Source organism: Saccharicrinis sp. GN24d3, from assembly GCF_052400645.1.
Taxonomy (GTDB): domain Bacteria; phylum Bacteroidota; class Bacteroidia; order Bacteroidales; family Marinilabiliaceae; genus Saccharicrinis.
Window position 1 is genome coordinate 115343 of record NZ_JBQTGI010000005.1, and the last position, 196348, is coordinate 311690.

Genomic DNA, 196348 nt, shown 5'->3' on the forward strand with positions numbered 1-196348 from the left:
GTGGGGCGAGGAACTGGATAGGTATGAACCCGAACAGAATGACATAGTGCAAAGAGAACGAATAAGGCAAGAAAAAATAATTAAAGGAGATACGGCCTTATTTACCTTTAAAACAGATAAAGCTTTGTTTGTTTCAATTGGGAACGAAGATAACTTTGATAAAAATATGTTAGCCTCATATGGGCCTGTTGATCCGCATGGCATATTGGGGTTGATAGAGCGAAAACTTTCAGAGGATATTATCCTAATTAATCCCTTTTGGATTTGGAATGAGCGATAGTAAATAACGGAAATGCATTTTTAATTGTTGACGCAACCTTGTCAACAAAAGTAAGTCATATTGAAAAAGGGAGATGATGCGGAAACTATTTTTTATATTCATTTGTATTCTATCTTTTATGGCTTGTAGCAAAGATGCTGAAGAGGAGGCTCGCTTGGATTTTTTGAATGCCACTTTAGATGAACAAATTGTTGGCACATGGGTACAGGGGGGCATGTCGAAAGACCTTGACAATGCCATAACCGTTTGGACAGATTCCATACGTTTTAATAGCGATAATACTGGTTCTCAGTCAGTCTATCAATTTAAAGATTTATATAGCCATCTATCGTTTAACTATTACACCGAAAGGGATAGTCTTTTTATTTTTGTTAAAGGCAAACGTCATGCGAGTTGGCACTATGAAATCAGAAATGATAGTTTAATGCTTTCGTTTCAGCAATCTCCGGCGTCCAGTTACTATGGATTAAAAATTTATAAAAGAAAGTAAAACCTCATAAATATCATTGTCTATCGACTGAAACGGTGGTTACTTGAAACCATCAATTAATCGATGACTTATGAGTGAACTTCTAACCTTCGGACTGCTTTCTTTTACTTCGTTTTTTACGTTGATAAACCCCTTGGGCTCCATGCCGGTGTTTATGACCATGACGGCAGACCTGGAACAAGAGCATCGGGTAAGAACAGCAAAGAAAGCTACTTTTATAGCGTTTGCCGTTATATTAACTTTTGCCTTTTCGGGTCAATTGCTGTTCAATTTCTTTGGTATCTCGGTCAATAGTTTCCGTATTGTTGGTGGAGTAATTTTCTTTATTATGGGCATGGACATGCTGCAAGCTCGTTTGGGAAAAGTAAAAATCAAAGATTCAGAAATAAAAACCTATGTAAACGATATCTCCATCACGCCTTTGGCAATCCCCATGATCTGCGGTCCGGGAGCCATTACTAATGCCATCGTTTTAATGGAGGATGCCACTTCTTTTGGCTTAAAAGCGGTGCTGATCCTTACCTTGGTTTTGGTGATGTTATTGACTTACCTGATTTATTATAGTTCCTCCCGTATTATCAAGTTTTTGGGAGAAACAGGAAACAATGTAATGATGCGCCTAATGGGGCTTATTGTGATGGTGATTGCCGTGGAATTCTTCTTTAGTGGTTTAAAACCGATTATCTTGGACATGATGAAGTAGGTTGAAAGTGAATCTGTTTTGATTTTTAGGTAAGAATGTGGAAAATAAAACTATTTTTCATTATTTGTAAATTGATAGAGCCTGAAAGGCCATGGGTAAAAACATAGGGTTTTATCCCTGCGAGCGTATGATTCGCCATGGTGCGCTGAAAGTACGACCGGTATAATCTTTATACATTAATAAAAACAAAAGCCAGTAATCATATTCGATTACCGGCTTTACTATTCCTTAGTCTGCAGGTTGGTAACGAGGAGCCAACCGTTAACTCAATTTTTCCGAAACAAAAGCTTTGGCCCTTTCGATGGCAGAACCTAATCCGTTAGGGTTTTTACCCCCGGCGGTTGCAAAAAACGGCTGGCCTCCACCACCTCCTTGAATTTCTTTGGCACAATCCCGAATAACCTCTACAGCGTTAATTCTACCTGATTGGGCCAGTTCGTCCGAAATGACAACGCTCAACTGTGGTTTACCGTTCACATCGGTACCTAATATGGCGACAAATTCACCCATCTCCTTCTTTATCTGGAAAGCAAGGTCTTTCATCTTGTCGCCTAACCTTGAGTCAATAACGGCGGCAATTAGTTTTACGCCATTTAGCTCTTTGGCACCATCTATCAAATTGCGTTTCTCAATATTGATAAAGTTTTGCTTCATGCTGTCCAAGTCCTTGCTTAACTTATTGTTATCGGTCATAAGCGACTCGATGTTTTTTTGCAGGTTGCCCGATGATTTAAACATATCCTGAATGGCCAACAACAGGTTGTGTTGGGTCATAATCATTTCTTCGGCTTTTACGCCAGTAACCGCCTCGATTCTTCTTATGCCTGAAGCAATGGATGCTTCGCTGATGATTTTAAAGAAGCCGATTTCACCGGTGTGTTTTACATGGGTTCCACCACATAGCTCAATTGAATCACCAAACTTAATGGCACGAACCAGGTCGCCATATTTTTCTCCAAAAAGCATCATGGCACCCAAATCGTGGGCTTTGGCAACAGGTATTTCGCGCATCTCTTCTAACGCAAAATTGGCACGTACGCGTTTGTTGACCAGTTTTTCAACTTTTTCAATTTCTTCGCGGGTTAACTTCTGAAAATGAGAGAAGTCAAAACGTAAGTAGTCGGAATGAACCAATGACCCCTTTTGCTCCACATGTGTACCCAACACCTCTCTTAAGGCCTGGTGTAAAAGGTGGGTTGCAGTATGGTTATTGGCAATATCCTGTCGTTTAGTGCTGTTCACAATAGCCTTAAATTCACCTTTTATTTCTTTTGGGAGTTTTTTGGTGATATGAACAATCAAATTGTTTTCCTTTTTAGTATCGATAATCTCTACTTTTTCAGAGCCGTTATCAATATAACCGGTATCTCCTACCTGACCACCGCTCTCGGCATAAAACGGTGTAATGTTAAACACCAATTGATATAGCGATTTGTTTTTGAGTGTAACCTTGCGGTACTTAACTATGGTTATGTCTGTTTCCAGATAATCGTAACCGATAAACTCTTCCACATCATCCTGTAGCAAGGTGACCCAATCTTCGGTTTCGATAGCGGTAGCAATTCGGGCGCGGTTTTTTTGGGCTTCCATTTCTTTTTCAAACTCCTTGCGGTTAATTACCAAGTCGTTTTCTTTCAGAATCAGCTCTGTTAAATCCAACGGAAATCCGTAAGTATCGTATAACTCAAATGCGACTTTACCATCAACTACTTTATAATTACCGCCTTTTGTTTGTTGTATGATTTTGTCCAACATAGTGATTCCGGTGGCTAACGTCCTTAGGAATGACTCTTCTTCTTCCTTAATTACCTTGGTAATCAATTCCTGTTGGTCTTTTAATTCAGGGTACGCATCCCCCATTGAATTAATCAAAGCAGGGAGCAGCTTATGCATAAAGGATTGGCGTTGTTCCAGAAAAGTATATCCGTAACGAATGGCTCTGCGCAATATACGACGGATCACATAACCCGCTTTGTTGTTCGAAGGTAACTGTCCATCCGTAATAGAAAACGCAATCGTTCTAATATGATCGGCAATGACGCGCATGGCAATGTCCGTTTCTTCGTTCTTGCCGTATGGTGTTTGGGTTATTTCAGCAATCTCATTAATGATCGGTACAAACACATCCGTGTCGTAATTCGACTGTTTTTGTTGTAAAACCCGGCACAGTCGTTCAAAACCCATTCCTGTGTCCACATGTTTGGAGGGCAGTGGTTCCAGGCTGCCATCAGCTTTTCTGTTGAATTGAATAAATACCAGGTTCCAAACCTCAATCACCTCGGGATGGTCTGCATTGACCAGTTGGGCTCCGGGAATCTTTTTGCGTTCTTCCTCTGATCTTAAATCCACATGAATCTCGGAACATGGTCCGCAGGGTCCCATTTCTCCCATCTCCCAAAAGTTGTCTTTGCGGTTTCCGTTGATGATCTTTTCTTCCGGAAGAAATTGTTTCCAATAATTGAAGGCTTCCATATCTTTATCCAGGCCCATATCTTTATCGCCCTCAAATACGGAAGCATATAAAATGCGCTTGTCAATATTAAGAACTTCGGTAAGATATTCCCAAGCCCAGTTAATGGCGTTTTCTTTAAAATAATCGCCAAACGACCAGTTTCCCAACATCTCAAACATGGTGTGATGATAGGTGTCGTGGCCTACCTCTTCCAGATCGTTGTGTTTGCCGGAAACCCGCAAACATTTTTGCGAGTTGGCTACCCTGAGGGCAATTGGTTTGCTGTTTCCAAGAAAAATATCTTTGAACTGGTTCATGCCCGCATTGGTGAACATGAGGGTAGGATCATTTTTAACCACCATGGGTGCCGAAGATACAATCCGGTGTTGTTTCGACTCAAAAAAAGCCCAAAAGCTTTTTCTTATCTCAGAAGCATTCATATTAATTGCAATTATTGTTTTAATTTTGCGAATAAGCACTAAATTTGGAAGTTGCAAAGGTAGATTATTTAGCTAATTTTGCAGCAATTATCATTAAAAATCGACGTTAAGAAATTTAAACTTCAATTCTTCATGCCAAAAGTTAAATTTAGATACAATCCCGAGACCCTGAGTTACGATAAAATAGAAAAAGGGTTTAAGTATTATCTATCCCGTATTTTCTTCGGATTTTTCTTTGGAGCAGTACTTGGCTTAGTGTTCTTTTTTGCCTATTCGTATTTGATTGATAGCCCTAAAGAGCAAAGACTGATTAGGGAGAATGCCCGATTAACAACACAGTTTGAAATAATGAGCAAACGACTGGATGAAACAGTTAAGGTGTTGGACGATATTCAGCGCAGGGACGAAAATATTTATCGTGTGATTTTTCAGGCCGATTCCATTCCTCATTCTATTCGAAAAGCTGGTTTCGGAGGTGTAAACAGGTATGAGCCGTTGGAGGATTTGGATAATGCGGAGTTGGTTATTTCGACGGCTAAAAAGTTGGATGTTATCATGAAGCAAACTTATGTTCAATCTAAGTCGTTCGATGAAATTATTGAAATGGCCAAGAGGAACGAAGAGTTGATTATGTCTACGCCGGCCATTATGCCTATCTCCAATAAGGATTTAAAACGTACCGCTTCCGGATGGGGATATCGAATTCATCCTATTTATAAAACCCGGCGATTTCATTCGGGAATGGACTTTACCGCACCAACCGGAACAGAAATCTATTCAACAGGAGATGGTAAGGTATCAAAGATTACCCGGGAGAAAACAGGATATGGCAATAGAATTGAGATTGATCACGGTTTTGGATTTAAAACCCTGTATGCACATCTGGATAAATTTAACGTTAAAAAAGGTCAGAAAGTTAAACGAGGGGATGTTATTGGTTTTGTTGGTAATACAGGAACGTCAACCGCGCCACATTTGCATTACGAAGTGCATGTGAAAAACAAAAAAGTTAATCCGTCACATTATTATTTTAATGACTTATCGGCCGAGGAATATGAAGAAATGATTGAAATTTCATCTAATTCCAATCAAACGTTTGATTGATGTAATGGTGTGGAGTTAATGGCAATAAAAATAGCTTTGAGATTAAATTCATAGTAAGGGAGGTAAAAAAACACCTTGAATTCTTGATGTAAATTGCCTTTCTTATTTTACTTGCCTTTTAATAAGCTTTTTTAATTAACTTTGATATCCATCAAACGCATTCTTAAAAAATGGTAAACCTAGTAGAAAACAGTGTTCTGTTGGATAGCCATAAATTGGTATATTACCAAACCGGGAAAGGCACACCTATTTTATTTATTCATGGAATTTCCACATATTCATTTATTTGGCGAAAGATTGTACCTTATTTTAAAGATGAATTTAGGGTCATAGTAGTTGATTTGCTGGGATGCGGTAAATCGGATTTAAATACGGATATTTCTTTTGGGATTGCTAATCAAGCCAGGTTTATGTTTATGCTGATGGATAAACTGGGACTGGGTAAGTTTCATTTGGTGGCCCATGATGTGGGCGGTGGTATTGCGCAAGTCATGAGTGCCAATAATCCTTCGGCTTTGTTATCAGTTTCATTGCTGAATACTGTAGCATATGATTTTTGGCCGGTTCAGCCCATCATTTCAATGCGTACCCCCGTGATTCGACAATTGGCCGTGGCAACGTTGGATATGGGCACGTTAAAACTGATGGTTAAGAAGGGCTTGTTTCATAAGGAGGTGCTGGATAGTGAGTTGTTCAATTTGTTCAGATTGCAGTATAAAACGAAACAGGGGAGAAAAGCCTTCATGCATTTTGCCGGTTGTCTGGATAATACTGACCTGTTAATGATTTCAGACACACTTCACCGTTTGAACACCCACTTTATGATTCTAAGGGGTGAGAAAGATGCGTACCTCGGTGCTTCGATTACGGAAAAGCTGGCCAAGAATTTAAAACATTCTGAATGCGTTGTTATTCCAACAGCAGGGCATTATATGCAAGAGGACGAACCAGGTTTAATAGCAAATGCACTACTTGATTTTATTCATCGGCATGAAGAATAGCGGAAAACAGAAAATTTCGTATAACGAATTGCTGGAGCGTGTAAAAGAGCTTGAGCAAGAGAATGAATCCATGGCGGAGAGGGCAGGGGAAGTGTTGCTCTTGAGTATTTTGGGAGATACGATTTCAACCTTGGAAGAAAAACAAGAATTAATGGAGGAGCTGCTGGAAAAGATATCGATTCTGAAATATATTCCTTGGTGCTCCTGTTACGAACTGGTTAATGGCAAGTATAAACTTGTTGAATGTTATGTGGAAGCCCCATATAAAAATCAATGTCCTAAAGAAATTGTTCTTAGCAAGGGTGCATTCGGTGAAATTCAGGAGAAAGGAATTTATTGCGGTTATGTAAATGGCATTATAGAAAATAAATATGAGCTGCCCGTTACCGAAAAAACTGAGCTGCTTATTATTAAGTTTCAGAACAACTGGATTAAAAACGGAATCTTTTTGTTTATGGACGAGAAGAAACGGTATTCACTGAAGACAAAAATCTTAGTTGTTCGCCAAGCTATAAACATGGTGCTTGAACGGATAGAAAAGTTATCCTATATCAAACAAATTGAACAACTTAACAAAGGTCTTGAAATTAGGGTGGTGGAAAGGACCAAAGCCTTATCTCAAATAAATAGCAAACTGCTAAACGAGATCGAAGAACGTAAAGCGATAGAGGAGGAATTGCGTTTGGCTAAAAACAAAGCGGAAGATTCAGACAAGCTTAAATCTGTTTTCCTGGCCAATATGAGTCACGAAATTCGTACCCCAATGAATGCTATTGTGGGCTTCAGCGAATTGATGGAAAGTGGAACCTGCGAAGAAAGTGAACTAAAAGAATTCTCCCGTTTGATATATGGTAACAGTTTGTCTTTGCTTAACTTGATCAATGATTTGTTGGATTTCTCAAAAATAGAAGCGAATCAGTTGACATTGCATTGCGCTTGTTTTAATATCAACCAAATTCTTGATGATGTTAATTCCTTGGGGATGATGTTACTCAAACAATACAAAAAGAACAACATAAAAATTGAAGTTCGTAAATCTTCTCCCGATAATTCTGCCATAATTTTTACTGACGGGTTCAGGCTTAAACAAATACTAATCAATTTATTAAGTAATGCGATTAAATTCTCGTTTCAAGGTGTTGTTGTAATTGAATATAAAATGAATCGCCGATCAGTTGATTTTTCCGTAGAAGATAACGGAATTGGAATTGCTGCCGAAAAACAAAGCCTGATTTTTAATCGTTTTAGCAGGGTGTCCGATGATATCACCAAACCCATTGCGGGTAATGGACTGGGGCTTGCCATTTCAAAAACACTGGTTGAAATGTTGGGAGGTAAGATTTCAGTGGAGTCGTCCATAGGGCAAGGTTCAATTTTTAGATTCGATATATTAAGTAAAGCTGTTTGTGGCGAGAACTGTATCGTGTACAAATAGTCTATTGCCCGGTTGTTAAGCCACAGGTTCCCTTATCGTTTTAATGTGTTTGTTACTGATGCCATATGTGTTAAGCCCTGGTCACCACATCACGGCTCAGGCTAAATAGAACGATTTTAAATTAGTGTCGGATGGCTAAAAAAATAATTATTGTAACATCTGTTACAGCAATTGGCAACTTGAATGATTAAATTTAGATAGCTTAATGACTCAATGATACCGATGCTATGCTAAAACGCTTCATTCCGCCTCCTCAATGGCGATTCCCGGTTATGATGGTGATGGCCATTTTTATTGGCTTGGTGCTTTTTACGTTAAAAGTTTCCAATGCGCCATCCTATTTGTCAGATAATCCTGAAACCTGTGTGAATTGTCACATAATGGCGCCGCAGTATGCCACATGGAACCATAGTTCGCATAGAGAGTGGACGAACTGTAATGATTGTCATGTTCCGCATAACAATGTGTTTAACAAGTATTTTTTCAAAGCAAAAGACGGCTTAAGGCATGCTACCGTATTTACCATGCGGGCTGAGCCTGAAGTCATATTTATTAAGGAAGAAGGGGCGGAGGTTGTTCATAAAAATTGTATTCGCTGTCACCATCAACAAATTACCGACCCTAAGTTGGTCGCGATGGTTGAAGGTTATTCGGCTCACACCCAGGACCGAAAATGTTGGGATTGTCATCGCGAAGTGCCCCACGGAAGGGTTAACAGCATTTCGAGTACCCCTAATGCACAAGTGCCGTTACCTGACAGTCCGGTTCCCGATTGGTTAAAAAAATATACTAAAAAAAATAAACCATAAAAATAGTATCCTATGAAACGAACCTTTAGCAATGATTCTTTTAAAAGAAGATCAATGCCGGTGTGTTCCATCGATTACCTTAATAAACTTAAATTTTAATAAGATGAAATTGTTTGATAAACGTCCATGGTTAGCATGGTTAATATTTTTTGCCACGGTAATAGTGGTTTTCTTGTTAGGACTTTTAGCTTCTTCTATTGTCGAGCGCAGGGCTGAAGCTTCGTTTGTTAATGTCCCCAAAGCTAAGCTTTCGGAATTTGAGCCAAGGAACGAAGTTTGGGGGGAGAACTATCCAAGAGAATTTCAGTCGTATTATCAAACTTCGGATACTACTTTTGCCAGCAAATATAACGGTAGTGCCATGATCGATATGCTCGAGGTGGATCCGCGGTTGGTGGTGTTGTGGGCTGGTTACGGTTTTTCAAAAGATTATAATCAGGGTAGGGGACATTACTATGCGGTAACCGATGTGGTGAATACACTAAGAACCGGGGGGCCGGAGGATGAAAAAACGGGACCAATGCCTTCCACCTGTTGGACATGCAAAAGTCCTGATGTTCCCCGATTGATGAACGAGCACGGTGTGGCCGAATTTTATAAGGGGAAATGGGCCCGCTTAGGTGCTGAGGTGGTCAATCCTATCGGATGTGCCGATTGTCATGATCCGGAAACCATGAATTTGCGGATTACCCGTCCGGCATTAATTGAGGCGTTTGAGCGTCAGGGTAAGGATATTACCAAAGCCTCGCACCAGGAGATGCGTTCGCTGGTTTGTGCACAATGTCATGTGGAATATTATTTTAACAAAAAAACAGTGGAAGGTGCAAACTACTTAACCTTTCCCTGGGATAAGGGGATGAACGTTGAGGCCATGGAGGAGTATTATGACGAAATGGCGTTTGCAGATTGGACGCATAAATTAAGTAAGGCACCCATGCTTAAAGCCCAACATCCCGGATATGAGGTGTTTTTGACAGGTATTCATGCTGATAGAGGTGTTTCGTGTGCCGATTGTCATATGCCATATAAAAGCGAAGGCGGTCAGAAGTTTACCGATCACAAAATTCAATCACCGCTCAATAATGTGGCTAACTCCTGTCAGGTTTGTCACCGCCAGGAAACTGCTAACTTAATAGCCAATGTGTACGCTAACCAGGATCGGATTATAGAAAACCGAGATAAGTTGGAAGAGTTGGTGGTTCGAGCACATGTTGAAGCGAAAAAAGCATGGGACCTGGGTGCGACAGAAACACAAATGAAAGATATCTTGATGGGAATTCGTCACGCCCAATGGCGCTGGGATTATGCGGCAGCCAGTCATGGTGGATCATTCCATGCGCCAGTTGAAATTGGCAGGGTCATTGGGACCGGAATAGATGTAGCCCAGGAAACACGGGTTAAATTGGCCAGATTATTGGCAGAACTCGGGCATAACAAAGAAGTGCCTTATCCGGATATTTCAACCAAGGCCAAAGCGCAAAAGTTTGTAGGTTTGGATATGGTCCAATTATACCAGGAAAAGAAGAGGTTTAAAGAAAATGTTGTTCCTCAGTGGATTAAGGAAGCACAGGCTCGCGAAAAATCTTGGTAGTATCAATACGTAATATATTTAAGCAATGGTTGTCCTTCTATAATAACTGTTGCTTTTTTAAAACTTCATTAACTGTTTGTGGCACATTACGTACCTTGCAAATCAAACTCTACCGGAATATGATTTGTAAGGTACTGTTTGAAATTAACCCGAAAAATCAACGATCATGAAAAAGTCTAACCCAATTCACATGTTAAAGTTTATCCCTTTAAGCGTGTTACTTTGTTTTATGTTGCCATGTATGATGGATGCTCAGTTCACACTGAGCGGAGAATTTAGACCTCGTACAGAACTTAACCATGGCTACAAGACATTGGCTGTGGAAGATCAGGATGCTTCTTTAATTACCACCCAGCGCACCCGTTTAAACGGTATGTTTAAGAATGAATATGTACTAACCAAGCTGGTGCTGCAGGATGTTCGTCAATGGGGGAGTCAAGCGCAACTGGTTAAAAATGAAGATATGGCTGTGTCAATACACGAAGCGTGGGCTGAGGTATTATTTAATGAGGAGTTTAGTCTTAAAGCAGGACGTCAGGAGGTGATTTATGACGATCATAGAATATTTGGTAGTGTGGGTTGGGCGCAGCAAGCCCGCTCTCACGATATGTTTCTTTTTAAATATAAAGGAGAATGGGATATTCATGCTGGTTTTGCCTTCCATCAAAACGATGAGCTGTATAATAACCATTTTAACGGTGATGATGCCTATAAATCAATGCAGTTTGTCTGGGCTCACGAAGAGTGGGATGCCACAATGCTTAGCTTGTTGTTTTTAAATAACGGTATTGGTGATCCTAAAGACCCTGCGGATAACCAAACGCAGAGTACGAGATATAGTCAAACCTTTGGGGGGAGATTTGTTACAGGGCTTGATGCCGTGACCGTTGCCGCCAATGCTTATTTGCAAACGGGTAAAGATGGTTCTGACAGAGATTTAAGTGCGTACAACGTAATGCTGGAGGTTTCTGGTAAAATATCTGAACAGACAGGAATTACTGGTGGTTTTGAAATTTTATCAGGTACAGGATACGATGAAGACAACGATAAAAATAAGTCCTTCTCGCCGTTTTATGGTACTAACCATAAATTTAATGGTTTTATGGATTATTTTTATGTAGGAAACCATTTAGATAGGGATGAAGGTTTAGTTGATATTTATGCTAAAGTAACGCATAAGGTAGATAAACTTACCTTTGGAGGACATATCCATTATTTTGCAACTGCCGCCAAACAGTCTGCTAATGCAGATAAAGGATTAGGAACGGAAATAGATTTGTCGTTAGAATGGGCATTTAAACCCATGGTGGATTTTAGTTTTGGGTGGTCAACCATGTTTGCATCGGAAAATATGCAGTATTTAAAAGGCGGCGACCATGAAGTTTTCCAGCAATGGGCTTATGTCATGTTAACCGTTAAGCCTACTTTTATTAAGTAATTAATGCACCAACACATATGCCCCTTCTTGTAATTCCTTTTTTTTTGCAAGATTGTCACTTTTTTCATTCTACAATTGACTTGATGCTAGTGGTGTGTTTTATCATTTTTAAAGAGGATCGAACCTGCTATCTTGGTGTGTAAATTGAAAAGAAGCACACCATGGATATTAATCAATTTAAGTCTTTGATATTGGCTGGGATTCCCGATACGCTGCCAGCGAAAAAGAACTATGATGACACGATAAATCATGCTCCGGTTCGCAAGGATATTCTTACGGATGAGGAAAAGAAATTAGCGATTAAAAATGCCCTGAGATATTTTCCCGAAAATCACCATAAGACATTAGCTCCTGAATTTTTAAAAGAGTTAAGGGACTATGGTCGGATTTATATGTATCGTTTCCGTCCCGACTATGAGATGAAAGCACGGCATATAGATGAATATCCGCATCAAAGCAAGCAGGCAGCTGCCATTATGTTGATGATATGTAATAATTTGGATTGTGCGGTAGCGCAACATCCGCACGAATTGATCACTTACGGAGGGAACGGGGCAGTCTTCCAAAACTGGGCGCAATATCTGTTGACCATGCAATATCTGGCTACCATGACCGATGAACAGACATTGGTGATGTACTCGGGGCATCCCATGGGACTTTATCCGTCACACCCTAACGCACCAAGAGTTGTGGTGACCAACGGGATGGTAATCCCTAATTATTCAAAACCCGATGATTGGGAAAGATTCAATGCGTTAGGGGTGTCCCAGTATGGACAGATGACAGCCGGCTCGTTTATGTATATCGGCCCACAGGGTATTGTTCATGGTACAACAATTACAGTGTTAAACGCTATTCGGAAACTTGCGGCAGGACTGGATTCTGGCACGCCAAGGTTGTTTGTCACTGCAGGGTTGGGAGGTATGAGTGGAGCGCAACCGAAAGCCGCTAATATTGCCAAATGTATAAGCGTTACAGCAGAAGTTAATCCCAAGGCATTGCATACCCGCCATTCGCAAGGTTGGGTCGATGAGGTGGCAGAAAGCCTAACGGAACTGGAAGAAAGGGTGAGGCTGGCCAGGGAAAAGAAAGAAATAGTATCTATTGCATACAAAGGCAATGTGGTAGATGTATGGGAACACTTTGCCAGAAATGGTGTTCGCGTAGATTTAGGTTCGGACCAGACTTCGCTGCATAATCCTTGGGCCGGAGGGTATTATCCGGTTGGGTTGTCCTATGAAGAATCGAATGAGATGATGGCCCATGATCCTGATCTGTTTAAAGAAAAGGTGCGGGAATCATTAAAGAGACACGTTGCCGCCATCAATCGGCTAACTGCCCAGGGAATGTATTTTTTTGATTATGGGAATGCTTTTTTGTTGGAATCAGGTAGGGCAGGAGCCGATATTTTTAAGGCTGATGGCAGATTCAGATATCCATCTTATGTGCAGGATATTATGGGACCTATGTGTTTCGATTATGGTTTTGGCCCTTTCCGGTGGGTTTGTACCAGCAATAATCATAAAGATCTTGAAAAATCGGATAAAATAGCATGTGAAGTACTGGAACAGCTGCGTCAGGAATCGCCGGCCGAAATCCAACAGCAGATGACCGATAATATTCATTGGATAAAAGAAGCAGGTGAGAATAAGTTGGTGGTAGGCTCGCAAGCACGTATTTTATATGCAGATGCTGAAGGAAGGATGCGAATAGCAGAAGCTTTTAATAATGCGATCAAAAATGGAGAGATTTCTGCTCCCATCGTCTTGGGTCGCGATCATCATGATGTTTCGGGAACGGATAGTCCATTTCGTGAGACTTCCAATATATATGATGGTTCAGGTTTTACGGCTGATATGGCGGTTCAGAATGTGATTGGGGACAGCTTTAGGGGAGCCACTTGGGTTTCTATCCATAATGGTGGGGGAGTTGGTTGGGGTGAAGTAATCAACGGTGGTTTTGGAATGGTGATTGATGGCAGCACAGAGGCGGACAAAAGATTGAAATCTATGTTGTTTTGGGATGTGAATAACGGTATATCGCGGAGAAGCTGGGCGAGGAACGAAGGTGCCGTATTTACCATCAAACGAGCCATGGCACTACACCCCCAGCTTAAAGTCACCATACCCAATATGGCTGATGATAATCTGATGGATGAAATTTTTGCCGGGTAAATTTAACCTGCCATATGCCTTAGACATCCTGTTACGTAATTCAACGGTTCAAAACAAGGCGTTTCACTGAGTTGCTTCAACTCGCCAGAGCGTTGCTTGACTGGTTTCAGCAACGCCTTGTTTTATGGTATTTAAATGATCATTACGTAGCTTTAATATATAATCCGGGTTCAAATATTAATTTTCCATTAGCATATGATAAGGCCGGGCTATGGATTGGGCTAGTTGATCCAACCCAATGTTGCGACTATACCTGACATACTCTTTTTCCTGAACATAAAGAATCAACGTAGGGGCAGTAAATACACCTGCATGCGCAGCCAACCTTGGTGCATGTTCAATGTTGCAGTACGCTAATTTTACCTTCGGAAAATCGCTTGCAATAAGTTGTTCAACCTTTGGGAGCAATGCCTTGCACACAGTACATTTATCGTGTGAAAAATAACCCAACACAAAATCGTTGGTTGATAATACTTCCTTCAGTCCTTGTGCTGATCTTATATCTATCATTTCTAAGTAATGGCTAGTACTGTTGAGTGCTTAACATTACAAGCGTACACCCATGCACTACTTCAATGTTATTGTCCTCAGCCAGTTTTTCCAAGGCAGGATTTTCTGTGCCTGGATTGAGGATGATTCGTTCCGGCTTAAGTTCTGCAATAATATCAAAGTATGACGGTTGGTTTTTTGGGCCTACATACATCGTTATTGTATGAATATCCTTTTCGGTACCCACCTCAGTAGTGATTTGTACATCATCTATATTGCCTTCTCTTAGCCCCAGGGCGATTACGGGATGGTTATTTTCGTTTAGCTTCTTGATGGCTTTGTTAGAATATCTATCCGGATTTTCGCTGGCTCCAATAACTAAAGTCTTTTTTTGCATGGTTTATTCTGGTTTAATAAAATGAATGAGCAAATGTAATATAATATATAAATATATCCAAATGTATAGATATGTGCGCTAATGTGGGGACTTGCAGTTGTTGTTAGGAAAACTATCAATTTATTATATTGCAAATACCCGTTTCTATTAGTTGTATAACTAATTGTCATGCTGAACGAAGCGAACCTGTGTGTCGGCAGATAGAGCATCTTCGCCCAAATATGACTGAAGCAATCGTTGTGTAGGATATTTGTATTCTAGTTTCTGATCACCCAATATCCGCAAGGGCTTTAAAAGGTAACTAGTTGGGACTTTTGTGGATTAGATGTAGTGCATCATCTTCATGGGTTTCATTCCTTACCGCAAATAGTGATTTACTAACTTAGGGTTAACCCTTACATATTAAACATTGCAGAATGTGCATATATAAGGCTAGTGGATTTACGGTCCTAGCATGAGTCCGACTTATTTTTATCCTGAATATGTTTATTGGTTAGAACATAGATAATTAATCCAGCGAGTTCAAAAGCTCCGGCAATAATAAAGTGTGCATTGGATATGCGGTTTTGTGTGGTATAGGACAAAAGCAAGGCTACACCTGATATAATAAACAACAAACCTATATTTTTCAAGAAGCAATTCATCGTTAAATAATAATGTAAGATACTACCAATCCGACGACCAGTTTTCGGGATCTAACTCCACTTCGTTAAACACAAATTTAAAATCTTTTTCCAGTTTGTGAAGTATGGGTTCGTAAATCTCTTTATAAAAGGGTCGAATGATACCTTTACGCGCTATTTTATTTTGTGCGAGCAATTCTGTGGCAAGCGCAGCAGGATATGATACGGAACTGGCAATGGCTGTGTTCTCATGGTCTACCCCAAGCATTTTAAATGTTCCGTTTACTAATTTTCTGGAACCGTTTGGTAATTTGTACAATATTTGATGGTTAAGCACTACCAAATCCCTGTCCGAAGGTAACATTTTCATTTTGCTGACCATTTTATTGGTGAGTACGGTAATTGGATTGCGTGCAGACGGACTGAAATGCGATGAAGAGAAAAGCCCTACCCATTCCATGGACATGATGGCGTTTGAATGCGTTTCGATCTTTAATTTCCTCGCGAAATCATCCCTCAAGGTCTCCATGTTTTCTATTTCGTTTAAATAAGATGTTAATTCGGCATAGGTGGTTATATTTTCGGGGAAAGCCTCTTCCGACAGATAGCCGCTATCGATCAGTGCACCTATAACTTCGCACCAGCCTTTATACCTTAAGGTTCCTCTAAAAAATGTTTCAACTTCAGGGATGCGGTACAAGCTAATGTATTTGAGTGCGTTTCTGTTGGCATAGGCTTCCAGTTCTCCTACGTTATCAACCACAAGATGAAAGGTGTTTTTCATCAACTCAGAAGGTGCATGTTCAATCACCATACTGTCTTTAAGATATGTGGCATGGGACGAACTCGCTTTCATTACCCCCAGTGGACTCCATGAAAACTTGTATCTGAAAGGATTATCCAAAGATTCGGGAGATGGGAGAGCCCCACACACCGAAATAAATTTCTCAACTTTACCACCTTGATCTTTAATAGAGTCTATCATTTTTGAAGCCCACATATGGTCTATGCCTGGGTCGAGACCCATTTCGTTTAAGATGGTGATGTTGCTCTTGCACGCATCGGAGTGCAATTCGTCCATGCCGGGTTGTTGGTAGGAGGTGGTCACCAAACTCTTTTTGTTGCGGACACAGGCCTCACATACAAAAATGTGTAATTGGTAAGGCAATAAACTTACCACAACCTTATGTTTCATTACTAAAGAGTTTAACATATCGAGATTGTCGGAATGCCATTCGACTGCTGTTCCCAAAGGATTATTTTCAATAATCAATTCAGCCTGGTAAAGGAATTCTGAGGCCACAGTCACCATGAATTTCTTGCGCAACAGGTATTTAACAAGAGGTGCGGCCACTTTTCCGGCGCCCAATATTAGTATTTGATTTGTGTTGTTCATATCTACCATAATATACAATGCATTCTTTATAAAATCAATATTTATTCGCCCATGCTTAAACTTTATCTTTACCGATTTTTAGTTTTATATTTGCGCAATAAAATTCAAGTCCGGTGAATACATGAACATATTAGTGTAGGCAGCACCAAGTGTTCTTGAGCAATGATGAACGGAGCAATGATTTGGGTTATAAACAGATAAATAATATTCGGTGGCTAAGAAAGAAGTAAAAAAGGCGGTACAAACTCCGTTGATGAAGCAATATTACTCCATAAAAGATAAACATCCAGATGCAATTTTACTTTTTAGGGTTGGTGATTTTTATGAGACATTTTCGGATGATGCGATAAGGACCGCAGAAATATTAGGGATCACTCTAACCCGAAGGGCAAATGGAGCTGCTTCGTATGTTGAGCTGGCCGGGTTCCCGCATCACGCCCTGGATACATATCTTCCTAAGTTAGTACGCGCCGGACAAAGAGTGGCGGTATGCGATCAGTTGGAAGATCCCAAAATGACCAAGACCATTGTAAAACGTGGTGTAACAGAGTTGGTAACGCCGGGTGTTGCTATTAGTGATAACGTATTGGAACACAGAGAGAATAATTTTTTGGCTTCGGTACATTTGGAAAAAAATGTGGCTGGGGTGGCATTCCTGGATATCTCAACCGGAGAATTCCTGACTGCGGAAGGTCGTTTTGAATATATCGACAAACTGTTAAATGGATTTAAGCCAAAGGAGGTTCTTTTTGAAAAAAGTAAAAGAGGACAGTTTATTGAAAATTTTGGCGACAAATTTTACACTTATGGCCTGGAGGATTGGGTATTTACCGAGGATTCTTCACACGATAGATTATTAAAACACTTTGAAACCAAATCGTTAAAGGGATACGGTGTTCACAACTTAAAATATGGCATCGTTGCCGCAGGTGCCGTGATGCACTATCTGGATTTAACGCAACATCATAAGGTACAGCACATAACAGGCTTGTCGAGGATTGAAGAGGATAAATATGTTTGGCTGGACAAATTTACCATCCGTAACCTCGAGCTTTTTGGAACAGTAAACGAAGGAGGAAACGCTTTGGTTTCGGTGATCGACAGAACAGTTTCGCCTATGGGTAGCCGCATGTTGAAACGATGGGTGGCGCTGCCCCTTAAAGAAGTAAAGCTGATTGAAGATCGCCTGTCGGCAGTGGAATATTTTTTTAAAGCACCGGATTTTAAGGAACAACTGGAAGATTACCTTCGCCCTGTTGGGGATTTGGAACGGTTGGTTTCAAAGGTGGCAGTGGGAAGAATTTCCCCGAGGGAAGTAGTACAGGTAAAAACGGCCTTAAGGGCTATTGAGCCCATAAAAAAAGGATGTGAGGATAGCGATAACGAAACGTTGAAAGGTATTGGTGAACAGTTAAATCCATGTATTACCATTCGGGATAGGATAGAAAACGAAATTGCTGCGGACCCACCTGCACAAATCAATAAGGGTAACGTGATAAGGGAGGGTGTTTCAGAGGAGCTGGACGAACTGCGCAAAATAGCTTTTTCCGGGAAAGATTACTTAAACAACCTGGTGCAACGTGAAGTTGAGCGAACAGGTATACCATCCCTTAAAATTAACTTCAACAACGTTTTTGGATATTATATCGAGGTTAGAAACACTCACAAAGATAAAGTTCCGGGGGAATGGATCAGAAAACAGACCTTGGTGAATGCCGAACGATATATCACGGAAGAGTTAAAAGAATATGAAGCCAAGATTCTTGGAGCCGAAGAAAAGATTCTTACACTGGAAACCCAGTTGTTCAGTGATCTGGTAATAAGCCTGGGTGAATATCTGGCAGCTGTTCAGCTGGATGCGAGCTTGTTGGCCAAAATAGACTGCTTGCTGTCGTTTTCAACCATAGCGGCTCAAAATAAATATGTACGCCCTATCATTGAGGACAGTGAAGTGATAGATATCAAATCGGGCCGTCACCCGGTCATTGAAAAACAACTGCCGGCGGGGGAGCAATATATTCCCAACGATGTTTATTTGGATAACGAGAAGCAACAGGTAATCATTATAACAGGACCCAACATGGCCGGGAAATCGGCCTTGCTTCGCCAAACCGCATTGATTGTGTTGATGGGGCAAATAGGTTGTTTTGTACCGGCAGAATCGGCTAAAATCGGTGTGGTGGACAAGATCTTTACCCGTGTTGGTGCTTCGGATAATATCTCGGCCGGGGAATCAACCTTTATGGTGGAGATGAACGAAGCGGCAAGTATTCTGAATAATATTTCACCGCGAAGTCTGATACTCTTTGATGAGCTCGGCAGAGGAACCAGTACCTACGATGGTATTTCCATTGCTTGGAGCATCGTTGAATATATCCATGAAAATAAACGCGCCAAAGCCAAAACGCTGTTTGCTACCCACTATCACGAATTAAACGAGATGGAAGGTTCGTTCGATCGTTGCAAAAATTATAATGTTTCCGTAAAAGAGGTGGACAACAAGGTGATTTTCCTGCGTAAGTTGGTGCGTGGAGGAAGTGAACACAGTTTTGGTATTCATGTGGCACGTATGGCAGGTATGCCCAAAAGTGTGGTAAGCCGTGCCAATGAAATTTTGGAAGAACTGGAAGGGACAAAACGAAAAGGAAACCTTTCCAAACCTGTCACGGATTTGGGTCAGCATCGGGAGGGGTATCAGATGAGCTTTTTCCAGCTTGACGATCCCGTACTCAAACAAATCCGTGACGAGATTGCGAATACGGATATTAACAATCTTACACCGATGGAAGCTTTGAATAAGTTGAATGAAATAAAAAAGTTTACAGGTATCAAATAATCCATAACTCTGATGGATAGATCTAGCTATAACCAGATATCCTATGATATTTTTGTCTGATTATCAATGGGCTAAAAAGAGGGTCGAAAAAAAGTTTGTTCAAAATAAAAAAAAAGTTTGTGGGTAATCGAAAATGCTCTATATTTGCATCCGCAATCAGGAAATATAAAATGCGAGTAACGACAGGCATTAGGGGTTGCAGAGTGTTTGAAAAGGCGAAAATAGCTCAGTTGGTAGAGCACGACCTTGCCAAGGTCGGGGTCGCGGGTTCGAGTCCCGTTTTTCGCTCTCCGGATGAATAATCCAGGATGCTCGAGTGGTGGAATTGGTAGACACGCAAGACTTAAAATCTTGTGTCCATTAGGACGTGCGGGTTCAAGTCCCGCCTCGAGTACCAAATCAAATATCATTTTGATTCAAAAGCGCTTAAAACTAAGGTTTTAAGCGCTTTTTGTTTTTGTGCATATGGCATAAAATACGGATCCCGCACAAAGTTTGGGTCTGTTAAAAAATATGGTTTATTTATCTGTTAATCCAATGGCTTAATCGATAAATTTATTGTTAAAACTGAAGTGGCACTACCTCTTATGGTGCCTGTTACCGGCATGGTATTTTCAAACTGTACGCTCGATGCTATCGGAATATGTGTATGACCAGCGACAATACCGTTGCTTGGATCAAAACCAACCCAACCGGCACCCGGCAGATACACTTCAATCCAGGCATGCAATTCAAATTCAGGATTTTCAATAGGTATATAATAGTACCCACTGACAAACCTCGATGCAATGCCCATATTTCTTAATAATTGGATCTGCATCCAGGCCACATCTCTGCAGGAACCCGTTTTTAGTTGAAATGTTTTGTCCGCTGCGTAGGCATATCCAGTTTCGCGGGATTCAATAGTAAAATCTGTGTGAATTTGTCTGGTAAGTTGTGTTAAAAAAGGTATTGTTTGGTGTTTGGATTGTTTTTCAATTCTACGTCCGTATTCAATAAGGGCTTCAGAAATCTCAGAATAAACCAAAGCATTTCGCAAAACACTTTGTACTGAATCTGGATAGGCGAAAGGTAAATTAAAACAGCTCGAAGGATATAAGATAAAACCAAAGGGATTATTTTCGTATGTGTGAACAACGGATTCAGCCTTAATTCTAAGCTTATCCACTAACCCATCAAACCAGCATAAATGTAGCAGATTATTTTCCGCATCCAGATGTTCCGATATTCCAGATGGTTCGGGAGAAATTTGCAAATCAAAAGAATCAGGTATATTATGGGGTGTAAACTTTGGTTTAAATCTTAAATAATGAGGCTCCAGAAATACCTTGGAGCTGAAATGATATTCCGATAAGTGAATGATTTTAAATTTCATTTTGGATCCATCTAAATTTAGTTCTTCCTTATTTTCTGCTTCGGGTTCTTCTTTGGCATATTTCGCATAATCCCCTTATATTTGCTCAACGAATTGGGTGTTTTTTAGGCACTAAAAAATACCCAGCATAGACCCTAATGCAGTTGCAAGTCCCAGGAAGCTCATAAAACCTACAATGTCGGTAACGGTGGTTAAAACTATGGAAGAAGATTGTGCCGGATCCTGTCCAATGGATTTTAGAAAGATGGGAATAACGGCTCCGGAGAATCCGGCTATAATCATCGAAAAAATCATGGAAATAGCAATTATCAGGGCCAACCCAAAAGAAGATGCCCAGAAATAAACAATAACCGAGGTGGTTAAGGCCACCGCTATGCCGTTTACAAAACCAACGGTTGCCTCTTTTCTGGCTACTTTCAACCATTGAGACGGACGAATTTCGCGAAGGGAGAGGCCGCGCATAGTCACTGCCAGCGCTTGGGAGCCTGTATTTCCCGACTGGCCTGCCACAACAGGTAAAAACACTGCCAACACGGTTATTTGTGCAATGGTATCTTCGTAAATGCCAACTACCGCAGCAGCAAGAAACGCCGTTGCTAAGTTTATTTCAAGCCAAGGCAACCTCTTTTTAACTGCAAAACCCACTTTCGAAAGCGCTCTTTCTTCTCTGCCTGCACCAAACATTGCCTGAAGGTCTTCTGTTGCATCTTGTTGAGTCGCCTCCACCAAGGCGTCGTGTCGGATAACTCCGAGTAGATTGTTGTCTAAATCGACAACCGGAAGATTAAAAAGATTGCTGTCTTTAAAGATTTCAACAATTTCTTCCCTGGGATCCATTATATGCACCGATTTGGATTCTTCCGCTAAATCACTCAGTAGCTCTTGCGGCGAGGAAATAGCAATCACCTGAATAGGTATTTTACCTGCTAATTGTCCCTCTTTGTTGATAACATATACGGATGTAATTTTGCGGTCTTTGAGTAATCGAAGTTTTTTTAGAACATCTTTTACCGAGTTTTCGATATTAAATGTTAAAATCTTTGTATCCATTAGATAGCCTGCGGAATCAGAAGGATAGGTCATTAACTCATTTATTTCCTTGGATAGATTGTCGGGCAATAGTCGAAGTTTTAGTTCCGTTTTCTCGGTACCTATTCTTGAGAGGATAAGTGCCGCATGATAAGCGTCCATACCTTGGAATAGTTCTACAAAAAAAGAATCCTCCATATCAATTATAGAGGCTGAAGATACTGCCTTGTCGAGCTTAACAAATATTCTCCTTGCTATATCTATTGGCTGGTCCTTTAAATAGTTAAGTATTTCAGAAACGGAAGCTTTGTTTAAAACATCTGCGGCTTCCGAAGGAAAACGCTGCAAGAACCTATTGATTAGCGTATGTTTAATTTCTTTTGTCTCCATGTTTCGTTCTTTACGGTTTTTACTTTGTACTTCCCGGATTATTCCTTAGAAAACTTGCAAGCCCTATTTTGTACAGTTCTCCAAGTGCTGCACCTGTTTGGTATAACTCATTATCAAAACTACTGGTTTTTGGAGTATGTTTTTTCAAAGCTTCTTTTGATACTATTCCTAAAAAAACTCCTTTATTGTCAACTACCGGTATTTCAAACAATGATTCAGTCCAAGTTGCTTTGTCTGTAACGGCTGAAATATTTGCTGTTGCTGAAATCTTAGATGGATTAGGATTCATAAAGGTTTGGATGGATGTATTCTCATCACTGGTAATAAGTTGCTTTAACTCTATATGACCAACTAATAATTGATCCCTGTTAAGAATGAAGATATGCTGTGGTAGATGAGGTTTTTCTTTTTTTATTTTAGCCAGCGCTTTTTTTACAGTTTGCTCTTCGTGCAAAGTAAAGACTGTCGGATTTAGGAATGCACCAACCGTGTTTTTGGGATACTTCAATATTTGACGAATATTTTGGGATGTTTTTTCGGGCAATTGATTCAATATATCGTTCCGTAAATCTACGTTAATAAGTCTCAATAATATTTCGGAATTAGGTATAGGCAATTGTTCAATTAGTACGGTAGCCAATTCAGGTGTAATCTTTTCCAGACATGCGGCAGCTCTATTTCGATCCATCTGGCACAGTAATGAACACGCCAAATTCGACGGAATTGATCCAAGAAAAACGACTATGTGGTCTATTGGCATATTCTCTAAGGCAAGCAATGCATCACTGGTGTGATTTTCAATATAACGCTCAAGTATATATGGTTCAATTTTCATGGGTCATATCTTTTATGACGGTTTTTGTTTCGTTAAAATATTTAGCGGGTATAACAACTTTGCCTGATTTGGTGTCCAGTGTTACGGAGGTAGCAGTAATCTCAATGATTACTCCTTCTACTTCGCCAATTTGAACGGTGTTTCCCGTTTTGTAGGTTTTTTGAATGTAATAGGAGCTCAGAATATTACTAACCGAAGTTTTTGCACCAAGACCAAAGGCCAATGCTGCTCCAAACAACAACGCGCCTAATATTATTGATATAATATTTGTCAAAAAAGCGATATCAATTCCAAGTTGGTTAATAGCCACAATTACGCTAATCGCAACAATGCAATATTTAGTAAGGCCTCCAAGATGTTTTCCATTGGTTACAACTGTGTGTGCAGTAAGCGAAATAATAAGGTCTTTAGTCAATTTACCGGCAATGAAACCTAAAAAAACTATGATCAGGGCTGCAATAACATTTGGAAGATAATTAATGAGGCTATCGAACCATTTAGTCAGAAAAGTTAATTCTAAAATTTGAGTGATGATCGCTACTGAAAATAATAGAATAATCCAATAAAAGGTTGTGGCTATAAAATTGGCTGAACCTTGTAAGTCAACATTTACTCTCTTGTTGTTTAATTTGTCGTTGATAAAGTGATGGAGGTATAGGATAAACCTTTTTATTAATTTTCGGACAACTCTGGCAAGCACAAGACTGGCGAACAAAACAAGAATAGCCGACAGTAAATCCGGTATGTGCAGAATTATTTCAGAAATTAAATTGTTCAGTAATTCTTTAACTTCATTGATTATGGTATTCATCTTCATGTAGTGATTAATGATAACAATTTTTAATATAATAAAATTACAAATATCTACACAGTAATTTTAGATTAATACGGATTCCAGAGTCGTTGGTCACTTTTACTGGCAATGGAACGTATAGCCAATGTGGCTATCGGTAAAATTGGTTTAGTGATCTTTTGATGGCCATGTTGTCCCTAATCTTAAAATTTAATCATAATATTGTCGTTAGACTTCATCAAAATGCCCATTCGATGAGTAAAAATCCAAACATTACTTAAACATAGCAATGTGAGATTGCCTACACCGGGTTTCCCTCTTTAAGGCTGAGACCTGGTGATATTTAAGAATTTTTCAGATTCCTAATGACAGATCTCGGTTAATTTATCACAATACACCTAATTCACATTTGATGATAAAAATTAATCATTTTGGGGCCATTTCAGAACCTATACAATTCCGATATGCATTACTGCATCCCCCTGATGGAGAATGGGGTTGTTGTTTAATCCAATAACAAAACCTGAAGCAGGCGATTTAACCGAGATTTTGAAATCCCCAAATGGATCTGTAATAGATCCAACGACCTGATTCTTGGTGACCTTTTCGCCACTTGAAATCATACTCTGAAAAATTCCTGAAGTATGAGCCCTAATCCACGAGGAACTTTTAACTATTTGGTTCTCATAGTCGGGGCTAATCGTTTCCGATGAGGTCATTCCCAAGTGTTTCATTACCCTGATGGCTCCATTGAACCCCTGTTGAATAGCATATTCGTCAAAACGTGATGATTCTCCGCCTTCGTATATAAGTATGTTTTTATCCAGTTTGTTAGCGGCATAACGCAAGGATTTTGGACGGTAAGCTGAATGTACCGTAAAGGGTGCGTTAAATATACTTGCCAATTCTTGATTAATGCTTTTTTTCATATTGCATCTTATTTGGGGATGATTAGTGCGTTCGGCACCGCCAGTATGAAAATCCAGACCATAATCAATCTTAGGAACGATATCTTTCATTAAATAATTAGCCACTCTGCTGGCCAGGGAACCATTTTTATTTCCCGGAAAAGATCGGTTAACATCTTTTCCGTCGGGTACATATCTTGAAAAATGAATAAAGCCGTATACGTTGATTATGGGTATACAGATTATTGTACCTCTTTCAGGTACATTTTTGCCTTCTTCTATTATTCGCCTGACTATCTCAATACCATTAATTTCATCGCCATGGAGCCCTCCAATTAATAAGAGGACTGGACCAGGTTTAAGCGCCCTTGCCACGTTAATTACGATGTCTATTGGGGAATGAGAAGGAAGTCTGGCTATGTTAACTTCCAGTTTTTCATTATCTCCCGGACGTATCTCGGTATTATTGATTATCATATAAAATTGGGTTACGCCTTAACTTTATCTTTTGGAATTTTCTTACCGTTGGCTGAACTCTCGATATATTCCACTATTTTTCCGGCTATATCCACACCGGTAGCCTTTTCAATTCCCTCCAGGCCAGGTGAAGAATTCACTTCCAATACCATAGGGCCTCTTTTCGATTGCAGCATATCAACTCCGGCTACGGCCAGCCCCATACTCTTGACAGCCTTCAGCGCAGTTGATTTCTCCTCCCTGCTCAATTTGATGATGGTTGCATTACCGCCTTGATGCAGGTTAGAGCGGAAGTCGCCCTCTTTACCCTGTCTTTTCATTGCTCCAACTACTTTTCCGTTTACAATAAATGCGCGAATATCAGCACCTCCGGCTTCTTCAATAAATTCTTGCAGGATAACTCTTGTTTTTACGCTGTCAAACGCCTGTACAACCGATTTGGCTGCTTTATTGGTTTCAGCTAATACAACGCCCACGCCTTGTGTTCCCTCCAGTAATTTTATGACCACAGGTGCCTCTCCGATATGGGTTAATATTTTATCGTCTTCTTTGCTGAAATTTGTAAATGCCGTTTTTGGCATTCTAACTCCTTCCCTGGACAAAATTTGTAAACTCCGCAGTTTATCCCGGGATCTGGTGAGCGCAAGAGAATCAAGTGTGCTAAATACTTTCATCATCTCGAATTGCCTAACAACGGCCGCTCCATAAAAGGTAACCGATGCCCCAATTCTCGGAATTATGGCGTCAATCCCCGTCAATTTTTCACCTGAATAAAAAATAGATGGCCCCTCGTCGTCCATGACAATATCGCACTTAAGATGATCTATTACCATTCCTTCATGTCCCTTTTGTTTAATTGCTTCCATTAATCGCTGCGTAGAGTACAGCTTAGGGTTTCGTGACAATACTATTATTTTCATTTTTCTGTTTTTTTTAGTTTAAATGATAAATCTTTTAATGCGACATCTACCACGAATCGACCAGTAAGAAACTCTCTTCCTAATAGTATCGGGTATTTCATTTTATTTCGGTTCGTTAGGGAGAAATCAAAGGCTTTGTTCTCTCCAAAAACAATCATTTCGGTTTTTATGGTATAGCGGTGTTCAGTTTCGCCTCCGGAATTTTTGACCAATTTGTCACTGAATTCTTCAAAATAAAAAACCTTGTCTTCGTATAGGGAATGTGAAGGGTCTAGTACCTTAAATGCCAGAATTTCTTTGCCATTTCTCATCACTAATCCAATGGAATGACAATGTAGCGTGCATCCATAAGCTCCGGTATCTATTTTTGCCTCGATGTTATTTAACTCGAGGCCTGGCAAATCAACTTTATCTTTTCTTCCGATTGTTATCATAGAATATATCATTTGGACTAAAATAATTTCAACGGTCACTTTTCATATATCAAAGCTATCTTTAATTGGTTGGCTTATGTTGATTTGTGCAAGTTATTTTTTTATTATAAGGAAAGCCAAATAACCTAAAAATATTAGCAACAGCACCCCGGCCTCCCATCGGTCCAGCTTTTTACGTACTCCTGTAAACATGGCTATAAATAAAAACACCTTGGAAAATATTAATATTCCAATATCAAAATTGAATGCAGCGCTGTAATCAATTGGAGAAATAATTGAACTTATTCCAAGAATTAAAAAAATATTAAAAATATTAGAGCCAATCACGTTTCCAATGGCCAAATCACTTTTCTTCTTTATGGCTGCAACTACAGAGGTAGCCAATTCGGGTAACGATGTCCCTATTGAAACAATGGTTAATCCAATAAGTTTTTCACTAACTGATAGCATTCGGGCAATTTGTATGGCATTATTGACAACAAACCTACCACCCAAAACTAATCCCGTCAGACCGAGTATGATATAAATGACTGTTTTCGTCAGGCTTAGCTGTTTGGTTTGTGTTATATCTGCATTTGTTTCCTTTTTAGCACTAAAAAAGATGTAGACCATAAACAGGCAAAAAAAGACCAGTAATATAATTCCATCTGTTTGATTAATAGTATTAGCTGTTGACTTAAGCAAAAGGGCGTCGTTCGCCAAAGCGATAAGAATAATTGCTGCTGCCAACGAATATGGTATTTCTTTCCATATTGTACTCACCTGAACCGTAATTGGGTAAATAATGCCTGATACTCCCAATATAAACAGAAGGTTAAAAATATTGCTTCCGATGATGTTGCCCATGACAACATCGTCGTAACCGTTTACCGACGCAATGGTGTTGACCACGAGTTCGGGCGCTGATGTTCCAAAGGCTACGATGGTTAGTCCAATAACCAACTCGGATACATTAAATCTTTTAGCAAGGGAAGAAGAACCGTTTACCAAAAAATCAGCGCCTTTTATAAGTAGACCGAAGCCGACAACTAAAAGTAGAATTGATATTATCATTACGATTAGTTTTTAATTCGTTGGCGTCCAGTTTCCCCTCCAAATATCGTTTCCGGACACCTTATGTTTTACTACATCTTTCAGTTCCATCCGGCAACCCCTGCCGAAACAATAAATTTCATTACTTCAGCCGGTGAAATATCAATGGGCCTTACCTGAGCCTTGGGAACAATAAACATCTCTCCCGAAAAGTTATAGGAGTGAGGAAAATATACAGCCACTTTATCTTTTTCATCAATTAACGATAAATCTTCTTCTGTAAGAAACCCAAGCTTTTCAAGATCTGAAAGCATATTCACTTTGACCAATACAGGTTTATTGAATTTTTTTTCTTTCCCTACAAAGGCTGAAAATAAATCGTTGAAAGCTGAATATATTACTTTGACCAATGGCGCCTTTTTTATTAGCTTTCCAAACAAGTACTTAAAGGGCCGGCCGATAAAGGTCTGTCCCACAAAACCAATGAATACAAGCAGTGCAACAATAATTACCACTCCCAGGCCCGGGATGTTTATGTCAAGAGACTCCTTCAGCCATTGCTGTAAGATGTCATCAACAAGTTTGAATATTACATAAACTATATAAACGGTAATTCCTATCGGGGCTATGAAAAGGAGGCCTTGAAGAAAATAATTTATTAGTGCTTTCATGGCTGTCAAGTTTAGAAATTTCGTAAAAGTCTGTTCTCATGTCTTTTTAGGCATTTGATCTACCAAATGTATGTAATTCATTTAACATTCCTAGGTCCAAACAGCAATCAGGGATATTTCAATATTGGCTTAGGGATAGTCTTAATTCCACTTTAAGGTAAAGCAAAGTCAGATGGCATATAGAGTTTACATGATAAAATAAAGTGACCTCCCATGTTTCCCGCAAGAATAATTATATTGGATTAAACTGCAAACTCAATAAAATTTATTCGTAGTGGTTCCGAAAATAAGGCCAATTCTCGCTAAACTTATGCTTCATCCGAGCAACTGAACTCAGTTGTTAAAGGTGCAACGAAAAATTGGAAGGAAAGAATCACATCAGTGTGATAATCGTTTCCGGAACTAATAAAATAGTTCATAAACGAGTATCCTAATTTTTACAAAAAACTATTTAGGGTTACGCTTTAGTGCCGGGCACCTACAAACGTCTTTCATTATATAGCTAAATACAGGCTGCTAAGCCCTATCTGCGCGAATTACAAAGTATATAACGAACCTATTAAAGCGGTGTATAATAATTTAGGCTATTTTTTTTATCGTGTAACTTCTGCCGTTGTATTCAAAAGTATCTCCTGTTGTAAGACCTTTCATGGCTTTATAGATAGGTGCTTCCACAGAAAGGCATGTGATTTTATAACCCTTGTGGTTAAAACTTTCAACGCTGGTCGAAATATAAAAAACATGATCTTGTACAAATACCAGTGAACCAGGATCCACAATTGCGGTTGGTTTAGCGTTTTTGTACCCGTTAATAAGTTTGATCTGTGCCTTTATTAAATTCGCTTTTTGTTGCATGGCCAATGTCATGTCCTGATCTTCAGTGTTGTGCGACAGTGTTTCGGGCTCTATTTCACCTTGTTTGACACCGTCCTCGTCATCACGTATATTAGCAATAAACTGATTAACTTGTGCAAGGTTTTCCTCCAGATGTTTAATAGCAACCTTATGGGCTTCCGCCTTAAGAATATGCGCTTCAATTTCTGATTTACTCATAATCGTTGATTTTTTTGGGGTCATCTATTACCATAAATAACGAAAGGTTCCTCAGGAGAGGAAATCAATTTCAATTAGCTAATTTCTAAAGTTAAACAATAGTTTGTTTCTCTCTTTATAATTTAGACCTGTGTATAAAAAAAAAGTCACATAAATAAAATGTTTTTCTACGGACATTTTTTTTTGGTTCATGGTCGTAGCTATCCTTGAGATCTATATGTAACCTGTATGCTCTTTGTTTCCAAATATGGGTATTTATATATTGCGATATGCTTCAATAGCTTTCTTTACCGATCCGTGCAATAAAAGGAGTCTTTTGGCATCTTCGTACGCTAGTTTTGTTTCTTCCATAATCATCCTTGATCCCCTGTCGACTAGTTTCTCGCTGGTCAGCTGCATGTTGACCATCTGGTTGCCTTTAACTCTTCCCAGTTTAATCATAATGGTCGTGGTCATCATATTCAAAATCATTTTTTGTGCAGTGCCTGCTTTAAGGCGTGTGCTCCCGGTAACAAACTCGGGCCCCACAATGGCCTCAATGGGGTATTCTGTTACTTGGGCCACTTTGCTGTTCGGGTTGCACGTGATGCAGCCAGTTAATAACCCATTATAGCGGGCTTGTCTGATACCCCCAACAACATATGGGGTGGAACCTGATGCTGCAATTCCTATTACTGTGTCCATTTCGTTAATATCAAAAGCTAAAAGTTCTTTCCAGGCTTTGTCGGGATCATCCTCGGCAGCTTCAACGGCTTTGCGCAAAGCGGCATCACCTCCTGCAATCAAACCAATTACCATGTTGTCTGGCACGCCAAATGTAGGCGGAAGTTCGGAGGCATCCAGTACCCCTAATCTTCCGCTAGTGCCGGCACCTAAATAAAAAACCCTACCGCCTTTTTGCATGCGGTCAACAATTCTTTCCACAAGTTCTTTGACCTGGGGTAATGCCTTTGCAACGGCAACATGTACATAGGCGTCCTCATGATTAATGGATGTAATTAACTTTTCCACCGACATAATCTCAAGATTGTCGAATTTGGAAGAGGATTCAGTAACGCTCGGTTTAGTTTTGTTTGCTTTTGCCACGAGGCAATTTTTAGTTTTTGAGTGATATTGTTCCAGACCATCCATGGGCGACTGGGTAACTGCACCCAAGGTTAAATGATTTTTGTTTAATGCTTTTATCAGTTGTTCTTGAAAATGATAGGCAATGCTACCGGTAAAATTTATTTCAAGGTGTAAAACGTTGTTATACTGAAGTAAATTGCGTTTGATGAATTCATCGAATGCGTTGGTCACTAAATTGTAGATTTCCTCAATTTCGATGTGTTTGGATAAAAACTTGGTGAACTGGGCCAAGTACCGGTTTGCCAATGGCTTCTTGTATATGTTGTCCAGTATTTGTGCCCTGTTGGTATTGTGTTCCCGGAAAAATAGCCTTATGACCTGTTCCGGAAGTTGGTTCTTCAATATGTCACCTATGAGTTTTTTACCCATAACGGCTCCGCTTCCCTCGTCGCCAATGATGTAGCCTAATGGAGAAACGTTGTCTTTTATGTTTCTGCCATCATACAGACAAGAGTTGGATCCGGTTCCGAGTATGCATGCTATTCCTGGCTTACTGCCACAAAGAGATCGGGCTGCTCCCGTCAGATCGCTTTCTACAGTTATGTTGTTTATGTTAAAAAAGTCTCTAAGTGCTTTTCTAACGATGTTAATCTTATCTTCGTTCGCACATCCAGCACCATAAAAATAGATTTCTTTAATTGTAGTCTGATCTATGGTGAAATCGTCCTTTAAGCTCCTAAATATCTCTTCAGAGGTTTGGTGGAATGGGTTGATTCCCTTAGTGATGCAGGTTTGTGAACTGCCGTTGTAAATTCCCCTCCATTCTGTTTTCGTCGATCCGCTGTCTGCAATTAGTATCATGACTTCTAAAGTGTGATTTGAATTATAAGTGCTTTGTCGTTGTTCTTATCATTTTGGACGAGCAAAACCCCAAAGATGATCTTGTAAAATAATTGGAAAGGTACTAAAATATGACGCAGTTTTTGGGTTGTTTTATACACAATAGTTAGTTAAAAAATTAAGAGGCAATAGTGCCGTAAAATATGAGCTCGTTAGCCCTTTTCATTTTTTTTGGTGAGTACGGATTTAACCCGAACTTGTCAAAAAATAGATTCAGCTGTAATATATTGTGGTTTATGGTTTTAATATCATTCATAGAAAACGCTTTTCGTTGTTCTTTTGGCACGTTTAACCACCCTGTAACTTTTGCGAGATTAACTGAAGTCAGTGAGGCATTAAAGTGAAAATCGAGTTTATTTTCATTTCTGGCCTGGCAGTCATTTAAACCAGTGTGCTGTTTTGCATCCAGATATAGAAATTCGATTTGAAAACGGCTCCTGTAATATTTCACGATCTCCAATGGTTCTTGTTTTGTATCGGTTGAAAAATAGAGTTTGTAAATTTGTTTTCCATTTTTACCGGTATATACAACATGTACCAACCGAATGTTCCTTTTAAGCCATTTGGAATATACCACGCCGCTATATATTGATGAATCTTTATCTTTATGGCACAAAGCAAAATAATCCATGTCGATATTATGATGGTAAACTTTACCTACATATTTTTTGGGCCTTCCCCGTTTTCCTGTTGGCTCTCCCTGGTATAGGTACCAAAGGTCGGCATCGTCCCTGAGTCGGCCTACCATATGCATGCCGCATTCCAAAACCTGATCAACAAATATTTTCTTGGAAAACCAGGCATCTGCAACTAGGTACGGTGAGATTGTTTTTAGTACATCTTTACGTTCATTAATGACGCCAGCGTACCAATCTGCCAATGACTGATCCTTGCTTGGTATTGTCTGAATGGCTTCCAAGTGAAAAGCGGTATGATTATCCACATCTATTGCTGCCAATCCTCCAATTTCCAAACCCCATTTAGATTGATTGGCACATCCTGACCAAAAGTAACCAAGTCCAGGTGTTTTCTTCCCTGACTTGCTGATATAAGAAGGATCAAATGCTATTACATACCGACCACTTCCATGCGACAAAACAAGTTCTTTGTTGAATGTTAAGAAATCGAATGGTTTTTCAAATTGTTGTCGGTATCTTTCTTGACTTTCGCATTGGGTCACCCTAACAATATTTTAATACAATATTGTATAGTTTTACTTGATCCGGGGTCATTTTCAATAGGCAAGATTTATTAAGTTTGGAGTCAGGTAGCGTGTATGTTATCTGGTACATATTGTGAGTTAAGTCTGCAGCTTTCCTTATTGACAAGTCAGTATCTTCAAGTCTTAAAACTCTTTCAAGCTCCTGGTAAATAGCGTATGCTGTAAATGAAATACAAATTTGAGCCTCTATTCGACTTCTTAACCTATGGTATATCGGGCGTATGCGAAGGTCTGTCTTTGACATTCTGAAAGCCCTTTCTATGTGCCTCAGGTTGGCATAGTTGTTTATAACCTCTTCTTCTTTAAGTTTAGTATTTGTTAGGTATCCTTTTAGCCCATCCCATTTGGCATCGTTTTCAAACTTTTCATAATTAATTGCAATGGTAACATCGCCAGACATGGTAAGGTATTTATTGTACCCTCTGTTGTTAATACTTGATTTTGTCAGTTTCCCGGATTTTACTTTCTTCTCCAGTCTTGTCAACCCCCGCTTTCGGTTATATGCATCTTTAGATGCTCTTTTTTTAGAGTAGGAAACAATAAGCCTTTGCCCACTTGGTTTGTCAATACAAAACACTTCTCCATCCTCAAGAGAAAGCCTTAATATCTGCTGTTTCAACTCTTTAACCTGGCACCTAAGATGTACTCGTAATTTTCTTTTTCTAGAGCAATAATGTTATCTTTTGAGAGTAAACCTGAGTCAGCTACAATTATGGGTTTTGACAAATTAAACTTAGCGCTTATCTTTTCTAAAAAAGGGATGAGTGTATGACCTTCATAAATATTTCCTTCAAAAATGTCGTAACTTATTGCATAACCACCCAACCCAACGAGCAATTCTAAAAAGATTTGAGGTTTCTGATGTTTCCCGTCCTTGCTAAAACCTGTTTTTCTTAAATCGTCTTCATCGCTTGCTTCGAAGTACAGTGTGGTCATATCATAAAAAACAACTGACACATTGCCGTTCAATATTTTTAAGGTGTGCGAGAAGGCTATCTGTTCAATCAGTCCCTTCTGCTTGTTGTTTAGCTTGTCCAAAAAACGGTAAACCTTATCATTGCTTAAACGAACGCCTTGGTAACGGTAAACATACTCAACTGTTTTCAACTTACTTAAGGGAAAAGCCAACCTTGAAATTACAAGGTGCCTGAATAATTCTTCTTCAATTTATTGGAAACCGATATGATTATAAATCTTTCCAAATATTTATTCTGGACCAATAGTCCTAATGTCTGAGTTACCGATATTGAGTAGGGTTTCTTCAGCGAGGCTATCCTTATCAGATAAGAAAAGGTTGCTTTGACCAGTTATTCTTTCAATTTCTTGATATCCAACCTCAACCAACTTTTTAATTTTCTGTTGCGTTGTGGCGCATCCTATTGTTTTTATAAGACTGTTCCGACCCTTAACCTTCTGTATCACCTGTACAGAAACGCTTCCAGAGCTATTGCGTTTTTTACGAATGAACATTGAAATATATTTGGGTCACCCAAGTTAAAAAAGAAACTCAGTAACAAGGGATACAGAGGGTGCCCCGAAAAAGTGCGGAAGTCAAGTTCCGCCTCGAGTACCAAGTAAAGGTTTCTTCTAAAGCAGAGGAAACCTTTTTTTATTAATCACCATGCTTCTTTCAGTTTAATGTTCATAACAAACTACTGTGGGAATATGTCTGTAAGTCTCATAAAACCTGATTAATACGGTACTCTCCCGGCGATTTGCCAATATGTTTTTTGAAAACCTTACAGAAGTATGCATTGCTTTTATATCCACACGCTTCAGCTATTTCAATACACGATTGTGAAGTGGTATTTAATAGTAGCTGGGCTTTTTCTATACGTTGTTTGTTAATGTAATCTAATGGTGTTAGTTGCATTAATTGTTTGAATTTTCGGGTGTAATGACCAGTAGATAAACAGGACAATTCAGTCAACCTAGTAACTGTAAGTTCGGTTTCTAAATTGGAATGAATATATTTTAAAGACAACAAAATATCACTGGCATCTCCTTTTTCAAGGTCGATTTTAGGGTAACCTACAAATTTTGATAACAACAGGTATAGTAATCCCGATGATGTTAAACTTCGATCTGCATCATATATCGGATGATTCCAGGATTTGCTGCTGAGGCGTTGGTATATCCTGGGGTCTTTTGCAGGCAGTTCCATGTTGGGATTTGTCTCATAAAGTCTTTTGAAATAATCAGAATGCTCCACTGAGGCTTCAATCTCATAATTAAAGTTAAACAATTGGTAAATGCTTAAATTATTCCGAAGCTGAATGGTAAATGTAGCATAGTAATGAGACAATTCATTTTCGCACACATAACTGCAGTGTGTAAAACTCGGTATTAAGTAAAGGTGTCCTTTCTTCAAGTGAATTCTTTCTTCACCTATGTAGATGCTTGCTTCTCCATCTGTTACTAAATATAATCTGCTAAATGAACTAATGATATTTCTGTAATTCCATTCAGTCCCTACCTTGCAACTACCTACAGATGAAAGGTTAAAAGATATGTTTTTCAAAAGCTCAGAGGGGTTCATGTTGTATGTTTTGTTTATAGAAGACAAAAATAACATAAAATGCAGATATTAGCGAGGTTTCAAAATTGCGATGTTCCAAATGGACAATAACTTGTTTGGTTTGTAAAACACTTTTATTACTTCACTTTCTAAATTTAACATTAAATTTAATGCAGAATATAATGTTCAATTATACAGGAAAATCGGATAACACAAAACGTAGCGATAATGCTTTAAAAAAAGTAAAGCGATTGCAACAGGCAGCTAACCATCAAGAACCAGATAGGATTCCTATTGGGGAGTTTTTTTGGAACAGTTTTATAGATAGGTGGAAAAGGGAACTTGGATTGCCCGAAGATGCTAATCCTTATTACCATTACAATTTAGACTGGATAGTGGTGAACCCCAATATGGATCCTCATATTAAAAAGTTCGATGTTATTTATGAAGATGAACAGGAGGTGCATGTTGAAACAGGATATGAGGTAGTGATGCGAAAGCGTCATGATTTTCCTATGCCCGAAATGATGAAATGGAATGTGGATACCATCGATAAATTACTTGAATTTGAGTTTGATGATCCATACGATAAACGTCGGTATTTTGAAGCCGGGGATGATCATATAAATGGAGTTGGAGATACATTCCACAGGAATACACCTGCATACTTTGAGCGGGTAAAATCCTTTTATTCCGATTTTGCCGTGTTTGGGGGAGTAGGGGAGATTAACGAATGCCTTACCCGTTTAATAGGCCAGGAAAATGCCATGTTATGGACTATGATGCATTACGATCGTTTTCCTGAAGCCGTTGAAAAAGTAGGACAGTTTTATTTGGATATTTGCAAAGCCCAGGTTGAGGCAGCCAATGGGCTACTTGATGGAATGGTTATTTGGGGAGATGTGGCCTATAAAAACGGAATGTTCTTCGACCCGGAATATTGGCGTGAACATTTTAAACCATGGGTAAAAAAAATGGTAGATTATTGTCACGAAAAAGGATTAATGGTAATTTACCATGGTTGCGGAAATGTGAACTCCATTTTTAAAGACTATATCGAAATAGGCATTGACTTTTATAATCCTCTGGAAGTGAAAGCAAATATGGATGTGAATCAATTAAGGGAGCGATACGGTCATGACATTGGTTTTTGCGGCAATAACAACGTGATGAATTGGGAATCGGGAGATGAAACACGCATAAAAGAAGAGATTCTAAGAAAACTTGAAGCAGCTAAAGGAGGAGGATTTATTTTCCAGTCCGACCATTCCGTATCCAGCGAAGTGTCAGGTCTCACCTATGATTATATCATGAAATTAGTAAGAGAGAACGGTAATTATCCAATTAAATCATAATTGAAAATCAACAAATACATCCAGCTTAATAATGCAAATCAGTTAAATACAAACAAATGAGCAAGCTATTAAAAACAACCTGCATAATAATCGTCTGCATAAGCACAACTTTGACCAATGCACAAAAAATGTATAAACCAACCTGGGAATCCCTGCAACAATACGAATGCCCTGAATGGTTCCGGGATGCCAAATTTGGTATCTATACGCACTGGGGTGTCTATTCCGTTCCCGAATGCCCTTCAGATTGGTACGGGCACAATATGTATTATAAAAATCATCCCAACTATAAATTTCATACCGAGACGTACGGAGCAGTGAACAAGTTCGGTTATAAGGATTTGGTTCCCCTGTTTACAGCACCAAAATTTAATGCCGATGAATGGGCTGACTTATTTGTAGAGTCGGGGGCACGTTTTGCAGGACCTTGTGGAGAACATGCCGACGGTTTTGCGATGTGGGATTCTAAAGTTAATCCGTGGAATTCAGTTGATATGGGACCTAAGCGTGATATTGTTGCTGAGTTGGGAAAGGCTATTCGTAAGCGTGGTTTAAAATATGTGGTAAGCCTACACCACTCGTGGTTATGGGGGTGGTACCCAACCTGGGACGAAAATACCGATTGTGCCGATCCTGCCAATGCATCACTATATGGCGAAAAAGTACCTGAAACCGCATGGAGGACTAAAGACACAAAGGGTTACTACAAAGTAAATCCAATGCCAAGTGCAGAGTTTGAGCGGGTTTGGTTGGAGAAATGTAAGGAGGTAGTTGATGGCTATTCACCCGACTTATTGTGGTTCGACAATCGTGTTCAGATTCTTTCGGAAAAAACACGTCAGGAAATGATGGCGTATGCCTATAATCATGCCGAAAAAAATGATCAGGAGTTTGTACTAACTTTCAAGCGTCCTGATTTTCCATTAGGAACAGGAACGGTTGATCTGGAGCGCAACAGGATGCCTAAAATATATCCTGAGCCCTGGTTAACCGACAATTCGATTTCTCAAAAATTATGGATATGGACAACAGAACTGGAATGTTATCCTACAAACAATCTGATTGACGACCTGGTAGATATTGTGAGTAAAAACGGTAACTTACTATTAAACTTGGCACCACACCCCAATGGCACCATTCCTGAGGATCAAAAGCAACGGCTTAGGGAAATAGGAAAATGGTTAAAACTTAACGGTGAAGCTATCTACGAAAGTCGTCCTTGGTTAATCTATGGAGAAGGCCCTACCGAAACAAAAACAGGGCATTTAGCAGATATGAAATTTGATGGTTTTGGTGATGAGGACATCCGCTTTACAACCCGTGAAGGACGGTTATACGCCATTGCCTTGGGATGGCCGGAGTCAGGAGTACTTCCAATAAAGTCATTAGGTTCCAGCAATTATAATGGCAAGGTTAAAAGTATAAAACTAATAGGTAGTGAATCTAAAATAGTTTTTAAACAAATGGAAAATGCTTTAGAGATTCAATTACCCGAAAATAAGCCTTGTGAGCATGCTTTTGTGTTTAGGGTGAATTAAGAGGAACAAATAGCCTTAGTTAAAAGGGAGTTATTAAATAACCTGTACTCAAAGCATATAACTCCCTGTACACATCTAAAAAAACCGCCTTTGTCTAATATTTTTAATTCTGAAATTTACTTCCTGTTGAAAAGTAAAATGTTATGAAAAAGATTCTGCAAGCTCTTATGTTTTATGTGGTATCCATCTCGCTACATGCAGGTCCCCCAGACCCACCTGCCGGTAAAGTATGGATTTTGAATCCGCTTATGAGCGATGAATTCGGTCCGCAGGGAGCAAACCCCGATGTGTTTAATGTGTACACCAAAGACAGGTCGTGGGGCAGAACTGCCGCATTTGACCCCAAAGCTATTAGAGCCGAGCAAGACCCTGATAACGATAGCAATTACTTCTTGACAATGAACCCAATCTGGTATTATGAAGATGAAGTATGGCACAGCGATAAATTGGATCGTACGTTTACTTTTGCAGGAGGAGCATTGGATACCAAAAACCTTCAAACCTATGGTTATTTCGAAGTATGTATCCGTCCTTCCGATTTCCCAATGGGATCCGGAGTGTTTATGAATTCGCGACAGATTACAGCTACCGAATGTCTCGATAAATACTCAACGGAACTGGATTTAATCGAAAACATGGGTTATACTGGTCCGGGAGCAGGAGAAAAAGATGACAGGGGTGGTTTTTTTAATTATGTACAACATGTAAATAGTCATACAAAAGATCTAAAATATATCGACAACGATGGTAATTGCGTTCCTTATGAAGGATGGGATGCGTGGGATTCCAGAGGTGCCGACCATTACACACTAGAAGACCCTCATGCCTTCTTTACCGTGGGTATGTGGTGGGAAAACGCTACAACTGCACATTTTTATAATAATGACAGACTTTTTAGCACTGTTACCCCTGCGAGGGATTTTAAAATACCCATGGCATTGATTTTATCCATGGAAACCTATATCACTGCTGGTAAAGAAGAAAATAATGCCGGAAACCCAAAACCCGAAGAGTGGATGTGGGAGGATGATTTCCGCACACGTGACCAAAGAGCGGTAAAATACGATTGGGTTAGAACATGGAAGTTAGTTGATGTTAATCCCGATGACTTTAATGAAGATAAAGATAACATTGAAGTCTATGAAGCCAATCAGAACGCTTATCTGGGTGAGAATATTAACGCTACCTTGATTTATTCTGCTTGTAAAAACCAATTTGTTACAGCTCAGTTGTTATCGCCGACCAATGAAGTAATAGATGATACTACTATAAGTGTTAATCAAGGTGTTCGTTCCCTGTCTCTTGAATTTAGTACCGCATCCATCACTGATGGAAGCGATAATTATACGCTTAAATATAGTATCGAAGATGAAGGAACGGTGGTTTTTACCAATTCTGTACAAATCTCGTTTACAGAGAAGCCTTTGACTAAAATTCTTTATAAAGAAAGCTTTCCTACCTCTCTTGAACCGGCATCTTCTATTAACCTTGATGTAGCCTACGAAGCAGATACGGTATGTAAGTTAGTGGTTGAAGTACATAAACCTAACGGCGATGGACTTTCATGGGATAGTCAAATAGTGCAAGCTGGTAAAGGCACTATGAAGTTTAACATAAACTTGTCTTCGCCTCTGGAATATGGGACGGACTATTATTTTAGGGTATATATGTTTAGAAATGGGATGAATTGGCAAGATCCCCAGGCTGTTAACCTCGGCAACTTATTTTTTAATGTTGAAGACCCTTGGGAAGCTACAATAGAGATTCTTGAAGTGGATAGCGTATTCACAGACGATGAAACTATCGGTATTGAGTTTTCTTATGCCACTAAGACTGATGGGGACTTATCTATTCTTTTATTAGATAAGGATGATAATATTGTCGCATCGGAATACCGAAAAGAACGGTATGGTAATAGAATCATTAGTCGTAAAATGGATGTGGAATCGACACTAAGTACCGATGACCAATATAAAGCAATTATAACCTACATTTCAGAAATTGAAGAGTTTGAAATGGTGAGCGATACAATTTCAAACATTATGATTCATAAGGCTAGTGTTGATATTTCAATAGGAGAAAACGATTTTATAAAGGAAGATTTTAGTATCTGCCCCAATCCTTCGTCTGGAATAGTTTACATAAAATTTAACCAATCTCGAGAGTTAATTAAAAGTGTTGAAGTAGTTGATATTACTGGAAGTCTGTTTTTGCGGAACACCATTGGCATTAATTCGAGTACGTTTGAAATCGACATGTCAACTTATGTAAATGGAACTTATATCATTCGGCTTTCAACGGAAGACAATGTTTACACAAAAAAGATTGTGAAAAAATAGCAAAATATCCTTACAATTTAATCCATCATTATTACAATTATTCCTATTTCATATTAATTGCATTAGAGTTTATTTTGTATTTCCAGAAATTTTAACAAACAATAAAAACCTACATAATGAATCGGTTTCATATTTGCGTAGCTCAAAGAGCCTGTGTATTACTTGCAATGTTATTGGTATGCACTAGTTTGTTTTCAAAAAAGAAACAACCCAATATCATCTATATCATGTCCGATGACCATGCTGCACATGCCATTGGCTCGTATGGTGGACGATTATCGAATTTAAACTTAACCCCCAATTTAGATAAACTGGCAGCAGAAGGAATACGTTTTGAGAATGCTTTCTGTAACAACTCAATTTGCACCCCTAGCCGTGCTTCGATCATCACAGGACAGTACCCGCAAACCAATGGAGTATTGGATTTAGATATTCACCTTGATCCTAAAAAGCAGTATTTACCACAAGAGTTGAAAAAACTAGGGTATAGTACTGCCGTTATAGGAAAATGGCACTTGCACGAAGAACCTTCGGCATTTGATTATTACAAAGTATTACCCGGGCAGGGTAAGTATTTTAACCCCGCATTTAATGAAAAGGGAAAAGGAACCTGGCCCAAAAACAAGGTTAAGTCCAAAGGTCATTCCAGTGATGTTATCACCGACTTATCCATTGATTACCTAAAGAATGTTGATAAGTCAAAGCCTTTCTTTTTGATGCATCATTACAAGGCACCTCACGACTTTTTTGAGAATGCGCCACGTTATGATGTTTTTTTGGAAAACACAGAAATTCCTGAGCCGGCAAGTTTGTACTACCAGCCCAATTGGGGTTCTGAAGGGACAAGAGGAAAAAATGACTCTTTAATCAACTATATCGGCACTTCCATTTCCGATAGGCACATGTACCGCGATTATAATTTATTTTTTTTCGAAGATTCTTTGGAAGGAATTAATAATTCCGCTCATTTAGCCTATCAACTTTACTTGAAAAGATATTTACGTTGCGTAAAAGGGATCGATGATAACTTAGGTCGACTTTTTGATTTTCTGAAAAAAGAAGGACTTTGGGAAAATACAGTTATTGTATATACCAGTGACCAGGGTATGATGTTGGGCGAACACGACCTGCAGGATAAACGTTGGATGTACGAAGAGTCGATGCGTATGCCATTTATTATGCACTATCCAAAAATGATTGAAGAAGGTCAGGTAACGGATTTGTTGATTAACAATACGGACTTTGCACCAACTATGATTGAACTGGCAGGGGGAGAAGCTCCTGAGTATATGCAAGGAAAAAGCTTTATCAATACCCTTAAAGGAAAAGAAGAACAAGATTGGCGTACTGCAACCTATTACCGCTATTGGATGCACATCATTCATCATTATGTTCCTGCTCATTTTGGGGTTCGCTCCAAAGATTATAAGCTGGTATTTTATTATGGTAAGCACTATTTGCCTGAATCGGAATTTAGCAAGCACTATTGGGGTAAACAGTATTTTGGTATAGAGCGTGAAACACCTCACAGCTGGGAATTTTACGACCTGAAAAACGATCCGCAGGAAATGAATAATCGTTACGATGACCCTGCTTACAAAGAAATAATCACAGAGCTAAAAGCCGAACTAAAAAGGCAACGTGAAGAGTATAACGAAACGGACGAGAACTATCCGGAGATACAAGCGATTGTTGAAAAATATTGGGATTAATAGAGTCTTGACTCGAATTTAAGTCAATGGTTGAGTTTTCAAACGAAGTGTTTTTTCATTTTTGTATACTGGCTTCCATTTAAATCAGGGGAGACGCATTTATCTTATGCAAAGTTTCAAGTCAAGCTACCGACATCAGCAATGTAGCTTATAACCCACTTTTCTTTAATTTTGGAAAGACAGAAAGCTGTTTGACCGCAGGGAGTTCTTTCTGTCTCAAAATAAAGAAAATAGTGGGTAAGCGAAGGGTGCAGTCTGCGGACCTTTTTGACTGTATAAAACAAGTAAAAGCCTTGCGACTAGAACAAAATAAAGATGGTTCTCTTGGAAATAAAGTCTTTTAAGAAAAAGTTTAAATTGATATGCGTATATCAGCTAATAAAATAAAGCTATTCCTGTTGTATTTCATTATTTTATGGATGACTGCTCAGGTAATAAGCGCAATTAAGCGTCCGAATGTGATTCTTATCGTCACTGACGACCAGGGATATGGTGACTTTAGTTGCCATGGCAATCCCGTAATAAAAACACCCAATATTGATAAGCTGTATGATGAATCTGTACGATTTACCGATTTTCATGTAGATCCAACTTGTGCCCCTACCCGGGGTGCTTTGATGACGGGTAAATATTCACACCGGGCCGGAGTGTGGCATACCATAGCCGGAGGTAATCCCCTGCGAGCTTCGGAAATAACGATGGCCGATGTGTTTAAAGCTTCGGGTTATCGTACAGGAGCATTTGGGAAATGGCATTTAGGCTCCAACTACCCGTATCGTCCGATGGATCGTGGTTTCGACGAGTGGTTAGGGCATGGTGATGGCGGCACTGGGACCACAGACGATTGGTTTGACAACGACCGGGTAGATGATATGTATTGGCATAACGGAGAAAGAGAAAAGAGAGCGGGTTATGCTCCCGATGTATTTTTTGATGCGGCAACAGACTTCATAAAAGAGGGCGAAAATGATGAACCTTTCTTTGTATATCTGGCCACGTATCTTCCCCACGATCCTCATACGGTACCTGATAAAAAAATGGTTAATAAGTATAAAGGTAGTATTTCGGATTACGTGGCCTACTTTTTTGCTGGTATTGACCGCATCGACCAGAATATTGGCAAGTTGAGAAAGGTGCTCGAAGAAACGGGAAAAGCTGAAAACACCATCCTTATTTTTATGAGCGATAACGGAGGAACGGCTGGAGTCAAACTATACAATGCCGGAATGAGAGGTAAAAAAACTCAGCCTTACGAAGGAGGTCACCGGGTTCCATTTTTTATTCATTGGCCAGATGGAAACTTAAAACATGGAAAAGATGTAACTGACATTACGGCTCACTTCGATGTACTCCCTACATTAATAGACCATTGTGGATTATCGGCTCCGAAAAAAGTGGAATTCGATGGACGAAGTTTTAAAAAGCAATTACTTAAACCGGAATTGAAATTATCCGATAGAGTTCTTTTTGTTGAAAACCAACGGACTTTTACTTCTCAACAATGGCATCAAACAGCAGGTATGATGAATAACTGGAGACTTGTAAATAACAAGGAGCTTTATGATTTATCGAAAGATTTCGGACAAAAAAACAATGTGATTAGTCAATACCCTGAAGTGGCTCATAAAATCAGAAAAGCTTACAAAGCTTATTGGAAACGTGTATCGCCTGGAGACCGTGACAAACCACGGTTTATTGTTGGTCAGAAAGAAGACCCTGAAATCTTCTTAAGCCCTTCCGACTGGTATCTGCCCAAAGTACCCTGGAACCATGCTCAGGTTGCAGCCGGAAGCCCCGAAGTCGGAGCATGGGATATCACTGTTTCGGAGAATGGTTTATACCGTTTTGAAGTAAGGCGTTGGCCTCGTGAAGCCAATGCGCCCATCCAGGGTGTTCCAACCTTTATAAAAAAAGTGGATTCGTGGACTATACATGGAGGAGTTGATAAATTTATTTATGGAAATGAAACGAAAATTTTACACATTCAGACAATTAAACTTGAAGTAGGAAGCCATTCCGAAACGAAAAAAGTTAATGGCAACGATAAAGAGATAGTTTTTGAACTGAACTTACAAAAAGGTGACACAACTGTAAAGGGAACCATGTTTAATCAGGAAGGAGAATTAATAGCTGGTACTTATTACATTTATCTAGCAAAAGTTAAATAAGCCATTTTCACCATGTATATAATCAGAATATATTCCTGACAATAACATTAAAGGTTTATAATTTTGACAGAAGATATAACACAATTTAAATTGATTCATCAATGAAAGCAATAAGCACTTTATTATTATTCGTAGCCATACTTTTATCGTCCTGTGTAAAAGAGCAGCCTCGTACCATCGACGATTTTAATTTTAACTGGAAGTTTACACTGGGGGATAAAACTAATGCAGAACAGGTTTCATTCGACGATTCTGCCTGGGAAGACATACGTTTACCTCACGATTGGAGCAACATTACAGGTTACCAAAAAGAAAATACGGCTGCCAGTACTGGTTTTGTTGAAGGGGGAATTGGTTGGTACAGAAAAAACTTTACAGTTCCGGCATCAGATATGGGTAAATCTATATGGGTTGAGTTTGATGGCGTATTTTGTAATTCAACAGTTTATTTAAATGGCGAGAAATTAGGATACAGGGCTAACGGTTACTCCAGCTTCTCATATAAACTAAACGAACATCTTAATTATGGAGCCAACAATATTATTGCCGTTAAAGTAGACCACAGTGCTTATGCCGATACACGTTGGTACACGGGTTCGGGTATTTACCGAAACGTGCGGTTGGTAAAAACATCCAAGGTGCATATTCCGCAATGGGGAGTTCGAATCACTACGCCTAAGGTAAATTCAAGTGAAGCCACTGTTCAAATCGAAACTAAGGTTGAAGGTACTAACGATGATATTGAAGTAGAAATTTCAATTGTTGATGCAGATAAACATGCAATATCATATAGCAAAAATACGGATGGTAAAAAAATAGCGAAACAAAGTATCACAATGGTAAACCCTCAACTTTGGGGTGTAGAAAATCCCAATTTGTATACCGCACTTATCTCCATAAAACAAAATGGTGCAGTTGTAGATCAGGTTGAACAACGATTTGGTATCAGGGAATTCCGTTTCGATTCGGACAATGGTTTTTACTTAAACGGAAAAAACCTAAAACTGAAAGGAGTTAACCTGCACCACGATATGGGAGCTGTCGGCTCGGCAGACTCTAAAGGCATTTGGGAATATCGGATCAGTCAGTTAAAATCGATAGGCGTAAATGCGGTACGCATGGCTCATAACCCGCACTCCCCATTGTTAATGGATGTGTGTGACGAACAAGGGATGTTGGTGATGAATGAGTTCTTTGACGAATGGCATAATCCTAAAGGGAAAAGCATAAACTATTTGGGCGACGAAGCTGCCAGTCACGATATTTCCAAAGGTTACAGTGATGTCTTTTTCGAATGGGCAGAGAATGATCTCAAAGATCTGATCCGTCGCGACTTCAACCATCCTTCCGTGATAATGTGGAGCATTGGCAATGAAATAGAATGGACTTTTCCTGAGTATGCAGAAACTTTCGGAACCGTGAATAAAGATATTGATGGATATTATACCACACCTTCGTATGATACAGTTTTGATTGGAAACACATTCCAAAAAATTACCGGAGGTATCGATTCTTTAACAATTGTGGCAACTCAACTTGCCGCTTGGGTAAAAGAAGAGGACACATCGCGGCCAACTATTTGCGGAAGCGTTATTCCATCAGTTTCAATGACGAATGGTTATGGTAAGGCAGTGGATATTTTAGGATTGAATTACAGGGCGGCTGATTATGACGCTTTTCACAAAACATTCCCCGAAAAATGCATTCTTGGTTCAGAAAACTGGGTGGCCTATTCCGAATGGAAAAACAGTATAAATCGCGACTTTGTTCCTGGCATATTTGTCTGGACTGGTTTTGCCTATCGTGGCGAAGCGGGGCCATGGCCTCGTAAAGGACTGAATATATCATTGTTCGATTTCGCAGGATTTAAAAATCCTAGGGGCCACTTTTTTGAGTGTTTGTGGAAAACAGACCCAAAAGTATATATGGTAACAACTCCTGCCAGCCAATCTGAATTTTCATATACCAAAGAAGAAGGATGGAAATTCGATATGCATATGACACCTCCGCCGGTATGGAATAAACTTCGTTTATGGGAATGGTATAAGGTAAATGAGCACTGGAACTATTCAAAGGGCGAAAATATCATTGTACAAACTTATACCAATTGCCAGGAGGCAGAACTCTTTTTAAACGGAATTAGTCTGGGCAAACAGGCTTTAGCTAATTATTCTGAAACTGATAATATTATAAAGTGGCAAGTTCCTTACCATAAAGGAGAGTTAAAGGTTGTAGGTTATAACGGTGGGAAAGCGGTGGACGAATATATGTTGGGATCTACAGGAAAAGTAGCCCGAATTGAGATTGAGAGCGATAAAGCTACTTTAAAAGCCGATAATTACGATGTTGCCCATGTAACTGTAAAACTATATGATGAAAAAGGCATTGAAATAAAAGATCTTGAGACAGAGATTGTTTTTGATGTAACTGGAAATGCAGAATTGCTTGCTGTTGACAATGGATGGGAAATGAATGTGGCTCCGCACAATACCAATAAAGTAACTACACATAATGGAAAAGCCCGGGCTATTATCAGGTCAACTGGTAAAAAAGGTTTAGCATCGGTATCAGTAACTACTGGAGATATAAAAGGTCAAGAAATAAAGATTGGGATGAAGTAACTCGCCTTATTCATGGAAACTTATAAAATTCCGAAAACCATAGCTTTGGTCAGCCAGGGTCCTGTTTTCTGAACATAAACCAATTCGTGTAATTCGAGGCTGACTATAAGATGTAGCTGTTACAATTATTGTTGTTTTGGAAAAATTGTCGATAAACTTAATCCTCATTATTGACGTCTGTTCCATATGGTATTATATTAGGTACCATAAAAGTTACGTTTCATAGATGTTATGGTTATGGAAAATACACTATTGTCATCCTTAACAGATTATAGTTGTAAGGGGGGAGGCGAATTTGAATCGCGTAATTTAAACCACCTCTTCAACAAGACTCAAAACAGTTCACCGTTTATTTACGACTATTGTAAAGATAAGTGTATATACATTTCTCCATACATCTGGCGAATTACCGGTTACTTACCAAACGAATTTATGAACAAAGGAATCTTGTTTTTTAAGACCTTGATTCACCCGGATGATTATTCCAAACTAATTTGTGACATAGTTACATTTATACGTACCGATTCTCATGAAGTAAATCATTGCGTGTTAGTTAACACAGTGTATTGTAAGTTGAAACATAAAACAAATGCCTGGGTGAATATTAAGGTACATGTTATAAATCAACGCAGTACCAAAAGGATAGCGCCTAATAAATTGATTGGATATATTCAAGAAATTGAACCGAAAATAGGTTTAAAACCTCCTGTCAACAATATTACTTCCCGGGAAAAACAGGTGTTACGATTAATTGCATCAGGTGATTCGGCCAAAGTAATTGGCCGTAAACTTAACATCTGTGAAAACACAGTGGTTTCTCACCGGAAACATCTTAAAGAAAAACTGAACGCAAAAAATACTGCCGAACTTATTAAGATAGCGGCTTTCGCCAATTTTGTTTGAATCCACCCCTTCGTTCGCTGTGTTTATCATAAAAAAAAGCGAAAATCCTCATAAATCAGGATAGATTTTTACAAAAAGTTAGATGAAATTGCAATTAGAATAATTGTATGATAGGATTAGATGTAACTGACGTGGCGAAGCTGCATAGTTTTATCTATCCTACGGTAAATTGATGCATACCATAAAATATCTTTTCTCACGTGGCTGAACGCCATCTTTTTTTTTTCAACGGATGATTTACGAAACCCTTCAAATTCTTAAGGAACAACTTGAAAAATATTTCGAGGATATTAATCTGGAAGAAGATATTATGTTGGGCAATATTGCCCTGTGGGAGTCGGGCAGTAACGATGCCAGGGATTTGAACGGAAATGTGATATTAACCCTATTAAATATAGAAGAAGAATCGACACTTAAAAACGCGCCTTCATTTAAGGTGGTTAATAACAGAACCGAATACAAAAAACCCCCCGTTAATTTAAACTTGTTCTTGCTGATTAGTGCCAATTGCGACACTTACGAGCGATCTTTAAGGAGCATTTCGAAAACCATAGAGTTTTTTCAGGCAAAAACCATATTCACCTCATCCAACACGGTGTACAACCGCAATAATGTGTCCTTCGATGTGCTTGATTACTTTAAGTTTGTCGTGCAGATTTACACGGCAAGTTTCGAGCAGCTCAATAATATTTGGGGTACATTGGGTGGGCGACAACTACCTTCGGTAATCTACAAAGTGCAATTGATTCAGGTAGAACGAGATAAAAAACTGGCTACCTCAGAAGTGATCACCCATATAGGCGGGGATTTAAACCACATCAAATAATGTCTTTTTCCATCTTATACAAACCTCTTTTCGACGTCAGTATTCTTCACCTTTTTTTTCTGAATAAAGGTTCGGATGAATATTTGTCAATGAATCAGGAAGATAAGGATAAGCAGTTTGCTGAATATGACATCTCCAATACATTGACGTTTGTGACTACATCAGAGAGTCAGCAAAAAATATCGGGGCATAATTTGGTTTTCAGGGCTACAGATTTCGGATTTACAGTTTGGAGCCAGGTAACGCCAACCGATATCACGGAACCTTTTATCGAATTGGATGATGAACTCGAATTGACTTTCTTGATTAAGTTAAAAGATTCACTTTTTTTTAGTTATACAGAGCTTGCCCTCGAAAATGCCGGAAATCTTTTCTTCTTCTCAAACCAAGTGCCCGATAGCGAACCAGTATCTTATCCATTGATAGGTAGAACAGGAGACAATGTGGCAGTAGATGATGGTTTCGTTTTATCAGATACCGGAGCAACCAATGAGCTGGAAAGACTTACGGTTGCAGAAAAAGAAAACCTCTTTGGTATAATTCGTATTGTAATGAAAGGTGATGAAACAGCCTGGAATGTTACCGATGCAACCGGTCATATACCCGATCCGTATCAAAGCTTCGAGATACTCTTCGAAAACCGAAAGACTACCTGGCGATATATTTTCGACACTGACCAGACAGTCACTGGTTTGGATGATTTGGAAACAGAAAATGGTAATAGCCAGATACTGGTAACCAAAACCGACCAACCCCTTACCGAAAAAGGATTTGTATCCATTGAACTTGGTGGAGTTGAGCTTCCCAACCCCGATTACAGGCTGATAAAGCCCGACAGCACCAACGACAAAATATATTCAGAAATATATATGTGAAATTTAAATTGAACAGTTATGGCAACATCGTACAAAACACCGGGCGTTTATGTGGAGGAGATATCCATTTTTCCACCATCCGTCGCACAGGTTGAAACCGCGATCCCCGCTTTTATCGGCTATACTGAATCAGCGGTTGTTGATGGGGTTGATTACCACGCAGGCAGTATCATCAAGCCTATAAAAATAGGTTCGTTAAAAGAGTATGAGTTCTTCTTCGGAGGTGCTCCCGATCCAACAACGCTAGAAATTGATTTGAATGCCGACAATTCAGTGAACTCCACCAACGTGAATGGTATTAATTTAATTTACGATACACTACGTATGTTCTTTGCCAATGGCGGAGGTGATTGTTATATCGTATCTGTTGGGGCATATAATACGGCGGCAGGCAATGTTAGCAAGCAAGCATTACTGGATGGACTTGCCTCTTTGGAGAAAGAGGATTTACCTACATTACTGGTTATTCCGGAAACAGTTCATCTTTCCGAATCGGAATCAGGTGAGGTACATGCAGCTATGCTTAGTCAATGTAACAAATTGCAAGACAGGTTTGCGGTTATGGATATTGTGGACGGGGATGATGAGGCAACCCCAACCGACGATCCTGTAGCCAATTTCAGGAATAATGTAGGTATGAATTATCTAAAATATGGGGCAGCTTATTACCCTTGGTTAAAAACAACACTGCCGTTTAGTGTTAATTATGACGCCGTGGTTGGCGGAACATTTACCAAGGAAAGCGTTGCTGTTCCTGATATTACAGCCTTGTTTAACAGTGGCCTGGTTTCAGGTATCGCCAATGTTGATTTGGATATGGCCGCTAAATCAAGCTTAATAGTACCTGTGATGGGTGATATTGCCAACCGCACCCAGTTGGTAACAGCGGCACAGGACCTCTATGATTATTTCGAGGCTTTCTTCGACCTAACATTTACCGATAATGATGCAACAGATACCAACTCAGCCGTTAGCGTGCATGGTAGGTTTACCGCCGAGAATTCAAATTTCCATGGTCTGTTGGTCACATTGTACGATTACAACCATTTCAGTCAATCCGCCAACAGTGATGCGCCTTCGCCTACTTGGGATGCGGCTTTGTTAGGTGAAGATTTTAATGCGGACTTTGGATTTACCTTTGCCGCACCGGCCACCGATGGAAACGACATATATACGGCCACCCAAACCGCCCAAACCGCTTCAGGATATTTTAAAGCCCTGCTCGAAAAATTGAAAACATTGATTGATGATTTCTATACCGAGCTTTCGGCTGTACGCGAAAGCCGTACAGAAATACTCGCTCAAACTGATCCGGTTTATAAAGGAATATTGGACGCCATAAACACGCAGGGGGTCGTTCTGCCACCAAGTGGTGCAGTTGTGGGTATTTATGCTGCTGTGGATGAAAATCGGGGAGTGTGGAAGGCACCTGCCAATGTAAGCATCACCGCAGTAAAAGCTCCGGCTGTTCGCATTACCCACGAAGATCAGGAAAGCCTTAATATAGATACCGAAGCCGGTAAATCTGTAAATGCTATTCGCGCATTTACCGGCAAAGGCACTTTAATATGGGGTGCCCGAACATTGGCCGGAAACGACAATGAATGGCGTTACGTTTCTGTTCGCAGGTTTTTTAACATGGTGGAAGAGTCCGTTAAAAAAGCTACCGCTCAATTTGTATTTGAGCCCAACGATGCCAATACCTGGGTGAAGGTGAGAAGTATGATCGAAAACTTTTTGATATTGCAATGGCGTGCAGGTGCATTGGCCGGAGCCAAGCCGGATGATGCCTTCTTTGTGAAAGTCGGTCTTGGACAAACCATGACAGCACAGGACATCCTGAACGGGTATATGAATGTTGAAATAGGCATGGCAGTGGTTCGTCCGGCAGAATTCATTATCCTTAAGTTTTCTCACAAAATGCAGGAATCATAACCTATTTAATAAGTAATAAAATATACAATTATGGCAACAGCATATCCAATCGTAAAGTTTCACTTTCAGGTTGATTGGGGTGGAACAAAAATAGGCTTTACCGAAGTTTCCGGATTAGATGTGGAAACCGAGGTGGTAGAATACAGGCATGGTGCCAGTCCCGAGTACTCCAAAATAAAAATGCCCGGGATGCAAAAATTTAGCAACATAACGCTTAAACGCGGCACTTTTGCCTCCGACAACGAGTATTACAACTGGTGGAATACTGTAAAGTTGAACACCATTGAACGCCGTGATATTACCATAAGTTTGTTAAACGAAGAACACGAACCTGTTGTGGTTTGGAAGGTTAAGAACGCATGGCCAATCAAAGTACAATCCACCGACCTTAAGGCGGATGGTAACGAGGTGGCTATAGAATCCATGGAATTGGTCCATGAAGGTCTGATCATTCAAAATGAATAACAATGGCCGAATACTATCCCCCACTTGGATTTCATTTTAAAGTTGAGTTCGATGATATAGATGGCGAATCGGAATTTCAATCAGTGGCCGGATTATCGGTTGAACTGCAAACGGAAGACATAGCCGAGGGGGGAGAAAACAGGTTTAAACACAAACTGCCCACTCGTACTTCCTATCCCAACCTGGTTTTGAAACGTGGAGCGGTAGTGGGCTCCGGACTGATAAAATGGTGCAGGGATGCGGTGGAAAACTTTGATATCTCCCCAACCAATGTTAAAGTCACCTTGTTGAATGAGGAACACGAACCCCTTACCACGTGGAATATTGTACATGCCTGGCCGCTTAAATGGTCGGTAACTGATTTCAGTGCGGAAGAAAGCAAACTGGTTGTAGAGACTATAGAATTATCGTACAACTACTTTAATATCCTCTAATTATGCCAATTGAAATCAAAGAGCTCCATATTAAAATAAATGTTAGTGACGATTCGAGGCGCGTAAGGCCTTCGGGCAATTCCAGTAGCGATAAAGACAAGATTATAGAAGCCTGCGTGGAACAGGTAATGGAAATTCTATCGAAGAAGGAGGAGCGGTAAATCGAAGTGTCTTTTTTATTCCTAAAAGTGATGGGTACCTTGCTCCCGGGTACGAAGTCTGCCCGGATTGTGGAGAGGAGGTTCTTTCCCTTTTTAGGAGGAAGTACTATGGCGAAGGAATAGGGATTATTGCCCTAGAAACAAGATATGAATTAAACCGAACCATCAAAAGACGGTGAGGCGTATCACGATTCAATTGAAATACGCAAGTTATGTTTGGGCCTGGATATCACGCATCATCCAACAACCCTTTATTTCCCTTTAGCATTAATTATTATTCCAAATGTCTGGAGAACTGGTAAAACTACAAATAAAAGCATATAGCGACGAGCAGTTCAATAACGAGGTGGCCGATGGCGAATTTACCACCTTGTTAAATCCTGAGAAATATAACCTTAAATACCAGATTGAGCATAACGAGGACCAGGCTTCGGGAACCAGTTCTTCGGCTCCAAGATTTAGCAAGATGCCTCCCGAGGATCTGGAACTGGAATTTATCTTCGATCGTTCGGGTGTTGTGGTTAATACTACCAATAACAGTTTGTCGACGGACGAGGGTGTTGGGGTAGTTGACGATGTGGACCGGTTCAAACGAATAGTTTTTGATTATAATGGAGACGAGCATCGCCCAAACTATCTGGTTATTTCTTGGGGTTCCTTATTATTTAAAGGCACCCTTAGCGAGATGGACATTACCTTTAAGTTATTCAGCCCCAATGGTGCACCTTTACGGGCAACAGCCAGGGCAAAGTTTAAAGGTTTTGTGGAAGATAATTTGCGGGTGGCACTGGAAAACAATTCATCACCCGACCTAACCCATATCCGTATTGTAAAGGCAGGTGATACCTTGCCATTAATGGCTCACCGTATATATGGCGACGCAAAGTATTACCTTGAGGTGGCCAAGGTAAATAACCTGACCAATTTCAGAAAGCTTAAAGTGGGGCAGGAGATTTTCTTTCCTCCACTTGAAAAAACAACTTAATTAATATGCCCAAAGAAAGAGTTATACAAACTTCTCGTTCAGCCGATTTAACAACCTATAAAGTTTTAATTGAAGGGGAAGAATTATCTGCTACGTATCAGGTATTGAACATTGCGGTAGAAAAAGAAATAAACCGAATACCATGGGCAAAAATGGTTCTACGGGATGGCGATCCGTCAGCAGAGGATTTTCCGCTCAGTAACGAGGATCTGTTTGTGCCGGGTAAGGAGATAGAGATTCAAGCGGGCTATCATTCCGAAGATCAAACTATCTTTAAAGGCATCGTGATCCGTCACAACCTAAAAATAAGACCAGGCAAATCGATGTTGATTGTTGAATGTAAAGATGTGGCTGTAAAACTCACGGTTGGGAGAAAAAGTAAATACTATTACGATAGCAACGATAGCGACATTATTCAGGATATCATTGGGCAATATGGCATAGATAAAGACATTGACAACACTAATGTAGAACATGCCGAGATGGTTCAATATGATGTAAGCGATTGGGATTTTATGATAGCTAGGGCACAAGCCAATGGAAAAGTATGTGTTGTTGACGATGGTAAAATTTCAGTTAAAGCTCCCGATTACGAACAGGAAGAAGCAATATCGCTGGTCTATGGGGCCACCATCCTCGATTTTGATGCGGAGATAGATGCCCGAAATCAGTTTGGAACAACTACCTCATATGGTTGGAATGCAGCTGACCAGGAGATGTTTGAAATAGAAGCCAATGACACAAATATTTTCCTCAACGGAAACTTAACTTCGGACGATTTGTCACAGGTAATAGGACTTGATAATCTGCAATTAAAGGACGGTGGCGAGATGAATGAAAGCGAGTTGCAGGAATGGGCCGATGCTAAAAGTCTGTTCAATAAACTTTCAAAGGTAAGGGGGAGTGTGAAATTCCAGGGAATGCCTGAAGTAAAACCCGATACCACACTTGAATTAGTGGGTGTGGGTGAGCGTTTTAACGGCAAGGTTTATGTTTCGGCGGTTCGCCACCAAATATCGGAAGGTAACTGGACTTGCACTGCGCAATTTGGCATCAATCCCAAATGGTTTACAGAGTCTAATAAAATAAATGACCTGCCGGCATCTGGTCTGTTGGCGGCTGTAAACGGATTGCAAGTGGCCAAGGTAACTCAACTCGAAGGCGACCCGGATGGTGAAGATCGTGTATTGATTCGTATGCCGGTGGTCGACGATCAGGAACAAGGTGTTTGGGCCAGGGTATGTACTTTGGATGCCGGGGAGAACAGGGGTTCCTTCTTTCGTCCTGAGATTGACGATGAGGTTATTATCGGTTTTATCAACGGAAACCCGCGCGATCCAATTGTTCTGGGCATGATGAACAGTAGCGCAAAACCGGCTCCACTGCAAGCCAGTGACGACAATCACGAAAAAGGTTTTGTGACCAGAAGCGAGATGAAACTATTATTTGATGACGACAAAAAATCAGTGGTGCTGGAAACACCGGCCGGAAAAAAGATTAGTGTAGATGAGGATGCCGGGGTAATACAACTGGAAGATGAAAACTCCAATACTTTCACAATGGATAGCGCCGGGATAACCCTGGAAAGTCAGGGTGATATTTCCATTAAAGCTACGGGAGATGTGAAAATAGAAGGCACCAATGTGGAGATAAAAGCCAACGCTCAGTTCAAGGCCGAAGGTTCGGCCGGTGCTGACTTAATATCAAGTGCCATTGCAAAAATTCAAGGTTCATTGGTACAGATAAATTAATGTAAGATGGGTGCTCCTGCTGCAAGAATAACAGATATGCATACTTGTCCGATGGTAACAGGTACAGTTCCACATGTAGGAGGCCCGGTTTTACCGCCGGGATCGCCAACGGTTTTAATTGGTGGAATGCCCGCTGCCCGTGTTGGAGATATGGCAACCTGTGTTGGGCCGCCCGACATGATTGCCATGGGTTCAGGAACGGTGATGATAGGAGGTATGCCCGCTGCAAGAATGGGCGATTCAACAGCCCACGGAGGCGTAATCGTAGCTGGATGTCCGACTGTGCTTATTGGCTAGATTGTTCCACGGGCAAATGATATTTTTCAGGTAGCCTTGACTTTTTTGCTTCGTTTTTGGGTTAGGCCAACAATAAGGAGACCCCTAAGCTAGAGGTGAATCGATTTAATCAATAGATAGTTAAGATGTCCTGGTATTAACACTTTTTGTAAATATCATGGGCTTTCACCTGCGGTTGTTTTTTGTTAGGAAAATATAGTCACTGGTTAATAGTTGTCAGTTGTATATGGAGCTGTGAACTGAATATTGAACGAATTGAAATTCCGTACCCTTTTAACTTATCTTCTTCGGGACCGACCACATACCAAAAACCAAAAAACTAATATTACTAAATATTATGCCAATCAATCAATCGTTTTTAGGCTCCGGATGGAGTTTTCCTCCGGAATTCGAAAAAGGAAACCGATCTGTCAAGTTGCTTCAAGGAGAAACTGATATCGAAAGTAGCCTTGAGATATTGCTTTCTACCCGCTTGGGTGAACGTATTATGGTGCCAGATTATGGTTGTAATTTGGACGAGCTGATTTTTAAGCCCTTAAGCTTAACCGTGAGAACCTATGTGACCGACCTGATTAAATCGGCCATCCTATACCACGAACCCAGAATCGACGTGATTAAGATTGACATTGACCCAACCAACGAATTGCAGGGAGAACTACTAATAAACATCGAATATATTGTACGCACTACCAACTCAAGGAAGAATATGGTATTCCCATTCTACAAAGAAGAAGGAAGCGAAACAAATGTATAGTCATGCGATGAATATTGCCAAAATGTAAATGAATGGCCAACTGCGGAAAAGAAATACTATTCGGACGCGAAGGAACGGAACAAATGCAACGATATATTGCTGCATTAAATCCGGCTTCGTTAAAGCTTAACGATTTTGAGTTGAAAGAGTGGATGCAATTTGCCTACACTTTTGCATCGCATGTAAACTACTACGGAATTGCTAACGAGAAAATACCTGTTGGATTCTGGGAAGATTTCTTTAAATCCGAGTCGGAATTAAACGCTTTTTTGCAGGAGGTTAATCAAGGAAACGACATTACTCCGCACTTGGCGTTGTATGTAAGTTTCATTAAACTATTACAATTAACCCAACAGCGTTTCAATAAACTAACCAAGCGACATCTTGATTTTTACTACAAACAGGTATTAAAAATTGGTAAATTGCCTTCTTCACCCGATTCGGTTCATATCTTGTTCGAATTGGCTAAAAATGCTACATCCGAAAAAATATCGGCCGAAACGGAACTGGATGCGGGTAAAGATCCGGATGGCAACAAATTAATTTATCAGATTTCGGAAGAACTAATTGCCAACAAAACAAAAGTCTCTCAATTAAAAAGTGTTTGTAACGATCATGACGCAAGCAAGTTAAAAGCTGCGGAAATTGCCAATTCATACGATGGTAAGGGCGAGGATTTTCCGAACGATGAAGTGAAATGGTGGCCCTTTGGATACTATAAAAAAGAAGTAGAAGGTATTGATAACGAATATCCCGAATTGGCTGATGCAACGGTCGGTTTCTCGTTATCGGGTGAAATACTCGAGTTGAGCGAAGGAATACGTACAGTAATGATAACCGGAGAGTTTGCATCGGCTCCGGGTGCATCATATACCCAAGCTCAGTTGAACGCCCATCTGGAAATTTATTGTACCGGCGAAAAAGGCTGGCTGGGACCGTTTCCTGTAATTAGTGTAACCGGTTTTACCTCATCTGTTAATATGTCCGGTAAAAAACTTAGCATAGCCTTTGAAATTCCGAAAGAAGAAGAACCGGTTACAAAATATGAAGCTAAAGTTCACCTAGGTAGTTATAACACTTCGTATCCAATATGCCGTGTGCTTGTTAAAACTGAAAACACCGAGGCTCACAATCTATATCGCGATATCGTGGAAAAAGAACTTTCAAATCTGTCAGTGAGTGTTGATGTGACAGGAATTAAAGGGATTTCCCTTTCGAACGATATTGGAACCATTAATGCCGAAACGCCATTCTATCCTTTTGGGACGCAGCCATTTAAAAAATCCAAATTCTATATCGACTATCCGGAATTGTTTAAAAAAAACTGGGATGATTTTGATGTTGCTATCGAATGGAAAAATACGCCCGATGATTTTCAGGAATGGTATCTGGCCTACCGAAGCACATTTATCACCCAAATAAGCCCATATGGTTATTTAAACGGGATTTTTGATTTGACTAGTGTTCCTGCAGCTGCGATTAAGAAAACATCATCTGAAATCGAGGATCTTGTGCTCCAAGAGAATTTAAACATTATAATGAGTCCTACTTACACGGATTTAATTGTAAACGACGATTCCCACTTTAAGGTAGCAGTCGAGATAAATAATAAAGAAGACTGGGAAACAGTAACCGGCATGGATGCCTTAGAAATGTTCAATAAAGATGACGATGTTTTTGGGATGAATTTTACGGTTAACAGAATAGATGCTTATGAAGAAGATAAAAACGGGCCGGTTCGTTTGTCGTTGAATCAAACTTTTTTGCATGAATTGTTTCCCAGGATTTATGCCTTGGCCATGAGCAGCGAGAACGATAGTACCCTTATTCCCAACGAACCCTATACTCCTTTTGTGGAGGAAATTACCTTAAATTATACAGCATCGGCTAATATTTCGGTGGTCGGTTCAAAATATGAAAAGGAAGAATTGTATCTCTTCCATGAGCATCCGTTCGGGCAATCAAAAGAAAACCTGGATTTAAAACTTCAAAACGGTTTGCTCGATGAAGGGGTTAATCCATCATTAAATTTAGTTCCCACTTATTGTAAGGGAGGAGAGCTGTTTATTGGCCTGGAAGATGCAGAACCCCGACAAACGGTCGCGCTGCTTATTCAGGTGCTGGAAGGAAGCGAAAACCCCGAAGCCGAATCTTTTGTTGGCAAACAAAAAATTGAATGGCATATAATGGTCAATAACGAGTGGAAAGAGTTGGATACCAGTTATATGGTGGTTAATGAAATTGATAATTTTCTGAAATCAGGCATTGTAAAATTCTCCATACCCAGAGAAGCCAATAACGATAATACCTTACTGCCATCGGGTTACCTATGGGTAAAAGCAAAAAACCATAAATCTTATGATGCGGTTTGTAAAGTCATAGGGATTCATGCTCAGGTTGTTAAAGCTGTGCTGCAAGACAATGACAATAACCTGCAACATCTCGAAACAGGATTAACGTCTGAAACCATCTCAAAACTGATTAACCGTATTCCTAAGGTAAAATCGGTTACGCAGCCATACAATTCGTTTGATGGAAGGCCAGGGGAATCTGATGTAGACTTTTACAGAAGGGTAAGCGAACGACTTCGGCATAAAAACAGGGCTATTACCATTTGGGATTACGAACATTTGGTGCTGCAGAATTTCTCTGATATTCATAAAACGAAGTGCTTGAGCCATACCAGTACTGCGATTGTAAACAATAAACGAGTGACCAATTATCTGGCGCCGGGAAACGCGGTGGTGGTAGTTATTCCAGATATCGCAGATAAAAATGTTTTTGATATTTATCAGCCCAGGGTAAGCAAGGCAAGGCTTAACGAAATATCAGATTTCTTGAAAAAACTGGTTGGTTCGTTGGTCAATGTAGATGTTATCAACCCCGAATACGAAGAAGTAACAGTAGAGCTTAAAGTCAAGTTTCATAAAGGTTATGATGAGGTATATTATAAAACGGTATTAGAAGAAGATATCACCAAGCTCCTTTCTCCTTGGGCTTTCGATTCCGCCTCAAGTTTGCAATTCGGTCAGTCCTTGCATAAAAGTGTAATTATAAATTATATCGAAAAACTGCCATATGTCGATTTTATAGCGGAAGTTAAACTCCATCAGCAAAATGCTGCCACCAAAGTAGTTTCCGAGGTGAATGAAGCCGTACCCTCCAGTCCTGAGGTAATTCTGGTTTCTGCCAAAACCCATGTGATAGATACCGATTTGAATGATTGCACTAATTCAACCCCAGAACCAGCAGAAATATGTCAACCGTAACCAAACATATCACCATTCCCAAAGGCGTTGAAACCAGCAACGACCTGGATTATCAATTCCTGAAAGAAAAGGGGCTCGAGTATATCGAAAAGCTGGCGGGCAATATCTGGACCGATTATAATTCGCATGATCCGGGTATTACCATGCTGGAAATGCTCTGTTATGCGATTACCGATTTGTCGTCGCGGATAGAAATGCCCATCGAAAATATCCTGACCCCCGAAAAAGAAGGTTTCATAGAAGACCAATTTTTCAAAGCACTCCAAATTTTACCCGGAAAACCGGTAACAGAAGATGATTACCGTAAATTGTTTATCGACATGGAGGGTGTAAAAAACTGCTGGTTGCAGAAGTTTAGGAAAACGGTATATGTCGATTGCAGAAACGATCTCCTATCTTACGATAAAGGTGATTTTGAATTATCAGATGATCAGGATAGGAAAGAATTTGATTTAAACGGCCTTTATACGCTGCTGGTAGATTTTGACGAATTAAGCGATGATGACTTTCCAACCGATGCCGATAAAGAAGCCGAAATTGATCGAATCAAAAATGAGATTATAACAACCTATCATAAAAACAGGAATCTTTGTGAAGACTTAATCGAGGTCAAACAGGTTGAAACGCAAGCGGTAAAAGTTTGTGCATATGTGGAGCTTTATCAGGAGGCGGACGAAGAGATGGTGCATGCGCAAATAGTACGTATTCTCGATAATTATTTTTCGCCCGATATCTGGTTTTATTCTCTTCAGCAGATGTTTGATAAGGGGTATACTTCGGATCAAATATTTGAAGGGCCGGTACTTAACAATGGTTTTATTGATCCGGAGGAATTAAGCAATGCCCAACTTCGTTCTGAGGTTCGCCTTTCAGATATTGTTCAACTGATCATGAAAGTGGAAGGTGTAAAGGTGATAAAAGATATATCCATTAACGATTGCTCTAACCCTGTCGAAGAGGACAAGGATGTGTGGCTGTTATGTATCGAAGAGGACAAGAAACCTATCCTTTGCGAAAAAAGTGCGTTCAGTTATTACAAAGGAGTGTTACCGGTAAATGTGAATGAGGACGCAGTAAAAACCTACAATGAACAATTAGAAGCGGAAGAGGAGGCCAAAAAGGAATTGGCTAAAATAGGTCAGGAAATAGAAATCCCGAAAGGTAAATATTGGGGAACCGGAGCTACAACCACCGTCCAAAACGACTTTCCCGAAACGTACGGGATTGGTCAGGTAGGGTTGCCCCCTCGTTCAACCGTTGAAAGAAAAGCACAAGTCAAGCAATTAAAAGGATACTTGCTGTTTTTCGACCAGATTTTTGCCACTTATTTTGCACATCTCGAAAAAGTAAAGCACTTGCTTTCGGTAGATAACAAGTTGTCAAAAACTTATTTTACGCAAGCCGTAAAGGATATCAAGGATTTTGACGAGTTAGTGCGCGATTACCCCATCGCGAACGATGATGATTTAACGGATAAATTGCTTTCGGATCTAGATGATAATATCATAAGAAAGAACGAATTGCTCGACCATTTGATAGCACGCTTCGCCGAAAAATTTAGCGAGTTTTCTTTCTTGATGAAAGAGTTGTATGGCAGTTTTGCAGAACAATCTATTGTTAATGCCAAAGAGGTTTTTCTTTCGGAATATGGTGAAATGATTAATGATTCAGGTTCGACTGTAAATAAGGGCATTAGCAATTGGAGAGGGACAGCATTTAATTATTTCGATCAACCTGCAAGCGAACTATGGGAGACCGATAATATTGCAGGTGCCCAAAAACGAATAGCCCGTCTTTGCGGGATGAAGAATTTTAACCGTAGAAACCTGTCAGAATCTTTTGTAGAGGTATATGATTTAATCGATTCGGATGGCGATAAGGTTTACCGTTGGCGAATTACTACGGATGAGGGTGTTAAAATACTTTCCGCCACAGAAAATTACGATCATAAAACACCAAGGGCTGCCATAGATGAACTGTACTTATCAGTAGTAAGGGTAGTTGAAACGTCGGTAAAAACCATTACAGAAGCTTTTAAGTCAGAAGTGGAGGATGAGGCGGAGATCGGTAATTTTAAGATTCAGATATCTCCCGGAAATAAGTATTCTTTTGATGTGATCAACCGTGAAGCTGATCCTTCGAGTTCAGACTGGATTATTGCCAGGCAATTTTTGTATTACGATACGCAGGAAGAGCTAGAAGTGGCAATTCTGGAAATTATCAGGTTTTTTGTCAAAGACTTTACCGAAGAAGGGATGTTTATTGTAGAACATATGCTGCTTCGCCCTGATGTTACCCAGGCAACAGTGCCGCAAAGTCAGTTTATGCCTGTGTGCACCGAAAACTGTGAAAGTTGCCAGCCTGTTGACCCATATTCCTATCGTGTTACGGTCGTACTTCCGGGTTGGACCTATCGTTTCGGCAACCCTGATTTTAGAAACTTTATGGAAGATTTGATTCGAAAGGAATTGCCGGCGCATGTGTTGGCCCGCATTTGCTGGATAGGCCACCGAACAGGAAGTGTGCCCGACGAAGAGAACGAAATGCTTCTGTTTGAAGAAGCATATAAAGAATTCTTGCAGGCCAAAACAAGTCTGGGACAGGAACAAGACGGAGAGAAATTGATAGCATTGATAAAAATACTTACTGAACTAAACTCAATTTATCCTTCGGGCAGATTGATAGATTGCGATGATGAAGAGGATGTGTCGGAAGGCAAAATTATTTTAGGCCGTACAAATATTGGAAACCTTTAATTGAAGAAGTTATGGCATCGAAATTAACAGAAATTACAACCAAATATCATACGTTTGTTGATAACCAGGTGTTAACCAAAGATCAGTTAAACGAGTTTGTTACCTATTTTGATGACCAGAACAGACTTACCAGGGTATTCCTGTACGGGGTAGGTATAGTATGCGGCTTTAAGTTATCTTTAAATGCTTCTTCCATAACCATAACACCGGGAGTAGGTGTCACAACCGATGGTGATTTGTTACAAATGAAAGTTTCAATACCGGGTTCCGATTTAAAAACACTAGCCAGTGAACCCGTTAAGTATTCGTACTATAAAAGCTTTGCAGATGATGTGGCCAACTACAATCAGTTCAGAAAGCAGGTTGGAGGCGAATCGCAGGTAATGGATCTATGGGAGTTATTTCCTGAACAACTTGAAGATACTCAACCACTGCATACCATACCCGATTTGAACAACAAAGTAGTTTTACTTTACCTGGAGTCCTTTGCCAGGGAAGATGAACTTTGTACTACTATCGATTGCGACAATCAGGGCGTTGAACAAATCAATCGATTAAAAGTGCTTCTGGTTTCAAAAACGGATGCGGATTTGATAGCCAAAAGGGATACCGTTTTCAGTGCCTTCAATGTTTTCAACCATTACTTTAATCTGCCGGAAATAGCCATTCGAAGGGTAGTGTTAAATCAAATTAACACGGTTAAGTACGAAGAACTTAAAAGAACCTATTACAATGTAATTAATAGTGATAACCTTGTTAAACATCTTTCAAACGGAATCACGCGCATCATTCAAAATTTTGAATCTATCCTACAGCTTAATATCTCAACAACCATCTTAAATACCTCAATAACTAAGCTCAAATCTATTTTCAATTTTAGTGCCTATGCGGTACCTTTTGACATTCAGTACAGGTACGATTTTCTAAAGAATATAATAGATACTTACAGCGAAATAAAGACATTATTGCTTGATTTGAAAGGTATTTGCTTGCCCGATATCAATGCATTCCCAAAGCATTTGATGTTGGGATTAATCAGCGAAGTTAATATCCAACCCAAACAATTAAGGCATTCTTTCTACAAATCCCCGGCCATTAGTTGCGGATTGGATAAGTTGTTGTTGTGTAAAAGTTTAATTAATAGATTATTTGTGTTGATCGATACATATGGTGTAAAATCCGGGGACATTAAAATTATACCATCAAATCGATTAAAAGATTTGGGTCAGCAGGCCATACCGTACTATTACAAACATAACGATGTTTTGGTTAGGTCCTGGAGCTTTCACAAAACATCAAAAGGAGACGAGAAATATAACCTGGGCTACCATACAGATAATCTGGCAGCTGCCCCTCATATTCAAAACCCGTTGGCTTACAATATCGACAAATACGACTTTCTTAGGATTGAAGGCCATCAGGGCAAGGACTACCGGGATGCATTGGAAACACTCAACGATTTAAAGGTGAAATACGGACTGGCCTTTGATGTGAAGGCACTGGCAGTTAATTTGACGGATGAAACACTGGACATTGACGATTATGAATGCGAGTTTGAGGATTTAAAAGTCATGCTGAACGCGTGGAAAGCCGAACAAGATTGCATTCTCGCTCAGGTGGCAAGCTTCTTTTCGAGTTTTAGCACGGCCGAACCCGGGAAGAACATGAAGGAATCGGAACTGGTTTTAACAAATAAGGCCAGTGCAAGGCTGGCATCGGTTTATTCCGGGGACTTAAAGTCTGCAACAGCAGGAAAAGATATTTCCTATTTGAATGTGAATACGCTGTACCAACGCGTTTATACCGTAAACAGTGTTGTAACCGATAATATGAATACTGCAAAGGATACGTTGGGTATTGAGATGAAAGCTGCTATAGAAGAAAATAAGGCAGGCTCCGTAAACGATATTATTGCCAGTGCTAGCCAGAAACTGGCAGAAAAAGTAAACACCGATGAATGGAATGCTGATCCTGGATTAAAGTTTTTTGTGGTGGAGAAAGGGGTTGAGCTGATGGCTTATACGCATGTTATTACTCAGCGTATGCCTGCAGAAGTGGCTGTGGTGGATACCATTAAGGTGAACGACTATAAAATAACACTAGAACAACTGTGCGATCTGGTTCAAAAAATGAAAGCTGCTTATCAGTCTCTTCAACTATCGGTAGCGCTACGAGCATTTATGGGACTTTTAATTAATCAGCTGTCTACGGTATGCTGTTCAGGTAAAAAATTGGAGATATTATTGGAAGAAATCAATAAACGGAAAGAAAAAATATTGTTGGAATTGCAGCTTTCCAAATTTATTGAAAATCATCCGGGTGCCGAACATGTGGCAGGGGTTGTGCCTGGTGGTACCTTTATTATCGTATATAAAAATAAAGAGGTTTTACAGCGACCGGAATTAAGTGTAAATGATTTGTCTAGCTCCAATGCATTCAATAATGCCACAGCAGAGTTGGCCAACGACCTACTAAAAATAAATAAATACAGTGCATCTGAACGAAATATTGTATTAAACAGGGTAAGTGATTTACTAAAGTTGGAAGATAGTCTTGCTAACCGGTTGGAATCTTTGAGTGCTTTCGTAAAGGTTTCGGATATTCCTGACAATACGGTGGTTGCGGATTTTGCGCTGCCTTATTTGTGTTGTTCCGAGTGCAAGCCTATCAATTACATTGTGGCCAAACCACCGGCAACTTTGCGTCTGGAAAAAGATAAATATTGTTTGGGCACAGATACAGATCCTGTCTTATTTGAAATATCACCGGCAGATGGTGTTGTTAAATCAGATCCTGAAACCGAGGCTATTACTATTCAGGATAATAGTTTGGTTATAATTCCGGCTCTCTTCCCCGAAGAATTAATCGGACAAGAGATACGCTTTACTGTTAACGATCAGGTTACGGATGCCGTGCTTACCGTTTACAAAGGTATTCAGGTCGATTTTAACGTTCCGGAATCGCCAACCAGCCAAACAACTTTCACTTTTGTTGCGACTGGTAATGTTCAGGGAGTCAAATTCTTTTGGGCGTTTGGGGATGGAACCACATCGGAAGATCGCAGTCCTACGCATACTTACAATCTTCCTGTGGGCGAGGACAACAAGGTGGTGGTAAGCCTGACGGCTACTGCTGAAAACGGTATCTGTACATCTTCCGTTGAACACGGAATTGAGTTTGTCGCTATACCGGCAAGCATCGATCTGGAAGAAAAGGAATATTGCGAAAATGACAAATCAACTTATCCGTTTAATGTAACACCTGCAGGAGCTGATGTTGAAATAGCAGGTCCTGGTGTTAGTAAAAATGCAGCGGGTAACTTTGTGTTCAATCCGACCAGTGCAGGTGCTGGTACTCATTCATTTATGTTGGATGGTGAAGCCAGTGATTTAACCATAGTAGTTCAAGCTGCTCCTTTTGCCAGTTTTACGGCACAGCAGGTAGGCAACCAATTAATACTTACCAATACTTCGTTAAACGCAAATCAGTTTATATGGACCATCAACGGTCAGGAGTTTGAGCGAGGTGACGCCAATCCGTATATTATCAATCTTACGCCAGACAGCCCAACTTCGTGGGTAATTAGTCTTCAGGCTCGCGGAGCAGCCGTGTGTCCACCGCATCGCAGCAGGACAACTACGGTTAATACAAAGTATAACAATGAGCCTGAGGAAAACTGTATAGACGAAACCAAGGCCGATATTTTAATAGATCATACCGCTTTGCATGCCATTAAACATGATGACAATGGTGTGGTGGATGAATTTTGGAAACAAACGGCGGTTGTGTATGGTGGCACCAGCGATTTTAACGAAGGTGTGACGGATGCCATTGATCAATTCCTGGAGGGTGAAGCGAACGACCGATTGGATGGAATGTTCACATTGCTTCTTCGTCGTACGACTGAGATGATATTGGAAATGAGTGGGCAGGAAGATGTGGTGCCTCGTTTGGTTCAGTTATTTGAGTTGCAATTGCGCTTATTCTACAATGTTTTAGGTTGCCAGGATAACGATGCAATATTGAAGCATGCTGATGTTCTGAAAAATATGTTGGAACAAATTCTGGAACTGCTCAGGCTACTTCAAAATCAGCAAGTCGTTGTGTTCAGCGATACCATGAAATCATTTATTGCAGATTATCTTAAAAAGATTTCTGATGTTGAGATGTTGAAGGACCATGTAGAGAGAATAATAGCAGGTAATTTGATATAGTTTGTCGAATCATATCATTCATAAGGTAACGGTTGATGTAAATACTGCCAGCGAGAAAGAGGCGTATTTCATTAAAGATAATATCAGCCGGTTTTTGCAGGATCAGATATTTCCTCGAATAGAAAAATTGTTTGAAGAGTATGATTCGGGTAAGATACTTAGGGTTGATATTCTGGATTTGGAATTAGCCATAAAGGATTGGAACAATACAAATGAAGTTGTTTCCAAATTGGAAAAGGAACTTTTAAAATGTTTAAATAATCCGGATTCGCACCTATCAAAAAGCACAGGAAGCGATCAAGCCTCAATTCAAATCCATGTACGAAACAACGCAGCGTCTATCTTTCTGTATTTTCTGGAGCATGGCTATCTGCCCTGGTATGGAAAAAAAGAGGATGTAATACAGTTTACGCACCCGGACAAATGGGAAAAGAACCTCGAAGAACAATCATTCGCTAAAAAGATAGGTTTACTGTTGCAGAAAGACGGACATGCGGTAAAACGTTTTGTCTACCAGCTTTCAACAAATAATATTTTGTCTTTCATCGATTCACTGGGTGTTTTAAATGTATCAGGAAAGAAGATCTTAATAACTTTTGTGGATAAATTATCTAATAATTTCAGGTCTGTTTTTTTAAGTTATTTCATATCGAAAACGGTTAATACGGAAAGTGAAAATTCATTCTTTGATTTTTCAGAATTCTACAGTTCTCTGGGCATATCAGGGAATGAAAAAGAACATCTTTCCATAATTCATGAATTTAATACGGTCATAGAAAAGGCATTCTTAAAAAATATTGGAGGTAGAATACGCTTTAATCCCAAGGATAAAACACTAAAAAATAGTTTGTTGCAAAAGACATCGGATATAGTTCTTCGGGCTAATTTTGAGGAAATTGACAGAAAAGGGGAAGTTGCACACCCGTTTTTAAAACAGGATAATGATGAAATATTCGTAAACAATGCGGGCCTCATCCTGATACATCCCTTTTTGAAGTCCTATTTCGAAAACCTGGCCTTTTTAGATAAAGAGGGTGCAATTAAAGAAGAAAGCCGTTTTGTAGCCTTGCATGCATTTCATTTTCTGGTGACTGGGAAGGACGAATATTTTGAATCTGATATGATTTTGGAAAAGTTTTTATGCGGAATTCCTTTGGAAATGCCGATTCCTACCTACAGCCTGATCAACGAGTATATAAAAACGGAGGCAGAAATTTTGTTAAAAGAAGTAATAAAACATTGGCCAGCACTCAAAAGCACATCGCCCGATGGATTACGCCAAATGTTTTTTTATAGAGATGGGAAACTGCAAAAAACAGATAAAGGATATAAACTAACCGTTGAGTGCAAAGCGCAAGACGTGTTACTTGATCAATTGCAATGGGGCATTTCCATTGTAAAATTACCGTGGCAGAAAGAGTTGTTGTATGTAGAATGGTAACTGATGAAAACTAAGCAGAGGAGAATAAGAAGAAAAGAAAAGGGCAGTAGTCCTTTTTTTTCAAATAAAGAGGATGGTGGTTTTTTCATGGCACAACCCAAACTAACAGTTGGGCAACCAGGTGACAGGTACGAACAAGAAGCCGACCATATTGCGGATAAGGTGGTAGCAGGTAGCAAAAGAATTCAATCAAAGGCTGATTCTGGAAATTTCATTCAGGAACAGCTGCAAGGAGAGCCATTGGCAGAACAAATTAGCCCCTTACTTCAAAGACAGGAAGAACTGGAGGAGGACGTAATTCAATCTCAACCCCTGGAGGAGGAAGAAGAGATGTTACAGGCACAAGTCGAAGAAGAAGAGGAAGAAATGTTGCAGGCCCAGCCTGTTGAGGAAGAAGAGGAAGTGCTTCAGGCTCAATCTATGGAAGAGGAAGAAGAAATGGTTCAAACAAAAGGATCTGGAAGTTCCAGGGCTATACCTAATATTGAGTCTACCCTAAGAGCTAACGAAGGTGGCGGCAGTAAATTGGATAGCGTTACCAAGAGCGAAATGGAACAAAGTTTTGGGGCTGATTTCAGTAAGGTGAATGTGCATACCGATTCTACCGCCGTTCAAATAAGCAAGCAATTAGGGGCACAGGCTTTTACGCATGGAAACGATATTTATTTTAATAAGGGAAAATATAATCCTGAATCAACGGACGGCAAGCATTTGCTGGCCCATGAGCTGACCCATACCATTCAGCAAACGGGTCAGGTATCACTGAATCTGCAAATGACCATAGGCGACAATCACGATTTGTCATCTGCCCGATTTTCCGGAAACCTGGTGTTAGAAGCTTGTTTCGATGGAGAACAAACACTGCAAAACGGAAGCAGCGGTGCTCCGGTAAGCATTATGCAACAAGCCCTGGTAGATGCGGGATTCCAATTGCCGGTTTTTGGTGTTGACGGTATTTTCGGTAATGAAACGCGAACCGCCATTCAGAATTTCCAACGGGCTTCATCTATCCCCGATACAGGTGTGTTGGATGTAGCTACCATGTCGTCGTTAGATGCGCTTTACTCAGGTGGAACTCCTGTATTGCCACCTGCGGTACCTGTTAATCCGCCGCCAGGAACAGTACCCGTAGTTACATCCGAAACCATAGCATCAGCTCCGGATGGCACTGCTGATACGCGAACAACGGTAGGTGTTGGGGAAAGGGTGCGGTTTACAGGGGATACCGCCGGAACATGGACTGCCACAACAGGTAGGATTATTGGTAACAATAATGGGGTTAATATGGTATGGGAAGCCCCACCTATAGCAGCATCACCAACCATTTCCTTAACAACAACAGGTGGTGCAACATCCATCCATATGACTGTTACTGCGCCCGATTCTCTTACCATGACTGTAGGTGGGAGACACGCAATCCCCGCGGGAACTGCCGGTGCATGTATGCAGAACAATGTATTTATCCATCCGATGAATGTGAACTTTGGCAGAACGCAATGGCTCGAAGTGGCCGGCCCAGCTTCCAATGTTTCCGGCTATTTCACAAGGTTTACTGCCGATCAAATATTTCATCACCCCAACCCTAATTTCCTACCTTTTAATGATAACAATACTGGTTTGACGGACCATGCAGCATGGCATGGTGTTCCGGCACCTTTTTCAGGTGGTAGATTTGACTGGGTGATCCCTAATTTGTATAAAATAGATGGAGAACCGGATTCGCAAGGAAAGATTTTTACCAACACAACGCAAGCCTTTTTTATGACATCCACCGGTACCATGATGATTACCAAAGCCGGAGCTCTCGTTATTAGGTTTATAAATAATACGGTGATATAAAAATTAATGATTAGATGCTTCGGGTAAATCTTTTAACAAGCAGCGAAAAAGTACCCTTTGATAGATTGGGCGATTTTGAAATTGGTGTATCTGTTTATAATCCAACATCACAAACTTTACATTTCGATATTTCTGAAACTTCACTTTTTATAAATGGAAACAAAAGTGTCGCCTGGGATTTAGCAGTTCAAAATGGGACTATCATTAATTTTAGTGTGCCTTCGCATCAAACCAAAACGGTACAATGGCCACTAGGTAAGGCTTTATTTTCAGAAAAGGGAGCATCTGAGTTGAAACTTCTGTGGAAGGGTGAAACTCAACTAAAAGTTGTAAAAGTACAGGATTAAACTATTTCATGTTCACATCAAAAAATAACATAGCGGAATCCTCCAAATCATCGGGTAACAATTTTTCTACTTCTTTTATCCAACCCAAACTAAAAGTGGGACAGCCGGGAGATAAATTCGAAGTTGAAGCAGATAGTGTGGCCGATAATATGGTGGAAGGAAACACCAAAACAGATAATTTTCTGAACTCATCATTTTTCCCATCACCCGAAAGTAATTCATCTCAGTTACAATCACTGCCCGAAAACAATCCGGAGGAGCTGGAAGAAATTCAAGAAAAAGAACTAGGAGAATCGGAAGCAATACAATTAAATGTTGATGATGATATTTTGCAAGGTAAATGTGAAGAGTGCGAAAAGGAAGAAAAGCTGTTGCAAACAAAATCTTCGGGAGATTCTGAGGTAAAGCAAGATATTGAAGCACAATTAACAAATTCTAAAGGTGGCTTACCTTTGGATTCGTCTATCCAGCAAGAAATGGGAACGGACTTTGGTGCAGATTTCAGTGAAGTTAAAATTCATACAGATTCAGAAGCTGTTCAAATGAGTCAGGAACTGAATGCACAGGCTTTTACAGTTGGAAACGATATTTACTTTAATGAAGGAAGGTATAATCCTGAAAGTAAGGGTGGTAAGCACTTATTGGCTCATGAATTAACACACACAATCCAACAGAATCATTCAGCGGTACAAAGAAAATGTGATTGCATTAACGAAGAATTGACAGGTTCATCCGATTTGTTAGTGCAAAAGGTGGATGATGAAGCTACAGAAGCTCCTCAAAATACAGAACCTCCCCTTGATGTGAATGACACACTTCCTAGTGAATGTGGTGACATTGATGCTTTAGGGCAAAGTCAAATAGAAGACTTCTTATCGACATTTCACCAAGAAATAAGTACTTGGGAAGATTGGCGAAATCAAGTCAATTGGGATAATGCTACGGTAAGTGGACAAATACCATCTATATCACCCTTGCTAGGCGCTTTCGACTCTTTATATAATACGGATTTCTATTGCACCGAGTCAATGATATTGGTGATCCCTTCGGATCATACCGAAATACGCAGAATGCTCGACGAAGGGACTGGGCTTCAGTCGGGAATAAGCTTGCAGGAATTCGATTTGATTAACGAATGGATGCAGTACGACCAAAATACCAGCAATACGTTTCAGAATTACTTTCAACTCAATCCGGGAGATGAGGTGGAACACCACTACACTATAAACGTAATTGTGGCAGTTGGAAAAACGGATGATATTGCTGCAGCGGGAGCTGGCTTTGGTGGTGCTATGGAAACTCCAGTTGGTAAAGTAAAAATAGGGTGTTTTCTTAAAGTTGGAGTAGGGGGAGGTTATGTGGTATTCCGTTATGCCAATAATCTGGGTATGACATGGGAACAAGGCTATCTGCAAGTTAATGTAGGATTATCCGGAGAGTGCTCTGTTGGGGCTTCTATTGGTCCATCCGTTGATACTAGTTTTGGTAGTGAAGACTTATGTTCTGGTTCGGCAGACCCGGATCCAACCCCTGATTGGTATGGACCTAAAGATTTTGCCGGAGGAACTGTTGAACAATCATTCGGTGTTAGTGGAGGTTTAGGTTTAACGGCTGATGTTAGTGCGGCATACTTGTATCTGGTAATTCCCGGAAAGCCGGATATTTTCTTTAATACCTCAGGGGCCTGCTTTGGACTGGAAATAGGAGGTCATATGAATTTGCCAGCAATCAATATCATTCAAGGAGGAGGACAATTTGCCGTTGGTGGTTTTGAAGGCACACCTGGTGATCTGGAACCCAGTGTAGGTATTTGTGATAACTCGGACCTGGAACAGGTAAGGGAGGCACTCATTACACGAATGTTGTACTTTGAAACAGGGGAAAGTGATGTTCATACCGGCGAACATGCTTCCAATAACGGGGTTGCTCTTAACGAAATCCTGTCTGCTGTAAGTGGTAACCTGGATAATACATTCTTGAGTTCCATAACTATTTCGGTAGTAGGACATGCTTCACCACTTTGGACTGGAGCTTCCGAAGAACGGGCTGCGTTAGAAAATTTGAACCTCGCCTTGACAAGAGCTCAGAATACCAGTTTGTTGTTATATGATGGACTGAATGCTTTCGATGGTGAATTACCACCTATTTCAATTATCTCAGATGGAGTTTGCGAAGAGGGCACACCAGCATCCGAAGTTGATTTTGAAGAAGAAAGTCGGGGCTCAGAAGAAGGATTGGAACAAACTGAAGACCCAGAAAATGATTGGCAACGATATAGAAAAGTGGAGATAACCGTTTATGTAACAAGATTTGTAGATAATAGTTTGACCATGTTAGCAGATCAGGTAAATCCAGAAAATAATTTTTGCCAATAAAACTTTATAGTTTCAATTAATAAGGAAATATGCTTGCTTCCAAAACCCTATCCGATGCCCAATATTCATCAAACAATAATGGTGTTAATACTTCATTTATCGAGCCTAAGCTAAAAGAGCGACAATCAGGCGATAAGTTTGAAGTGGAGGCGGATAATACGGCCGATACTATTATTGAAAGTTCAACTCAACCCGATTCTTTTTTAAATACATCTTTCTTTCCTTCATCAGATTCTAATATTCTTCAAATTCAGCCAGAAGTTAATCCTGATGAACAAGATGAACTTCAAGAACAATCTATAGTAGCTGTTAATGGAATTTCGCAGGAATTCAGCTCTTCGGATGAATTATCAGATGGCCTATGCGCTGATTGTGAAAGGGAAGAAGAGGAATCCGAACTTGGCTTGTCGGCAGAAATTGAAAACATTCCTTTTGGTGATATGATCAATAAATATCCCTTAGATATATTATCCGTAACAGACCCAATTACAGATCTCGGTTGTGATGATGGACGTGATATTAATAATAACGGGGATCATGATTTAGATAAGGACATTCATCATCCTGATGATAGAAGCCCTGATATTTGGATTTACGATACTATATTGGGAGAATCCGGTGCTTTCTCTGATTTTCAGATAGGATTTTTTGCAGGAACATTCGGTGTAGACACAACAGACGATAACAGGCTGTTCGATAATTTTACATCCGGAAGCGGATCGCAAATCCATTTTGGTACGGGAAGTGATATGGCAAGGGAAATTGGAAGTACCGATGCGTTTACTTCTTTTGCCCGTGAATTTGAAACATCCATCCGGGTTTATTTTGATGAGCACCAAACCTTAGCAGGCTTCGACTGTCAGGCAGAGCTTATTAGAACCCGCCCCAATTATGTTGGAGGATTGGATAGTTTGTTTTCATGGGCGGTTATGGGCGGTTATCAACGTTTGGCAGTTGAGATTGATGCTTCAAGTGGAAATCTCGATGTTACCTATCGTGTTTTCGACCACTATGGAGCTGGGGTTAGTGATGCCTGGAGTTATTTGCCGGGACTGTCCGCTATGTATTATCTGCAACACTACGTGACCAATTCAGAAAACACCTATGTTCCTTTTATTTGGTCGGTGCAAATCAGTCGTTTTTCAAGCTTATAATTTTGGATGGATTCTCCGTTAATAAAATATATCTCCCTATTAATTCAGTATCGACTCGAATTGGAATTAAAGGGAAATGCTGTAGTTTTCCCAGAGCTGGATATCAAAGTGTTAAATCATTCTCCACTGTCTCTATTTATCAAAGAAAATGAGCTTGCCGAACAGGAGATTGCCATCCTGTTACTTGCCATTCTGCCTCATATTCTACCATCCTTTATAAATTCAATTATCCAAAAATATTTGCCTGGTGGCGGAGATTTCCCGGATTTCGGTGGAGTCAAAGGTAAAAACCATCGTGGCATTCTACCTACCGGCGAAACAGTATTGTACATTTTAGGTGGAAAAGACATTGCCAAACGTGTAGAAATAGCAAAGTTGTTTGGTGAATCACACCTGTTTACTCAAAAAAATGTACTTTATATTGAGAACGTTAATTCGGGAGAACCCAAAATGAGCGGTCGATTAATCATGGACGAAGAATATGTGGAATTATTTGTTTCAGGCAATGTTTCAAAACCAAAACTGAGCAGTAGTTTCCCGGCGCAACTAATCACTACGCAACTGGAATGGGACGACCTGGTGTTGCACCAAAAAACCTTGAGTGAAATAAAAGAAATTGAGACCTGGCTCAAGTTTAACTCCAAATTACTGAACGATTGGGGAATGAGTGGAAGAATAAAACCAGGTTATCGTGTTCTTTTTCATGGACCGGCCGGAACAGGAAAAACCATGACCGCAAGTTTACTAGGTAAGTATACAGGACGTGATGTATTCAGGATTGACCTATCCTTAGTGGTATCTAAATATATTGGCGAAACAGAAAAAAATCTGTCCAAACTCTTCGACAAAGCCGACCATAAAGACTGGATACTTTTTTTCGACGAGGCAGATTCCATTTTCGGAAAACGCACCGATGTGCGTGATGCTCACGATAAATATGCCAATCAGGAAGTTTCCTATCTGCTGCAGCGTATTGAGAACTTTGGCGGGTTGGTGATCCTGGCTTCCAATATGAAATCGAATATCGATCTCGCTTTTATCCGGCGTTTTAACAGTATGATAGAATTCGAAAACCCAAAGACTGAGGAACGCCTTCAGCTTTGGCAAAATTACTTACCTAAATCGGCCTCCCTCGAATCCAAAATCTGCCTTAAAGACGTGGCCCGAAATTATGATCTCACCGGGGCCAATATCGTAAATGTTATCCAGTACGTAAGCTTACGAACCCTCGAAAAACAATCCTCCACCATTACTTACGACGATTTGATTAAAGGAATACAAAAGGAATACAAAAAAGAGGGGAAGATGATGCGGTAATATAAGAGAGTACGATGTGAATTATCATAACGAGAACTTAAAGCATAAATTATGAAAAGATTAGTAGGTAACAGACGTAAAAAGAAATCAGGTACAGAAAATAGTTCATTGTTTGCAAAAAGCACGAGCCTACTTAGTGTAAATGGAAAATTACGTTCGCCATATTACGAACCTGGTGAGCAGGAAGTACGAAACCAGGCCTATATACCTGTGGAAATTGGCAAGCCACTTGTAGTTAGGTACTTGTATTTCTTTTTAAAACTCGATAATGCAAATAGTAAGCATCAGGAAATAATGGTTTCTACATTTGTAAAAACTGAAGAGGAAAAAAAAGCAGCAGCTGAATCGATTAATTTTTATGATCCAAAAATGAAGTTCAATAATGGGTCTGCCGACGTGGTGAATTTTGGTGCAGATGTTTATGGACATGAATTGATTTATTATACAAAGAGTTATATCGGTGAGCCGATAAAGTTGACGTCAAAAATCATGGAGCTGGACAATCCTGAAAAAACTATCAGTCAGATAACGTCAGGAATTGAAAGAATTGGCGACCTCCCATTTTTTGCTGAGTACCTGCCATATGTGGCTATTGCAAAATCTGGGTTAGACTTGTTGGGAAGGTTATTTAAAATCTTAGACCGTGACGACCCAATAGTGCCGGGTCTTAGACTGGATTTATTTTTTAACCGGCCACACGTTGCACGTTTACAAAGCGGACGCGTTGTCTGTGTACAAGGAAAAACTGACGATGAAATCATTAACGCAGGGTATAGTTTAAATAAAAAAAACCGGCTTGTAGATGAAAACGGCAAAGAATATCGGGAGACCGCTTATTTTGTAATGCAGGTGAACTCGGAAAATCAACCCGCTTACGAAGATTTTGAGTACTATCAAAATGCAGCTGAACTTCTTTCTTTAACAAATAGGCCTGATGGTTTAGGTGATTTTATCGATACAGCAGTGGAAGGATTTAAAACCTATGCAGATATCACAACCATATCGGATATGGAAGACCTACAGGATAATCTGGATGAGCCCGACGTGAAAAAGAGATTTAAAGCAATGTTTAAAGGCTTGTCGGGGGATGTAAAAAGTTTGTATCGCAAAAAGTACAAAGAGATTTTATCTGCTTATGAAGACGTGTAAGCGACTGGAATATTCATACGTAGTGAAGATATGTTGCAACAATAATTTATAAACTATATTATCGGTTAATATTAATATTGGCACGGGAATATAACTCGTGCCATTTCTTTTAAAAATCAGTATAGTAGTGTTTTAGGTGTGAAATATTATATTTGCTTACTATAATAACAGTTAAATATCCTTATAAATGAGGATGGATTTTGATAAATTTATTTAGGAACTTATTCTACAGGGTTATACCAGTTTCATTTTTTTTGGGAATGACCATGGCGGAGTTGTATCTATCCTGCATCTTTCTCTTTTTTTTAACGTTGACTTATACTCCTCATGTTGTCATTCAACTAGGTTAAACCCGCAATATGCATTAGAAAATCTATTACACATTGAAATTGTTTCAGAACAAGACACTCCACTGCTTCACTTCAGCTCACCATAACGATGCTCCCGAAAGTAATCGGGACAAGTTATGCCTCGTTTCAGTAAAGCCTTGTTTTATTGCACTTTCAATGTTCACGACGAAGTTCTAATGCATAATCCGGGTTAAAATTAAACTGCCATATAAATACTTGCACATCGGAACTGGTTCCGTTTTAAAGGAATTAAAGCAATATGGTTCATGCATGATGATATTTAGTTATTTAAACGCCTAATGATTGATCGATTATGTTTAGTTTAGCACTTTATTGAGGACTCTTGACACGCATGTGCATCCCTTATATTACAAAGTATTCCGATATTATATGTATTAAAATAACATGGACGACCAATATCGAATAGATAGGCATAAAAGACTGTTGGAGGAAAAAACAAAGCTTGTTAAGCGAACCGTGTTTGCGAGTGTTTTGTTCGGTTTATTTATTCTTGTCAACGTATTAAGGCCATATTCACAGGGCTTAAAGGAGAAGAAAAAAATCGAAGTTGAGATACAGGAATATGAAGATCAGATAAAGGAAGTTGAGGCCTCAAATTTAACGTTGGAAAAATTAAATATTGTACTTGATAATATTCAAAAACTGGTAAAAGAAAGACCCTGGAATTCAGAAACCCGGAAGCTAATATTGAAATATCGCGAGATGAACCGAATAGGAAGTGTAAGCCGGTCGCAATATCAGGATAAAGCGGACTCCACCATTATTGCTATATCCACCTTGGTAAGCGAAACAGTAACCAAACCCATACAAGATTTTGTTACTGATTCTTTTGTAGGAAATAAATTTTTAAGCGATAAATTACATAGGGAGCTTGAAACGTTGCCTTCAGTTGTGAATACCTGGAAAACGGAGAATATTGGCAAATATTGGTACGGTACAATTCATTCGAAAGAAGCACATGTTGAAACATTATCCCAAACGCTTGGCGACAAGTTGAATAACATATCTTCCATTATTGATGAAGATAAGCCAATACTGGAATCAAAACAGAAAGAGCTGGTTCGGCGTTTAGAAGAAATTACAAGCAAAGCTGACTATTCTGAACTGAAACAAAGCCTGGAAGACCTTCGGGCTAAAATGGATGAGATACTTCCCCAATGGTTTAAAGGTATGATATCGGTAGAACAAATGGTTTATTTATATCCGTTTATCATTATACTATTGGCAAGCTATGTACTTTATACGGCAATTGGCCTTTCTTCGCATTTTAACATTCTAGCTAAGGAACTCAACTTTTATAAGAATAGTACCAAAGATCCCAGCTACACTTCCTTGTGGACTTTAACATATCGGGGAAAACTCTCGACTTTAATGACTGTATGTGTTTATCTCTTGTTTTTATTGGTTTCATGGTATTTTTTTGAATCGGGTATTGTCATACTATTCAAATTTATATCCATCGAAGAAAATAGCCTTATCAATGCCGAAACGATAAAAGTCCTTTCTTTAATAAGTAGGGCACTGCTATTGTGTTTTATCCTGTATTGTCTGGTCAAACCATATAAAAAAAGAAAGAATCCCAATTAGGCTTTGCAGGTTCATTTTTGAGGCATAAAAGGATTCGTGTTTTGTAATTTATTATAGAATATGGTCTACATCTGCAGGGGAACCTACTCAGCAAGAACTACAAAATTATAAAAACCAGATAATGGACAGCATTCTTTTTCTTTTACTCTTCTAATTGTATTGCTATGGTTACTTACGTTTATAAAGTCTTATGTGTATTGTTGCTTTTATGTGCTTTTAGCAATTGCAAAGTAACAAAAATCCCTCATGCCAAGCAGTTTGATGCTTCCGACTATATCTTTAAAGGTGAAGTCGTGCAGACAAAAAAATCGAACTTGCCTGTTGTGCCGGATGACCAGAACACTCACATTGTAAAAGTGAACGATATTATTCTTGCCTCAAGCGGGCACGAAAGTTTTAAAGGGGAAAATATTACCGTTGTTGCCGCTGACGATAAAATACCGACTTTAAAAGAAGGGGCAGGTTATGTTTTCTATACACATACCTGGCTTTTTGGTAGCACCTTGGCCGTAAGGGCAAACCATGTAGAACCCATGACGGATAAACCGGATGGAATAAAGGACGAATTACCGCTTTACCGCGACAGTGTTAAAAAAGTAAACTTGCAGAAACGGCTTAAAAGTTCAGGGTTGGTAATGTTTGGTCGGGTATCAAAGATTAACGAAGCCGACGTACAACGACCATCTAAGGAATCTGAGCATTCTCCAATATGGAACATTGCTATTGTTGAGGTTGAAAATATTTTAAAAGGCAATACAGAAGGCAATCAAGTTCAAGTATATTTTTCGGCCAGCGATGATGTGAGATGGGTCAATGCGCCCAAGTTAAAAGAAGAACAAAAAGCCATTTATCTACTTAAAAGAACTGACAGCTTTACGGGTGTTAAGAATGCCTATGTTCTTATTGATCCTCAAGATGTTCTGCCTGAATCAGAACTGAATCTGGTAAAAAAACTACTGAAAAAATAATGGCCTAAATCTAATAATCATGAAACGACCAAGTTTGGATATATTTAAAATACAGAACCAATCCCACAACGGTTTGGGTAGGATGGTTAAGAACATGTTGTTTCCATTGGTTACAGCTAAAATTAAAAAGATGAAACCAAAGATATTTGTTTTGTTTCTTTTGTTCATTTCTTTAATGGCGGGCGCTCAAACCATTCGGGTAGTAAATATGGTTCCTAATGCGCTAAGCAACGAAAGCAGTCAGGATAGCGAACCTAATATTGGGATTAATCCCAACAACCCCCTACAAATTATTGGCACGGCTTTCACCAGTAATCCCACCGGGGTAAATAATACCGCACCGATTTATATTTCACAAGATGGAGGAAACACATGGGTGTTGAACAATATTGTTCCCAGTTTAAACGGCAACACAGGTGACATAACTGTTGGCTTGAGTAGAAATAACATCCTTTATGCCGGTATTCTGACCGGCGGGTATTTTAATCCGGCCAGTCCCAATGAAACGCAAATGCAGATGTTCAGATCCAACAATTATCTGGCTCCTGCCGTGATGAATCAATTAATGGTCCGTATCCGTGAAGACCAACCTTACGTAGAGGTAATTACACCTCTCGGTGGGGCCCAGCGCAACAACGATCATGTTTATGTTGGGCACAACGATTTTAACGCGGCCAGTAACCGTACGGCCTCGCTCGAACAGTCGCTGAACGCCGCCACGGCCCCTGCGCCTGCAAATCTAAACACCATACGGCTGGAAGTGCGAAATCCTTTTGGTCAGGACGGGCCACCTATACGCACGGCAGCGCATCCCAATGGAACCGTATATGCCATTTTTTACATGCGCACAAATTCAGTTGGATCCACTCGTACGGGCAATGTGGTGGTGGTCAGGGACAATAACTGGGGGCAGGGAACCCCATCGTACAATGATTTAACAGACCCAGGGGATGGCTTGGCGGGGATACGGGTTGCAACAGGAATCAACTGGACATGGAGCGGGCCGCGAATGGGACAGGAAAGAATAGGTGACAGGGCCAGCATAGCCGTAGATCCCAGAAACAGCCAAACAGTATATATTGCCTATGTGGATCTCGCTCCCGGCGCCGTGGCGGGTTCAACCCGTCTGCACGTCAGGAGATCTACCAATGGAGGAGCAAATTGGTCCGCTGATTTGTTGACAATTAACAATGTGATATGTCCCCAGTTGGCCGTGAACATCAGGGGCGACGTGGGCATTCTGTACCAGCAACTAACCGGAGTCGCCCCTAACCAGCAATGGACAACACTTTTTAGACAATCGAATAATGGAGGAGCCAATTGGAACAACAATACCCTTTCCCAGGCACCTTCAAACACCCCCGTACGCGCATTTAGTCCTTATCTGGGCGACTATGCCGGATTAAAATCGGTAGGCAAGGATTTTTATGGTGTTTTTTCGGCCAACAACACGCCCAACAATGCCAACTTCCCCAATGGGGTAACGTACCAGCGAAATGCAAATTTTACTACCAATAACCTCCGGAACCTCGCCAATACGGCCAATGTGAACGTGTCTATCGACCCGTTCTTTTTCGAGGTGCAACAGATTCCGGACAACCGGGATTTCTACGTGCGCGACTGGACTACCAATGCAACAACGTTGGACATCGGTTTGGAGCCATCCACCAATCCGGTTTTTTACGCAACTAGCGACGTGTGGAACAGACGATTGAATGCAGCAGGCGGGTTTAATACCAACGACCAGCCGCAGAGCCTCGATCCTCAGATTTCTACTCTGGGAAATAATTTTGCCTTTGCCCGGGTTCACAGGAAAGGAACCGGGACTGCCGAAACGGTTACATTGCATTTCTTAAAATCGGAGCTGGGTACCGGCAGCAATTATGTGAATGCCAATACTACTGCCAACCCAACTTTAAGCTTCGCTTCCGGCGAACTGGTAAAAACAATGACTTCGGGTTACGAGTGGACTTTGACCAATTCGGGTTCAACACACACTTGCCTGGCAGTTGAAACCAATACTACAAACGACCCTGTGGTTACACCTACCTTGCTCGGTCGGGCTCCAGGATGGCCCAATACCGATTTATCTGTTTTATACGACAACAATAAGGGGCAACGCAACATGGGAGTCTATTCAACAGGCACATCTCCCGAGGGTGGTTTCATTACCTATTATGCCATCCTGCATAATGCAGCTACGTATGTAAGGGATTTTATCTTGCAGTATGAAATAAACAATCCATTTGCCAGACATTTCAAACGACCAAAGTTTGAATTTCCGGGAATTGAACAGGGAGTTGAAGTAGGTAATGACAGGGTTGTCATCTCAAAAATGAAACCCGGCGAAAACCGTTGGATAGGGATTACCGTTCCGGCCTCGGTAAACTTAGGCGATCAGATGGCTGCCATAAACTTTACAGAGGTGGTGGACAATATAGCCGTTAATGGCTTTGCTATTGCCGTTGTATCGGGTCCGGACAAGGAAGCGATTTTCGACAATTACCGACTTCATGCGGAAGTGTTTTTCAGGATGGGTCATTTATTTGAGTTAAATGATGCACTCGAAGAAAGCGAAAAAACCATTGAAGATTTGATCAAACCCGGTGCCAACCCAAACAAATACCTGGCTTATATCAAAGACCATAAAGAGCTTATCCAAAAGCTGACCGGAGTGGTTTTGGACAAAAATGGCGGTATAGATCCATTGGGTGTTAAACTTGCTTTTACGGAGCTTGTGAATAGTGTTTCTAGCGGTGATCCGGCTAAATTAATGATTGCACATGCAGGTTATAATCATAAGATGGATGCATTTTTAACCTACCTCGACAAAAAAAATGGTGACGTGGCCGACATTTTGCAGAACATGTATTGGCAGCTAGAATTATATAAGTCCATAAAAGTGCTCAAGGAAATGGATGGTTCAAAAGAGCTGATCAAACAATCTGATAAGTTTTATCAGGCATTTAATACAAATCAGGCTAATTATAGAGATTACAGTGAACTGATCAATAATTTGATGGATGTTTACAGAAAAACAGCTGAGGTTGTTGAACCATTCCGTATTAACCTGACCAAAGAGTTGAGGGCAATGAATAGCTCGCTGAGAAACCCTCAACATCTTCAAAAAGCCCATTACGATTTATTGATAAAGCTAAATAGCTTGCGGAAGTAATACCATTTTGACTATGGATTGAGCATCAAGGAAGTCAAATTAGTGCTGGTTATAAGGCAGGATATGAAAGCGAAAATTCCTTTGATAGTGTTAGCAAATAGTTTCAATGCGCCATAAAACAAATGGTTATGTAAAAAGAAGAAATAAAAAAGCGCTTAGGTTAACAAAAGGTACTTGTGGATCTAAGGGATTGTATTGTCCGCTCTTCCAGACGGTTGTATTTGCCCGACAAGGTCGATTATACCGATGCGGTGATCCCTGTTGAGAATCAGGGATCGGAGGGCAGTTGAGTGGGAATTGCCTGCGGGGCAATGAAACAATGGCAGGAAACAAAAGATTGAGATTGTTCCATCAACTTATCTTCATGGTTTATTTATGAAAAGCCAAAAAGATAGGTAGTTTCCCTGATATTGAAGATGGCACGGATATCAGGAGTGCCATGAAAAATCTTCTGAACGATGGTGTTTGTGCGGAGGCGCGTTGTTCTTATGAATCGCAGGTACCAGCCACTCCGTGCGAGCATATCGAGAGCGATGCCGTCAATTATAAAATAAACTCATATTCGGCTATACCGGAAATGCGTACGAAGAGGTAGTTGTTGAAAGCGCGGAAACAGGAGATTATGATGTAATAGACCGGCCGTTTAAGGTAGTGGGGAATGCCAGCTTAAAGCACACTTGGAATAGACACAACCGTCGGATTTTATTCATTACTGGCGAAGAAGCGGGATAAAATACAATTGTAAAATTAAAATAGAAAGGAGTTGAACATGTTCAAAATAAACGAAACCGGTCCGGAATTCAGAAACAAAGAGGTTCGCTTCAGAATTTACCTTCCTAACATAGATAAAAGCAATGGTTTCTCGGTTAAGGTTTATCTTATTGATAAACAAGGCCAGTTCGACGCTGATAAACCGGCTCAGCAACATAATCTGACACCTTCGCCAGGTGGCTATGTTGCGGATGAAGAATGGGGAGACTATAATAAAACACTTTGGATGAGCAATTGGATTCAATTGGTTCCGGGAACATGGCTTTATAGGTTCGAAATTTCAGGCCCGTCAAAAGAAAAAGGGAATGAGGTGCGAAGCTTGTTTTTTGGGGATCCGTGTGCCAGGGAAACAGATGCAGGTGTGTTTTCAGTATTTCGTATCGATGATCAATACATCTTTTTTTGGGAAGATGAAGACTATAAAGTGCCTCCAACCAATGATTTGATAATATACGAATTGAACGTTGCCGAATTTGCGGGGGATTTTAAAGGAGTTGCTCAAAAGATTCCATATTTAAAAAGCTTGGGGGTAAATGCCATTGAGCTGTTGCCGGTTAGCAGTATTGCCGAACCGTATCGGTGGGGGTATATCCCAGTCTTTTACTTTGCCCCCGAAGAACGTTACGGAGGGCCGACAGGTTTAAAACACCTTGTCAATGAGTGTCATAAACATGGCATTGCAGTCATATTGGATGTGGTTTATGCCCATGCCGATCGAATGTTTCCTTATCAAATTGGGTACGAACGTTTTTTTCACCTTTGGAAAGACGACCATTATAGCGATGCTGATGGCATTCACCGTTCGTCCAATCCAATGGTGAGCAAATATGCCAATTTTGCCAGGAAAAATGATTGGCGTATGAAGTCGACAAAAGAGTTTTTCAACACCGTGAATCAGTTCTGGCTCGATGAATATCATGTGGACGGTTTCAGGTACGATCATGTAAATGGATTCCTGGACAGAAAACCGCTTGAAAGAGACAATCGTATTGACTGGTACAGTCAGGAAAACCGGCCAACATTTGAATCCCTTCGTTCTCTTACCATCTCAACGTACAACCAGAGCAAAAACTATCAGCGGTTTCTGTCGGAAGCAGATGGATCATCAAATATTATTCAAATATCCGAAGATCTTACTCAGAGTGCCTATCAGCTCTCTCCCGTTTCGGATAGCGCCATCAACGGGAATTGGGAAAAAGGATTGTTCGGTGTTGTAAGCAACATGGCAACTTATAATTATCTGTCCGAAGATCTATGTTCCGAACTGTTGCTTTCTGACCAACGATTTGACAAGGCAGGATATAAATCCCAAAAAGCTGTGGGCAACGATACCATCCAGTCGCATGTCATTCAGTATATCGAATCGCACGATGACAGCCGACTGTTATATTTAATCGAACATGGACATGAGGTAAAAGACAGTGGTTTTGATTTTCAACACGGTTTGGACGAACTGCGTTGGTGGAAACTACAGCCCTATGCTATTGCCCTGATGACGGGGGTAGGAATTCCAATGCTTTGGGCCGGTCAGGAATTCGCGGAAAACTATGGTATGGCGCATATGGATATGACCAGGATAAGAGGCTACCGGCCGCTTCACTGGGATTATTTTTATAACGTATCGGCTTTACCATCTACTGATACAGTGCTTCCCCTAACTACCCTTTACCGGCATCTTGGTAAGTTGAGAAATGATTACCCATCGCTCAAGGGAACCCGCGAATATGCCAAACAAGAATATTGCAGTACCTCAGATCAGGTCATTGTTTACAGACGTTGGAACAACCAGGAAGTGATTCTTGTGGTACTGAATTTTTCGGATCATGAACAATATGCACCGGTACCTTTTGGACACACTGGAAGATGGACAGATATCTTGGACAGCAGCTATAAGGGCAGTCAGGCATTTGCACAAGATATAACAGACCCTACTTCCCTGGAATGGATTAGTATCCCCGGTAATTTCGGAAGGGTGATGTGTTTGAGATTTTAATAATTAAGGATTTTAGGAGGACAATTCATGGCTGACAAAAAAGACAGGTTTGTCGTTTTCGACAGACTGTTCGCTTGGGAAGGTGAAAAGGGCGTCGCCGCTTTTACAGTTGAGGCCTTGGGCATAGACCTGTTGTTTGCATAACCTTCGAAAGGGATCCTGCAGTATGTCCTTGATCGTTATATGAGAATTGGGTGCGCCGATATTTAAAAATTGTGGCATGGGATTATTTCTCATGCCACTGTTAGTATTGTCAAACCAAATACCGAGCTCTTATTCGCTTGACAATCTGCATCTATTGTCTTAAATTAAGACAAACAACTCTTCTATTGCTCGTTATATAAATAATAAACATCACATAAATAATGATAAAAGGAATAAGCCATGAAAAAATTGGGGTTGATTTTGATTGTACTTTGCTCATTTCAGGGACTGTATTCCCAACAGCTTTCTGTTGATTCACTGCAAAAACGTATTGAAACATTGGAGAGTGCATTGCAAAAGGAACATTATACATATATTCCCATTCAGGATTTCGACCAAAAACTAAGAAATTCGGTTAAAGATGAAATACAGACCTGGGTGGACAGCCGGCGAATGGCGATACTGACTCTTTGGGGCATACTGAGTTTTTTGTTAGGCTTCCTATTAAAATATTTTTTTACCGAAAACTATCGGAAAAAGATGGAAGCCAGAATCAACGAGGAAACCAGGGAGGTCAAAGAAAGAAGTCGTTTGTTTATAAAAGAAATAACAGATAAGCTAAGTGATCATGTAAATGAAATTAACCAAAAATATACAATATTAACCGAGAGTTTTTCCCATAAAGAAAATAATATCGACAATAGAATTGGAGAGGTTCGGGCTTTGGTTATCAATATGAAGGAATTACAGGATGCCTATGTGACTGACACCAATAAATATATCGAAAACAAAATTAATTCCACTTTGAGTTTTATATGGGACGATATCGTTGATGATAATATCAGGAAAGCCAAAGAGCGGAATTATGTTGGTGATGATTTAATCGACTCCTTAAATAAATTGTTGGAGAACGATGAAATACAGGTAAGCGACAATAAGAAAATAGAATTGATAGATTGTATTATACGTTGCTATTACTACAAGAAAGAGATAAAAGGAAGCTTTGGAGATAAGATGATCAGTATTGTTGAAAAGTACGAAAAATCTTTGAACCTGAAACCGGAAACTTTTGCAAATATAGCTATTAATGCCTGTAATTATTACGAATTTTATGGAACTTCAAAGTTCAGGGAAGCTACAGAACTATATTGTAACAAATCAATAAATATGTTGCCGGATTATGGTATCGCCTACACCGTATTACTAGAGTTGTTTATGATTGATTTTAAGAAATCCAAAAACAAGAAAGAATCAGAACAATCAATAGAAAATATTCGTAACACATTTATTAGCATAGGCAACAATAAGTCCGACATTCTTCCTCTTGAAATTTTGGAAAGGGCAAAGGCTGACCATCTCACCTATTTAAAACAATATATCGACGACTTGTTTGTAAGTTATGCTGCAGACTTCAATATAATTAGGGAGCGGGCGCTTCAGTATTTAGTGAAAAATTATGAGTCAACGCTCAAGAAAGAGAAGGATAAGCTATTGTTAAAATATATATTGGATTATGGAATTAATACCAATAACGTTATTATAGATGGAAAATGGGAATTGAAGGAGTATTCAAAAGCAGGAATACGTGAGGAGGTAACGATTGAAACAATTGAAATCAAGGACTTTGAATTTAAAGTTCAGAAAGAAACCAGCATTGATAACGGGTTAATTTACTTTTTAACAGCAACTGATCCTTTGGAAGTAAACTTGTACTTTCTAAATCAATTTAGAACAGTTAAAGGAATCTATAAATTACAAGATGACAGGTTGTTTTTATGTCTTGATTTAAATGGTGGACGACCTAATACTTTTACATCAACCAGTGAAAATGGTTTTGTCTGTAAAACGTATAAAAGAGCAGTTGATATTTTATAAAACGTCTAAATCAAGGATTGGTCAATACTCCCATAGTGAGCATGAATAGATTGAAAGTGAGCGTTTGTCAAGTAATGAGGAGAAATATAGCTTCAGCTATGGTATTTCTGACATAAAATACGGAACTTATATCACATGAAACGATCGTGAATTTTAGCTTTCTAAAACATACCTTAGTGAATAGCCTGTCACGAACTTGATAAGGGAATTAAAATTCATCGAGCATGCCATATGGAAAATGAAGTCAAACTTAGAGTATATGAAATACGATTGATTGTAAAAACATTTTGAAACTTTAGTCAATATTAAAATCGTTGTTATGGGATTATTAAAGAAGATTGGAGATTTTTTTGCTGGTGCAGGAGGTAACATTATTGATACTATTGGGGATACTGTTGATCGGTTTATTACCAATCCTGATGAGCGCAATGCTTTAAAACTGGAAATAAAAAGGCTGGACGAGGAACACAGGCAAAACCAACGTAGGTTTTTGTTAGAGATGGAAGAGCTGACCCAAAAAAGGGAAAGCGAGATAGAAGAAACCATTAGGACAGAACTGGATGCCCAAAAAGAAATAATTGTTGCCGAGCTCAAACAAGATGATAAATATACCAAACGAGCCAGGCCTACCGTGGTGTATGTCGGTTTGTTTTTTATTTTATTAGAGGTTTTCGGATTAAGACATTTGATTTTAAACAGCTTGGATTTAGGTAACAATGCACTTGAGATTATTGAAAGCTCCGATTCCATTTTTAAGGTATTCTTAGCAGCTTGGGCCGGCGTTGTAGGGGTATATGCTGTTGGACGTTCGGTTGAAAAACGAGGAACCCGTGTTGCTTGGACATCCGGTGATACAGGGCCCAATTCGGGAAATATCGCTAAGGCCAAGGAGCAAGAATTAATAAATAAGGTTAAAACCAAGTTGAAAGATATAAAATGGTAAGGATTGTATTACACTGTTCGGATTCCGCATTTGGCAATGCAGCCCTAATTGCCAAATGGCATAGTCTTCCTGCTAAAGAAGTTGTCCAAAACGGAAAGAAATACAAGGGAAGGGGATGGAGTGGAATCGGATATCATTATGTGATACTGAATGGGTGGCTGGCTTCCAATATCTTTCATCCTAAATTTGATGGATATGTGGAAACCGGCCGTCCGTTAGATGATGATTTGGTTGTGTTGGGAAAGGAAGTAGGCGCACATGTTAAAGGTTATAACTCTAATTCGGTGGGTATATGTTTGATAGGTAAGTCCGGTCAGTTTACAGAAGCACAGATGAATACCTCGCTTCGGTTAATATATGATTTGGAATTACAGTTTCATGATATCGATATCCTCCAGCATAGCAATCTGGATCAGAATAAACCGCACTGTGCAGGATTAGATTTAACCTTATGGCGAAATAACTACGAAAAGTATAAATCAATAGTAGGTTAGGTTATATTTTTTGACTTTCGTGAGGATCCGTGATCCGTGAATACGGAACATTTGTAGATGGTTTATGATAAAACAAAAAAGACCTGCAAAATCAATTTGCAGGTCTTTGTGGGCGATGAGGGAGTCGAACCCCCGACCCCTTGGGTGTAAACCAAGTGCTCTGAACCAACTGAGCTAATCGCCCGAAATTTCTTCGTGCTTTTTTATTTTTGGGTGGGCGATGAGGGAGTCGAACCCCCGACCCCTTGGGTGTAAACCAAGTGCTCTGAACCAACTGAGCTAATCGCCCCAATGTTTTAATTTATCTAGATCAAACTCTAACTGTCCCGTCTAAAACAGGAATCTCTGAATGACCTATTCGCCCGATAAAAGATTTGCCTTTTATCTTGAAAAACCAACAGATTATCTTTATAATGTGTTGTCCTTGTTTTTAAAAGCGATGCAAATATAGATGTCTTTTTTGTATCTGCAAAATTTTTTTTGAAATCATACCACTTCGGCAACAACAAAGGTGCTTCCTCCAATGAAAACCAAATCATTAGGGGTTGAAATTTTTATTGCATTATTTAAAGCTTCTGAAACGGAATTGTAATTTTCGCCAAGTAAACCTATTTTTTCAGCCTCCTTCTTTAGAATTTTGGAATCTAATCCTCGCGGAATATTAGGCTTGGCAAAATAATACCGTGCGTCTTTGGGTAAAAGAGGAAGTATCTTACTAAAGTCTTTATCATTTACCATTCCCCAGACAATATGCAACGATTTATATGGTGTTTGAGAAATCTGTTTAACTAATTCGTTTACACCTTCCGCGTTGTGGCCGGTATCGCAGATAATTGTAGGGTTAGCCCCGAGCACTTGCCATCTTCCCATAAGACCTGTGTTTTGCACAGTCTTATTTAAGCCACTGTATATGTGATCCGACTGTATGCGAAAACCTCCTTCAATTAAAATATCAATAGTTTTTAATACAGTTTTAATATTCTTTTGTTGATACATGCCCAATAAATCCAATTTTAGATCGGTATATTGTAATGTGTTGTTTTTATAAACCTGTAAAATTTGAGTGGCATCAATACCATTCATGGCTACCGGGATATCGTACTCTGAATCGGCAAAATAAATAGGAGCATCGGTTTTTTGGGCAACCTTTTTGAAAATTGTTTGGGTCCTACTATCGGTTTCTCCAATAATCACAGGAATCTTTGTTTTGATAACACCTGCCTTTTCAATGGCAATTTTTTCAATACTATCTCCTAACAAAGCAACATGATCAAGCCCAATATTTGTAATGACGGAACATACCGGTGTTACAATATTGGTTGAGTCCAACCTGCCTCCCAGCCCAACTTCAATAATTGCAACATCAACATTCTTCTGTTGGAAATAGAGAAATGCCATGGCTACCGTCATTTCAAAGAATGATGGTTTAAGCTCCTGAATAAATGATCGATGTCTTTCAACAAAATCGATAACATCTTGTTCCGATATGCAAGTCCCATTAATCTTAATTCTTTCCCTAAAGTCTTTTAAATGAGGAGATGTATACAGGCCAACCTTATAGCCTGCTTCTTGCAGAACGGAAGCCAAGCAGTGTGATACAGACCCCTTTCCGTTGGTTCCGGCAATGTGTATTGTTTTATAGCTGTTATGTGGATGTTTAAAATAGTCGTCTAATTTATACGTATTATTCAGATTGGCTTTATAAGCAACCTTTCCCGTACGCTGATACATTGGTAATTGCGAAAACAGGAAATCCAATACCTCGGCATATAACATCTTAGCTCAATTTTAATTTTATAATATTAATCAAATAACACCATGTTTTTTATTTAAAAATAAATATATTTAAAAAACGTTCAACTTTTTAAAACCGCTGAATATGCCCAAAAAACGAAAAGTTTTTATTCTGGATACAAATGTGGTGCTTCACGACCACAAATGTATATACAACTTTGAGAATAATGACGTAATCCTACCAATTGTTGTGCTGGAGGAGCTCGACAAGTTTAAAAAGGGTAACGATCAAATTAATTATCAGGCCCGGGAGTTTGTGCGCGACCTGAATAAAATTTCCGGCGAGAAACTTTTTAAGGAAGGTATTGTGCTAGGGCCCAAGCAAGGAAAGCTTTTTATTGCTACCGGAAAACCCTTCACCCAAGCCATGCAGGATTCTTTCTTCGAAAAATCCCCGGATCACAGGATCCTGGCAATCGCATTGTATGTGGAGGAAAAATTCAAAACAAGGGAGGTTATCTTAGTTACCAAGGACATTAATCTTAGGATGAAAGCCAAATCTTTAGGTTTAAACAGCGAAGATTATACCACAGATAAGGTTAAAGATATTGATGTTCTTGACAAGGGAGTTCAAATCAATGATGACTTCGATCCCAAGGTAATAGAATTACTGTATACTTCGGATGGAGTATCTCAAGAAGAATTCCCAATTCAGAAATTACCGGCGAACCAGTACTTTGTATTAAGAAATGCCAGCAAAAGTGTGCTGGCAACCTTCGATCCTTTTACAAACTTAATTAAGCGAGTTGAAAAACAGGGTGCGTTTGGAATTGAGCCAAGAAATGCTGAGCAAACCTTTTCGTTAAATGCCTTGATGAACCAGGATATACAATTGGTTTCGTTAACCGGGAAAGCAGGTACCGGTAAAACATTGCTGGCTTTGGCGGCAGCCCTGCAGCAAAACAAAAGTTTTAAGCAGATATTACTGGCACGCCCCATTGTTCCTTTGTCCAACCGAGACCTGGGATTCCTGCCTGGAGATGTGAACGACAAGATAGGCCCGTACATGCAACCATTGTTCGATAACTTGAGCGTAATAAAGCATTGTCATAGCCCTAAGAGCCGCGAAAATTTGTTGATTGAGGAGATGCAGCGCGACGAGCAATTGCTGATTACCCCATTGGCGTATATTAGAGGGCGAAGTTTATCCGACGTTTACTTTATTGTAGATGAAGCTCAAAATCTAACGCCGCACGAGGTAAAAACCATCATTACCCGCGCAGGCGCAGGCACAAAGATTATTTTTACTGGAGATATTGAGCAGATTGACACACCTTATTTAGATAAAACATCCAATGGATTGGCATTTCTAACGGAAAAAATGAAAGGTCAGGATGTTTTTGCCCACGTAAATTTGGTAAAAGGTGAACGAAGTTATTTAGCGGAATTGGCCAGTGATTTGTTATAAAAGACAAGTAAATTCTATGAAAAGGGTCGGAATTATATTCCGACCCTTTTTTATCCTCAAAACTGAGCAATTAATTATTAAGTTCTTTTCGTTATCTTTGTGCACTTTTTTGAGATTTCGAAAAAGGATCAGCCCGGATGTGTTATTAAATATAGGAGAAAGAGTTAAGATGATTGATAAGTCGTTGTTTTTAGAGAAGAAGGTTGCTTTTCACACGTTAGGGTGCAAGTTGAATTTTAGTGAGACGTCGACCATAGCAAGGGCATTGACCGACGAAGGATTTGTTAAGGTTAAATACGACGATTTTGCGGACGTGTATGTGATTAATACCTGTTCGGTAACGGAGATTGCAGATAAAAAGTGTCGTCAGGCCATAAAAAAAGCCATAAGGCAAAATCCAAATGCTTTTGTGGTTGTTACGGGATGTTTTGCTCAACTTAAACCATTAACGATTGCAGAGATGGATGGCGTTGATCTGGTATTGGGTTCCAACGAGAAATTTAAAATGACCGATTACCTGGGAGACTTGCAGAAGAAAGCTTCCGGCGAAGTGCATGCGGGTAAGATAATGACCAACAAAGAGTTTTTTCCATCCTATTCAATGGGGGACAGAACCAGAACTTTCCTAAAAGTTCAGGATGGCTGCGATTATTTTTGTTCGTACTGCACGATTCCTTTGGCCCGGGGAAAAAGCAGGAATGCAGACGTCAGGACAACTGTGGAGTTGGCCAAAAAAGCCGTTTCGGAAGGCGCAAAGGAAATAATTTTGACCGGAGTTAATATCGGAGATTTTGGGAAAAGCACCAATGAAAATTTCTTTCAGCTGATTCAGGAGTTGGATAAGATAGAAGAAATCCAGCGATTTAGAATTTCGAGTATTGAGCCTAATCTGTTAACGGATGAAATCATTGAATTTGTAGCGAGGTCAAATAAATTTATGCCTCATTTTCATATTCCTTTGCAATCCGGGTCTAACAAGGTGTTGGCACTCATGAAGCGCAAATATAATCGCGAGCTCTTCGCCCATAGGGTAGATAAAATCAAATCTTTGCTTCCGCATGCATTTATTGGGGTTGATGTGATTGTTGGTGTTCGAGGCGAAACAGATGTGCATTTTAACGAGGCCTTGGAATTTATTCATGGATTGGATATTTCGCAATTACATGTTTTTACCTATTCGGAGAGACCCAATACTAAAGCTTTGACGATTGATCATGTAGTACCCGTATCCGAAAGAAAAATAAGAAGTCAGGTGTTGCATCAGATATCAGATAAAAAAACACGTCATTTTTACAGTCAATTTGTAGGTCAACGGGCTAACGTATTGCTTGAAGGAAGCGAAAACGAAGGTATAATGAACGGGTTCACCGAAAATTATTTGAAAGTTAAACTTCCTTATGATGCCGCGTTAAAAAACACGGTCAGAAAAGTGAGGCTAAAATCATTTGTACCTGAAGAAATGGTGTTTGATGCAGAATTAATCGATTGATTTCTTAGATTTGCGTGTAAATATAACAAACCATGGATTTAGCAAGTATATGCCAGTTAGTTATTGCGCTCGTGAAAAATACGGGGCAATACATAAGAGAGGAATCGGCAAAAAGTAAACAAATAGAAGTAAAAGGGAAAAACGACTTTGTTACACATATCGATAAGGCATCGGAACAGAGGTTAGTGGCAGGATTGTCGAAACTTTTACCCGAAGCGGGTTTTGTGGCCGAGGAAGGTACCTCTAACAAAAAAGGGGAACGATTTAATTGGATCGTAGACCCCATCGACGGAACTACGAACTTCATTCATGGTTTATCACCGCATGCCATTAGCGTAGCCCTTGAAGACGGGGAGGAGATAGTGCTCGGCGTAATTTACGAATTGGGCTTGGACGAGTGTTTCTATACCTGGAAGGGCGCCCCGGCATACCTGAATGGAAAAAAAATCTCAGTGTCGCAGGCGTCTAAAGTTGAAGATAGTTTGCTGGCTACAGGCTTTCCGTATTCCGATTATAGCAAGATGAATGGTTTTATGGAATCGTTGGACTATTTTATGAAAAACTCGCACGGATTAAGAAGGCTGGGTTCTGCAGCAACCGATATGGCTTACGTAGCTTGCGGCAGGTTCGAAGGATTTTACGAGTATGGTTTAAAACCATACGATGTGGCAGCAGGTGTTATTTTAGTGAAAAACGCCGGTGGTAGCAATTGTGATTTTTCAGGTGGAGATGATTATGTTTACGGACAAGAAATCGTTTCGAGCAATGCTTTAATTTTTAATGAGTTTAAAGGAATCATTAAGGAATTAATGACTTCTAACAATAAAAAATAACAATGGGCGTAAAAATTGGCCTTCTTTTTATAAAACTAATTGGACACCTGCCTTTCCGGGTTCTCTTTATTATTTCTGATTGCTTTTATTTATTGGTTAGGTTATCGGGGTACAGGAAAAACGTGGTTATGACCAACTTGCGGAATTCTTTTCCTGAAAAATCGGAAGAGGAGTTAAAGCTTATCGCTAAAAAGTTTTTTCATCACCTTTGCGATTTGTTCTTTGAGACGTTTAAGCTGGTGAGTATCACCGAAGCGCAGATAAGAGAAAGGGTGCAGGTTGAGAATATGGAGTTGTTGGATAAGTATTACGATGAAGGTAAGGATGTGGTAGCTGTGTTGGGACACTATGGAAATTGGGAGTGGATCCCGTCCATTAACCTCTTTATAAAAGCACAAGGATGTGAGATCTATCATATTTTAAAAAGCAAGGCATATGATAAATTTATGCTAGACTTACGATCGAAATGGGGTACTTTAAATTTCACGATGAAAACTTCGTACCGATCAATTTACAAGTTAAAGATGATGAACAAGCGATTTGTTATTGGGGTGATTTCAGATCAAACGCCGGCGAAAAGCAAGATTCAATATTATTCTGAGTTTCTAAACCAAGATACACCGATTCATCTTGGCGCGGAAAAAATGGCCGTTAAATTAAATAGTCCAGTCGTTTTTCTGCGGTTCGATAAATTAAAACGTGGGTATTACAAGCTTACCGTGGAGCCCTTAGTGGAAAATCCTCAGGAAACCGAAGAATATGAGATAACAAATTTGCATACAAAGTACCTGGAAAATATTATTAAGGAAAAACCTGAATTTTGGCTTTGGTCGCACAAAAGATGGAAGCATAAAAGAGAAGACGTATTTAAATTAGCATGACCAAAGTAGCAGTTGTAATATTAAATTGGAATGGAGAAAAACTTTTAAATGAATTTCTTCCGGCAGTAATTAAAAACTCGAAAGTTGATGGTGTAGAGGTTATTGTGGCGGATAATGCCTCAACTGATGCATCCATTCAAATATTAAATAACAAATTCCCTTCCGTTAAAATCATTCAATTAGACAAAAATTACGGATTTACAGGCGGATATAACAGAGCATTAAAACAGGTTGAATCAGATTACATTGTTTTGCTGAATTCAGACATTGCTCCCGGGAAAGACTGGCTTCCGCCATTGATTAAAGAGATGGAAGGAAATCCGCGGACGGCCATTTGTGTGCCCAAAATAAAAAGCTATCACCAACCTACTCATTTTGAATATGCAGGAGCTGCTGGTGGTTATATCGATAAATATGGTTTTCCCTTTTGTAAAGGCCGTATTTTTAATCAGATCGAGGAGGATAAGGGACAATATGATCAATCTTCATCGGTATTTTGGGCAAGTGGTGCAGCTATGATGATACGCTCAAAGTTATATTTTGAAACGGGAGGTTTAGATGAGGATTTTTTTGCGCATATGGAAGAAATTGATCTTTGCTGGCGTTTGAAAAACAGGGGATGGGATGTTAAATACATTGCCAATAGTGAAGTGTTTCACCTTGGGGGTGCCACGCTCGATTATAAAAATCCGAGAAAGGTTTATCTAAATTTCCGTAATAACCTGTTTGTACTCACTAAAAATATTGCCAGGCATAAATTGCTGTATAAGTTGTCCCAAAGGATGGTGTTAGATGGTGTTGCGGCAATCAAATTCCTGGCTTCCAAAGAGTTTGTTAATTTTTGGTCTGTGATAAGAGCACACCTGAGTTTTTACGCATTCTTCGGGAAAATGTACAAGAAAAGGATTTATAATCTAAAACATGTCACCCTTAGTCATCATCCTGAAATATATTCTCATTCAATAGTTTTTCAGTTCTTTATTAAAAATAAAACAAAATATAATGAGTTGGATGATATAAAGTTCTAAATCATCGGAATGGATACATCAATGTTATTTCTTTCTTTTTCGTTCTCGTCCATAACATATTTGCTACATTTTGGTTTGATATCCGATGGTTAATCCTACAAAAATGTAGTGCTTAACATGGGCTGACTCATCATATTCTTTTCTTTACTATCTCCATAAGTATCATATTAAGTGGTTAATAGATAATCACAGGATTCTTCTGCCTGTTATATCTGGCACGTTATCTGAAATGGGTATATCGACGTTATTCCAATTTAGAATAACGGAAGGTTGAATTGGGTTAAGAACCTAATACCATTGGTATAAAATTATGCCGAACGATATTTAAAGCTGCCGAACGGGAGTAGCCGGGTTATGCGGCATGTTAACAACAAATCGGTAAATCAAGGCTGAACCAGATGAAGAATTTTTTTAATGGTAACATCGTTTATTTAATCAACAGGAGATTGTGCATATGTCAATTTACTGGCATAAAGGTGTTTGTCTTTTTGTTTATGTTTTCAGGTTGGTTGTTTTCGCAAAATACGAATCCCCAAAAAGAAAAATTAAACCCTTTATTGTGGCAGGAATTTGAAGGAGACAGATACTTCAAGCCCTTTGTTATTCTCGAAGCTTGGGTTACATATAGTATGAACGAAAGGACAGTTGAAAATCAATATGCCGATCGTGTTGACATCTCATTACGGAGGATACGGTTTGGAGGAATCGGGTCGCCTTATCCATGGCTTCGTTATTGTTTACAACTTAGTATGGACCGACTGGGCGAAGATTCTTTCGCTTCAACCAAAGGCTCATATCAGGGATTGGATGTTTGGAATGCTTTTGTCACCGCTAAACTGTCAAAGAAAAGTGACTTGTTGAATCTACATTTGGGTTATTTCTGGCCGCAAATAAGCAGGGAGTATAGCACGGTTGCATGGTCGCAAGGTTCATTTGACAGAACTAGAGCCAACTGGTATTTGCGCAGGTTTATGACAGGCAAGGGAAATGGCATCGAAACTGGTATTGCGTTGGGGGGATTGAAAAATTATAACGGGTTTGGATTTTCGTACAGGATTGGGACTTTTGAACCGAAGGCTTATTCCGGTTTTGAATATAGCAGCAGACTCTACACAGGACATGTGCTTTTTACTTTTGGCCAGCCTGAACAAAACGCCTATAAATACAGGCTTTCAGGAAATAGTTGGCGCAGCAGAAAAGGTGTCTCTTTGGGGGTAGGCGCGTCTTCTCAAACGAATGGTGCACTTAATGATTCTGTATATTTTGATTCATCAAATTCATTTGGAACAGATATTTTAGTTAGTTACACGGGTTTCAGATTGGACGCAGAGTATTTTAGGTTTTATCGCAGCGCAAGCGGTTTTGATGACTTTAATGGAACTGAATGGCATGTCAGGTTAGGATATAGTTTTGTGGCCGGAAATAAATATTTTGAACCCGTAATTACCTACGATAAGTTTGAAGGTTGGGGCGCTAAGTCGGTTTACAAATATATAGGTGACGATTACACAGTGGATGTTGGCGTTAATTGGTATCTGAATAAAGAGAAGCTTAAATTATCGGCACACTATCTGGTTCAAAGCGGCAGTGTTTCGCCAAATACCGGTGATTATTTTGGGTTAGGATGCCAATTGAAACTATAACATCATTAGTGTTTTTTTATGCCCATATAACACGTTTGGCAGAAAACATATATGTAAGAACGATAATATTTACATCAATATCTTTTCCAATTAATTTTAGCGTATATGAAAAACAAATATTCAAAATGTCAATCAATCATATCGGGAACTTTTATTCTTTTATTGTTTCTTGCGTCATGTGATTTTTCTAATCCTAAAGTTTCGGGTACTGAAGCGGGAAAAGATGTTTTAATGATTTTTGCAGGCGCAAGCTTAACGGATGTGCTTACGGAAATTATTGATTCGTTCGAAATCAATAATGATGTAAGGGTTCAAACCAACTTTGCATCCAGTGGCACGCTGGCCCGCCAAATACAACAGGTTGGAGCACCGGATGTATACATCTCAGCCAGTAAAAAATGGGCAGATTATGTGGATAGCTTAGGGATGGTTCAACCGGATTATAAATCAGTAGTTGCCTCCAATCAACTTGTATTTATTGCGCCCCTTAAAAGCAATTTGAAAATTGCCGCCATAGAAAGTTCGTTTGATATAGTTCAAGCGCTAGGCTCAGGACGATTGTCGATTGGAGACCCTTCTCATGTTCCGGCGGGGAAATACGCCGAACAGGCGCTTACGCATTACGGATGGTATCACCAGGTGAAAAAACAATCAATTCCGGCTAAAGATGTTCGATCTGCGCTCATGTTTGTGGAGCTCGGGGAAGCACCTCTTGGCATTGTGTACAAAACGGATGCGCTTAAGTCCAAAAAGGTAAAAATATTGGGTACTTTTCCTGAAACATCACATGAGCCAATCTTGTTTATCGCTTCCGTTTGTAAAAATAATCCTAGGGCAAAAGATTTCTATGCATTTCTGAATTCGGCCGTGTCCAAGCAAGTATGGAACAAACACGGTTTCAAAAATTAGTATTATGAATGAACTATTCGGTTTAAATGGTGCAGAACTTGAAGCTGTTGTTTTATCAATTAAAGTGGCGGTTTATTGTTCCTTAATATCTTTACCCATAGCGCTGATGCTGGGCTACATTATGGCACGCCGTAAATTCTGGGGTAAATCAATAATAGAGAGTGTCATTCATCTCCCGTTGGTTATGCCTCCGGTAACAACCGGATATTTGCTGTTGCTAATTTTGGGTTCAAATGGAATAATTGGTGAATGGATATACAAATCATTTAATATTAAATTGGCCTTTACACTGCGGGCTACAGTTATAGCTTCCATATTTGTGTCTTTCCCGCTAATTGTTCGCTCTGTTCGAACTGCCATTGAAATGGTTGATCCAGGCCTGGAAGAGGCTTCGAGGATTTTAGGTGCCGGAAAGATTAAAACATTTTTTCGTATCACGGTTCCATTGGCCTTGCCCGGAATTATTTCCGGAACCATACTTTGTTTTGCCCGCTCATTGGGTGAATTTGGAGCTACCATTACGTTTGCCGGAAATATACAAGGCGAAACACAAACCCTTCCCTTGGCTATTTATTCCTACATGCAGGTGCCGGGCGGCGAGGGCGCTACTTTCCGTCTTGTTTTGGTGTCTGTATGTATTGCTTTGGTGGCCATGATAATGTCGGAATGGATGATTAAACGAATGAAGAAAGCGAATGGATAATTCAAATTACGCCTAAGATGATTCATATAGATATAAAGCTAAAAAGAAAAGATTTTAATATTGATGTAAACCAGGTTTTTGATGATGGTATTACCGGGATTTTCGGCGCCAGTGGTTCCGGGAAAACTTCCATTCTTAATTCCATTTCGGGCCTTGTTGGACCTGATGAGGGTCGGATCACCATCGGCAAAAAAACAATTTATGATTCATCTAAAAAAATCAATCAACCTGTGGACCGAAGAAATATTGGCTACGTATTTCAGGAAGGGCGTCTTTTTCCGCATATGACGGTTGAAAAAAATATCCGTTACGGGGAAAAAAGGTTCGGAAGTAAGCGTTTGAGTTTTGATGAGGTGGTTGACCTGCTTAAAATAAGACATTTACTGAATAGTAAACCTGCAAAAATATCGGGAGGGGAAAGGCAGCGGACGGCATTGGCACGTACATTACTTTCCTGTCCGAGTATATTACTGTTGGATGAACCGTTTTCCGCTTTAGATACACATATCCGAAGTGAAATTATTCCTTTTTTACTTAAAATTCATCAAACCGTAAATATTCCCATCCTTGTTGTCAGTCATGATATCACAGATTTACTTAAGCTCAGTCATCGCCTTTTTCTGGTGAAGGAGGGGAAGTGTATTGGGCACGATGATTATCATCAACTGATTAAGAAACCTGAATTAAACCATGTATTTGGACCCAATAGTTTGTTGAATTCGGTAAATATGTGTGTGGCAGATGTGGACCACGACCTAGGGCTGACTACGCTTGCCAGTATCAATTTAAAGGAAGAAGTGAAGGTGTACTGTGTTAAAAGCAAGGAAAAATATCAGTTGGGTGAGGTAATTAAGGTCTTTATTAACGCCGACGATATCGCTTTGTCAAAAGTATACAATAAAGATATTTCAGTCCATAATCAACTTAAAGGTACCGTTACGGATATTATTGAACGCAACAATTTTAAGTTGTGTATTGTAAATGTTGGGTTTCCTTTGATTGTGGAAGTGACCGCGGACTCTATGAAAAAGTTAGCCATTTCAAAAGGGAGTTCTATTTGGTGCCTGTTTAAATCAGTAGCGATAGATGTAATTGGATAGGCAATTCGTTACAAAATAAATCACTCGTGTTAAGTCAGGTATGGAATTTCGGGTAAGTTGCCATTATTATTGAAATTTTAAATAGGAGAAAAAGTAAGTATCCAGCTAGCTAGCGGGACGTGAGCCTTTTTATCGTGAAGAAAAAATCAATAATAACAAGACGTGGCCCGTAAGGCTATGCATGACTGGACACTGGTTAGTATTCGGTTAAAAAATCAACCTAAACCGGAAAGCAATGAAAAATAAATACTTAAACCAATGGAGCTAATAATAAAAGGTGCATTTGCCATTGAAACGGGCGACGGTTTTACCATTCACCCCAGAGTGATTGAGTTATTGAAAGAGGTGGAGCGTTCAAAATCGCTGAACTCTGCGGTGAAAACTTTGGGTATGTCATATTCCCATGCCTGGAGTTTAATTTATAAAACCAATTGCAAGTTAGAGTCTCCGTTGTTGATTACCAAACGGGGAGGCAATGGAGGAGGAATTGCAGAATTAACCCACAGTGGGCAAACGTTGTTGGACCATTATAAAAAACTGGAAGCAGATTTCAACAATTTTATTGGGGATCACATGATTGAGCTGTGATTAAAGTATTGTCAGTTTTAACCATAGACTTGCATAAATACTATAAAATCCCTTTGAGCAGCTCCAGCTTATTGCTTCGAGATCCTTTTACCAGAATAAAGGAATTACGGATAGGTGTGGTGGCGATTTCTTCAATAAGTACATTTACATTATCCGCCCATTTAAATCCATCTTCATCTTGTAACATTGATTTATAGTTTTCTCCGACCAAATATACATCCGTCAGATTCTTATTTCGTAAAAAGTGGAGCACTTTCATATGTTCCTGCCTGCTGTCGTCACCAAGTTCTTTCATTTCACCCAGGATAGCAACCTTGTTTTTTTCATTTAAAGCAACAAAATTCTCTAATGCCGCTTTCATGCTGGTTGGATTGGCGTTATAAGCGTCAAATAGAATTTTGTTCTTATCGGAAATCACCATTTGCGACCGATTGTTTTCTGGAGTATATTCGTTAATTGCCTCGGCAATTTTATGGGGTTCCACACCAAAGTATGTGCCGACAGAAATGGCGGCCAGTGCATTTTCCAGATTGTATCCTCCCATCAGTTGGGCATTTATGTGGATTTCTTCTTCGTTTATTTTGCATCCAAAGGATAGATTTGGCGTGTTGCGCAATTCTGTAACGCGCACCTTGCAATCGGTATTATGGCCATAATAAAACAGTTCGGCACCGGAATTTAGCATGCCTAACAAATGCGTGTTGGATTTGTTGACAAACAAAAGTCCTTGTTTGCTTTCGATAAAGCGGTATAATTCTCCCTTGGTTTTTTTTACTCCTTCAAACGAGCCGAATCCTTCCAGGTGGGCTTTGCCTACATTGGTTATTAAGCCTACGTTAGGTTCTGCTATTTTGCATAAAAAATCTATTTCTCCGGGATGATTGGCTCCCATTTCTACTACGGCAATTTCTATTTTTTCATCTATCGATAAAAGGGTGAGTGGTACGCCTATATGGTTGTTGAAATTACCAACCGTGGCAAAAGATCTATATTTCTTATCCAAAACGGTTTTTACCAATTCTTTGGTGGTGGTTTTTCCGTTGGTTCCTGTAATTCCAACAATTGGGATATTTAATTCTCTGCGGTGAAAGGTAGCAAGTTCCTGCAAGGTTGCTAGAACATTCTCTACCAAAATATAATTTTCGTTTTTGGCAACATCGGCATCATCAACAACGACCTTTACTGCACCATGTTCCAACGCCTGCGATGCAAATAGGTTCCCGTTGAAGTTAGCTCCTCTAAGGGCGAAAAACAGACCGTCTTTTTTGATTTGCCTGGTATCGGTACAAACTCCCGTAGAAGTTTTAAAGACTTGGTAGATATCTTTTATGCTCATCATATTGCAAAAATTATACTTCTTGTATGATGCCAAAAATAAGCAACATTTATAAACTAAGTGCTCTAAATGCTAAATTGATTACATAATCAGTACCGAACAATGCTGATTCAAGGAAACGCCAACAGGCATGAAACCATTTATTCCTGACTTTTAATTTAATAAAAGGTTAAGTTTTGCAAAAAGAAAAGGCTGGTTCAAATGAACCAGCCTTTCGGGTATTTATGTTTTACTTTTTCAATATTATTTTCTGTTTCCAGCATCTATAGGACTACCAACCCTGGTCATTGCGCAACGGAAGCCCAGATCGTCGCGAGCTTCACGCTCGTCCAGGTATCTTCTGGTACCCGGGCTTAACCAGTAAGCTCTATCCCTCCAGGAACCTCCTTTGTATACACGCGTCCTATCCGAGATTAACGAACCCATTGTTCCGGTGTGTTGTCCGTACATGTTCTTGGTGTCCCGCTCATTGTCTAACCACTGATCACCAGTTGAAATGTTCGATTGTGCATCACCATCACTAAAGTTACGGTTGTCGCCGGTTCGGTAATTCTTTCTGTCTAAGATATCCTTGTCAGTTTCAATTCTATAACGGATTCTACCCAAACTATCTTTTTCAATCAGGTACCCTTCTTCGTCCAGTACTTTGGTCTTAAACTCATTGCCCCTAAACGGACTGAACTCATCAACTTCGTCGAAAGAAAGCGGACGGTATACGTCAGCCACCCACTCGTTAACGTTTCCTGCCATACAATACAATCCGTAATCGTTAGGATAATATGAGTGAACATCAACGGTTATGTCACCACCGTCGTTAAGGTCCCCTGCCATACCCATGTAATCACCTCGGCTTCTAACAAAGTTGGCCATCATTCTACCTCTTTCTTTTTTATCGGCATTTCTGGTGATATGTCCGTCCCAAGGATAAATCCTGCGGTTAGTCATACGCTCTTCCTGAGAGTTGCCAATCAAACCAAGTGCAGCATATTCCCACTCTGCTTCGGTTGGGAGACGGTAACGCGGTAAAAGATATCCATCTTCCCAACGAACACGTCTGCTATCTTTATTAGGATCTAAATCTTCTATAGGTTTTTTGCCGGCAATCCCATCGTATTGTCCGTACAAATATGATTCTGTGTTAAAGTTATTTTCGCCCTGCTGGTTTACGTCCATTTCAAGAACGCCCATATCAACAAGAATTTTCTCATTTACCCTGTCTGTTCTCCACTGGCAGAAATCGTTAGCCTGTAACCAGTTGACACCAACAACCGGATATTTGCTATAAGCAGTATGTCGGAAATAGTTTTCAGTCATAGGCTCATTATAAGCCAATGCTCTTCGCCATACTAAAGTATCCGGAAGTGCTTTTCTGTATACTTCGGGATATTCAACAAAAACCCTGTTGATCCAATATAAATATTCACGGTAATCAACGTTTTTAACTTCTGTTTCATCCATATAGAACGAAGGAACAGTCACACGTCGAGGTACGTTGTTCCAATCGTAAAGTACGTCCTGTTCAACCCTACCCATTATAAAGGTACCACCTTCAATAAATCTAAGTCCGGGGCCAAGTTCTTGTTCGTATCCTTCATAATATTCAAATCCCCCGTTTTCTGGAGTGTTATACTCCCATCCTGTTGCGGAAGAAACATTACCGGAACCACCTTTACTACAAGAAGTCAGTGCTACAACTCCTAGTGCAAGCATGACGTGGAAAAGTCTAATTTTAAGCCTCATAGCGAAATATAATCTTTAAGTTATCTCTTTTGTTCAATTGTACGTATTCAATCTCTATTGGAAATTACATCTGTAGCCTTATACTGCAAAAATAGAAAAAGGTTATAATCCTGAAATTTTTCTTGTCATTTTTTTATTTAAGTTTAGCAAATCAGCCTATTAAAATAGGGATTATTAACTCTTTGCCTCTTCCTTAAAAGTAACCTCATTCCACTTATTTTCGTTGAACTGTAATAATTGCATGTAATATTTCATTGTAAGTAAACGTTATATTTTCTGAAATCGTGTATAAGAAGAGTTTTTTTATACTTTTTTTTACTTTTGTGACTCACTGTAAAACAACAAGCGAGGTTGTGGCGTTTACAAGATATAGATATTTGTTAGCTAGAAAACATTGATATATGAGATTTAAAAAGATTGGGTTGTGGGGATTGTTGGGTGTTTTAAGCATGGCTCTTAATGGGCAAATTAATGAAAAACACGAAAACACGGTAGAGTGGTCGGAGCCGGTAACTATTGATCAGCACGGGGAACAGATTACGTTACTGCAGTTTTCCGATATGGGAGATATCAATCCGGAAACAGAAATTCCTGCCTTATCAAAATCAATTAAACTTGCTACAGCTGGTAAACCTGAAGATATTATTGTTCAGATTAGTAATATGGAATTTGTGTGGCCAACACCCAAAGAGCATGTTTTATTTGTTGATAAAGTAAGACAAGAACAGGTTGATTTTCAGTATTCAATATCACAAAGTGGAAATAATTACTTTGTTGATTTTACCTTAGATCCGTTGATAAAACCGGCTGATGCGCAAACATTTAAGAAGCTGGTGTCCTATACGATAAATATTGCTTACAATAAACAAGAAAAGAAATCCTTGAAAAGTGCGCTTGAATCGGATAATTATGCCCAAAATTCGGTGCTTAATTCCGGTGATTGGGTAAAAGTTAGTGTCGAGAAAACAGGAATTCACAAAATTAGCTATTCCAAACTAGCCGACTGGGGCATTTCAAACCCTCAAAATGTTGGGGTATACGGTAATGGAGGTAGGATGATTCCGGCTGACAATAGTGCGTTTCGTAATGACGATTTGGTGGAAAATGCGATATGGCATTATAATAATGCCATATATTTTTTTGCGGAAGGCCCGGTTGTGTGGGACTACAACACTTCTGCCGGTATGTTCATTCACGAAAAAAACCGATACAGTAATTTTTCGTACTATTTTATTACTGAAAAAAATACGTCTTCGCTAATAGTACAGGAATCTGATTTGCAGTCAGACAGTTACAATCAGGAAGTAGATTATTTTCAAGACTATGAGTATCATGAGGAGGATAACTTAAACTTGTTGAAATCGGGAAATGTGTGGTACGGGGAAAAATTTGATTATTACGCTCAGCAAAGTCACAGTTTTGATTTCAACTTTGACAATGTGAGGACTGCTTCCAAAGCCAAGGCATATGCAAAGTTGGCAGCCAGGTCTGGTGTGTCAACGTCTTACGCAATGTCAGCCAATGGCGAGACAATTGACAGAGTGGATATCTATAATATCAATACGTCAAGCCATACCAGCTATTATGCGCGCGAAGGATTCTTAAAAGGGGAGTTTACCAATACTTTAAACAGTATTAACTTATTAATAGATTTCGAATTGGACGAGACAAGTGCTTCTGCCATTGGTTATTTGGATTATTTATGTTTGAATGTGGAGCGCGAATTGAGCTTTGTGGAAGACGAACTTTTGTTCAGAAACATAGATGTAGTCTATGATGGCAATACGGTTAAATATAATATCGGGAACAGTCAGGGAGTGGAACTTTGGGATGTCACAAACCCTTTGGTTCCTTTAAAAATAAGTCTATTGTCGTCGGGTACTTCCTCAAGTTTTAACTATGAAGCCGACGATTTAAAACAGTTTGTGGCCTTTGATCCTACGGGCAATTTTCCTTCGCCTGAATTTGAAGCTAATGTGGCCAACCAGGACTTGCATGCCAGTGCCTTTGTAGATTATGTAATAGTCAGTCATGTTGATTTTGTAAGTGAAGCAAACCGACTTGGCCAAATACACAATGATTATAACGGTACAACGTACCTGGTGGTAACCAGTGAACAAATTTACAACGAGTTTTCATCGGGTAAACCGGATGTGACCGCGATACGTAGTTTTGTTAAAATGTTGTACGATAGGGCTGGAGAAGACAATAGTGATAAACCTAAAAACTTGTTGTTGTTTGGTGACGGTTCCTATGATAATAGACAAGGGATTGCGAATAACACGGATAAAATTCTAACCTATCAATCGGATAACTCTATCCATAATACCAACTCGTATGTAACGGATGATTATATGGGTCTTTTGGATGATGGCGAAGGAGATAATATTACATCGGATAAATTGGACATAGGTATTGGTCGTTTTCCTGTTAATACAATTGAAGAAGCCAAGAATGCTGTTGATAAAACCTACAAATATTATTACGAACAAGCCAACGATCAATGGAAAAGTGATTTAACTTTTGTTGGGGATGATGGTGATAACAATATCCATATGGACGATGCCAATGGTTTGACCATCAAATTGGCAAAGAGTCATCCTGAATACAATATCTCAAAGTTTTATTTCGATAATTACGAAAAAGTCACTACCATTTCAGGACACTCAATACCCGAAATAGAAGAGGATATAGCAAATGCCATTGATGAAGGTACGCTAGTATTCAATTATACCGGCCACGGAGGGACCTCCGTATTGGCGCATGAAAGAATTATTACCAAAGAGCATATTAGCACTTGGAACAATATTGACAAACTGGCCTTGTTTGTAACTGCTACCTGTGAGTTTAGCCGTTACGACGATAAAGATTATACTTCGGCAGGAGAGGAGGTTTTCTTAAACCCGCTGGGCGGAGGGATTGCGTTGTATACCACGACCCGAATTGTATATTCAAGTTTAAATAAAGCACTTAATACCAGTTTTTACAATTTTGCCTTTGAGCGTGACGATGATGGCAAACCGTATACATTGGGCGAGATTATGATGCATACCAAAAACGGTCTTTCTGCCAGTGTCAATAAATTAAATTTCTCGCTGCTGGGGGATCCTGCAATTCGATTAATATATCCAGAACTGGGCACCAGGACTTTGAAAATTAACGATAAAATGGTTGAAGGTGCTGAATCTGGGCCAATAGATACCATCAAGGCGTTGAGTGCAATTAGCTTAATGGGTGAAGTAGTGGACCTGTCAGATACGTCGAGGGTTGATTTTGACGGTGAAATTTTTGTTTCAGTGTTTGATAAGCAGACTCAAATTACCACCAGGGGTAACGATGGTGCAGAACCATTTCAGTATGAAACTTTTGACAACGTTATTTTTAAGGGGCCGGCCAGCGTTAATAATGGTGAGTTTAAATTGGAATTTGTTGTACCTAAGGATATAAGGTATAATTTTGATAATGGTAAAATTAGTTATTATGCTTTTTCCGACGAAAGCACCCAACAAGCATTCGGTGCATTTTCGGATGTGATTGTAGGGGGGATTGATAATAGTGCAGAAGAAGACAATGAGGGGCCTCAAATAAACCTTTGGTTGAACAATAAAAGCTTCAGTAGTGGAGACAAGGTAGGAAACAATCCCGTATTATTAGCTGAAATTTTAGATGCTTCGGGAATTAACACAACAGGAAGTGGTATTGGCCATGATATTACATGTGTTATTGATGGGGTCCAATCCAATCCAATCATATTAAACGATAATTTTGAAGCTGCAATTGATAACTATAAACACGGGTACCTTAACTATCAATTATCGTCGTTGGTAGAGGGGAGTCACAGTTTAACGCTTAAGGTTTGGGATACGCATAATAATTCGTCAACCAGTAGTATAAACTTTATGGTATCGAGCGATGGTGCTTTGGCAGTTTCTGATCCAGTTGTATTTCCAAACCCAGTTAAACAAGGTATCGAGAGTTATTTGTCATTTAACCATGATGATCCAAATTCGAGGCTCGAAGTCCAAATTATGTTTTTTAATTTGGCAGGCCAGCTTGTATCGCAACAAAATAGCTCGGTGATATCTTTGATAGATAGCGTTCCGCCCATTGAGATGAAGGCAGAGACAAGCGACGGCGCCGCTCTTGATCCTGGCGTTTATCTATATAAAGTTGTTGTTTATTCCCAAACGGGAAGAAAAGGGGTAGTTTCAGGAAAATTTATGGTAGCGCAATAATATTTTTAGAATTTTTGAGTTTACATTTGTAGTCCTAAATAATTAATGAACATTTTTATGCATAACACATATGTTAGAACGTTGGTCATCCTTTCGTTCATTGTAATTTCAGCTGTTGGAGCGAATGGTCAGAATACGGTTAACAAAACAGAAGCCTTTCCGCGTACAACAACGCCGTTCTTAACCATTACGCCTGAATCAAGGGGAGGAGCCATGGGAGACGTGGGTGTAGCAACCTCACCCGACATTTATTCACAGCACTGGAACTCGTCGAAGTATGCATTCCTGGATCAGGAGATGGGAGTGTCCCTTTCATATACCCCGTGGTTAAGGGATTTAGTAGATGATATCAATTTGTACTATCTTACTTTTTTTCGCCGTATTGATAAAATGCAAACGGTGAGTGCTTCGTTAAGGTATTTCTCATTGGGTTCAATCATATTTACGGATAACGAAGGTCTTGAGACGGCTAGAGGTAATCCCAATGAATTTGCCATTGATGCAGCCTATTCGTTAAAACTGTCCGATAATATATCGGGTTCGGTGGCTTTCAGATATATCCGTTCAGATATAAACAATGGATCAAGTACAGGTGATGCTGTTGCCGGGAACGCCTTTGCGGCTGATTTAAACTTTTTTTATCTGGATCAAGTAAAATGGGGCGGCAGAAAAGGAGATGTTTCTGCAGGTATCAATATTTCTAATATCGGATCAAAAATATCGTATGATGATGGGGCAAGCCAGGAATTCTTGCCTGCCAATTTAAGAATAGGAGGTGCGTACAATGTGGAAATTGACAGATACAACAAGGTAGGCTTCTCACTGGATGTAAATAGAATAATGGTGGCAAAAAATGAAGAGGGTAACGATAAAAGCGACCTTTCTGTACCTGCTTCATTCTTCCAGTCGTTTGGTGACTTTGCCGTTGAGGATTTAAGAATCTCGGTTGGTGGTGAGTATTGGTATAACGAGCAGTTTGCCATTAGAGCTGGTTACTATCACGAGGATGAGGTGATTGGTAACAGAAAATTTGCCACGGCAGGCGCAGGTCTTAAATTTAATATGTTCACCATTGATGCCTCATACATTATTGCTGTGGCCCAGAATAATCCATTGGCCAATACCATTCGTTTCTCTCTTGGTTTTAACCTGGATGAAATTGGAAGATAATTATTTATAACATTATATTATTCAATCCCGAACTATTTTGTTCGGGATTTTTTATATGCTTACATGGTGCATATATTCGATTATCGGTTGGATAACTGAAAATTAATTAAAAAACAAGGGCATAGCCTGCTCCGGATTAAATTCGGAGATGGGAATTAGAAAGCGACTGTAATCTCTTATCTAATATCTCACAATCTCTTGTCTAAATTTATATACATGAAAATAAGAGTAGGTTTTGGATACGACGTTCATAAATTAGGTGAAGGGGAAGAGTTGTGGATCGGTGGAATTCACGTTCCGCACATCAAGGGATCCATAGGCCATTCCGATGGTGACGTATTGATACATGCTATTTGCGATGCCTTACTGGGGGCTGCAAATATGCGCGATATAGGTTTTCACTTTCCGGATACATCCGAGGACTTAAAAGGTATTGACAGTAAAATACTTTTAGGCAGGACAATTGACTTGATAAAAGGAAAAGGATTCGAAATAAATAACATTGACAGTACTATATGCCTGGAAAAACCAAAGTTGAAAGATCTGATACCTGAGATGCAGTCGGTTTTGGCCAGGGTGATGGCAATGGATGTTGAAGATATAGCAATTAAAGCCACTACCACCGAAAAACTTGGTTTTGTGGGGACTCAAGAAGGTATAGCCGCTTATGCCACGGTTTTGATTCAGAATGGGTAGGGGTAATTGTCGAACGGATAACACCTAACAGGTTACGTAATCCTGTTAGGTTTACTGCCAATTCTTTGATGTTACCACCGCACCAAAGTTCCGTCTTTGGTATAAACGGGAACCACATCTGTTTCATTCGACTTAAAACAATATGCCAGGTCTTTTTCAGCACCCAATCCTTTTAACCTGTTATAATGTCTTCCTTTTGATGCCAAAGCATGGATATCGTGTTTATTTTGCTCGTATAAGCTGGCCATAGCAATGGCTACATCGCTAAGCTGAGCGCCGACCCGTTGTTCCAGGTCATGCGCTATTTTGCCCGCACAAAGCGAGTCTTCCATGGTAAATAAATTGTGCGATCCGGAAGCTACTATTACCACTTCCTGTTCGTTTCTGACCGTTTCAACAATGGCCCTATCATTAAGGAACGAACCCACAAAAAGATTTTTAGCCCCTTTAGCATTTACTATGGCCCGGGTTCCGTTGGTGGTTGTAATAACCAAAGTTTTGTCTTTGATGATTTCCGGTGTGTACGAAAAGGGCGAATTTCCAAAGTCAAATCCTTCAATGGGCACCGCATTTCGTTCGCCACCCAACACCACCTTTTCTTTTCCCATCTTTTTTTGTAACTCGAAGGCTTCTTCGGGAGTTAATACCGGAATAACTTGTTTGGCTCCATTGTCTAATGCGGTTGTCATAACGGAAGTAGCTCTAAGCACATCGATAACAATCACAGTTTTCCCTTCAACTTTTTCGGGATATATTTCTCGGGCAGTTAATATTATGTCTACAGTCATATTTTTTTAATTAGTCGATTCTGATTTGTTATTTCATCGAGGTTAGTTTTCTATAAATGTTTGCAAACCTGATTTGCAAAAACACGCTTCCTGCAAATAATCCTGTAAGGTATCCAATCCAAATGCCTACTGCACCCATCTTTAAAGAGAAGGTGCAAATATAAGAAATGGGAAGAGCCAATACTATCCAGGTGATAAATGCGATTACCGAAGGCATTTTAACATCTTCCAGGCCTCGTAATACGCCCAGCCAAACCACTTGTAAGCCATCGAACAACTGAAAAATACCGGCCACAACCATTAATCTGGCAGCAATGGATATTACGTGGGCATCATCCACAAACAAGGTGGGTAGAAAGTGGCGTAACGAAATAAATAAAATACCCGTGAAAGCCATAAATATCATCACCTTATGAATAATGGCGTAAGCAGAATATTTTAGATTGTCCCATTCTCCGGCACCGTGGTAGTTGCTTGCCTTGATAGTAGCTGCCGAGGCCAGGCCTGTAGACATCATATACGTAACACTGGCCATGGAAATTACTATTTGGTGCGCTGCCATTGATTCCTGGTTGATCCATCCCATCATGATGGCACCCATGCTAAAAGCAAATACTTCAATAACCATCTGTCCCCCAATGGGAACGCCTACCTTTATGACAGTTAGTATTTCCTTAAGGTGAATTTTTGTTTTTATAAAGGCTTCCTTGTATCGTTTGAAAAAGGATAGATGCATAAAGGCTCCTGCAAAAGCCATGGGCATAATAATTCTGGAGATAAATGTTGCCCATCCGGCACCGTCAATCCCTAGTTGAGGAAATCCGCCTTTGCCAAAAATTAAGAGGTAATTAAGGATGATGTTGATGGTGTTGGCAGCAAGTGTAATAATCATCGCAATTCTGGTGTTCGCAATTCCCTCTGCAAATTGTTTAAATACCATAAAAATGCTAAAAGGAATAATCGAAGATACCAGAATTAAATAATAGGAGTTCGCCGTTTGAACCACCGCTTCCTCTTGACCCATTAATGGCATAGCGAAGGAGACAGCATACATAATGACTACCTGCAACAAGGCAAAGATTAGGTTCGCTGATAAACCTTGCTTTAGCCAGTAACCGCATTTTTCGGGATGGGCAGCTCCATGGGCTTTGCCAACTAATGGCGTAACGGCAATGGACAGCCCAATATTTACCACTAAACCAATGATAAAAATACTGTTGGCAAAGGATACCGCGGCCAGTTCTGTTGCTCCCAACTGACCTACCATAATGGTGTCGGCTAAACCGACTACCATTTGTCCGGCTTGCGACAATACCACGGGTAAGGCCAGTTTAATGTTAGGCATGTAATGGGGAGTGAAGTCCTGGTAAAACGATTTTTTACAATATTTAAACATGAACGTTTTGATATTAAAATGCCAGGTAAAAATCCTCAGTGAGTTGTTTGTAGCGTTCTGAATATTGATGCCTACCAAACTCCTCAACAATTAATTCCTCTTCAGTTAACTTTGTTTCTGTCAATGAAAAACTCATTAATACCCTTTTAGCAGGCTTGGTTGGCGTTGGCTTAATGTTTAACACATTATTTAGGTATAAGTTATTCTGGGATGCCAACATTTTAAAATTGTTTTTTTCGTTTGCGGGTAAAACAACACAAAATAGACCGTCCGCATTTAATAGTTTGCCAGCACCTTTTATTAAGTCATAAAAACTTAAACTATCGGTATGCCGGGCCTTGCTTTTCGTTTCACAATCGTTTTTCAATGCATGGTTAAAATATGGTGGATTGCTGACAATTAGGTCATATTTTATATCCACTTTATACGATTGGAAATCAGTGTGGACTATGTGTAATCTTTCAGCCCAAGCTGATTCCGTAAAATTAATGATGGCTTGTTCACAGGCCTGTTCATCTATTTCGATGGCATCTATTCTAGCAGTTGAGTTACGTTGAGCCAGCATGAGGGCGATGAGGCCGGTCCCGGTTCCAATATCTAATATTGATTTTGCTCCTTCAACCGAAGCCCAAGCACCCAGTAAAACGCCATCGGTACCTACTTTCATGGCAGCCAATCCCTGATGTACTGTGAATTGCTTAAATTTAAAATAGTTGTTGGGCATGATTCCTTATGTTAAAATTAATACCTCGGCTAACATCGATATATTCATGAATGGTGCTCAGCAGCATAGCGAATCTGGCACTAGGTTCTGTAAATAATCGGTATAACTAAAACTTTTCAAAAACTCCTAACCCAAACAGTGCATAATCGTATTTAATTGGGTCATTAGGGTCGCACTTTCTTAGATTGGCGGTAATTTCTTCCACAGCTTTCCAGTCGCTTTGTTTTCGGGTTAAGATGCCCAGTTTTCTTCCCACATTGCCGGTATGTACATCCAAAGGTAACATCAGGTTTGCGGAGTCGATATTTTTCCAGAGTCCAAAATCCACCTTCATCTTATCTTGTCTGACCATCCACCTGAGATACATGCAAATCCGTTTTGCCGAGGATCCTTTAAGTACATTGGCCAAGTGCTTGGCCGTACGCACAGGTTCTTGAAACGAAGTAAATGTCTCACGAAAGTGTGCAATAGAATCTTTCATACTTTTATTGGGCAGGTAACCCTGGGTGAAAACGGTCTCGAGTCCGCCGTGGGTTTGGTACATATTGCGTAAAGCTTTCAGGAAATATCTTAAATCCTCCCCTTTGAAGGTTCGGTATACCGAACCGTCGGGAATTGCATCGATATCTCCGTTTATCACAAAATCGTATGGTTCATGTGCCATACAATCCAGTATTTTATGCCCTGCTTTAATAATAGCTTTGCGTTGTCCCCACGAAATGGTTGCGGCCATAAAACCTGCTATTTCAATATCTTCTTTTCTCGTAAAAAGTTTAGGTAAGGATATGGGATCGGTTTCTATGAACGAAGGTGCATTGTATTGCAGTACTTTTTCATCTAAAAAAGATTTGAGCTCATTAAAATCCATATCCGATTACTGTATAAAACCGTCTTTCATTTTTATTTCCCGGTCGCTTAAGTGTGCCAGATGTAAATCGTGCGTCACAATTACAAAAGTTTGTTTAAACTCGTCTCTCAGCTGAAAAAACAACTTATGCAGTTCCTCCTGGTTCTGCGAATCCAGACTACCGGTTGGCTCATCGGCAAAAACTACTGCAGGGTCATTTATTAAGGCACGGGCAATGGCAACACGTTGTTTCTCGCCGCCACTAAGTTCGGCAGGTTTATGTGTTTCCCGGTCTTTTAAGTTTAAAAAGGAAAGCAGATGGCGCGCTTTCTCTTCGCTTTGGGCTTTGTTTTTTCCGGCAATAAGGGCAGGGAGAATAATATTTTCGACCGCATTAAATTCAGGCAACAGCTGATGAAACTGGAAAACGAAACCTATATTCTCGTTGCGGAATTTGGCTAATTCCCGCTCAGACAAATTTTGAATAGGGGTATTGTTGATAATGACATTTCCTGCATTGGGTTTGTCCAGCGTGCCCAATATTTGCAAAAGGGTAGTTTTGCCGGCGCCACTGGGTCCCACAATTGAAACCACCTCGCCACCTTTGATGTCAAGGTCTATTCCCTTTAAAACTTGCAAATCGCCAAACTGTTTTTTGATGCCTTTTGCTGAAATCATTAAATTGTATTTATTCAAAAGTAGAACCCACCCATGAATTTGTGGAATTTTACATATTCATGCATGAGAACCTTCTTGTATTATGAACTAAAAAGTAAAAACATATACAATAGATATGTGCACATCATTATCAGGCCTTCCCACCTTGTTATCACGCTTCGTTTCATAGGTAACAAAGTAACCAGTAACAAAACGGCCACGCCAATCATCCACCACACATCCACCGAAATTAATACTTGTGAAACATGAACAGGCTTAAGTATAGATGTTATTCCTAAAATGGCCCATATGTTAAATATGTTGGATCCGATGATGTTACCGATGGAAATGGCTGTTTCTTTTTTGATGGCTGCCATAATGGATGTAGCCAGCTCGGGAACACTGGTGCCCAAAGCCACTACCGAGATTCCAATAACCCGCTCGCTGATATTGTATCCCTTGGCAATGATAACCACTCCATCAATTAGTAACTCAGAACCAAAATAAAGACCAACGGCTGAAATTGTCAATAATCCGATAGCATAGATAATCTTCATGCTTGGTGTTTGGATTGTCTCACCTGTTTTGCCCATCGTCTTGCGCGACTTATACACCGAGTATATTAAGTATAGCGTAATGGAAACCACGAATATTACTCCTTCGTACAGTTCCAGTTTTTGGTTTTGTACAAATAATAAAAATAGAAGAGAGGCCACCATCATGATTAGCCAATCGAAAAATACAGAGCTGTCTTTTTTTACACTTATGGGCATAATAACAGCAACTATCCCGAGTACCAACCCTATGTTTGCAATGTTGGAACCTATGACATTTCCCACTGAGATATCCGGTACGCCATCAAAAACGGCGTTTAGGCTCACAATCAATTCGGGGGCCGAGGTGCCAAAAGCCACTACGGTAATACCAGCCACCAAGGTGGATATTTTAAAGTATCTGGCCATTTGGACGCTGGCCTTCACCAACCAATCACCACTAAAAAAAAGCAGGACGAATCCTGCCAGTACCATTAAAAACGCCATTTAATTCTCCTTCTCTATTCAGTTTCTGTTTTGTCTGATTTATTAGGGCGGGGCTGAGTGAAGCTTTCAGGATCCGTTTTGTCATCACTTGATGTGTTTTCTTCAATGGAGGTAACATCCTTACTCGTTTTGTCTTCGTTTTCATCTTCATCCAAATCCTCGTACGGGTCGTAGTCATCCTGTTCCGTAAATGTTTCCCCTATTTCGTGAATATGGTTGTCGATGTCCTTTTTGCTGTCCTCCAGGTCTTTTTTAAACTCGTCGGCTCCTTCTCTGAACTCGCGCTTAATGTCGTCGGTAGCTCTTCGGAACTCATTCATTCCTTTGCCCAGCATTCTGGCTAATTCAGGAATTTTGTTCGCCCCAAATAACACCAAAACAGCGATCAATACGATGAAAATTTCTCCACCACCAAAAGAAAACAAACCGAAATACATATTTTTTAGTTTAGACTATTAGATTATAAACCGGATTACTTGATAACGATTCATCAGAAGACTAAAGTCAGTATATTACTGAGTTATCCGATGAATGGTATTTTTTAATTCCCCAAAGATAATAAAAACAAAACACCCTTTAAACACAAAGGTTTAAAGGGTGAGCAAATTATAAGTTAACAGTGCTTATTTTTTAGCTTTTATTTTCTTCTTTTCTCTTGCTTCAATTACCGAGAAGGCAACTGGAGTTGCTATAAACAATGAAGAATAGGTACCTATCACAACACCTAACATCAACGCAAACACAAACCCTTGAATTACTTCGCCACCAAATAAGAAGATGACTAATAATACCACAAAGGTTGTTAATGACGTATTAATGGTACGGCTGATGGTTGAGTTCAAGGCAGAATCTACCACTCCTACTCTGTCGCGTTTCGGATGCAAACCTAAATATTCCCTGATACGGTCAAATACAACCACAGTATCATTTATCGAATAACCAATTACCGTAAGTATGGCAGCAATAAATGCCTGGTCAATTTCAAGACTAAAAGGTACTATGCTGTATAACATGGAGAAAATTCCTAATACCACAATAACATCGTGCACCAACGCAACCAATGCGCCTAAACCGTATTCCCAGTTGCGGAAACGGATAAGGATGTACAAGAAGATAACAATTAGTGAGAATAAGATGGCTCTATACGCTTTAGCTTTAATGTCGGAAGCAATGGTTGGTCCCACTTTTTGTGAACTCATTCGGTAATCGTTGATGAATTTCTCAAATGAAACATCAGCGCCTAAAGTTCCCTTTAAACCGTTAAAAAGTTTCTCTTCAATAACGTTATCCACTTCGGTGCCATTTTCGTCAATCATGTAGTTTGTAGCTACTCTTACCTGGTTTTCACCACCAAAAGTTTTTACTTCAACATGCGCATCTTCAAATTCTGTGGCCAAAGCCTTTTGAATATCTGAAGCTGAAACCTTTTCTTCGAAACGAACCACATACGTGCGTCCTCCCGAGAAGTCGATCCCCGATTTTAAACCATGTGTAGCTAAAGAAATAACACTGGCCAAGAGTATAATTCCTGAAATGATAAAGAAAGATTTCTTTTTCTCCAAGAATTTAATCTTGGTGTTCTTCATGAACCCTTCCGTCAATTTAGTGCTGAATTTAACTTCAATCTTTTTGTTTAATAACCACTCATAAGTTAAGCGAGTGATAAAAATTGCCGAGAAGAATGAAGTGGCAATACCAATCATCAGGGTAGTCGCAAAACCTTTAATAGGCCCTGTACCGAATACGAACAGGATGAGACCGGTTAGGAAGGTAGTTACGTTGGAGTCAATAATGGCTGAGAATGCATTCTTATAACCATCGGCAATAGCTAAACGAACACCTTTGCCCGCAGCCATTTCTTCGCGGATACGCTCATAAATAAGTACGTTGGCATCCACCGACATACCAATGGTAAGTACAATACCGGCAATACCCGGCAAAGTTAATACCGCACCAAAAGAAGCAAGAACTCCCAGGATAAAGAACATGTTAGCCAATAACGCAAGGTCGGATACCGTACCAGCTTTAAACCCGTAGAAGAAAATCATGTAAGCAAGTACCACGATAAATGCCCAGATGAAAGATGAAAAACCTGAGTTTACAGCTTCTTCTCCCAGAGAAGGTCCCACTACCGTATCCTCAACGATACGTGCAGGGGCGGGCAGTTTACCTGACTTAAGAATGTTGGCAAGGTCTTTCGCCTCTTCAGGCGTAAAGTTTCCTGTAATAGAACTTCTGCCGCCTTTAATTTCAACATTTACGGTTGGATAACTGTATACATAACCATCTAAAACGATAGCTACACTTTTACCTATATTTGCTTTTGTTAGACGAGCCCATACATTAGAACCCTCGGCGTTCATGCCCATACTGATTTCATAATCGCCACTTTGTCCTGTTTCGGCGCGTGCGCTGGTAACTACGTCACCTTCCAGCGGAGGACGACCGTCATGGCTGGAAACTTTGATAGCTATCAACTCATAAATCTCGTCTTTGCTTCTTGTTCCATCAGCCAGCTCTCTTTGAGGTAGTGGTTTAACACCCCACATAAATCTTACGTTCTTTGGAAACAAAGCGCTAACATGCTCATTTTGCAAGTATGCATTTACCTTTGATGTATCTTTGGCTAAGGCATAACCAACAAGAGGTCCTTGCTGACGCTGATTTGGTGAAAGAACACTGAAAAGTGACCTGCTCATTTCCTGCGTAGCCAAAGAATCTACCTGTGTGCTATCCGAATCTAACTGGCTTAATAAATCACTGGCAGCATCTTCGGCTGTTTGAACCGCCTCAACCTCTTCGGTTACTTCAGAAGGTACGTCGCTTTTTGCCAATTCAGCTTTAGCAGTTTCTATTTCAATCACTTTCTGGTTGGCTTGAATCAAGTTCTGAACCAACTCTCCAATTTCATATGTTTCCCAAAACTCAAGACTCGCAGTCCCTTGTAATAGTTTACGAACCCTTTGGGGATCTTTAACACCGGGAAGCTCAACCAATACACGACCGGCTTTTTCAAGTTGCTGTATGTTTGGTTGGGTAACACCAAAGCGGTCGATACGGGTACGAAGAATGTTAAAAGCGTTATCGATGGCACTTGAGGATTCTTCTCTAACCACTTTAATGACTTCATCGTTGGACGTGTTGTAGTCGATTCTACCTTTTAGTTCAACCGTGTTGAAGATGGCCGCCAAACGAGCTTCGCTATCTAATTCTTTAAAAGAATTATAAAATAGTGTGATAAAGTCCTCGGAAGATGTTTTTTCTTTCTGTTCAGCTATTTGTAAAGCCTCATTAAATGTAGGGTCCGTGTTGTAATTGGAAAGGGCTTTAAGGATATCGGCCACTTTTACCTCAAGGATAAGGTTCATACCCCCTTTTAGGTCGAGGCCAAAGTTAATTTCCTTTTCCTTACACTCTTTGTAAGTGTATTTCCTTATTCCTAAGAAATTATATACTGGTTCGTTAGCAATTGAATCCAAATAATTAATTTCTGCTTGTGGATCCCCCAATGCAATTTCTTTTGCCTCTTTTTCTACCTGTCTGGTGTGATAAGTAAATATCAATTGGTATAAACTCACCAAAGCCAGAAGGATAGCAAAAACCCTGATTGCTCCTTTGTTTTGCATCTGTACTTAAGATTTATTTTTATTGTCGTATTAAATTTGATTCTGTTCTCTAGAATTGCGCAAATATATTGTTTTTTTTTAGAAATACCAGTTCTTAAATTACAAGGGCATTTATTTAGATTTAATATGCTCCAAATCAACCCAAAGAATATATCAATACGGATTTCGTGAGGATGAGAAAGTATTCGGCAGTGTAATCGTATTAAATATCAACGGGGCTTGATTTAACGCTTTTGCCGGAATGAATTAGCACCAATAGAAAGCAAATGCCCCAGACAATTACTGAAATAACAAACATATACAGTAACGGCAAGCGGCTATAATATGCGAAACCATTAAGCCATAATGAAATCACAAAAAACGAGATTGGAATAGAGAGTAGAATTCCGGGCAGCACATAATGACTGATAGACATAAATAACTCGGACAATATTTGATTTGATGATGCCCCAATAATTTTTTTCGATCTGAATTCTTTCTCTTTCATTTCGCCAATATAAGCGGCAAAAGCCCGTAACCCTAACCAGGCCACCAACATGGACAAGAGCATAATGATCAGTGATATTTTTAAAACCAGGGATTCTTCATTTAAATTATCGGATAAGGTTTCGTTGAGCATTTTGTATTCGAACGGATCGTTATCTGTAAACTTATTCCACTGGGCATTAACTTGCTTTATAATGTGGTTAAGGTCGCCTTTGGGGCCAACTTTGATTAGCAGGTTGTCGTAAAAACTGTCCTGATGTATATTCTGCAGAATCAAAGGTCTGATGGGAAATTGAACCGGTTCGAAATGAAAGTTTTTCACCACTCCTTTAATGGAAGATTCCTTGCTGTGTTTACCCATGATGGTCATTCGTTGCCCCAGGGGTTTATTCATTTTCAGAAAATCCTGTGCTTGTTTGTTGATAACCAAATCTGGGATGTGTTCATTTTTTTTATCATCCCAAATGGCTCCGGCTTCCAATTTTAGATCTAAGGTTTTAAAAAAATCCTTTTCAACAAAATTGAGGGGGAGAAGTACGAGTTTGTCGCCGGACTTGCTAGGATAATTAATTGAATTTAGTGAGGCTTTTTCTCCGGGTAAAATGGCACAGGCCGAAACTTCTTGTATGTTGGGTATGGATTTGAGTACCCTTTTAAATTGATCAAGTTCTTTGCCAATAGAATAGCCGCGTTCTACAACAATAATATTATCGCTGTTAAAACCTAAATCCTTGTTCCTCAGGTATTGGATCTGCCATAGCATTGACAAACAAAGTATGATAAGGAATGTGGTTACCGTCATTTGCATAGCTGCCAATACCCCTCTCACTATCACACCTTTTTTTTGGGGCTGAAAACCCTCTTTGAAAATAGAGATTTCGTTTAGCCGGGAGAAAGAAATAGCAGGGTAAATACCCGAAAAAATACCAACCAAAAAGGTTAGCAAAATAATATATAAGAGATCGAAACGTCCCTCAATCCGATTTAATCCCAGGTTTAAATCGAACAAGGAGTTAAAAACAGGGAGTAAAAGCTCAACCAGCACCAAACCAATGAAAAGTGCCACAAAGCTATACGTGATAGCCTCCACCACAAATTGCATCATCAACGACTTGCGATTTACGCCAACCAATTTACGCACACCGATCTCTTTTATTCGTATCGAAGCCCTGGCCGTTGTCAAATTCATAAAGTTGATGCAGGTAATCAACAATACAAATATGGCCAACGTTAGGAATAGGGCCACATAAATATATTTGGAGTTCGGTTCAAGTTCGTCATCCAAATTAGAATGTAAATGAATGCTTTCCACTGGCTGGAGGTGAAACGAGAGGGATTTGATCTCATTAATCGCACTATCTTTATTCTCTATGTGACCGGCAATTTGATTTTGTACCTTGTTGTGAAGTTCTTTTTGAATTCTTTCCTCCAGCAAAGTTGCATCTTTTTTGTTGCGCAAAACAAAGTAAGTGTACCAATCGATTCTTAGCCAGTCAGGTTTCTCCGGTTCCGCGTATTCTTTTTTGCCTTTGAACAATTTTCTGACAGATTGTTGCGAAGCAATAAAGTCGAAATGAAAATGGGAATTCTCCGGTTGCGGTTTACAAACACCTGAAACATAAAAATGTAAACCATTGTCGAGCTTAAGGAGTTTGCCTATTGGATTTTCGTTTCCAAAATATTTTTCAGCTATTGGAGCAGTAATAACGAGGTCCTCATCGTTTTTTAATAGATGGTGCGAATCTCCTTTAATGATGGGGATGTCGAAAACTGAAAAAAAACTGGAATCTGCGTAAAAAAAGTTATCCTCGTTAAATTTCTTTTCGTTATAAGTGACCAGTTTATTGGCGCCTCTAACAATTTTTACCACACTTTCAATTTCAGGGAAGTTATTGCGAAGGAAAGCGGATAAAGGCTGCGGTGTCATGGCGTTCTCAAATTCGTTTCCGCCGATATTTCCTTTTGTAATAACTCTGTATGTTCGGTTGTTTTGGGTATATGCTTTATCATAGGCAAGCTCGTAACGCACGTACATAAAAACCAAGATGCTGATAGTGATCCCAATTGACAAACCTATCACGTTCAAAACAGCATCTGACCGTTTTTTAAACAAGGATCTTATCGCAACTTTTATGTAATTAAATATTAATTCCATGCTTACTTCAATACCTTATCCAACAAAAGATGGCCGTCGAATAATTGAACCGATTTTCGGGCTCGTTCCGCAATTCGTCTGGCATGAGTGAATAATACAATGGCGGTTCCATTATCGTTGATCTTTCCCAGTACATCTAAAATTTCACTGCCTTCGGCAGAGTTGAGGTTTCCGCTCGGTTCGTCCGCTAATATCAAAGAAGGATGTATCACCATTGCTCTTGCAATAGCTACTTTTTGTTGCTCAATTGCTGATAGTTCGTTGGGGTAGAGTTTTTTTCTATGCAACAAGTTCATTTCGCCCAGCAGCAAACGCACTCTTTCTATCCGGTTTCTTTTATTAACTTTTTGATATAAAAGGGGAAGCTCCACATTTTCAGAAACGGTTAGTTCGTCAATCAGGTTGGCTTCACTAAAAACATAACCAATCTCTTGTCGCCTAACAGCCAGCCTTTCCTTGTCGTTTAATTTACAAATGTTTTGATGTTTAAATACAAGCTTTCCACTGGTGGGTTTGTCCAAAAAACCCAGGATATTCAATAAGGTTGTTTTTCCCGAACCTGACGGGCCCACCACTGCAAGATACTCTCCGGCATTTACCTCAATGTTGATATTGCTTAACACAGAGGACATGATTTGCCCCTTTCTGTATTCCTTTGATATTTCTACCGCCTGTAACATATATTATTAATCTAAGTGTACGTATTCGATACAGTAACTGTTCGAATACGTACAGTTCAATAGGCTTAAATTGACCGCTAATTAATACATTATGAATTAAATAATCAAGTAATCTATACCCTTAAATATCTAAACAGCTGCCCATTGAATGCTTTCCCCAACTATTGAATCATACAACAATCTAACTATTTAGGTAATTATTATCTTCATTTTCTATGCCAGCTGCATTAATGGCTTACAATCAAGCATATTACATGTTCGGCATTCTTTTTGATCTTTCCGGTGTTGATAAAAAGCGTACGATTTTGAACAATTAACGCAAAATATATATCTTTAAAAAGAACTGAAAACGGAATACTCATGCAAAAGAAAAACGGAAGAATTTTAGCAGTTGACGACAATGAAGATATTTTGTTTGCGTTAAAACTGCTGTTAAAGTCACATGTGGAAGTTGTAAAAACAGAAAGTAATCCTGCTAATATTGAAAATATCTTGAAGAAAGAGACTTTTGATGTGATTCTTTTGGACATGAACTTCACCAAAGATGCCATTAGTGGTCAGGAAGGCTTCCAGTATCTCGAAAAAATATTGGATATAGATCCGGCAGCGGTAGTGTTGTTTATTACTGCATATGGCGATGTTGAAAAATCGGTTAAAGCAATAAAAGCGGGTGCTACGGATTTTATTTTAAAACCCTGGCAAAACGAAAAAATATTAGCCACCATATCGTCTGCGGTAAAACTTAGGCAGTCGCGTAACGAGGTTCACGATTTAAAGGAGAAGCAGCATGAGATGCAGAGCATAATGGATCAGCCCTTTGCCGATTTCATTGGCGTTTCTCCCGGAATGCAAAAGGTATTCAATACCATAAAAAAAGTGGCACAAACCGATGCCAACGTGCTTATATTGGGTGAGAACGGTACGGGAAAAGAGTTGGTGGCCAGGGCTCTTCACAGAAATTCAACCAGAAATAACGAATCTTTTATTAGCGTGGATTTGGGGGCCTTGAGCGAAACATTGTTCGAAAGCGAACTGTTTGGGCATGTTAAAGGTGCCTTTACCGATGCCAAAGCGGACAGGCCCGGACGTTTTGAATTGGCACAGAATGGAACCATTTTTCTTGATGAGATCGGAAACCTTTCTTTACCGTTTCAGGGCAAACTGTTAACGGTTTTGGAACGAAGGGAAGTGACAAGGGTGGGCGCCAATAAACCGAAACCTATTGATATCAGGTTGATTAGCGCAACCAACATGCCTTTGAAAGATATGGCAGGGCAAGACGAATTCAGGATAGACTTACTTTACCGTTTGAACACCGTAGAAATTGAGCTGCCGCCCTTGCGCGATCGACCCGAAGATATTCCGGTACTGGCAGAACACTTTTTAAACAATTTCTCTAAAAAATATAAAAAAGCGGCTAAAGTAAACAAAAGTGCGCTGAATAAGTTGCTGCATTATCAGTGGCCTGGTAATGTGAGAGAGTTTCAACACGTGTTGGAAAGAGCGGTGATTTTGAGCGATGGACCCGTTTTGAGTGAGGATGACCTTCAATTAACCCCTCCCAAATCTTCTTCGGATGGGCTTGAACTTACTTCGTACAACCTGGACGAGGTGGAAAGGTCGATTATCGAAAAGGTATTGAGAATGAACAGCGGGAATATCTCAAAGGCCGCATCGGAACTAGGCCTGACGCGAACTTCGCTTTACAGAAGAATGGAGAAGTATGGTTTATAAAAACTTCAGGATAAATTTTATTTTAAGAACGGCAGTGTTGACGGCATCTATTTTTTTGCTGTTTTATCTGATTTATAATACCGATCTTACCATGACCCTGTTTTTAATTGGCGGGTTTATCGGTATTCAGATTTTTGCCTTTATCCATTATATTGACCGAACCAATCGGATTTTAAACAATTTTCTGGAATCAATCCGGTATTCCGATTTTACCAGGACTTTTCAGGTGGAAGGGGAAGGTTCGTCCTTTGAAAAACTAAAGAATTCTTTTAATGAGGTTATCAAGGATTTTCAGGAAGTAAGGGCAGAGAAGGAAGAGAACTTTTATTACCTGCAGACCGTTATTCAGCATATAGGCATAGCATTAATCGCCTTTCAGAAAGATGGCAAGGTGGAACTCATCAATAACGCCACCAAAAAATTGTTTCAGATCAGGAATTTAAGCAATGTTCAGGCCTTAAGTGGTTTTAGCCAGGAGTTGGTCGAAAAACTTTTCAGCATTAAACACGGCGAGAACACCTTGATTAAGGTACAGGAAAAAGATAACCTGCTTCAGTTGGTTATATATGCAACCGAATTTAAAATTCATAACCGTACGATAACCTTAGTATCCATAAAAAATATTCAGCAAGAGCTGGAGGAAAAGGAAATGGAATCGTGGCAGAAGCTTATTCGAGTGCTGACCCACGAAATTATGAATTCAATTACCCCCATATCGTCCTTAGCTTCAACGGTAACTCTGATTTTAAAAGAATTGACCGAGGAATTGAAAGAGCAGGGTATTAATGCGGATGAATTAGAGACACTGGAGGAAGTGGGAAGTGCTTTACAAACGATTCATAAAAGAACAGACGGTCTTTTACATTTTGTCAATACTTATAGAAATTTGACCAAAATTCCGAAGCCAAATTTTTCCATCTTCAGGGTGAGGCAGTTGCTGGGTAATATACACAACCTTTTCGAAGAGGAATTGAAAAGCAAGAACATAGCTTGCCGGGTTAATATTGAACCGGAATCACTGGAATTGTCTGCGGATGAGCATTTGATTGAGCAGGTAATCATTAATCTAATTAAAAACGCGATACATGCGGTTTCAGGCAGGGAAGGTTCCAGTATTGGGCTCAATGCCTACCTAAATAGTCGCGGCAGGATTGTAATTCAGGTAGTGGATAATGGGCCAGGTATTTTACCCAATGTGTTGGAACGTGTCTTTATTCCGTTCTTTACCACAAAACCTCAAGGCTCGGGTATTGGTTTAAGTTTGTCGCGTCAAATATTAAGATTGCATGGAGGTACCATAAACGCATACTCAGAACCGGAAAAGGAGACAAAATTTACACTGACTTTCTAATCGGAATCAGAAATCTCTATTTGGGATCAATGCTTTGCATGCGGTTAAACATAACCGCCAAATGTGCATACAACGAAGTGTCCTGGATCACAACGTTTTCTTCGAGGCGAATTCGGATGGGCGTAAAGTTCCAAATGCCTTTGATACCGCCTTCCGCCATGGTTTGCGCAACACTCTGAGCGAATTCGGCAGGTACGGTGAGTATACCTACTTCCACGTTTTTATCCTGCATATTCTGAAATTCATCCACATGGTAAATGGGTACACCCTCGATTTTACGGCCAATTATTTTAGGGTCGATATCAAAGGCAGCGACTATTTTAAGGCCGTACTGATTTAAACCATGGTCGTGCAGTAATGCATTTCCCAAACTTCCGGCACCAAACAAATAGGCTTTGTCCAAAGAACGAAAACCCAGAAAATCTTCCAAGACGTCAATAAGCGCAATTACCTCGTATCCAACTCTTGTTTTTCCAACTATGCTGGTGTATGATAGGTCCTTAGTTACCTGGGTAGGATCTACACCCATGTCACGGGCTATATGAGTCGAAGATACAAATTCCTGATTTCTTCGCTTGGCAAGTTTTAGGTAAGCCAAATAAACTGGCAACCTACGCAACGAAGGTTCCGGTACTAATCCTTCCTTTTTTTTGTTAACTGATGTCATTGGTTATTAATTGCTTGTTGTTTGGTTTCAACTGACTTGTTGTCAGGTAAAATAAGCCGTGCGATCGGCTTGAAAATCTAAGTTCAAAAGTAGATAAGTTTTCTATTAAAGAAAATATTCCGTAATAAATATTTTTCCTATTTTGACTTAAAACCGATATTTAAAAGCGTTCTACATAATGGATTGAGTAGGACAAATACAATTTGGCATGTGTTTTGCGTATTTCAGAATCGGAATCAAAACAATGAATGTTATGAGCGATTTTACAAAGGCAGAGAAAATAGCTGTCAGATATTTGATAGAATGGGGGCAATATGGGGACGTGGAATTTCCGGACTCTATTGTCACGTCATATTTCGATTTGTTTTCGGGAACGGAAGGAGAACAGCAAAAAGCTGTTAAACAATTGTGTGGGCATGTAAAAGGATTATTGGGAGAGGAAAAATCAAGGGAAGTGGAGAAGCAACTTCTTTCGTGTATTATTTAGGAAAAAAATAAAAATATAGTTTTAAAAAAGAGGATGATGCAGCGTAACATCCTCTTTTTTTGGATATACTTTCCGACGCCAGTTCCGGGTTCTAATCGTGCAAAATATGAAAGTTATATTTATGTCAAGATTATATTATAATTGCGACAATCGACCGGATTTTTAAGATACTGTATTGACTGGATAAGTAATGTCACAGAATAGCTGGCTTGCATGCTTAACAGACAATGAAATGAGTTAGGTGATTATGACAAATCCCTCGAATCGTTAAAATATTTTTCTTTACTTTATATTTTAAAATAGTATTACATGGCCCAAGAAGTAGAACGTAAGTTTCTCGTTTCAGATACTCCCTCTTTTTTGAATAAGATACCTTATCAGCCAATCCGGCAAGGGTATATCGCATCAGAAGATGGAGGGAATGAAGTTAGGGTGCGGGAAAAGGGAGAAAATCATTGGTTGACGGTTAAATCTTCTGGCGAACTGACCCGCATCGAAGTCGAAATCCCCATTTCCAAGGCGCATTTTGACCAGCTTTGGACTTTGACCGAACATCGTCGCATAGAAAAACACAGACACCTAATAAATGATGAGGGAAGGATTATTGAGATAGACGTATTTCAGGGCAGTTTAGAAGGTTTGGTGTTGGCTGAAATTGAATTTGATTCCATTGAAAAGGCCGATTCTTATGCACCGCCATCTTGGATGGGGAAGGAGGTTACATACGACGCGAATTTCAAGAACCGTAATTTGGCTTTAAAGGGGTAACAGTTTTAAAACAAACTTCCGGTTAAATTGTCTATTTGATATATTATTAGATTAACAGGAGGTAATGGCAAAAATAGATACATCAAACGTCCCCAAAGGGAAACTTGACAGGAACGGCATTGCCAGTGCCTTGAGATTGTATAAATATATAAAACCTTATCGGATACAGTATATCCTGGGTATGATCTTTTTGTTGGGTTCCAGCCTGGCTAGCCTGGCTTTTCCGAAATTATTGGGTGATTTGGTAAATGCGGGAAATAACACTACGCTAGGGCTGGATTTAAATCAAACAGCCTTGCTGATTGCGGGCATATTGATACTTCAAGCCATCTTTTCCTATTTTCGTATCATATTATTTGTGAATGTTACAGAGCGGTCGTTGGCGGCCTTGCGCCTGGCCAGCTATCGTCATCTGATTAAACTCCCTTTGCGCTTTTTCGAGAAAAGAAGGGTAGGGGAGTTGAACAGCCGTATTTCTGCCGATGTTGCCCTTTTGCAGGAAACCATGACCACCACATTGGCCGAATTCATCCGACAAATTGTGGTTATCATTGGAGGAATTGCGCTGTTGGCTATCACCTCTATTCAGCTTACGGGTTTTATGTTGATAGTCTTACCACCCGCCATGGTTTTTGCCCGCTTCTTCGGGAAGTTTATCCGTAAATTCTCAAAAGAGGTTCAGACAAAGGTGGCAGACTCAAATACCATAGTGGAAGAAACCTTGCAAGGAATCCAGAGCGTAAAGGCCTTCACCAACGAATTTGTGGAAATAGCCCGATATAAAAAAAAGACCAAAGAGATTGCCGATTTAGGCATGACCAGCGGTAAATACCGCGGGGCTTTTTCATCTTTTATAATTTTAGGACTGTTTGGTGCCATATCTGCTGTGGTTTGGAAAGGGTCCGTGTTATTGCAAAAGGGCGAAATGGTGGCAGGGGATTTGTTTTCCTTTGTGATCTATTCCGTATTTGTGGGAGGTACTATCGGAGGATTGGCAACCGTTTATGCCAATATTCAAAAGTTTATCGGCGCTACCGAAGACCTCTTCAAGATTTATGATGAAGAACCCGAGGATATTCAGGAATTAAGTGAAGTTGATCCTAAATTTAAAATGCATGGAAAAATAAAGCTGAGCAACTTAAATTTTGCCTATCCTTCCCGCAAAGAACAAGCGGTTCTGAAAAACATCAATCTACAAATTGAAAGTAACAAAATGATTGCCTTGGTAGGGCCCAGTGGAGCCGGTAAAAGTACCTTAGCCTCTTTGTTATTAATGCTGCATCGGCCGCCTCAAAACACCATGTTTTTCGATCAGGTGGATAGTTACGACTTTCCACTGTCAGCATTGAGGAGGCAGATTTCTTTAGTTCCACAAGATATCTTTCTGTTTGGAGGAAGTATTGGCGAAAACATAGCCTATGGAAAGCCTGACGCCAGTGTTCAAGAGATTTATGAAGCAGCAAAAAACGCCAACGCCCTGGAATTTATAGAGCGTTTTCCCGAAAAGTTTGACACCATTGTGGGCGAACGGGGCACTCAACTTTCCGGAGGTCAGCGGCAGAGAATAGCCATAGCACGTGCCATTTTAAACGATCCGAAGATTCTGATTTTAGATGAGGCGACCTCTTCCCTTGATTCCGAATCGGAAAAACTGGTGCAAGAAGCGCTGGAAAAGTTGATGATTGGACGCACATCCATAGTCATTGCCCACCGTTTGTCCACCATCCGAAAAGCCGATGAAATTGTGGTATTGGAACAAGGCCGGATAGTAGAACAAGGCACACATGAATCGCTGATGAAGGTGCTCAATGGCAAGTACAAAAAGCTGATAGAGCTGCAGTACTCGGCATAGGCAAGAAGGTGAGATGATGAGATGATGAGTAAAGCGTAGGCTTCGGAAGTAATGAAGGCACGGAGGAATGTTGTAATGGAGGAATGTCTGTAATCGAATATTATGAATCATAAAGTTGACAAATATCTTGCTGATGGTTGTTTGCGCTGCCCACTTGGAGGTACTTCCGGTTGTAAAGTTCATCAATGGCCGGAAGAATTGAGTTTGTTAAGGGCGGTTGTGCTTGAATGTGGGTTAACTGAGGAATTAAAATGGGGTGTCCCATGCTATACTTTTCAGAACAAAAACGTTTTAATGGTAAGTGCATTGAGGGATTTTTGTGCGATTAGTTTTTTCAAGGGAACTTTACTGAAAGATGCCCATCATATTCTTGTCGCACCCGGCGAAAATTCCCGGGCTGTCCGATATGTTAAGTTTAATGACACTCAGGGAATTATAGAGCGCGAAGCTATTCTTAAGGCCTACATCTATGAAGCCATTGAAATTGAAAAGGCCGGATTGAAAGTCGACTTTAAAAAGAATACAGAACCCTTCCCCAAGGAATTGGAAAATAAATTCGAAGAAGACCCGGTGTTTAAATCTGCTTTTGAAGCTTTGACAAAAGGGCGACAAAGAGGGTATATTCTTTATTTTACTCAGCCAAAGCAATCAAAAACCAGAACTGCTAGAATTGAAAAATGTATGCCGAAAATTCTCAATGGGGAAGGTTTACATGACAAGGTCAGGTCTTTGAAGAAGTAATTTGCAGTAACTTAAGGATTCCCATAATTTCAAAATGTATGTAAGAAGCTTTAACCAGGATGATGAAATAGAATACATAAAACCAGGATTTGAAATGATTTCGGAAAAATGTTTTTAGGCTTACTACGCCAAAAGTAAATCAAACAGCAATGGCAGAAGACAAACCAAGACTCACAAGATTGACCTCTATCTTGACACAGTTACAGTCAATGCATATTATAACGGCAAAGGATATTGCCGAAAAACATAAGGTTAGTATACGAACGGTTTATCGGGACATCAGGACACTTGAGCAATCTGGAATTCCTATCATAACCGAAGAAGGCAAAGGCTATTCCATAATGGAAGGATACAAACTTCCACCGATCATGTTCACCGAAGAAGAAGCCAGTGCCCTCATCACGGCAGAATATCTGATTTTAAAGAACAAAGATCAATCTTTGGTCGACCAATATCAAAATGCCATAACAAAAATAAAATCTGTACTTCGCCTTACCCAAAAATCTAAACTGGATTTCCTTTCCCAAAGAATTCAAGTCCGAAACAACAAATACAACCATAAAACCAGTAATTATTTGATGCAGTTGCAGTCTTGTATTGCTAATTTTCAAGTCGTACAAATTGAATATGTATCAATGGACAATAAACAAACACAAAGGCAAATAGAACCTTTCGCCCTTTACACCGCCAATGACAATTGGATCCTAATCGCATTTTGCAGAATGAGAAAAGATTATAGAGCTTTTCGGCTGGATAGAATCCGGAACCTAATGCGATTAGATACGCAGTTTGAACCTCACAACATAACATTACAAGAATGCCTTGAAAAATGCGGTAGTAAAAAACATAATACCCCTGACATACCTTTGACACCAGGTGATTCTACATTTGTATCGAATCAAAACAAAACAAAAAATGAAAACAGTAATAATCGAACCTTTTAAGGTTATTGGAATCTCGGTAAAAACTACTAACGAGAATGGACAAGCGGCCCAAGAAATTGCGAAAATGTGGCAACGCTTTATGTCGGAAAATATTTTTGAGAAAATCCCCAACAAGGCCGACGGTGTCGTTTATTCACTCTACACAGACTATGAAGGAGACCATACTCAACCTTACACTGCGATACTGGGTTGTAAGGTGAAAAATTTAAATTCAATTCCTGATGGAATGGTGGGGAGGTCATTTGTCGGCGGGAATTATATCAAGACCAGCGAAAAAGGAGACTTGACGAAAGGTTTGGTGGTGAAACATTGGTCAAGAATATTTGAGATGAAATGGGATAGAAACTATGTTGCTGACTTTGAGGTTTTCGGGGAGAAAGCACAAGACCCCTTTGACGCAGAGGTGGATTTTTATGTGGGTGTAATGGACAAAAATGAGTAAGATGACCTTGAACCTTGATGAGTATTACCTTAAAAAACCAGAACCGCAAAAAAGTTGTTTGCTCGCATTAAGACATATCATCCTTGGCCAGGACGAGCACGTTACTGAAACAGTAAAATATGGGATGCCTTGTTTTTGCTATAAAAACAAAATGTTCTGCTACCTCTGGACCGAAAAAAAAACAGGCGAACCCTATATTCTGATGGTGGAAGGTAAGCACTTGAATCACCCCGGTTTGGAGCAGGGCACTCGCTCCCGCATGAAGATTTTTAGGGTAGATCCGTATAAAGATTTGCCGATTAATGACATCAGGGTGTTGTTAAACGAGGCGATTGAATTGTATCGCAGCGGTATCGTTCAAATAAAGTAAGCTGAGATTCAATCGAAAAGGTATATATGTGAAGCAATGAACTCCGGCGGTCAATCAAGGAGGTAGTCGGTTTGTTCAGGGATGTCCAAGACCCCTTCATTAAGGTTGAGGAGTTGTTCAGAGATATTCACGATAAAGAAATAAGGCTTACGAGAAAAGAACCGAGGTTCGAGGATTAAGAAAAGATATAATGATGTTGAACAACATTACTGATTAAATTGGTTTTAAATAAGAGGTTGTTTTTGTAACTTTTACGGTATTCAATCTTGTTATAATCACAAACAAAAACTTACCATTATGAACGTAATAAAAACATTATTTGCTACTCTGGTTTTAGTTTTATTAGGATTGTGTGCTTGCGATAAAAGCGAGAATAATGATAGCCCGGAGTTGATAGGCACCATATGGGTTTGTGATACAATCTATAGCGGGCTAAAATATTATTACCAAATCACCTTCAAATCAAAAAATGAATTTGATTACTATGAGGATGGATTTATCGAGTTAAATGAAAAAGGTACCTATCGCTACAATCCGCCAAAGATAGACATGACCATTTGGGGTATAACCATCGAAGGTTCCATTGAAGAAAACAAGCTATATTATCCGACGCTCGCCACTGACGATGTTGATGCAGTAATGAGGGTTTTCACAGAACAATAATATAATTTAGGGCTCCATAGCGTTTTGAAAGGTATGGTTCGTTTACACGTTCCCTGACATTTCGTCCAGTAAACGTTGTGCGTTAATTCCGAGGAAATAACCAGAAATGAAATGGAATAATGATATTATTATTGGATTTGCCTGCCTGCTAAAAATAGGCTTGCACCTATTAGCTGATATTCATTCCGGATTTCAGGGAGATGAATTATTACATATTGATGCGGGAAATCACCTTGCTTTCGGTTTTATGGAATTTCCCCCATTGATTGGGGTTTTTGCATACCTTCAAAATCTTACCGGTTCTACTTCAGTTATTGTTCATCACTTGTTTTCGCATCTGGCTTCTATGGCAATATTTATACTTGCCGGAAAAATTACACTTGAGCTGGGCGGTAAAACAAAAGCATTGTTACTGGTAATGACATTTTTACTGGCAGCTCCTGCCTTCACTCGAACTCACCAGTTGTTTCAACCGGTAGTTTTTAGCCAGTTCTTTTGGTTACTGGGGTTCATTCTCTTTGTCAGATTTGTTAAAACCCTTAATAAAAAGTATTTATTGCTCCTTGCTCTGACATTGGCAGCGGGTTTCTTGAACAAATACGACATCCTCTTTTTTGTGGCTGGTTTGATTAGTCTATTGTTTTTTAAAAGAACAAGAAACGGGATCCTTGGCAGAGAGACTATTATTTATCCCGTTCTTTTTATCCTACTGATAAGCCCTAATATTATATGGCAAATTATAAATGACTTTCCGGTTTTGCATCATATGAAAGAGTTGTACAAGGCGCAACTGAATGATCAATCCGCAACCAAGGGGTTACTAAACCTATTTATCCAATTGAATCCTTTTGCTATAGGCATCTATACAGCAGGTTTTGTGTATGCTGTTTTTTTAAAAAAAGATGAACATAACCATATTGTGTCCCTCTCCATACTGATTTCGATTCTATTATTAGCTGTTTCAAAAGGAAAACATTATTATTTCTTCCCTGCGTTAATTTGCCTGGTCATATTGGGAAGTGTTTGGTTTGAAATAAAAGTATTCAATAAAAGAAATTGGTTATACTGTGCTCAAATAATTCTACTTGTTATAGGTGGTGCAGTTATGCTCCCTTACGGAATGACAATACTAAAACTGGATAGGTTTATTAAATATGCCCATATTAAAAATGAGGAGAATCATTACCCATTGCCGTTTGAAGAATTTTACTCTCAATATCAATGGAGAAAGGTGCTCTCGTCAGTGAAAAGAATATATGATGATCTGCATTTGGAAGATAAAAAGAACTGTGTGATCTGGGGGAAACATTATAAACAAGCAGGTGCGGTCAATTTATTCTCCGAAGAATATAACGTTCCGAAAGCTATATCCTATCATGGAAGCTATTATCAATGGGCGCCTAATGATGGCAATCTGCCGGGTACCTTAATTGCAATCAGCAACAAAGGTGTGCCAAAGGAGTATTGGGAATACTTTTTTTCTACCGTCGAAGTAACGGACACAATATTAAATCCCTATGCAGATGAAAGTGAGGATGAGTTAACCACTATTTATATTTGTCGTGAGCCGAAAACAAATTATGCCGGATTAAAAGACATTTTCAGAAACAGAATATTCGAATAAAAATAAGCATACAACAAAGCATAAAACCGTAATTGGCGCCCGTGAAACGATGACACTAAATCGATTAATTTACTAAATAAAAAAGTAGCCAACCCACAAAACAAGAAAGTTCGAGCCCATTCCACCACTAAAGCTAAGGCGGCATGCGGTCGCTGCCATAAATTTGCCTTCTCTCCCCGGCAGGGAGATATGGGCAAATAAGGCTAATAATTTTCCATGTATTTATATTATATTTACAAACTGGTAACAACAAACACAATAAAAGTAACACGATGTCAATAGTCCGATTTGGTGTATCCCCAGAAAACTACCCATAAAAACACCCGAAGATAAAGATATTTCCCTTGTTTGAGGGAATGCAACGGGCAGGACCCCAGTAATTATAACAAAAACAATGACGGCATCAATAGTTGTTAAGCCAACTGGCGTTAGATTCAAGGTTGAATGATCAAAGATAGTAACTATCAATGTAAGATAAAATATCACATACTGTCGTCAAAACTCTTCATATCATAGATTATATGCCTTAATTAATACTTGGCAGGGTAATTTCGTGTGAAAATATTAATTATCAATATGCTGATATGAAAGGAACGAAGTACACACTAAGGAGCAAACAATTTGAGTCTTTTTTAGCTACCCTATCGGGCAAAAACGCCATTATTTTAAACACATTAGTGCTGTTTCTGGCTATTTCTGTTTTTACATCTTGCCAAAAAGATGATGATATTACTGAGGAAGAAGTGGAAGAGACAGAACCAGCGGTAACTTTTATTTTAACGGATACTGGGCAAGATGTTTTTTATGATGCTGATGGCAATGAAATTTCAGCGCCGGGTGAAGGTGATGACTATTACGGACAGGATGCACAATATTCGGGTACGGCTTCGTCTTTTGAAGATAACGGAGATGGTACGGTAACCGATTTAAATACGGGTTTAATGTGGCAGCAAACCCCAGACTTTGAACGCCACAACTATTATGATGCGTTTGATTATGTCGAAAGTCTGGAAATAGGGGGATATACCGATTGGAGACTACCCACTATTAAAGAGTTATATTCACTATTAAATTCTAATGGTGAGTTGGACGCAACAAACACAAGCGATTCACAACCTTACCTTTACGATGAATACTTTGATTTTGAGTATGATGAAAATATACCCTATGCAGGGCAATATTGGTCGAGTACAAAATATGTAAAAGGCGGTTTGCAAACAGATAACATTGAAGGAGCATTTGGATTTAACTTTGCCGACGGACACATTAAATCGTACGAAACAGGATTGTATTTTGATGGGAGTTCGGGAGTTCAGGATCCTGGTTGCTTCGTAAGAGCAGTGCGTGGGGAAGAAAATGTATATGGCGTGAATGATTTTGTAGATAATGGAGATGGCACAGTTACAGATCAAGCTACAGGCCTTATTTGGCAACAGACCGACGACGGAAATACGTATGATTGGGTAGAGGCTTTAGCGCTTGCATCAGAAAGTGAAGTAGCCGGATATACCGATTGGCGTTTGCCAAATACCAAAGAATTACAAAGTATTGTGGACTATGAAAAGACCACATTTCCGGCTATTGACGAAACCTATTTTAGCTGTACGGATAGTGACAGTTGGTTTTGGACGAGTACTACACAAGGTGATTTTAAATACACAGCTTGTTACATTGCTTTTGGAAAGGCTTACAGCAGAGATAATAGCTCTGCAACAGAATATTACGACTGGCATGGAGCAGGGGCACAGCGTTCTGACCCTAAAGCCGGCGTAGTGGATGATTACCTAATGGAATCGGACAATGCCGATGATTTACTTAGAATACGTAACTACGTGCGTTTAGTAAGAAATTAAAAGAATAATCCATCAATAGCTGTTGGGCTGAATTAGATAGGTGCACCATCTAGTTCAGCTTTAGGTATTTATTTATAGAAAAAAGCCAACCACCACGTATATAAAAAATTTAACATTAAGTATATATATACTTCAACGCAGTAAGGAATTAAGCAAGTGTTGAGTGATAGAATGAAAATATTGTAGATTCTATAAACAGGAAAAAATCATGATGAAAACATTGAAAAACAACACCCCGTTAAGAGGAATTTTTCTTATTCTACTTGTTTTTACAATCCAATCGTGTCGTTTTAAGGGCACAGAGTCAAGTGCGGTTAAAGATAACGTATACAATTTTGTGCAAGTGGCAACGGGTCAGGTTTCACTATACGATGAAGACGGAGACGTGATTAAGGCAGTAGTACCAGGCGATTCGCTTTTCGGTCAGGATGCTAATTATTTAACAGGCAAGAAGATGTCTTTTGAAAAAAATGGAGACGGAACTGTTGCAGATTTGAATACAGGACTGGTTTGGCAAGAAATACCTACTTCAGAAGGATTTGATTGGCAAGGTGCATATGAATATTGTGAAAATTTGGAGCTTGGTGGTTATCATGACTGGCGAATGCCGACAGTCAAGGAGTTATTCTCCATCAGTGATTTTAGTTCGGGATGGCCTTACTTAGACACCAATCATTTCTCTCTTGTTAACAATGAGAATCCTGACAAAAGCGAGCAATACTGGTCAAGTAATAAATATGTTGGTCATACAGAAGAGGGCGGTTTTCATGCTGCGTTTGGTGTAAACCATGTGACTGGTCATATTAAAGCATACCGTGCAGAAGCTGGAATTGGTGAAAAAGCGCACAAAGGACCACCTGAAGGACATCAACCACCGCCAGGGCAAGGTCCGCCTCCTGGAAATGGAGGAAAACCAATGGGTAACCCATTATTTAAACATGTTAGAGCTGTTCGCGGAAGTATTTATGGTACGAATGATTTTCAGGATAATAAAAACGGTACTATTACCGATAAAGCAACTGGATTAATGTGGTCTAAAAATGATAGTGGAAAAGGACTGAATTGGGAAAGTGCTTTATCTTACGCAGAAAATTCAGAATTGGCAGGGTATTCAGATTGGCGCTTGCCGAACGTAAAGGAATTGCAAAGTATTGTTGATTACTCTTTTGCGCCCAATGCTAAAAATCCTAAACAGGTTGGGCCTTCAATTGACCCTATGTTTAGTTGTTCCGAGATAAGTAATGAAAATGGAGATAAAGATTATCCTTACTATTGGACAGGTACTTCGGCAAGATTCCAAAAAGGAAAACCGTATTATTATGCCTGGTATGTGGCATTTGGTCGAGCCGTAAATAAAGAAGGGTTGGATTTCCATGGTGCGGGAGCTGTAAGGTTTGACGCCAAACATGAAGATGGACCAGCAAGTGAAGGTGGCGAAAGGTACTATAACTATGTACGTTTGTTAAGGAACGTTGATTAATACAATAAAGAAGAAATCTGTATTTCTGAAAATTATTTTATCGTTACTTCACTTATTGCCGCATAAATAAGGATATGCGGTATTTTTCGATAAAATATAAATTAGAATAGGGTCAGTGTTCAACAAAACCTAAAAGCAAGCAGTTGGGGTTACTTGCAAAGTGGAGGTGTTGGAGTATCAATGCCAAGCTTTATAAGCTCAACTCATTGCTCATCCAATGGCCAAACTATTTCTCCATCCGCAAAGTGACCCACATTTTGGGAAACCATCGGGATTATCATCAAACACTTGGATGATAAACAGTTCAAATGTCAAAAAAACAAACAACTCGGTCCGCATCGACATTACGGTAATTTTGTACAAAACAAAAGGCTGCTGGGCTTGGATAAGTATGTAAGCTTGAAAGCCCTTGCGAATGGAAAATCATGAACATTGTAAAAAATAAGCTAGCTTTGAGTAAAGCTCAAAGAACTCTATCGGTAAGCCTGGCAGCTAACGGTGAAAACTTTATTGCCCCGAATATCGGGATACAATACGACGGAATAGCGTTGATAATTTACTCAGAAATGTTACTTTTAGTCACCATAAATTATATAACCTATCAGGTTCTGCTCCATCGCTGCAATTAAAAAGACAATGTTTTATGAAAAGATCATGGTTACTTATTCTAACGGCTGTTTTATATAGTTGTACAGAAGTTAAAAACGAAGAACAATCCGTTAATAATTTTGAACAGTTAAGCCTTTATAATCTCAATACCGATATAGCACCTCGCGCAATATCGTTCGAAAATCCTACAGGTGAACCCGGTAAAGCAGGTATGGCCGCCAGCAATTTAGGCGTCGGCAGAAAAGGGGCGCCGAATCGAATATTAAAACCTCAGGAAGAAGTAGTGTTGTGTGATATAAAAGAAGCAGGAACGATACGACATATATGGATGGCTGGTGAATTTCTTCATATGAATTGGATAAAGGAGGAGCCACAGGAACGCAATAAAAAATTGCGAAGCACTGTAATCAGAGCATATTGGGATGGGCAGGAGCACCCAAGCATTGAATGTCCAATAGGCGATTTTATGGGATTAGCTCACTCAAAACTCACGTCATATCAATCGGCAGTACACTCTATTGGCGAAAAGGGAGCGATGAATTTTTGGCTACCTATGCCCTTTGCAAAAGGGGCAAAAATTACTTTGACAAATGAATCTGACACAAGGCTAAACCTGTATTATCAAATAGATTACACGGTCAACGATAACCACAAAGGTGACGTAGGCAGGCTACATGTACTCTTTAAAAGAGAGAATCCTACCACGTTAAAGAAAGATTTTGAGATTTTACCTAAGAGAACCGGAAAAGGTCGTTTCATAGGCGCTGTTCTCGGTATTAGAACACTTCACCCTGGGTGGTGGGGAGAAGGTGAAATCAAATGCTACATGGATGGTGATACTGAATTCCCAACGATTTGCGGAACAGGTGCCGAAGATTGGGTTGGTTTATCATATGGAGTACAAAATACTACCTATATGTACCATGGCGCTAATTTCGTTACCCAGGCGGACACCCTGGTTGATGCTATTTCCCTCAATAGAAATGAAAAAAACAATAAAAAGGTTAAAATGGAACCGAGTTATATTTCTATGTATCGCTGGCATATACCTGACCCTATCTATTGGAAAGAAGAAATGAGAGTTACGATTCAGCAAATTGGGTGTTGTTACTATGAAAGAGATGACGATTGGTCCACCGCCACTTTTTGGTATGAACCTGTTCCAAGCGCGCCGCTTCCTCCATTTCCTGGTTTAGCTGAACGAACAGCAGATTTAGACATGATTCTTGGTGAAAGTTATCTTGCAGATTAAATGCGTTAATCAATAAATAGCACAACACCATGAAATGATTAGTCACATGCCGCCGAAAAAAGTGGGTGCAGATCTTTACAGTGATTGAATTATGTACGTTATGGACCTATAACAACAATGGTTTTGCTTATAGAATAAATATAACAACGTACTTTGATAAAAATTATGATGAAATTATTCAAAAAGGGAAGCAGGCCTAATGGATAGCAGATGCTTCTTCGAAAAGACAGGAAGCCCTTTCTGTAAACTAAATCGAACTGATGTTATGACGAATTTTATGGCAGTTATAGTCCTAACCGGACTTTAGGTTGGCCAACTGTCGAATATGGCATTATCTGGCCAGCATCTTTTCCAAATAACGGTCAATTTTTTGAGGTTTGGTGGTTGGGGCAAAACGTTTAACAGGACGGCCATTCTCATCGATCAGAAACTTGGTGAAATTCCATTTGATTTTTTGACCCAATAGGCCTGGCAATTGCTTTTTTAAATATTTATAAATTGGATGAGCTCCATCTCCGTTCACCTCGATTTTGGAGAACATCGGAAATGAAACCCCATAGTTAAGCATACAACCTTCAGCTATGGATTTATCATCGCCAGGCTCCTGATTGGCAAACTGATTGCATGGAAAGCCAAGCACCACCAACCCCTGGTTTTTATATTTTTGGTAAAGCTTCTCCAATCCTTCAAACTGTGGGGTTAAGCCGCAGTTGCTGGCCGTATTCACCACCAATACGTTTTTGCCTTTGTAATCTTCCATCAAGATAATCTTGCCTTGAATATTTTTCGCCTCTAGCTGATAAAATGGACTTTGCATCTTCATACTATTTTAGTGTGACTAACGGTGGCAACCAATAGCAATGGGTAGTAGAAAAAGCCTGTTAAGAAATTCCCTAACAGGCCTGTATCTTAGTTGTCCGGTAAGATGGCCTACATCATCTTCAACAAATTCCTGACCGCATCTACTGATTCAACCTTGTAGGCCGCTTTGGTATGTTTCATGCCTACTTTAATGGTTACCGCTTCCTCGGGCAATTCTCGGAACATAAATTCGTCTGTCCAATCGTCGCCAACAGCCATAATAAAATCGTAGGGTTGATTGCTTATAAACTGAAGTGCTGCGATACCTTTGTTTATGCCCCCGCTCTTTACCTCAATTACCTTGTTACCTTCCATAATTTCAAGGTTGTGGTTGCTCAGGTGCGTGTTCAACTCATCTTTTAGTTCATTAGCCCGTAACTCACCTTGTTCCGGCTCTGACTTACGGAAGTGCCAAACCAAAGAGTAGTTTTTTTCCTCTATAAAGCTGCCTGGAGTCCTGTCGACAAAACTTTCCATTACAGGACGCACATTAGGCATCCAGCTGTTGTTTACTGCGGATAACATTTCCCAATCTCCATCTACTTTTTTTAACCATACACCATGTTCGCAAATTAAGTTTACATGATGACCTGTAAACCATTTTTCTAACGTGTACCTATCTCTGCCACTAATAATGGTAACGGTATTGGCTTTATTTGAGGTTAGTTTTTTAATTATATCATGTAATTCTCTATCCGGTTTAGCATCCTGAGGATTCTTGACAAAATGAGCCAAGGTTCCATCATAATCTAAAAAGAGCGCTCGTTTTTTAGCTTTGGCGTATTGATCTATCAATTTTCCGGCTAATTGTTTGGTGATTCGCTTGGCTAAGAAATCACTTTGAACACTTTCCGCTTTTTTTAATGTACGAATAAATTCGTTGGCCCACTTAAATACATCGTAACGCCGAATACGTTCTTTCATAAACTTGATACGTGATTTTTGTTCCTCCAAGGGCATGGTGAGTGCCTGGTTAATACTGTCCGCCATTTCCTCTTCATCAACAGGATTGATGATCAATGCCTCCCCCATTTCTTTGGCAACACCAGCCATCTCACTTAAAATAAGAACGCCTGTGTTATTTAAACGGGAAGCCACATACTCTTTGGCTACCAGGTTCATACCGTCCCGCACGGGAGTAATTAATGCGACATCGCACGAGCTATATAACTCTATCAGATTACTAAAAGGTAGAGAACGGTAAAAATACCAGATAGGCGAATAATTGATGGATCCATAGGTTCCGTTAATTTGTCCAACCAGTTCATCCACTTCCTTTTTTAGTTGCTGATAATGATCCACCTGATCGCGAGAAGGTACTGCCAACATAATCAGGGTCACCTTTTGACGGAACTCCGGATATTTTTCCAAGAAACGACCAAAAGCCTTTAGGCGATTCGGGATGCCCTTGGTGTAATCCAGTCTGTCAATCGAAAGGATCAGCTTACGGTCGGGCGATGCAAGGAAGTACTTATCAAGCTCCTTATGCAAATCCGATTTCTCCGTGATGGCTTTCATACCAACATTTTTGGCGCATTTCATAAACTTGTCGTAGTCGATGCCCATGGGGAACGAATCCGCAATAATGATGCGTTCTTCAATATGAATCTGGTTAAAAGAGATCTCGTAGCCAAACAAACGACGTACACAGCTAAAGAAGTGTCTTTCGTAATCGTAGGTATGGAAACCAATCAGATCGGCCCCTAACATACCCTGAACAATTTCTCTGCGCCAAGGTAAAATCCTGAACACCTCATAGGACGGAAAAGGGATGTGCAAAAAGAAACCTATTGTTACATTCGGTTTTTTGGATTTGATCATTTCGGGCACCAAGAGCAACTGGTAGTCGTGGACCCAAACAGCATCGCCATCTTCCAGTGCGTCGATCGCCGCATCGGCAAATTTTTGGTTCACTGCCTTATAGGTTTCCCAATCCTCGTTGTTGAAATTGGCATATTGCGTAAAATAGTGAAATAGAGGCCATATGGTTCGATTACTAAATCCTTCATAAAACAATTGTATTTCTTCAGAATTTAGATGAACGGAGGCACATTTCTCTTGTTTAAAAAGTTGGTCTACTTTTTTTTGTTTGCCTGACTCTATGGTATCACTGTCTAACCCGTTCCATCCTATCCATGTTCCTCCATAATCTTTGTAGATGGATTTCATGCCTGTTGCCAAGCCTCCTACACTGGCTTCAAGGGTTACTTTTTCCCCTTCATCTTTAATGCTAAATGGAAGTCTGTTCGAAACGATATGAATTTTTTGCATAGAATGACTTTTTTTATTTGAAAATTAGAAATAATATACCATTTTTAGACCGATTATTTTGGTTAATTGTCATTTTTATTTGAAATCCCCTAAGAAAATGGGCCTCAGGCTCATTTCAAGTAATTATCGGTGGTGCTCCTATTACTTTTCAAGATTATCTTGTTTGGTTTTGGCTTTTCCAAACCAGGAGTATTACAAAACTAACCAATAAATTTTAATATATGGAGAATCTGAATCTGAATTACGGGATTATCGGGAATTGTAGATCTGCGGCGTTGGTTTCCGAAAATGGAAGTGTCGATTGGTTATGTTTGCCAAAATTTGATGCACCGTCGGTTTTTGCCAAACTACTGGACAAGGAAAAAGGCGGTTCTGTATCGATAGAACCGGAGAAATTACTTTCGATCAACCAGGAGTACATCGAAAGGACTAATTTGTTGTGCACTAAGTTTGTGTGCGAAGATGGTGTTTTTGAGGTGATTGACTTTATGCCGAGATATAAAAATGACGACGGCTATTATTCGCCATCCGATCTAGTGCGCGTTTTCAATTGTATTAGCGGAGCACCAACGTTTAAAATAACCTACGACCCAAAGCTCGAATATGGTGTGCACGAAACCTTTATTTCGGAAAACAAGAAATACATTAAGGCTTTTACCAAAAGAGGTTCTTATGATTCTCTTTATTTGTATACCGACTTTGATTTTAAGGATGTTTTAAACAAAGAGGTGATTACCTTAACCGATAGCAAATATATGTTGGTTAGCTATAACCAAAAATTGCTCAATCAGGATATTCAAAGGGTTAAGCTAAAGATGGAGCGTACCAAGGTGTACTGGTTAAACTGGTCGGAAAAGACTACTACCTTTAGTAACTACAACAACGAAATAAACCGCAGTGCCTTAACGTTAAAACTTTTAAGCTACGATAAGTCAGGCGCTGTATTGGCAGCACTGACCACTTCACTCCCCGAAACTGTTGGAGAGGTTCGTAACTGGGATTATCGGTTCTGTTGGATCAGAGATGGTTCAATGGTAGTGAAAATATTGACTCAACTTGGGCACAGTACGGTTGCACAAAATTATTTGCGTTTCATTGTGAATATACTTCCCGAAAAGGACGAGAAGATGCAGATAATGTATGGCATCAGCGGCGAGAAAAGACTTTCGGAGTATGAGCTTCCGCACCTGGCTGGTTACGGAAACTCCAAGCCTGTTAGGGTGGGGAATGCAGCTTACAAACAAAAACAAAACGATATTTACGGTATTTTAATGGATGCCATCTATCAGCATTTTAGTTTGTTTTCTGCCTCACTAAGCTACAGCGAGGATTTATGGACCGTTGTTCGTAACGTGGTAAAGATGGTAGAGAAGAACTGGCAGAAACCGGATAAGGGAATATGGGAAATACGCAACGAAAGCAAGCATTTTACCTTTAGCAAGGTGCTGTGCTGGGTTGCTATTGATCGTGCTCGAAAAATTGCTGTTTTACTTAAGCAGGATGATTACATTAAGAAATGGAAAAAGCTGGAGGATAAGATCCGTGCCGAGATTGAGCTAAAAGCCTGGTCGGAAACCAAACAATCATATTCACAAGCGTACGGAAGTGATGATTTAGATGCGTCGGTATTGTTATTGGAGAGTTACGGTTTTGTAAAAGCAAAGGATGAACGCTATAAATCAACGGTATACGCTATCCAAAAGGAATTGGAACATAATGGTTTGATGTATCGCTACATCAATCAGGATGATTTTGGTCTGCCTAAGTCATCCTTTACTATCTGTACTTTCTGGCTTATCAACGCGTTGTATAAGATCGGGGAAAAAGAAGCGGCCATTGAACGATTTGAGCAGTTGCTAACCTATAATAATCATCTGGGTTTATTTAGCGAAGACCTGGATTTTGAAACCAAGCAACAACTGGGAAACTTCCCCCAGGCTTATTCTCATTTAGCATTGATAGAGACAGCCATTAATATCTCTGAAGGTGAAATAACCAAGGAAGAAAAAATTATGGATGCACTGAGGTACGAGACTTTTCATTAATCGGTGAATAGTGCAATAGCCTAGGGTCATTAGTTAGTTTATTCAAACCAATTAATGACCCTTGACGAATATGCTATTTAAGAAGTTCCTGAAATGTTTTGGAGAAATAATAGCCGTCGTTTACCTTATAGGTTTCTGGTTCCTTCTTCCACTCTACCTTCATTTCGGAGATAGGGGAATTCAGGATCAATTTGAATTGTTCATCTGTCAGCTTACACGCTCCTTTCAAAATGGAAAACTTATATTTTTTCACAAATTCCATATCAATATCTTCATTAAGGATTAAATCTATTGATGTATTATTCTTTGTTATCAGCGTTACTTTTTTACCTGCTTTCATATGTCCAAAGTATCGGTAACTATCTAATAAACCCAGTTCCCACTGAAAATAAATCTTCGGTTGTCCTTCAACAAACAAACATTTCGCCCTACCTTTAATTTTTCCTTTTACGGGTCCAAAATATTTTACCAGTCTTTTGCTTTCGGAATAATACAGTTCGCTCAAAGGAGATTCTTTTGTAAGCCCTTCCTCTATTTCAACAGCCATAAATTCAATAGTTTGGGGGGTTTCTTGTCCAGCATATTCCCAGGTGCCGTTTTCAAACAATAAAACTGCTTTACCTGCTTTCGTGGTGGCTTCAATTTGAGCTGTTGCCAGCATCGGTAGTGCTACTAAAACAAAGATCAGTATATTTCTCATGATGTTTTTTTTTGAAATATAGTAAAAACAAAATGGTGTTCGTATTTTCTTTCTACGAAAACACATATTTTTACGAATAAACCGGTCAATATTTGAGATGACTTCGGAAAAAATAACATGCGCGTATTGTAAAAAAAGTTTCATAAAAGCTGACCTGAAAAGAAACTGCAGCAATTGTTTTGCCTGCACAGGGTGCGAAATATATATATGCAATAGCTGTGGAGAGAGGATTGTGGTGAAACCTCCAAGGGAATATAAATCAAAAAAGAATAATTAGTCGGAAAGGAAATTCTTTTGTTTTCTAACCGGATTAATGGACTTCGTCGAATGTTGTTTCATGAATTTTAGGGATGGAAATGTATAATGACCAAGAAAATGTGAAGCGGAAAGTTTTAGCGCCATTAATAATAAATATGTATGGCTCCGTTTTATTCAAATTCAATCTAACGTTTTTTTTGATCAAACAGTTAGCCGTCTTTGCCTGAATTTAAGCATAGAAGCACCTGTTGTTAAATCATTTCAGTCGATTAACAATTATTAACATTAAAAATTTATTCTTGCATTAAGATTTGCCATAAATTTAGATGAAACAAAATTACTCGCCTAATAATTACACATTAACTAGATTCTCTGGTAATCGCACCAGGAGTTAATGATCCTGCTTATATACTTATTAAGCCTGCTATATTTCATAATTAAAGTTTTTACAAATCTTATTGTGTTTGTACGATGAGTTTATTAACAACTTTTACTGTTCTTTTTTTATGGCTTCAAACATCAACACCAATCATTGTGGAAAAGTCTTTTTGTGAAGCATTATACGAAAACGACAAGGCCAGTTTGAAAATAATCCTTGACAAAAAACTGGATACGCTCGATATTAAGGGAAGTTCCAAACGACATTTCGAGTTGATCAAGGCAGAAATTGCAAAGTATGATTGTGTGTCCGCGGTTGAAATTGTTCCTGGAATGTTACGTTCCGATCCACCCATAAAAATATTTGAAGTAAAAATAAACCTCCCCGGCAAAGCAAGCAAAACACTGGAAATAGGCATCCAAGTATTTCCTGATAAGCTAAGGTTTAACTACTATTAATACCTGTAAAAATGGATTTACATAATCTATCGGAAAACCAAGACAAGCTTTTAAGCAAACTTGAAAAGGTTAAAAAAGAGCTGTCCAAAAATCCCAATGTTTTAGCTGTCGGGGTTGGTATGAAAGAAAAAAACAAACAGTTTACCGATGAAATTTCTTTTAGGGTATTCGTGGCGGAAAAAAAGAGCCTGAAATCACTGAAAGCAAATGAGGTTATACCTACCGAAATTGAAGCAATAAAAACAGATGTTTTAACGCCTTACCAGGTTTGTGACCGACCTGATGTTTGCGGGGACGAAAGAAGAGAAAACGTCAAACACAGGCCGTTGAAAGCAGGAATAGCGGTTTCTACCAAATCCAATACTTACGGTACATTAGGTTGGTTTGGCACACTGGATTCCGATGGTACGACAATCCTTTTAACCAACAAGCATGTATTATACGATTCAACCTCTAGCACGGATACCACGGTACTCCCAACGGCTCAACCTAAGTTAGGCAAGGTATCAAAATGTTGTTGCTGTGAGTGTGGCAGTGACGATGTAATCGGGGAAACCATTATCGGTATCCGTGACCTCAACCCGCCCACCAGCACTTCCGTAGATTGTGCCATCGCTAAAATCAATACTGAATTTTCCGGCGACATCTCCTTCAATATCACTAACGACTCTACCGATGAGGTGTTGACGGTATCCGGCACCGCTGCGGCAGTGGTTGGTGAAACGGTCCGTAAAATTGGGGCCCGCTCTGCTTTTACCACAGGAAGGGTTGTTCATATAGGTGACACCGCTGTTGCCGGAACCGATCCGGATGGCGGTACCATCACCATTCGTACAGGACAGGTTTTGATTATCCCCGACCCCTCGGAAACTTATCAGGTACTTGATGCAGATAGCGATACCTGCAAATTTGCTTTCTCAAACAATGGCGATTCAGGTTCTGTCATCTTAAATGCCTCTGACGAAATTGTGGCTTTACTATATGGTGGGGATGAAACAACCAACTCAGTGGATATAACATTTGCCAATAACATCGCCAATGTGCTTGCTAAATTAAGTTCAAACAGCAATGCCATAACACTGTCCACCAGTCCAAGTGGTTCTGGCCTAAGAAGCGATACGGTTACAAACACGGTTAGAAAAACAAGCACCGGGAAACCAAATGTTAAAAATATTCTTGAAAAGCTCAGGGAAGCAAATGACCATAGTCTTATTCGTAAGTTATATGATAAGCACTTTGAAGAAGTTCTGGAACTGGTTAACCATTGCCGACCAGTTACCGTGGTTTGGCAGCGACTCCAAGGGCCTGCCTATGTGGCAGCCATAGCCCGTGCGGCTCGGGTAGAAAACTACAAAATCCCTAAAGAAATTAATGGTTCAGGCCGTGAAGAGCTTCTTGTGGCCATGTATAATGCCTTGATCGAAAACGGTAGCGGTAAATTGAAACAAGAGCTTCTGGAACATGGTGAGAAATTGATACTTTCCATGATGAGTCCCGAGACTATCGAGGATTTTGCCAACGCCCTGCTAAAAGCCGGTTACCTCGACAAATTACCCATCATGTTTAACCCTGTAAAATAGATACGATGCCCTCACCCAACGAAAATACAGGAACACTCGAGGCTATCTTAATGGGATTGGCCCAAATAATGGAACCTTTAAAAGATGATTTAAAGGACAACAAGGCAATCGTCTTGCTCGCTCAGCTTGGCCTGGAATTGCCCGACGCCGTAAATGGTGTTTCGGGTTTTGCCAATGCGGCCAATAAAACATTCACCGCTGCCAGCAAGCTGCCCGATTTGGTTCAGGAAGTAGTGGATGGGATAGATGCCGGTGATTACAGCAAAATTGGCGATCTGTTGCAAGCCATTATTACAACCGTTAAGGCAATCAAGGATTTGGCAGATGCCATCAAGTCTTTATCAGGTGTGTCCGGAATCCCACAAAATGAGCTCAACGAGTTTGCAGAAAAACTGCCCCGGAGATTGTTCGACTACCTGGTGGTTCGAAACCTGGAAGGTGTACCTGTGCTACCCGAAGTGTTGGAATTTGTAGGCATCATTCAACGGGAGTTGCAAAAGATTGGCTCAGAAGGCCATGGTAATGCCGAAATCAACAAGTATATTTTCGATATCAACCAGATTGGAAAATTTATCAAATCCCCACAGGATGTTCTGAAAATTTTATATCGCTGGGGCGAGAATACCTATGGCGACAGTACCCTGCTGAACGATTTGCAATCATTGCTGGGTAAAGCAGGTGTACCTGCCGTTATCGATACCGCGCCTAATCCCGACGTGTTGGATGTACTGGCTTTTGAAATTTCGCCAAAAACAGATGTTCAACCCTGGGCACTCAAAATCAGGATGGCCGAAGATGTATCTATTGATACCTCCGGTCCGATTTCGGACGGTGGTGATTGGAAACTGGAAGCATTGGCCAAAAGCGACCTGAAAGCCAGTGCGGAAATTATCATTCATCCCGACGGAAATATCGATTTTGATTCTTCCGCCGGAATAACAGGTGAGTACGGCCTTCGTTTTACCGCCGGGAAAGCCGACAATACACCTTTCATTATTTTTGGTGAAGCCGAAGGTTCCAGACTCGAGGTGGCCAAGTTTATCGTAACGGGTTCTGCCGGGTTGAATTTTGATTTGGGCAGTTCAGCCAGTGCAGCTTTTAAAGTTCTGGGAGAAATTAAGGGCGGTAAGCTTAAAGTGGATATGTCGCAAGGCGATGGATTCCTGACCCAAATACTTTCGGGCATTAAAATAGATTCCGATTTTGAAATGGGTTTCGGCTACGACTCCAAAGAAGGATTGTTCTTTACAGGCAGTTCAACCCTCGAAATTCAACTTCCTTCACATATTGATCTGGGTCCCATTGAAATTGACGCCATCACCATAAGTATTGGCGTGGGAACAGATGGTGGTGAACTGAAAATACCTGTTGGACTAAGCGCCAACATCAAAGCCGAAATAGGCCCTATTGCTGCATCCGTTGAAGGTATCGGTTTGATCGGGAACATCAACTTCCCCGAAGATAAAACCGATAACAATCTTGGACCCGTCGATTTCGATTTGGAATTTAAACCACCTAATGGCGTGGGTTTATCACTTGATGCCGGTGTAGTTAAAGGTGGTGGTTATCTTTACTTCGACTTTGAAAGAGAGGAATATGCCGGTGCACTGGAACTGGTATTTGCCGAGTGGATTGCACTTCGTGCCATTGGCCTCATCACCACCAAAATGCCCGATGGCTCCAAAGGATTCTCCATGATATTGATTATCACCGTGGAATTTGGTAGCGGTATCCAACTGGGTTTTGGATTTACCTTGTTGGGCGTTGGAGGAATCATCGGTGTTAACCGCATCGTAAATGTTGATCCTTTAACCGAAGGCATTAAAAACGGCTCCATAGAAAGCGTGATGTTCCCGCAGGACATTATTGCCAATGCACCGCGCATTATCAGCGATTTAAGGAAATTCTTCCCAACCATGGAAGATACCTTCCTGATAGGCCCAATGGTGAAAATTGGCTGGGGAACACCAAATTTGTTGAGTGTGTCCATGGGAATCATCATCGAATTCCCCGAAGCGAACTTTACGATACTTGGTATTATTAAGGTGGTTCTGCCCGATGAAGAAGCCGATATTCTTCGCTTGCAGGTAAACTTTATGGGCAGGTTGGAACCTAACAATAAACTGTTGTGGTTCTTTGCTTACCTATACGACAGCCGTGTTTTGTTTATCACACTCGAAGGCGGAATGGGACTGTTGGTTCAATGGGGCAGTCCTGCTAATTTTGTGGTGAGCGTAGGTGGGTTCCACCCCAGATACAGTCCGCCACCACTGCCATTTGGAACTATTCCGCGCATTGCGGTTAACATATTGAACCATTCCAATGCGAAGGTTCGAATAGAAGGATACTTTGCCGTCACCTCCAATTCGGTACAATTTGGAGCAAAGGTAGAGGTATACTTTGGAGTCAGTGCCTTTAATATCGATGGTCATCTGGGATTTGACGCCCTGTTCCAATTCGATCCGTTCTTCTTCAGCTTCGGATTGTCCATGAGCCTGAGCGTGAAAGTATTTGGCGTAGGTTTATTCAGCGTAGGGTTCAGCGGGTTGTTGGAAGGTCCTACTCCCTGGCATATCGAAGGAAAAGGAAAGATATCCTTGCTATTCTTCAAAATTAAAGTACCATTCAGTAAAACATGGGGCGACGAGGAAAATACCAAACTCGATCCAATAGAGGTATTCCCGTTATTGGAGAAAGAATTGGCGGCACTAACCAACTGGGAAGCCAAACTGCCTTCAACAAGCCATGTTTCGGTTACCTTGCGTCAACTGGGCGAAAGCGATAGCGATCAGCTCGTATTGCACCCTGTTGGTAAATTGTTGATCAGCCAACGAAAAGTACCGTTGAATTTTAAAATCGACAAAGTAGGAAATCAGAAACCTACAGATACCAACAAAATGTTTGTTGATGCCCAAATTCAAGGTGGAGGACCGTTGGGAACAAGTGTGGTGAAAGAGGAATTTGCTATTGGGCAATATAAACAATTGGATGATTCCAAACGCCTGTCCAGTCCAGGTTACGAGCCTCTGGAAAGTGGATTGGAGGTAGCTGTTGAAGGAGATCAGCTTAAAACCAGCATGGCCACCAAACGTGTTATCCGGTACGAAACCAACATCATCGATAATAACTTTAAAAAATTCATCCGAAGACCATTCTACTTGTATTTCCGTATTCAGTTCACTTTGCTGTTTAAATTATTGTTTGGTCATTTTATTAAGGGCAGTGCGGTTGCACAGGCAACAGTCTCCATGCAAACAAAAAAACGCATGCAGCCTTACGATGAAAAAATAGAAATGAAAGCAAACGAATATTCAGTGGCCTTTAACGAGGACAACACTGCCGTAGATCCTGCAGTATCGTTCACCAGTCAAGCCGAGGCGGACCAATTTATGAACGATCAGATCCAAAACAACCCTGCTTTAGCCAGTCAATTACACGTGATTCCGAACACCGAATTAAACATTGTAGCATGAGTAATATAGCCACATATACTTTTATACCCTGGGTAAGGGAAGGTATCGCCAATCAAATTGGTGGACAATCGGGTGTGCGAGCAACCATTCCCGTAGAATTAAAGATCAGCGGAGATGGAGTTGACGGCAGTACGGTAAATCGTCCTTCCATTGTTAAGGACATTCAAATTTATGGACCTGGAGATATCACGGGTCTCGATCCCAGGACGATTATTAAGGTGGATCCGGAACCCAATTTGTCTAATTTTGAACCCAACTACCTGCCCTACATCGATTTTTACGATGAGGACTTGCCTTGGCGTTATTCTCCCGTCAGTCCGTCAAACCATCGCTTGACGCCCTGGATTATGCTAGTGGTTTTAAAGGATGATGAATTTAGCAATGGCAAAAACGTTAAAGACAGGCCTCTGCCTTATATACTGCCCAAAGCTGGAGCCAAACTTCCACCTCCGTCGCAACTGTGGGCATGGGCACATGTGCATATCAACAAGGATTTGCTGGGTGAGGATAGTGAAGATAACGAGATAGTACGCTCCACGGATGCGGCAGGTATTCAATCGGATTTGGTGAGTACCCTCAATTCCAATCCCGATAACGGTTTTGCCCGTATAATGTGTCCTCGCAAGCTCGAAGCCAACGTGAATTATCATGCTTTTTTGGTGCCTTCTTTCGAAAGTGGACGATTGGCTGGTGTAGGACAAGACCCAAGCACTGCCGCTTCACACGATACACCAGCATGGACCGATAGTGTTCTCCCCACCGAGTTACCATATTATCACCGTTGGGGTTTTAAAACAGGAACCAAAGGTGATTTCGAATACCTGGTCCGCCTCCTTAAACCGCAACCCATCGACAAGAGGGTAGGAACACGGGATATGGATGTTCAGAAACCAGGTGCCAACATCAAGGGAATTACTGACGCTCCCGATGCCACAGAAGAACAGAAACTGGGCGGCATACTAAAATTGGGTGGCGCCTTAAAAATCCCTGATATATTTTACGATCACGATTCCGATGAATATAAAGACATCGTAAAATACAGAAACTGGGCAACACTGAACGGAACACAGGCTTATCCTCATCCGTTCCAAAGCGACCTGGCATCGTTTATCAACCTGACCGATTCCTATGAAGAAGAAAGTGCTCTGGACGCAAATACCCATGCGAACATAACCGAGGAACAAACAGCTACAGATAAGGAAAACGAGTTTGGTTACGACCAAAACCCCGATCCGTTAATTACAGCACCATTATATGCACGCTGGCATTCGCTGAGTAAGCGATTATTAAAGACCCAGGATGGTTCTGACATCTCACCCAACGATAATTGGGTGCATGAACTTAACCTCGATCCCCGATGGCGCTCGGCTGCCGGTTTTGGAACAAAGGTGGTACAAGAAAACCAGGAAGACTATATGCAATCCGCCTGGGAACAAGTTGGTGACATCCTAAAATCCAATAAGCTCATCCAATATGCACAACTTTCAAAAGAAGTCAGCAGTGTTTGGTACGATACCCATTTGGGCTCAATTCAAAGTTCTACTCCCGACAGATGGCTCAGCGTATCCGCGCCAATGCACAAAAGGATTTTAAAAGATGTAAGCTATCATAACGGCGATCAGACTACTCTAAAAAAAGCAACCGCATTTTACGAGGTTAAGCAAAGTAATGTTCCACAGGTTACTATTTCAACATCCTTCAGGAAGTTTACCAGGCCCAGGGGGATATTGATGAAACGTTTCAACTTTGATGATACGATCAATGTAAATAATATCATCTCCCGAATAAATAAAAACGAGGTGAGTGCAGCACCTCCAAGGATTGCTCCTCCTATATTGAGTGAACATGAAAAACTGCATGAGGAAGTGCGGCCAACCAATATACCAGATATTATTCTGCAGTTGATTAAAAAATATGAATGGCTAAAATGGGTTCCTTTTGCCATCGCATTGCTGCTGATTATAATATTCTATTTTATACTGGGAACAAATGTGCCTTATTATGCCACGATAGTGGCCATTATTGGAGCTATGTTCTACTTGTTTAGATTATTGAACAAATGGGATTTAAGCGTGGATGCTTCCGAAGTGGTTCAACCGGAAAACAAGACACCCGATAGTGTGGATGACTGGCCCAGACGACCTGAATTTAAAATATCGCTGGACGGCACTTACACTTCGTCGCGAGTAGGTCTTCAGGACAGCAAGGAAGCAGAAGCATTTAAAACCGGTACGAAAGATGCCTATACCCTCGTGCAAGAATCTATTGCGGCCAGCGTTCCCACCGTGAAACCCGAACTTGATATTGCAGGTATTAATACATCGGTATACGATAGTTTACAACCTGAAACTACCATTCCAAAGTGGGTGTGGGGTAAGGTGTTGATTCCGTGGAGGATAAAAGAGCAGTTAAAAGAAACCTTTGTGCCCGCTATGGCCTATCCCGAGATAGATTTGCCTATGTACAAACCGTTGACCGAATACTCGGCAGAACTATTCTTGCCCAATATCAATTTCGTGGCGCAAAACAGTATTTCCTTGCTGGAAACTAATCAGCCATTTATTGAATCGTATATGGTAGGGTTGAACCATGAGTTTGCACGTGAGTTGTTATGGCGCGAGTACCCAACAGACCAACGGGGAAGTTATTTCAGACAGTTTTGGGAAGCCATAGGTTATTTAGATAGGGAGGGCTTAAGTGAAGAAGAATTAAAGGAGAAATTAAGAGATATTCCACCTGTTCATCTTTGGTCGAAGTATAGTGATTTAGGTGACCATGACCATCGGGAAGAACCTGGTGATAACGAAGAAGAAGTGGTATTGGTGATCAGAGGCGAGCTGCTTAAGAAATACCCTAATGCAGTTATCTATGCCCATAAGGCTGTATGGAGAGATGAAGACGGGAATCCTGTGACTGATGAAGCGGATAAGGACAAGATTGATCCAAAACAGGAAAGAGATCTGTGGCCGTTGACGGACACCGAACAAAACAACCCTCCATCAGACATTGTGAAAACGCCATTGTACGAGGCCAAGGTAAGCCCCGATATCCATTTCTTCGGATTCGACTTAACCACATGCGAAGCCAAGGGGGGTACCGGAGATGAAAGTATAGAAGTGGATCCCCGCTGCGCAAGTAATGGAATAACCTGGGACGATCCGGGTTGGTTCTTCGTCATCAAAGAACGTCCGGGAGAACCTAGATTTGGGCTTGATATTGGAGGCGATACCAGTAATGTAGAGGGCAATAAAATAGAACTTTGGAATGATCTAAGCTGGACTGATATTACACCTGCTGTCGCCGATGGAGGATTTATTCAAATTACAAATCAAACCCCGACTATTACAGCCGATCAGGATTTGGAATTACCCGAAGACGCTGAAAAAGAAGAACAGCAAAGCGAAGACATGGGAATCATTTGGAACAAGGACATGAGCTCAGCCGATTTGGCATATATCCTTTACCAGGTACCTGTTTTGGTAGCTGTGCATGCAACAGAAATGTTGCCGAATACGGATTAAAAGAGCGGAGAACGATGAGTGGAGATCATAGCGATGAGATAAGTGAGGAGAGTCGCAAGTGAGCAAAGTTCAAGAACCTCAACATGCTTATCGTATGCTGGTGTTTGTAATAGTTATTATCATTTAAAATTCGTGTAATTCGAAACATTCGTGTTAATATAAAGCAGTTTTGCTGTTTTTTAATCTGTTTAATCTGAATAACCTGCCCGTCGACTGACGGGTCTGTGGATAAAAAATAAGAAACTATGGCAGAATTTAATGAAGCCCGGGAAGCTTTGAGAGCAATACAAAACACTATTGCCACAGAGCAAAAAGTTATATTTCACGATAAGGAACGGCTCAAAAAACTCGACGAGCAAAAGAAAAATGTGGTTCGTGTCTATACCGAGCAAAGTACGCATTATAAAAAGATTGTTGCCGCCGAACGCAGCCTGAAAGCTTCTATTGCCGGTCAGCAAGCCGAACTGAATGCCATGGCCTCGGAAAAGCTGGAAGCCATCAAAGCGTTTCAGGCCTTTACCGATCCCCGAAAAAACATGGGTTTCCTAAACGACCAAACACCCATTCTTATGTTCCCTGTTCGACTGGAAACCCGTTTTAAAAAAGTGGAAGGTGACGGCGGTGAAATCCCTCAACTTTGGGTCAGGGTATTTCCCGACGAATGCTCTATCGACACCTTTGACGTAACCCTCAGCGAAAGCGAAGTGGAAAAAGCCAAAGAATACTGGATCAACATTTGGCAGGCCGGTATACCTGCCACCGAAGATCTCAACGAGTTTGTAAAAAACAAACACCGGGGTGCCTGGCAAAAACTGATGGGGCATTTTAACGCGGGCCGATCCTATTATCTGACTACCGCTTATAAACCTGTGGGCGAAGATTTAATTCCGCCAAGAGAAAGCGAATCGGACGTGATATTGGTTATTTCAACCTATAACCTTCCTTCCGAAGCGCATCAAGATGCCTTAAAAAAATATTGGGCGGCTTTTTATCTTGCCTTCGGCGATGGTGAATCCATTAAAAAAGCTTTTGATGATTTCTCTACTGAGATAGGTTCAACTGACGAAGCCGCACAACAACTCCTTACGCAATATACGCCGGCCAATATAAAGGAAAAACCAACTGTAGAAGAACCTGGCGTGGTGGTTTCGTTTATAGAATTTGAAGCCCCTCAAGATACCGACTCCAAAATAAATGCCTGGACCCAGGCGGCCGAAGTACGTACTTTTCCCGAAAGGTTTGTGTTGCTGGGCTACCAGAACGACTCCCAAACCCCGACGGTCAATCAAATCGGGAATTTGATACCCGATCCGTTAATTGTTGGGCCTGATACGCGCGACGATATTGAAGAGGTGCTCCGGGATTTTTATGGCGAAGGATTTGATGCGCTCAGCGACGACGAAAAGGCTGTTAAATATATAGAATACCTCTCGCAACAGGCAGAAACCAAATGGCTGTTTAATTTTGACGAGGCCGTGAACATGGGATTGGGATTTAAGGTGAACCTGACTCCCGATCAATATAGCAGAGGATTTAGCAGGCTTTTTGTAATTGGTATTAAAATGGGTGCCAACAGCAACGATGGGCAGCAATTGATCGAAGAATTATTTAAAAACCATCAGTTTGGCGATAATACTTTCTCTATTCTACCACAAGGAACACCTACCAACAATACCGAAGATGAAGGCTCGGGCTATTCCATTGAAGAAGATCCCGATGAGGCTTATGATCGTTACTTTGGACAGGATAAACCCGATGATCCCTACGAACGCTTAACCAGAAAAGACGGCAGGTGGCTCGCCAATATGTTGGGTATTGATGTATATAATTCCGGACTTAACCTGGCCGAAAATTATTACCATACCGATCAGTGCGAGGCCAGCGCTATGCATACCGCACTTTGGAATGCCACCATAGGTTATTATATGGAGAGCATGTTGACACCTGTGGCTTCAGACTGGGAATTGGACCGATTGCGATGGTTTCTGATACATTATGTAAGCGGAAGGGGTAAAGTGCCTTCTATCCGAATAGATGACCAACCTTACGGAATATTGCCCGTTACCACTTTCAGGGATTATAAATTTATGGAACAGCGAGACATGATTGGTCGGGCATATTCCGATGACTACCCCACCTTGCTCAATATATATAACGTACTTAAAATTGTAAAAGAGGATTGGAGAACCCATCTAAGCAAGGTGGCCCATGTGGGCAAGGATGGCGATGCGCACCAAATTCTGCTCGAAGCATTGGGTTTGCATGCCTCATCGGTGGAATACGACCGACGGGTAGCGGATAGCCTGTATGCCAACTACAATGCCATGCTCATGCACGGTCAGGAATTCGACATTGAAAAAATAGAAGGAATTTACAGGGCTTTTGGATTGCTTCACCTGAGTCATTTGGGCTACAATCACGATTATAAAAACAACCCTAAAATACCCATTCTCGAAAAATCGTTTTTGGGTGATGCCCACGATTTGGACAAGCATGTGGTGGACGATACCCCATTATCCGAGAAGAACCCGATCCGATCATATACCGAAGATGATAAAAACTACATCTACTGGCTGATTGAGAAAGCACAAAATAACCATCGGGATATCAAGGATCAAAAAGGATTTAAGGACAATGATCGTCCCATTGCCTTATTGTATGATATGTTACGACATGCCATGAACCTGGAGTTCGGAAATACCGCCCTACGGCTTTATGTGAATGCCGAACTGGTTACCCGGCAAGAAGCTTCTATAATGCGCATTGATGCCGACTTTATGGGCGTTCGGGAAAACACCAGCGTATTGGAAAGCAAATGGGACATTATTTATCGGGAGGAGCCCAATATTAACGACAATGGGGTAATGATAGCCGATCATATTTCTGAATTAGTCAGAACCGCCACTGCCGATCCTTCGGTAAGATATTTACAGGAGGTATTAAAATCATTGGACCATTTGAAAGATGTGCCCACTGCCCGATTGGAACGTCTGTTTGCAGAACATATAGATTGTTGCTCTTACCGATTGGATGCCTGGTTGATGGCCTTTGTTCACCTTCAGTTGGAATATATGCGTTTTGGTGGCGAAAGCAACGAATCCGATCCATCGGATGGAATATATATTGGCGCTTACGGATTGGTGGAGGACCTAAAGCCTGAAAACAAACAACTTAGTCCGGCCGACATTGATGAAGATCTGGTAAATATATTTGGAAGCGATTCTATGATCGACTCCGAAAATGCGGGTTATGTGCATGCCCCTTCTGTCAACCATGGATTAACAGCTGCTGTTCTGCGCAATGCCTATATATCTGCAGCAACACCCGAAAATGCCGAGACCTACAAAGTAAACCTATCATCCGAAAGGGTTCGTATGGCCTTGGGCATCATTGAAGGAATGCAGCAAGGACAATCGCTTGGTGCTTTATTGGGTTATCATCTCGAAAGAGGGTTACACGATAATAATACCGAGGAGATGGACGTGTTCATTTACGAACTTCGTAAAGTGTTTCCAATCAGTTCAAACAGACTTAACAAAACAAAGATAGAGGTTGGTAAAACATCAACAAATCCTAAAATACTTCAACGCTACAAGGAGGAAGAAGCTGAGTTTGAAGAAGACAAGGCGGTTACCAAAATAGAAGCCAACAATGTGGTGGACGGCTTGGATTTGCTCGATCATATTCGCAAAGAAGGTGTTGCTACTTACCCCTTCGGATTTCAGACCGGTGTTGGGGCCGACAAACTCAAAGCGGCTACCCCCGACGAGGCAAAAGCCATCAACGACGAGGTAAATCGCATCATGAATATTAGAGATGCAGTAGCCGATCTGGCCATCTCGGAAAGCGTTCACCAGGTGGTACAAGGAAATTACGATCGCGCTGCCGGAGCTTTGGATGCCTACAGCAAAGGAACTTACCCTCAACTACCGCATGTTATTCAGTCAAATGGTAGCGGAGTCAGTCTGACCAATCGTTTTGGCATCCATCTTCCACCTGTTACCGGCCCTGTTGGAACCCTTACCCCAAGAGGTATGTCTGCACCAAGGATTAATGCCTGGCTCAATGATATTTTCCCCGACAGGAATAATATCACCTGCGAAGTGGTTTACACCATTCCAAATTATGGCGAAGTGCCTTCAAATGCGCCCATATCGCAGTTTATTTCTTTGCAGAATATTGGTTTGATGCCTATCGACTTACTTTACACCGAAGGTATTGATAGTGACAAGAGCCTTTCCGTATTGGATGATTACATTTTACAGGCTTTATATTCCGGTGGATCTGCCCCCGCACGATTGGATGCGGAAATAGAAATTAATTATACCAAGGCCGATACGGGCACTTTCTCATTCTTTGAGACAGCAGCGATGATTTCCGATTTGCGACAACTGATTGTTTCGGCTCGTCCGCTAAATGCCGCTGACGTCGCACTTCAAAACGAGGCTACGAAAGATCAGGAAGGTTCTACATCTGTGATTGATCCAACCAGAATTTCAAATGCGGTTACGCCGTTGAGCAACGCCAGCAGTGCGTTAAAAACTGGTGTGATTGATGAACTTTCGGCGTTGGTTGATGATGAAGATTTTGAAATAAGCCTGGGAAACAGCGCACAGATCCTAGCCAAGATTGATACTGTTTCCGCATCCTTTGTTTCCATACTTAGCGATATCAGCCTGTTCGGAAAACCGCAATCAGGTTCGGGTTATGTATTCGACCGCAAAGCAGCCATCTACTCAGGTTTATACAAAAAAATACTGGATTACAAATTAAGGTGGGATGATAAATTAGACCAATACACCACTTTAACAAGTACTCCACCGCCTGTATCCGCATCCGAAGAAACCAAGATTAATTTCTGGCAAAAAGCGGAAAGTATCATAAGTACCGAAATCGACATTACCTTTACGGACAGTACCGATCTGGAATCGAAAGTGGTTGCGAAGAAAGCTCTTTTCGATGCAAAACATGGGGATATAGTGAGCTATTTGGCAACAAATCATATAGCGATCAATTCGTTTTTTACTGCTACAGATACTTTACTGGTGGGTTTGGATGCTTTTGATATTGAGGTTCCAACCACTGCCGATGATATTAAACAAGTAGTGGTGTTAGCCGAGGATATCCATCAACAAGCCGATAAACTGCGAAGTCAGTTGGAAAAAGTTATTTCCGATGTCAATCAAAAGGTGAGTGATGCGGGAACCACGGCAGATGCCAAAGGAAAGGTGAAGCTGCTGACACAAGCTGCCAAAGCGCTGTTCTCGGAAGACTTCCAGGTGTTGCCTGAGTTTACTTTCTCCACGGAACAAGCCAGCGAATTGCAAAATTGCGTAAATGCGCAAACGCAACTGTTGAGTTACCAGGTAAATGACGAAGGAGAAGATTTCCCTGTAGACAATTGGTTATACGGTATTGCCCGTGTTCGGGAAAAAATGGGTTCATGGGAAAACACGGTTCAGCTGTTTGAAGCTTTTAACCCAACCTCCCCTACCTTGGACTTGATGCCTTTGCAATTGCCATATACGGAAAACGATAGCTGGCTGGCGGTTTCATATCCCGAAGATTATGAAATAGAAAGTGACAAATTGTTATATACCGCATATAATCCGGGGTTTAATCCTACACAAGCACAGTGTGGATTATTGGTTGATGAGTGGACGGAAACCGTTCCTGCGAAAAAAGAAACAACAGGTATGACTTTCCATTACGACAGGCCAAATTGTGAACCACCGCAATCCTTGCTTTTAATGACACCTGCAGAGTTCACAGGTAACTGGAAATGGGAAGATGTGGTCAACTCGTTGCACGACATGCTGGAAATGGCCCAATTCAGGGCAATAGAACCCGACCATATCGATGAAACAGGATATGCCAAGTTCTTACCGGCCACCGTAGCCAGTGTTACCAGCCGTCCTGTTACTATGGCTCTAAACTATATGGCAACCGCAATTTTTAATAATGACTAAATCAAGACATCATGGCTATATTAAATCGCGTTCAGGAATATTATCCAACAGTCACCCTCTGGAACCGCCTCGAAGGTCGGCCCCGTGCTGAAAACTTTGACCGTGCCACAAAGGCGCAGGTTAGGGATGCGCTGTGGATGATATCAAAGCAGTGGCAAATGGGCGAGTTTATTGGCGATGATGCCGGTTCTCCCATATTGGCGAAAGTGCACATGGAAACCACACGGTTGACCAAGTACAAAGGTGGCAATGCCGATGCCGAAGAAATGGAAAACGAAATTCCGTTGGAGGTTAAAGTAGAACACCAGCCGATTGCATTTCAACAAGGCAACGCTGAAATATCTCTTGATATTCGTCTATTGATGGGACGGCAATGGATGAAATGGGTTTCAGCCATCGATACAAATTATCGTCAGGAATATATCACTCAATATGGAGTGCACAACAACGTTCAGCCCGATCCCGAAACGGAAGCAGATGCCACTATTTGTGCCAACCGGAAATCCTGGCAGCAATTTGCGGCAGTTACAGGTCGTAAAATGGATGGGTATAAGCTGTATGCTTATTTAAAAGAAGATTCCACAAGAGGTGCTTCGGATAATATTGGCCTGGCGGATACGCCTGCCAAAAAAGATGCGCTGGATCTGCTGGGACTTAAGTTTATAGCCTGGTACGAAAAGCTTTATTATCAACCCAACGAAAACCGTAAAAACGAATCGTGGAAACCCGAATACCTCGAGCACCAATTTGCAGTATCGGCTCCGCAAAAAGGTGAAGAAAAAGTATTGGTAGCCGATGAATACTATCACGGACATCTGGATTGGTATAATCTCGACATTGATCAAAGCCAGGACGGTCTGGAAACGGGTACATCTCCTGTTCAGGTAGAGGATACGGTCACACATGAGTTTGTGCCCACTTCGGTTACCTTTGGAGGTATGCCACACCCACGCTGGTGGACTTTCGAAAACTGGAAGACCAACCTGGGTTTTGTAAATCCCGATACTACCGACCTGAACAAACTTTTATTGCTTGATTTCTTCCTTACCTACTCCAACGACTGGTTTATTGTACCGTTTACTTTACCGGTAGGTAGTTTGGCCAATATCCGCGGTTTAACCGTAACCAATGTTTTTGGCGAAAAAATATGGGTTGAACCCGCAGGACAGGGCGACGATGAGGATTGGCAGCGATGGAATATGTACAACCAAACTATTAAAGGAACCGATCATGTGCCTGCCGATCTGGGAGCTGTGGTTCTGCCTGTCTCCAGAAAAGTACAGGAGGGCAAACCGCTGGAAGAAATATTCTTGCTCAAAGACGAGATTGCCAACATGGTTTGGGGTGTTGAAACAGTGGTTCCCTTGCCAACAGGAAAAGGAAACCGGGGAAAAGAAACTGGCTACGAATTCAAAGCCAAGTTACAACAGCTGATTGGCGATGAGGTTCCTCCTGATACATTGGTGGACAACAATGCCAAAATACGTTTTAGGGTGGTTAACTCTGTTCCTGAAAACTGGATTCCTTTTGTCCCTGTGCATGTGGACGGACAGATGCGCAAAATAAAATTACAACGTGCAGCCATGCCTCGCATCCTTGAAAACGACGATAAGGTCCCTAAAAAAGTGGAACCCCGTACCTCTTTATTGCGCGAAGGATTGGAAAAAAGCCCTAAGGAAACTTATTCCATTAACATGGAGGAAGTGCGGCGTTCGGGCATGCGTATACATAAAAATTTCCAACGTACCCGTTGGTATGGAGGCAAAGTATTTAACTGGGTAGGCATCAAAAAGGAAACCGGACGAGGTGAAGGCAGCAGCGGACTGGCATTTGACCAGCTGATACCAAATAAGAATAGGATTGAAGAGTAGGTTAGTTATTGGTAATCAGTGTTCGATTTTGAAAAACATTCCAAATTAAAATTTGGTGTTTTTCGGGATAAGCAGTCATTAGTTGGAGCGAAGCGACATCCCACTGCAAATAAAAAAATTCTCTTAACCCCAGCACAAATGCTGGGGTAATGCAGTATGCAAGTAGGGCTTTGGCCATGATTTTTTTGAACAATGGACGCATGAAGAATATATATATTACCAACGAAAACTCTACAATGGATAATCACGCTATTGGAATACTAAAATAGGGAGTTGAAGCTTGGAACGAATGGCGTTCCTCATATCCTGGATTAAGACCTGATCTCTCAAACGCCAACTTAATAAATACACGATTAACCCGCTCAAGACTTGTGGATGTGAACATTGAGGATGCTGTTATTCATAATTGTCAAGTATACGGAATCTCTGTGTGTAATATTACCAAAAACAAAAACACGCAAGAAAATAGGTTGAGCGTTAATGATCCTGCTTTGACATAAGAATCTCCAATTCTTGTGAATAATCTAGAAGTTGCCCAATACAATAGTCTGTTCTTAGACCCAGAAAAAGATAGGGATGTGATCAATGCCTTAACAGCTAAATTGGTGCTTATTCTGGGCCGATTTACTGAAAATAGAAAAGCGATTTTGGATAAGTTGCGAGAAGAATTAAAAAAATACGACCTTGTACCCATCATATTTGATATTGAGTTTCCCGATGGTCGTTCAATGATAGAAACCGTTAGCTTATTGGCCCGAATGTTGCGTTTTGTTATTGCTGACCTATCGGATGCTAAAATAGTAATCAACGAAATTCAGGAAATCGTACCTGCTAATCCATCCCTTCCAGTTCAACCTATCATGGACTCTACACAATCAGAACCATCTATTCTCAGAAAACATCATGATAATCCAGGTTATTTAGAACCAATTTCTTATGAAGATATCAACGACCTTACAGCTAAACAGGAAACTATTGTAAGGCTTTTGAAGAAAAGGCGGAGGAACTTAGTAAATATATGTTTAGACTAGGAATTGCTCCTCTTGACTATCAAGGGAATAATTCTTAGCTTATATATCTTAAAAATAAGGCGACGAAAATGAGGAAACAATACTTAAAGCGGCCAAAGTACTATGTAACTGCTGTACAGTTGGATTTAGATTTTAAAGGATTTGAATACGAAAAGTGGGGAGGGAAACAAAAATGCAAGGCAGGTGACTGGCTTATCAATAATAACGGTGATACCTATACCGTGGACAAAGCTTACTTCAATGATTTTTATCAATTTGTAAGCCCTGGAGTTTATAATAAAATAGGGGAAGTTTGGGTAGAAGTTGCCACAGAGAATAGTGACATTAAAACTATTGAAGGCTCAACTGAATACGCAATTGGAGATTATCTTGTATTCGACCGTCAAGAAGGAGGCGATGGATATGCTATCAAAAAGCAAGTTTTTGAGCGGATGTATGAAGAGGTAGACCTGGAGTTTAATCTAACGCTCGAACAAAAATCTTATATCGACAAGCGCATACAACCCCGAATAGATGAATTCAAAGATCTGGCAAATCAGAACCGCAATTGGTACTATATATTTCAGGTTGTAACTATTCTAGCCGCTACTATGGTTCCTGTTTTTAGCGGTTTTATTAATGAAGATAATGATCCTTTTAAATGGTTAGTCGCGATATTGGGTGGCTTATCAGCTGTAGTGGCTAGTTTGCTTTCTTTGTTTAAGTTTCAGGAGAATTGGATTCGTTTTAGAAGTACTTATCACGACCTGGATACACAACTTTCATTGTTTAAAAATGGTTCCAGAGAATATGAAAACAGAAAGCAGGCCTTTAACGTATTGGTTGATAATTGCGAGCGCATCCTGCAAGCCGAAATAGGCCAATGGGCAGAATCAAGACGGAAAAAGGAGGAAGAAAGTGATGAATAGATGATAATTGTTAAGCATGAATCCCACCGAAAATAATATCATACAGAATATAATCGACGACCTGGCCCAATTGGGCCATGCAAAACCATGGAAGTCGGTAAGTACCCTGGCAAAAAAATTCAGGGTTCAGGAAAGTTACTTAAGGCAAATTTTACTTGAATACTGTGCCAGTGCAGGCAAGCAAGATTTGAAAATTCGTTATTCGCATTATCCCAGTAAACGAAACCTGGATATGATATGGGCGCATGTAAAAAATGTTCGAGAGTTAAATGAGCTTTATGATTACTCGCGTATTGATGAATCCGATAAAAGGTTCCCGACATATCTCGGAAATTATCCGCGGTTATTCTTATCCCATAGCCATAAAAACAAAGACAGAGCACTTTATATGAGGGATTATCTCTACTGTCAGCGTATTAACATTTGGATGTCGGAATTAGATATAATCAGGGGTAATGATATTTTTGTTGCCGTCAACCAGGGCAGAAATAACTGTTCCGGTGTTCTTGCAGATGTTACAGAAGAGTCGATACAGTCTGTGTGGGTGCAGAAAGAATTCATCGCCTCTATACAAGATATACGGGTTTATATTGTTGTGGACGGCAATAACGGCCGCTTGATTGAAGCCTTAAACTCCGATACGCCGGATAATATCATGCCTTCATTGAACATAACAAGCATGTTTCCCGAATACTTTGACTATCTAAAGCATCATGTAAGCAAGACAGGACTGGTTTTTTCCTTTCCATATGTACAAGGAGAGCTTTTTAAAACCGAAATGAAGCCCCTGATGGACCTGAAAGATTATTTGACAGAACATTAAATTGAGATGAATTTTCACTCCTAATAAAAAAAACGCGTCATGTACGATGTCTTTATTTCCCATTCACGAGTCGACCGCCGGTTTGTAGATAGGCTTATAAGCTTTCTGGATAAAAAGCAACTTACCTGCTGGCTTGATAAAAAAGATCTCCCTCCTGCAGAAATCTGGCGTAGCGAACTTCAGGAAGCCATTATTGATGCTGATAATTTTGTGTTCATTATTAGTCCCAATTCTGTTGATTCAGAGTTTTGTACACAGGAAATTAACTGGGCTGTAAAGTATAATAAACGTATTATTCCCATTTTTTTAAAAGTGCTGCGACAAGATCAAAAATTAGATTCTGCGTTGTCGGAACGCCAGTGGTTAGAGATAGATACAAACAATGAGGAAAAGAGTTTTTACGATATAGTCACCGCTGTTCGAAATGAGCAAAAATGGTATAAACAAGGTACCGAATATCTTCGGGGTGCTCAAAAATGGAAAAACGGCAAGGAGGTATTCCTGGCCCGCCCCGAACTGGAGACTGCCCGTGCATGGATGGAGAAAGGGGCAAACATGAATCCCGGTCCCACTAAGCTTCAAATCAAATATATTCACGAAAGTGAATCCTATCACCTCAAAGAAGCTAAAAAGTGGGAGAAACTTTATTCCAAATCAATAGCCCGACAAATGGCGAGATCTCACACATAAACGAACACTTTATACTGGGCAAACGAGGATTACACTTATCTGCGCAGGACATACTGCCAGGTAGGGAATTAGCCTATATCTCGCATACCAAACGGTTTTGGAAAGAATGGTTTAAGGGCATCATAATGTAACGATTCATCTTCTTAATGCAGGTTAGATAGCCCAACAGGGAAATCACCACTATACCAGTTGTATATCAAAAAAAATGGATAAACATTTTGCAAATAAGAACAGTTAATGCCGATACAGAACCACAGATTGATTTTTATCAATCGTTTTAATTCGTAATCGGTATAAAAGATAAATGTAACCATAGCGGGAATTGCTTCGCAATTAAATTATTGTCCACAGATTTTTTCGGATGAACACAGATTATCTGAGGTTTGTTAGGAATTTGAAAAATTACTTAATGCCGGCAGGTATATGCGGTCACAATTGCTACCGGGTTAGAAAATCTAACATAACGTTTTTAAGTAATGTTTCGATTTTGATCATCGAATTGGCATTAAGATAAAATCTAATGACAATTTTGGGATTGTTATTTACCAACAGTTGCTTTCAGTTTATGTTTTTTAATGTAGTGTATTGTTGCCACAATAACGCCGGTACCAGCAATTACACTTAAACACAGTAACAAAATAGATACGATATACTCACTGGTAGCTTCTCTTGTAGTTTTTTCAGAGAACAAATCTTTTATCCGGATCATGATCTCGCCTTTGGCAAGTTCTTCATCTACCTTCAGAACCACCACTTCATCAAATTGATGCCAATGATATAGGTAAATAACGCCATTTTTTAAGTCGAAGATATTTGAATACAACGTTTGACTAAATATACCCTCTTGGTGCACCGAATTAAGAATGGATTTAAAGTAATCAACGGTTAATTTATTTTCGCTGTTTATTGCTCCCAGCATCTCTTCGGCTTTAGTGTATCTCCGGCATGGATATTCCAAAGCATTCTTGGGGTTTGCTTTGTTGTAGTTGGTTGAAATTAAATAATTTTCGCCTTTTTTCTTTCTCGTATATGCCAGTTCTCCGTTCTCGTCAACACTAATAACTACAGCATCTCCATTGGCATCTGCAAAGTTTAATTGATAACTTATATCTCCGGAATTAGGATACCAATTTTTTCTTTGGTACCTGTCTGCAATCTTTATGGCTTCCTGAACTGTTGCGGCCTTTCTTAAGATTAATACGGGAGCCCATATCGCATAATGCTCATGGGGGGCCTTATAATGCGGTGGAGGTATAAGTTCAGAATGTGGGTTTATTCCTGATTTGGGTAAGGCATTAGCATCAAAACAAAGTCCTTTTTCATTGATTCCACCTTGATGTGAATAATCTTTAAATCCCAAATACACACAACCATAATTTTCTTCAGTAGCGGGCTCGGTCCACAAATAGGTCTTAGGTTTGTAATAATCCTCATTGTTGCCAAATAAGACCTTATCACCAACTGATGCGGAAAAAATTGTACAAGAACCAGGAACAGGATCATGTGATATTTTTCTGTTTACCATATGATGATCTACGATCCAAAACGAAGAAAAAACTAGAATTCCGATTAATAAGAGTTTGTTTTTCATCATTTTAATTAGGTGCCAGATATACGGCTATTGTCGTTTTCGCTTTTGTTACAGGCTTATATTCATACACAGCAATAAAACCGAGGGTGTAGAAATAAAAAACATGATATATTGTAGGGGCCCATATGATTCATTGATATGAAATTGAGGAAATATAATTATTTATAATCTCTAAAAGAAGACTCTTTCCAAATGGAATCTGAACGAAATGGATTAGAACCGTCTTGCTTTATTGAAGTCTTATGGCGATCCCTAAAATCGCTTTCTTCTTTTGCGGTTATTTGTAGGGATTTCCTCCGTTTTTCAATAGCAGTTCTCATCATTCTACTGCCTTTCCAATTTAGGTTGTTAGCATTTGCATCATAAGATATAGTATGCCAATTCTTCATGTCATTTAAATAGTTTTCAAAGAGATACCACCCCTGATCTTGAACCGTGTAATTATTGCCAAATTGATTCTGGACACGTGGGGTGGGGGCTCCAGCTGGCAACTCCTGGTTAATTTTTCCTTCACGGATCACATGTTCTAAGACCTTAGACCATTCAATCCACTCCACAGAAAGTGCATAGTTTGCTTTTTTATAGAGGAGTTCTCTTTTTTCATCAGGCTTTGCATTTGCAGGTAGTTCTTCGGGATATCGCATATTTGCACGTTTGAGCGATCCCTTATTATGTGCATTATGCATCTCCCATAGAATATCTCCTCGAATCTGATCATTTGAATGAAAACTGCCTCCTTCATCTCGCACGGGAACATAAATCGTATGGCTTTCTTCATCATATGAGATATTTTGCCCGACAGTGCCATCAACTAGATTTATGGGAATATCACCGTTCATGGTAATTCGATTGGCTAAATCCTGAAATGTTGCAGAATTCATTAAGAAATTATAATGAGTGAGTAACATTGGATCGGAACCTGGGGCCGCAATGCGCTGTATTGGCAAGGCTCTGGCAGGAAATTTATCGGATTTATTCGCCCTTACAGATAAATTTGCCATTTCCTGTAAAGCGCTTAGTTGTGAAACTTGCCCACTTTTATTTGCTACCTCTTGCAGTGATCTAAGACTTATTGCCTCAGGTCGATGATCCACAAACGTAAACGATGACGCATCCCTGTACTGTTTTTGAGAAACCTTATTGGCAGCAGATTGACTTTTGTTTTCTGGTGTTCTGTCTAAATGAGTAATCATAATTTTTTCTTTTCAGTTTTTAGTCAATTGCCAACGGATTTGCAGGAGGGCAGTAGGGGATCATACACATTAAATTTTCTTACTACAATATACCGTTTTATATACTAAAACGGTTCAAGTTTGCACCTGAACCTCTATTGCTTTTATACAGTGTATGTTTTTTTCATCACTTAAACTTAATCCAATCTATTTGCAGGTAACTGCCTTTGGCACCTTTAAACACTAAATAGATATCCGTTTTTCCTTTAAATGATTTTATGCTTTTTTCAATTTGTTGTAATGATTCCGATGGTGATAATTCAAATCTACCCATGGCGGCACCAGTCGGGCTACCTGATCTTATTTCAAGCGAACCTTTCTTGCCAATCATCATAGCCTTTAGGACACATTTTTTGAACTCCTTCCCGAAAGTAACATTGGCAAACCTAATCCAATCTCCATTCTGAATATTTGTAATTACAAAGCCCTCTTCTCTATTTCCCCGTTTTTTTATTTCGCTTGATATTTCATAATACCATTCAGCTTCAATTTTATCCCATGAAGCATTGTATTGTCCTACACCATTTGAAAAATGATAGTCTAAAAACCGGGTATCCGTAACAATTTTTCCTTCATCATCAAAATGGCAATAGGTTATAATGGACTCCCGATATTTAAAACCTTGTTTTATGTAATAACACCAAATATGGTAAAACTGTCCCTTCCATTTAAAAAAACTACCATGAGCAAATTCATCCAGGTTATGGCCATGTCCAACAGCTCCCACACAAGTATATGGTCCATAAATACTATCTGAAATAGCATATTCTCTTCCCCAACTCAAATAAAATTTTTTATTTCTCTTAAAAATGTAATTTTTATCCATCCAGTGTGGTGCATTTTCCCACTCCTTCCCATTAATTATAATGGGTTTAGGTTTCTCTGCTAACGAAATCATGCTCTCGCTTAAACGTGCAATATGGAATCCTCCACCTGATTTATCGCCGTAAACGATATATGGAGTTTTCTTTTTATCATCATCTATTATTATGGTTGGATCGTGCATTGGAGACACCAAGGGTTTTCCCAAGGCATCGGTATATTTTCCCTTTGGTGAATTTGAGCTCATCACCCCAATTCCCCTTTTTCTGTCTGAAAAATAAAAGTAATATTTTCCGTTTCTGGTTGCAGCATCACTTGCCCAACAATCCGTGCTATTGTCATTCATATAATTGTCCTTGGGGCTGATTGTACTGCTATGGGTCCAATTCACCAGGTCTGTTGATGAAAATACACGCCAGTCTTTCATTATCCATGTTTTGTCATCAGGACTGAAATCATGTCCGCTGTATAGATAAATTGTATCGTTAAATATCCTAACATGGGGATCTGACATTCCTATGTCTTTAACAACAGGGTTTTGAGCAGAAATAAGATCGCCTGAAAGTAGGTAAGCTATAAAAAGTAAGAAGCTTTTGTATTTCACGTTTGTTTCTATTATTAAGTTTATAATCGTTGAGCAGTTTGCCATCTCCAAAATGTCCTGTAAAGATGGCTACATGAATAGTGGTGCATTCGAAGGGCTATGTCACTTTAACTTAACCCAAAGCTAATGCGAAGAACAAACCTACAAAAACTTTGCGATCACACCATTATTTATGGTGGTGTGTTATGACCAGGCCTTTATTCATTTATAAGATTTTCAACTTCTTTTATCAATTCCACTTTTTGTGGAAGCACGTAAGTGTACTTTGAACCAAAAACTTTATTATCAAAGCCTCCAAAATTATATTCTGCAGCAACCCCATCCTTTTCTAATATTGGGTTTTTCTCAAGAAATCCTGGAAATTTAGATACATATGGATTTTTCACGATGTCAGAAGCAGAATCAATTACCTGTCCTTTTTGTGAAAGATCTAAAACTTTTTATTTATTGTAAGCTCCTTGATGGATCGTTAGGGTTCATTCATCGGCATCCATGTCTTTTCGTTTGAATATCAGCCTGTTTAATCCCAAATAAGTGGACTTTCATCACCAATAACCTAAACTTAATATATCTCTTCTTTACAATTAAGTTAGTTCTCGTTAATTTGGATATTATGAACGGTTCAATGAAAAAAAAATGGTTAGTGGCAGAGTTTGTGCTTTTATATGTGGGAATACCACTTTTTATCTATCTGGATTATAATTTCACACATCCAACCATGGTGATTGTACCATTGGTTCTAATCATGTTACTTATTTTAAAACGATATCATTTTTTTCAGTTGAAAGACTTGGTTCAGCTAAATTTAAAACGAGTAAAACCCTGGAGTCATTTTATAACTGTTGTAATAAATGCTTGTATTTTGGTATTAAGTGTATATCTCTTTGATCATGAAAACTTGTTTAACCTAATGCGATCAAATCCGCAAATGTTGGTTCTATTGTGTATTTTATATCCCATTTATTCGGCATTTGGGCAAGAAATAATTTACCGGCTTTTTTTATTTCAGCGATACAGAACCATTTTTAAATCCAAGGTTTTACTTGTGTTGGTCAGCAGTTTGTCGTTCAGTTATATGCATATTATTTACTATAGCCATGTTTCTGTAATTCTAACTTTTATCCTTGGTGTTTATCTTTCCATTACCTATTTAAAAACACGTAGTGTATTGTTTGTATCTATTCTGCATGGTATATACGGAAACCTTATTTTTATAGTTGGCTTGGGCAATTATTTTTGGTTAGATATGCATAAGTTTATGTAAAAAAGAACAATAAGAGATTGACCGTCAATATAAACTTAAATTCCGTAAAGGATTTCCCGGGTATTTATACCGATTAACAATGACATTGAAAATGGGATTAACAATCCTTCCATCTTAAATCCGGAGATTTTTTATACAAACAAAACACCAAATATTCTTAATGTGGTTTTTCGTAATTGGTCATATATATATGCAATTGGAGTTGTGTATTCAAAATACTATCTTGTTTCCCTAAATTATTCGTGTTTAAAATTAACCTGGGGCATAGTGTATAGGATTAAGCGTATATATTTCCTTTTTCTAGTTTTGCTTTTAAATTCAGTTTATTTTATTGGATCCGGTGCTAAAATAGATAGCCTTAAGAATCTTTTATTAACTGAAAAAAACGATAAGCTACGCATTGATTTGTACAATGTATTGGGTGATGAGCTATTGTTGAAATCACATACCGAAGCCCTCGAATACTACACGAAACAGGTTGAGCTTGCCAAAAAAATAAATGATAGGGCAAAAATTGTAATAGGGTTGGTTGGTATATGCGATGTTCATTCTTTATTAGGGGAATACAAGCTTGCCATTCAATCGGTAAGCGAGGCGGTAGGCTATGCGGGGGCGGACAATGGATTGTTGGCAGATTGTTATGGAAGGTTGGCCATTGTGTATGCACATATGGGAGAGATGAAGGAAGCCCTAGAAAACGATAATCTTTGTATTAAGTATAATTCACTTACCGGCGACTCGGTACGTATTGCCAACGCCTATCATAATATGGGCAGTCACTTTCAAATGATGGGAAACCTTGATTCTGCAAGGCATCACTATCATCGATCGAACAAATTCATTAATGATTCCAATAGTATTTTAAAAGCCTATAATACCAGTAAGCTGGCCACCGTTTATGCCAAAAACAAATCTTACGTCAAATCAATGGAGGCACACACGGCAGCTTTGCGGGAATATAAAAAGAGAGGTGCAAAATACGATATTGCATTTGAGCAATTGTGCATGGCAATGGTATTTAATCAACAAAAGGAATATCATCTTGCAAAAGCATACATCGATAGTTCCTTGCAATTAAGTTTTCAGTTAAATAATTGGCAATTGCTTCATAGAAATTATCACGAGCTTAGTGATGTATACCTTAAACAAGATGATTTTAAAAATGCACTCAAATATCAATTGCTTGAAAACACGTACATAGACTCCTTAAAATCCAGAAATAATGAAAACGCGGTTAAAGCAGCCATAAATAAATATGAGTTAGATGAGCAAAAAAAAGCGCTTAATGTATCCGAGACAGATCACAAAAAACTAAATTGGCAGCGGAATATGTTAATGTTGGTCGTTGGGGTAACCATTATACTGTTGATGTTGGGGCTGTTTGTATTGTTTCAAAACCATAAAACGCATCGGAGGAATAGGGATTTGGTAAGCCAACTAAACTCAAAAAACCAATCCATAAACCGGTTGCTTACCATAATCGGACACGATTTACGGGAGTCATTAGGTCATTTAAAAGAGTTTACACAACATATGCACATGAAATTACTGGATAACAATTCGATTAACGATGCTGTAGTTGAATTTATTCCCATGGTTGATTCTGCGCATGATTTGCTGGAGTCGGTGCTGGTTTGGAGTAGAAATAACGGTGAGGAAAACAGAGCTAAAATGGAAGAGTTGAGCGCCCGGGAATTGATTGAAAGTACGATTAAGCAGCTGTCGCATTTAGCGAAAATAAAGAAGATTACTTTTGTGTGCGATGTTGAGGATGTTAGGTTTGCATGCGATAAAAATATGGTGCTAATGATATTACGGAACATCATTAGCAATGCCATTAAATTCTCTTATCCCAATGGCCATGTTACAATTCAGGCTCGTTTGAGGGAAAATATTGTATGGTTTTCAATTAGTGATCAGGGTGTAGGAATAGCCAAAAAAGATATTGCAAAGATCCTTGATGAAAAAACGAACTATACTACCCAAGGTACAAGCGGGGAACAAGGTCCAGGATTAGGATTGTCGATGTGTAACGCGGTTATTAAAAAATATAAAGGAAAATTGCATATAGAAAGTACGGAAGGGAAAGGGAGTGAAATAGCATTTGAACTTCCAAAGCGCGTTGGCACCGAATGAAATAATACGTAATTTTTATAATTACGTGTATTATACAACACTTCGTTCATCTTTTTAAAACATCAGGGTGTGAGTCAATTTTACAATTTAGTTTTGTTTTGGCAATGGGAATAGTTTTAAGCGGTCTGTAAATAAGTCTCTTATCTGTTGTGTCTGGTCTAAGTTGCTATTAATTATTAACACAATCCTAATAGTATGTCGTATTCTTGTTAAAGAAAGTATTAAATTGCAGCACACTTAAACTAATAATATTTGACTTTCATTTTTTATAAAATATTCGCATTTCAACAGGTACGATCAGGCCTTTTTTGTTTGCTATTGTTTGTTTATATGTTCCCCAAAAATGTAAGGGCAAACCAAAAAACAGATAGTTTGCGAAACGTATTATCCAAAGATGTAAGCGATATTGAAAAGGGGAGAGTTTATTATGATTTAGGCCAGGAACTTCTGCAGGAATCATTATCCGAATCTTTGGAATGTTTTTATCAGTCGAAACAATTCGCAGAAACCAACCAAGACACTTCTTTGATTGTGGACAATCTGTTAGGTATTTGCGATGTTCACATTATTTTGGGAGAAGTGAGGCAAGCACTGGACTTTATTGCTGAAGCAATGGTTATTTCCAATGGCAATTATGCATTGATGGCCGACTGCCATACCGCCATGTCAAACTGTTATGCCCAGTTGGGAGAATATGATCTTTCCATCCAGAACGACAAGCAGTCGTTAAAGTATCATACCTTGTTAAAAGATACTTTAAATATTGCATACGATTATCATAATATCGGCTCGTATTATTTAATGGTTTATGAATTAGATACTGCGATATCATACTATCATCTTTCTAATAAATGTTTGAGCGATGATCAGGATATTCTCTGGGCATATAATCATACACGACTGGGATTTGCCTACACGCATAAAAAAGATTATCTAGCGGCTATTGATAACCATTTTGAGGCTTTAAAGTGGTATTCGAAGGATAGCATGTTGTACGAAATGGCATTGGAAGAAAACTTTATTGCCACGGTGTTATTTAATAATCGGGAATTGACCAAAGCGGGCACGCATGCCGCAAAAGCTTTAGATTACAGCCTTCGATTAAATCACTTCGAATTAATTAAAACGACTTATAATCTTTTATATGACATTTATAATGAAAAAGAGGATTATAAGAACGCATTGAGATATTCGGTTCTTGAGCACGCTTATGCTGATTCGTTGGAGGAGGAAAACAAAGAAAGTATTATTAATTCCATTAAGATAAAACATAGTTTCAACGAACAAAAGCGGATGCTGGAAAGTACCAGGGAAAGTAATACAGAATTAGCCAAACAAGGTAAGATGTTAGCCATATTTAGTGTCATATCATTGCTTCTGCTGGTGAGTTGTATTATTATTTTGTTACAACGGCAAAAAAAGCATAAAAAAAATAAGGGATTGGTGCTACAGCTAGACCGTATTAATCAATCCTCCAGAAAACTGCTTTCAATAATAGGCCATGATTTAAGGGACTCCGTGGGCAACCTAAAAAACTTCACGCAGTTGATGCACCACCAATTGCTCGACAACAAATCTATAGAAACCATGGTAACTAAATTTGTTCCTATGGTAGATTCTACTTACGGTCTGTTGGACACATTACTCATTTGGTCGCAAAATAATGATGAGAAATTTGTACCTAAGCTTGAACCTTTGAATACCAGGAATATTGTGGACTTGTCGATTAGCCATTTGTCGCATTTGGCCAAAGCAAAAAATATCATCATTAAACAAGATCTGGAGGAGTCCACGTTTCATGCGGATAAAAACATGATGCTTACCGTAATGCGCAACCTAATTAGCAATTCTATCAAGTTTTCAGAAGCCAATTCAACCATTACTATAAAATCGATAGTAAGAGGATCGAGCATTGAATTCTCGGTAAAAGATGAAGGTGTTGGCATGACTCCCGAGCAAATTAATAAGGTGCTGAACCAAGATGAAAATCACCACTCCGAAGGTACCAGAGGCGAACGAGGGTCCGGTTTGGGAATTTCGTTATGTAACTCCTTTATTGCGAAGCATGGCGGTAAGCTTTCCGTTGACAGTAAAATGGGTTGCGGAAGCACGTTTAAATTCTCGGTACCCAAAAAGTAAATTGGTAATGAATCATTCGTGTTGATGGTTTTAACCTGCCATATGCCTTAGAAATCCTGTTACGCAAATCAACTACTTCAAAACAAGGCGTTTCACTGAGTTACTTCAACTCACCGGAGCGGTGCTCTCGAAAGTAATCGGGACAAGTTATGCCTCGTTTCAGTAATGCCTTGTTTTAATGTACCTGCAATGCTCATGACGAACCTCCAATACATAATCCGGGTTAAATGCTCATTACGTATCTCTAATAACCCGGGTTTAAATGATATTGCCAATAAGCTGAAACTAATCAAAAATATTAGCAATCAGTATTTGGAACTGTTCTCCGTTGACTATTGTCCAATGATAAATACAGTAATTGAATTCACTCGTACTCCTGAACAATACTACCTACCATCCGTAACAGTGCGGTATGAGTATCAATGTAATTATATATAGCCTCTAATTGGAGTTGAGAAGCATTGAGATATATATTCTGAACATCTCTATAATTAAAGGAGTTAATGGCTCCTGTATTAAATTTATCCTGGGATATTTGAAGATTAAGTTTGGCTGCCTCTAAATTTTCTTTGGCTACATGCAACAGTTCTTTACGCACCAGGAACATCTCATATAAATTAGCCAGGCTGTTGTTTAAATCATGCTGCATATCTTCCAATTCAATTGCACCGACTTCCTCGTCAATCCTTGCTATTTGTAGCGCCCTTTTTTTGCTGCCGCCACTAAACAAGTTAAAGCTAAGTGTAAAGTTGCCATAAAAATTGGTGGCGCTATAGTCTGTGTTATCGCTCGTGTCATAATCGGTCATCGTAGATGTATAAGTGGCTCCACCCTGGAACCCGAGCTTAGGGGAATAGTTGCTTTTTGCGACAGCTACCGCATTCTCCAGCAAACGTTGATTGATGTACTGGTTTTGCAACGTCTTGTTATTATTGGTCATTTGGGCCTGTAAATCAGTTAGGTTATAATGGACTGAAATGGCCTTGAAATCTTCGGTTAATATATACGAAGGGTTGTTTTTTTCTGCCATAAGATAGTTTAAATCGCGCATGGAATTTTTATACCTTACTTCCTGCAACAAGTAGTTAGAACGATCTGATAAATACGAGTTTTGCGCTTGCAACAAATCGTAGGTTACCGCGGTGCCCAACTCTTTCTGGACCTCCACCTTTTTGTATCTGTCTTCCGATAACGACATTACCTCCTCGAAGGTCTTTAGCTTTTCTTTTTGCAAAAGCGCATCGTAATAAGACAAAACCACCGATTGAATGGTGCTTTCAACCATAATAGCCGTATTTTGTAGCGACAGTTTCTCCAATTCCTCAAAGCGTTGTTTGTTAATCTTAACGGCAAAACCATCGAATATAGTCCAACTCAAGTTGGCATTACCAATGAATTGTGTTTTTACATAATCCTCGGTGTCATTTATATCTTTCGAATTGTTACTGTAGGCATTTAGATCAACGTAAGGGTATCGGCCTGCCGATCCCCAGGAGTTATTAATTTTAGCCGCCTGTTGGCTGGTTTTGCTAATTTTAATGCCATAATTATTTTCCAGTGCTTTACTTATGGCATCAGCCAAAGCCAGATTCTCCTGCGCCATGGTAAATAAGCTAAAGCATAAAATTATAATAGTTAATTGTATCTTTTTCATTCTAAAATATCGTAATCAGTCGTTAAAATCTTCTTCCCCGGTATTGCTTTTACGCTGTTCGTTCTGCCATGCAATTTCTACATGTTCGGGCTGAATTTTTTTATCGTACCACCATTCTCTTATCACTCTTCTAATATCGTTTAAAATCATGATTAAGGCAGGGAAAAACAACAAGATAAACATGGTTCCGAAGGCTACGCCATAAACGAGTGAAATAGCCATTGGGATTAGGAACTGAGCCTGAAAGCTTTTCTCCAATATCAACGGATATAAGCCGAAGGATGTTGTTAAGGTCGTCAGAATGATTGGTCGTAACCTCGATTTGCCAGCCTCAACAATGGCTTGTTTTATTTTTTTACCTTCCACAATCAGCGAATTGTATTTGGCCAATAATACCACAGCATCATTCACAATCACCCCGGTTAAGGCCACTATTCCCCACAAACTTAAAATGGAAAGCGGTTTGCCATGTATACCGTGTCCCCAAATTGCTCCCAATATCGAAATTGGAATCATCATTAATATGATGAGTGGTTGTTCAAAAGATTTAAAACTAATCATGAGGATGATGATAATGGCTAAGAAAGCCATTGGAAATAGAAACATCAAATCCTTCATGTTGCGTTGGCTTTCCTTTTGCTGACCCTGAAATTCAACAGAAATACCCGGATAAAGTATCTTAAGCTCAGGAATTACTTCCGTATTTATCTGTTCCAACACTTCTGTCACTGAAGCATCCGGGTCAACCAAATCGGCATTTACCCTTATTTCGCGCTTGCCGTTAAAGCGGTTAATGTTAACAGGGCCACGCTTAATTTCGTACTCCACCAATTCGGTCAGAGGATATTCACCCTGCGTGGTTACAATCTTCATGGTTTCCAATTGACCTATGTTTTCCCTTCCCTCGGAAGGATATCTGACCCAAACCCTGAGTTCGTCGCGGCCGACCTGTAAACGCTGTGCCTGCCCCCCATAAAAGGCCTGTCGGACCTGGTTGGCTATATACGCTTCGTTCAACCCCATCATATAGGCTTGCGGTTTTAGGTTGAGAAGTATTTCCTGTTTACCCATTGCATTGGTAGTCACCACATCTTTTAGTTGTGCGTATTCCTCAAGCTTGGACATTAAAAAGTCTCTTCCCAGTTCAAGTTCATCTATGTTTCGGGATAACAGCCCGATGGAAACGGGATCGCCAAAGCGGCTTCGCGCTCCCATGGAATATTTGTCGGCTTCCGGAATGGGCCCAACTTTTTCCCTAATTCTATTGATAATTTCGTACGAACTGATTCCTGTGTCCTCCGAGTTTCGGGGCGAAACATCCACGCTGCCTGTATGAGAGCCGCTCTCTGAACCGTCAAAAGCCGATCCCAAAATAATAATGCTATTTTCAATGATGGGAACGGTATCGTTATATTCGTCCATTAATTCCTCGTTAACCACCCACACCACACTATCGAATCGCTCGAGGTATTGCATGGTTTTATCCTCGCCCGATCCTGGCGTAAAAGCAATGTTGATGTTGAATGAATCAAACTCCATGCGTGGGAAAAAAGTGGTTTTGATGATATGCCCGCCAATCAACCCCCCTGTAATAATCATCATGGCCACGGGAATGCCCAGGGTAATATAACGCCATTCCACAGATAGCTTAATCACTCTGTCGTAGGCATAATCGCGCAGCCAGGTAAAAAAACCTTCGGTGTATTTTCTAAATCCTTTATTTCTGTCAGAAAGCACTTTGCGGTTTAATACATGCTTGTTTCCCAGGTGAGCCGGAAGTACCAAAAATGCCTCAAAAAGTGAAACGAACAGACTGAATATGACAATGACGGCCATTTCGAACATCATCTCCATACGGCCAGTGATAAAAATCAAAGGCGAAAAAGCGACCATGGTAGTGGCAACCGAAGCTACTACCGCCGGAACTACTTCAACGGTACCGTCAACAGCAGCCTGAATGGGGGTTTTACCCTTTTCGAAGTGTTGGAATATATTTTCGCCAATCACGATTCCATCATCTACCAAAATACCGATCACCAAAATCATCCCGAAAAGGGAAATCATGTTAATGGTAACGCCCATTAAATTTACGATGATAAACATGCCCAAAAATGATGCGGGGATACCCCATGCAACCCACAGCGAAAGACGGACACTGAGCATGATGCCCAAAATAAGCAGCACCAAAATAAGTCCTTGACCACCATTGAAGTACAGGAGGTCGAGCCTCATTTTTAAGATGTCCAAAAAGGAACGCGACAGTTGCAGGCTTACACCAAGATCCTTGTCATTGAACTCTTTCACATATTTTTTGATATAGGTATCTATCTCGTCCAGATCCTCTGTGATCAGTTTGTTGATTTGAAGGCTGATAACGGGATTATTGTTTTCCAATGCTTTATCCGATACATCGGCAAACTTTAGCTTTACCGATGCTATATCTCTCATTCGGATAACGCTGCCATCCGGATTTGCCCGCAGGATGATGTTGCCTATTTTATTGGGGTCCGCGCTTCTGGAACGCAGACGGATAAGAAGTTCCTCTTTTTTTGAGCGAAGCTGACCTCCAGATACATCTTTGTTGTTTTGTGAGATGGCATCCTGTAAGTCGTTAAACGTAAGTCCGTAGCGTAGGAGGGTTTCCTCCTTGGCTTCAACCGATATTTCAAGAGCGGGAAATCCCTCGATACCCACCTGGCTGATAAATCCTGAAGCCAAAAAATCCTCCTCAACCTGTTGGGCATAACTTTTTAATGTTAGCAAATCCACGTCGCCAGTCACCAATAAGCGGGCGGCAGGAGAGGTGGTGCGCGTCTTGGAAACGATGGGGCGTTCGGCCGCCGTGGGTAAGGAGGATATACCGTCCACCGCGTTTTTTACCTCAATCAGGGCTTCGTCGATATCGTAATTGGGTTCAATCTCAATGGTGACACTTGAGCTATTTTCGGACGACACGGAATTTATTTCGTAAATACCGGGAATAGCCCTGACAGCTTCTTCGATACGCGACGTGACTCCTTCTTCCATTTCTACTGGTGATGCACCCGGATAATAAACGCTTACCCTCAAAATGTGAGATTGTCTTTCAGGGAAGAAGGACTTTTTCATATAAGCCAAACTGATTCCGCCCACAATCACCAGAACCAATATAATAAGGTTGGCGTAAAATGGAAATCTAACAAACAATTCTACTATTCTTCTCATGATTTGGCTCCTTTGTTTTGTCCATTTTCCATGGTTCCTTTCTCTTGTGTTTTTCCCGATTTCGACCCTTTTTCCAATGACGGTTTATCAATTCCCATTATACCAACGGGACTGTTTTCTTTAACGTTGATGAGCGGTTCAGTAACGATCATTTGCCCAGGTTCGATACCGTTAAAAATTAGGGTGGTTTCATCCCATTTTAAGATGTTGATTTGGCGTTTCTTCAACTTTCCATCTGCTACAATAAATACTTCGTTGGAGTTAAATATTGCATTACGAGGAAGTTGCATCGCTTTGTTAATTTGCTGACCGGGGAATTGCACAATTTTGTATTCGCCTGCCAGTAATTCATCATTATTAGTGTTAGGTACTTTTACAAAAATGCTCCTCGATTGCGTGTCAGCGTCAATAAAGTCTGATTTACGAACCACAATACCCGATTTAACCGATTTTTTGTTAGTGGTAAATACCTGTACCCGGTCACCAATGTTTATCCATTTACTATGTTCGTTTTTTACGGGTACTTCCACTTCCAACTGGTCTGTGCGTATCATTCGTGCAATTTGACCGCCCGTGTTCACATATCCACCCACCTCGAAATTTACCTGGAGATAAGTCCCGTTAAATGGGGCGTATAGCTCATGGCGACTCAGCTTTTTTTCGTCCTGCAAAATTCCATAGTATTCACTCATGAAATTTCTGCTGGCTAAAAAAATCTTTAGTTTGGCATTGGAAATTTGGGGTAGGGGGGGTAGTTCTTTTTCAATTTCGATGGTATTAAAAAAGTTCAGGTAAGCGTTATACTGTTCAGGGTAGTCCACTTTAATATCAGGCAAAATAGTGGTTATGGTGGTAAGGAATTGGCTCTTTCTGGCTTGTAGTGCCAGCTCAACTTCATCTTTATATATTTCGGCCAGAAGTTGTCCTTTTTTAAATGAGGTACCTTTGCGAAGCGATACTGCACCAGGTAGGATTTTTCCGGCAGCTTCCGATACCAGCATTACTTCGCTGCTGGATACTACACGTCCTTCTGCCGAAAGAGGCGAGGTAATTTGAGAATAGCTAACGGGTTCCGCCTTTACGAAACGTTTAATGTTAAAATCAGGTTTGCGCTTACTATCCGGTTTCATAGAAAGAAACAAATTGGAAAGAAGGTAGGAACCTCCTAATAATACGGTCAGGGCAACTACAACAAAAATGATTTTTCTTCGACTCATGACGAATATATTATGCTTTATAATGTAAATACAAAAAAAAGGAAATTAAAGTATAAAAATCCTCAATTATCCAGAATAAAAAAATGTTTTGCCTGATAATTGAGGTTTTTTATGATAATTTTATATTTATGATAATTTCATTCTTATGTCAATGAAATCATTATGTAAACAAAGTCGGCAATACTTATGGTGTTTTCTTGCGGGTTACAACAGGTGTCTTGTCATTCTTAGTGGTTGATATGATTTACATTATATAAACAAAATTTGTAATAAATTTTAGCTTAAATATAATTATTGCCTAAACAAGTTTATTGTCGATCAGTTGCTGGAACATGTCGTTAATTGTTTCCGATAATGGACGGTAGGTAGCTCCTAATTCCCTTTTGCTCTTCGAATTATCGGCTTTCCAAGCGAAACCCATATTTCGAGATACAAACTTTCGGGTAATCGCTTTGTTAATCATGGGGCCCATAAGCCAGATGAGCCATTTAGGCATTTCTTTTTTGGGGATTGGGTATTGGTCGCCATATTTTGGTTGAAGTACTTTGGCCAATTCAGCAAACCAGGTATTATGGCCCGATGCAATATGGCGTCCTTTAGCTTCGGGCACAAACCCGGCCTGGAAGTGAATAAATGCTAAATCTCTTACGTCAACAATGCCCCAACCCATTTTAGGGACACCTGCTTTTAAGGTCCCATCGCCTAATTGCTTCATCAGGTTAAAACTTTCCGAGGTTACCGAGTGTGGATTAACCGCCGGACCCATCACCAAACTGGGATTGACAACCACTAAATCCCAACGGTCTTGTTTTTTATTGATTTCCCAGGCTTCTTTTTCGGCCAGTGTTTTGGAGTAAGAATAAGCGCCATGTTCAATATTGGAGCTGGTATTCCATATCTCCTCAGTAAAAATTCCGTTTGGAGTGGCTTTAAGGTCGATGTTGTCTCCATATATAGCTGCGCAACTGCTGGTTACCACTATTCTTTTTACTGATGCTGTTCGGTTTGCTGATTCTAAAACGTTACGGGTACCCAGTTTAGCCGGGTCAATCAATTCTTTTTGTGGGTCTTTAATATCCATGGTGAAAGGAGAGGCGGTGTGATAAACCAGCTCACAACCGTTCATGGCTTCGTCGTACGAGCTTTCTGTTAGAAGGTCGCTTTTGAAATATTTGATTTCCCCTTTCGAGTTGGCTGCCAAATCGTCCAGGAACTTGAGTTTTTCCGTGTAGTTAGGATCTCGAACTGCCGCATGAACGGTAATACCTTCATCTAAAAGCTTTTTCACTAACCATCCTGCAACATACCCTGTTGCTCCTGTCACCATTACTGGTTTTGATTTGTCAATTGTGGTCATTGTTTTATGTTTTGTTTATTATTTAAATGTCTTTAATAAACTAATATACAACCTTTACTTAGTTAAAAGCAATGTCTCACTTGCTTCCTTCAACTTTTCCCTGATAGGAATATGCTGAGGACAGTGCTCTTCACATTTTCCGCATTCCACGCAGGCGCTTGCTTTTTCTTTATCGGATAACAACCTGGAGTACATGATCCGGGTGTGCGATTTTGTCTGTTTATCGTCAAAACGATAAAAATCGTTTAAGTACGAGAAGTTCTGGGGAATATGAACACCGACCGGGCAAGGCATGCAATATCCGCATGACGTGCAACCTACCCTTACTTTTTCGTGGAGTATGGATTTTACATTTTCAATGGTTTCCAGTTCTTTTCCCGGCATTTCGTTTGCCTTGGCATCATTTGCCGATTTAATATTTTGCTGAAGATGCGCCATGGTATTCATCCCACTTAAAATAACCGTAACCTCGGGGTGGTTCCACAGCCATCGCAGAGACCATTCCGCCGGTGTTCTTTCGGGTTTGACCTCTTGAAAAGCTTGTACCGCAGCATCGGGCAGTTTGGTTGCCAAGCTTCCACCTCTTAGCGGTTCCATGACAACGACACCCATTCCCTTGTTGGCGGCATATTGCATACCTTCTTTGCCCGCCTGATAATGTTCATCCAAATAATTATATTGAATCTGGCATAAAGTCCAGTCGTAGGCATCTACAATTTCTTTAAATAAGGTTTTACTGTTGTCGTGAAAAGAAAAACCGGCGTGTTTTATTTTACCGTCCTTAATGGCTTGATCCAGAAAATCGGTAACTCCAAGCTTCTTTAAATTGGCCCAAAAATCAACACTCAAAGTGTGGAGCAGGTAATAATCGATGCAATCGGTATCCAGACGTTTCAATTGCAGGTTCAGATATTTGTCCATATCCTTGCGGGATTGGATTGACCAGCTTGGTAGCTTGCTGGCCAGCTTAATTTTTTTGCGATAACTCCCTTTCAGTGCTTTGCCCAAAAATGGTTCGCTGTTACCGGGTTCGCCCATGCCGGTGCCATGGTACGGGAAAGCGGTGTCGAGATAGTTTACGCCCTGTTCGATCGCATAATGCAGCATTTCAGTTGCTTTACTCTCATCTATTTTTGAAGGATCCTGATCTAAAACCGGAAAGCGCATACATCCGAATCCGAGTGCCGATATTTTATCACCCGACTTTGGCATTTTTCTGTACAGCATATGTAATCGTTTAGTTTTTTGTATGTAAGCAAATTTAATAAGAATATGGATAGGTTTCGATTTTATAAAATATCTTCTGAATATTTTACTTTCCTCTTGGTAATTCCGTAAATTAGTACTTTAATTGACTGGGGCCGGGTAGCGTTTTATCGATAAAATTTTAAACAAAATCAATAATTATGAAAGCTGCCAATTTGAATTCTATTCTTTGCCATTTGATGATATTGTCATTGTTTATTGGCTTTATCACGCCAGCGAATGCTCAGTTTTTAAAAAAATTGAAGAAGAAAGTCGAATCCAGGGTTGAGGAGGCCGTCGCAGAAAAGGTGGCCGACAAAGCTGAAGAGAAAACCAATAAAACCCTGGATAAGATGTTTGAGCCTCAAATGCCTGAAGGCATGACCGGAAATATGCCTATGATGACCGGCATGAACACTGTCAGTTTTGATGAAGTGCCGGATTCCTATGATTTCGACTGGAATTACGCATTGCAGATTGAAACAGCACGAACAGGAGAAAAGGTTTCCGTTGATTATTATTTTAAAAAAGGTGCGGAATATTGGGGTGCTCGATTCAATCAGGGAATGAGCATGTTTATGGTCTACGATATAAGCAATAAATTAAACGTGATGTTTATGAAGGATGGCGAACAGTCGTTGGCAAGTGCGATGAGAATGGTCGAAATCCATAGTGGTGAAGAAGTTTCGGAATCAGAAAGCGAAGATGGTGAGGAAGAGGAGGTTGGGAAATTTACTTTTAAGCCAATACCCGGTAAAATTGTTTTGGGACACAAATGTCAAGGTTATTTAATGGAAAACGACGAATATAAGTTAACCATTTTCAGTGCACACGATACCGAGGTGAGTTTTGGCAAGATTTATTCCGAAACGGAACGGTTCCCAAATTGGTTTCAAACAGCATGGTTGAATAGGGAAGAGGCTAATGGTTTAATGATGGAGATGATCATGCTGGATAAAAAAGATGAAAACAACAACATGCAAATGAAGTGTGTAAAGCTTGAGAAACACAATTTGGTGATCAATAAGTCTGATTATCAATCCTTCTGATTTTAATTGGACTATGGGATAGGAACCATGGGAGGTGCAGGCCCTGGTGGTGGGGGTAATTTTATCTTATAAACAGAACATGTTCTGTTGTGATAGAAAGAATTGCCATTACACACATATGACATTCCAGCCGAATCTCCCAGTGAATTACAAACAAACGCATCCCGAATTGTTTTAACCCGGATTATGTATTGGGGGTTCGTCATGAGCATTGCAAGTACAATAAAACAAGGCATTACAGAAACGAGGCATCACTTGCCCCGATTACTTTAGGGAGCATCGTTCTGGTGAGTTGAAGTGATGCAACGAAGTGTCTTGTTTTAAAGTAATTTCAATGTGTAATAGAATCTCTAATGCATATTGCGGGTTTAAGTCACCCATGAAACCACATTGGCCTTGTTGGTAAAAGAAATTCGGACACGAATCAGAGCTTTGGTTACAAGCTGGGATACATAGTGCCACTGCACGAATTACCATCCAATTAGTATTACATTTCATGATTCTTGACCAGTAAGCATACTAATCAAGGCCAGATTATTTAATGAAAAAAGCTTAATGGGCTAATTTTCGGTTTTGTTCAAATAGTAAAGGTTAACGTTACCTGATATATCTCATGTAACTAGGTTCACCCTGTTTTAAGATTTGGTTGTCTTGATTACAGAAAGCGGTAAATGATTACCAAAATAATCATCTGCTGAATAAATAATCTAAAAACTAATTGTATGTCCCCTTGTCAACAAAATCAAATCAGTAATTTATCATGCTTAATTGGAAATACCCCTTTATTAGCTATAGAATTTGAATTTAAAGGTACTACTCGAAAAATTTATGCCAAAGCAGAATACTTCAATATGACCGGAAGCATTAAGGACCGCATGGCTTTTCATATATTAAACAAGGCATATGAGCACGGTTATCTGAAAGCTGGAGTTCCAATTATTGAGGCAACCAGCGGTAACACAGGAATTGCTTTTGCGGGTGTGGGCAGAGCTTTAGGTCATCCGGTGACCATTTTTATGCCGGATTGGATGAGCGATGAAAGAAAAAACCTGATCAGAAGTTATGGAGCGGAAATTAAGCTGGTAAGTGCGCAACAAGGTGGGTTTTTAGGAAGTATTGAAATGGCCGATAATTTGGCGGCTTCTTTAGATGGAGCCTTTCGCCCTCAACAGTTTTCCAATGGCGATAATTGTGAAGCGCATTATCTGACCACCGGAAAAGAATTATACTGGCAGTTGGCATTTCGAAACTTAACTCCCGATGCTTTTGTTGCCGGAGTTGGCACAGGAGGCACCGTAATGGGAGTTGGAAAATATTTAAGAGAAAAAGTTCCGGGCATAAGTATCCACCCGTTGGAACCTGGCAATTCACCAACACTTTCAACCGGTTACAAAGTGGGAAAGCACCGTATTCAGGGTATTTCCGATGAGTTTATTCCGTCTATTGTTAAGCTTGATGAATTGGATTCCATTGTTGAGGTAGATGATAGCGATGCAATAATTATGGCACAAAAACTATCCAGGGAATTGGGTATTGGCGTGGGGATTTCTTCGGGAGCTAATTTTATTGGAGCCCTAATGCTTCAGGAAAAGATTGGGCCGGAAGCTGTTGTAGCCACTATCTTTTCCGATGATAATAAAAAATATCTGAGTACTGACTTGATGAAAGAAGAGCCTGTAAAAGCATGTTTGTTGGCACCTGATGTGAAGTTAAAAAGGTATAGTGCATTCAAGCGAGTGTGCCATACCTGCTGCGATCCGGACAGTTGCTTAGAGGCCCGTTTTAGGGACGGTAACAACATGACCGATTGGCCTGAATGCCCACACAAAGGCCAAGAAAGAAATGCACAGGTTTTCGTAAATAATTAGTAATGAAACAGAGGGTGCCGCCACATCAAGGACACCCTCGTTTTTCGTAAAGTAGTTAGTTGATGGTGATAAGGTTTACAGATTTAAGCTGATGTTAATACCTGCTTTGATCCACCTGCCAGGCTGATACAACTGACCAATATCGGTGTATTTCTTATCGAACAAATTGGTAGCTTCGGCAAAAACGGTATAAGTTGGTTTGCGCCAGCTTAGCTTTACATCGACAACAGTGAATGGGTTGTAATCTTTGGGCGATTCGGTGTTGCTTGCCCTATCATACTCGCTATAACCTCCTAGCCTGTCCTGGTAAAGTAGAGACCAGGATGCACTTAGATGAGAAATAATACTATGCTGCAGGCTACCCGAGAATTTATGCTTCAAATAATCGAAAATATAACTGGAATCATAGCCAATAGGTAATGATTTATCCTGGTTTAACCAGGAATAAGTCAGGTTTATATTTTGCAGAAAACGTTGTGCCTGAATGAACTGTTGAAGATTTATATTCAAAACGGATTCAATTCCAACCGTATTGATATCACTTATATTTGAGGTAGTCCACCGGGTTCCATCAGGAGAATCCGAAGGTCTTCCCCAATCGATCATGTTTTTTCCATTACGATAAAAAGAGGAAACATTAATACTGATGCCTTTATTATTCTTGTATTTGAGGCCTCCCTCGTATGTGGTTGCTTCTTCTGGTTTCAGATTAGGATTACCATAATTAGTTGGGCCAGAATAAAACAAGTCGGTGTAGGTAGGCATGCGCAATGATTTATTAATACTACCATAAATTTTTAAACCATTGTTTATCCAGTAGCTGACATCAAATCCAGGGAAGATATCAAATTCCCAACCTAAATCGCTGTTTAGGTTAGCCATTATACCTGCCGAGACTGATATACGGTTGTAGGTATAACTATGCTCAACAAAAAAAGAAGTGTTGGTTCTGTTGTAATTTTTAGTAAAAAAACCGACTTCTTCCCCGGGAATATTCAACAAAGTATCTGTGAGTGCGGTTCCCAAAACGTTACTCCAAATACTTTCGGAACGAAGGTCGGCTCCAATTGCCGTTTTACCTATTGACGAGTTAATAACAGTGTTGATGTTTGCACCGACCACATCGGTTAAATGGTAGTTGTGGTTGGTGTACCACGAAGCTGCATCTTCATTATTACGGTATAGTTCAAAGCGGTCTTGGTGCCGGCGCCAATATACAGAAGATTTTAAAGGATTTTTGCTTTTCGATGAAAAGCTCAGACTTGCAAAGGTGGTTTTGGTCTGTTCATATTGGTTGGGGTATCGTGCCGTATAAAAGGAGTTGGCCCCGAATCCTTTATTGGTATACCCAATCTGTAATTCCAGCTTTTCTTTTTCGAGATTTAGTTGCCCCTGGTAAAACAGGTTGTAAATCTCAAAATCAGTATTGTCGATGTAACCATCACTGGCACTTTTATTGGCGGAAACAAAGCTCTTAAAATTTCCTTTAACAATATTTCCACTGGCTCCGGCGTTATATAAGCCATGATCACCCGCCATTACATTGGCTTTGATATTTGAGTTGTCTGTGGAGCCCGTAATGAAGTTAATGGCACCGCTAAAGGCATTGGACCCATGGACACGGGCTCCGGGACCCTCCAGGATTTCTACCCGCTCTATACTCAAAAAATCTACGGGTAAGTTTAAACTATGGTGACCCGTCTGCGGATCGGTAATATTAATGCCGTTGAGCAAAATCATTACCTGGTCAAAAGAACCACCCCGCACACTCACGTCAGACTGAACTCCCAGGGGACCACGCTGCCGTACATCAACATGAGCCACATACTCCAGCAACTGATCCACCGATTGAACAGGCAAGGCCTCAATTTCTTTTTTGCTGATGACCGTGACCACTCGTCCTATCTCGGAGTAAATGGCCGGTGTTCGGCGTGCCGAGACTTCGATCTCTTCCAGGTTGATTTTTTTATTGGTTATGGTCGTATCGGTCTGGGCTAGCGCCTGCCCATAATCAAACAAAGTTAGGTACATGGCCGATAGCATACCTATTCGGATACATTTTTTAAGGGAACAGAAAGCAGCATAATTAGTTCCTTGCCATTTTTTAAACATAATCTCAAATCCCTTTTTTGTAAAATTAATTCTTTTCATCTTTTATAATAATTTGTTCTGGATACACCAGTTTTTAAATAAGGCGCAAAACTAATAAAATATGGGTTAGTACATGATTGCAGGGGGAATAAAAAGACATTGGAGTCTTAATAATTTATTGTATTGCAGTTGGAGATACATGTATGGAATTATAATTACGGTTTTGAACTTCACCCCGTTGGTGCCCATTTGCATCTAGTAAAATTCCAGCTTCCTCGATTCGAAATTTTTGGAACTGCCGAATGATGGCTGATTTTTAATGCTCCACATTTACCTCGCTAAACACTCTGTTGTACAGTTTTTTGTATTCCGATGGGTTTAAGCCAACCGTCTTTTTAAACGTTTTTCGGAACGAAGCAAAATCATTATAGCCCACTTGAATACTAATTTCCTCTATGCTTTTGGCACCTCCCTCTAATAATTTCTTGGCCTTTTCAACCCTTACTTTTTGTATATAGGCATTGGGAGTATCTCCAGTTGCTTTTTTAAAATTACGCATAAAGGTGCGTAATGACATATGGGCTTTTGCTGCGATTTCTTCAACCGGAAATTGTTCTTCAATATGCTCTTCTATATAGTTTTGTATTTCTTGAATCGCTTTGTTTTTGTGGTTTTTTTGAAGTCCAAGTATCTTATAGCCGCTTTGTTTGGAATCGTGAATATGTACCAGAAATACCTTTGACATCAGAATGGCCACTTCGTTGCCAAAGTATTTATCCATTAAATAAATTATCAGCGAGGTAAACGAAAAAGCGCCACCACTGGTGTAAATCCGTTGAAAATCGGTAATAAATTTATCGTCCACCAGTTTAACCTGTGGATACTTCTCTTTAAAAATTCCTGCACCCAGCCAATGCGTGGTTGCGCTGGAATTATTTAACAAACCTGATTCCGCCAAAAGGAACGCACCCATGCACACCGAAGCAATTTCGCAGCCTTGTTGGTATTGTTGATGTAACCAAGGAATAAGGTGTTGGTTGCTGGCAATTACCGATTCTATTTCAGCAAACTGCATGGCCGGAATAATGACCAGATCAAACTTGTCGGTTTCCATAACTTGATTTGATAGTAATATGGATACATCCAGGGTTGGGATTTTAATGTCAGGCCTAAATGCAGAAACCATCCCATTTACCTGGCTGAACATATCGTAAGGGCCGTGAACACTGCTCAATATGGCGTGTGGATAGTTTAATACCGCTATCTTCATACTGTAAAATTTATAAATGTTTTATACATCGTGTTTTCTGATGATTTCAATAGCACAGAGTTGTGCCAGTTTGCTATAGTTGTTCCGATGGCAAATATACCCATATTAAATGTCGTTATTGCCATTTTTTTTTAATGAATATCGCCATAAATTTGTTTTAGAATTAATCACTAAATATTTTAAAACGATGGAAAGAAACGTAGTCGGCTGGTTTGAAATACCGGTAAAAGATTTTAACAGAGCCAAGGATTTTTATTCGTTATTGTTTGACTTGTCTATGGAAGACCTGCCCATGCCAGATAGCCAGATGGCCGCGTTCCCAATGAAAGAAGCCGAGGGGGCTGCCGGCGCTATTGTTAGGGCGGAAGGTTACGAGCCTGCTAAAACGGGCACTATAGTTTATTTTTCTTGCGTGGATGTAGAAGTTAGCCTGGCCAAGGCTGTTGAATTAGGAGCCGAGGTGGTAATTCCTAAAACATCCATTGGCGAACACGGTTTTATTGGTCATTTTTTCGATTTGGAAGGAAACAGGGTAGCGCTTCATTCCTTGAAGTGATAGTTATGCAACCAGGCTATTTGAAGCGCTAAGGTGCGCTAAGTCTTTTTTAAAAGGCTCGGAACTTTGACGTTCAGTGTTAACAGCGTCATGAACAACGAAAATTGTTTACATCCTGGTTTTTTGCTCGTCACAATAACCATGTGATTGGTAAACAGTAAATTATAGACATAAAAAATAAAATAATGAACTACTTATTATTGGGAGCTGGCATTATATCGTTGTCGGCAGTTGCTGGCCATTTTGCCATGGGAGGCAAAGAATATTTAAAACCTATTATGAATTCTAATGCAGGTCCTATTCCTCGTTATGTGATGAAAAGTTTGTTTCATTATCTATCCGTATTTCAGGTACTGGCAACCTTACTTTTGTTCTTGGCAGCTATTGACTTTAATTGTCGGCTATTTGAGCTGAATTCAGTTGCCAGGTTATTGGGGGTGATGTATGTTGGCTTTGGAATTTCTCAAATTGTTGTTGCAGCCAATTCTTCCGTCAAAGGTGGAGTATTCAAGATGTTTCAGTGGATCTTTTGGTTGCTGATTGGCGTATTGGCTATATTGGGAAGCTAATATATCAGAGGGTAATTCTTATCAGTTGATAAAATACTAATGCAATTAATGGAAAATACAGAAATATATTAGAATGTTATTTTTTATTGAAGGCAAAAGAACAAGAAATATTAAAGTTGTTTTTAAGAATGCTGTCTGATTTTAACCAGGCTACATCAACTGAAATTCCTCTGAAATGCACCCCTCCCCCAAATGTAAACCCATTCACTCCTATGGCATCGTCAAAATGGCCATAGCCTGAACGGAGCGCCAATAAGTTGTTGTATTGATACTGGAGCCCTATGCCGGAATAAAGGCCAGAATGTTCGTGATTGGTTAAATAAGACAAATCAAGGCTGGTAGATAACAAGTGCTTAGGAGATAATTCTATGGGATATGTTATACCACCTCCAATGTTAAGAGGTAAAATACTGGATTCCTGATCGAATTCCAGTTTTGGCCCCAGGTTACGGATCATCAATCCATAGTCTATTTTTTTGTAGGAGCTTTTAAAACCGAGATCCAAATAAAAAGTATTCGAAGAATAATCGACTCCCAAATTTGACTCCAGATAATTGAATGAAACAGAAATTGCCGATTTCTGTGACACATTTATAACATATCCCAAACCCAAAGAAAATTCAGATGGTTCATATGTTCCTTTATAATTTCCGTTCTCATCAGTGATGTTATAATTAGGCATGTTATATTTTTTAAATCCAATAGCAACGCCGTTATTGTTGTTGATGGAATAAAAACCGGAAAAACCGTATAGAAGGTAATCAAGGGAAGCTTCGTTTTGCCAGGGGCGATAATTGAAGTCTACTTCAAACTTTTTGTCGCCGAAATTAGCAGCCGCAAGATTGGAATAAATAGATGCGTTGCTTTCACCGGCAATAAAGGTATTGCCCTTCGCAGTTGTTTTGGCATCCAATGGTATGGTGCTAAAAGAACCTGCTTGCGAAAAGCACTTAAGGGGTAAAAGGATAAGTGCTGATATTATCGATATCTTTCTAATCATAGCTTTACGATGTTTCTTTCGAATTCCAGGTTGTTGTATTTAATTTTTAACAGATACTGACCAGTCGTCATATCGGAAATACTGCCTTGGGCAGGAGAGAAGGTGGAGATAGGAATAGATAATTCTTTCACCATAACTGCATTATCATTATAAAACGCTATTTCAATATACCCATCGACATCTTCTCCCATCCTGAAATTGATTACATCGGTTACCGGATTTGGATATATATCTATCTCATTTGAATTATCGCGAACCATGACCTCAAAGGATGAAGTGGCATTTTCGCCTCTGGCATCCGACGATGTGACCTCAAATGTTGAAAGGCCGTTTGATTGCGGGGCTATGGTTAGTATATCCCCAGAAACGGAACCTGTTACAAAAGAGGAGGAATAACTGATGTCATATTCCAATTCTTCACCGTCTTCATCAAAAAATACTTCTGTAAGATCAATGGTGATAGAATTATTCGGATCGCCAATGTATGTGTTTTCAATGGCGGTATTTACAAAAGGAGCATGGTTTTCCAGTATTGTATAATCAAAAACAAATTCGGAAGAAGCCCCAAATTCATCTTCAACCAACAAGGAGGCTTGATAAGTTCCTGCATCGGCATATAAACCATTTATGGTGATTTTTACTTCAGAGTCGTTTTCATTAGTTGTTATATTACCGGAGGTATCAATTAAACTCCAGGAATAGGAATCTTGATCCGGATCATTTATTGAACAGGTAAACGTTATGTTTTCATGAGCTTTTACCTCAAAACTGTTTCCACTGGTTGAGGTAATTTCAGGTGGATGGTTTTCATTGGTGGTTGCCAAAACGGATTCGGAATAATCAGAGAACGTGCCCAATACATCATAACCTGCAATGCTGAAATAGTAGTTGGATGAATATTCCAGGTTGTAAATTGTATGGCTCATCAGGTCGCCCACATTTTTAAGTCTCACCAATTCAACTGCCGAGGACAAGGATGAGTTGGTGGAGCTAATATCAGAGTTAGGAAATGGGTTTTTTGAATAATATATTTTGTAACCGGTAGGCTTAACATCTTCGGCATCGCCTGTTACGGTCCATGATAAGGTTACATCGTTACCGGAAATGGAAGCAGCAAGGTCCGTAACCACATCAGGTGGAGTGCTGTTTAGTTCCGAAAGTGTACCGGCAGCGTTAATCAATCCTTCGCCTAACATGCTCTGATAGCTGCTGTTAAAACCATCTACATTAATGGCGCCATAATAAAGCCTTTCTTTTAACATATCTGGAGTAAACCCTTGGTCCCCATATTCAGATACAATTAGAGCGGCTACACCCGAAACATGGGGGCAGGCCATTGAGGTTCCTATCAGGTAAGCATATTTGTTGTCGGTGATGGTACTGGCTATCCAGTTGTCGTAATAATCTTCGGAGCTATCAACTCCGCCGGGTGCTGTAATATCAACCCAGCTTCCATAATTGGAATAGTAGGGCATGGTATAATCTGCGGATAAGGCTGCCACAGAAACTACCTGGTCGTACATGGCAGGGTATGAATGGATGGAGGTGCTTTCATTGCCTGAAGCAAAAATAACTACACCGCCGTTCATGGGACCTGTTTGTATCCCGTTTTCATCCATACCGGCATACTCAATAAAGTAATCTATGGCATCCTTCATGGATTCAGGAAGGTAAGTGGCGTCATCGTACCCCCAGCTGTTCTGACAGATTACTGCCCCATTATCCGCGGCATATTTAATGGCTTCTGCAAAGTTCTCGGCACTTGTTTCATTGCCCATTGCATCGGTCTCAAAAACCTGGCACGACATCAGCCTAACCCCCGGAATACCAGCATCACCTCCTGCAATGCCACAGACACCAATGCTGTTTCCGTTAACCGCTCCAATAGTGCCAGCAACGTGTGTGCCATGATCACCAGGCTCAATGGTACCATTGTTGTTCACAAAATTATATCCGTAAATATCATCCGTATAACCGTTATTGTCATCATCAGAAACTAAGCCTCCATTGTTTTCATCTTCATTAATCCAAATGTTATCCGCTAAGTCTTCATGTGTAATATCAATCCCTCCATCAACCACCGCAACTATTACGTCCTGACTTCCCTTTTGCTTGAGCCATGCGTTAAAAAGGTTTATATCGCAACCTTCAATCGCATCGGTTACTGTTCCATCGTTGTAATAATGCCATTGATAACTTAAAAAAGTATCATTAAAAGGATAATCGTTGGTTGATAAAGTGGTGCTTTTCAATGTTTGGGTAATGGGAACAGGATCAAATTTCTTGATGCTATATGCCGGGCTGATAATCTTTCTGATAGGTTCTGTAATTTCAACTTCGGTTAAGTTTACAAAATTGTTAAGTACATTAACCAAAGATACCTGACATGTATCGTAATTGATATCGTACCATAGATGCATTCCATTCTCAATGGTTCGATCTTCATATTTTCCGGAATAAGGAAAAGTCCTTTTAAAACTTATGGCCCCAATGGCATTTAAAATACTGTCTATATTACTAATCTTTGAGCTTAAGGTCCCTGACTTTAACGAAATGGATAGATCATCTATTCTTTCTTTATTGAATTTTATGCGTACCATTCCTTCCACAGAGTTCGAAACTTCCGTTTCAGTGTACGCTTCTGTAATTATATTATCTTCCAATATAGATTCATCCTGACAAGAAAAGAGAGTCATGATGAAAAGGATAAAGAATATAAAAGGTAATGGATACTTATGTTTAGTCATCGAAAAAGTCTTATTGGAATGTTTTACTCGGCGTAAACTTAATTTTTTTTAGTGGATAGCTATAATAAAGTATGCAAACACCAAGTTTTTATCGGCGAACGCGCACTGAATGCACAATACTTCTTGCCACTTTCACAACTTTCCCTGGTTATTGTACTATGGTTTGATGTGGGCATGTGGGAACCTATGACCACCGGTGAAATATTAAGAATTATGGTTGACCATGTTATTTTTTTTATTTTTTCTTCGCATAAAGTATTGACAAGTGTGGATTTAAGCCTTATCTTGTAAGTTCGTGCGAAAAAAGATTAGATATAAGTTTGGTAAATCCGAATAAAGAGTCTTTCTTTGCAGCCGCTTTGAAAAACACGGATGGGTTAACGGGCCCGTTTTTCAAGCCTTCCCTTGCGGGTCGCCCTTTAGAAAAGGCGAGGAGTGGGGGCGGGCAGGAAGAGGCAAGGTATACTGACATGATGAGTGACGCCAATGGCCGGCGACCGGAAATAGGACCGGTTTTGAAGG

The 196348-nt window shown here is 39.9% G+C and carries 140 protein-coding genes, 4 tRNA genes and 2 pseudogenes (1 of these 146 only partly in view); 96 read left to right on the forward strand and 50 right to left on the reverse strand.

Annotated features, from left to right (window positions below):
* The 3 genes from ACT29I_RS07815 to ACT29I_RS07825 all read left to right on the forward strand — a co-directional run.
* On the forward strand, window positions 1-280 hold the final stretch of the coding sequence (locus ACT29I_RS07815) for a hypothetical protein (RefSeq protein ID WP_444793143.1). 323 nt of this gene lie to the left of the window's left edge; the window shows 280 of its 603 coding nt (coding positions 324-603); its start codon lies beyond the left edge, outside the window; it ends in the stop codon at window positions 278-280.
* Window positions 281-398: 118 nt separating this feature from the next.
* Window positions 399-770 carry a hypothetical protein gene (locus ACT29I_RS07820; protein ID WP_430931681.1) on the forward strand — a complete coding sequence of 124 codons (372 nt, stop codon included), beginning with the start codon at window positions 399-401 and terminating at the stop codon, window positions 768-770.
* A 70-nt stretch (window positions 771-840) separates the two neighbouring features.
* On the forward strand, window positions 841-1473 hold the full coding sequence (locus tag ACT29I_RS07825) for a MarC family protein (protein WP_430931682.1): 633 nt from the start codon (window positions 841-843) through the stop codon (window positions 1471-1473).
* Window positions 1474-1734: 261 nt separating this feature from the next.
* Here the strand turns inward: ACT29I_RS07825 and alaS are convergent, their stop codons facing one another.
* A complete protein-coding gene (alaS, locus tag ACT29I_RS07830; RefSeq protein ID WP_444793144.1) occupies window positions 1735-4365 on the reverse strand; it encodes an alanine--tRNA ligase in 2631 nt (876 codons plus the stop codon).
* 132 nt (window positions 4366-4497) lie between these two features.
* Between alaS and ACT29I_RS07835 the strand changes: the two genes are divergently transcribed.
* From ACT29I_RS07835 to ACT29I_RS07865, 7 genes are all read left to right on the forward strand, one after another.
* Window positions 4498-5469 carry a M23 family metallopeptidase gene (locus ACT29I_RS07835; protein ID WP_430931684.1) on the forward strand — a complete coding sequence of 324 codons (972 nt, stop codon included), beginning with the start codon at window positions 4498-4500 and terminating at the stop codon, window positions 5467-5469.
* Between the two features lie 170 nt (window positions 5470-5639).
* Entirely contained in the window at window positions 5640-6470 is an 831-nt protein-coding gene (locus tag ACT29I_RS07840; protein WP_430931685.1) for an alpha/beta fold hydrolase, read from the forward strand.
* Window positions 6460-7905 (forward strand): sensor histidine kinase, encoded by a 1446-nt coding sequence (locus tag ACT29I_RS07845; RefSeq protein ID WP_444793145.1) that lies wholly within the window; start codon window positions 6460-6462, stop codon window positions 7903-7905. Before ACT29I_RS07840 ends, ACT29I_RS07845 begins: the two co-directional genes overlap by 11 nt.
* A 227-nt stretch (window positions 7906-8132) precedes the next feature.
* Entirely contained in the window at window positions 8133-8714 is a 582-nt protein-coding gene (nrfH, locus tag ACT29I_RS07850; RefSeq protein WP_430931687.1) for a cytochrome c nitrite reductase small subunit, read from the forward strand.
* 103 nt (window positions 8715-8817) lie between these two features.
* Entirely contained in the window at window positions 8818-10305 is a 1488-nt protein-coding gene (gene nrfA, locus ACT29I_RS07855; RefSeq protein ID WP_444793146.1) for an ammonia-forming cytochrome c nitrite reductase, read from the forward strand.
* 166 nt (window positions 10306-10471) lie between these two features.
* Window positions 10472-11743 (forward strand): hypothetical protein, encoded by a 1272-nt coding sequence (locus tag ACT29I_RS07860; protein WP_430931689.1) that lies wholly within the window; start codon window positions 10472-10474, stop codon window positions 11741-11743.
* A gap of 161 nt (window positions 11744-11904) precedes the next feature.
* Window positions 11905-13917: a urocanate hydratase gene (locus tag ACT29I_RS07865; protein WP_444793147.1), complete on the forward strand. Its 2013-nt coding sequence runs from the start codon at window positions 11905-11907 to the stop codon at window positions 13915-13917.
* A 177-nt stretch (window positions 13918-14094) separates the two neighbouring features.
* On the opposite strand, the gene ACT29I_RS07870 is transcribed toward ACT29I_RS07865, so the two are convergent.
* From ACT29I_RS07870 to ACT29I_RS07880, 3 genes are all read right to left on the reverse strand, one after another.
* A complete protein-coding gene (locus ACT29I_RS07870; protein ID WP_430931691.1) occupies window positions 14095-14427 on the reverse strand; it encodes a thioredoxin family protein in 333 nt (110 codons plus the stop codon).
* Between the two features lie 13 nt (window positions 14428-14440).
* Window positions 14441-14803 carry a CoA-binding protein gene (locus ACT29I_RS07875; RefSeq protein ID WP_444793148.1) on the reverse strand — a complete coding sequence of 121 codons (363 nt, stop codon included), beginning with the start codon at window positions 14801-14803 and terminating at the stop codon, window positions 14441-14443.
* Between the two features lie 666 nt (window positions 14804-15469).
* Window positions 15470-16822 carry a saccharopine dehydrogenase C-terminal domain-containing protein gene (locus tag ACT29I_RS07880; protein WP_430931693.1) on the reverse strand — a complete coding sequence of 451 codons (1353 nt, stop codon included), beginning with the start codon at window positions 16820-16822 and terminating at the stop codon, window positions 15470-15472.
* Between the two features lie 211 nt (window positions 16823-17033).
* Between ACT29I_RS07880 and mutS the strand changes: the two genes are divergently transcribed.
* The 3 genes from mutS to ACT29I_RS07895 all read left to right on the forward strand — a co-directional run bounded on the left by mutS (window position 17034) and on the right by ACT29I_RS07895 (window position 20055).
* On the forward strand, window positions 17034-19658 hold the full coding sequence (gene mutS / locus ACT29I_RS07885; RefSeq protein ID WP_430931694.1) for a DNA mismatch repair protein MutS: 2625 nt from the start codon (window positions 17034-17036) through the stop codon (window positions 19656-19658).
* A gap of 215 nt (window positions 19659-19873) precedes the next feature.
* Window positions 19874-19946, forward strand: a tRNA-Gly gene (locus ACT29I_RS07890).
* A 22-nt stretch (window positions 19947-19968) separates the two neighbouring features.
* A tRNA-Leu gene (locus tag ACT29I_RS07895) sits at window positions 19969-20055 on the forward strand.
* Window positions 20056-20187: 132 nt separating this feature from the next.
* Here the strand turns inward: ACT29I_RS07895 and ACT29I_RS07900 are convergent.
* From ACT29I_RS07900 to ACT29I_RS07965, 14 genes and pseudogenes are all read right to left on the reverse strand, one after another.
* Window positions 20188-21033, reverse strand: coding sequence for a transglutaminase family protein (locus ACT29I_RS07900; RefSeq protein ID WP_444793149.1), 846 nt, complete (start codon window positions 21031-21033; stop codon window positions 20188-20190).
* A gap of 111 nt (window positions 21034-21144) precedes the next feature.
* Entirely contained in the window at window positions 21145-22452 is a 1308-nt protein-coding gene (locus ACT29I_RS07905) for a magnesium transporter (protein ID WP_430931696.1), read from the reverse strand.
* 19 nt (window positions 22453-22471) lie between these two features.
* Window positions 22472-23287 carry a magnesium transporter MgtE N-terminal domain-containing protein gene (locus ACT29I_RS07910; RefSeq protein WP_444793150.1) on the reverse strand — a complete coding sequence of 272 codons (816 nt, stop codon included), beginning with the start codon at window positions 23285-23287 and terminating at the stop codon, window positions 22472-22474.
* Window positions 23277-24098 carry a mechanosensitive ion channel family protein gene (locus ACT29I_RS07915; RefSeq protein WP_430931698.1) on the reverse strand — a complete coding sequence of 274 codons (822 nt, stop codon included), beginning with the start codon at window positions 24096-24098 and terminating at the stop codon, window positions 23277-23279. The genes ACT29I_RS07910 and ACT29I_RS07915 overlap by 11 nt, the downstream gene beginning before the upstream one ends.
* 431 nt (window positions 24099-24529) lie before the next feature.
* Window positions 24530-25465, reverse strand: a complete 936-nt coding sequence (locus ACT29I_RS07920) for a succinylglutamate desuccinylase/aspartoacylase family protein (protein ID WP_444793151.1) — start codon at window positions 25463-25465, stop codon at window positions 24530-24532.
* An 11-nt stretch (window positions 25466-25476) separates the two neighbouring features.
* The gene (gene rimK, locus ACT29I_RS07925) at window positions 25477-26385 is read right to left on the reverse strand and encodes a 30S ribosomal protein S6--L-glutamate ligase (RefSeq protein ID WP_430931700.1); all 909 of its coding nucleotides are present in this window, start codon (window positions 26383-26385) and stop codon (window positions 25477-25479) included.
* Complete coding sequence (locus tag ACT29I_RS07930; protein WP_430931701.1) at window positions 26382-26819, reverse strand: ATP-dependent zinc protease family protein; 438 nt, start codon at window positions 26817-26819, stop codon at window positions 26382-26384. Before ACT29I_RS07930 ends, rimK begins: the two co-directional genes overlap by 4 nt.
* 93 nt (window positions 26820-26912) lie before the next feature.
* Window positions 26913-27872 (reverse strand): calcium/sodium antiporter, encoded by a 960-nt coding sequence (locus ACT29I_RS07935; protein WP_430931702.1) that lies wholly within the window; start codon window positions 27870-27872, stop codon window positions 26913-26915.
* Between the two features lie 80 nt (window positions 27873-27952).
* Window positions 27953-28522 carry a DUF502 domain-containing protein gene (locus tag ACT29I_RS07940; protein WP_430931703.1) on the reverse strand — a complete coding sequence of 190 codons (570 nt, stop codon included), beginning with the start codon at window positions 28520-28522 and terminating at the stop codon, window positions 27953-27955.
* Between the two features lie 579 nt (window positions 28523-29101).
* On the reverse strand, window positions 29102-29575 hold the full coding sequence (locus ACT29I_RS07945) for a hypothetical protein (RefSeq protein WP_430931704.1): 474 nt from the start codon (window positions 29573-29575) through the stop codon (window positions 29102-29104).
* A gap of 255 nt (window positions 29576-29830) precedes the next feature.
* Window positions 29831-31504, reverse strand: coding sequence for an N-acetylmuramic acid 6-phosphate etherase (locus tag ACT29I_RS07950; RefSeq protein ID WP_430931705.1), 1674 nt, complete (start codon window positions 31502-31504; stop codon window positions 29831-29833).
* A 157-nt stretch (window positions 31505-31661) separates the two neighbouring features.
* A complete protein-coding gene (locus ACT29I_RS07955) occupies window positions 31662-32723 on the reverse strand; it encodes a transposase (RefSeq protein WP_444793152.1) in 1062 nt (353 codons plus the stop codon).
* Window position 32724: 1 nt separating this feature from the next.
* Window positions 32725-34235: pseudogene (locus tag ACT29I_RS07960) on the reverse strand (IS1634 family transposase).
* Window positions 34236-34443: 208 nt separating this feature from the next.
* Window positions 34444-35304 (reverse strand): helix-turn-helix domain-containing protein, encoded by an 861-nt coding sequence (locus ACT29I_RS07965; RefSeq protein WP_444793153.1) that lies wholly within the window; start codon window positions 35302-35304, stop codon window positions 34444-34446.
* A gap of 149 nt (window positions 35305-35453) precedes the next feature.
* Here ACT29I_RS07965 and ACT29I_RS07970 point away from each other — a divergent pair, with 149 nt between their 5' ends.
* The 35 genes from ACT29I_RS07970 (at window position 35454) to ACT29I_RS08140 (ending at window position 88584) form a co-directional block, all read left to right on the forward strand.
* Entirely contained in the window at window positions 35454-36638 is a 1185-nt protein-coding gene (locus ACT29I_RS07970) for a uroporphyrinogen decarboxylase family protein (RefSeq protein WP_430931708.1), read from the forward strand.
* A 56-nt stretch (window positions 36639-36694) separates the two neighbouring features.
* On the forward strand, window positions 36695-38176 hold the full coding sequence (locus ACT29I_RS07975) for an alpha-L-fucosidase (protein ID WP_444793154.1): 1482 nt from the start codon (window positions 36695-36697) through the stop codon (window positions 38174-38176).
* Window positions 38177-38319: 143 nt separating this feature from the next.
* Entirely contained in the window at window positions 38320-40515 is a 2196-nt protein-coding gene (locus ACT29I_RS07980) for a T9SS type A sorting domain-containing protein (protein ID WP_444793155.1), read from the forward strand.
* Between the two features lie 116 nt (window positions 40516-40631).
* The gene (locus tag ACT29I_RS07985; protein ID WP_444793156.1) at window positions 40632-42227 is read left to right on the forward strand and encodes a sulfatase family protein; all 1596 of its coding nucleotides are present in this window, start codon (window positions 40632-40634) and stop codon (window positions 42225-42227) included.
* A 362-nt stretch (window positions 42228-42589) separates the two neighbouring features.
* Window positions 42590-44395, forward strand: coding sequence for an arylsulfatase (locus ACT29I_RS07990; protein ID WP_444793157.1), 1806 nt, complete (start codon window positions 42590-42592; stop codon window positions 44393-44395).
* 101 nt (window positions 44396-44496) lie between these two features.
* Window positions 44497-47016 (forward strand): glycoside hydrolase family 2 TIM barrel-domain containing protein, encoded by a 2520-nt coding sequence (locus ACT29I_RS07995; protein WP_444793158.1) that lies wholly within the window; start codon window positions 44497-44499, stop codon window positions 47014-47016.
* A 237-nt stretch (window positions 47017-47253) separates the two neighbouring features.
* A complete protein-coding gene (locus tag ACT29I_RS08000; RefSeq protein WP_430931714.1) occupies window positions 47254-47919 on the forward strand; it encodes a LuxR C-terminal-related transcriptional regulator in 666 nt (221 codons plus the stop codon).
* 232 nt (window positions 47920-48151) lie between these two features.
* A complete protein-coding gene (locus ACT29I_RS08005) occupies window positions 48152-48745 on the forward strand; it encodes a DUF4255 domain-containing protein (protein ID WP_444793159.1) in 594 nt (197 codons plus the stop codon).
* Window positions 48745-49620 carry a hypothetical protein gene (locus tag ACT29I_RS08010; RefSeq protein ID WP_444793160.1) on the forward strand — a complete coding sequence of 292 codons (876 nt, stop codon included), beginning with the start codon at window positions 48745-48747 and terminating at the stop codon, window positions 49618-49620. Before ACT29I_RS08005 ends, ACT29I_RS08010 begins: the two co-directional genes overlap by 1 nt.
* Window positions 49621-49638: 18 nt before the next feature.
* Window positions 49639-51555 carry a phage tail sheath family protein gene (locus tag ACT29I_RS08015; RefSeq protein ID WP_430931717.1) on the forward strand — a complete coding sequence of 639 codons (1917 nt, stop codon included), beginning with the start codon at window positions 49639-49641 and terminating at the stop codon, window positions 51553-51555.
* 30 nt (window positions 51556-51585) lie between these two features.
* The gene (locus ACT29I_RS08020) at window positions 51586-52020 is read left to right on the forward strand and encodes a phage tail protein (RefSeq protein WP_430931718.1); all 435 of its coding nucleotides are present in this window, start codon (window positions 51586-51588) and stop codon (window positions 52018-52020) included.
* Between the two features lie 2 nt (window positions 52021-52022).
* The gene (locus tag ACT29I_RS08025; protein ID WP_444793161.1) at window positions 52023-52454 is read left to right on the forward strand and encodes a phage tail protein; all 432 of its coding nucleotides are present in this window, start codon (window positions 52023-52025) and stop codon (window positions 52452-52454) included.
* Between the two features lie 2 nt (window positions 52455-52456).
* Window positions 52457-52615 (forward strand): DUF5908 family protein, encoded by a 159-nt coding sequence (locus ACT29I_RS08030; protein ID WP_444793162.1) that lies wholly within the window; start codon window positions 52457-52459, stop codon window positions 52613-52615.
* A gap of 283 nt (window positions 52616-52898) precedes the next feature.
* On the forward strand, window positions 52899-53600 hold the full coding sequence (locus tag ACT29I_RS08035) for a CIS tube protein (RefSeq protein ID WP_430931721.1): 702 nt from the start codon (window positions 52899-52901) through the stop codon (window positions 53598-53600).
* Between the two features lie 5 nt (window positions 53601-53605).
* Entirely contained in the window at window positions 53606-55351 is a 1746-nt protein-coding gene (vgrG, locus tag ACT29I_RS08040; RefSeq protein WP_430931722.1) for a type VI secretion system tip protein VgrG, read from the forward strand.
* 6 nt (window positions 55352-55357) lie between these two features.
* The gene (locus tag ACT29I_RS08045) at window positions 55358-55648 is read left to right on the forward strand and encodes a PAAR domain-containing protein (RefSeq protein ID WP_430931723.1); all 291 of its coding nucleotides are present in this window, start codon (window positions 55358-55360) and stop codon (window positions 55646-55648) included.
* A gap of 337 nt (window positions 55649-55985) precedes the next feature.
* Entirely contained in the window at window positions 55986-56402 is a 417-nt protein-coding gene (locus ACT29I_RS08050; RefSeq protein ID WP_430931724.1) for a GPW/gp25 family protein, read from the forward strand.
* A gap of 32 nt (window positions 56403-56434) precedes the next feature.
* Entirely contained in the window at window positions 56435-59671 is a 3237-nt protein-coding gene (locus ACT29I_RS08055) for a hypothetical protein (RefSeq protein WP_444793163.1), read from the forward strand.
* Window positions 59659-62427 (forward strand): hypothetical protein, encoded by a 2769-nt coding sequence (locus ACT29I_RS08060; RefSeq protein WP_430931726.1) that lies wholly within the window; start codon window positions 59659-59661, stop codon window positions 62425-62427. The genes ACT29I_RS08055 and ACT29I_RS08060 overlap by 13 nt, the downstream gene beginning before the upstream one ends.
* Window positions 62428-62438: 11 nt before the next feature.
* The gene (locus ACT29I_RS08065) at window positions 62439-66641 is read left to right on the forward strand and encodes a hypothetical protein (RefSeq protein WP_444793164.1); all 4203 of its coding nucleotides are present in this window, start codon (window positions 62439-62441) and stop codon (window positions 66639-66641) included.
* 1 nt (window position 66642) lies between these two features.
* On the forward strand, window positions 66643-68082 hold the full coding sequence (locus ACT29I_RS08070; protein ID WP_444793165.1) for a contractile injection system tape measure protein: 1440 nt from the start codon (window positions 66643-66645) through the stop codon (window positions 68080-68082).
* Between the two features lie 3 nt (window positions 68083-68085).
* Window positions 68086-69921 (forward strand): eCIS core domain-containing protein, encoded by a 1836-nt coding sequence (locus ACT29I_RS08075; RefSeq protein WP_444793166.1) that lies wholly within the window; start codon window positions 68086-68088, stop codon window positions 69919-69921.
* A gap of 14 nt (window positions 69922-69935) precedes the next feature.
* Window positions 69936-70268, forward strand: coding sequence for an NDR1/HIN1-like protein (locus tag ACT29I_RS08080; protein WP_430931730.1), 333 nt, complete (start codon window positions 69936-69938; stop codon window positions 70266-70268).
* Window positions 70269-70276: 8 nt separating this feature from the next.
* A complete protein-coding gene (locus ACT29I_RS08085; protein ID WP_444793167.1) occupies window positions 70277-72643 on the forward strand; it encodes an eCIS core domain-containing protein in 2367 nt (788 codons plus the stop codon).
* 29 nt (window positions 72644-72672) lie between these two features.
* On the forward strand, window positions 72673-73797 hold the full coding sequence (locus ACT29I_RS08090; protein ID WP_444793168.1) for a hypothetical protein: 1125 nt from the start codon (window positions 72673-72675) through the stop codon (window positions 73795-73797).
* Between the two features lie 6 nt (window positions 73798-73803).
* On the forward strand, window positions 73804-75114 hold the full coding sequence (locus ACT29I_RS08095; RefSeq protein WP_444793169.1) for an ATP-binding protein: 1311 nt from the start codon (window positions 73804-73806) through the stop codon (window positions 75112-75114).
* A gap of 51 nt (window positions 75115-75165) precedes the next feature.
* The gene (locus ACT29I_RS08100; RefSeq protein WP_444793170.1) at window positions 75166-76263 is read left to right on the forward strand and encodes a hypothetical protein; all 1098 of its coding nucleotides are present in this window, start codon (window positions 75166-75168) and stop codon (window positions 76261-76263) included.
* A gap of 755 nt (window positions 76264-77018) precedes the next feature.
* Window positions 77019-78221, forward strand: coding sequence for a hypothetical protein (locus ACT29I_RS08105; RefSeq protein ID WP_444793171.1), 1203 nt, complete (start codon window positions 77019-77021; stop codon window positions 78219-78221).
* 164 nt (window positions 78222-78385) lie between these two features.
* Window positions 78386-79189, forward strand: coding sequence for a hypothetical protein (locus ACT29I_RS08110; RefSeq protein ID WP_444793172.1), 804 nt, complete (start codon window positions 78386-78388; stop codon window positions 79187-79189).
* 19 nt (window positions 79190-79208) lie between these two features.
* Entirely contained in the window at window positions 79209-82364 is a 3156-nt protein-coding gene (locus ACT29I_RS08115) for a hypothetical protein (protein WP_444793173.1), read from the forward strand.
* A 439-nt stretch (window positions 82365-82803) separates the two neighbouring features.
* The gene (locus tag ACT29I_RS08120; protein WP_430931739.1) at window positions 82804-82959 is read left to right on the forward strand and encodes a hypothetical protein; all 156 of its coding nucleotides are present in this window, start codon (window positions 82804-82806) and stop codon (window positions 82957-82959) included.
* Window positions 82960-83133: 174 nt separating this feature from the next.
* Window positions 83134-85128, forward strand: coding sequence for an alpha-amylase family glycosyl hydrolase (locus ACT29I_RS08125; protein WP_444793174.1), 1995 nt, complete (start codon window positions 83134-83136; stop codon window positions 85126-85128).
* Window positions 85129-85512: 384 nt separating this feature from the next.
* A complete protein-coding gene (locus tag ACT29I_RS08130; protein WP_430931741.1) occupies window positions 85513-87147 on the forward strand; it encodes a hypothetical protein in 1635 nt (544 codons plus the stop codon).
* Window positions 87148-87466: 319 nt separating this feature from the next.
* Complete coding sequence (locus tag ACT29I_RS08135) at window positions 87467-88090, forward strand: 3TM-type holin (protein ID WP_430931742.1); 624 nt, start codon at window positions 87467-87469, stop codon at window positions 88088-88090.
* Window positions 88084-88584, forward strand: a complete 501-nt coding sequence (locus tag ACT29I_RS08140; protein ID WP_430931743.1) for an N-acetylmuramoyl-L-alanine amidase — start codon at window positions 88084-88086, stop codon at window positions 88582-88584. The genes ACT29I_RS08135 and ACT29I_RS08140 overlap by 7 nt, the downstream gene beginning before the upstream one ends.
* 109 nt (window positions 88585-88693) lie before the next feature.
* On the opposite strand, the gene ACT29I_RS08145 is transcribed toward ACT29I_RS08140, so the two are convergent.
* The 3 genes from ACT29I_RS08145 to ACT29I_RS08155 all read right to left on the reverse strand — a co-directional run bounded on the left by ACT29I_RS08145 (window position 88694) and on the right by ACT29I_RS08155 (window position 90360).
* Window positions 88694-88768: transfer RNA gene (locus ACT29I_RS08145), tRNA-Val, on the reverse strand.
* Between the two features lie 30 nt (window positions 88769-88798).
* Window positions 88799-88873, reverse strand: a tRNA-Val gene (locus ACT29I_RS08150).
* 197 nt (window positions 88874-89070) lie between these two features.
* Entirely contained in the window at window positions 89071-90360 is a 1290-nt protein-coding gene (locus ACT29I_RS08155; protein ID WP_444793175.1) for a bifunctional folylpolyglutamate synthase/dihydrofolate synthase, read from the reverse strand.
* Between the two features lie 103 nt (window positions 90361-90463).
* Here ACT29I_RS08155 and ACT29I_RS08160 point away from each other — a divergent pair, with 103 nt between their 5' ends.
* The 10 genes from ACT29I_RS08160 (at window position 90464) to ACT29I_RS08205 (ending at window position 100960) form a co-directional block, all read left to right on the forward strand.
* The gene (locus ACT29I_RS08160) at window positions 90464-91786 is read left to right on the forward strand and encodes a PhoH family protein (protein ID WP_430931745.1); all 1323 of its coding nucleotides are present in this window, start codon (window positions 90464-90466) and stop codon (window positions 91784-91786) included.
* A 139-nt stretch (window positions 91787-91925) separates the two neighbouring features.
* Window positions 91926-93275, forward strand: a complete 1350-nt coding sequence (gene mtaB, locus ACT29I_RS08165) for a tRNA (N(6)-L-threonylcarbamoyladenosine(37)-C(2))-methylthiotransferase MtaB (RefSeq protein ID WP_444793176.1) — start codon at window positions 91926-91928, stop codon at window positions 93273-93275.
* A 32-nt stretch (window positions 93276-93307) separates the two neighbouring features.
* Window positions 93308-94108, forward strand: a complete 801-nt coding sequence (locus ACT29I_RS08170; protein WP_430931747.1) for an inositol monophosphatase family protein — start codon at window positions 93308-93310, stop codon at window positions 94106-94108.
* Window positions 94109-94110: 2 nt separating this feature from the next.
* The gene (locus tag ACT29I_RS08175) at window positions 94111-94989 is read left to right on the forward strand and encodes a lysophospholipid acyltransferase family protein (protein ID WP_430931748.1); all 879 of its coding nucleotides are present in this window, start codon (window positions 94111-94113) and stop codon (window positions 94987-94989) included.
* The gene (locus ACT29I_RS08180; RefSeq protein WP_430931749.1) at window positions 94986-96017 is read left to right on the forward strand and encodes a glycosyltransferase family 2 protein; all 1032 of its coding nucleotides are present in this window, start codon (window positions 94986-94988) and stop codon (window positions 96015-96017) included. Before ACT29I_RS08175 ends, ACT29I_RS08180 begins: the two co-directional genes overlap by 4 nt.
* A 398-nt stretch (window positions 96018-96415) precedes the next feature.
* The gene (locus ACT29I_RS08185) at window positions 96416-97660 is read left to right on the forward strand and encodes a hypothetical protein (protein ID WP_444793177.1); all 1245 of its coding nucleotides are present in this window, start codon (window positions 96416-96418) and stop codon (window positions 97658-97660) included.
* Between the two features lie 105 nt (window positions 97661-97765).
* Entirely contained in the window at window positions 97766-98569 is an 804-nt protein-coding gene (gene modA / locus ACT29I_RS08190) for a molybdate ABC transporter substrate-binding protein (protein ID WP_444793178.1), read from the forward strand.
* Window positions 98570-98573: 4 nt separating this feature from the next.
* A complete protein-coding gene (gene modB / locus ACT29I_RS08195; protein ID WP_444793179.1) occupies window positions 98574-99272 on the forward strand; it encodes a molybdate ABC transporter permease subunit in 699 nt (232 codons plus the stop codon).
* 17 nt (window positions 99273-99289) lie between these two features.
* Window positions 99290-100372 (forward strand): molybdenum ABC transporter ATP-binding protein, encoded by a 1083-nt coding sequence (gene modC, locus ACT29I_RS08200; protein WP_430931753.1) that lies wholly within the window; start codon window positions 99290-99292, stop codon window positions 100370-100372.
* Between the two features lie 258 nt (window positions 100373-100630).
* Window positions 100631-100960 carry a winged helix-turn-helix domain-containing protein gene (locus tag ACT29I_RS08205; RefSeq protein WP_430931754.1) on the forward strand — a complete coding sequence of 110 codons (330 nt, stop codon included), beginning with the start codon at window positions 100631-100633 and terminating at the stop codon, window positions 100958-100960.
* A gap of 40 nt (window positions 100961-101000) precedes the next feature.
* On the opposite strand, the gene ACT29I_RS08210 is transcribed toward ACT29I_RS08205, so the two are convergent.
* Together ACT29I_RS08210 and gldJ are read right to left on the reverse strand one after the other, a co-directional pair.
* Window positions 101001-102299 carry a UDP-N-acetylmuramoyl-tripeptide--D-alanyl-D-alanine ligase gene (locus tag ACT29I_RS08210; RefSeq protein WP_430931755.1) on the reverse strand — a complete coding sequence of 433 codons (1299 nt, stop codon included), beginning with the start codon at window positions 102297-102299 and terminating at the stop codon, window positions 101001-101003.
* Between the two features lie 240 nt (window positions 102300-102539).
* Window positions 102540-104006, reverse strand: coding sequence for a gliding motility lipoprotein GldJ (gldJ, locus tag ACT29I_RS08215; RefSeq protein ID WP_430931756.1), 1467 nt, complete (start codon window positions 104004-104006; stop codon window positions 102540-102542).
* A 431-nt stretch (window positions 104007-104437) separates the two neighbouring features.
* Here gldJ and porU point away from each other — a divergent pair, with 431 nt between their 5' ends.
* From porU to ispF, 3 genes are all read left to right on the forward strand, one after another.
* Window positions 104438-108271 (forward strand): type IX secretion system sortase PorU, encoded by a 3834-nt coding sequence (gene porU / locus ACT29I_RS08220; protein ID WP_444793180.1) that lies wholly within the window; start codon window positions 104438-104440, stop codon window positions 108269-108271.
* A 57-nt stretch (window positions 108272-108328) separates the two neighbouring features.
* Window positions 108329-109441, forward strand: coding sequence for a type IX secretion system outer membrane channel protein PorV (gene porV, locus ACT29I_RS08225; RefSeq protein WP_430931758.1), 1113 nt, complete (start codon window positions 108329-108331; stop codon window positions 109439-109441).
* A gap of 216 nt (window positions 109442-109657) precedes the next feature.
* The gene (gene ispF, locus ACT29I_RS08230; RefSeq protein WP_430931759.1) at window positions 109658-110137 is read left to right on the forward strand and encodes a 2-C-methyl-D-erythritol 2,4-cyclodiphosphate synthase; all 480 of its coding nucleotides are present in this window, start codon (window positions 109658-109660) and stop codon (window positions 110135-110137) included.
* 71 nt (window positions 110138-110208) lie between these two features.
* On the opposite strand, the gene ACT29I_RS08235 is transcribed toward ispF, so the two are convergent.
* The 10 genes from ACT29I_RS08235 to ACT29I_RS08280 form a co-directional block, all read right to left on the reverse strand.
* Window positions 110209-110925: a 2-phosphosulfolactate phosphatase gene (locus ACT29I_RS08235; protein WP_430931760.1), complete on the reverse strand. Its 717-nt coding sequence runs from the start codon at window positions 110923-110925 to the stop codon at window positions 110209-110211.
* Between the two features lie 28 nt (window positions 110926-110953).
* Window positions 110954-112321 carry an MATE family efflux transporter gene (locus tag ACT29I_RS08240; RefSeq protein ID WP_430931761.1) on the reverse strand — a complete coding sequence of 456 codons (1368 nt, stop codon included), beginning with the start codon at window positions 112319-112321 and terminating at the stop codon, window positions 110954-110956.
* Window positions 112322-112334: 13 nt separating this feature from the next.
* Window positions 112335-113045: a tRNA1(Val) (adenine(37)-N6)-methyltransferase gene (locus ACT29I_RS08245; protein WP_444793181.1), complete on the reverse strand. Its 711-nt coding sequence runs from the start codon at window positions 113043-113045 to the stop codon at window positions 112335-112337.
* A 106-nt stretch (window positions 113046-113151) separates the two neighbouring features.
* Window positions 113152-113913 (reverse strand): TIGR02757 family protein, encoded by a 762-nt coding sequence (locus tag ACT29I_RS08250; RefSeq protein ID WP_430931763.1) that lies wholly within the window; start codon window positions 113911-113913, stop codon window positions 113152-113154.
* Window positions 113914-113919: 6 nt separating this feature from the next.
* Entirely contained in the window at window positions 113920-114570 is a 651-nt protein-coding gene (locus ACT29I_RS08255) for an ABC transporter ATP-binding protein (protein WP_430931764.1), read from the reverse strand.
* A gap of 80 nt (window positions 114571-114650) precedes the next feature.
* The gene (locus tag ACT29I_RS08260) at window positions 114651-115577 is read right to left on the reverse strand and encodes a calcium/sodium antiporter (RefSeq protein ID WP_430931765.1); all 927 of its coding nucleotides are present in this window, start codon (window positions 115575-115577) and stop codon (window positions 114651-114653) included.
* A gap of 26 nt (window positions 115578-115603) precedes the next feature.
* The gene (locus ACT29I_RS08265; RefSeq protein WP_430931766.1) at window positions 115604-116026 is read right to left on the reverse strand and encodes a Sec-independent protein translocase subunit TatA/TatB; all 423 of its coding nucleotides are present in this window, start codon (window positions 116024-116026) and stop codon (window positions 115604-115606) included.
* Between the two features lie 186 nt (window positions 116027-116212).
* A complete protein-coding gene (gene secDF / locus ACT29I_RS08270) occupies window positions 116213-119215 on the reverse strand; it encodes a protein translocase subunit SecDF (protein ID WP_444793182.1) in 3003 nt (1000 codons plus the stop codon).
* A gap of 202 nt (window positions 119216-119417) precedes the next feature.
* Window positions 119418-121856, reverse strand: coding sequence for an ABC transporter permease (locus tag ACT29I_RS08275; RefSeq protein WP_444793183.1), 2439 nt, complete (start codon window positions 121854-121856; stop codon window positions 119418-119420).
* Between the two features lie 2 nt (window positions 121857-121858).
* Entirely contained in the window at window positions 121859-122536 is a 678-nt protein-coding gene (locus tag ACT29I_RS08280) for an ABC transporter ATP-binding protein (protein WP_430931769.1), read from the reverse strand.
* Between the two features lie 360 nt (window positions 122537-122896).
* Here ACT29I_RS08280 and ACT29I_RS08285 point away from each other — a divergent pair, with 360 nt between their 5' ends.
* Together ACT29I_RS08285 and ACT29I_RS08290 are read left to right on the forward strand one after the other, a co-directional pair.
* Complete coding sequence (locus ACT29I_RS08285; protein ID WP_430931770.1) at window positions 122897-124270, forward strand: sigma-54-dependent transcriptional regulator; 1374 nt, start codon at window positions 122897-122899, stop codon at window positions 124268-124270.
* On the forward strand, window positions 124260-125621 hold the full coding sequence (locus ACT29I_RS08290) for a sensor histidine kinase (RefSeq protein ID WP_430931771.1): 1362 nt from the start codon (window positions 124260-124262) through the stop codon (window positions 125619-125621). Before ACT29I_RS08285 ends, ACT29I_RS08290 begins: the two co-directional genes overlap by 11 nt.
* A gap of 16 nt (window positions 125622-125637) precedes the next feature.
* Here the strand turns inward: ACT29I_RS08290 and ACT29I_RS08295 are convergent, their stop codons facing one another.
* On the reverse strand, window positions 125638-126288 hold the full coding sequence (locus ACT29I_RS08295; RefSeq protein ID WP_430931772.1) for a redox-sensing transcriptional repressor Rex: 651 nt from the start codon (window positions 126286-126288) through the stop codon (window positions 125638-125640).
* 253 nt (window positions 126289-126541) lie between these two features.
* On the opposite strand from ACT29I_RS08295, the gene ACT29I_RS08300 reads away from it, so the two are divergent.
* From ACT29I_RS08300 to ACT29I_RS08355, 12 genes are all read left to right on the forward strand, one after another.
* Entirely contained in the window at window positions 126542-126775 is a 234-nt protein-coding gene (locus ACT29I_RS08300) for a hypothetical protein (RefSeq protein ID WP_430931773.1), read from the forward strand.
* Between the two features lie 309 nt (window positions 126776-127084).
* On the forward strand, window positions 127085-127543 hold the full coding sequence (locus tag ACT29I_RS08305; RefSeq protein WP_430931774.1) for a CYTH domain-containing protein: 459 nt from the start codon (window positions 127085-127087) through the stop codon (window positions 127541-127543).
* Between the two features lie 64 nt (window positions 127544-127607).
* Complete coding sequence (locus tag ACT29I_RS08310) at window positions 127608-129395, forward strand: ABC transporter ATP-binding protein (protein WP_430931775.1); 1788 nt, start codon at window positions 127608-127610, stop codon at window positions 129393-129395.
* Between the two features lie 102 nt (window positions 129396-129497).
* Window positions 129498-130136, forward strand: coding sequence for a YdeI/OmpD-associated family protein (locus ACT29I_RS08315; protein ID WP_444793184.1), 639 nt, complete (start codon window positions 129498-129500; stop codon window positions 130134-130136).
* A gap of 149 nt (window positions 130137-130285) precedes the next feature.
* A complete protein-coding gene (locus ACT29I_RS08320) occupies window positions 130286-131080 on the forward strand; it encodes a helix-turn-helix transcriptional regulator (RefSeq protein WP_444793185.1) in 795 nt (264 codons plus the stop codon).
* Entirely contained in the window at window positions 131052-131522 is a 471-nt protein-coding gene (locus ACT29I_RS08325) for a GyrI-like domain-containing protein (RefSeq protein ID WP_430931778.1), read from the forward strand. Before ACT29I_RS08320 ends, ACT29I_RS08325 begins: the two co-directional genes overlap by 29 nt.
* Before the next feature lies 1 nt (window position 131523).
* Window positions 131524-131892, forward strand: coding sequence for a DUF1801 domain-containing protein (locus ACT29I_RS08330; protein ID WP_430931779.1), 369 nt, complete (start codon window positions 131524-131526; stop codon window positions 131890-131892).
* 297 nt (window positions 131893-132189) lie between these two features.
* Window positions 132190-132555 (forward strand): hypothetical protein, encoded by a 366-nt coding sequence (locus ACT29I_RS08335; protein WP_430931780.1) that lies wholly within the window; start codon window positions 132190-132192, stop codon window positions 132553-132555.
* Window positions 132556-132661: 106 nt separating this feature from the next.
* On the forward strand, window positions 132662-134179 hold the full coding sequence (locus tag ACT29I_RS08340; RefSeq protein ID WP_444793186.1) for an ArnT family glycosyltransferase: 1518 nt from the start codon (window positions 132662-132664) through the stop codon (window positions 134177-134179).
* Window positions 134180-134763: 584 nt separating this feature from the next.
* Window positions 134764-136032, forward strand: a complete 1269-nt coding sequence (locus tag ACT29I_RS08345) for an Lcl C-terminal domain-containing protein (protein WP_444793187.1) — start codon at window positions 134764-134766, stop codon at window positions 136030-136032.
* Window positions 136033-136240: 208 nt separating this feature from the next.
* On the forward strand, window positions 136241-137512 hold the full coding sequence (locus ACT29I_RS08350; protein ID WP_444793188.1) for an Lcl C-terminal domain-containing protein: 1272 nt from the start codon (window positions 136241-136243) through the stop codon (window positions 137510-137512).
* Window positions 137513-138155: 643 nt separating this feature from the next.
* Window positions 138156-139373 carry a glycoside hydrolase family 172 protein gene (locus ACT29I_RS08355; protein WP_430931784.1) on the forward strand — a complete coding sequence of 406 codons (1218 nt, stop codon included), beginning with the start codon at window positions 138156-138158 and terminating at the stop codon, window positions 139371-139373.
* 331 nt (window positions 139374-139704) lie between these two features.
* On the opposite strand, the gene ACT29I_RS08360 is transcribed toward ACT29I_RS08355, so the two are convergent.
* Together ACT29I_RS08360 and ACT29I_RS08365 are read right to left on the reverse strand one after the other, a co-directional pair.
* Entirely contained in the window at window positions 139705-140190 is a 486-nt protein-coding gene (locus ACT29I_RS08360) for a glutathione peroxidase (RefSeq protein WP_444793189.1), read from the reverse strand.
* A 113-nt stretch (window positions 140191-140303) separates the two neighbouring features.
* Complete coding sequence (locus ACT29I_RS08365; RefSeq protein ID WP_430931786.1) at window positions 140304-142505, reverse strand: bifunctional alpha,alpha-trehalose-phosphate synthase (UDP-forming)/trehalose-phosphatase; 2202 nt, start codon at window positions 142503-142505, stop codon at window positions 140304-140306.
* Between the two features lie 221 nt (window positions 142506-142726).
* Between ACT29I_RS08365 and ACT29I_RS08370 the strand changes: the two genes are divergently transcribed.
* Window positions 142727-144550 carry a glycoside hydrolase family 15 protein gene (locus ACT29I_RS08370; RefSeq protein ID WP_444793190.1) on the forward strand — a complete coding sequence of 608 codons (1824 nt, stop codon included), beginning with the start codon at window positions 142727-142729 and terminating at the stop codon, window positions 144548-144550.
* Between the two features lie 73 nt (window positions 144551-144623).
* Here ACT29I_RS08370 and ACT29I_RS08375 read toward each other — a convergent pair whose 3' ends face one another.
* Complete coding sequence (locus ACT29I_RS08375) at window positions 144624-145250, reverse strand: hypothetical protein (protein WP_430931788.1); 627 nt, start codon at window positions 145248-145250, stop codon at window positions 144624-144626.
* 792 nt (window positions 145251-146042) lie between these two features.
* Here ACT29I_RS08375 and ACT29I_RS08380 point away from each other — a divergent pair.
* From ACT29I_RS08380 to ACT29I_RS08430, 11 genes and pseudogenes are all read left to right on the forward strand, one after another.
* Window positions 146043-146345 (forward strand): hypothetical protein, encoded by a 303-nt coding sequence (locus ACT29I_RS08380; protein WP_444793191.1) that lies wholly within the window; start codon window positions 146043-146045, stop codon window positions 146343-146345.
* Between the two features lie 11 nt (window positions 146346-146356).
* The gene (locus tag ACT29I_RS08385; RefSeq protein ID WP_430931790.1) at window positions 146357-147925 is read left to right on the forward strand and encodes a hypothetical protein; all 1569 of its coding nucleotides are present in this window, start codon (window positions 146357-146359) and stop codon (window positions 147923-147925) included.
* Between the two features lie 5 nt (window positions 147926-147930).
* A complete protein-coding gene (locus tag ACT29I_RS08390) occupies window positions 147931-151398 on the forward strand; it encodes a DUF6603 domain-containing protein (RefSeq protein ID WP_444793192.1) in 3468 nt (1155 codons plus the stop codon).
* The gene (locus ACT29I_RS08395; RefSeq protein WP_444793193.1) at window positions 151395-154919 is read left to right on the forward strand and encodes a hypothetical protein; all 3525 of its coding nucleotides are present in this window, start codon (window positions 151395-151397) and stop codon (window positions 154917-154919) included. Before ACT29I_RS08390 ends, ACT29I_RS08395 begins: the two co-directional genes overlap by 4 nt.
* Before the next feature lie 245 nt (window positions 154920-155164).
* On the forward strand, window positions 155165-160888 hold the full coding sequence (locus ACT29I_RS08400) for a hypothetical protein (protein ID WP_444793194.1): 5724 nt from the start codon (window positions 155165-155167) through the stop codon (window positions 160886-160888).
* A gap of 11 nt (window positions 160889-160899) precedes the next feature.
* Window positions 160900-162759, forward strand: coding sequence for a hypothetical protein (locus tag ACT29I_RS08405; protein ID WP_444793195.1), 1860 nt, complete (start codon window positions 160900-160902; stop codon window positions 162757-162759).
* 332 nt (window positions 162760-163091) lie between these two features.
* A pseudogene (locus ACT29I_RS08410) lies at window positions 163092-163259 on the forward strand (hypothetical protein); the annotation flags it as partial.
* A 15-nt stretch (window positions 163260-163274) separates the two neighbouring features.
* Window positions 163275-163790: a hypothetical protein gene (locus ACT29I_RS08415; RefSeq protein WP_444793196.1), complete on the forward strand. Its 516-nt coding sequence runs from the start codon at window positions 163275-163277 to the stop codon at window positions 163788-163790.
* A gap of 68 nt (window positions 163791-163858) precedes the next feature.
* Window positions 163859-164698, forward strand: a complete 840-nt coding sequence (locus ACT29I_RS08420; protein WP_430931796.1) for a DUF4231 domain-containing protein — start codon at window positions 163859-163861, stop codon at window positions 164696-164698.
* Between the two features lie 16 nt (window positions 164699-164714).
* Window positions 164715-165521, forward strand: a complete 807-nt coding sequence (locus ACT29I_RS08425) for a toll/interleukin-1 receptor domain-containing protein (protein ID WP_430931797.1) — start codon at window positions 164715-164717, stop codon at window positions 165519-165521.
* Between the two features lie 39 nt (window positions 165522-165560).
* Window positions 165561-166211: a toll/interleukin-1 receptor domain-containing protein gene (locus ACT29I_RS08430; protein ID WP_430931798.1), complete on the forward strand. Its 651-nt coding sequence runs from the start codon at window positions 165561-165563 to the stop codon at window positions 166209-166211.
* A gap of 538 nt (window positions 166212-166749) precedes the next feature.
* Here ACT29I_RS08430 and ACT29I_RS08435 read toward each other — a convergent pair.
* The 4 genes from ACT29I_RS08435 to ACT29I_RS08450 form a co-directional block, all read right to left on the reverse strand.
* A complete protein-coding gene (locus ACT29I_RS08435) occupies window positions 166750-167805 on the reverse strand; it encodes a carcinine hydrolase/isopenicillin-N N-acyltransferase family protein (protein ID WP_430931799.1) in 1056 nt (351 codons plus the stop codon).
* 155 nt (window positions 167806-167960) lie between these two features.
* Window positions 167961-168995, reverse strand: coding sequence for a hypothetical protein (locus tag ACT29I_RS08440; RefSeq protein WP_444793197.1), 1035 nt, complete (start codon window positions 168993-168995; stop codon window positions 167961-167963).
* Window positions 168996-169161: 166 nt separating this feature from the next.
* The gene (locus tag ACT29I_RS08445; protein ID WP_444793198.1) at window positions 169162-170460 is read right to left on the reverse strand and encodes a family 43 glycosylhydrolase; all 1299 of its coding nucleotides are present in this window, start codon (window positions 170458-170460) and stop codon (window positions 169162-169164) included.
* A gap of 197 nt (window positions 170461-170657) precedes the next feature.
* Window positions 170658-170846: a hypothetical protein gene (locus ACT29I_RS08450; RefSeq protein ID WP_430931803.1), complete on the reverse strand. Its 189-nt coding sequence runs from the start codon at window positions 170844-170846 to the stop codon at window positions 170658-170660.
* 227 nt (window positions 170847-171073) lie between these two features.
* Between ACT29I_RS08450 and ACT29I_RS08455 the strand changes: the two genes are divergently transcribed.
* The 3 genes from ACT29I_RS08455 (at window position 171074) to ACT29I_RS08465 (ending at window position 175999) form a co-directional block, all read left to right on the forward strand.
* Window positions 171074-171724: a CPBP family intramembrane glutamic endopeptidase gene (locus ACT29I_RS08455; protein ID WP_430931804.1), complete on the forward strand. Its 651-nt coding sequence runs from the start codon at window positions 171074-171076 to the stop codon at window positions 171722-171724.
* Between the two features lie 267 nt (window positions 171725-171991).
* Window positions 171992-173860, forward strand: a complete 1869-nt coding sequence (locus tag ACT29I_RS08460; RefSeq protein WP_430931805.1) for a tetratricopeptide repeat-containing sensor histidine kinase — start codon at window positions 171992-171994, stop codon at window positions 173858-173860.
* Window positions 173861-174232: 372 nt separating this feature from the next.
* Window positions 174233-175999: a tetratricopeptide repeat-containing sensor histidine kinase gene (locus ACT29I_RS08465; RefSeq protein WP_430931806.1), complete on the forward strand. Its 1767-nt coding sequence runs from the start codon at window positions 174233-174235 to the stop codon at window positions 175997-175999.
* 364 nt (window positions 176000-176363) lie between these two features.
* On the opposite strand, the gene ACT29I_RS08470 is transcribed toward ACT29I_RS08465, so the two are convergent.
* The 5 genes from ACT29I_RS08470 to ACT29I_RS08490 form a co-directional block, all read right to left on the reverse strand.
* Complete coding sequence (locus ACT29I_RS08470; RefSeq protein WP_430931807.1) at window positions 176364-177653, reverse strand: TolC family protein; 1290 nt, start codon at window positions 177651-177653, stop codon at window positions 176364-176366.
* A 15-nt stretch (window positions 177654-177668) separates the two neighbouring features.
* The gene (locus ACT29I_RS08475; RefSeq protein WP_444793199.1) at window positions 177669-180857 is read right to left on the reverse strand and encodes an efflux RND transporter permease subunit; all 3189 of its coding nucleotides are present in this window, start codon (window positions 180855-180857) and stop codon (window positions 177669-177671) included.
* The gene (locus ACT29I_RS08480) at window positions 180854-182074 is read right to left on the reverse strand and encodes an efflux RND transporter periplasmic adaptor subunit (RefSeq protein WP_430931809.1); all 1221 of its coding nucleotides are present in this window, start codon (window positions 182072-182074) and stop codon (window positions 180854-180856) included. Before ACT29I_RS08480 ends, ACT29I_RS08475 begins: the two co-directional genes overlap by 4 nt.
* A 298-nt stretch (window positions 182075-182372) precedes the next feature.
* Window positions 182373-183431: an NAD-dependent epimerase/dehydratase family protein gene (locus ACT29I_RS08485; protein WP_430931810.1), complete on the reverse strand. Its 1059-nt coding sequence runs from the start codon at window positions 183429-183431 to the stop codon at window positions 182373-182375.
* Between the two features lie 54 nt (window positions 183432-183485).
* Complete coding sequence (locus ACT29I_RS08490; RefSeq protein WP_444793200.1) at window positions 183486-184658, reverse strand: aldo/keto reductase; 1173 nt, start codon at window positions 184656-184658, stop codon at window positions 183486-183488.
* A gap of 179 nt (window positions 184659-184837) precedes the next feature.
* On the opposite strand from ACT29I_RS08490, the gene ACT29I_RS08495 reads away from it, so the two are divergent.
* Window positions 184838-185725, forward strand: a complete 888-nt coding sequence (locus ACT29I_RS08495; protein WP_430931812.1) for a hypothetical protein — start codon at window positions 184838-184840, stop codon at window positions 185723-185725.
* Window positions 185726-186447: 722 nt separating this feature from the next.
* Window positions 186448-187593: a PLP-dependent cysteine synthase family protein gene (locus tag ACT29I_RS08500; protein ID WP_444793201.1), complete on the forward strand. Its 1146-nt coding sequence runs from the start codon at window positions 186448-186450 to the stop codon at window positions 187591-187593.
* A gap of 75 nt (window positions 187594-187668) precedes the next feature.
* On the opposite strand, the gene ACT29I_RS08505 is transcribed toward ACT29I_RS08500, so the two are convergent.
* Both ACT29I_RS08505 and ACT29I_RS08510 read right to left on the reverse strand, forming a co-directional pair.
* Window positions 187669-189744 (reverse strand): TonB-dependent receptor, encoded by a 2076-nt coding sequence (locus ACT29I_RS08505; RefSeq protein ID WP_444793202.1) that lies wholly within the window; start codon window positions 189742-189744, stop codon window positions 187669-187671.
* Window positions 189745-190000: 256 nt separating this feature from the next.
* Window positions 190001-190954, reverse strand: a complete 954-nt coding sequence (locus ACT29I_RS08510; protein WP_430931815.1) for a GlxA family transcriptional regulator — start codon at window positions 190952-190954, stop codon at window positions 190001-190003.
* Between the two features lie 187 nt (window positions 190955-191141).
* Between ACT29I_RS08510 and ACT29I_RS08515 the strand changes: the two genes are divergently transcribed.
* Both ACT29I_RS08515 and ACT29I_RS08520 read left to right on the forward strand, forming a co-directional pair.
* Window positions 191142-191510, forward strand: a complete 369-nt coding sequence (locus ACT29I_RS08515) for a VOC family protein (RefSeq protein WP_430931816.1) — start codon at window positions 191142-191144, stop codon at window positions 191508-191510.
* A 185-nt stretch (window positions 191511-191695) separates the two neighbouring features.
* The gene (locus ACT29I_RS08520) at window positions 191696-192079 is read left to right on the forward strand and encodes a hypothetical protein (protein WP_430931817.1); all 384 of its coding nucleotides are present in this window, start codon (window positions 191696-191698) and stop codon (window positions 192077-192079) included.
* Between the two features lie 76 nt (window positions 192080-192155).
* On the opposite strand, the gene ACT29I_RS08525 is transcribed toward ACT29I_RS08520, so the two are convergent.
* Window positions 192156-193079 (reverse strand): PorV/PorQ family protein, encoded by a 924-nt coding sequence (locus ACT29I_RS08525; RefSeq protein ID WP_430931818.1) that lies wholly within the window; start codon window positions 193077-193079, stop codon window positions 192156-192158.
* Window positions 193076-195826 (reverse strand): S8 family serine peptidase, encoded by a 2751-nt coding sequence (locus ACT29I_RS08530; RefSeq protein WP_444793203.1) that lies wholly within the window; start codon window positions 195824-195826, stop codon window positions 193076-193078. The genes ACT29I_RS08525 and ACT29I_RS08530 overlap by 4 nt, the downstream gene beginning before the upstream one ends.
* A gap of 51 nt (window positions 195827-195877) precedes the next feature.
* Between ACT29I_RS08530 and ACT29I_RS08535 the strand changes: the two genes are divergently transcribed.
* Entirely contained in the window at window positions 195878-196117 is a 240-nt protein-coding gene (locus ACT29I_RS08535) for a hypothetical protein (protein ID WP_430931820.1), read from the forward strand.
* A gap of 29 nt (window positions 196118-196146) precedes the next feature.
* Window positions 196147-196348, forward strand: a 202-nt coding sequence (locus ACT29I_RS08540) for a hypothetical protein (RefSeq protein WP_444793204.1), incomplete at its 3' end; no start/stop codon positions are given.

Excerpts from the sequence above, each read along its gene's own strand:
- ACT29I_RS08135 (WP_430931742.1), top strand. The coding sequence starts at position 87,467 with ATGGGATTATTAAAGAAGATTGGAGATTTTTTTGCTGGTGCAGGAGGT.
- ACT29I_RS08425 (WP_430931797.1), top strand. The coding sequence starts at position 164,715 with ATGAATCCCACCGAAAATAATATCATACAGAATATAATCGACGACCTG.
- ACT29I_RS08255 (WP_430931764.1), bottom strand. The coding sequence starts at position 114,570 with ATGATTTCAGCAAAAGGCATCAAAAAACAGTTTGGCGATTTGCAAGTT.
- ACT29I_RS08310 (WP_430931775.1), top strand. The coding sequence starts at position 127,608 with ATGGCAAAAATAGATACATCAAACGTCCCCAAAGGGAAACTTGACAGG.
- ACT29I_RS08020 (WP_430931718.1), top strand. The coding sequence starts at position 51,586 with ATGGCAACAGCATATCCAATCGTAAAGTTTCACTTTCAGGTTGATTGG.
- ACT29I_RS08095 (WP_444793169.1), top strand. The coding sequence starts at position 73,804 with ATGGATTCTCCGTTAATAAAATATATCTCCCTATTAATTCAGTATCGA.
- ACT29I_RS07860 (WP_430931689.1), top strand. The coding sequence starts at position 10,472 with ATGAAAAAGTCTAACCCAATTCACATGTTAAAGTTTATCCCTTTAAGC.
- porU (WP_444793180.1), top strand. The coding sequence starts at position 104,438 with ATGAGATTTAAAAAGATTGGGTTGTGGGGATTGTTGGGTGTTTTAAGC.
- ACT29I_RS07915 (WP_430931698.1), bottom strand. The coding sequence starts at position 24,098 with ATGAATACCATAATCAATGAAGTTAAAGAATTACTGAACAATTTAATT.
- modC (WP_430931753.1), top strand. The coding sequence starts at position 99,290 with ATGATTCATATAGATATAAAGCTAAAAAGAAAAGATTTTAATATTGAT.
- ACT29I_RS08080 (WP_430931730.1), top strand. The coding sequence starts at position 69,936 with ATGCTTCGGGTAAATCTTTTAACAAGCAGCGAAAAAGTACCCTTTGAT.
- ACT29I_RS08335 (WP_430931780.1), top strand. The coding sequence starts at position 132,190 with ATGAACGTAATAAAAACATTATTTGCTACTCTGGTTTTAGTTTTATTA.
- ACT29I_RS08005 (WP_444793159.1), top strand. The coding sequence starts at position 48,152 with ATGATTTACGAAACCCTTCAAATTCTTAAGGAACAACTTGAAAAATAT.
- ACT29I_RS07900 (WP_444793149.1), bottom strand. The coding sequence starts at position 21,033 with ATGAAATTTAAAATCATTCACTTATCGGAATATCATTTCAGCTCCAAG.
- ACT29I_RS08315 (WP_444793184.1), top strand. The coding sequence starts at position 129,498 with ATGAATCATAAAGTTGACAAATATCTTGCTGATGGTTGTTTGCGCTGC.
- ACT29I_RS08330 (WP_430931779.1), top strand. The coding sequence starts at position 131,524 with ATGACCTTGAACCTTGATGAGTATTACCTTAAAAAACCAGAACCGCAA.
- ACT29I_RS08180 (WP_430931749.1), top strand. The coding sequence starts at position 94,986 with ATGACCAAAGTAGCAGTTGTAATATTAAATTGGAATGGAGAAAAACTT.
- nrfA (WP_444793146.1), top strand. The coding sequence starts at position 8,818 with ATGAAATTGTTTGATAAACGTCCATGGTTAGCATGGTTAATATTTTTT.
- ACT29I_RS08185 (WP_444793177.1), top strand. The coding sequence starts at position 96,416 with ATGAAGAATTTTTTTAATGGTAACATCGTTTATTTAATCAACAGGAGA.
- ACT29I_RS08205 (WP_430931754.1), top strand. The coding sequence starts at position 100,631 with ATGGAGCTAATAATAAAAGGTGCATTTGCCATTGAAACGGGCGACGGT.
- ACT29I_RS08530 (WP_444793203.1), bottom strand. The coding sequence starts at position 195,826 with ATGACTAAACATAAGTATCCATTACCTTTTATATTCTTTATCCTTTTC.
- ACT29I_RS07905 (WP_430931696.1), bottom strand. The coding sequence starts at position 22,452 with ATGGAGACAAAAGAAATTAAACATACGCTAATCAATAGGTTCTTGCAG.
- ispF (WP_430931759.1), top strand. The coding sequence starts at position 109,658 with ATGAAAATAAGAGTAGGTTTTGGATACGACGTTCATAAATTAGGTGAA.
- ACT29I_RS08345 (WP_444793187.1), top strand. The coding sequence starts at position 134,764 with ATGAAAGGAACGAAGTACACACTAAGGAGCAAACAATTTGAGTCTTTT.
- ACT29I_RS07870 (WP_430931691.1), bottom strand. The coding sequence starts at position 14,427 with ATGATAGATATAAGATCAGCACAAGGACTGAAGGAAGTATTATCAACC.
- ACT29I_RS08420 (WP_430931796.1), top strand. The coding sequence starts at position 163,859 with ATGAGGAAACAATACTTAAAGCGGCCAAAGTACTATGTAACTGCTGTA.
- ACT29I_RS08025 (WP_444793161.1), top strand. The coding sequence starts at position 52,023 with ATGGCCGAATACTATCCCCCACTTGGATTTCATTTTAAAGTTGAGTTC.
- ACT29I_RS07825 (WP_430931682.1), top strand. The coding sequence starts at position 841 with ATGAGTGAACTTCTAACCTTCGGACTGCTTTCTTTTACTTCGTTTTTT.
- ACT29I_RS08510 (WP_430931815.1), bottom strand. The coding sequence starts at position 190,954 with ATGAAGATAGCGGTATTAAACTATCCACACGCCATATTGAGCAGTGTT.
- ACT29I_RS08075 (WP_444793166.1), top strand. The coding sequence starts at position 68,086 with ATGAAAACTAAGCAGAGGAGAATAAGAAGAAAAGAAAAGGGCAGTAGT.
- ACT29I_RS08015 (WP_430931717.1), top strand. The coding sequence starts at position 49,639 with ATGGCAACATCGTACAAAACACCGGGCGTTTATGTGGAGGAGATATCC.
- ACT29I_RS07880 (WP_430931693.1), bottom strand. The coding sequence starts at position 16,822 with ATGAACAACACAAATCAAATACTAATATTGGGCGCCGGAAAAGTGGCC.
- alaS (WP_444793144.1), bottom strand. The coding sequence starts at position 4,365 with ATGAATGCTTCTGAGATAAGAAAAAGCTTTTGGGCTTTTTTTGAGTCG.
- ACT29I_RS08030 (WP_444793162.1), top strand. The coding sequence starts at position 52,457 with ATGCCAATTGAAATCAAAGAGCTCCATATTAAAATAAATGTTAGTGAC.
- ACT29I_RS08060 (WP_430931726.1), top strand. The coding sequence starts at position 59,659 with ATGTCAACCGTAACCAAACATATCACCATTCCCAAAGGCGTTGAAACC.
- ACT29I_RS08455 (WP_430931804.1), top strand. The coding sequence starts at position 171,074 with ATGAACGGTTCAATGAAAAAAAAATGGTTAGTGGCAGAGTTTGTGCTT.
- ACT29I_RS07990 (WP_444793157.1), top strand. The coding sequence starts at position 42,590 with ATGCGTATATCAGCTAATAAAATAAAGCTATTCCTGTTGTATTTCATT.
- gldJ (WP_430931756.1), bottom strand. The coding sequence starts at position 104,006 with ATGCTTGCACTAGGAGTTGTAGCACTGACTTCTTGTAGTAAAGGTGGT.
- ACT29I_RS08370 (WP_444793190.1), top strand. The coding sequence starts at position 142,727 with ATGGAGAATCTGAATCTGAATTACGGGATTATCGGGAATTGTAGATCT.
- ACT29I_RS08365 (WP_430931786.1), bottom strand. The coding sequence starts at position 142,505 with ATGCAAAAAATTCATATCGTTTCGAACAGACTTCCATTTAGCATTAAA.
- ACT29I_RS07840 (WP_430931685.1), top strand. The coding sequence starts at position 5,640 with ATGGTAAACCTAGTAGAAAACAGTGTTCTGTTGGATAGCCATAAATTG.
- ACT29I_RS08105 (WP_444793171.1), top strand. The coding sequence starts at position 77,019 with ATGGACGACCAATATCGAATAGATAGGCATAAAAGACTGTTGGAGGAA.
- ACT29I_RS07930 (WP_430931701.1), bottom strand. The coding sequence starts at position 26,819 with ATGATAACAATCGGAAGAAAAGATAAAGTTGATTTGCCAGGCCTCGAG.
- ACT29I_RS08235 (WP_430931760.1), bottom strand. The coding sequence starts at position 110,925 with ATGACTGTAGACATAATATTAACTGCCCGAGAAATATATCCCGAAAAA.
- ACT29I_RS07920 (WP_444793151.1), bottom strand. The coding sequence starts at position 25,465 with ATGATAATCAATAATACCGAGATACGTCCGGGAGATAATGAAAAACTG.
- ACT29I_RS08515 (WP_430931816.1), top strand. The coding sequence starts at position 191,142 with ATGGAAAGAAACGTAGTCGGCTGGTTTGAAATACCGGTAAAAGATTTT.
- ACT29I_RS08050 (WP_430931724.1), top strand. The coding sequence starts at position 55,986 with ATGCCAATCAATCAATCGTTTTTAGGCTCCGGATGGAGTTTTCCTCCG.
- ACT29I_RS07935 (WP_430931702.1), bottom strand. The coding sequence starts at position 27,872 with ATGATAATATCAATTCTACTTTTAGTTGTCGGCTTCGGTCTACTTATA.
- ACT29I_RS08000 (WP_430931714.1), top strand. The coding sequence starts at position 47,254 with ATGGAAAATACACTATTGTCATCCTTAACAGATTATAGTTGTAAGGGG.
- ACT29I_RS07985 (WP_444793156.1), top strand. The coding sequence starts at position 40,632 with ATGAATCGGTTTCATATTTGCGTAGCTCAAAGAGCCTGTGTATTACTT.
- ACT29I_RS08280 (WP_430931769.1), bottom strand. The coding sequence starts at position 122,536 with ATGTTACAGGCGGTAGAAATATCAAAGGAATACAGAAAGGGGCAAATC.
- ACT29I_RS08010 (WP_444793160.1), top strand. The coding sequence starts at position 48,745 with ATGTCTTTTTCCATCTTATACAAACCTCTTTTCGACGTCAGTATTCTT.
- ACT29I_RS08065 (WP_444793164.1), top strand. The coding sequence starts at position 62,439 with ATGGCATCGAAATTAACAGAAATTACAACCAAATATCATACGTTTGTT.
- ACT29I_RS08170 (WP_430931747.1), top strand. The coding sequence starts at position 93,308 with ATGGATTTAGCAAGTATATGCCAGTTAGTTATTGCGCTCGTGAAAAAT.
- ACT29I_RS08430 (WP_430931798.1), top strand. The coding sequence starts at position 165,561 with ATGTACGATGTCTTTATTTCCCATTCACGAGTCGACCGCCGGTTTGTA.
- ACT29I_RS08495 (WP_430931812.1), top strand. The coding sequence starts at position 184,838 with ATGAAAGCTGCCAATTTGAATTCTATTCTTTGCCATTTGATGATATTG.
- vgrG (WP_430931722.1), top strand. The coding sequence starts at position 53,606 with ATGCCCAAAGAAAGAGTTATACAAACTTCTCGTTCAGCCGATTTAACA.
- ACT29I_RS08140 (WP_430931743.1), top strand. The coding sequence starts at position 88,084 with ATGGTAAGGATTGTATTACACTGTTCGGATTCCGCATTTGGCAATGCA.
- ACT29I_RS08320 (WP_444793185.1), top strand. The coding sequence starts at position 130,286 with ATGGCAGAAGACAAACCAAGACTCACAAGATTGACCTCTATCTTGACA.
- ACT29I_RS08360 (WP_444793189.1), bottom strand. The coding sequence starts at position 140,190 with ATGCAAAGTCCATTTTATCAGCTAGAGGCGAAAAATATTCAAGGCAAG.
- ACT29I_RS08475 (WP_444793199.1), bottom strand. The coding sequence starts at position 180,857 with ATGAGAAGAATAGTAGAATTGTTTGTTAGATTTCCATTTTACGCCAAC.
- ACT29I_RS08125 (WP_444793174.1), top strand. The coding sequence starts at position 83,134 with ATGTTCAAAATAAACGAAACCGGTCCGGAATTCAGAAACAAAGAGGTT.
- ACT29I_RS08120 (WP_430931739.1), top strand. The coding sequence starts at position 82,804 with ATGAAAAATCTTCTGAACGATGGTGTTTGTGCGGAGGCGCGTTGTTCT.
- ACT29I_RS08405 (WP_444793195.1), top strand. The coding sequence starts at position 160,900 with ATGGCTATATTAAATCGCGTTCAGGAATATTATCCAACAGTCACCCTC.
- ACT29I_RS08525 (WP_430931818.1), bottom strand. The coding sequence starts at position 193,079 with ATGATTAGAAAGATATCGATAATATCAGCACTTATCCTTTTACCCCTT.
- ACT29I_RS08275 (WP_444793183.1), bottom strand. The coding sequence starts at position 121,856 with ATGGAATTAATATTTAATTACATAAAAGTTGCGATAAGATCCTTGTTT.
- ACT29I_RS08435 (WP_430931799.1), bottom strand. The coding sequence starts at position 167,805 with ATGATGAAAAACAAACTCTTATTAATCGGAATTCTAGTTTTTTCTTCG.
- ACT29I_RS08390 (WP_444793192.1), top strand. The coding sequence starts at position 147,931 with ATGCCCTCACCCAACGAAAATACAGGAACACTCGAGGCTATCTTAATG.
- ACT29I_RS08400 (WP_444793194.1), top strand. The coding sequence starts at position 155,165 with ATGGCAGAATTTAATGAAGCCCGGGAAGCTTTGAGAGCAATACAAAAC.
- ACT29I_RS08385 (WP_430931790.1), top strand. The coding sequence starts at position 146,357 with ATGGATTTACATAATCTATCGGAAAACCAAGACAAGCTTTTAAGCAAA.
- ACT29I_RS08305 (WP_430931774.1), top strand. The coding sequence starts at position 127,085 with ATGGCCCAAGAAGTAGAACGTAAGTTTCTCGTTTCAGATACTCCCTCT.
- ACT29I_RS08300 (WP_430931773.1), top strand. The coding sequence starts at position 126,542 with ATGAGCGATTTTACAAAGGCAGAGAAAATAGCTGTCAGATATTTGATA.
- ACT29I_RS08395 (WP_444793193.1), top strand. The coding sequence starts at position 151,395 with ATGAGTAATATAGCCACATATACTTTTATACCCTGGGTAAGGGAAGGT.
- ACT29I_RS08520 (WP_430931817.1), top strand. The coding sequence starts at position 191,696 with ATGAACTACTTATTATTGGGAGCTGGCATTATATCGTTGTCGGCAGTT.
- ACT29I_RS08210 (WP_430931755.1), bottom strand. The coding sequence starts at position 102,299 with ATGATGAGCATAAAAGATATCTACCAAGTCTTTAAAACTTCTACGGGA.
- ACT29I_RS07835 (WP_430931684.1), top strand. The coding sequence starts at position 4,498 with ATGCCAAAAGTTAAATTTAGATACAATCCCGAGACCCTGAGTTACGAT.
- ACT29I_RS07970 (WP_430931708.1), top strand. The coding sequence starts at position 35,454 with ATGCAGAATATAATGTTCAATTATACAGGAAAATCGGATAACACAAAA.
- rimK (WP_430931700.1), bottom strand. The coding sequence starts at position 26,385 with ATGAAAATAATAGTATTGTCACGAAACCCTAAGCTGTACTCTACGCAG.
- ACT29I_RS08500 (WP_444793201.1), top strand. The coding sequence starts at position 186,448 with ATGTCCCCTTGTCAACAAAATCAAATCAGTAATTTATCATGCTTAATT.
- ACT29I_RS08055 (WP_444793163.1), top strand. The coding sequence starts at position 56,435 with ATGGCCAACTGCGGAAAAGAAATACTATTCGGACGCGAAGGAACGGAA.
- ACT29I_RS08245 (WP_444793181.1), bottom strand. The coding sequence starts at position 113,045 with ATGCCCAACAACTATTTTAAATTTAAGCAATTCACAGTACATCAGGGA.
- ACT29I_RS08090 (WP_444793168.1), top strand. The coding sequence starts at position 72,673 with ATGCTTGCTTCCAAAACCCTATCCGATGCCCAATATTCATCAAACAAT.
- secDF (WP_444793182.1), bottom strand. The coding sequence starts at position 119,215 with ATGCAAAACAAAGGAGCAATCAGGGTTTTTGCTATCCTTCTGGCTTTG.
- ACT29I_RS07910 (WP_444793150.1), bottom strand. The coding sequence starts at position 23,287 with ATGAAAATTGAACCATATATACTTGAGCGTTATATTGAAAATCACACC.
- ACT29I_RS08035 (WP_430931721.1), top strand. The coding sequence starts at position 52,899 with ATGTCTGGAGAACTGGTAAAACTACAAATAAAAGCATATAGCGACGAG.
- ACT29I_RS08155 (WP_444793175.1), bottom strand. The coding sequence starts at position 90,360 with ATGTTATATGCCGAGGTATTGGATTTCCTGTTTTCGCAATTACCAATG.
- ACT29I_RS08085 (WP_444793167.1), top strand. The coding sequence starts at position 70,277 with ATGTTCACATCAAAAAATAACATAGCGGAATCCTCCAAATCATCGGGT.
- ACT29I_RS07975 (WP_444793154.1), top strand. The coding sequence starts at position 36,695 with ATGAGCAAGCTATTAAAAACAACCTGCATAATAATCGTCTGCATAAGC.
- ACT29I_RS08045 (WP_430931723.1), top strand. The coding sequence starts at position 55,358 with ATGGGTGCTCCTGCTGCAAGAATAACAGATATGCATACTTGTCCGATG.
- ACT29I_RS08480 (WP_430931809.1), bottom strand. The coding sequence starts at position 182,074 with ATGAGTCGAAGAAAAATCATTTTTGTTGTAGTTGCCCTGACCGTATTA.
- ACT29I_RS07820 (WP_430931681.1), top strand. The coding sequence starts at position 399 with ATGGCTTGTAGCAAAGATGCTGAAGAGGAGGCTCGCTTGGATTTTTTG.
- ACT29I_RS07980 (WP_444793155.1), top strand. The coding sequence starts at position 38,320 with ATGAAAAAGATTCTGCAAGCTCTTATGTTTTATGTGGTATCCATCTCG.
- ACT29I_RS07845 (WP_444793145.1), top strand. The coding sequence starts at position 6,460 with ATGAAGAATAGCGGAAAACAGAAAATTTCGTATAACGAATTGCTGGAG.
- ACT29I_RS07965 (WP_444793153.1), bottom strand. The coding sequence starts at position 35,304 with ATGAACCCCTCTGAGCTTTTGAAAAACATATCTTTTAACCTTTCATCT.
- ACT29I_RS08375 (WP_430931788.1), bottom strand. The coding sequence starts at position 145,250 with ATGAGAAATATACTGATCTTTGTTTTAGTAGCACTACCGATGCTGGCA.
- ACT29I_RS08325 (WP_430931778.1), top strand. The coding sequence starts at position 131,052 with ATGAAAACAGTAATAATCGAACCTTTTAAGGTTATTGGAATCTCGGTA.
- ACT29I_RS07945 (WP_430931704.1), bottom strand. The coding sequence starts at position 29,575 with ATGAGTAAATCAGAAATTGAAGCGCATATTCTTAAGGCGGAAGCCCAT.
- ACT29I_RS08350 (WP_444793188.1), top strand. The coding sequence starts at position 136,241 with ATGATGAAAACATTGAAAAACAACACCCCGTTAAGAGGAATTTTTCTT.
- ACT29I_RS08490 (WP_444793200.1), bottom strand. The coding sequence starts at position 184,658 with ATGCTGTACAGAAAAATGCCAAAGTCGGGTGATAAAATATCGGCACTC.
- ACT29I_RS08175 (WP_430931748.1), top strand. The coding sequence starts at position 94,111 with ATGGGCGTAAAAATTGGCCTTCTTTTTATAAAACTAATTGGACACCTG.
- ACT29I_RS07950 (WP_430931705.1), bottom strand. The coding sequence starts at position 31,504 with ATGATACTAATTGCAGACAGCGGATCGACGAAAACAGAATGGAGGGGA.
- ACT29I_RS08100 (WP_444793170.1), top strand. The coding sequence starts at position 75,166 with ATGAAAAGATTAGTAGGTAACAGACGTAAAAAGAAATCAGGTACAGAA.
- ACT29I_RS08130 (WP_430931741.1), top strand. The coding sequence starts at position 85,513 with ATGAAAAAATTGGGGTTGATTTTGATTGTACTTTGCTCATTTCAGGGA.
- ACT29I_RS08340 (WP_444793186.1), top strand. The coding sequence starts at position 132,662 with ATGAAATGGAATAATGATATTATTATTGGATTTGCCTGCCTGCTAAAA.
- ACT29I_RS08250 (WP_430931763.1), bottom strand. The coding sequence starts at position 113,913 with ATGGATTTTAATGAGCTCAAATCTTTTTTAGATGAAAAAGTACTGCAA.
- ACT29I_RS08295 (WP_430931772.1), bottom strand. The coding sequence starts at position 126,288 with ATGACATCAGTTAACAAAAAAAAGGAAGGATTAGTACCGGAACCTTCG.
- ACT29I_RS08260 (WP_430931765.1), bottom strand. The coding sequence starts at position 115,577 with ATGGTACTGGCAGGATTCGTCCTGCTTTTTTTTAGTGGTGATTGGTTG.
- ACT29I_RS08160 (WP_430931745.1), top strand. The coding sequence starts at position 90,464 with ATGCCCAAAAAACGAAAAGTTTTTATTCTGGATACAAATGTGGTGCTT.
- modA (WP_444793178.1), top strand. The coding sequence starts at position 97,766 with ATGAAAAACAAATATTCAAAATGTCAATCAATCATATCGGGAACTTTT.
- nrfH (WP_430931687.1), top strand. The coding sequence starts at position 8,133 with ATGCTAAAACGCTTCATTCCGCCTCCTCAATGGCGATTCCCGGTTATG.
- ACT29I_RS07875 (WP_444793148.1), bottom strand. The coding sequence starts at position 14,803 with ATGCAAAAAAAGACTTTAGTTATTGGAGCCAGCGAAAATCCGGATAGA.
- ACT29I_RS08485 (WP_430931810.1), bottom strand. The coding sequence starts at position 183,431 with ATGACCACAATTGACAAATCAAAACCAGTAATGGTGACAGGAGCAACA.
- ACT29I_RS08265 (WP_430931766.1), bottom strand. The coding sequence starts at position 116,026 with ATGTATTTCGGTTTGTTTTCTTTTGGTGGTGGAGAAATTTTCATCGTA.
- ACT29I_RS08505 (WP_444793202.1), bottom strand. The coding sequence starts at position 189,744 with ATGAAAAGAATTAATTTTACAAAAAAGGGATTTGAGATTATGTTTAAA.
- ACT29I_RS08285 (WP_430931770.1), top strand. The coding sequence starts at position 122,897 with ATGCAAAAGAAAAACGGAAGAATTTTAGCAGTTGACGACAATGAAGAT.
- ACT29I_RS07995 (WP_444793158.1), top strand. The coding sequence starts at position 44,497 with ATGAAAGCAATAAGCACTTTATTATTATTCGTAGCCATACTTTTATCG.
- ACT29I_RS08115 (WP_444793173.1), top strand. The coding sequence starts at position 79,209 with ATGAAACGACCAAGTTTGGATATATTTAAAATACAGAACCAATCCCAC.
- ACT29I_RS07865 (WP_444793147.1), top strand. The coding sequence starts at position 11,905 with ATGGATATTAATCAATTTAAGTCTTTGATATTGGCTGGGATTCCCGAT.
- ACT29I_RS07940 (WP_430931703.1), bottom strand. The coding sequence starts at position 28,522 with ATGAAAGCACTAATAAATTATTTTCTTCAAGGCCTCCTTTTCATAGCC.
- ACT29I_RS08355 (WP_430931784.1), top strand. The coding sequence starts at position 138,156 with ATGAAAAGATCATGGTTACTTATTCTAACGGCTGTTTTATATAGTTGT.
- ACT29I_RS08470 (WP_430931807.1), bottom strand. The coding sequence starts at position 177,653 with ATGAAAAAGATACAATTAACTATTATAATTTTATGCTTTAGCTTATTT.
- modB (WP_444793179.1), top strand. The coding sequence starts at position 98,574 with ATGAATGAACTATTCGGTTTAAATGGTGCAGAACTTGAAGCTGTTGTT.
- ACT29I_RS08440 (WP_444793197.1), bottom strand. The coding sequence starts at position 168,995 with ATGATTACTCATTTAGACAGAACACCAGAAAACAAAAGTCAATCTGCT.
- ACT29I_RS08110 (WP_444793172.1), top strand. The coding sequence starts at position 78,386 with ATGGTTACTTACGTTTATAAAGTCTTATGTGTATTGTTGCTTTTATGT.
- porV (WP_430931758.1), top strand. The coding sequence starts at position 108,329 with ATGCATAACACATATGTTAGAACGTTGGTCATCCTTTCGTTCATTGTA.
- ACT29I_RS08240 (WP_430931761.1), bottom strand. The coding sequence starts at position 112,321 with ATGTTTAAATATTGTAAAAAATCGTTTTACCAGGACTTCACTCCCCAT.
- ACT29I_RS08290 (WP_430931771.1), top strand. The coding sequence starts at position 124,260 with ATGGTTTATAAAAACTTCAGGATAAATTTTATTTTAAGAACGGCAGTG.